Below are 210,026 nucleotides of genomic sequence, written 5' to 3' on the forward strand. Positions count from 1 at the left end.
GGATGTTGCCCGGGGTCGGACGCGATCCCATGCCCTGCGAGCTGGCGAAGGGATTGTTGCCGGGGCGCGGGGCGGCGGGACGCTGTCCCATGCCCTGGTTGCTGGCGAACGGGTTGTTGCCCGGGCGCGGGGTGCCGCCGGGGCGGTTGGAGCCGCCCGAGGCGCCGCCGGGGCGCGGGGTGTTCGCGGCGGGAGCCGGACGCGGGGTCACGGGCTTGGGTCCGCCGGGGGTCGCGCCGGACGCCGGCTTCTCGGCGGCGGCCGGAGCCGCGGGGGCCTCGGTCGGAGCCGGAGCGGCGGCCTCGGCGGGCGCGTCCTTGGCTGCCTGGGCGCGCTGAGCGGCCGCGGCCTCCTGGGCTGCCTGAGCCTGGGCCTGGCGCTCGGCGACCGACATCGGCGGTGCGGGCGCCGGAGCGGGCGGCTTGGCCGGTCCGGGCGTGGGCGCGGACGGACGCGCGCCGGAGGGGCGCGGGGCCCCGGGACGGGCGCCGGCGGCGGGGGCGGCCGGGGTCGCCGACGCTCCCGCGGAGGAACCGCCCTGGCCCTGGAGGGCCTGGCGGAGCTTGCGCGCCACCGGGGGTTCGATGCTCGAGGACGGGCCCTTGACGAACTCGCCGAGCTCCTTCAACTTCGCAAGTGCGACCTTGCTATCGACACCCAGTTCGGATGCGATCTCGTGTACGCGTGGTTTTGCCACTTCTCTCCTGTCTTGGGCCTGCACCCAAGACGGGGGCAGGCGTCACGAACGGACGGGTCTCATTTCGAGCCGCTCATCAGTCTTCGCTCATGATCAGTTCACGGGCCGTTCTGCCTGTTCTCTATGGTGTGATCGTGCGCTGCTCCGGCCCCTCCGGTCGAGGGGCCGAGCCGGTCGGATCGTGCGATGTACTGCTCCAGCTCGCTCGCGTCCACGCTCTCGCGCGTCCGGAACGCTCTTCCGAACGCGCGGCGCTTGACCGCGAGCTCGTAGCAGTCGGCTGTGTCGTGGAGCCACGCTCCCCGACCAGGACGGACGGCACGCGGGTCTACCGCGAGGACGTTCGAGTGGAGGACCAGCCTCAGAAGAGAGGCCCGGGGGGCGCGCAGACGGCAGCCGACGCACGTTCTGACGGCTTCCACTCTACTCCCTCCCCTCCGGGACCGCTCCCCCGCACGGCCGATGCTCGGGGATCACTCCCCGTCCATCACCGAATCGGGCTGGATGTCGATCTTCGCGCCGGTCAGCTTGGCGGCGAGGCGGGCGTTCTGGCCCTCCTTGCCGATGGCGAGCGAGAGCTGGTAGTCGGGGACGAGCGCGCGGACGGCCTTGAGGCTCTGGTCGATCACGAACGCGCTGGTCACCTTGGCGGGCGAGAGCGCGCTGGCGACGAAGGTCGGCAGGTCGGAGGAGTAGTCGACGATGTCGATCTTCTCGTTGTTGAGCTCGGCGGTCACCGCGCGCACGCGCTGGCCGAGCTCGCCGATGCAGGCGCCCTTGGCGTTCACGCCGGGCTCGGTCGCGCGCACCGCGATCTTGGTGCGGTGGCCGGCCTCGCGGGCGAGGGAGACGATCTCCACCACGCCGGACGCGATCTCGGGGACCTCGAGGGCGAACAGCTTGCGAACCAGCGACGGGTGGGTGCGGGACACCTGGACCGACGGGCCCTTGGGTCCGCGGCCGACGCTCGTGACGTAGACGCGGATGCGGCGTCCGTGGCTGTAGTCCTCGCCGGGCACCTGCTCCTCGGGCGAGAGGATCGCCTCGATGGAGCCGAGGTCGACGTGGATCATCCGCGGGTTGGGGCCCTGCTGGATGACGCCGGCGACGATGTCGCCCTCGCGGCCCTTGAACTCGCCGAGCACGTGCTCGTCGGCGATGTCGCGCAGGCGCTGGTTGATGACCTGCTTCGCGGCGAAGGCGGCGATGCGGCCGAAGTCGCGCGGGGAGTCCTCGGCCTCGCCCACGACGGCGCCCTCCTCGTCGAGCTCGGGCACGAAGACCGAGACGTGACCGGTCTTGCGGTCGAGGTGCACTCGCGCGTCGACGGCGGTGGCCTTGTCGGCGTCGTCGGCCTGGCCGATGTGCTTGAGGTAGGCGGTCAGGATCGCCTGCTCGATGATCTGCACGAGTTCCTCGAAGGGGATCTCGCGCTCGCGCTCCATGAGTCGCAGAACGCTCAGGTCGATGTCCACGGGCGGGCCTTTCTCTCTATTCACTTGGATGCCGCGGTGGTGACCGCGGTCGTTCGCCTGCCGGGCTCTCACCCGGATCAGCCCTCAAGGGTACCCGACGCGGCCCGGGGTTCCACCCGCGGATCCCGCCGAGGCACGGAGGGCCCCGCCTGCCGCGGGAAGCGGTGGCGGGGCCCTCGGCGTGTCGGGTTTAGGCGCCCAGCCGGGCGAGCGCCTCGGCGACCGGGAGCTGCTCGCGCTCGCCGGACCGGCGGTCCCACAGCTCGACGATCCCGTCGGCCGCTCCTCGGCCCGCGATGACGATCACGGGCACCCCGATCAGCTCGGCGTCGCCGAACTTGACGCCGGGCGAGACCTTCGGGCGGTCGTCGATCAGCACGTCGCGGCCGGCGGCCTCGAGGGAGGCGCCGATCGACTCGGCGAGCTCGAGAGCCGCCGCGTCCTTGCCGGTCGCGATGACGTGCACGTCGAACGGCGCGACGTTCGCGGGCCAGAGCAGTCCTCGGTCGTCGTGGGTGGCCTCGGCGATGATGGCGAGGATGCGGGTCACGCCGATGCCGTAGGAGCCCATCGTGACGGTGACGAGCTTCCCGTTCTCGTCGAGCACCTTCAGCCCGAGGACGTCGGCGTACTTGCGGCCGAGCTGGAAGACGTGTCCGATCTCCATGCCGCGGGCGGTCTCGATCGGGCCCGAGCCGTCGGGCGCCTCGTCGCCGGTGCGGACGTCCGCGACCTCGACGGTGGCGTCGCCGTGGAAGTCGCGGCCGGCGACCAGGTCGAGGACGTGCTGCCCGGAGACGTTGGCCCCGGTGATCCAGGCGGTGCCGTCGACCACGCGCGGGTCGAGCAGGTAGCGGACGCCGGTCGCCGACTCCTCGCCCAGGACGGCTCCCTCGGCCGACCAGGGTCCGATGTAGCCCTTGACCAGTCCGGGGTGCTTCGCGAAGTCCTCCGCCGTGGCGGCCTCGACCTCGGCCGGGGCGAAGGCCACCTCGGCGCGCTTGAGGTCGACGTCGCGGTCGCCGGGCAGGCCGACGATCACGAGCTCGCGGGTGCCGTCGAGCGCGGTGAGCGCGAGGACGACGTTCTTCAGGGTGTCGGCGGCGGTCCAGGCGCGGCCGTCGGGGCGGGGCTGCGTCGCGTTCGCCAGGTCGACCAGGGTCTGGATGGTCGGGGTGTCGGGCGAGTCGAAGACGCGCGCCTCGGGCAGGCCCTCGACGGGCAGCGCCGCGGGGACGGGCGTGCGGTACGCCTCGACGTTCGCCGCGTACCCTCCCGCCGACCGGACGAAGGTGTCCTCGCCGACGGGGGTGGGGTGCAGGAACTCCTCGCTCCGGGAGCCGCCCATCGCTCCGGCGTCGGCCTGCACGATCACGTACTCCAGGCCCAGACGGGCGAAGATCCGCTCGTAGGCGTCGCGCTGGCGCTGATAGCTCGCGTCGAGGCCGGCGTCGGTGTAGTCGAAGGAGTACGCGTCCTTCATCGTGAACTCGCGGCCGCGCAGGAGGCCCGCGCGGGGCCGCGCCTCGTCCCGGTACTTGTCCTGGATCTGGTAGATCGACAGGGGCAGGTCCTTGTAGGAGGAGTAGAGGTCCTTCACGAGCAGCGTGAAGAACTCCTCGTGCGTGGGAGCCAGCATGTAGTCGGCGTCCTTGCGGTCCTTCAGGCGGAACACGCCGTCGCCGTACTCGGTCCAGCGGCCCGAGAGCTCGTAGGGCTCGCGGGGCAGGAGCGCGGGGAAGTGCACCTCCTGGGCGCCGGCGGCCTCCATCTCCTCGTGGATGATCCGCTCGATGCGGCGCTTGACGCGCAGTCCCAGCGGCAGCCAGGCGAAGACGCCGGGCGCCTGACGGCGGATGTAGCCCGCGCGGACGAGGAGGCGGTGGCCCGCGACCTCGGCGTCGGCGGGATCCTCCCGGAGCGTGCGGACGAACAGATGCGAGAGACGGGTGACCACGAGGGACGATCCTATCCGCTGCGCTCCCCCGGCTCGCGAGGGCGCCGGGAGCCTCAGTCGGGGATCCGCGAGAAGACGACCGCTCCGCCCGTGCCGTCCAGCAGCACGTCGTCGGGGGTGCCGCCGATCGTCATCGGGCCGGAGAGGAGCGCCCGGAGCCGGATGGCCTCGGGGCTCGGCGTGTCGGAGCAGGTGTCGGAGCCGGTCACCTCGTCGCCGGGGATCAGCACGCCGTCGTCGATCCGGTAGGCGGCGCTGACCACGAGGCAGCCGGTGCCGACGACCAGGGTCGGCGCACCCCCGACGCTCTCGGAGCGGAGGCGGACGCGGGCGTCCTCGACCCAGGCCGTGTACGGGGTCTCCCCTTCGGCCGCGGTCAGCACCCAGCGGTCGCAGCCGAAGGGGTCCTGCGGGCTGCGGCTGTCGATGCATTCGCCGGCCTCGGAGGACGGGCCGCTGCGGAGCGCGGCGACACCGGAGGCGAGGAGCGCGGCGGCGACGACCACGAGCGCGAGGCGCAGTGCGGGGCGGACCACGTCGATCCGCCCCGCGCCGTCAGTTCGCGCCGACGGTGACGACCGGGGCTCCGGTCGAGGTGTCGTCGGCCGGCATCTCGGCGGCCAGGCGGTTGGCCTCCTCGATGAGGGTCTGGACGATCTCGGCCTCGGGGACGGTCTTGATGACCTCGCCCTTGACGAAGATCTGGCCCTTGCCGTTGCCGGAGGCGACGCCCAGGTCGGCCTCGCGGGCCTCGCCGGGTCCGTTGACGACGCAGCCCATGACGGCGACGCGCAGCGGGACGCTCATGCCCTCGAGGCCGGCGGTGACGTCGTTGGCGAGCGTGTAGACGTCGACCTGCGCGCGGCCGCAGCTGGGGCAGGAGACGATCTCGAGCTTGCGCTCGCGGAGGTTCAGCGACTGGAGGATCTGCAGGCCGACCTTGACCTCCTGCGCGGGCGGGGCCGAGAGGGACACGCGGATGGTGTCGCCGATGCCCTCGCCGAGGAGGATGCCGAAGGCGGTGGCGGACTTGATCGTCCCCTGGAACTCGGGGCCGGCCTCGGTGACGCCGAGGTGGAGGGGCCAGTCGCCGCGCTCGGCGAGCTGGCGGTAGGCCTTCACCATGACGACGGGGTCGTTGTGCTTGACCGAGATCTTGAAGTCGTGGAAGTCGTGCTCCTCGAAGAGGCTGGCCTCCCAGACGGCGCTCTCGACGAGGGCCTCGGGGGTGGGCTTGCCGTACTTCTGCAGGATGCTCGGCTCGAGCGAGCCGGCGTTCACGCCGATGCGGATCGAGACGCCGGCGGCCTTCGCGGCGGCGGCGATCTTGCCGACCTGGTCGTCGAACTTGCGGATGTTGCCGGGGTTCACGCGGACCGCGGCGCAGCCGGCGTCGATCGCGGCATAGACGTAGTTGGGCTGGAAGTGGATGTCGGCGATGACCGGGATCTGGCTCTTCTTGGCGATGATCGGCAGCGCCTCCGCGTCGTCGCGGCTCGGCACCGCGACGCGGACGATGTCGCAGCCGGACGCGGTGAGCTCGGCGATCTGCTGGAGGGTCGCGTTGATGTTCGTCGTCGGTGTGGTGCACATCGACTGGACGCTGACCTGCGCGTCACCGCCCACGAGCACCTTGCCCACCTTGATCTGGCGGGACTTGCGGCGGGGGGCGAGGGTCATGGGGACCTTGGGAAGACCCAGATTCACTGCTGGCACGCGCCCCATCGTACGCGCGCCGCGGGACCCCTCGTCCGCTCGCCGCACCTTCCCAGCCGCCGCCCCTCCTGCGCGCCTCGGAACCCGTCCACCGCACCTGCTCTCAGCCCGAGACCGCATGACGATCCGCGGTCGCCTCGCTCCCGAGCCGAACCGCCGATCCCGTCCGAGCGATTCACCGCAGACGCTGCCAGCCCGCTCCCTTTCACAGAGCCGACCGCGCCACGCCGGGCAGGGACCGCCCTGCCACCCCTGAGGCGAACGGGTGAATCGCGTCCCAGCGATTCGCCCCAGCCGTCCGCACCCCGCTCCACCCACGCCCCCACCCCGAGAAGCCGACCGCGCCACGCCGGGCGAGGACCGGCGTGGAATCCAACTCAGAACAGCGTGATCGGCTTGACGATGTCGGCGTAGATGAGGAGGGCGCTCATGCCGCCGAGGACGAGGACGACGACGTAGGTGAGCGGGAGCAGGCGGGCGATGTCGACGGGGCCGGGGTCGCGGCGTCCGAAGAGCCTGGCGATCCGGCGGCGCAGGCCCTCCCAGAGGGCGCCGGCGATGTGGCCGCCGTCCATGGGGAGCAGCGGCACCAGGTTGAAGACGAGGAGGGCGACGTTGAGCGAGGCGAGGACGCCGACCATCGTCTGCACCTTCGACACGACGGGGAGCTGGTCGGAGGCGGCGATCTCGCCCGCGATCCGGCCGACTCCGACGACGCTGATCGGGCCGTTGGCGTCGCGCGCCTCCGAGCCGAACGCCGCCTGGGCGACGTCGATGAGGCGCTGCGGCAGGTTGAGGATCACATGGGCGACGCTGGTGATGTTCGACCAGACCGTCTCGGGCACCGCGGTGACCGGCTGCTGCGCGAGGGCCGACGTGGGCGAGATGCCGATGAAGCCGACCGTCTGCGTCTCGATCGCACCGGAGGCGTCGGTGACGGGGGCGCCGTTCGCGTCGATCACCGCGACCTCGTTCTCGGCGGGGGTGATCGTGAGGGTCAGCGGGGCGCCGTCGCGCTGGACGGACACGCTGAGCGGGACGCCCGCGGAGCGCTGGATGATCGGGGTCAGGTCGTTCCAGGTGCTCACCGGAGTGCCGTCGATCGCCGTGATCGTGTCGCCCGGCAGCAGGCCGGCCGCGGCTCCGGGTGCCAGCGGGTCGTCGGCGGTGCAGGTCGCGGTCGCGCGCTGCGACTCCGGGACCACGCACTGCGAGACCGCGGCGAGGGTGCTGGTGCTCTGCGGGATCCCGATGCCGCAGAGGAGGACGGTGAAGAGGACCGTGGCGATCACGAGGTTCATGAAGGGGCCGCCGGCCATGACGATCACGCGCTTCCACACGGGGAGCCGGTAGAACGCGCGATGGTCCTCGCCGTCGCCGATCGTCTCCGCGCTGGCGGCACGGGCCTCGTCGATCATCGTGGCGTAGGCGCCGCGCCGGGGCTCCTCGAGCTGGGCCTCGGAGGACGCCAGGCCGTTGAAGAAGCCGGTGCTCGACTCCGTGGGCCGGTCCCCCGGGTGCTTCGGCGGGTACATGCCGATCATGGCGATGTAGCCGCCGAGCGGGATCGCCTTGACGCCGTACTCCGTCTCGCCGCGGCGCCGGGAGAAGAGGGTCGGCCCGAACCCGATCATGTACTGCGTGACCTTGACCCCGAACAGCTTGGCGGGGAGCAGGTGCCCGACCTCGTGCAGGGCGATGGAGAGGGCGACGCCGACGGCGATGATGACGACGCCGAGGACGAAGAGCAGCACGGATTCCACCGACACACTGTAGGCCGGGCCCGCCCGTCTACGCTGGGGTGCGCCTGCACGGATCCGATGAACTCCGCGGCCGAGCGGATCAGCGGCGCGACGTCCGCCGACACGGATCCGCGGAGACGGAGCCCGTCCGGATGACCCCTGGTCAGACTCCGGCGATCCGCTCGTCCGCCGTGCGGCGCGCCCACTCCTCCGCCGCGGCCAGCGACTCGCGGGTCAGCGCGCCGTCGACGCTGTGCGCGTCGACCACCGCCTCCACCGTCTCGAGGATGTCGAGATAGCCGATCCGCCCGGCGTGGAACGCCTGCACGGCCTGCTCGTTCGCCGCGTTGAACACAGCCGGGTAGGAGGCGCCCGCCTCCCCGACGCGCTTCGCGAGCCGGACCGAGGGGAACGCCTCCTCGTCCAGCGGCTCGAACGTCCAGGAGTGGGAGCGGGTCCAGTCGAGCGGGACGCCGACCCCGGCGACGCGGTGCGGCCAGTCGAGGCCGAGCGAGATCGGGAGCCGCATGTCCGGCGGCGAGGCCTGGGCGATCGTCGAGCCGTCGACGTACTCGACCATCGAGTGGATCACCGACTGCGGGTGCACGGTGACGTCGATCCGGTCGTAGGGCACGTCGAAGAGCAGGTGCGCCTCGATCACCTCGAGCCCCTTGTTGACCAGGGTGGAGGAGTTGGTCGTGACGACCAGGCCCATGTCCCAGGTCGGGTGCGCGAGCGCCTGCGCCGGGGTGACGTCGCGGAGGGAGGCGCGGTCGCGTCCCCGGAACGGCCCGCCGGACGCGGTCAGCACGAGGCGGCGGACCTCGCGGTGCTCGCCCGCGAGGAGTGCCTGGGCGATCGCGGAGTGCTCGGAGTCGACCGGCACGATCTGGCCGGGACCGGCGAGCGAGGTGACGAGCTCGCCGCCGACGATCAGCGACTCCTTGTTGGCAAGGGCGAGCGTCCTGCCCTCCTCGAGCGCCGCGAGCGTCGGGCCGAGCCCCACCGAGCCGGTGATCCCGTTCAGCACGACGTCCGCGTCGACCGAGCGGATCAGCTGCTCGGCCTCCTCCGCGCCGAACGCCGTGTGCTCGACGCCGAACGCGGACGCCTGCTCGGCGACCGCCGTCCGGTTCGAGCCGGCGGCGAGGCCGACGACCTCGAACCGCTCGCGGTTCGCGCCGATGACGTCGAGAGCCTGCGTGCCGATGGACCCGGTCGAGCCGAGGATGATGACCCTGCGCATCCGCCCATCCTGGCACGGAGCACCCAGCGCCTCCCGGTCAGCTGATGGCGAGGATGTCGACCACGAAGACGAGGGTGTCGGTCCCGCTGATCCCCGCGTTCTGGTTGCCCTGGTCGCCGTAGCCCTTCGACGGCGGGATGGTGACGAGCACCTGCGAGCCGACGGTCTGGCCGACCACGGCCTCCTTGAAGCCCTCGATCACGTCGCCGGTGCCGAAGGCGGCGGGAGCGGGCTTCCCCCAGCTCTGGTCGAACACCTCGCCGGTGCCCCAGACCACGCCCTGGTACTGCACGATCAGCTGGTCGCCGTCGGCCACGGTCGCGCCGCTCCCCTTCTTGAGGACGGCGAGCTGCAGGTCGGCGGGAGGGTCGGTCGCGGGGATGGTGACGGTGGGCGCCCCGTCCTCGGCGAGCGCCACCGTCGGCAGGCCGTCGACCGGGGGCTGCGGCTCGCCGTCGGCGGCGGTCGGCACGATCTGCTCGACGTCGATCACCATGACGATCGAGTCGGTCGCGGCGATGCCGAACTGGCTCTGCCCGGCGTCGCCGAACGCGTCGGCCGGGGGAACGACGGCGACGACGCGCGAGCCGACGGTCGCGCAGTTGACGGCCTTCACGAGGCCGGCGAGGTACTGGTCGGTGTCGACTTCGAAGGCCGCGCGGCCACCGGGCGCGTAGCTGCTCGCCGAGAACTCGGCACCGCTCGTCCCGTTGTAGAGCGTGTAGTCGACCAGCACGGTGTCGCCCTCGGCGACCTCCTCGCCGGTGCCCTCGATCGCGACGGAGCGCTCGGTGGCGTCCACGCTGACCGGGCTGGGGAACACGGTGACCGGCTTGGTGGCGAAGTCGCCGCTGGTCTGCACCGCGGCGGTCGCCTCGCCCTCGGTCGCGCAGCCGAGCGGGGTGGCGGAGGCGGACGGCGCTGCATCCGGCTCCCCGGGGGTGCAGGCCGCCAGGCTCAGGGAGGCGCCGAGGACGGCGAGGATCGCGAGGGTTCTGCGCACAGGGGCACCTTTCGTGACCGGCGGCGGCCGGTGGACGTTCGGGGATCGCCTCCATCCTGCACGGCGCGCCTCGCAACGCGCTGGGTGCGGGTCCTCGAACGGTCCCAGGCCTACCATCGGGGCATGCGTGAATTCTCGGTCCCCCAGTCCCGAGAGCTCGTCACCGAGCTCCCCGGCCCGCGCTCCGTCGCCCTCCAGGAGCGCCGCGTCGCCAGCGTCTCCCGCGGCGCCGGGACGCTCGCGAACATCTACATGGACCACGCGTCGGGCGCGGTCCTGGTCGACGTCGACGGCAACCGCCTGATCGACCTCGGCTGCGGCATCGGAGTGACCACCATCGGCCACGCGCACCCCGCGGTCGCCGCGGCGGCCGCCGCGCAGGCCGAGAAGCTGACGCACACCCTCTTCACCGTCACTCCGTACGAGAACTACGTCCGGGTCGCCGAGAAGCTCGCCGAGATCACCCCCGGGGACTTCGAGAAGCACTCGATCCTGGTCAACTCCGGCGCGGAGGCGGTCGAGAACGCCGTCAAGATCGCGCGGAAGTTCACCGGCCGCCGCGCCATCGCGACGCTCGACCACGCCTTCCACGGCCGCACCAACCTCACGATGGCGATGACCTACCGCCCCTGGCCGGAGCGCGCGGGCATGGGCCCCTTCCCGGGCGAGATCTACAGCCTCCCGATCAGCTACCCGTTCCGCGACCCCGAGGGCATGACGGGCGAGGAGGCGGCCGAGCGCACCATCGACTACATCACCACCCACATCGGCGCGCAGGAGCTGGCCGCGCTCTTCGTCGAGCCGATCCAGGGCGACGGCGGCATCATCATCCCGGCGCCGGGCTACTTCCGCCGCCTGTCCGAGTTCTGCACCGAGAACGGCATCGTCTTCGTCGCGGACGAGATCCAGGCCGGCATCGCCCGCACCGGCACCTGGTACTCCATCGAGCACCACGGCGTGGTCCCGGACCTCATCACGACGGCCAAGGGCATCGCCGGCGGCTTCCCGCTCGCCGCCGTCACCGGCCGCGCCGAGATCATGGACGCCGTGCAGCCCGGCGGCATCGGCGGCACGTTCGGCGGCAACCCCGTCTCCACCGCCGCGGCGCTCGCGACGTTCGAGGCGATCGAGTCCGAGGGCCTGCTGGAGGAGGCGCAGCGGGTCGAGCGCCTGCTGCAGGCGCGGATCGGCGACTGGGCCGAGCGCTTCGCGGTCGTGGGCGAGGTCCGCGGCAAGGGCGCCATGTGGGGCGTCGAGCTCGTCCGCCCGGGCACGAAGAAGCAGTACCCGGAGGCGCTCACCGCAATTCTGAAGCACGCCACCACGAACGGCGTGATCGTCCTCGACGCGGGCAGCTGGGACAGCGTGCTGCGGATCATGCCGAGCGTGGTCATCAGCGAGGAGCTCATCGACGACGCTGCGACGGTCATCGAGGAGGCGCTCGCCCAGTTCGGCTGATCCGCCGCATGACCGGAGCGGCATGGACGCCCCGGTAGCTTCGTCGGAATGCGGATCGACGACGACCACGAGAGGCCGACTCCCCCGGGGATCGGCCTCTCCGCGCGTCTGGCGCGCCTGTCCATCGGCGGCGTCGGCCGGCTGGTCTACCGGCCGATCGTGGAGGGGCGCGACAACGTCCCGGCCGAGGGACGCGTGATCCTGGCGGCCAACCACCTCTCGTTCATCGACTCCCCGGTGCTGACGCTGCTCGCCCCGCGGCCGGTGCAGTTCCTGGCCAAGTCGGACTACTTCACGGGGACCGGCGTGCGGGGCGCCCTCTCGCGCGCCTTCTTCACGAGCGTCGGAGCCGTCGCGGTCGAGCGCGGCGCCGGCCAGGCCGCTCAGGAGGCGCTGGACCTCGGCCGGGCGATCCTCGAGCGGGACGAGGCGTTCGCCGTTTACCCCGAGGGCACCCGCTCCCGCGACGGGCGCCTCTACAAAGGCCGCACCGGAGTGGCGTGGCTCGCCCTCACCACGGGCGCGCCGGTGGTCCCCGTCGGCATGATCGGCACGCAGGAGCTCCAGCCGGTGGGCACGAGGGTGCCGCGCCTGCACCGGATCACGGTCCGCTTCGGGGCTCCGCTGGACCTCTCGCGGCACGGCTCCGCCGACTCCGGCCGCGCCCGACGCCACGCCACCGACGAGGTGATGGCGGCCGTCCACGCGCTCTCCGGGCAGGAGCTCGCCGGTGCGTACAACGAGTCGCCGCCGACGACCACGGTCGAGCGCATCCGCCGGGCGCTCCCGCACGAGCGCCGCTGAGCCTCAGCGCGCGGACGCCTCCGGCTCGTGGGCGACGGGGAAGTTGACCGAGTTCGCGATGAAGCAGAGCCGGGAGGCCTCGGCGTGCAGCGTCTGGGCGATCGCCACCATCGACTCCTCGGCGACAGTGACGCGGGGCCGGAGGGTCACCGAGGTGAAGCGGCCGCTCTCCCCCTCCTGCAGCATCGAGCCCACCGCGTCGTCCGTGTAGCCGGTGACGACGACTCCGTTCTTGACCGCCACGTGCAGGTAGGAGAGGAGGTGGCACTGCGCGAGCGCCGCGAGGAGCAGCTGCTCCGGGTTCCAGCGGTCGGCGTCGCCCCGGAAGGGCGTGTCGGCCGAGGCGAGGATGGGCGCCGGGCCCTCCGCCGTGACGGTCAGCTGGCGCCCGTACTCGCGGTAGCAGCTCGTGCCGGTGCCCCGGTCGCCCTCCCAGACGACGGACACCGCGTACTCGTGCTCGGACTTCATCGGGCTCCTCCTCGACGGCGGTGGATCAGGCCGGTCGCGCCGGTCTGGACCTCTGGACGCGGAACCCCCGCGGGTAGACTCCGAGGACCATGACAGACACGCTCGCCCCCCAGGTTCCCACGTCCGCAGTCCCCCAGGAGCGGCGCGTCGCGACCGAGATCCCCGGGCCGCGATCCCGGGCCCTGCACGAGCGCCGCCTCGCCGTCGTGCCCACCGGCGTCGGCACCGCGCTCCCCGTCTACATCGACCGCGCGCACGGCGCGATCCTGGTCGACGTCGACGGCAACAGCTTCATCGACCTCGGCGCCGGCATCGGCGTCACGACGATCGGGCACACCGACGACTCCGTCGTCGCGGCCGCCGCGGAGCAGCTCGCGCGCCTCACGCACACCCTCTTCACCGTCACTCCGTACGAGCCCTACATCCGCGTCGCGGAGCTGCTGGCCCAGCACACCCCCGGCGACTTCGCCAAGAAGACCGTCCTGGTCAACTCCGGTGCCGAGGCGGTCGAGAACGCCGTCAAGATCGCGCGCAAGCACACCGGCCGCCCCGGCGTCGCGGTGCTCGACCACGCGTACCACGGACGCACGAACCTCACGATGGCCATGAACTTCAAGGCGCTGCCCTACGGCCTGGGCTTCGGACCCTTCGCCAGCGACGTCCACCGCGCCCCGAGCTCCTACCCGTACCACGACGGTCTGTCGGGAGCCGAGGCCGCCCAGCGCGCGATCTCGTACCTCGAGAAGACCGTCGGCGCGTCCGCCCTGGCCTGCCTCGTCGCCGAGCCCATCCAGGGCGAGGGCGGCTTCATGGTCCCCGCCGACGGCTTCCTCCCGGCACTGCAGGAGTGGTGCACGGCCAACGGCATCGTCTTCGTCGCCGACGAGATCCAGTCGGGCATGGCCCGCACCGGCGCCTGGTTCGCCAGCGAGCACCTCGGCCTCGTCCCCGACCTCGTCCTCTCGGCCAAGGGCATCGCCGGCGGCCTGCCGCTCGCGGGTGTGACGGGCCGCGCCGAGATCATGGACTCGGCGCAGGCCGGCGGACTGGGCGGCACCTTCGGCGGGAACCCCGTCGCCGCCGCCGCCGCCGTCGCGGTCTTCGAGCGCATCGAGCGCGAGGGCCTCCTCGCCGAGGCCGACCGGATCGGCGCCCGCCTGGGCGCGGCGCTGCGAGGCCTGCAGGAGCGCTACGACATCATCGGCGACGTCCGCGGCATCGGCGCGATGATGGCGATGGAGCTCGTGCAGCCCGGCACCGCCGGCACCACGAAGGAGCCGAACGCCGTCGCGGTCCAGGCGATCATCGACTACGCCGCCCAGCACGGGGTCCTCGTGCTGAGCGCCGGCACCTACGGCAACGTGGTCCGCTTCCTGCCGAGCCTCGCCCTCACCGACGAGCTGCTCGACGACGCCGTGTCGGTCATCGCCGACGCGTTCGCGACCCTCTAGGCGCGATCCTCCGAAGGCCACCGCGGGCGCCGAGGCGCTCCCCGGTGGCCTTCGGCGTCTCCGGGAGCGCGGGACCGGTCGGCGCATCGGGCAGGATGGGGGGATGCCAGCAGGAACCTTCACCGTCGCCGAGTCCGTCGAGCTGGCCGTCGTCGAGCGATCCGGGTTCGTCGAGTCGCGCCACGCCGGCTCCGCCGTCCTCCTCGACTCCGAGGGCCGCGTCGCCCGCAGCCTCGGCACCCCGACGGCTCCCGTCTTCCCCCGCTCCTGCCTCAAGCCGTTCCAGGCCCTCGCGGTGATGACCGCCGGAGTCGAGCTGAACGGCGCGGAGGCGGTCATCGCCACCGCGAGCCACGCCGGCATCCCCCAGCACGTGGCGCTGGTGCAGAACCTGCTCTTCCGCGCCGGCCTGGACCACACCGCCCTGCAGTGCCCGGCCGACTGGCCCGGCGACTCCGGGACCCGCGCTCAGCTGCTGCGGGCGGGCGCGACTCCGGACCCGCTCTACATGAACTGCTCGGGCAAGCACGCGGCGATGCTGCTGGCCTGCGTGCAGAACGGCTGGAGCACCGAGGACTACCTCGAGCGGACGCACCCGCTGCAGCAGCACATCGTCGACACGATCGAGCGCCTCACCGGCGAGCGCGTCCTGGCCTCGGGGATCGACGGCTGCGGAGCTCCCGTGCACGCCCTTCCTCTGACCGCGCTGGCGAAGGGCGTCTCGCGGATCGTGTCCTCCTCCCCCGCCTCACCGTTCGGCCTCTACCGCCAGGCCGGCGTCCTCACGGCCGCGATCCTCGAGAACGCGTGGGCGATCGACGGCCCGGGCCGGGACAACACCGTCGTGATCGAGCGCCTGGGCCTGGTCGCCAAGCTCGGCGCCGAGGGCGTGCTCGTGATGGCCTCGCCCGACGGCACCACCGTCGCCCTGAAGATCCTCGACGGGAGCCTGCGCGCCGCGACAGTGGTCGCGCTGAAGCTCCTTGTCGAGGCGGACGCGGTGGACCGGACCGCGGCGAACGACGTGCTGGTGCGGCTGAACCCGGTCGTGTCGGGCGGCGGGCGCCCGGTCGGCGCGATCCGCGCCTCCTACGTCTGACCGCACCTCCCGGCACACCCCGAGCTACTGCTCGCGCGCGAGGCGCTTCGCCCGGGCCGCCGCGGAGACCTGCGTGATCACCACCACGAGGATCGCCAGGACGAACACCGCCGACGCGATGACGTTCGCCTCCGCCGGGATGCCGCGCGCCGCCGCGATGTAGATGTACTTCGGGAACGTGGTGACCGATCCGGAGTTGAAGTTCGTGATGATGAAGTCGTCGAAGCTCAGCGCGAACGAGAGCAGCGCCGCGGCGAGGATGCCGGGCAGCAGCAGCGGGAAGGTGATCCGCCAGAAGACCTGGTTCGGCGACGCGTAGAGGTCGCGTCCCGCCTCCTCCAGCTTCGGGTCCAGGCTCGCCACCCGCGCCTTCACGGTGACCACGACGAAGCTGATGCAGAACATCGTGTGCGCCAGCACGATCGTGACCAGCCCCTTCTCGGCGCCCACGCTGAGGAACTGCGCGGCGAGGCCGGCTCCGAGCACCACCTCCGGAGTCGCCATGGGGAGGAACAGCAGCAGGCTGATCGCCGACCGGAACCGGAAGCGGAACCGCACGAGCGCGATGGCGATCATGGTGCCGAGCGCAGTGGCCAGCACGGTGGCGATCACACCGACCAGCAGGCTGTTCCCGAAGGCGGTCATCACCTCCTCGCTGGTCCAGGCCGACACCCACTTGTCGAGGGTGAACCCGCGCCAGGCGAGGTTGCTCTTCCCCGAGTCGTTGAAGGAGAAGACGAAGGTGTACCCGATAGGGATGAGCAGGAAGAGCAGCGCCAGCGCCGTGTAGACGCCGAGCCCGAGGCCCCGGAAGCGGCGGCGGCCCCGGATCGGGGCGGGGGGCGGCGCGCCGAGCGCCTCCTGGGCGCTCGCGAGCGGACGGTCGGCCGTCGCGGTCACAGGAGGTCCTCCGTTCCACTGCGCTTCACGTAGAAGCCGACGATGACCAGGATCACGGCCATCAGCACGATCGAGAGCGCGGCGGCCGCCGGGTAGTTCTCGAGCGTGAGGAAGTTCGCCTCGATCGCGTTGCCCACCATCGAGGTCTGCGACGAGCCGAGGAAGTCCCGGCTCGCGTTGATGTAGTCGCCCGCCGCGGGGATGAACGTCAGCAGCGTGCCCGAGACGATGCCCGGCATCGACAGGGGGACCGTCACGCTCCAGAACACGGAGGCGGGGTGCGCGTAGAGATCCGACCCCGCCTCCAGGAAGCGCACGTCGAGGCGCTCGAGCGTCGTGTACAGCGGCAGCGTCATGAACGGGATGAAGTTGTAGGTGATGCCGAAGATCACGGCGATCGGCGTCCCCGTGAGGTGGCCGTCGCTCGGCAGGACCGCCACGGCCTTGAGCGCCTGCACGAGCGGGCTCTCGTCCGCGAGGATCTGCTTCCACGCCAGCGTCCGGAGCAGGAAGCTGATGAAGAAGGGCGCGATCACCAGCGTGAGGAGCAGGTTCTGCAGCAGCGGCCAGGGCCGCGCTTTCACTCCGATGAAGTAGGCCAGCGGGTAGCTGATCACCAGCGCGAGCACCGTCGCGATCAGCGCGTAGCCGAAGGAGCGGAGCACGTGCGGCCAGTAGTCGCCCATCACCACGAGGTAGTTCTGCCAGGCGAACCCGGGGGCGTACTCGCCGATGTCCCCGTCCGGCACCTCGGCCTGGAACGAGGTGAGCACGAGCGAGATCAGCGGTGCCAGGAAGAACAGCAGCATGTAGGCGATGCCCGGCAGCAGCAGGACCAGCGCGATCGTCGACCGCCGGCGGACCGGAGCGTCCTGAGGATCCGCCTGCCCCGTGGCGAAGGCGGCGAAGGCCATGCCTACGCTCCCCCGCTGCGACCGGCCAGGAGCCCCCGGCGCTGCACGGCGATGGCGCTGGTGGAGTCGTCCGCCTCGAACCGCGGGACCGAGCCCGGTTCGTCCGCGAGTCCGAAGCCGTGCTCGGTGCTGAAGCCGACCCACACCTCCGCTCCCTCGCCGACGACCGGCCCGAAGACCATGTTCTGCGCGAAGACGACCACCGGGCCCAGGCCCGGCATCCGGATCGTGTATTGGGTGCTGACCCCGCTGAAGGAGACGTCGACCACGCGACCGGGCCCGAGCACGTTCCGGCCGGAGTCCGCCGGCGGCTCCTGCGTCAGCAGCAGGAGCTTCTCGGGGCGGACGCCGACCGTGATCTCCCCGCTCGTGCGGGCGCAGCGGGCGACGGGCACGACGATCCGGTGCCCGCCCGCATCGACGGTGAGTGCGCGGTCGGTGCTGCCGACCACCTCACCCGTGAAGAGGTTGGACTGGCCGAGGAAGTTCGCGACGAACGCGGTGCGCGGGAGCTCGTAGAGCTCCTCCGGCGCGCCCATCTGCTCGATCCTGCCCTTGTTCATCACCGCGACGGTGTCGGCCATCGTCATGGCCTCCTCCTGGTCGTGCGTGACGTGGAGGAAGGTGAGGCCCACCTCCTCCTGGATCGACTTGAGCTCCAGCTGCATCTGCCGGCGGAGCTTGAGGTCGAGGGCGCCGAGCGGCTCGTCGAGCAGGAGCAGGGCGGGCCGGTTGACGAGGGCGCGCGCGAGGGCGACCCGCTGCTGCTGACCACCGGAGAGCTGCGCGGGGCGGCGCTGGGCGAGGTGGTCGAGCTCGACCAGGCGGAGCGCCTCGTGCGCCTTGCCGACGGGGTCGGCGATCCTCCGCCGCTTCAGGCCGAAGGCGACGTTCTCGAGGATCGACATGTGCGGGAACAGCGCGTACGACTGGAACACGGTGTTGACGGGCCGCTGGTACGTCTTCGTCTCGGTGACGTCCCGCCCGCCGATGAGGATCCGGCCGGCGGAGGGCTCCTCGAGCCCGGCGACCAGGCGCAGCGTCGTCGTCTTGCCGCAGCCCGAGGGGCCCAGCAGGGCGAAGAAGGAGCCCGCCGGGATGGTGAGGTCCAGGGAGTCGATGGCCGTGAAGCCCGGGTACTGCTTGCTGATCCCGACCAGCTGGAGGTCGGCGCCGCTCTCGGCGAAGGTCCCGATCGCCATCAGATGCCCAGGAGCACCTTCTGGAACTCGGCCTGGTACTCCTTCTCCTCCGCGGCGGTCAGGGTCCGGAACACGTGCGCCTGCGCGAGCGTGTCCTCGTCGGGGAAGATCAGCTGGTTCTCGGCCAGCTCCGGATCGATGCTCTCCATGACGTCCTTCGCTCCATCCACGGGGGTGATGTAGTTGACCCAGGCGGCCACCTCGGCGGCGACCTCGGGCTCGTAGTAGTAGTTCATCAGGGCCTCGGCGTTGGCCTTGCGCTCGGAGCCCATCGGGACCACGAAGGTGTCGTTCCAGAGCGCGCCGCCCGAGTCGGGGAAGGCGAACTCCCACTTGTCGCCGGCCTCGGCGTTGATCAGGGTGATGTCGCCGGACCAGCAGATCGCCGCGAGGGTGTCCTCGTTCTGCAGGTCGTTGAGGTACGCGTTCCCCTTGATGTTGCGGATCTGTCCGGCGTCGACCTGCTCGCGGAAGACGTCGATCGCGTTCATGTACTCGTCGTCGCCCCAGGAACCGGCGATGTCCGTCCCCTGAGCGAGCATGATGAGCCCGATCGTGTCGCGCATCTCGCTCAGCACGCCGACGCGGCCGCGGAGCGACGGATCCCACAGCTCCTCGATGCTCGAGAGGCCGTTCGGCAGCTTCTCCCTGTTCCAGCAGATGCCCGAGAACCCCGCCTGGTACGGGAGGGAGAGCCGGCGGCCCGGATCGAAGTCGGGGTTCGCCAGCGAGGGCGTGAGGTTGGCGATGTTCGGGATGTTCGCGTGGTCGAGCTCCTGCACGTAGCCGCGGCGGACCAGGCGCGAGACCATCCACTCCGTCAGGCAGACCGTGTCGGCGCCGATGTACTGCCCGAGCGCGAGCTGGTCCTTCACCTTGCCGTAGTACGAGTTGTTGTCGTCGACGGCGACGTTGTAGGTCACCGCGATGCCCGTCTGCTCCTCGAAGCCCTGGAGCGTGGGGTGGTTCCCGTCGTCGTCCTCGTCCATGTAGGCGGGCCAGTTGTCCCACACCAGGCGCGGGTCGCCGGCCGATCCGTCGGCGGCGGCGGTCGGAGCGGCACGGGTCTGCGGGGCGCAGGCGGCCAGGGCGAGGGCACCCGCTCCGAGGCCGATCCCGCCGAGGACCGCCCGACGCGAGAGGACCGCCCGGCGCTCGCGCTCGTGCGAGCGTGCCGCGGCGACGGCCCGGCGGAGGACGGGATCCCTCGGGAGGGGACGGGTCATGGCGGGGGCTCCTGACTGCGTCGGGGCTCGTGCCTCGGGGGCCGAACGTGGGGAAATACTGGCACAGCGCTCATCCGCCTGTCACGGCGAACGGAGGAGAACGCTCATCCGGAAACATGATCGTCACGAATTCCGCACCCGGAGGCCGTGTCGACCGCCGATTCGGTCCCCGGAGGCCGTGCCGTCAGCGGGTGAGGGGCGGGCGTCCCGAGCCGCCGGCGGACCCGTCGACGCGCTCGACCGCCATCTCGACCGAGGAGAGCAGGATCCGGCTGCCGAGCTTCGCGCGGTAGCGGCGGCCGGCCTCGAGCGGGAGTGGCGCCTGGGTCGGCGCGACCAGCACGGACCCGTTGGCCGACCAGCGGTCCCTGACCCAGAGCCCGCCCTCGTCGAAGCCGAACTCGAGGTGGGTCTTGGAGAGGGATCGCGACGGATCCGGGATCGCGAGGATGTGCCGGAACGTCTCGTTGGGGTCCGGGAGCGGCTGGCGTCCGATCAGGCCGTTGCCGGTCACGATCGCGTGCTGCCCGGTCGCGAAGCTGAGGCGCACGAGCCCCTGCGAGGGCGGCGCCATCGGAGCGCCGGGGGCGGGACGCCGGTGCCGGCCGGGGGCCAGGCCCGGCAGCCAGGCACGGCGGGACGGATCGAGGACCGTCGTGTCGCCGGAGGACGAGGGGCGGGACGCACCCGTCGTGGCATGCGCCGCCACCGACGAACCGCACTCGCCGCAGAGGATCGCCCCGGGAGCGAGGTTGGAGCCACACGTGCTGCAGATCACCGAGAACGCCCTTCCGCTCACCATCGTACCCAGCGCCGGCGCGGGGAGCCCCGAGCCGGCCGAACCCGACGCGAACCGGCAGGCGCCGGAGCGTCGTACGGCCGTTCGGCGCGTGCGGGCGGTCCGGCGGCACCACGACCGCGGCCGCCCCGTGCCGGGGCGCTGCTCGTCAGACCGGTGCGCCGGCCTCCTCGTCGCCGGTGACCGCGAGGACGTCGACGACGATCACGGTGACGTTGTCGCGCCCGCCGTTGTCCAGCGCGGCGTCGACCAGGGCGTCGGCCGCCTCCTGAGCGGAGCCGGTGCCGCTGAGCAGGTGGCCGACGCCGGCATCGGTCAGCTCCTTCGTGAGTCCGTCCGAGCAGATCAGCAGACGCGATCCGGCGAGGACGGGCACGAGCCGGTAGTCGGGGACGGGCGCCTCGTGGAAGCCGACCGCGCGGGTGATCACGTTGCTGTGCGGATGCACGTCGGCCTCGTCGCGGGAGATCAGGCCCGCATCGACCAGCTCCTGGACGATGGAGTGGTCCACGGTGAGCTGCACGAGGGTCCCGGCGACGCTCAGGTACACGCGCGAGTCGCCGATGTTGAAGACGGACCAGTAGGGCTCTCCCCCGACCACCGTGAGCGCGATCCCGGTGACCGTGGTCCCGGTGCCGACGTCGGCCGTGTGCGACTGCCGGGCGATGTCCCCGACCGCCTCTCGAAGCGCCCGGTCGATCTCCTCCGCTCCGACGGTCGCGCCGAGCGCCGCGGTGGACAGGCGCGACACGACCGCGTCGCTGGCGACCTCTCCTGCCGCGTGCCCGCCCATCCCGTCGGCGACAGCGAAGAGCGGGCTCTTGGCGAGGTAGCTGTCCTCGTTCGCGCTGCGCACGTGGCCGGTCTCGGTGCGCGCGGCCCACCCGAGGGTGACTTCGGCCGAGGGTGCGTCGGAGCTCCAGGCGGAGACGGGGACGGTGACGGACGCGCGGCTGCGGCCGATCTGCGTCATCGCTGCTCCTCGCATCCCCGTGGCCCGCGGCCGTCCGGTCCGTCGGCCCGTGACCGCCGGCTCCAGGGGTGCCCGGCCGCTCCCCGATGGTAGTCGCTGACGGCCCTCCGCCGAGCCGGCCGCCATCGCTGTCGCCCGATGTCCGTCGCGCGGACGGGACCACGCTCCGACCACCGGATCCGATGCCGGAGCGAGCTCCGACGTGCGGATCCACTTGCCCGGGCCCCCGTGGACTGCCAGAATCGCCGCATGGCCCCGTCTCGCCCGCCCTCTCAGCGTCCTGTACAGCTCGACGAGGTGTCGAAGGCGATCATCGAGCAGCTGCAGGCCGACGGTCGGCGCTCGTACGCCGAGATCGGCAAGGCCGTGGGCCTGAGCGAGGCGGCCGTCCGGCAGCGGGTGCAGAAGCTCACCGAGTCGGGCGTCATGCAGATCGTCGCGGTGACGGATCCGATGCAGCTCGGCTTCTACCGCCAGGCGATGATCGGTGTGCGCGTCACCGGCGACACCCGCGACGTCGCGGACCGGCTCGCCTCCATCCCCGCCGTCGACTACGTCGTGCTGACAGCCGGCTCCTTCGACATCCTCGCCGAGGTCGTGTGCGAGAACGACGACGATCTGATCGCCCTGCTCAACCAGGAGATCCGGTCGCTTCCCGGCGTGCTCTCGACCGAGACCTTCGTCTATCTGAAGCTCCACAAGCAGTTCTACAACTGGGGAACGCGGTAAAAGATGACCACCGATACAGCCTTCTCGACCTCCGGCCTCGAGTCGGGCGATCCCGTCCGCGGGACCGACGCGCCTGGGGGGACCGACGACGCCTCCCTGCAGAAGAAGGCGAAGGACCACCTCTGGATGCACTTCACCCGTCAGTCGACGATGGACTCGGGCGCGGGCGTGCCGATCATCACGCGCGGCGAGGGACACCACATCTGGGACAGCACCGGGCGCAAGTACTTCGACGGCCTGTCCGGCCTCTTCGTCGTCAATGCGGGACACGGGCGGCGCCGACTGGCGGAGGCCGCGGCGAAGCAGGCGTCCGAGCTCTCCTTCTTCCCGCTCTGGTCCTACGCGACCCCCTCGGCGATCGAGCTGGCCGACCGGCTCGCCGACCACGCGCCGGGCGACCTGAACCGAGTCTTCTTCTCGACCGGCGGCGGCGAGGCGGTGGAGACGGCGTTCAAGCTCGCCAAGCACTACTGGAAGCTGCAGGGCAAGCCGGGCAAGCACAAGGTCGTCTCGCGCTCGGTCGCGTATCACGGCACTCCCCAGGGAGCGCTCGCGATCACGGGCATCCCCGGGATGAAGTCGATGTTCGAACCGCTGGTGCCGGGCGGCTTCCGCGTCCCCAACACCAACTTCTACCGGGCTCCCGAGCACGGCGACGACCTGGAGGCGTTCGGCCTGTGGGCGGCGAACCGCATCGAGGAGATGATCGAGTTCGAGGGGCCGGACACGGTTGCCGCCGTGTTCCTGGAACCCGTGCAGAACTCGGGCGGCTGCTTCCCGCCCCCTCCCGGGTACTTCCAGAGGGTCCGCGAGATCTGCGACAAGCACGACGTGCTGCTGGTGTCCGATGAGGTGATCTGCGCGTTCGGCCGTATCGGGCACATGTTCGCCTGCGACGAGTACGGCTACGTGCCGGACATGATCACCTGCGCGAAGGGGATGACCAGCGGCTACTCCCCCATCGGCGCGACGATCGTCAGCGATCGGATCTACGAGCCCTTCCGCCACGGTCAGGTCGTCTTCCCGCACGGCTACACCTTCGGCGGCCACCCCGTCTCGGCCGCGGTCGCGCTCGAGAACCTCGACATCTTCGAGGAGGAGGGCCTGAACGAGCGCGTGCGAGAGAACTCGCCCGTCTTCCGGTCCACGCTCGAGAAGCTGCTCGACCTGCCGATCGTCGGCGACGTCCGGGGCGACGGCTACTTCTTCGGCATCGAGCTGGTGAAGGACAAGGCGACGAAGGAGACGTTCGACGAGGACGAGTCGGAGCGGCTGCTGCGCGGATTCCTCTCGAAGGGGCTCTTCGACGCGGGGCTGTACTGCCGGGCGGACGACCGAGGCGATCCCGTCGTGCAGCTCGCACCGCCGCTCACCATCGGCCCGCGCGAGTTCGACGAGATCGAGCAGATCCTCCGGAGCGTTCTCACCGAGGCCTGGTCGCGGCTCTAGCGACCTCACGCGGCGCGCTCCCGCCGATCGGCGGCGAGTGCGGCCGCGACCCGGCGCGCACCTGCGTGGTGCGGATCGAGAGCGACGGCCTCGTCGGCGAGCCGTCCGGCCTCGTCGGCACGGCCCTCACCGGCCAGGATCCGCGCGAGGAGGACGAGCACTCCGGCTCGCTCGCTCGCGGGTGCGACGACGGCGGCACGGCGGAGCAGCGGGGCGAGCGCTCCCGCCGCGCCGGGGTCACCGCTCCGCGCCGACCGCAGCACGCGGTCCGCACCGCGGCTGCGCTGCACGGCCACGACGAGCGCAGCCAGGCCCGCAGGCCGGACCTCGGGATCGGGACCGGTGTGAGCTCGCCGGACGAGGTCGTCGACGCCGTGCAACAGCACGTCGGGCAGTTCGGCCCGCGGGTGGCGGTCGAGGAGACGGTCGACCGCGGCGGCCACCGCTCGCGGGTCGTCCCGGTCGCCGGCCTCGAGGCCGTCGTCGCGGCCGGACGACGGGAGCACGGCGACGCGGAGGGCGAGGCCGGGGAGCCGGCGCGCACGCTCCTCGAGGGCGGCGACGAGTCCCTCGCACGACTCCGGACCCGCCTCGCCGGGATGCACCAGCGCGAGTGCTCGCCGCACCCGCCCGAACCGGCCGAGCGCACCGAGGCTGGCCCGTGCGATCAGGGACGGATCCGCCCCCGACAGCTCGAAGCGGAGCGAGCCGCTCGGCGCGCCGGCCCGGAACGGGACGAGCACGAGGCTCGCCTCGGCCGCACCCCGCCGGGACCCGTGAGCGGCGTGGAACAGGGCGGCGTCGTCGGGTGAGGCCGGGACACGCGAGGCGGGAGCGGGGTGGAGGAAGATCGCTGAGGAGGTCATGCTGCGATCCTGCCGACCCTCGCACCCGCCGGGAGCGACGGCCCTCGGGATCATCGGAAGGATCTCGAGATCGCCGCCTGTGGAGGGAGAGGTCCCATCGACACCGAATGGCGGGCGCTCGGATGGCGCCCTCCGGCCAGGAACCCCTCCACAGGGACCGATCGGCCGAGTTCTGCACCGGTGTCCGATTCCCGCCGGTCGGTGGGGAGTCCCGCGGATACTCTCGACGCATGAGAACGACTCCCCTTCACGTCCGACGGACGACGAGCCCCCTCGGCCGCATCGAGGTGGGCAGCGACGGCGATGCGATCGTCTCGCTCGCCATCGAGCAGGCCGGTCTGCTCCCGCACGAGCACCTCCCGGAGTCGGACCTCCCGGTGCTCCTGCGGGCCGTCGAGCAGCTGGACGAGTACTTCGACGGGACCCGTCGCTCTTTCGATCTGCCGGTCGCTCTGCGCGGCACGCCCTTCCAGCTCGAGATCTGGCAGCGGCTCCAGGCTCTGGGCTTCGGGGAGATCACCTCCTACGGCGCACTGGGCACGGCCGCCGGTCGCCCCCGGGCGGGCCGGCCGATCGGCGGAGCGGTCGGTGCGAACCCGGTGCCGATCATCGTGGGCTGCCACCGCGTCCTCGCGAGCGACGGACGGATCACCGGCTTCAGCGCGGGCGAGGGCGTCGCCACGAAAGCCTGGCTTCTCGATCACGAGGGGATCCCCCACCGATGAGCACGGCCGACGGACTCGTCGAGGGAGAGGACGGCCTGGTCCGCTGCGCCTGGAGCGGCGCGGATCCGGAGTACCGCCGCTACCACGACGAGGAATGGGGCACGCCGCTGCACGGAGATCGCCCGCTGTTCGAGAAGATCTCCCTCGAGGCGTTCCAGTCCGGCCTCTCCTGGATCACGATCCTCCGCAAGCGGCCGAGGTTCCGCGAGGCCTTCGACGGCTTCGATCCGGCCCGGGTCGCCCGGTACGACGACACCGATGTCGAGCGGCTGATGGAGGACAGCGGCATCATCCGGAACCGCGCGAAGATCATAGCCACCCGGGACAACGCCCGGGCCGTGCTCGCGCTCCTCGAGCAGAGAGGCGAGGGCGCGCTCGACGAGCTCGTGTGGTCCTTCCACGATCCGGACGTCGAGGACCGGGTGGTCCGAGCCGCCGACGTCCCTGCGACGACGCCCGGGTCGACGGCGCTCGCGCGAGCGCTGAAGGCCGCGGGGCTCCGCTTCGTCGGACCGACCACCGCCTACGCGCTGATGCAGTCGGCCGGAGTCGTCGACGATCACCTCACCGGCTGCTGGCGCCGACGCTGACGCCTACGACTCCGGCACGACGAGGTCGAGCTCTCCCGTGTGCCGGTTCTCGGCGAGCAGGAACCCGCGCCCGGCCGCCCACGCCGAGAGCTCGCCGAGTGACTCCGTCGCCACCCGGTCCTCCGCCAGCGCCCTGACGAAGCGCCCCTTGCCCTGCTTGTTGAAGTGGTTCAGCGACCGGAGGGCGCCGTCGGCCCCGCGCGAGCGGACGCGGACGAAGAACCGCCCCTCGCCCGCGGGAACTGGTCCGAGCGCCGCGTACGCCTCGCTCCGCAGATCGAGGACGAGCCCGTCGAGCGCGCTCAGCACCCGCCCGGCTTCCGCCGCCCACCACCGCTTGAGCGGTCTCCCGGGCACACGGGAGTCGTGGGACAGACGGTAGGCAGGGATCAGGTCGAGGGCGCGGATCGGCCCCCAGAGCGCGGACTGCACGATCGCCGTCCGACCGAGCACCTCCCGTGCACCGGAATCGAGGCTGCGCGCGTCGAGCGCATCGAAGAGCACCCCGTCGAAGCGGTCGACCGCGGGGAGGCCTGCCGCGGTCGCGAGCGCCGCGTTGCGATCGATCTCGCCGAACTGACGCGGACCGAGCTTCAGCGCCCGGGCAGAGAGCTCGCGGTCCCCGGCCAGCGCGATCAGCGCCTCCGCCAGCTCGCGCCGCTTCGCGTGGAGCTCGGGGAAGGCGAGCGACTCGAGCACGAACGGCTCGTCGCCGCCGTCGCGCTTCGTCTCGGACGGTGGCAGCAGGACGTGCACAGGACTCCTTCGGAGAAGAGGGACGGGCGGCACGACGGAGGGGCCGGACGATCGCGATGATCGTCCGGCCCCTCCGTGCCGCAGTGAGCGGCGGTGTACTAGACCAGCGATGCCTGACGGGCGACCACGGTCACCACGTCGTTCTCGACGGACAGGAAGCCGTCGTCGGCCTGCGCGGTGAGACGCGTGCCGTCCAGGGCCGTGACGCGCACCTCGCCGGTGGCGAGGATCGCGAGCATCGGCTCGTGGCCGGCGAGGATGCCGATCTCGCCCTCGACGGTGCGAGCCGTGAGCTGCTTCGCCTCTCCGGACCACACCTCGGCGTTCGCGGACACGACGCTGACCTTCAGGGTCCCGGCCATGATCAGCCGTTCTCCTTCTGGATCTGGGTCCACTTCTCCTCGACGTCCGAGATCGAGCCGACGTTGAAGAACGCCTGCTCGGCCACGTGATCGAACTCGCCCTTGGTGATCGCGTCGAACGACTCGATCGTGTCCTTCAGCGGGACGGTCGAGCCCTCGACACCCGTGAACTTCTTCGCCATGTAGGTGTTCTGCGAGAGGAACTGCTGGATCCGGCGCGCACGCGACACCGTGATCTTGTCCTCCTCCGACAGCTCGTCGACACCGAGGATCGCGATGATCTCCTGCAGCTCCTTGTTCTTCTGCAGGATCTGCTTCACGTTCGTCGCCACGCGGTAGTGGTCGGCGCCCAGGTAGCGGGGGTCGAGGATGCGCGAGGTGGACGTGAGCGGGTCGACTGCCGGGTAGAGGCCCTTCGACGCGATCTCACGGGAGAGCTCGGTGGTCGCGTCGAGGTGGGCGAAGGTGGTCGCCGGCGCCGGGTCCGTGTAGTCGTCGGCGGGGACGTAGATCGCCTGCAGCGAGGTGATCGAGTGTCCGCGCGTCGAGGTGATGCGCTCCTGGAGCACACCCATCTCGTCGGCGAGGTTCGGCTGGTAGCCCACCGCGGAGGGCATGCGGCCCAGGAGGGTCGACACCTCCGAGCCGGCCTGCGTGAAGCGGAAGATGTTGTCGATGAAGAGCAGCACGTCCTGCTTCTGCACATCGCGGAAGTACTCCGCCATGGTCAGTGCCGACAGGGCGACGCGCAGACGCGTTCCCGGCGGCTCGTCCATCTGGCCGAAGACGAGCGCGGTCTTGTCGAAGACGCCCGCCTCCTCCATCTCGGCGATGAGGTCGTTGCCCTCACGGGTGCGCTCGCCGACGCCGGCGAACACCGACACTCCACCGTGGTCCTGCGCGACGCGCTGGATCATCTCCTGGATGAGGACGGTCTTGCCGACGCCCGCGCCGCCGAACAGGCCGATCTTGCCGCCCTGCACGTACGGAGTGAGCAGGTCGATGACCTTGATGCCGGTCTCGAACAGCTCGGTCTTGGACTCGAGCTGGTCGAACTGCGGGGGCTTGCGGTGGATGGGCCAGCGCTCGGTGATCTCGAACGACTCGCCGTTGATCTTCCCGTCGGCGTCAGCGTTGAGCACCTCGCCGATCACGTTGAAGACCTTGCCCTTGGTCACGTCGCCGACCGGGACCGAGATCGGCAGGCCGGTGTCGTGGACCTCCTGGCCGCGGACGAGTCCGTCGGTGGGGTTCAGGGAGATGGCCCGGACGAGGTCGTCGCCCAGGTGCTGCGCGACCTCGAAGGTCAGCTTGCTCGAGACGCCCTCGACCTCGACGTGCGTGTAGAGCGCGTTGTAGACCTCGGGGATCGCGTCGTGGGGGAACTCGATGTCAACGACGGGGCCGGTGACGCGGGCGATGCGGCCGATGGCCCCGCCCGACGTCCCGGTCGCCGCCTCAGGTGCGGTCAGTGTCATTGCTACTTCCTTCTGTGGTCTCACCGCTCCCGGAGGGCGGAGTCGAAACTGTGTGGAGCGGAGCCCTCTTACTTGGAGGAGGACAGGGCGTCGGCGCCGCCGACGATCTCGGCGATCTGCTGCGTGATCTCGGTCTGGCGGGCGTTGTTGGCGAGACGCGTGTAGGTCTTGATCAGCGTGTCCGCGTTGTCGCTCGCCGACTTCATGGCCTTCTGGCGTGCCGCGTGCTCCGAGGCCGCCGACTGCAGCATCGCGTTGAAGATGCGGCTCTCGACGTACACGGGCAGGAGGCGGTCGAGGACCGTCTCGGGGTCGGGCTCGAACTCGTAGAGCGGGTACAGCTCGCTGTTCTGCTCCTCGGCGCCTTCGACGACCTCGAGCGGCAGCAGCCGGACGACGGTCGGCTGCTGGGTGACCATGCTGACGAAGCGGTTGTAGACGAGGTGGATCTCGTCCACGCCGCCCTCCTCGTCATCGAGGTTGTACGACTCGACGACCGCGTCCGCGATCTCCTTCGCCGTCTCGAACACGGGCTGGTCGGTGCCGCCCGTCCAGACGCGGACGCTCGCCCGCTTCCGGAACGAGAAGTACGCGTTCGCCTTGCGGCCGACCAGGTAGAAGACGACCTCCTTGCCCTCGCTGCGCAGCAGCGCGGCCAGCTCCTCGGCCTCCTTGAGCACGCTCGAGGAGAACGCGCCGGCGAGGCCGCGGTCGGAGGTGAAGATCACGATCGCGGCCGTGTCCAGCTTCTCGCGCTCGGTCGTGAGCGGGTGCTCCACGTTCGAGTAGGTCGCGACAGCGGACACGGCGCGCGTGATCGCGTTCGAGTACGGCGCCGCGGCAGCGACGCGGTTCTGCGCCTTCTGGATGCGCGAGGCCGAGATCAGCTCCATGGCCCGAGTGATCTTCTTGGTCGTCTGGGCCGAGCGGATCTTCGACCGGTAGACCCGGAGTTGCGCTCCCATGTGTCTCCTGTTGTCCTAAAAGTGGCGAATCGACGGGGTGCCGCTGGTCAGCGACGGCCCTTGACGATCTTCTCCTGGCCGACCTCGTCGGCCGCGATGGCCTGGTGCTCCTCGCGCCCGACCGAGGCGAGCGGCTTGCCCTCACCGGTCTGGAACTCCAGCTTGAAGCCGTCGACGGCACGGTTGAGCTCGGCGACGGTGTCGTCGGAGAGCACGTTGGTGTCGCGGAGGGTGTTCAGCACCTGGGTGTTGCGGCCCAGGTAGTCCAGGAGCTCGCGCTCGAAGCGCAGCACGTCGGGGACCGGAACCTCGTCGAGCTTGCCGTTCGTTCCGGCCCAGATCGAGACGACCTGCTCCTCGACGGGGTACGGCGAGTACTGCGGCTGCTTGAGCAGCTCGGTCAGGCGGGCGCCGCGGGCGAGCTGACGGCGCGAGGCGGCGTCGAGGTCGGAGGCGAACATCGCGAAGGCCTCGAGCGAGCGGTACTGCGCCAGCTCGAGCTTCAGCGTGCCGGAGACCTTCTTGATCGACTTGACCTGCGCGTCGCCGCCGACCCGCGAGACCGAGATGCCTACGTCGACCGCGGGACGCTGGTTGGCGTTGAAGAGGTCGGACTGGAGGAAGATCTGGCCGTCGGTGATCGAGATCACGTTGGTCGGGATGTAGGCCGAGACGTCGTTCGCCTTGGTCTCGATGATCGGGAGACCGGTCATCGAGCCGGCGCCGAGCTCGTCGGACAGCTTCGCGCAGCGCTCCAGCAGACGGGAGTGCAGGTAGAAGACGTCACCCGGGTACGCCTCGCGTCCCGGCGGGCGGCGCAGGAGGAGCGACACGGCGCGGTAGGCCTCGGCCTGCTTCGACAGGTCGTCGAAGATGATCAGGACGTGCTTGCCGCCGTACATCCAGTGCTGGCCGATGGCCGAGCCGGTGTAGGGGGCGAGGTACTTGAAGCCGGCGGGGTCGGAGGCGGGGGACGCGACGATGGTCGTGTACTCCATCGCTCCGGCGTCCTCGAGCGCGCCCTTCACCGAGGCGATGGTCGAGCCCTTCTGGCCGATGGCGACGTAGATGCAGCGGACCTGCTTGTTCGTGTCGCCCGACTCCCAGTTGGCCTTCTGGTTGATGATCGTGTCGATCGCGATGGCCGTCTTGCCGGTCTGGCGGTCGCCGATGATGAGCTGGCGCTGGCCGCGGCCGACCGGGATCATCGCGTCGATGGCCTTGATGCCGGTCTGCAGCGGCTCGTGGACCGACTTGCGCGACATGACGCCGGGAGCCTGGAGCTCGAGGGCGCGGCGACCCTCGGAGGCGATCTCGCCGAGTCCGTCGATCGGGTTGCCGAGCGGGTCGACGACGCGGCCGAGGTAGCCGTCGCCGACGGGGACCGAGAGGACCTCGCCGGTGCGGGTGACCTCCATGCCCTCCTCGATGCCGGAGAACTCGCCGAGGACGACGACGCCGATCTCGTTCTCGTCGAGGTTCTGGGCCAGGCCCAGGACGCCGTTGGAGAAGCGGATGAGCTCGTTGGCCATGACGCCGGGGAGGCCCTCGACGTGGGCGATGCCGTCGGCGGCGTCGATGACGTAGCCGACCTCGGTGGTGGAGGCCTTGCCCGGCTCGTACGACGAGACGAAGTCCTTCAGCGCGTCGCGGATCTCATCCGGGCTGATGGTGATATCTGCCATGGGAATTCCTATTCGTTGGGTCCGTGCGAGCCGAAGAGGTCGTCGGGGCCTGACCTGGATGGTGCGGGGGTCGAGGGCAGTGCCCTCTGAGGATACGTGCGCCCGTCAGGACGCGAGCTGGAGCTTCAGGTCGGACAGCCGTGCGGAGACGGTTCCGTCGATGACCTCGTCGCCGACGTGCAGGCGCATCCCGCCCAGGAGGGAGGGATCGACCACGACGTTGACGGAGACCGGTCGGCTGTACTGGCGCGTGAGCGCCGAGCGGAGCCGGTCGAGCTGCTCGGGGGCGATCGGTGCGGCGACCGAGACCGTGGCGAGGATGAACCCGCCCTGGTCGGCGACCACGCCGGCTGCGAAGCGGACGAGCTCCGGGATGCGTCGACCGCGCGGGTGCGCGATCAACTGCCGGAGGATCGCCAGCGTCTCGGCCGCGGCCTTGCCCTCGAGGAGGCGCTGCACGAGCGCGACCTTCGAGTCGGCGGCGGCGAGCTTGCTGCCGAGCGCGAGCTCGAGCTGGGCGTCGGAGGCGACGACCTCGCCGAAGGAGTGGAGCTCCTTCTCGAGGTTGACGCCCTCCGGAGCGGAGGACGCGATCGCGCGGACCCCGACCTCCTCGACCCCGGCGACCATGTCGCTCGGGCTCGACCAGCGGTGGCCGACGATCACGGTGAGCAGGCGCTTGGCCGGCTCGCCGAAGGGACCGAACACGCGGGCGACGAGAGCCTGCTTGCTGCTCGAGTCGGCGCTCGGGTCGGCGAGGGCCGCGCGCAGCTGCGCCTGGCCGTCGATGACCCGTGCGGCCTCGAAGAGCTGCTGGGCCGTGTCGAGGGACGCCTGACCGGCGAGCGCGGAGAGCTCCGCCTTCGCCGATGCGAGTGCCTGCCTGGACGCGCTGCCCATCAGTTGTTCGCCTTCTCCGAGGCCTCGAGGTCGGCGAGGAAGCGGTCCACGATCGCGGACGCCTTCGCGTCGTCGTTGAGGCTCTCGCCGATCACGCCGGAGGCGAGGTCGATGGCGAGGGTTCCGACTTCGGAGCGGAGCGAGACCACGGCGGCCTGGCGGTCCGCCTCGATCTGGGCGTGCGCGTTGTGGAGGATGCGCTCGGCCTCGACCTGCGCCTGCTCCTTCTTCGCCGCCACGATCGCGTTGCCGTCGGCGTTCGCCTTCTCGCGGATCACTCCGGCCTCGGCGCGGGCCTCGGCCAGCCGGGCGGTGTACTTCTCGAGGGCGGCCTCGGCCTGTCGCTGGGCCTCGTCGGCCTTCGCGATGTTCCCCTCGATCGCGGCGGAGCGCGCGTCGAGCATCTTCTGCAGGCGCGGCAGGACCAGCCTCCAGAAGAAGAACAGCAGGATGAGGAAGATCACCCCCGACCAGAAGAAGTCGTAGAACTCCGGGATCAGAATGACCGCGGGGACGTCACCTTCTTCCGCAGCGATGTTCACAGCGGTGCTGAACACGACTACGCCGCGAAGATGAAGTAGGTGGCGAGGCCGATGAGCGCGAGCACCTCGGTGAACGCGATGCCGAGGAACATCGTGGTCTGGAGGCGGCCGGCCATCTCGGGCTGGCGCGCCATGGCCTCGACGGTCTTGCCCGCGACGATGCCGACACCGATGCCGGGGCCGATCGCTGCGAGGCCGTAACCGACCGTCGCGATGTTGCCGGTGAGTTCGGCGAGAACGGTGACTGAGTCCACGAGTGGGTCCTTTCAGTGGGGTGATCGTGAGAACGGGCGGGAGCCCGTGAGTAGTGGGGTCAGTGCTCCTCGGCGACGGCCAACTGGATGTAGACCGCAGCGAGGAGGGTGAAGATGTAGGCCTGCAGCACGGCGACGAGGAGCTCGAAGAGCGTGAACGCACCGCCGAAGGCGAAGGTCACGACGCCGAAGAGCTTGAAGCCCGGGTCGATCTGGGAGCTGAAGAGGAAGAACTGCGTGGCCGAGAAGCACAGCACCAGCAGGAGGTGGCCGACGATCATGTTCATCACGAGCCGCAGTGCGAGCGAGAGCGGACGGATGATGAACGTCTGCAGCAGCTCGATCGGCGTGAGGATGAAGTAGATCAGGAACGGCGCTCCGGGCGGGAACAGGGCGTTCTTGAAGAAGCCCATCCCCCGGTCCTTGATGCCCGCGTAGATGAACGTCACGTAGGCGACCAGGCCGAGGAAGAGCGGCATGCCCACCACGGAGGTCCCCGCGATGTTCAGGAACGGGACGATGCCGGTCAGGTTCATCGAGATGATCGCGAAGAAGATCGTCACGAGGATCGGGAGGAACCGGCGCGCGTCCTTCTCGCCGAGGATGTCCTTGGCGATGGTGACGCGGACGAAGTCGAACGCGAGCTCGACGACGTTCTGGAAACGGCCGGGGACGAGGCGCAGCTTGCGCGTCCCGAGCCAGAAGAACAGCATCAGTGCGATGACCGCGATGAAGCGGACCAGCATGACGCGGTTGATCTCGAAAGGGGTTCCCTCGAAGAGGAAACCGGGCGGGAAGAACTCGGAGATCGACGGGGTGTGGAAGTCACTCTCACCGGTCGAGGACGAGACCAACAGGGTCACAGCGTTAGCAAACAGCGCTAGCTCCTGGAATTCGGGGCGTGGCACGTTGCAGCCGACCGAATCGAATCATTCGGACGCAACGCTCTCGCGACGACGAAAGGTGGGGTTTTCCGCTCGGACGGCGATCGTGCTCGATGACCGCCATCAACGATGAGACGATCTGAGGACACGTTCGCCTGCGGGATTCGTCCCTACTGTAGCAACAGAACGGCCTGAGAGCCGAATCGTGGTCCTCTCAGGAACCGTTCGGCTCGTCCTCATCGAGCGATGTCGCTGACGTTCGGCATGCGCGAGCGCGAGACGACGAGGACGTCGATCACCAGGGACCCCAGGACGGCGACGATGATCGTGACGAACATCGCGGTGCTGTTCAGCCACGGCTGATCGCGCAGGACCAGGGCGGCGATCACGAACAGCACGAACTTGGCGAGCCACGTGCCGAGGACGACGGCGAAGAACCCGCCGATGTCGAGGCGGTTGGCGACGAGGATGCTCGCGGCGGTGAGGAGCACCATCACGCCGCCGACGATCGCGCCGAGGAGGGCTCCGATCGCGCCCTCTCCCCCGGCGGCGATCCCGCCGACGACGGTGCCGAGAACGGCCAGGGCGAGCACGAAGAGGCCGCCCACGACCAGCGCGCGGCGCAGGACGGGGACGGACGCGGGCTGCGGACGGGGGGTGGCCGGGGAGGCTCCGGTCATGATGCTTCCTTCCGCGCCGTGGTCGGCGCTGTCGTGTCCCGGTCGATCGGGAGTCCGGCCGGCGGACGGATCAGCTCCGTCGAGGACGCGCGGTCGAGGGGGTCGAGGACGGGTGAGGCCTCCGCGGACTGCGCCGCCGCCTCGAGCCGCTTGCGGCGGCTGAGCGGGGCGAGCGTGACGACGGTGCAGACCAGCAGACCGACTCCGAGGAAGACGAGCGGGACCCACAGCACGTCGACCACGAACATCAGCAGGCAGCTGACGGCGACGACGGCGGTCCACGCGTAGAAGATCAGCACGGCGTGCAGGTGGGAGTGCCCCATGTCGAGCAGGCGGTGGTGCAGGTGCTTCCGGTCGGCGCTGAACGGCGATTTGCCCGCGCGCAGGCGCCGAATCACGGCGAGGCCGAAGTCCATCAGCGGCACCACGAGGATCGCGAACGGCAGGATGATCGGGATGAACGCGGGCAGGAGCTCCTTCGCCGCGAGCTGGGCCGGGTCGATCTGGCCGGTGACCGCGATCGCGGAGGTGGCCATCAGCATCCCGATCAGCAGTGCGCCGCTGTCGCCCATGAACATCCGCGCCGGACGCCAGTTGATGGGGAGGAATCCGGCGCAGGCGCCGACCAGCAGGACCGCGATGAGCGAGGCCAGGTTGAAGTAGTCGGTGGGCGAGGTCTGCTGCACCAGCAGGTAGCTGTAGAGGAAGAAGACGCCGTTGGCGATCAGGGCGACGCCCGCCACGAGGCCGTCGAGGCCGTCGATGAAGTTGAGAGCGTTGGTGACCAGGACGATCGCGAGCACGGTGATGATCAGCGACATCCACGGCGAGCCGACGGTCAGGCCGCCGATCGGCAGGGAGACGATCTGCACCCCCTTCCAGGCGATCAGGCCCGCGGCGATCAGCTGACCGGCCAGCTTCGTGGTCCAGTCCAGGTCCCAGATGTCGTCGGCGACGCCGATGAGGACGATGAGCAGGCTCGCGCCGAGGATCGCGAGGATCGGCTCGGGATTGGCGAACACCAGCCGGAAGTAGGGCAGCTGGGAGGCGATGCCGAAGCCGACGAGGATCCCGAGGAACATCGCGATGCCGCCCAGGCGGGGGGTCGGCCGCGTGTGCATGTCCCTGACGCGGATCTTCGGGTAGAGCCGGTACTTCAGGCTCAGCTTCCAGATGACCCACGACAGCGCTCCGGTCACGAGCGCGACCGCGAGCGAGACGAGGGCGAAGGTGATCACCGGTTACTCACCCGGAGCGGAGTCGGTGCGGGCGGCGCCGGTGCCGGGCGTCGGCGCGTTCGTGCTCGACGAGCCAGGGTCCGTCGCATCGGCGGAATCGACGGGCGCAGAATCGACGGGAGCGTCGTCCTGCAGGCGGGCGCCGGAGGCCCAGTCGGGGCGCGCTGTCGGGGTCCGCTCGAAGGCGTACGGGTCGCTGCCGGTCGCGGTCTCGGCGGGCTCCTGCTGGTCCCCGGCCTGCGCCGCGCCGACCGTGGAGGCGTCTGGCTCCGACGTCTCGGCGCGGGGCGCGTCCGGATCCGGCAGCAGGTCGCCGACGACCTCGCGGATCCGCTCGGCCGACACGACGCCCTGGCGCAGGATGCGCAGGGTGCCGCCCTCGAAGCTCAGCGCTGTCGCATCGACGATCGTCGAGGACTCGCTGGCGCCCGCGGGGCGGTCGCTGTAGCGCGATCCGGCGGCGCCGGCGTCGAGATAGACGTCGACGGAGTCGCCGAGCTGGTCGAACGCCTCCTGTGCGGTCGTGGCCGAGGACTGCCCCGTGCGGTTGGCGGAGGAGACCGCCAGCGGACCGGTCTCGGCGAGGAGCTCGATCGTCACCGGGTTGTCCGGCATGCGCAGCGCCACGGTCCCGCGCGTCTCGCCCAGGTCCCAGACCAGGGAGGGCTGGGCGTGCAGGACGATGGTGAGCCCGCCGGGCCAGAACTCGCGCGCGAGGTCGCGCACCGCCTCCGGCACGTTCTCGGCGAGGGCGTCGAGGGCGGCCACGTCCCCGATCAGGACGGGCGGCGGCGACTGCCTCGTCCGTCCCTTCGCGTCGAGCAGGCGCTGGACCGCGGCGGCGTCGAACGCGTTGGCCGCGACGCCGTAGACGGTGTCGGTGGGGATCACCACGAGCTCGCCGCGGCCGATGGCCGTCCGCGCGAGACGGGTGCCGGTCAGGAGGTCCGTGTCGACGGAGCAGTCGTAGATGCGTGCCATAACGGGTCGATGATACCGGCGCGGTCCGTGTCCGGACCGGCTGCGGCGCGGCGGTCGCGTCAGCGCCGCCCGAGGCCGGGGCTCGGCGGCCGTCGCAGCGTCGCCCGACCCGCGCCGGCCGAGGCCGCCGGAGCGCTTCCGTGAGGCACTCGGCCCGGCGCGGGCGCCTCCGCCGACAGGACGCCCACGAGCGCCACGGAGACGGCGAGCGTCGCGAGCGAGTGCTGATCGCCGAACCAGGTGGTGTTGTCGGCCATCCCGTGCAGGAACGTCCAGAGGACGGCGACGGCGAGCGCACCGACGGCGACGGCCTCGTTCCGGGCGACCCGGAGGAGCAGGCGCACGACGGCGACGGTGGCGAGGAGGAGGAACGCGAGGACGGGGAGCGCGATCAGGAGCCCGCCGTTGGTCCACGCGGTGACGAGGAGGTTGTGAGGCGGGCGCGGCTCGCTGTGCTGGGTGAACTGCGACCCGCGCGCCAGCCACAGCTCCTGCCATCCGCCGTACCCCAGCCCCAGCAGCCAGTTGTCGGGGAACGCACTCGCAGCCAGGCGCAGGAAGTCGCCGCGGGCCCCGAGCGTGAGCAGGCCGGCCTCCGCCAGCTGCGGGAAGGAGACGGCGACGGCGTACACGGCCGTGATCCCGGAGGGGATGGTGATCATCCAGGCGACCGGACCGAGGCTGCGTCCCTTGAGTCCGCGGATCGCGGCGACCAGCAGGGGCAGGACGATCGCGAGGACGATCGCGGTCTTGGACAGCGTGAAGAGGGCGCCGACCAGCCCGGCGACGGCGACGAGCAGGAGGAGCCTCCCCCGCTGCCGTCTCCAGACGGCGAAGGCCAGCGCGCCGGTCGTGGCCATGTACATCGAGGCGATGTTGCCGTTGAGGAAGAACCCTCCCGACTTCTCCTGCAGGACGTTGTTGAAGGACGTCGTGAAGATGTCCCGCACGTAGATGTCGGAGAACAGCACCGCGTCCGGCCACCGGAGGTAGGCGGTCTCCTGCACAGGATCGAGCTGGAAGAGGATCGTGAGCGTCACCTGGAGGAGGAACACGGGCGCCGCCCAGCCGAGGGCGCGGCCGACGACACGCCAGGCGCCGTCGCCGAGCCCGCGGACGGCCAGGTACGGAGTGAGGAAGGAGACGACGGAGACCACGTCGCGCAGCGCGGCCGCGCGTGCTCCGGAGTAGGTGAGCGCGAAGAGGGTGCCGGCGATCACGAGGAGGATCACGACCACGAACCGGTCGATCCGCCCGCCGCGCAGCCGCGCCACGGAGTACGGGAGGAAGAGCAGGCTCCAGGCGACCGGAGCGGTGACGGGCCCCAGGGTGTAGAGCTGCACGACGCTGAGCGCCAGGAGCACCGCGAGGAAGACGAGGACGATCCGCTCGTGCCGCCGCTGAGCGGGATCCTCCGGCGCGCGCGACGGCCGCCCGCGGGTCTCCGGACCGTCGGTGACGTGGGTCTCGGCGATGACGGCGGGACGAGAGGCGGTCGGGCGCCGGAGGAGGGCGTCGTCGGCGTGACGGCCCATGTCAGAGCCGTTCCGCGGAGGTGCCGGTGGCGGCCTCCGTCTGGCGGAGCGGAGGAGCGGCGCGCCGATTCCGGGACGACGGGCCGGCCTCTCGCGGCGGAAGGGTCGTCCGCGGGCGCCGGTCTGGAGCGGGAGGCGGATCGAGCAGCACGGGAGAGGCGGTGGCGTCGGCGGACGCGGGCGGGAGAGGGGATGCAGGTGGCATGTCGCGCCGACACTAATCGCGCGGCACGAGCCTCGACGGGCTTGGCGCGGAACGTCGATCCGCGTGCGCGCGGCGGTCCCGCGCGTCAGCCGCGGGGGTGGGCCAGCAGCTCGTCCGCGCGGCGGGCGATGCCCGGCCAGCCGAAGTCCTCCGCCCGACGCCGCGACGCCGCAGCGACCTCCGCGCGCCGCCGGGGATCGCGCAGCGAGGCGATGAGGGCGGGGAGCTCCGCGAGGACGGCGTCCGCGACCTCCTCCTCCGTGCCCGGCGGGACGAGGACGGATCCGTCGACCACTCCGTCGGAGGTGCGCAGGATCTCGGGGAGGCCTCCGCGCTCGACCGTCACGACGGGGATCCCCCGCGAGAGCGCCTCCACCACCACCATCCCGAACGGCTCGTCCCAGCGGCAGGGGTAGAGCAGGAGCGCCGAGGAGCCGAACAGCTCCAGCAGGTCCTCGTGCCGGAGGAACGGGAGCCGGCGCACGGCGCCGGGCAGGGTGGCGACCGCCTCGTCGAGCGCTCGGACGTACGGGGTGGGCGTCGCGTCGTCCCCGAGGCCCGATGCGCCGGCGATGACCAGTCGCAGATCGGCGCCGTGCTCGGTCCGCATCCGCCTCACGATCTCGACCGCCTCGCGGGCTCCCTTCTCGGCCACCAGTCGCCCGGCGAAGACCGCCTCCGCAGTCCCGCCGAGCGGCGCCGGCGGGACCTCGGGCGGAGGGACGACCCCGTTGTACAGGACGGCCGTGGCGATCAGGCCGTACCGGTCGACCGCTCGGGCGCGCAGGAACTCGCTGCAGAAGATCCACTCGTCGACCGCGTCGAGGTAGCGCCGGGCCGCGGCGGGATCGGGCGGCAGGTGATCGAGCAGGTCGTTGTGCAGGTGCGCGACGATCCGCCCCCGGTAGCCCAGGCGGCGCAGGCGCACGGCGTAGCGGGGGCGGTTGTGGATCCAGACCGTCGGGACACGGCGCAGCGACGGAGCGAGCACCAGCAGCCAGAAGCGCCCGCCGAAGGACAGCCGGCGCAGCTCGGCGCCGGGGTCGCTGTCGCGCCGATGCGCCAGGAGGAGTGCCGCGCGCCGCTGGACCGCGTAGATCCGCCGGTACAGACGATGGGGCCTGACGTCCACGCCCGGTGACGCCGACGACCACGGCGCGTGCACGGCGATCCGGAGCGAGGACCGGGACACCGTCTCGCGGACCCAGGTCGCCACGGCTCCCCCGCTGCCGTCGAAGCGCTCCTCGGCGGCCAGCACCACGGCGACCTCGACCGGGGCGGCGGCGCCGGGCCGGAACCGGGCGGGCAGTCGTGACAGGACGAGCGATCGCGCCTCGGCGATGTCGCGCCCCGGCGCCAGGAGGGCGGTCGCTCCCAGCACGAGGCCAGCGAGCGCCAGCTCCACCGGGAGCAGCCGCAGGGGCGCGCCCTCGGGGAGGATGCGGAGCAGGAGCAGCACGATCGCCATCGGTGCGGCGAGCAGCGGCCCCGCCGCGCACGCGCGCAGGAACGCGCCGAGGCGCACTCCGAGCACCACCCGCAGCACGGCGCAGGTGACGGCGAAGCCGAGAGCGCTCGAGAGCAGCAGCCCGCCGATCAAGCCGTCGAGTCCGAACAGCACTCCCCCGCCGACGATCATCGGGACCGTGATCGCGGTCTTCACGATGTTCACGACCAGCCCGAACCGCACCCGGTCCATCGCCATCAGGATGAAGCCGACCGGATTGCCGATCGCCCGCACCGCGCCCACCACCGTCAGTGCGCTCGTCATGCCCGCGATCCAGCCCCAGCCGGGTCCGTAGAACAGTCGCACGATCTCCTCGGAGCGCAGCGCCACCAAGATCAGCGGCGGGATGCTCGCCATGCTGAGCACCGCGGTGACGCGGAGGTGGTTCCGCGCGACGCGCTCGCGGTCGTGCTGGATCGAGGAGAACACCGGGAACATCACTCGCGTCACGATCGGGTTGACCCTCGCGGGGAGGTTCACGGCGAGGTTGTATCCCAGGGTGTACCCGCCCAGCTGGGCCGGTCCGAGCAGGCGGCCGATCGCGAGCGAGCCGGCGTTCGACCCCAGGTAGTTGACGATGCCGTCGAGGGTCTGGAAGACGCCGAAGGAGAGGAAGCGGGCGGTCTCGCGGATCCGGAACCGGAACCGCAGCCGGAACCAGCGGCGGGCCTGCACGAGGGCGAGCACGGAGCGCAGAGCCGCGGTCGCGACGAGCCCCCACGCGTAGGAGAGCGCCCCCGCGCCCGAGACCGCGAGGCAGACCGTCACGGCGAAGCCGCCGACGAGAGCGATCGTCTCGGACACGGCGACCGCTCGGAACCGGATCCCCTTCTCGAGCACCGCTCTCGGCACCTGCCCGGCTGCGCTGCCCACGAACACGAGCGAGGCGACGGTGAGGACCGGCGCCGCGGCGGCGGACCCGAGCAGGGAGGCGATCGGTGCGGCACCCAGGAGGACGGCGACGGTGACCAGGAGCCCGACGGAGAGGTTGAGCCAGAAGACCGACGAGAGCTCGAAGCTGGTCGCCCGCCGGCGCTGGATGATCGCCTGGGCGACCCCCATGCCGAGGAAGATGTCGACGAACGCGTTGAGCAGGGCGACGATCGCGATGATCCCCATCTCGGAGGGGTCCAGCAGTCTCGCCAGGAGCGCGAACTGCCCGAGCTGCACGACGAGCGCGACGGCGAACGAGACCGCCGTCCAGGCGGTCGCGTCGACGGTGCTCCGGCGCAGGCTCACCTCTCCCGCCCGGCGGAGGCCGGACGGAGGCCCGGTCGCGGATCGTCGGCGCGGTGCTCGGCGCGGCTCATCCGCGATCTCCGTCCGTCGTCGTCGGCATCGATCGGCCGGCCGCCCGGTCGTAGAGGTCCTCGAGGTCGCGGATCCGCTCGGCGAGGTCGAACGAGGCGAGCACGCGCTCCCGCCCCTCCGCGCCCATCCGCTCCGCGCGGTCCGGGTCCCGGAGCAGGGCGGCGAGCGCCCCGGTCAGGCCCGGCACGTCCCCCTCCGGGACGAGCAGCCCGGTGACGCCGTCCTGGACCGCCTCCGGGACGCCGCCGTGGCGGTACGAGACGACAGGGACGCCTGCGAGCGCGGCCTCGAGGAAGACCATGCCGAAGCCCTCGGAGTCGCCTGTCGCCGCGGTCCGAGACGGTGCGCAGAAGACCGCGGCGCCGGCGAGGATGCGGGCGACCTCGGCGGGGGGCAGGGAGCCGGTGAAGGTCACCTGCAGGCCCAGCCGCGCCGCCTGCTCGACGAGCGCCTCCCGCAGGTGGCCGTCGCCGACGACGGTCAGGGGGACGTCGCGGATCGGTCCGGGGAGGGCGGCGACCGCCTCGAGCAGATCCGGAACGCCCTTCTTGTCGGTGAGGCGTCCGACGAAGACGATTCCCGCGCGCTCCGCAGCCGGTGCGGCCTCGGGGCGGGAGGTCGGAACGCCGATGTAGCCCACTCCGGTGCGCCGCGGGTCCGCCCCCAGGCGCAGGAGCCCGTCGGTGATGAAGCGGGACACGCCGATCACCGCGTGCGCGGTACGGAAGACGGTGCGGGCCTCGAGGGCGCGGTGAGCTCGGGCGAGGGGTCGGAGCAGGCGCGGAGCTCCGGTCGCGAGCGGCCAGCTGGTCACGTCGTAGCCGTGCCCCGTCACGACGAGCGGAAGGCGCCTCCTCCGTGCGTACCGGGCGATGGAGACGGCGTCGATGAGGAAGTGCGCATGGATGAGGGCGGGCCGGTGCTCATCGACGATCGCGTCGAGCCGTCGTGACACTCCGAGCCACCGCAGGAGGAGGGACCGCCGCCCGCGAGGGGTGATCGGATCGTGCAGGACGATGTCCGTGCGGTCGTGGAGGACGCCCGAGCCGGTGCGCTCGAGGCCCACTCCGAGGGCGCGCCAGCGCTCGAGTCCGTGCATCTGATTGCGGACGAACGTCTCGGAGTCCTGCAGCCACGCGCGCTTCCAGACCAGGACCAGCGGCCTCTCGCCGGCGACGCCGCCCGCGTGCTCAGCGGACGGCACGGCGCCCCCGGTAGCGGAGGGCCGCGACCACGCTCGGCAGCACCCGCACGGCGTCGCCCAGATAGCGCCGCCAGAGCCTGCCGGGCTCCCGGCTGAGCCGGTGCGCCCACTCGAGGCCGAGGCGCTGCACCACGAGCGGCGCCCGCGGGATCTCGCCGGCGAGGAAGTCCACGGCGGCGCCGACGCCGAGGCACACCGCTCCCGTGCCGCCGACGGCGAGCAGGCGCTCGCGGACCTCCTCCTGCTTGGGGGAGCCGAGGCAGAGCGCGACGATGCGGACGTCGGCCGTGCGCAGAGTCGAGGAGAGGCGGGCGAGGTAGGCGTCGTCCGCGAGCTCGGCCGGCTCCGGCGAGACGACGACCGGAACCTGGAGCCCGGCGAAGCGCTGCTGCAGCTCGGCGGCTGCGCGATCGCCGACTCCGGGGCGTCCGCCGATGAGAGCGATCGGCGCGCCCTCGAACGCCGCGCGGCGGCAGACCTCGGTGAAGAGGTCGATGCCCGTCACGCGGCTCGCCGTGCGGTGGCCGTACGAGCGGGCCAGCCAGACCAGAGGCGCCCCGTCGAGCACCACGAGGGACGCCCGGCCGTAGTACCGCCGGAACTCGCCGGAGTGCTTCCAGCGCACGAAGTGGTCGGTGTTCGGCGTGACGACCAGCTCGTCGCGGCCGCTCCGGGACAGCTCGAGCACGGCCTCCGCCGCCTCGTCGAGCGTGGTGATGCTGGCCGGCATCCGCTCGATGCGGCCGGTGATGTAGGAGGTCATGCCGGTGCTCCTCGGGGGTCGGTGCGGGAGGGAGGGAACGGAGCTGGTGTGCGGAAGGGGCCGGTCGCGGCCGCCTGCACGGGGACGGTCACGTCGTCCACCGGGTGCTCCTCCGATCGGAGAGCCGGCGGCGGGTGTCGTGCACGGCGTAGAGGATCCGGCTGAGCGCCGTGAAGGCGGCGGGGACGTGCTTGAGCACCAGCCCCAGGACGAGCAGCCGCGGCGTCCGCGCGGAGCGGAGCACACGGACGTGCCGCAGCGCCTCCGATCCGAGCCGGACTCCGGTCTCGACGAGCGCCGGGTCGGAGTTCTGGCGGATCGGGGTGAGTGCGACGGGGACGGCGTAGAACCAGGTCGTGAACCAGTCCGACAGCGGGCGCGGCACCTCCTCGAACGTGCGGGCGAGCGCCGCGCGCATCTCCTCGGCGCAGACCAGGAGGTTCCGGAGGTCCGGGTCGCGCCGACGGGTGATCGAGGACGCCGTGTGGACGTAGGAGTAGAGGACCTCCGGCACGAAGAGCACCCGTTCCGACGCCTGGACCGCCCGCAGCACGCCGACGAAGTCGGACTGGGAGCTCAAGCGCGGGAAGAGCTCCTCCTGCAGGACGGCGCGGCGGAAGAGCTTGTTCCAGAGGAAGCCGTGCAGGCGCCCGGACGCCATCCGCTCGAGAGCGAGTTCGGACGAGACCAGTTCGCGCCGGTCGAGACCGTCGATCACGCGTCCGGAGGTCGACTGCCGGGTGCGGTAGAGCGCCCGGCAGACGACGACGTCGGCCGCCGTCCGCTCGGCCTCGGCGGTGAGGGTCCGGAGGATCTCCGTGTCCCATTCGTCGTCGACGTCCACGAACCAGACGAACTCGGAGTCGATGCCGTCGAGGGCGCGGTTCCGGGCGGCAGCGACGCCGCCGTTCTGCTCGAGGAGCAGGACCCGGGCGTCCTCGCGTCCCTCGGCCCACTTCTCGAGCACCTCCGCCGTGCCGTCCGAGGACGCGTCGTCGACGAGGACGACCTGGATCCCCGGTCCGAGAGTGAGTGCGAGCCGCGCGAGGAAGCCGTCGAGCCGGGCGATCGCGTTGTAGCAGGGAGCCACGACGGTCACCGAGTGCACGCGCCCGCTCACCGTCGGCCCCCGAGCTCGCGGTAGGCGGCGACGACGGGGCCGAAGACGGCGTCGGGCGAGGCGGCCTCGTCCACCCACGCCTTCGCGCGGTCGGCCTGCATCAGGAGCCCCTCGGGTCGCTCCAGAGCGGCGGCGAGGAGCTCGGCGATCCGCTCCCCGTCGGCGTCGGCGGGGAGCAGGAGGCCCCGGCCGTCGGCGAGCAGCTCGCCCACACCGCCGACGTCGGTCGCCACGACCGGGCGACGGCGGGCCATCGCCTCCAGCATCACGAGCGGAGTCCCCTCCCACCGCGAGGTGGACAGGAGGAGGTGCGCCGTGTCCAGCGCTCCGGTCACGTCCGCCGACGGACCGGCGAAGTCGACCACTCCGGCTCCCCGGGCGCGCTCGCGCAGCACCGGCAGCATCGGACCGTCGCCGAGCCAGGTGCCGGTGACGGGGCGGACCCGGGCGAGGGCCTCGACGACCGCGAGGAAGCGGACCGGGTCCTTCTGCTCCGCGAGCCGCCCGATGCCGAGGACGCGGACGACCGGCTCGGCGAGTTCCGGCGCGAGCGCGGGCTCCGCGGTGACGTTCGCCGGGGCGTTGCCGGTGACCACGACGCGCTCCTGCGGGCGGCCGTAGCCCTCGACGACCATCCGCCCCACCGAGGCGGAGACGGCGAACACCCGCCGGGAGCGGAAGGAGAGCGCTCGCCTGTCGATCCCGGGCAGCTCGGTGTGCGCGTGCTCGACCACGGGGACACCGAGCGCGGCGCCGACGAGGAGGGCCAGCAGAGCCTCGCGGCGCTGGTGGGCGTGCAGGACGTGCGGGCGGAACCGGCGGACGGCGAGAGCGAGGCCGCGGAGATCGGCCGCGAAGCCCTGTCTCGGTCTCGGCACCACGAAGACGGGCGACTCCTGCGCGGCGCGGTCGCTGAGCGGCCCGGGACGCCCCCAGTAGGCGGTCTCGCAGCCGTGCTCGCGGCTCCACGCGCCCAGGGAGAGGGCCACACGCTGCGCTCCGCCGTCCTCGAAGGAGTCGAGGACGTGCAGGATCCGCAGGGATCGGGAACGGGCGGCCCTCATGAGAGCGCCCCGTCGGGAACCGCGCCCGGGAAGCGGACGTCGAGTTCGGCCAGGACGGCGTCGACGTCGCGGCCCATCGTCCCGCGGTCGACGTCGTAGTGATCGGCGAGGAGGTCGACGACCTCGTCCCGGGGCCGGCGCTGCCGGATCACGGCCTCGAAGACCGAGGCGGCGCTCAGCGAGAGCACGATCGGGGGCACCGACGGGCGGGACAGGTCGAGCACGTAGACCTGACGGTCCGTGCGCTCGACGGCGAAGCGCTGGGCCGGCGGCGCGCTGCCACCCTGCGCCTCGGCGGAGGCCTCCACCGGATGCACGGCGCTCGCCGCGGGATCGGACGAGGCCGGGAGGTCGCCCACCGGCGCCGTGGTCGCCGCGATCGCCTCGAACGAGGACGCCGGGCCCTGCTCCTCGCTGCGGCCGCTCAGCGCCACCCTGGCGAAACCGGTGAGGGCGGAGGGGAGGCCTCGGAGCGCCCGCAGGGTCCGCTCCCCCCGGAGCCGGAGCCGACGTCGGACCGTCGTCGCCTCGGGATGGCTCGCCTCGAGATCCGCGCGGGTGGGGAAGGCGGCTCTCAGCAGCAGGCCTCCCTTCAGGCGCCAGGGAGCGGACGCCACGGCGTGCAGCCAGTTGAAGGTGTGCCGGTCGGAGCTGCGGCGCACGTCCCAGAGAGTCTGGGCGTGCCGGTAGCGCTCCTCAGGCGCGGCGGGGACTCCCCAGGAGGTGAGGAGCTCCGTCATCGGCGTCTGCGCGCCGAGCTCGACGGCCGCGTCGCGGATCGCCTCGCGCTCCTCGCTCGGAAGGCCGGCGCCGTGCGCCTTCAGAACCGCCAGCGCCGTGGTCGCCGAGGCGGAGCGCGCGCTGCGCAGCTGGTGCAGGGCGTGCAGCACGAGGTGGTGCGCGCGCCCGGGAATCCGCAGGGTCTCGTCGCTCAGCGGCAGATCCTCGGCGGCCGCCCAGAGGCGGTCGAAGACGATCCGCTCCTCCTCGAAGGCACCCGGGAAGGAGCGGTGGACGTCGACGTCGCACGGCCACGAGGGGTGGACGAGCGTGATCGAGTGGTCGACGAAGAGGGTCCAGCTGAGAGCCTCGGCGCGGCGGCGCCAGCCCATCGAGGCGAGCAGCGCGAGAGCCTCGTCGAAGCGCTCGGGGTCGACCCAGAGGTCGACGTCGGCCGACGTCATCGGGGCGCGGATCCCCTGGCGGTGCAGACCCTCGCCCTTCACCACGAGGCTGCGGACGCCGTGCGTCCGCAGGGTGTACTGCACCAGCACGGCGGCCAGGCGCAGGGCGACGGCGTTCGGCAGCATCGCGTCGGCGGAGGCGCCGACAGCCGGGACCGGTTCAAGGGACACGGACGCGTCCCTCCGCGAGGGCGAGGATCTCCTCGGCCGCGACCAACCACGGGCGCTCCCGCGCGAGCTCGGCGGCCCCCCGGGAGAGAGCCGTCCACTCGCGTCGGAGCCGGTGGAGGGCGTCCTCGTACTCCTCGCGCGTCGCGTCGTCTGAGAGGACCACGCCCGCCCCCGCCGCGCAGAGATCGGCCAGGACGCTCGACTCGATCGCGAGGACCGGCAGCCCGCTCGCCAGCGCGTCGAGTCCGGCGGCCGCGCCGGTCGTCGACGGCGTCAGATGGGCGTACGCGTGGGAGTGGCGGAGCACCTCGACGACGCCGTCGCGGTCCTGCTCGCCGACGGAGCGCAGCCCCGATGCGAGGTCGTCGGCGATCCCGCCGCCGTCGTCGATCACGGTGACGTACTCGGTGCCGTCCAGCCGGGCGAGGAGATCGAGCCGCTCGGTGCCCCGGTCGAGACCGGAGGCTCCCACGGCGGCGAAGCGGAGGGGCCCGTCGGGGGCGGACGGCGTCGGGAACGACGCGTCCGGCAGGCCCAGGGGCACGACCGTTCCCGCGAGGGCTGACGCGAGCCGCTCCGTCGGGGTGACGACGACAGCACCGCGGCGCTCCTCCTCGAACCGGAGGCGCGGGAGTGCCGGGAGGTCGTCGGCCAGGAGGACGGTCGTCGGAGCGAGCCCGGCGAGCTCCACGGCCGTCCCCGGGAGAGCCACCACGAGGTCGGGCCGCTCCGAAGCGAGCAGTCGGCGGGCCCGGCGCGTGACGACGGCGAGCCCGACGAACCCGGTGCCCCTCCGGCGGGCGGGCTCGAGGAAGCGGGCGAGCACGCTGGGGCGCAGCTCCGCCCCGCTGAACCCCTCCGGGTCACCGGTCACCACGACCACGCGGTGCCCCTGGCGGCGCCAGGCGCGCTCGAGCGGAGCCGCGTGCCAGGCATCGAGGGCGACGATCCCGATGGTCAGCACGGGCGGACTCCCCCCGTCAGGGGGGATCGGCGGTAGGGACCGGAAGACGGCAGGAGCGCGGAGTCCCGCTGGTCGATGACCTCGTGCACAGGGCGGTACCTCTCTCCGTCGCGGCAGGCGGAGCCGCGGACGTCGGAGAAGTTATCCCCGTGCCCAGCGGCCTCCGAGTGGGAGGCGCGATACGGAGGCGGGGGCGGCGTGCGCGCCGCTCACGGAGTCGGATCGCGTCGGTAGCGGTCGCTCGACCGTCAGTCCCCGCCACGGGTTCCGCGCCCGCCGCACCGGCATGCGGAGGCACCGCGGCGCCGCCGATAGAGTCGGCTCCGTGACCCTCTCCCCGCAGATCTTCACGCTCCCCTCGGCGGTGCAGCGGACCCCCGCCGCCGCTCCTCACCCGGGGCTGCTCCGATGAGGGGCATCGTCCTCGCGGGTGGTTCGGGGTCGCGGTTGTGGCCGATCACCAAGGGCATCTCGAAGCAGCTGATGCCGATCTACGACAAGCCGATGATCTACTACCCGCTGTCGACGCTGATGATGGCCGGGATCGACGAGGTCCTCGTGATCACGACCCCCGAGTACAACGACCAGTTCCGCGCCCTGCTGGGCGACGGGTCGAGCCTGGGCATGCGGATCGAGTACGCCGTGCAGCCCTCCCCCGACGGGCTCGCGCAGGCGTTCCTGATCGGCGAGGAGTTCATCGGCGACGAGTCCGTCGCCCTGGTCCTGGGTGACAACATCTTCCACGGCACCGCCCTGGGCACCGCCCTCGCGGCGAACACCACGATCGAGGGCGCCGTCATCTTCGCCTACCAGGTCGCCGACCCGCGCGCCTACGGGGTCGTCGAGTTCGACGAGCACTTCCGAGCCGTCTCCATCGAGGAGAAGCCCGAGCAGCCGCGGAGCAACTACGCCGTGCCCGGCCTCTACTTCTACGACAACGACGTCGTGGCGATCGCGAAGACGATCACGCCCTCGGCCCGCGGCGAGCTCGAGATCTCGACGATCAACGAGCGCTACCTCGAGGCGGGGCGGCTGAACGTCCAGGTGCTCGATCGGGGAACGGCCTGGCTCGACACCGGGACCTTCGATTCCATGATCGAGGCGACCGAGTTCGTGCGCGTGATCGAGCAGAGGCAGGGGTTCAAGATCGGCTGCATCGAGGAGATCGCCTGGCGCAACTCCTGGATCGACGACGCCCGCCTCGCCGAGCTCGCCGCGCCGCTGGTCAAGAGCGGCTACGGCGCCTACCTCCACCGCCTGCTCAGCCTCGAAGGCGTGAACGCGGGCCGCTGAGCCCGGCCTCCCCCGACCTTCCCGACCTCCAGGAGAACCCGTGCGGATCCTCGTCACCGGCGGTGCCGGCTTCATCGGCAGCAACTTCGTCCACCTCACCCTGCGCGAGCGTCCCGACGCGCGGATCACCGTGCTCGACAAGCTCACCTACGCGGGCAGCCGCGACTCCCTCGCCCCCGTCGCCGACCGAGTGCGGCTGGTCGAGGGCGACGTCGCCGACGCCGAGCTGGTGGACCGGCTGGTCGCCGACGCGGATCTGGTGGTCCACTTCGCCGCGGAGTCGCACAACGACAACTCCCTGCACGACCCGACGCCCTTCCTCGCGACGAACGTCATCGGCACCTTCGCGCTCCTGCAGGCGGTGCGCGCGCACGACGTGCGGTACCACCACATCTCGACGGACGAGGTGTACGGCGACCTCGAGCTCGAGGACCCCGCGCGCTTCACCGAGCACACCCCCTACAACCCCTCCAGCCCCTACTCCTCGACCAAGGCCGCCAGCGACCTCCTCGTGCGCGCCTGGGTGCGCTCCTTCGGCGTGCGCGCCACGATCTCCAACTGCTCCAACAACTACGGCCCCTACCAGCACGTCGAGAAGTTCATCCCCCGCCAGATCACCAACGCCATCGACGGCATCCGCCCCAAGCTCTACGGCACCGGCGCCAACGTCCGCGACTGGATCCACGTCGACGACCACAACACCGGCGTCTGGGCCATCATCGACCGCGGCGAGATCGGCGAGACCTACCTCATCGGCGCCGACGGCGAGAAGAGCAACCTCGACGTCGTCACCCGCATCCTCACCGCCTTCGGACAACCCGAGGACGCCTTCGACCACGTCACCGACCGCGCCGGACACGACCTCCGCTACGCCATCGACTCCACCCGCCTGCGCACCGAACTCGACTGGCGCCCCCGCTACACCGACTTCGACGCCGGACTCGCCGCCACCATCGACTGGTACCGCGCCAACGAGGACTGGTGGCGCCCCGCAAAGGCCGCCACCGAGGAGAAGTACGCGGTGCGGACAGCGTGACCGGACCGTACTCGAGGTCGGCCGCTGCGCGGAACCGGGGACCAGTGGCCTCGGCCGGATCGCCCTGCCTCCGTCACCGGAATCCGCGCGCCGCCGGACTCCGGGGGACGGGGCGTGCCGCATGCTGATCGTCGCCGCCGCCCTCGCTCTGCTGTTCCTGGTCGTCACCTTCCCGCGGCGCGCCGTCGGCCTCCGCGGCTACGCCGTCGGCCTCTCGATCTTCGTCCTCGGCATCGGCGCGAGCACCTCCGCTCCGGACGCCGTCCGCTACGCCTCGACGGGCATCGCTGCGGTGTTCCTGATCCTGGCCTGGGCGTTCGGCGAGCGGACGCGGCCGAGGAAGCGCACGCGGCTCCTCCTGCTCGCCTGGTTCGTCTGGACGACCGGGGTGAGCCTCCTGATCTCCTCGAGCTCCCCGGCGACCGTCCTCGCCCTCATCGCGGTGCCGCTGCTGCTGTTCCCCGTCGTGTCCCGCCTCGGCGAGCAGGACCTGGTGCCGCTGCTGCGCTGGACGGCGCTCACCGTCCTCGTGCAGGTCGCCGTCGGCATCGCCGAGCTCACCGTCCTGCCCGAGCCGGTCTGGGGCTACCGCAACCTCACCACGGCGGGTCTTCCCGTCATCCGGTACAACCCGTTCCTCCCCGGCCTGATCCGGATCCAGGGCACGACCGGCCACCCGATCATCTTCTCGCTCATCGTGATGTTCGGCTTCTTCCTGATCCTCGCTCTCGGGTCGAAGCTGTCCCGAACGGTCCGGCTCGTCTCGCTCGCTGCTGCGGTCGCCGGCCTCGTCCTCTCGGGGACGCGCAGTGCGTTCGTCGCAGCGGCCATCGGCTTCGTCGTCTACCTCTTCTTCGCTCCCAACACCCGGACGCGGGTGAAGAACGTCCTTATCGTCATCGGGGCGGGAGTCGCGATCTTCCTCGGCGACTTCGGGCTCTCGGCCGTCGCGACTCAGGCGGCCACCTCGGACTCCTTCGGCCACCGCCTCGAAGGATGGGCGAGCGCGGATCAGCTCCTGCACCGCGGCTCTCCCACCGGAGCGATCGGCAGCGGCTTCTTCTCGGAGCTGAGCATCTTCGCGCAGGGCCTGCTGCAGCAGGACGGCTTCCTGGTCATCGACAACCACTTCATCTGGACGCTCGCGATCAGCGGTGGCATCGGGCTCGCCCTCATGGTGCTGGCGATGGGGGGCGCGTGGATCGGCTCCGACCGCCTCGGCCGGGCCCAGGTCGCCGTGATGCTCGCGATGGCCTTCTCCTTCGACCTGATGACGTGGGTCGTCTCAGTGAGCGTCTTCGTGATCTCGCTGACGCTGCCGCCGGACCTGATCGCGCTCGCCCGCCCGGCTCCGCCCCGCGAAGCGGAACCGCCTCCGACGCGGCGGGGGACGCCGAGTCCTCAGCGCGGAGGGGACCGCACCCGCGTGAGGACCCTCCCCCGCTCCTCGCGGTGACAGCACGCTCCCCCTTGCCCGACCAGACCGCACCAGACCAGCCGATCGGAGCTCACATGCCTGAGATCATCGACACCGAGACCTTCGTCATCGGCGATTCGACGAAGACGAACTCCCTGGGCCGTGCGCTGAGCATGGCGCTCACCGCGGCTGAGCTCGGACGCGTGCGGGTTCTCGCCTTCGAGGACGGGGAGCTCTGGGCCGGAGCGGGACAGTTCCCTGCGGAGGTCGTTCCTTTCGGGCGGAGAGATCTGGCGCGCATCGAGCGGGACGTCCGCGGGTCAGCGTCGGAGCGGAGGACCATCGTCTGGTTCTCGAAGGGGACGGACCCCCTGCCGCGTCTGGCTCGGCGCCTCTCCCGCATCCCGAACACCGTCGTGGTCGCGGATTTCGACGACGACGACGTCTCGATCATGGAGGCCTTCCGATCCGAGTCCCTCCTCAACCGGGCGAAGGCGAATCCGCTGCGCCGGAAGGCTCCGTCCCGGCTCCGCCGGAGCCAGGCCAGGATCGCGCGCGACGCCGGCCTCGTCACCTTCTCGAGCGCGGGACTCCGCGGGGTGTACGCCGAGCGCTTCGATCTCGGTGACGCGTCCGCGGTCATCCCCCACACCCGGGTGTCGACGACGCGAGATCGGCCGCGCGGGCCCTCCACCGACGGCCGTCTGACTCTGGGCTTCATCGGGACCGTCCGCAGCTACAAGGGCGCGGACACTCTGAACGCCCTGCTGCGGGCCGATCCGGACGTCGGCATCGTCACCTTCGCCCAGTCATGGACGCCGCCCTCCGATGTGGCGGCGCAGTGGGTCATGCGGCCTCCAACAACACCGCTGTCCGAGATCTACGCGGACGTGGACGTGCTCGTCCTCCCCATGGACATCCGCAGCCCGGCAGCGCTCTACCAGCTCCCCGCGAAGCTCGTGGACGCGGCCGTGTTCGGGACCGCCGTGGCGGCGACGCCGACCCCGCCGATCGAGGAGTTCGCAGCCGGAGCCTTCCTGCCGGTCACCGACTGGTCGGATCCCGTCGGCGTCCTCGCAGCGATCAGAACCGCCGACAAGGAGCAGCTGGGAGCAGCGCTCCAGGCGAGGTTCACCACTCTTCTCTCCCCCGAAGCAACAGCCGACACTCTCGACACCGCTGTCCAGAAGGCACTGATCAGAAAGAGCACCCACCGTGCATGAACGACCGGCAGCCGTCCAGGTCCCCCTTCTCTCCGTGAAGGTCACTCCGATGACCGCTGCGCGAGTCGCCGACCTCGTGTCGAGCGAGCCCTCCGGGCCGACGCTGATCCTCAACCACAATCTGCACAGCAGCTACCTCCACCTCAAGCACGCCTGGTTCCGCAGGTTCTACGAGCGCAGCGACATCGCGGTGATCGACGGGTGGCCCGTCCTGGCCCTGGCCTCCCTGAAGCGCCGGGTCACGACCGAGGAGCGCATCGGGTCGACCGATTGGATCCACGCGCTCTGGTCCGACACGCGCTCGCCCGGCCGCCGGGTCTTCATCCTCGGCGGCACCGAGGAGATCAACGCCGCGGCCGTCAGCGCCTGGAGCAGGGCGCGTGCCGTCGACGACGTGGCCGGGACGTCCGGGTACTTCGCACGGGAGGACGAGGAGTCGGTGGTCGACGCGATCCGCAGCCACGCGCCGACCCTCCTCATCGTCGGCCTCGGAATGCCGAAGCAGGAGCGATTCCTGGACGAGCACTGGGACGACCTCCCCGACGCGTACATCGCCACCGTGGGCGGGGCCGTCGACTACATCGCAGGCGCTGTCGAGCTGAGTCCGCGCTGGCTCGGCTCTGTCGGCCTGGAGTGGGCGTGGAGGTTCCTGCACGATCCGCGGCGCCTCTGCACCCGGTACTTCGTGGAGCCGTTCGCGCTGGCCGGACTGATCCTCCGCAACACGCTCCGCGGAGCGGGGACCCGATGAGCCTCACCACCCGCGACGTGACCACCGTCGTCCCGACCCTCGGCAGGCCTGCGCTCGCCCGCGCTCTGCAGTCGGTGCGCGGACAGACGGGCGCTGGAGGCCGGACGGTCGTCGTTCTCGACGACCCCTCCCGAGAGGACCACGTGCGGAGTCTCCTCGAGGACGAGGTCCTCCTGGTGACGGCGGGCAGAACCGGCGGGGCGAATGCCCGCAGCACCGGAGCCCGAGCGGCCGAGACCTCGCACGTCGCGTTCCTCGACGACGACGACTGGTGGGAGCCGGAGAAGCTCGCCCGCCAGGTGAAGGCGCTCTCCGAGTCCTCGGCCGATGTCTGCTACACCGCCACCTACTTCCACGAGTCGGGCGACGGCGTGCGCCGGCTGCCGACGCGAGAGCTCGCGGCGGGTCAGTCCGTCGCGTCCTATCTCGTCGCCCGTCCGAGCCTCAAGCACGGCACGGGGTACATCCAGACGAGCTCCCTGCTCGCGAGCAGGCGCCTCCTGGACGAGCACCCGTGGGACCCCTCGATGAAGAAGCACCAGGACTGGGACCTCGTCGCGCGGTGGGCTGCGGCCGACGCGCGGATGACCTACGTCCCCCTCGCTCTCGTGCACGTCCAGCAGGGTTCCGCCGCCTCGATCTCGAAGACGGCGGACTGGCGCGCGAGTGCCGCCTGGCTCGCCCGCCACGGCGACGCCCTCGACTCCCGCGCTTACGGAGACTTCGTCGCCACGCAGATGCTGCGGGGCGCCCTCAGCGCCCGCGATCCGCGCGGAGTCGCCGCCTCGGTCGCGGAGCTGTCCCGCCGCCGACCCCACGTCGCCGCGATGATCGTGGGTCTCCACGGTCTCGTGGAGAAGTAGATGCGGGGAGCCGCTCCGAACGGTCCGCGGCGCTCGAAGCCGATCCTGCGCCTCCTCGGTTTCGTCCTGATCCCTCTGATCAGCGCCCTGAGCCCGCTGATCGTCATCCCCTCCATCACCAGCTCCTTCGGAGCGACGGCGTGGGCGTCCGTCGCCGTCGCCCAGTCCATCGGGTCCGCCGCAGCGGTCGTCGTCGAACTCGGCTGGGGCCTGAACGGCCCCCAGCGGATCGCCCGGATGGGGCGGCGGGCTCGATCGCAGACCTATGCTCTGGCCACGGCGACGAAAGTCCTCGTCTTCCTGCCGCTGGTCGTCCCCGTGGTGATCGTCACCGGCCTGCTCGCGCCGGCGGATCCGGTCGCGGCCGCGTGGATCGCCGTCGCAATCGCACTGAGCACGCTGTCGCCGGCGTGGTTCTTCATCGGCGCAGGCCAGCCGCGGAACATCCTGCTTTTCGACGCCCTGCCCAGACTCGCCGCCAACGGGCTCACCGTGCTCCTGATCAGTGCCGCGGGAGCGCCGCTGGCGGTCTACCCGCTGCTACTCGCCGTCGGTACGATCGTGCCTCCGGTCCTCGGCTGGTCCGCTGCAGGGAGCCGACTCGGGTTCCTGCGCTCTCTGGGCCCGCGCCGGATCCTCCGTGCCGTCCGCGCGCAGAACGTCGCCCTCCAGGGACGACTGGCCAGCGCGGCCTACATCGCCCTGCCGGTGGCGATCGTCGGAGCGGCCTCGCCGGGAGCTCTCGTCGTCTTCTCCGCCGCGGAGCGGCTCCAGCGCCTGGTGCTGGCGCTGCTCGCCGCCTTTCCCAACGCGCTGCAGGCATGGGTCGGGGCGCCCGGATCCGATACCGACCGCTTCCGCCGCATCGCGCGCGCCGTCGGCGCCAACGCCGTCCTCGGGCTCGTCGCCGGAACCGGCTTCGCCTTCTTCGGGGGCTTCGCGTCGCAGATCCTGTTCAGCGGCGAGATCACCCTCCCGCTCCCCATCACCGCTCTCTGCGGAGGGGTCATCGCCATCACCTGCGTGTCGCGGGCTACCGGCGGTCTCGGCCTGGTCGCTCTCCGTCGCCTGAAGGCGCTGCGCAACAGCGCGCTCGTCGGAGCGGCGACGGGGCCGGTGCTCATCTGGCTGCTGTCCCGGACGTTCGGCGCGCCCGGGGGTCTGGCCGCCGAGGTCGTCACCGAGCTCACCGTCCTCATCGTCCAGATCGTCTTCCTGCTCCGCGCTCGGAAGCGCTGAGCCCGCACCCCGGAGCGGACGATCCGCGTCTCCTCCTACCCTTTCGAGGGTCACCGGCCTCGAGGCTTCGTCAGTCCGGCCCGATCGCTCCTCACCGTGGATACCGTCGCAAGCGCACCGCATCGGCAATCCCGGGAGGACGCGCCATCATGCTCGACGCCCCTGAAGCGACTCCCCTGCACGACCGCTCTCACCGACGGCCGAACCGGTCCTCCTCCTCGCGCCGGCGGTTCCTCCGCTTCGGCAAGGCGCTCGCGGTGTCCTCCGTCATCGCTCTTCTGGCCGTTCTCGGCGCGGTGTCACCGGCCGGCAGCGCAGCCGCCGCGGGCAGCGGCCCCACGGCCGCCGACGTCACGACGGCGCACCCGAGGCTCGAGCTCGACCAGCAGTCGGTCGTCGATCTGCGAGCGTCGGTGTCGTCCGATCCCGCCGTCACCGCCGTATGGAACCGCGTCCGCGCGGAGGCCGACCGGATGCTCACTGAACCGGTTCTGAAGCGGAGCTCTCCGGACGGCATCCGCATCCTGGAGACGTCGCAGACCCTCGTCCAGCGCGCCCGGACTCTGGGCATCAGCTATTTGGTGACCGGGTCCCCCGCCTACGCGGACCGGCTCTGGCTCGATCTCGACGCGGCATCGAAGTTCGCCGATTGGAATCCGGATCACTTCCTCGACACCGCCGAGATGACGCAGGGGATGGCCATCGGCTACGACTGGCTCTACGCCCGCTGGACACCCTCCCAGCGGAGCACACTGAGCTCCGCCATCCAACGGCTCGGCCTCCAGCCGTCCGTGCCCGTCTACTCCGCGCCGGCGAACACCTCCGGCCCCTATGCGTACGGCGGCAATTGGGCCGTCGTCACCAACAACTGGAACGTCGTGGCGAACGGAGGGATGATCGCCGGTGCAGTCGCGACGGCGCAGGACAATGCGGGCCTCTCCGATCGGATCCTCGGCTACGCGACCCCCAGTCTCCGCCGGGGCCTCGCGCAGTTCGGGCCCGACGGCGGGTACGCCGAGGGGCCGACGTACTGGGAGTACGCGACGCGGTATCTCGCCTCTGCGATGAGCACACTTGATGTCGCAACCGGGACGGACTGGGGCCTGGCAGCCTCGCCCGGCGTCAGCACGACGGGCTACTTCCCCGTGCAGATGCTCGGGGCGTCGAAGGAGATGTACGACTTCGGCGACAGCGACTCGACGCAGCTCAACCCGCCGTCGCAGCTGTACCTGGCGAAGAAGTTCGACAACGCCGACTTCCTCTCCGTCGGCGGCAAGCAGACCGGCAGCGATGTGCAGCGGCTCATCTGGTACCAAGCCGCCACGACCGCCGCGGCCGGCCCCGGGGCGTCGAGGGACTCCTTCTCCGCAGCAGCCGGCGTGAGCACGATGAGATCGTCCTGGGACGCGGACGGCACCTCCGTCGGCTTCCGCTCGGCCAGCAGCCCCACGAGCGGGCACCAGCACCAGGACTCCGGCTCCTTCATCCTCGACGCTCTGGGCGAGAGGTGGTCCTCCGACCTCGGACGGGACGACTACAGCCTCGCCGGCTACTTCGAGGGCGAGTCCCGGTGGACCTACTACCGGAACAGGCAGGAGGCGCACAGCACCCTCCTCGTCGACCCCTTCAGAAGCTCGACCGCCTACGCGACCGGGCGGTCGACGATGGTCCGCTCGGACGCCAACGCCTCCTCGTCGCTGGCGGTCAGCGACCTGTCCGCCCTTCTCCCGGGCGGCACCACCTGGCAGCGGGGCGTGAAGCTCTTCGACGGACGCGACCAGTTCCTCGTGCAGGACGAGGTCGAGCGGTCCGGCCCCGTCGAGGCGCTCTGGTCCATGAACACCGAGGCCCTGATCGACATCTCGGACGACGGCCGCAGCGCCACCCTCTACCGCGACGGCCAACGGATGCTGGCCCGCATCGTCACCGACGACTCCTTCCGGTTCTCCGTCATGGACGCCGCTCCCCTGGCCACCTCACCGCGACCGGCCGGTCAGAGCTCGAACCTCGCCGACAGGAAGCTGACCATCGCGGCCTCCGGGACCGACAGCGTCCGGATCGCCGTGCAGTTCTCCCCGCTCCACGGCGACGCCCCCGTGGCAGCGGCAGCCCCGGTCGTCGGCCTGTCATCGTGGTCACTGGATGCGGTCGGGACGAGCCGGGCCACCGGCGTGACGGTGGGCGGCACCCCCCTCCCGTCCTTCGCGGGCGACGACGTCGCCTACACAGCAGCAGTCGACCCGACCGGCCCGGTGCCCGTGGTCGCCGCGCAGGCCGCGGCCGGATCGGTCGTCACCTCGACCTCGCCCGCCGCCGTTCCCGGCTGGGCCTCGACCACCATCACAGAGCCCGGCAGGACTCCGACCACCTACCGCGTCCTCCTCACACCGGGGCCGATCCGGATCGAGAGCGCGGTCGCCTCCCGGACGACGGCGGGGTCACCGGAGGTGACCTTCGACGGGACCGAGGGAGCGTACTGGTCCACGTGGGGCGACAACTCGATCACGTGGCAGCTCGCGCGCGCCACGGCGGTCGAGCGCCTCGACCTCTCCTGGGTCGCCAACTCCAGTCGACTGTCGAAGTTCGATCTCCTCAGCTCCCCCGACGGCCGGACGTGGACCGCTCGTACCTCCGGGTCCTACCTCGGGACCGGCGGATGGGCCTCCGTCGCTGCGGCGATGCCCTCCGATACCCGGTTCGTCCGCCTGGTCGGTCACGGGGACGGCACGAAGGACGTCTGGACGGCGCTGCGGGAGGTCAGGATCTACAGCTTCACCGAGGACGCGCACGTGCACGTGCCGGACAAGAGCCTCTCGTTCGCGACGGCCGCGATCTCCGCGTCCGAGGTGCAGGCCGGCGCAACGGCCGCGGCCTCGGCGACGGGTACCGGGCCGGACGGGCGGACGCTCCCCGCGTCCTCGGTGAGGCTCACCTGGGGCTCCTCCGATCCCGCCGTCGCCTCCGTCGACCGGTCGGGTTCGGTCACCGGGCGCACCGCGGGGACCGCCATGATCGGCGTGCTCGTCGAATCGGGCGGCGTCATCCGCTCGGCGAGCGTTCCGGTGACGGTGGTCGACAGGACGAAGGTCCGTCTCTACCCGACCGCCGACTCCTACGTCCAGGGCGGAGCATCAGCGGGCACCAACTACGGCGCCATCACCGGAATGCTCGTCAAGACCAGCGCCTCCACCACCACCGACCAGAGCTACACCCGCGTCGGCTACCTCCGCTTCGACCTCAGCGCCCTCCAGGGCCGCACCGTCACCGGCGCCACCCTCACCACCACCGCCGCCATCACCGACAACGGATCCCCCGTCCTCCTCGACTTCCACGACACCCCCACCACCTGGACCGAGAAGGGACTCACCTTCACCAACCGCCCCGCCCTCGGCCCCATCCTCGGCAGCACCCTCGTCGACACCACCAAGACCACCCGCACCACCGACCTCACCGACGCCCTCGCCGCCAAAGCCGCAGCCTCCACCCCCACCCTCTCCCTCGGCATCGACCAAGCCCACCTCCCCCCGGGAACAGCAGGCAGCGTCGTCCGCATCGAGACCCGCGAATCCACCACCACCCCCTACCTCGACATCACCTTCGGCGACTGAGATCGGACGGCCCGGGCGGCCAGGCCGGAGCTCCGCGACGCGTCAGCGCACCGCCACCGTCGCGCGGTCGCGGCCGGTGAGGTCGCGCTGCGTGGTCGCTCCGCGCCAGCCGTCGGCGGTGAGCAGGGCGCGGATCTCGGCGCCCTGCAGCTCGCCGTGCTCCATCACCAGCACTCCCCCGGAGCGGAGCAGCCGGAGGGCGGTCGCCGAGAGCGAGCGGACGACGTCCAGGCCGTCCTCGCCTCCGTAGAGAGCCGAGGGCGGGTCGAACAGGCGCACCTCCGGGTCGCGCGGGACGGCGGCGGCCGGGATGTAGGGCGGGTTGGAGACGACGACGGAGACGGTGCCGTCCAGCTCGGGAAGCGCCCGGGCGAGGTCGTCGAAGACGATGCGGGCGTTCTCGAGCCCGAGCCGCTCGCGGTTGCCACGGGCCCAGATGAACGCCTCGGGAGCGTTCTCCACGCCGATCACGCGCGCGTGCGGCACCTCGTGCGCGAGCGCGAGCGCCAGGGCTCCGCTGCCCGTGCCGAGGTCGACGGCGATCGGCTCCGGGTCGACGACCGCGCGGAGCGCGTCGATCGCGATCTGCGCGACGCCCTCGGTCTCCGGGCGCGGGACGAACACGCCGGGTCCGACCGCGAGCTCGAGCGAGCGGAACGGTGCGATCCCGGTGATGTGCTGCAGGGGCTCGCGAGCCGACCGGCGCTCGATCGCGCTCGCGAACGCCGCGGCGTGCTCCTCGTCGACGCTCAACCCCGTGATGAGGCGCGCCTGCAGCCGGCCGCGGCCGAGCCCGAGCAGGTGCCCGAGAAGCAGCTCCGCATCGACGTCCGGCGTGGGGACACGGGCGGCGGCGAGGCGGGCGACCGCGTCCGCGAGGAGGGTGCGCGCGTCGACACCGGTGGTCACGAGGGTCACGCCTCCTCGGAGCCGATGTCGGCCAGGCGGGCCTCCTCGTCGGCCTGGATGGCGCTCTCCACCACCGGGTCGAGCGCGCCGTTCATCACGCCGTCGAGGTTGTACGCCTTGTAGCCGGTGCGGTGGTCCGCGATGCGGTTCTCGGGGAAGTTGTAGGTCCGGATGCGCTCGGAGCGGTCCATCGTGCGGATCTGCGTCTTGCGCGCGTCCGAGGCCGCCGCGGCGATCTCCTCCTGCTGGCGGGCCAGGATGCGAGCGCGGAGCACGCGCATGCCCGCCTCGCGGTTCTGCAGCTGGCTCTTCTCGTTCTGCATCGACACGACGATGCCGGTCGGGAGGTGGGTGATCCGCACGGCGGAGTCGGTCGTGTTGACGGACTGCCCGCCGGGACCGGAGGAGCGGTAGACGTCGATCTTCAGGTCGTTCTGGTTGATCGCGACCTCCTCGGGCGCGTCCACCTCGGGGAACACGAGCACGCCCGTGGTCGAGGTGTGGATCCGCCCCTGCGACTCGGTCACGGGGACGCGCTGCACCCGGTGCACGCCGCCCTCGTACTTGAGGTGCGCCCACACGCCCTGCGAGGGATCGGTGGCGTTGCTCTTGATCGCGACCTGCACGTTCTTGTAGCCGCCGAGGTCGGACTCGTCGCGGTCGAGGATCTCCGTCTTCCAGCCCTTCGCCTCGGCGTAGTGCAGGTACATCCGGAGGAGGTCGGCCGCGAACAGCGCGCTCTCGGCTCCGCCCTCGCCGCCCTTGATCTCCATGATGACGTCGCGGCCGTCGTCGGGGTCGCGCGGGATGAGCAGGCGCCGCAGCTTCTCCTGCGCCACCCGCAGCGACTCCTCCAGCTCGGGGACCTCCTCCGCGAAGGCCTCGTCCTCGCGGGCGAGCTCGCGCGCGGCCTCGAGGTCCTCGCCGGCCTGGATCCAGGCGGAGTGGGCCGCCTTGATCTGGCTCAGCTCCGCGTAGCGCCGGTTGACCTTCTTGGCGCGGGCGGCATCGGCGTGGAGTGCCGGGTCGGAGAGCTGCGTCTGCAGGTCCTCGTGCTCGGCGAGGAGGACGCTGACGGATTCGAACATGGGGTCCTGGCTTCCGGAGGTGGTCGGGGTCGGGCTCATCGCCCGGGGACGCGAAAACGTCCGCGGCCGCCCCCGGTGACAGGGGCGACCGCGGACGTCGGGGCGCTAGTGGTGGCCGTTGCCGTGGCCGGCGGTGGCTGGGCCGACGGCCGACTTCGAGACCTGCATGAGGAACTCGACGTTGGACGAGGTCTCCTTCAGGCGCGACAGGATGATCTCCAGCGCCTGCTGCTGGTCGAGCCCGGCGAGGGCGCGGCGCAGCTTCCAGGTGATCTTGACCTCGTCGGCGCTGAGCAGCATCTCCTCGCGGCGCGTGCCGGAGGCGTTCACGTCGACGGCGGGGAAGATCCGCTTGTCGGCGAGGTGACGGGAGAGGCGGAGCTCCATGTTGCCGGTGCCCTTGAACTCCTCGAAGATCACCTCGTCCATCTTCGAGCCGGTCTCGATGAGCGCCGTCGCGAGGATGGTGAGCGAGCCGCCGTTCTCGATGTTGCGCGCCGCTCCGAAGAACTTCTTCGGCGGGTACAGCGCCGAGGCGTCCACGCCGCCCGAGAGCACGCGGCCCGAGGGAGGAGCGGTCACGTTGTAGGCGCGGCCGAGACGGGTGATGGAGTCGAGCAGCACGACCACGTCGTGGCCCAGCTCGACCAGGCGCTTGGCGCGCTCGATCGCGAGCTCGGCGACGGTCGTGTGGTCCTCGGCCGGGCGGTCGAAGGTGGAGGCGACGACCTCGCCGCGCACGGTGCGCTGCATGTCGGTGACCTCCTCCGGACGCTCGTCGACCAGGACGACCATCAGGTGGACCTCGGGGTTGTTCTGCACGATCGCGTTGGCGATCTGCTGCAGGACGATGGTCTTGCCGGCCTTGGGCGGCGCGACGATCAGGCCGCGCTGTCCCTTGCCGATCGGGGCGACCAGGTCGATGATCCGCTGGGTCAGCTTGCCGGGCTCGGTCTCGAGGCGCAGGCGCTCGGTCGGGTAGAGCGGCGTGAGCTTCTGGAACTCGACGCGCGCAGCGGCCTCCTCGACGGTCTGGCCGTTGATCGAGTCGACGCGGACGATCGCGTTGTACTTCTGGCGGCCGCCGCCCTCGCCCTCGCGGGGCTGGCGGATGGCGCCGACGACCGCGTCGCCCTTGCGCAGGTTGTACTTCTTGACCTGGCCGAGGGAGACGTAGACGTCGCTGACGCCGGGCAGGTACCCGGTGGTGCGCACGAAGGCGTAGTTGTCGAGGACGTCGAGGATGCCGGCGACCGGGATGAGGACGTCGTCCTCGCCGATCTCGGGCTCGAAGTCGTCGCCGATCGCTCCGCCGCGGCGCTTGCGGTCGCGGTAGCGGCTGCGGCGGCCGTCCTCGCCCTCGGCCTGCTGGCCGTTCTGGGGCTGTCCGGAGCCGTTCTGCTGAGGAGCCTGCTGGCCCTCGGACTGCGCGGCGCGCGCGCCCTGACCGTTCTGCGGCTGGGACTGCGCGGCGGGGCTCTGCTGAGCGTCGTTCTGGCGGTCGTCCCCGCGGTTGCGGTTCCGGTTGCGGCGGTTGCGACCGCGGCCGGTGCCCTGCTGGTCGCCGTTCTGCTGCTGGTCGCCGCCCTGCTGCTCCTGCTGGTCGCCGGAGTCGGAGGAGTCGGCGTCGTTCTCGGCGGGCGCCTGCTCGGCCTGCTCGCTCTGCTCGGAGGCGCCCCCGCGGCTGCGGCGGCGTCCGCGGCGCTCGCGCTGGCCGCCCTCGCGGGAGGAGTCGTCCGACTCCGGCCCGTTGGGCAGCTCGATGTCGATGACGGGCTTCGCAGCCTGGTCGGCGTCGCGGTCCTGCTCGATGACGGGGAGGTCGGGGATCAGCGACTCGACGCCGGTCCCGCCGGGGATGTTGAGGTGCTCGCCGGCGGCGACGGTGCCGCTGGAGGCGCGGCGCGAGCTGCGTCGGCGGGGCGCGCGCTCGGCGGGCTCGGCGACCGGCTCGGCCGCCGCGGGGAGCTCGAGCTCGACGGGGGCCGACTCGGCGGCCGTCGCGGAGGGCTCGTCGACGGTGGGCGCGGCCTGCTCGAGGACGTCGGCCGTGTCGGCCTCGGTGCTCTCGACGGGTGTCGGCAGCTCCGCCGGCGCCTCGGGCTGCGGAGCGGACTGCTCGGCCACATCGGCCGGCTCGGCCTCGACGCCGGTGGCGTCGACGTCCGGGGCGACCGCTGCGTCGTCCGGACCGACCGCGTCGGCGATCGCGTCGGGCACGTCCTCGGCGGAGGCGGCGCGCAGGTCCGAGATGGCCTGGACCAGCTCGCCCTTGCGGAGCTTGGAGGCGCCGCCGAGGCCGAGCCGCGTCGCGAGAGCCTGGAGCTCGGCGACGCGCAGACCGGAGAGGTCGGCGGTGAGGTCCACGGCCGAGCCGTGGGTGTTGACGTCTGTCACTGGAGAGGGTTCCTTCCCCCCGGGAACGAGTGCTCACCGGGAGAGCTCATCGACCGTGCGGTGCCATCGCGTGTTCTGATCCACGCGATGCTCTCGGCCGCCGGGACCGACTGCCGCAGAGAGCGAGGAGAGGGCCCGGAGACCAGGCGCCGGTCTGCAAGAGGAGCAGGGGCGCCCTTCACACGATGTGATGGCCGTGGTTGTCGGGACGATCCGTCGGACAGATTCCGCTCGTTACGCGGTTCCTCGGGATGCGGTCCCCACTGTAGCACCCTTGAAGTCGACGGCCAGCATGTGCGCGCGCCACGGCGTGGGGGCCTCCCGCTCCACCAGATCCGCGGCGGCGAGGCGCTGCGCGGGGTCGCTGCAGAGCACCAGGACGCTCGGTCCGGCACCCGAGACGACCGCCGCGTAGCCGTGCGAGCGCAGCAGCGCGATCAGCGCTGAGGTCTCGGGCATGGCGGCCGCGCGGTAGTTCTGGTGCAGCTTGTCCTCGGTCGCCGCGAACAGCAGTTCAGGGCTCTGGATGAGGGCGGCTATCAGGAGCGAGGAGCGCGAGACGTTGAACACCGCGTCCTCGTGCGGCACGCTCTGCGGCTGCAGCGAGCGGGCCAGCCGCGTCGACATGGTGTGCTCGGGCACGAAGACGACCGGGGACACGCCGCGGTGGACCATGAGCTTCTTGGAGCGCGGGCGCAGCGGCGAGTCGTCGGCGCCGGAGGCGTGCGGCTCGACCCAGGCGATGGTGAGGCCGCCGAACAGCGCGGGCGCCACGTTGTCGGGGTGCCCCTCCATCTCGGTCGCGATGCGGAGGAGGTCGTCAGAGTCGAGCTCGACGACGCCCTCGAGCAGGCCCTTCGCGGCCATGATGCCGGAGACGATCGCGGCGCCGGACGAGCCCATCCCGCGGCCGTGCGGGATGATGTTGCGCGCGATCACCTCGATGCCGGGCATCTCCTGCCGCTGGTCGGCGAACGTGTACGCGATGGCCTGCACGACGAGGTTCGTCTCGTCGGTCGCCACCTCGCCCTCGCCGACTCCGTGCACGGTGACCCGCGCACCCGTGGCCGCGACGGCCGTCACGTCGAGCTCGTCGTAGAACGAGAGCGCCAGGCCGAGCGTGTCGAAGCCGGGGCCCAGGTTCGCCGAGGTGGCGGGGACCTTGACGTGGACGGTGCGGCCGACGGGAACCGCCGAGGTCATGCGCCGGCCAGCCCCAGCACGTCCGCGATCGCGGCGGTGTCGACCGGGACGACGGTCGGCGTGATGTCCGCGCCGTCGGCCGTGCGGAGGGCCCACTGGGGGTCCTTGAGCCCGTGGCCGGTGACCGTCAGGACGACGGTCGCGTCCTTCGGGATCGCTCCGGCCTCGGCGCGCTCGAGGAGCCCCGCGACGCTGATCGCCGACGCCGGCTCGACGAAGACGCCGACCTCGCCCGCGAGGATGCGGTACGCCTCGAGGATCTTCTCGTCGCTGATCGCGCCGAAGTAGCCGTCGCTGACGGTGCGCGCGTTCAGGGCGAGCTCCCACGAGGCCGGGTTGCCGATCCGGATCGCGCTGGCGATCGTCTCGGGGTGGCGGACCGGGGCGCCGTGCACGATCGGAGCGGAGCCCTCGGCCTGGAAGCCGAACATGCGCGGGAGGCGGGTCGACTCGCCGCGCTCCAGCTCCTCCGAGTAGCCGCGGAAGTAGGCGGTGTAGTTGCCCGCGTTGCCGACCGGGACGATGTGGAAGTCCGGCGCGTCGCCCAGCACCTCGACGACCTCGAAGGCCGCGGTCTTCTGGCCGGCGATGCGGTCCGGGTTCACCGAGTTGACCAGGTGGACCGGGTAGTTCTTCGCGAGGTCGCGGGCGATGTCGAGGCAGTCGTCGAAGTTGCCCTGCACCTGCAGCAGCTGCGCGTTGTGCGCGATCGCCTGGCTGAGCTTGCCCAGGGCGATCTTGCCCTCCGGCACCAGGACGGCCGCGGTGATGCCGGCGTGCGTCGCGTAGGCGGCGGCCGACGCGGAGGTGTTGCCGGTCGAGGCGCAGATGACGGCCTTCGCGCCGTGCTCGACGGCCTTCGAGATCGCCATGGTCATGCCGCGGTCCTTGAAGGAGCCGGTCGGGTTCATGCCCTCGTACTTGACCCACACCTTCGCGCCCGTGCGCGCCGAGAGGGCCGCCGCGGGGATGAGCGGCGTGCCGCCCTCGCCGAGAGTGATGACCGGGGTCGCCTCGGTGACATCGAGGCGGTCCGCGTACTCGTGCAGGACTCCGCGCCACTGCTTGGCCATCTCAGGCTCCTTCAACTCGTAGAACGGACGTCACGGCGCCGACGAAACCATGGGAATGGAGGGCGGTGACGGTGGCCGCCAGATCGGATTCCGCCGCGGCGTGCGTGCCGATGACCAGGGTAGCGGTCGGCTCGCGCCGCTCCGCACCGCCCTGCTCCTCCAGCGGGTCGGCGCCGGGCGGGGTCTGCACCAGGGTCTCGACCGAGACGCCGTGGTCGGCGAAGACGCCCGCGATCTGCGCGAGCACGCCGGGGCGGTCGAGCACCTCGAGGGTGACCTGGTACCGGGTGGTGACGTGGCCGATCGGGAGGACCGCGAGCCCGGAGCTCGCGCTGGTCACCAGGCCGGGGCCGCCGACGACGTGGCGGCGGGCGGCCGACACGACGTCGCCGAGGACGGCGGAGGCCGTCTCGATCCCGCCGGCGCCGGCGCCGTAGAACATCAGGTCGCCGGCCGCCTCCGCCTCGACGAAGACCGCGTTGTTGGCCCCGTGCACGGCCGCGAGCGGGTGGGAGCGGTGCACGAGCGCGGGGTAGACCCGCGCGGACACGCCCTCCACGCCGGTCTTGGCGTCGGTCAGCCGCTCGCAGATCGCGAGCAGCTTGATCACGTAGCCGGAGTCGCGGGCCTGGTCGACCTGCGCCTTCGTGATGCCGGTGATGCCCTCGCGGTGCACCAGGGTGACCGGGACGTCGGTGTGGAACGCGAGGCGGGCGAGGATCGCCGCCTTCTGCGCCGCGTCGTAGCCCTCGATGTCGGCGGTCGGGTCGGACTCGGCGTAGCCGAGCTCGGTCGCGCGGGCGAGCGCGTCCTCGAGGCTCGCGTGCTCGGTGTCCATCCGGTCGAGGATGTAGTTGGTCGTGCCGTTGACGATGCCGAGGATGCGGTGGACCCGGTCGCCGGCGAGGCTGTCGCGCAGCGGCCGGATGATCGGGATCGCGCCGGCGACGGCCGCCTCGTAGTTGAGCTGGGCGCCCACCTGGTCGGCGGCCTCGAAGAGCTCGTTGCCGTGGGCGGCGAGCAGCGCCTTGTTGGCCGTGATCACGTCCGCGCCCGACGAGATCGCCGTGAGGATGTGGCTGCGGGCGGGCTCGAGCCCGCCGATCAGCTCGACCACGATGTCGGCGCCCAGGATCAGCGACTCGGCGTCGGTGGTGAGCAGGTGCTTCGGGATGTCGGCGGTGCGGGGCGCGTCCACGTCCCTGACGGCCACGCCTACGAGCTCCAGCGGCGCCCCCACGCGCTGGGCGAGCTCGTCGCCGTGGTCGAGCAGGAGGCGCGCCACCTGGGCACCGACGGACCCGGCGCCCAGCAGGGCGACGCGGAGGCTGCGGTACTCGATCATCGGGAGGTGGCCTTTCGTTCGATGCCGGCGTCGCGGCGGAGGAGGTCCTCCTCGGTCTCGCCGCGCACGAGGACGCGCGAGCGCCCGTCGCGGACGGCGACCACCGGGGGGCGCCCGAGGTAGTTGTAGTTGCTGGCGAGCGACCAGCAGTAGGCGCCGGTCGCGGCGACGGCGAGCAGGTCGCCCGGCCGCACGTCCGCGGGCAGGAAGTCGTCGTGGACGACGATGTCGCCCGACTCGCAGTGCTTCCCGGCCACCCGCACGAGGGCGGGCTCGGCCGAGGAGGAGCGGTCGGCGATCCGCGCCGTGTAGTCGGCGCCGTAGAGCGCCGGACGGGCGTTGTCGCTCATGCCGCCGTCGACGCTGACGTAGCGGCGGACCGCGGTCGAGCCCTCGGAGCCGACCGTCACGTCCTTCACGGTGCCCACCTCGTAGAGGGTGACGCCGGCGGGCCCGATCAGCGAGCGGCCGGGCTCGATCGCGATGTGCGGCACCGGGACGCCGCGGGCGGAGCACTGCTCGGCGACCGCGTCGGCGACGGCGGCCGCGATCTCGGCGATCGGGGTCGGGTCGTCGGCACTGGTGTACGCGATGCCGAAGCCGCCGCCGAGGTTGAGCTCCGGCACGGGGCCGTCCGCGAGCAGTGCCGCGTGGACGTCGAGCAGGCGCGACGCCGACTCCGCGAACCCGGCGGAGCCGAAGATCTGGGATCCGATGTGGCAGTGCAGCCCGAGGAACCGCAGGGAGGAGAAGGAGCGGATGCGGGCGACCGCGGCCGGGCAGTCGGCGAGTGCGAGGCCGAACTTCTGGTCCTCGTGCGCCGTGGCGAGGAACTCGTGGGTGTGCGCGTGCACTCCGCTGTTGACCCGGAGGCGCACCGCCTGCACGCGGCCGTGCCGCTCGGCCGCGGCTGCGACGCGCTCGATCTCGACGAGGCTGTCGAGCACGATCGTGCCCGCGCCCACCTCGACGGCCCGGTCGATCTCGCGGAGCGACTTGTTGTTGCCGTGGAGGCCGAAGCGCTCGGGCTCGATCCCTGCGGCGAGGGCCACCGCCATCTCGCCGCCGCTGGAGAGGTCGAGGTTCAGGCCCTCGTCGCGCATCCAGCGGGCGACCTCGGTCGAGAGGAACGCCTTGCCCGCGTAGTAGACCGTGACGCCGGTGCCGATGCGGCCGAGCTCGCGGGCGAAGACCTCGCGCATCTCGACGGCCCGGCGGCGGGCGTCGGCCTCGTCCACCACGTAGAGAGGAGTGCCGTGCTCGCGCACCAGCTCGGCGACGGGCACTCCGGCGATCCGGATCCCGCCGTCCTCGCCGCGCTCGGCGCTGTCCGGCCACACGCCGTCGGCCAGGGCGTTCGGGTCGGCGGGCGTGTGCAGCCACTCAGGCGCGAGCGGATGCCGGGGGGCGCGGGCGTCGACGGTGTCCACGGGTGAGACCTCACAGGAGAGAGTGGGAGCGTCACTGCGGGGCGAGCGGGTCCGGATTGACCCCTGAAGCCAGCGATGTCAGTGTTCGGCCCGCGGAAGACGCCGGCACAGGGCTCCGATCCTACCGGTCCGGGGCGGCGGCGCCGCTCGGGCTCAGGCGCAGGTGCCCGGTTCCTGCTCCGCGGGGTCGCTGAGGAACGTCGGAGAGAGCGCGAAGCTCGCGTTCAGCGACTCGTCGGCGACCTCGACCCCGGTCAGCGTCAGTCCGCGCGGCACCGAGTCCGCGATGCACACGGACGACGGAGCGAGCAGGTCGCCGGAGACGGCGCCGAAGCGGTCGCGGAAGTCGGTCGCCGAGAAGGTCGCACCGGCGGCGGAGACCTCGGCCGGGGTCAGCCGGATGGCGCCGTCCACGGCGGCGAGCTCCATCCCCACGCCCGCGCCGAGCCGGAGGCCCAGCACCTCGACGGAGGCGGTCACGCGCACGAGCGGAGCGTCCAGGGTCACCTCGTCGACAGGAACGGTGCTGCGCTCGGTGACGAGCCGCGAGACCGAGGCCGCGTCGATCGCGACCGTCGTGCTGCCGGACTCGACCGCTCCGACGCCGCTCACCGGCACCCCGATCAGGGTCGCGGCGACGTCGCCGTCGAGCTCGCCGAACGTCACGTCCGAGCTGCGCAGGTCGAGCCGGTCCAGCCGCCCCGAGACGAGCTGCGGGAGCACGGCCCAGCCCGCGACGTCGACGTCCACCGCCCGGTCCGCGGGCAGTGCGAGCGCCTCGCGGAGGCTCGCGGCGGCGCGGTCCGCGACGGCGCGGCGGGCGAGCGAGTCACCCACCACCGCCGCGACCACGAGCAGCACCAGCACCACGACGACCACCACGGCCGCGCGTCCCCCGCGCCGGCGCCGCGGCGCCGCCCCCGACGCGCTCACATCCGGTCCGGGGCCGTGACGCCCAGCAGGGAGAGCCCGTTGCGGAGCACCTGCCCGGTCGCCTCGTTCAGGCGCAGCCGGGTCGAGTGCACGGCCTCGACCGGGTCCTCGCCCTGCGGCACGACCCGGCAGTTGTCGTACCAGCGGTGGTAGAGGCCGGCGACCTCCTCGAGGTACCGCGCGACGCGGTGCGGCTCGCGCAACTCCGCGGCGTGCGCCACGATGCGCGGGAACTCCTGCAGGCCGCCGAGCAGCGCCGACTCGGTCGGATGCACCAGCGTCTCGGGCGCGAACGGCTCGACGGGGACGCCCGACGCCGCGGCCTTCGCCGCGACCTGGCGGGTGCGCGCGTGGGCGTACTGCACGTAGTAGACGGGGTTGTCGTTGCTCCGCTTGGTCAGCAGGTCGAGGTCGATGTCGAGGGTCGAGTCGGCCGAGGAGCGCACCAGCGAGTAGCGCGCGGCGTCCACGCCGACGGCCTCCGTGAGGTCCTCCATCGTGACGACGGTCCCCGCCCGCTTGGACATCCGGACCGCCTCGCCGTCGCGGAGCAGGTTGACCAGCTGGCCGATCAGGATCTCGAGGTTCACGCCCGGGGTGTCGCCGAACGCCGCGCACATCGCCATCATCCGGCCGATGTAGCCGTGGTGGTCGGCGCCGAGCATGATGATCGCCCGATCGAAGCCGCGCTCGCGCTTGTCGAGGTAGTAGGCGAGGTCGCCCGCGATGTAGGCCGCCTCCCCGTCGCTCTTGATGATGACGCGGTCACGGTCGTCGCCGAACGAGGTGGTCCGCAGCCAGGTGGCGCCGTCCGCCTCGAAGATGTGCCCGAGCTCGCGGAGGCGCTCGATCGCGCGGTCGACGGCACGCGACTCGTGCAGGGAGTTCTCGTGGAAGTACACGTCGAAGTCGACGCCGAACTCGTGCAGGCTCTGCTTGATCTCGCCGAACATCAGCTCGACGCCGATCGAGCGGAAGGTCTCGGCGAGCTCCTCCTCGGGCAGGACGGCGAGGTCGCCCGGGTAGGCGGCCGCGACGCGCTCGGCGATGTCGCCGATGTAGGCGCCGCCGTAGCCGTCCTCCGGGGTCGGCTCGCCGCGGTGGGCGGCGAGGAGGCTCCGCGTGAAGCGGTCGATCTGCGCGCCGTGGTCGTTGAAGTAGTACTCCCGGGTCACCTCGGCGCCCTGCGAGAGGAGCATCCGGGCCAGGCTGTCGCCGACCGCCGCCCAGCGCGTCCCGCCGATGTGGATGGGGCCGGTGGGGTTGGCGGAGACGAACTCGAGGTTCATCCGGACGCCGGCGTAGGCGGACCCGGTGCCGTAGGCCTCGCCCGCCTCGACGATCGCGCCGGCAAGTGCGCCCGCGGCCGCGGCCTCGAGCCGGACGTTGAGGAAGCCGGGACCGGCGACCTCGACGGTGGCGACGCCCTCGACCGCGCCAAGCCCCTCGGCCAGCTCGGCGGCGAGCTCGCGCGGGTTCGCGCCGACCCGCTTCGCGAGCTTCATCGCGATGTTCGAGGCCCAGTCGCCGTGGTCGCGGTTCTTCGGGCGCTCCAGCACGACGTCCGAGAGCTCGACGCCCGCATCGCTCCCCCGTCGCTGCACGGCGTCGAGGACGAGGGCGTGCAGGGAGGCGGCGAGCTGTTCGGGAGTCACGGGGAGCGATTCTACCGGCCGCCGCGCACGCGCCCCCCGTCCCTCCTGCACCGCGGGGCCGCTCGGCAGGGCGGCGTTGCTAGGGTGCGACGCATGCGCCGTCCCGCCGCCCTCCTCCTCGTCGCCCTCGCCGCGGCGGCCCTCTCCGGCTGCTCCCCTGCGGCCGACCCGGAGCCGAGCGCGAGCGGCGCCGTCAGCGGCACGCCGATCCCCCTCGCCTGCGAGCAGCTGGTCCCGGCCTCGGCGCTCGCGGGCCTGTGGGGCGGATTCTCCCCGGACGACGGCATCGGGACCACCGCCGTCTCCGAGGAGATCGCCCAGTACGACGGCCTGGTCTGCGGATGGTCCGACGATTCGGGCGCCGAGCTGCAGCTGGCCGTGGCCCACCTCGACCCCGCGGTGATCGAGGCGCTCAAGAACGAGTTCTTCACCACCAGCAAGGCCGTCCCCACCTACGGCAAGCCGCCGGAGATCGAGGGCTACTACCAGGTGGCCGAGGGGCGGGGCGTCGCGGACGCCTTCGTCGGCGAGTACTGGATCGAGGCGTCCAGCGCCTCCTTCGTCGAGCCGGGCGACCCCGAGCCGCTCGTGCGGTCGGCGATCGGCGTCCTCGCCGACTGAGCCCCGGCGTCAGCCCAGGCGCACCGGCGAGACGTGGTCGTCGACGAGCGCCGCGTCGCAGTCCGCCTCCACGCTCATCCCGGTCAGGCGCAGGTCCGTCAGGTAACTGCTGAGGAACGCGGTGTCGGCCGTGTCCCGTCCGGACGAGATGCGCAGCATCGACCCGCGCGGAGCCAGCCGGGTCGCGTCCACGACGTGCCAGGCGCCGCCGACCCAGGCCTCCGTGACCGCGTGGAAGTCCCGCGGCTCGAGGCCCGGCGCGTAGACCGCTGTCACCCGAGCGGGGATGTCGAGAGCACGGAGGAGCCCGGCGACCGTGTGCGCGAAGTCCCGGCACACGCCCTGGCCGCTCTCGATGACCTGCGCCGCTCCCCCGGTGCCGACCGTCGAGCCGTAGACGTACGACAGGTGGCCGTGCACCCATTCCTCGACGGCCGTCAGCGCCTCGAAGCCCCGGGCCCGCCCGAACTCGCGCCGGGCGATCCCTCCGAGCACGTCCGCCTCGGCGTACCGGCTCGGCCGCAGGTACTCGACGAGCTCGAGCTCGCTCGGCTCGTCCGGAGCGCCGTGCCCGGCGACTCGCGCCCGGTACTCGACCCGCAGGTCGCCCTCGTTCCCCGCGACGCGGTGCACGCGAGCGCCGTGCCGCGCCGGGAACTCCCGCACCGGCACGTCCTGCCCGTCGAGCCGGACGGTGAAGGAGTCCTCGAACGAGTCGCCCGTGGGCGTCGCCGCCACCAGGAAGATCAGGTCGGTCGGACCGTTCAGACGCAGATCCAGCGAGGCGGAGACAGTGCGCAGCATGGCTCCATCGTGGCATGCGGGAGGACCGCTCCCGGCGTCGGGCCCCGCCCCGCCCGGGTGCTAATGTGGTCAGGCACTCCTGGCCCCCATAGCTCAGGGGATAGAGCACTGCCCTCCGGAGGCAGGGGCGTAGGTTCGAATCCTACTGGGGGCACATCCGCGGTCCTGCGCTCCCTTCCCTCGCATGCAGGCGCTCAGCTCCGGTGCTCGACGCCCCTCGAGGCGCACCCCTCCACCACGGACCGAGCGGCGTCACCCGGTGGGCGACCGAGTCCGACCGTGGCGGTCCTCACCCGGCGCTCCGACCCTCCCCGGACAGCACGAAGGCCCGCGATCGTCGATCACGGGCCTTCGGAACGTTCACCACCGGCACTCGGCCGGTCGGGCTCATTCGTAGAGGTGGAAGGTGCCGGCGCAGTCGGCCGAGCAGAAGCCGTCGCGGCGACGGGCCGAGGCCGCTCCGCAGGCTTCGCAGCGGCGGCGTCCGAGCATCCGCGAGATCAGGCTCTGAGGCGCCGACGCGACCACCGAGACCGGGGTGTCGGGGCGCACGGGGGCTCCCGTGGTCGAATCGAGCTGGATCCCAGCGGTGTCGAGCGTGGCGCGAAGCATCCGTGTTCCTTCCGATCGGTGAACCATGTGCGAGCACTGTATTGCCAGTCCCTGAGATTCTGCGAAGGGCTTGACGCGGCTCGCGATCGAGAGTAGCCGAAATCGACATATGTCGGTCAGTCGGGATCGACCCGGGGAACGACGAACAGCCGCGCCCCCTCCTGGCGGAGAGAGGCACGGCTGTTCGGGTGTCGGGGATCGGTGGGCGGACCACGCCGGAGCTCATGGGAGCGGGGCGTCGGGCCCGGAACGACCGGGAAGTGGGCCTAGTACGCGCCGCTGGTGCTCCGGGTGTCGATCGCCACCGTAGATGCGGGAACCGGCGCCGGTCGCAGGGCGGGGAGCGAGGCGCTCCTGCCCGTGCGGAACGGCAGCAGGACGAGCATGACGGGGAGAAGGACGATCCACAGGAGGACCGACAGCGCGAGACGCGCCCAGATGGAAAGAATATTGAGCATGTTTGTGCCGCCTTCGGGTGACGGTAGAGGTGAACTTCGCGAACAGTATCATCGGGCCGACGGGGGGAGAAGAGTAGAATTGCGCCATTGATCGCGCCTCTCCCGCCACGCCCCCGAGCGGTCTATTACTCCTCATTCGTCGCCCAGCGCCGATCGGATGGGTCGATCCCGCATCCGATCGACACACGGCCCGCCCAGTGCGTCCTCCTGGGAGCCGGGCCGTAGGGTGAGCGCGTGAAGATCCTTGTCGTCGAAGACGATCCAGCCATGGGTGAGGCCCTCGTCGGCGGCCTCGAAGACGCCGGCTACGAGGCCGTGCTGACCACGAACGGCATCGACGCGCTCGTCGCGTTCAGCAACGCCGAGTTCTCGGCCGCCATCGTGGACGTCATGCTCCCGGCGATGTCGGGCTTCGAGATCTGCCGCCGGATCCGCGAGCTCGGCCGGCCCACGCCGATCATGCTGCTGACCGCGCGGGACGCGATCGAGGACCGCGTCTTCGGGCTCGACGCCGGAGCGGACGACTACCTGACCAAGCCGTTCGCGTTCACCGAGCTCAACGCGCGCCTCCGGGCCCTCCTGCGCCGCAGCCCGTCGCTGATGTCCACCTCGATCGACGTCGGACGCATCACCGTGGACGGATCGAGCATCCGGCGCACCGCCGACGGCTCGCGCATCCACGTCAGCCCGAAGGAGCTCGAGCTCCTCAAGCTCCTCATCACTCCCGTCGGCTCCGTCGTGACCCGCCAGCGGATCCTCTCCGAGATCTGGGGCGGCGGCGAGATCGTCGACAACAACATCGTCGACCAGTACGTCAGCTACCTGCGCAAGAAGCTCCCGACCGAGGACACGGGCGTCAGCATCGTGACCGTCCGCGGCAAGGGCTACTTCCTCCGCCCGGTCGAGTAGCCCGTGTCGCGGATGAGCACGGCACGCCGCAGGGTCGGCGCGCTCTCGATCCGCGCGAGGATCACCGTGGGAACGGTCGCTGTGGCGACCGCCCTCTTCGCGCTCGCGGCGCTGCTCTTCTACCAGGTGGTCACCGGCATCGTCGACCGCAGCGAGCGGACGATCCTGATGTCGATCGAGGACGAGGTGCGCCGCGACATCTCGGCGGGCAACGTCCCGCGCACGCAGGGCTCGTCGACGGGCCAGCTGTTCCTCGCCCTCGCTCCCGACGGGAGCGTCAGCACCTCGACCATGCCCTCGCGCCTGAGCGGCGAGGTGCTCAGCGCTCTGGCGGAGGAGCCCGCCGACACCTCGCCCCGGTACGCCGACGTGACGACGGCGAACGGCAGCTACCTGGTCCGCTTCACGGCCATCGAGAGCGATCGCGGCGTCTGGCAGGTCGCCTCCGCGCGCGACCAGGCCGCGTCGCAGCTCGTCCTCGACGACTTCGCCCACGTGCTCGTCTACGCCGCGATCTTCCTCGTCGTCACGTTCGGGCTCGCCTCGTGGATCCTGACGGGCGCGGCCCTCGCCCCGGTGCGGCGGATGCGGGCGCGCGCGGATCAGATCGCCGCCGAGCCCGGGCAGGGCGACCAGCTCCCGGTCGTCGGCACGCGCGACGAGATCGACGAGCTCGCGGTGACGCTGAACGCGTTCCTGACCAAGCAGACCGCGTCGCTGGCCCGGGAGAAGCAGATGGTGTCGGATGCGAGCCACGAGCTCCGCACTCCCCTCGCCGCGCTCTCCGCGCAGCTCGAGATCGCCCACCATCGCGTCGACGACCCGGTCGCGGTCGACCGGGTCATCCTCGACGCGCAGAAGAGCGTCGACCGGCTGGTGCGCCTCGCGTCCGCCCTGCTCGACATCTCGCGCATCGAGAGCCGCACTGTCCGCCCGACCGCTCCCTTCGCCGAGCTCGTCGACGAGCTGGTGGGTGCCGTCGACCGCACCCGCCTGCTCGCCTCGGAGTCGGGGGTGGAGATCGACTACGAGATCGACGAGCGCGAGCCGGCGCGGCTCTACGCGGTCGCGTCCCAGGACTTCGGCCGGGTGATCGACAACCTCGTGAGGAACGCGATCCAGGCGATGAACGGCGGCGGCATGATCGTCGCCTCCCTCTCGCAGTCGGACGGGCGCCTGATGCTCAGCGTCTCGGATGACGGACCGGGGATGCCCGACGCCTTCATCCCGGTCGCCTTCGACCGCTTCTCCCGCCCGGACGACTCCCGGACCCTCGCCTCCGGCGGCAGCGGTCTCGGACTGGCCCTGGTGCACACCACCGTGCTCTCGGCCGGCGGGACGGTCGCCCTGGTCAACCGCTCCCCCCGGGGTCTCGCGGTCGACATCGTCCTCCCGCCCGTCGGCTCCGCCTGAGCCGCCCCGCCCCGGGAACGACGAAGGCCCCCGGCGGACCGGGGGCCTTCGTCGAGGATCGTCAGCGCGGGTCGTCCTCGGGGCGGACGGGCTGCGGCTGCGGGTCGCCGATCGCAGCGGGCGGCGGAGCCCAGGCCGTCTGCGGCGCCTCCGCCGGGGAGGTGCCGCCGTCGAGCAGGTTGCGCGCGCGGTTGACCACCTCGGGGTCCACGAGCACGGAGTAGCTGGTCGCGATCACCTGCATGGTCGAGGTGAAGTCGCGACGGCGGCGGTTCACGGCGTAGGAGGCGAGCCCGAAGAGCATCCCGAAGCCGGCGCCGAGGAGGACCGCCGCGATGAGGAAGGAGAACTCCGTCGTCGGCGAGAAGATGATGAGCAGGAGGCCCAGGAAGACACCGAACCAGGCGCCGGAGGCCGCTCCGGCGAGGGCGACGCGGCCCCAGGTGAGCTTGCCGGTCACCCGCTCGACGCTCTTGAGCTCGTTGCCGATGATGGCGAGCTGGCGCACCGGGAAGTCGGCGCGGGCGAGCACGTCGACGGCGGCCTGCGCCTCCTTGTACGTGTCGAACGTGGCGAGGATCTCCCCGCGCGGGATCGTGGGGAAGGCCGGCCCTCGGCCGCTGAACGGCGTCTGCTGAGTCACCCGGACAGAATCGCACAGGCCACTTGAAGGTCTCTGAACGGATTCGGAGAACCGGCCGAGGGCGAGCCGGGAACGCTCGGCGTCCGCCCGGCTGCACGGGACTAGGTTTGTAGCCGTGAGTTCCGCCAGAGTCTTCGTCGCGCGCTTGGCCGGATGCAGTGTCTTCGACCCGGCCGGCGATCGCGTCGGCAAGGTCCGCGACGTGCTCCTGGTCTACCGGCAGAACGACGCCCCGCGGGTGGTCGGCCTGGTGGTCGAGATCCCCGGGCGCCGTCGCGTCTTCGTGTCGATCGGCCGGGTCACCAGCATCGGCAGCGGCCAGATCATCACCACCGGGCTGATCAACGTGCGCCGCTTCGAGCAGCGGGGCGGCGAGGTCCGCGTCATCGCCGAGCTCCTCGGCCGCCGGGTGAGCTTCGTGGACGGCTCCGGTGACGCGGTCGTCGAGGACGTCGCGATCGAGGAGGCCGCTCCCGGCGAGTGGGAGCTCGCGCAGCTCTTCGTCCGCCGGCCCAAGACCAGCCCCTCCCCCTTCGCCAAGGGCGCGACCGCCTTCGCCGGCTGGCGCGAGGTCCGCGAGAGCGTCTCGACCGAGGCGCAGTCCGCCGAGCAGTACGTCGCCAGCCTCTCCGAGCTCAAGCCCGCCGACCTCGCCAGCACGCTCCTCGACCTGCCGCAGCAGCGGATGCTCGAGGTCGCCGGCGAGCTCTCGGACGACCGCCTCGCGGACGTGCTCGAGGAGATGCCCGAGAGCGAGCAGGTCGAGATCCTCGGCCGGCTCGACGACGACCGCGCCGCCGATGTGCTCGACCAGATGCAGCCGGACGACGCGGCCGACCTGATCGCCCAGCTCTCGGAGGAGCGCGGCGAGGCGCTCCTGGAGCTGATGGAGCCGGAGGAGGCGGACGACGTCCGCATGCTCCTCACCTACGCCCCGGAGTCCGCCGGCGGTCTGATGACCACGGAGCCGATCATCGTCTCCTCCGAGGCGACCGTCGCCGAGGGTCTCGCCCTCATCCGCCGCCACGAGCTCGCCCCGGCCCTCGGCGCCGCAGTCTGCGTCACACTGCCGCCCTACGAGCCGCCGACCGGCCGCTTCCTCGGCATGGTGCACTTCCAGCGGATGCTCCGCTACCCGCCGCACGAGCGCCTCGGCACCCTGCTCGACCAGAGCATGGACCCGATCACGCCCGAGACCTCGGCGGCCGAGGTCGCCCGGATCCTGGCCAGCTACAACCTCGTCTCGGTGCCCGTCGTCGACGCGTCCCACCGCCTCGTCGGCGTCGTGACCATCGACGACGTCCTCGACTACCTCCTCCCCGACGACTGGCGCAGCCACGGCGACGACGACGAACCGAGGAAGCCGGTGACGACGGCGACGCAGGGCGTCCCGCTCGTGCCGCCGGCACCCGCGGCGACAGGCAGGACACGACGGGGACGGAGGGGCGCGCGTGGCTAGGGACGCCAAGCAGGACCGGCGCCTGGACGCTCCGAAGGGCTTGCGCACCCGCGTCCTCTCGCGGCGGAACCGCCCGAGCAGCGACCGCTTCGGCCGCCTGACCGAGTCGTTCGCCCGCGGCATGGGCACGCCGTGGTTCCTGGTCGGGATGACGATCTTCTGCGTCTTCTGGCTGATGTTCAACACCTACGGGCCCGCGGACGCGCGCTTCGACTCGCAGGCCCTCGGCTTCACGGTGCTGACGCTGATCCTCTCGCTGCAGGCCTCCTACGCCGCGCCGCTGCTGCTGCTCGCGCAGAACCGCCAGGACGACCGCGACCGCGTGCAGATCGAGCAGGACCGGCAGCGGGCCGAGCGCAACCTCGCGGACACCGAGTACCTCGCGCGCGAGGTCGTGGCCCTGCGCCTGGCGATCCGCGACATGGCGAGCAAGGACTTCATCCGCTCGGAGCTGCGCGGCCTGCTCGAGGAGCTCGAGAAGGATCGGGCGCAGGAGCCCGAGCGGCGCGATGCCTGACGTCGCCGCCATCGAGACCGCCGTCAGGACGGCGCTGGCCCGCGTCGTCGATCCGGAGATCCGGAAGCCCATCACCGAGCTCGACATGCTCGAGTCGGTCGAGGCGGCCGTCGACGGAGCGGTCCGCGTCGCGATCCGGCTGACCATCGTCGGCTGCCCGGCCGCCTCCGCGATCGAGCGCGACGTACGCGAGGCCGCGGCCTCGGCTCCCGGAGTCACGGCGGTCGACGTCGTGGTCGGAGTCATGACGCCGGCGCAGCGCACCGCCCTCACCGAACGCCTCCAGGGCGGCCGCCGGAGCATGCCCTTCGGCCCGGACTCGCTCACCCGCGTGTACGCGGTCACCAGCGGCAAGGGCGGCGTCGGCAAGTCGACCGTCACCGCCAACCTCGCGGTCGCCCTCGCTCAGCGGGGGCTCGCGGTCGGCCTCGTGGACGCCGACGTGCACGGCTTCTCCATCCCCGGCCTGCTCGGCCTGATGCACGACGGGCGCGTCGCGGGGCCCACCCGCGTCGGCGAGCTGATGCTGCCGCCGGTGGCGCACGGCGTGAAGGTCATCTCGATCGGGATGTTCCTCGAGGGCGACACCCGCGGGGCGGCCGTCTCCTGGCGCGGACCCATGCTGCACCGCACCATCTCCCAGTTCCTCACCGACGTGTACTTCGGCGACCTCGACGTGCTCCTGCTCGACCTGCCTCCCGGCACGGGGGATGTGGCGATCTCCATCGGGCAGCTGCTCCCGCATGCGGAGGTCCTCATCGTCACCACCCCGCAGCCGGCGGCCGCCGACGTGGCCGAGCGCAGCGGCGCGCTCGCCCGCCAATCGGGTCAGCGCATCGTCGGAGTGGTCGAGAACATGTCGGGGCTTCCGCAGCCCGACGGCTCGGTGCTGAAGCTCTTCGGCAGCGGAGGCGGGGCCGAGGTCGCGCGTCGGCTCACTGCGACGGGCGACGAGGTGCCGCTGCTCGCGTCGCTGCCGATCTCCGTGGCGCTGCGGGCGGGGGGCGACGAGGGCGTGCCCGTCGTCGTCGGCGATCCGGAGGATCCTGCCGCCCGGGCGATCGACGCCCTGGCGGCGACGCTCGCCGCGCGGCCGCGGGGACTGACCGGCCGTCGGCTCCCGCTCGCCGTCGGCTGACGCCTCCGCGCGGCTTCGTGCGGGCGGCGTCGGTCGGGACGCCCGCCCGGCGCTCCTCGCGGAGCAGGGCTCAGGTGGCCTCGGAGTCGATCGGCGGCGGCGCGACGCTCGAGAGCGTGCCGGAGGAGACGGAGCGCTGCATCGTCGTGTAGTAGCTGTCCTGCGCTGAGCCGGTGCCGCCCGGCACGACCGGAGCGGCGACAGCGGTGGGCGGCTTCACGGTGGGGGCCGGATCGTCCTCGAGCAGGGCGTCGCGGATGATGCGGCGGGGATCGTACTGGCGCGGGTCGAGCTTCTTCCAGTCGACGTCGTTGAACTCGTCGCCCATCTCGTCCTTGACGCGCTCCCGGGCCTGCGTGGCGAATCCGCGCACCTTGCGCACGAGCTGCCCGAGCTGGGCGGCGTAGTGCGGGAGGCGGTCGGGACCCAGCACGAAGACGGCGATGACCCCGATGATGAGGAGCTTGTCGAACGTCAGACCGAACACGAGGACAACACTAACCCGCCGCGCCTCCCTCGCGGAGCCCGCGCGCCACCGTACCCTGACGATGCCCGGGCGCGATCCGCCCGGTGCACCGATCAGAGGAGCGCCCCCGTGTCCGACAAGGATGCCAACTGGAAGTACGCCGAGGACGCGGTCGTCGAGTCGGAGGCCATCGCCTCGGCCCGCCGGCTCTCGGTCGAGCTGGGCATCGACGCCGTCTCCCCCTCGATCGGCGCGCAGGCCGCGCTGGTCGCCGCCGCGGCGCGCGCGACCTCCATCATCGAGATCGGCACCGGCACCGGAGTGAGCGGCCTGTGGCTGCTCGACGGCGCCCCCGAGGCCATGCTCACCTCGATCGACTCCGAGGCGGTGCACCAGCAGCACGCGCGCGCCCAGTTCCACGAGGCGGGCATCTCGCCGAATCGGCTCCGGCTCATCCCGGGCCGCGCCCTCGAGGTGCTGCCCCGGATGAACGAGAACTCCTACGACATCGTCTTCGTCGACGGCGATCCGCTGCAGGTCATCGAGAACGTCGAGCACGCGCTGCGGCTCGTCCGTCCGGGCGGGACGGTCCTCGTCCCCCACGCGCTCTGGCGCGGACGCGTGGCCAACCCCGCGCAGCGCGACGAGATCGCGACGGCGTTCCGCACGCTGGTGGCCGAGGTCTGCGCCTCCCCCGCCGTGGTCAGCGTGCTCTCGCCGATCGGCGACGGCCTGCTACAGGCCAACAAGCGCCGCGCCTGACGAGCGCGCCCGGTGACAGACGGAACGCCCGCCGCACGGTGTGCGACGGGCGTTCACGACGATGCGGATCAGGCGGGAGACACCACCGACGCGAGCGCGTCGTGCAGCTCTTTCGCCTCTGCATCGTTGACCGAGACGACGAGGCGTCCGCCTCCTTCGAGCGGAACGCGCACGACGATGAGTCGGCCCTCCTTAACAGCCTCCATCGGTCCGTCTCCGGTCCTCGGCTTCATGGCCGCCATAGAGTTCCCCTTTCGTGACGTATCCCCCTATTATCGTGCATCCGCGGGGGTGTTCCGAACCGCGCCCGGAAGTCGGGCGTCAGCCGATCACGGCGGGGACCAGTCGCCCGGGGTGAACACCCAGCACAGCAGCACCCAGACGATCTGCCCGACGATCGATGCGGCCACCACGAACACCCTCAGGAGGGTCGACCGCGGCACCGCGAGCGCCCCGGCCAGCGGGAACATCGGCATCAGGATGCGGAACGTGCTCGACTGCGGGTAGAAGAACGCGAAGAGGTAGATCGCGTAGCCGCCGACCCAGAGCCGCGAGAAGACGTCGAGGCTGCGCGTGGCCCGCGAGAACAGGATCGCCAGGAATCCGAGCACCACCACGACGGTGATGCCCATGCCCGTGATCGGCGAGCCGAACCAGAGGCCTCCCCACCAGCCTCCACCGGCGAACCAGGAGGTGAAGGGGATGAGCTCGCCCTCGCCGATGAAGACGCTGCGCCAGGCGAGCTCGGTGTCGGTGTACGCGGTGAAGGAGCCGGTGACCGCCCAGGCGATGAGCAGCCAGGCGAACCCCACCGCGAGGGACCAGACCGTGAGGGAGACCGTGAAGGCGAACTCCCGGCGGGCGAACGGCTCGGTGCCGCGCACGTGGCGCCAGACGCGGTAGAGGAAGTAGAGGCCCGTCATCGCCGCGATCGCGAGGCCGCTCGGGCGCAGGAGCCCCACGACCAGCACGACGGGGAACGTCCAGATCCACTTGCGGCGCACCAGCAGGAGGAGCAGCACGGCCGTCAGGAGGATGCCGCCGGACTCCGCGTAGCCGATCTGCAGGATCGGGGACGTCGGAGCGACGCAGAAGAAGACGATCCCCATCAGCGCCTGGCCCTCGCTGAGCGAGACGCGGAACAGCCGGTAGATCACCAGGCACGCCGCTGCACTGCAGACCAGGGCGACGAGCACCGCCGCGTTCGCCCAGTCGAGCCCGGTGATGTTCATCAGGCCGCGGACGGTGAACGGGTAGACGGGCATGAACGCCCAGGGGTTCTGCTCCACGGCTCCGGACGGCGAGAGCGGCAGGACCGACGGGTACCCCGTCATCCCGATCCGCTCGTACCAGCCGCCGTCCCACGTCGTCGCGAACCGGACGTAGGTGTCGCGGAGTCCCGTCCACTCGACGCCCTGACGCACGGCGCCGACACGGAGCATGATCACGGTCGTGACGACGCGGGACACGGCGAAGACCAGGAGCACCTGGATCCACCACGGGATCCTCCGGAGCAGACCCCAGCGGGAGCGGGACGGAGAGGCGTCCTCCGTCTCCGGCGCGATCGCGGTGGCGCTCACGCGAGAGGCCCGCGGTCCGTCGGGGAGGCGGTCGTCAGCGGGGAGCGGGCGGGTGTCGCCGCGGCTCGCCGGCGGGTCGGCCGGAGGAGGGGCGACGCGTGTCGCGGCTCACCGGCTGGCGTGAGGGGAGACATTCCGACGAGCATACCCGTGCGGGAGTCGGGAGTCCCCGGAGGAGCACCGCGCCGGGCGGGCGCGCGGCACGATCACGGCGGAGTCCAGTCCGATCCGGCGACGGCCCAGCAGATCGAGATCCAGACGATCTGGCCGCCGATCCCGAGCAGGACCAGCGCGACGCGGAAGACCGGCGAGCGCGGCACCGCCAGCGCTCCGACGAGCGGGAACATCGGGCCCAGCAGCCGGAAGGTGCTCGACTGCGGGAAGAAGAACGCCAGCAGGTAGACGCCGTACCCGGCGACCCAGGCCCGGCTGAAGAGATCGAGCCGCCGTGTCCACGGTGCGGCGAGGATCCCGACGAACGCCGCCAGCAGGAGCACCACCAGCACGACGCCGACGGCCGGAGCACCGAACCACCACGAGCCCCACCAGGCGCCGCCCTGGAACCACGGGGTCAGCGGGAGCAGCTCCTGGTAGCCGATGTAGACCGCACGCCACGCCAGCTCGGTGTCGGTGTACGCGGTCATCGACCCGGTGACGGCCCACGCCACGGCGGGCCAGAGGAAGCCGACCACGAGCCCCCACGCCGTCAGGCCCACGGCCGGCAGCCACTCCGACCGAGGGAACGGGTCCGTGCGGCGCCGGACGAACCGGTAGACGACGTACAGGCCGAGCGCGGCGGCGAAGGCGAGCCCGCTCGGCCGGGTCAGGCCCAGCAGCAGCACGACGGGCACGACCGCGAGCCAGCGGCGCCGCACCAGGAGGAGGAGCGTGACCGCGGTCAGGAGCATCGCCATCGACTCCGCGTAGGCGAGCTGCATCAGCGGCGAGGTCGGCGCCACGCAGAACAGCAGCACCGCCGTCAGCGACTGCGACTCGCCGAGGGAGTGCCGGAAGAGGCGGTACAGGACGAGGCAGGCTCCGGCTCCGCACAGGACGGAGACGGTCACGGCGGCCGGAGCCCAGGTGAGGCCGGTGACCGCCATCAGCGCCTTCACGACCCCCGGGTAGAGCGGCATGAAGGCCCAGGCGTTCTCCCCCACGTGGCCGTCCTGCGTGATCGGCAGGAAGCCGGGGTACCCGGTGGCCGCGATGATCTCGTACCAGCGGCCGTCCCACATCGACGCGAAGGCCGAGTAGGACGGGGAGGGGCCGGTCCACGGGTTCGCGAGCTGGTGCGCGGCGAACTGCAGCAGGATCACTGTCGTGACCACGCGGGTCGCGATGTACACCAGGAGGACGCGCGCCCACCACGGGACCAGGCGCAGGCGGAGGCGGACGGGGACGGCCGTGGCGGTCGCGCTCACGAGGACGCGGTCAGCCAGCGGCGGAGGCCCTCGGTGCACTCGGTGATCTCGTGCACCGCCACGCGCTCGTCGTCGGCGTGGGCCCGGAGCGGGTCGCCCGGTCCGTAGTTGACAGCCGGGATGCCCATGGCGGAGAACCGCGCGACGTCGGTCCAGCCGTACTTGGGCTTCGCCTCGGCTCCGACGGCCGCGAGGAAGGCCTGGGCCAGAGGTGCGTCCAGCCCCGGGCGGGCGCCCTCGGCCAGATCGTCCACCGTCACCTCGAACCCCTCGAAGAGCTCCTCGAGGTGGGCGAGCGCCTCCTCCCCGGACCGGTCGGGGGCGAAGCGGTAGTTGACCTGCACCGTGCAGAGGTCCGGGATCACATTGCCCGCGACCCCGCCGGTGACGCGCACGGCGTTGACGCCCTCGCGGTACACGAGGCCCTCGACCTCGACCTCGCGCGGCACGTAGGCGGCGAGGCGGTCGAGGATCGGCGCGGCCGCGTGGATCGCGTTCTCGCCGACCCAGCTGCGGGCGGAGTGGGCGCGGACTCCTCGGGTGACCACGTCGACCCGAAGCGTCCCGTTGCAGCCGCCCTCCACTGCTCCGCTCGTCGGCTCGCCGAGCACCGCGAAGTCGGCGGAGAAGAGGTCGGGGCGGTGCCGGGAGAGGCGGCCGAGGCCGTTGAGGTCCGCTGCGACCTCCTCGTTGTCGTACCACATCCAGGTGATGTCGACGGCCGGATCGGAGAGCTCGGCGGCGAGGACGAGCTGCACCGCCACTCCGGCCTTCATGTCGACGGTCCCGCGGCCGACCAGGTGCTCGACGCCGTCGATCGTCTCGGCGACGACGGGCAGGTTGCCGTTGACCGGCACCGTGTCGAGGTGCCCGGCGATCACGACGCGCTGGGCGAGGCCGAGGTTCGTCCGCGCCACGACGGTGTGGCCGTCGCGGATGACCTCGAGGTGGTCGTACTGCTCGAGCGCCCACTGCACCGCGTCCGCGATCTCGAGCTCGTCGCCCGAGACGGACGGGATGTCGCAGAGGATCCGCGTCAGGGCGACCGGATCGGTGCGCAGATCGAGCGGAGGGGCGGTGGTCGGATCGGCCATGCGCCCCAGGGTAGCGGCCGGACGCTCCGCGCTACCCTGATCGGCATGACCCTCGAGCACTCCGCAGACTCCTCCGCGCCCGCCTCCGCCTGGGGATACGGGCTCGCCACCGTGGCCGCCGACGGCACCGTCCTCGACACCTGGTTCCCGGAGCCGCGCCTCGGCACCATCCCGGCCGGCCGCGACCCCTGGATCGTGCCGGCGGAGTTCGAGGAGCAGGCCGGCGAGGATCCGCGCCGCGAGGTCCGCATCGACGTGGTCACGCTGCAGATCGACGTGCAGGCGCCGCCCGCCTCCACGTCCGACGCCTACCTGCGGCTGCACCTGCTCTCGCACCTCCTGGTCCGCCCGAACGAGGTGAACCTCGACGGCGTCTTCGCCCACCTGCCGAACGTGGTGTGGACGAACGCCGGTCCGGTCTCGCCGGAGTCGTTCACCCGCCTGCGCCCCTCGCTCCGGCGCCACGGCATCCAGGCCACCGGGATCGACAAGTTCCCGCGGCTGACCGACTACGTCACCCCCGCGAAGGTGCGCATCGCGGACACCTCGCGCGTCCGCCTCGGGGCGCACCTGGCACCCGGCACGACGGTGATGCACGAGGGCTTCGTCAACTTCAACGCCGGGACCCTCGGCAGCTCGATGGTCGAGGGGCGCATCTCGCAGGGCGTCGTGGTCGGCGACGGCTCGGACATCGGCGGCGGCGCGTCCATCATGGGCACCCTCTCGGGCGGAGGAGTGCAGCGCGTCTCGATCGGCGCGCGGGCGCTGCTGGGTGCGAACTCGGGCATCGGCATCTCCCTCGGCGACGACACCGTCGTCGAGGCCGGCCTCTACGTGACCGCCGGCACCAAGGTCGTCGTGGTCGGCGGAGCGCCGCGCGCCGACGGCGCCCCGCAGACCGTGAAGGCCGTGCAGCTCTCGGGCGTGCCGAACCTGCTCTTCCGCCGCAACTCACTCACCGGAGCCGTCGAGGTCCTCCCCCGCACCGGCGCCGGCATCGAGCTGAACGCCGCCCTGCACGCCTGAGGACGGGCGTCCCGCGCCGCCGGGCCCAGCAGGCGGCACCCCGGGACGAACCGTGCTGATCGAGTCCGCGGCGACCACACCGCTCTGCGTCCCGCCTCGAAGAAGAGGTTCGAGCCTCGGACGGCTGACGAGAGGCGGGTGCGCCGCACGGCGAGAACCCGCCCCCGGCGGGGACGGGCTCTCGGGGACCGGTCAGCGGTCGGTCGGCCAGTGGCGCTCGGGTGACCCCATGTAGAGCTGCTGCGGGCGGCCGATCTTGGTCTGCTTGTCGGTGTTCATCTCGCGCCAGTGGGCGATCCAGCCGGGCAGGCGGCCGATCGCGAAGAGCACGGTGAACATCCGGGTCGGGAAGCCCATCGCCTTGTAGATGACGCCCGTGTAGAAGTCGACGTTCGGGTAGAGGCGCCGCTCCTTGAAGTAGTCGTCCTCGAGAGCGAGGGCCTCGAGCTCCATCGCGATGTCGAGCAGCGGGTCCTTCACGCCGAGGGCCTGCAGGACCTCGGAGGCGCTCTCCTTGACCAGCTTCGCGCGCGGGTCGTAGTTCTTGTACACCCGGTGGCCGAAGCCCATCAGGCGCACGCCCTCCTCCTTGTTCTTCACCCGCTCGACGAACGTCGACACGCTCTCGCCCGACTCGCGGATCCGGCCGAGCATGGTGAGCACCGCCTCGTTCGCTCCGCCGTGCAGAGGGCCGAACAGGGCGTTGATGCCTGCCGAGACGGAGGCGTAGAGGTTCGCCTCGGTCGAGCCGACGAGGCGGACGGTCGACGTCGACGCGTTCTGCTCGTGGTCCTCGTGGAGGATCAGGAGGCGGTCGAGCGCCTTCGAGAGCACCGGGTCGACCTGGTACTGCTCGGCCATCGTGCCGAAGTTGAGGCGGAGGAAGTTGTCGACGAAGCTCAGCGAGTTGTCCGGGTAGAGGAACGCCTGGCCGATCGCCTTCTTGTGGGCGTACGCCGCCATCACGGGCAGCTTCGCCAGGAGGCGGATCGTGGTGAGCTCCACCGCCTCGGGATCCTTCGGGTTGGAGCTGTCCTCGTAGTACGTCGACAGGGCCGAGACCCCGGCCGAGAGCACCGACATGGGGTGCGCGCTGTGAGGGAGCGCGTCGAAGAAGCGCTTGAGGTCCTCGTGGAGGAGCGTGTGGCGGCGGATGCGCTCGTCGAAGCCCGCGAGCTCATCGGCCGTCGGCAGCTCGCCGTAGATGAGGAGCCAGGCCACCTCGAGGTAGGTCGCGTTGGTGGCCACCTCCTCGATCGGGTAGCCGCGGTAGCGGAGGATCCCCTGGTCGCCGTCGATGTAGGTGATCTGCGACTTGGTCGCCGCCGTGTTCACGAAGCCGTAGTCGAGCGACATGAAGCCGGTCTGCTTCGACAGGGTCGAGAAGTCGATGCTCGAGGAGCCGTCGACGCTGCGCAGGACCGGGAAGTCCGCGGTGCGGTCGCCGAAGGTGAGCGTGACCTTCTCGGGGAGCTCCTGCTCCGCCGGCGCGGGAGGCGGCGTCGTGGCGCTCCCGGTCGCGGGCTCCGTGGAGCCCACCGTCGCGGTTCCGTCGCTCTGCGTGCCGGATTCGGTCACAACGCCTCCCAGGTCGTCGCGGTCGCACCCCGGAAGCGCTCGCGCGGAGCGGGCGGCGCCGGGTCTGGATCGTGGTGCAGCCGGGGCCTCGCGAGGCGCCGTCGACCGAACCACATACAGCCTATGGGCAAAGCGGGGGCACTGTGACATCGCCCAGCGCTGGGGCCGGGGCCTTGTCGGAACCCGCCAGGATCGGCCGGGTCGAGCCCCTCAGAGGCCGCCGGACAGGCGCTCGACGGCCGCGTCGATCCGCTCGTCGGAGGCCGTCAGCGAGAGGCGCACGTGCTCGGGGAAGCCCTCCCCGTAGAAGACGCCGGGGCCCGCGAGGACGCCGAGGCGGGCGAGACGGTCGATGGACTCCCAGGCCGGGCGGCCCTCGGTCGCCCACAGGTAGAGGCCGGCCTCGCTGCGGTCGATCCGGAAGCCCGCGGACTCGAGGGCGGGCAAGAGGCGGTCGCGGCGGGAGCGGTAGCGCTCCTTCTGCGCGGCGACGTGCTCGTCGTCGGCGAGGGCGACGATCATCGCCTCCTGCAGCGGACCGGGCACGATCATGCCCGCGTGCTTGCGGACGGTCACCAGGCGCGCGATCAGGGCCGCGTCCCCGGCGACGAAGGCGGCGCGGTAGCCGGCGAGGTTCGACTGCTTGCTCAGCGAGTAGACGCCGAGGACCCCGGTGCGGTCCTCCCCCACCACGCGCGGGTCGAGGACGCTGGGGATCGGCTCGTCGGCCCAGCGGCCGTCCCAGCCGAGCTCGGCGTAGCACTCGTCCCCCGCGATCACGGCCCCCAGCTCACGGGCACGCGCGACGGCGCGCTGCAGGGCGGGCACGTCGAGCACGGCGCCATCGGGGTTGCCGGGAGAGTTGAGCCAGACCAGGCGGGTCGTCGCGGGCCATTCGGCCGGGTCGTCGGAGGCGAGCGCCTCGGCGCCGGCGATCGCCGCGCCCATCGCATACGTCGGGTAGGCGGCGCGCGGATGCACGACCACGTCCCCCTCCCCGAGTCCGAGGAGGAAGGGCAGCCAGGCGACGAGCTCCTTGGAGCCGATCGTCGGCAGGACCTCGTCGATCCCGAGGCCCTCGACTCCGCGCCGCCGCGCGTACCAGGCGGCGATCGCCTCGCGCAGAGCGGGGGTGCCAACGGTCGTGGGGTACGCGTGCGAGTCCGTCGCGCGGGCGAGCGCGTCGCGGATCGGGGCGGGCGTCGGGTCCACCGGCGAGCCGATCGACAGGTCGACGATCCCGCCGGGGTGCTCCGCCGCCGTGCGGGCGAAGGGCGCCATCAGGTCCCAGGGGTAGTCGGGCAGCGCGCCGAGGGCCACGGGAGCGGCCTCAGTGGCTCTGCGGAGGCAGCGCCGCGATGACCGGGTGGTCCTTCGCGATCACGCCGACCTTGGCGGCTCCGCCCGGGGAGCCGATCTCGTCGAAGAACTCGACGTTGGCCTTGTAGTAGTCGGACCACTCCTCGGGGAGGTCGTCCTCGTAGTAGATCGCCTCGACGGGGCAGACCGGCTCGCAGGCACCGCAGTCGACGCACTCGTCCGGGTGGATGTAGAGCGAGCGCTCGCCTTCGTAGATGCAGTCGACCGGGCACTCGTCGATGCAGGCGCGGTCTTTGACATCGACGCACGGAAGTGCGATCACGTAGGTCACGGTGCTCCAGGTCCCTTCGAACAGTGTCTCTATCGTACGGGGGCCGACGGGGCGTCGGCGTCCGCGGGCCGCGGGGCGGCGGCGGGAGCGGCCGCCCGCAGCCGCGGCCACGCGATCACGACGAGGGCGATGAGGGCGGGGAGGAAGGTCCAGGCCACGCCGAGGCCGTTCGCCGGGACGAGGACGGATCCGCCGGTGCTGCGCAGGGCGAGCAGCCCGATCATCCCGAGCAGGCCCATCGCGGTGCAGAACGCGACGAACCGGTCGATGAGCACGAGGCGCAGCCCGAGCAGGAGCAGCAGCACGCCGGCGAGGGAGGCGGCGAGGCCGACCGGGAGGACGGCACCGCCGACCGACACGGTGCTCTGATGGGCGACGGTCGTGATCGCCCCGACCACCGCGCCGACCACGACTCCGGCGACGCCCGACAGCACACGCGATCCGAGCGTCGGACGCTCCTCCGGCAGCGGCGCCGGACGGCCCGCCTGCGCGACCGGGCGGAAGCGCTCGATGCGGCCGATGGGGAACGGCGGACCGCTCGAGAGCCGGGCCTCGTCGCCCTCGACCACCAGCTGCGTCGCGTGCGCCTCGAGGGCCGCGCGCTTGCGGGCGTGGTCCTCGGCGGACAGCTCGATCACGACGTCCCCGGGGAGGGACGGGGCCGCGTCGGGGAGGACGGCGAGGAAGCGCAGGCCCAGGCGCTCGGCGGCGCGCTCGGCGACCCGGGCGGTACGGACGTGGTCCGGGTGGCCGTAGCCGCCGCCCGCGTCGTACGACAGCACGACGCCCGCGTCGACCTGCCGGAGGACGGCGACGAGATCCGCCACCTCCTCGTCCTCGGGCGCGGCGGTGAAGGACGCGGGATGCACCGGCTCGAGCGGCACCGGGACGCGGCCTGTGCCCCACTGCATGCCGGAGTCCCGGTAGACCCGCGGAGCGAGGCCGGGTGCGCGGGCACCCGCCTCGCCGAGGAAGCGGTGGTCGGCGACGCCGAGGGCCGTCAGGGCGACGACGAGCTCGGTCGTCCGGTGCGCGGCCAGCTCGGCCGAGCCCTCGAGCGGAGCGAGGTCCTCGGGGATGACCTCGCCGCACTCCCCCCGCGTGGCGGTGACGACGGTGACGGAGGCGCCCTGCGCCACCAGCCGCGCCAGGGTCCCGCCCATGGTGATCGTCTCGTCGTCGGGGTGGGCGTGCACCGCCACCACCCGCTCCGCTGCTGCGTCCCGGCCCGCGTCCACTCTCCGCCTCTCGTCCTGCGCGGCCTCCGCTGCGGGCGCTTCTGGACAGCGACCGGGCAGCGGACTACAGTCGAGCCGGGTTAGGCAAGGCTTACCGAACAACGGAGCCCCGCCGACCGGATCGACTCGGGGCGGGAGTCGCCCCCTCCTCGTCCACCATCGACCAAGAGAACACGCGTGCTCGCAAACTACCTCATCGGCCTCCGCGAAGGCCTCGAAGCCGGCCTCGTCGTCGGCATCCTCGTGGCCTACCTGACCAAGCTCGGCCGGCGCGACGTGCTGCCGCGGCTCTGGACCGGTATCGCCGCCGCGATCGCGATCTCGCTCGTCACCGGTGCGATCCTCACCTGGGGCCCCTCGACCCTGTCGTTCCAGGCCCAGGAGCTCATCGGCGGCGGCCTCTCGATCCTCGCGGTCGGGCTGGTCACCTGGATGATCTTCTGGATGGGCGCGAACGCCCGCAGCCTCAAGGGCGACCTCGAGTCCCGGCTCGACGGCGCCGTCGCGGGGTCGGCCCTCGGCATCGTGGTCCTCGGCTTCATCAGCGTCGGCCGCGAGGGCATCGAGACGGCGCTCTTCGTCTGGGCGAGCGTGTCCTCGAGCACTGCGGGGTCGGGATCCAGCGCGTGGGTCGGCACGGTCGGCGCGATGCTGGGCATCCTCAGCTCGGTCGTCATCGCGTACCTGATCTTCCGGGGCTTCGTCCGGATCGACCTCGGGCGCTTCTTCACCTGGACGGGCGGCTTCCTCATCCTCGTCGCGGCCGGCGTCCTCTCCTACGGCGTCGGCGACCTGCAGGAGGCGTCGCTCCTGCCCGGCTGGGGCACCCCGCTGTTCTCGCTCGGCCCGATCCTCCCGCCGCCCGTGACCGCCGTGGTCGGCGGCCTCTTCAACTACACGCCCGAGCCGACCGCTCTGCAGTTCGCCGCCTGGCTGCTCTACCTCGTCGTCGTCGGCGCCCTGTTCGTCCGCCAGGTCCGCCTGCGCGGCCCGCGACGGGGCAGCGCGGCCCCGGTCGCCGCTCCCGCTCCCACCTCCGTCTGACCCGCTCCGGCACCGCCGGCGCACTCGCCCCGATCCAGGAGAAGCATGTCCTCGCGCGCTCGTCCCACCCTCCCCCGCGTCACCCTCGGCCTCGCCGGCGCCGGCGCCCTGGCGCTGATCCTCACGGGCTGCGTGCCGAACACCCCCGCGTCCTCCTCCTCCGCCGCGCTCGACGTCGCGATCAGGGACGACGCCTGCGAGGTGTCGACGGCGACCGCCGAGGCGGGAGCGGTGACGTTCTCACTGACCAACGGCGGCTCGGACGTCAACGAGTTCGAGATCCTGGCCGAGGACAAGCTGCGGATCGTGGGCGAGAAGGAGAACGTGACCCCGGGCCAGAGCGTCTCCTACGTCGCTCAGCTCGAGCCGGGCACCTACTACACCGCCTGCAAGTTCCAGCAGGTCGGCGCCCCGGTCGGGCTGAGCGAGTTCACCGTGACCGGTGAGGCCACCGCGCAGTCGGCGGACGAGAAGGCGGCGACGGAGGCGGCGGTCACCAACTACGTGGCGTACGTGAAGTCGCAGGTGGGCGAGCTGCTCCCCGCGGTGGCCGAGTTCGCCCAGGCCTACGAGGCCGGCGACGACGAGAAGGCGCGCGGCCTCTTCGCGTCGACCCGCGTCTTCTACGAGCGGATCGAGCCGACCGCGGAGGCGTTCGGCGACCTCGACCCGCGCATCGACTACCGCGAGGTCGACGCCGTCGCCGAGGGCCTGGACTGGACCGGCTTCCACCGCATCGAGAAGGACCTGTGGGCCCCCGCGGAGGGTGCGCTCAACTCCGACGGCACGAGCGCGCTCCTCGACTGGGCGCCCTCCACCCCCGAGCAGCGCGCGCAGTTCGGCCAGGGCCTCGTCGACGACGTGCAGAGCCTGGCCGACCTCGTGAACGCGCCCGGCTTCACCGTCTCGGTGGGCGACATCTCCAACGGCGCCATCGGCCTGCTCGACGAGGTCGCGGCCGGCAAGATCACGGGCGAGGAGGACTGGTGGTCGAGCACCGACCTCACCGACTTCGCCGCGAACGTCCAGGGCGCGGAGGTGGCGTTCGGCAACGTCGAGCCGATCGCGACCGCCAGCGGCGACGAGGGCGCCGACCTCACCGGACGGATCACGCAGCGGTTCTCCGAGCTCGACGCCCTGCTCGCGCAGTACGGCTCGATCGACTCCGGCTTCGCCGCGTACTCCACCGTCACCGCGGAGCAGAAGAAGGAGCTCTCGGACGCGGTCAACGCTCTCTCCGAGCCGCTCTCGCAGCTGACCCACACGGTGCTGGGCGTCGAGGAGCCGGCCGCGTAGTGGGCGCCGAGCAGCACGAGGGAGCCCGGCCGACGGAGTCCGAGCAGCCCGCCGACGAGCCCCGCCGCCTCTCGCGGCGCGGGCTTCTCGGCCTCGTCTCGGCGGGGACGGCCGGGCTGGCCGCCGGAGTGGGCGGCACGGTGGCCGTCACGTCGTCCGCCAGCGCGACGGCCTCCTCCGCCACGCGCACCGTGCCGTTCTTCGGCGCGAACCAGGCGGGCATCACCACCGCCGCGCAGGACCGTCTGCACTTCGCCGCGTTCGACCTCGCCGCGGGCACCACGCGCGAGGACCTCGTCGAGCTCCTGAAGGACTGGACGCTCGCCGCCTCGAGGATGACCCAGGGCCTCGAGGTCGGCGAGACCGGCGCGGTGGACGGGCCGGACACGGCTCCCCCGGAGGACACCGGGGAGGCGCTCGGGCTCGACGCCGCGTCCCTCACCGTCACGGTCGGCTTCGGACCCACCCTCTTCACGGACGAGTCCGGCGCCGACCGCTTCGGCCTCGCCGACCGCCGGCCTCCGCAGCTGCAGGCCCTGCCCCGCTTCCGCGGCGACGCGCTCGTCCCGTCGGCCGGCGGCGGCGACCTCTGCATCCAGGCCTGCGCCGACGATCCGCAGGTCGCCGTGCACGCCATCCGCAACCTGAGCCGGATCGCGTTCGGCCGGGCCTCGCTCCGCTGGTCGCAGCTCGGCTTCGGCCGCACCTCCTCGACGTCCACCGCCCAGGCGACTCCGCGCAACCTGTTCGGCTTCAAGGACGGCACGGCGAACGTGAAGTCCGAGGAGGCCGACGCCGTAGAAGAGCACGTCTGGGTCCCGTCCTCCGACGGTCCCGCGTGGATGGTCGGCGGCAGCTACCTGGTCGCGCGGAAGATCCGGATGATCATCGAGACGTGGGACCGCAGCCAGCTGGGCGAGCAGGAGCGGGTCATCGGCCGCAGCAAGGGGTCCGGCGCGCCGCTCTCGGGCGGCACGGAGTCCACCGAGCCCGACTTCGCAGCGGCCGGCGCCACGGGTGCCCCGCTGATCGATCAGGAGTCGCACGTGCGCCTCGCGCACCCGAGCGTGAACAACGGAGTGCGGCTCCTGCGCCGCGGCTACAACTTCGTCGACGGCAACGACGAGCTCGGACGCCTGAACGCGGGGCTGTTCTTCCTCTCGTTCCAGCGCTCCCCGGAGCAGTTCGTCACCGTGCAGCGGAACCTCGCGACGGACGCACTGAACGAGTACGTGAAGCACGTCGGCTCGGCCGTGTTCGCGGTGCCGCCCGGTGCCCGCGACGAGACCGACTTCCTCGGCTCCGGCCTCTTCGCCTGATCCCTGAGAGGACCCGCACTCCGTCCCAGGATCCGGCGGGCTCACTCCACGGCGCGCCGAAGCGTGCGCCCGTAGCGTCGTCGGCGATGTCCGGGAACAGTGCGAGAAGCGGCCTGACCAAGCGCGAGCGCCAGGAGCTCGCCCGAGCGCAGGCGCGGGAGCGCCGCGAAGCCGAGAGGCGCCGGCGGCGCCGGAACCGGCTGCTCGGGCAGGGCGGAGCGGTCGTCGGGCTCCTCGCGGTCGTGGCCCTGGTCTGCTGGAACGTCTGGTCGCAGCAGCAGGTCGCGAGCGCCGGCCCGGCGAACATGCTCAGCGACGGCATCGTCCTCGCGGGCGACGGCTCGGCCGTGACGGCGACGACGAGCGCGGCGATCGCTCCGGGAGCATCCCCCGTCCCGACCGATGAGAGCGCCACGCGGGCGGGCGGAGTCGTCGCCGTCGACCTCTACGTCGACTACCTCTGCCCGTACTGCGGGCAGTTCGAGAAGGCGAACGCCGAGCAGCTGCAGTCGTGGCTGACGAAGGGGGCGATCACGCTCGAGATCCACCCGGTGGCGATCCTCGACTCCTCCTCGGCCGGCTCCGAGTACTCCAGCCGGGCCGCGAACGCCGCCGCGTGCGTCGCCGACGAGGATCCGGACCGCTTCCTCGCCGTGAACGCGGCGCTCTTCGCGCAGCAGCCGGCGGAGGGGACGACGGGCCTCGACGACGACGCTCTTCGGACGCTGGTGACCGGAGCGGGCGTCACCGACGACGACGTCCTCGCCTGCATGACCGCGGGCGAGTTCCGGCCCTGGGTGAAGGCCGCGACCGAGCGGGCCACCTCGCTCCCCCTCGCGAACTCCTCGCTGCCGAAGCTCGAGTCGACGCCCACCGTGCTGGTGAACGGCGAGCAGTACACGGGGAAGCCGGACGACGCGGCGGCGTTCGTCTCCTTCGTCACCTCGACGCTCGAGGCGGAGTCCGCGACCCCCTCTCCCTCTCCGAGTCCGGCGGGCTGATCCGGACCGCGAGGGACGGGATCGGCGCTGCACGCTGCAGCACCGGGCGGAGACGACGAGACCGGCCGGAGCATCGCTCCGGCCGGTCTCGTCGTGGGCGGGCGCCGAGGCGCCCGGGGCTCAGCCCTGCTTCTTGAGGCGGCTCGTCATGCGCGCGCGGGCGTTCGCATCGAGCTCCACCTTGCGGATGCGGACGACCTCGGGGGTGACCTCGACGCACTCGTCCTCGCGGGCGAACTCGAGGCACTCCTCGAGCGTCAGCTGACGCGACGGCGTCATCGACTCGAAGGTGTCGGAGGTGGACTGACGCATGTTGGTCAGCTTCTTCTCCTTGGTGATGTTGACGTCCATGTCGTCGTTGCGCGAGTTCTCGCCGATCACCATGCCCTCGTAGACCTCCTCGGTGGGGTTCACGAAGAAGGTCATCCGCTCCTGGAGCGCGATGATGGCGAACGGGGTGACGACGCCGTTGCGGTCCGCGACGATCGACCCGTTGTTGCGGGTGACGATCGCGCCGGCCCACGGCTCGTAGCCGTGCAGGATCGCGTTCGCGATGCCGGTGCCGCGCGTGGTGGTGAGGAACTCGGTGCGGAAGCCGATCAGGCCGCGCGACGGGACGATGAACTCCATGCGGACCCAGCCGGTGCCGTGGTTCGACATGCCGTCCATGCGGCCCTTGCGGGCGGCGAGGAGCTGCGTGATCGCGCCGAGGTACTCCTCAGGAGCGTCGATCGTGAGGTGCTCGAAGGGCTCGTGCGTCTTGCCGTCGACCTGGCGGGTGACCACCTGGGGCTTGCCGACGGTCAGCTCGTAGCCCTCGCGGCGCATCTGCTCGACGAGGATGGCCAGCGCGAGCTCGCCGCGGCCCTGGACCTCCCAGGAGTCGGGGCGTCCGATGTCGACGATCTTGAGCGACACGTTTCCGATGAGCTCGCGGTCGAGGCGGTCCTTGACCATCCGCGCCGTGAGCTTGTGGCCCTTCACCTTGCCGACGAGCGGCGAGGTGTTGGTGCCGATCGTCATCGAGATCGCCGGGTCGTCGACCGTGATGGCCGGCAGCGGGCGGATGTCCTCGGGGTCGGCGATGGTCTCGCCGATGGTGATCTCGGGGAAGCCCGCGATCGCGACGATGTCGCCGGGGCCCGCGGACTCGGCCGGGTAGCGGTCGAGCGCCCTGGTGATCAGCAGCTCGGTGATGCGCGCGTTGGTGTGGGTGCCGTCGTGGTGGACCCAGGCGACCGTCTGCCCCTTCTTGATCGTGCCGTTGAAGACGCGGAGGAGGGCGAGGCGGCCGAGGAACGGCGACGCGTCGAGGTTGGTGACGTGGGCCTGGAGGGGCGCGTCGTCGTCGTAGGTCGGCGCGGGGATGTGCTTGAGGATCGCCTCGAACAGCGGCTCCAGGTCCTCGGCGTCCGGCAGCGTGCCGTCCTCGGGCTTGTTCGCCGAGGCGCGGCCGGCCTTGCCGGAGGCGTAGACCACGGGGACGTCGAGGATCGCGTCGAGGTCGAGGTCCGGCACGTCGTCGGCCATGTCGGAGGCGAGGCCGAGGAGCAGGTCCTGGCTCTCGGCGACGACCTCGTCGATGCGCGCGTCGGGGCGGTCGGTCTTGTTGACCAGGAGGATGACGGGGAGCTTCGCCTCGAGCGCCTTGCGCAGCACGAAGCGGGTCTGGGGCAGCGGGCCCTCGGACGCGTCGACGAGGAGGCAGACGCCGTCGACCATCGACAGGCCGCGCTCGACCTCGCCGCCGAAGTCGGCGTGGCCCGGGGTGTCGATGACGTTGATGGTGATGGGACCGTCGCTCGCGTGCTTGCCGCTGTACGAGACAGCGGTGTTCTTCGCGAGGATCGTGATGCCCTTCTCGCGCTCGAGCTCGTTGGAGTCCATCGCGCGCTCGTCCACGTGGGCGTGCGCGTCGAAGGAGTTCGTCTGCTTGAGCATGGCGTCGACCAGCGTGGTCTTGCCATGGTCGACGTGGGCGACGATCGCGACGTTGCGCAGGTCGGAGCGGGTGGCACTTGCCATGGATACGGACTCGTCTCGTGTTCTCGTGCAAAAGGGGGACCATCCATCGTACCGCAGCGAGGCGTCCGCACGGCGAAGGGCCCCGGATCCCCGCTCCGGAGGGCTCCGAGGAGCGCTCCAGGCGGGGCCGGGGCCCAGGTGACGGTCGGTCAGACCGCGAACTCGATGCCGGCGCCGGGGATGGCGTCGAGCAGCTCGCGGGTGTACTCCTGCTGCGGCGAGTCGAACACGGTGTCCGTCGGGGCGTGCTCGACGATCCTGCCCTTCTGCATCACGCAGACGTCGTCGGCGATCACGCGGACCACCGCCAGGTCGTGCGTGATGAACAGGTAGGTCAGCCCGAGCTCGGCCTGCAGGTCGGCGAGGAGGCGGAGGATCTGCGCCTGGACGAGGACGTCCAGAGCCGACACGGCCTCGTCGAGCACCACGATCTCCGGCTTCAGCGCGAGCGCGCGGGCGATCGCCACGCGCTGGCGCTGGCCGCCGGAGAGCTCGTTCGGGTACCGGCTCGCGATCACGCGCGGGAGGGACACCTGGTCGAGCAGCTCGAGCACGCGCTCGCGCTGCGACGTCCGGTCGCCGACCTTGTGCACCCGCAGCGGCTCCGAGATGGTGTTGCCGATGTTGTGCAGCGGGTCGAGCGAGCCGTACGGGTCCTGGAACACCGGCTGCATGGAGCGCCGGAGCGCCAGCATGTCGCGGCCCTTGAGCTTCTCTGTCCGGCGACCGGCGATCGAGATCGCTCCGGACGTCGCCGTCTCGAGGCCCAGCACCAGGCGGGCGATCGTCGACTTGCCCGATCCGGACTCGCCCACGAGCGCCGTGGTGGTGCCCTTCGGGATCGAGAACGACACGTTGTCGACGGCGGTGAAGTCCTCGGCCTTCAGGCCGCCGCGGCGGATCTTGAAGACCTTCGTGAGGCCGTCGACCTCGATCATCGGGGCGCCCGAGGCGACCGCGCCGGCGTGGTGCGCGGCGCCCGCGCCGACCAGGTCGACCTCGCGCACGGCCTCCGACTCGCCGGAGACCGACTCCACGGCCCGGCCGGCCGTCGACTGGATGCGGCGCGACGCGAGGCTGGGCGCCGCCGCGATCAGGCGCTGCGTGTAGGGGTGCTGCGGGTTCTGCAGCACCTCCACCGAGGCGCCGGACTCGACGATGCGGCCCTTGTACATGACGATGAGCTTCTCGGCGCGCTCGGCGGCGAGGCCCAGGTCGTGCGTGATGAAGAGCAGCGCGGTGCCGTCGGTCTTCGTCAGAGTCTCGAGGTGGTCGAGGATCCGGCGCTGGACCGTGACGTCGAGCGCCGAGGTGGGCTCGTCGGCGATCAGCAGCTGGGGAGCCGCGGCCAGGCCGATGCCGATCAGCACGCGCTGGCGCATGCCGCCCGAGAACTGGTGCGGGAACTGCTTGAGGCGCTTCTCCGCGTCGGCGAGGCCCGCGTTCTGCAGGACCTCGATCGCCTTGGCGCGCACCTCCTTGCGACCGGTCGCGAGGCCGTTGGCCTTGATGGTCTCCTCGACCTGGAAGCCGACCGACCACACGGGGTTCAGGTTCGACATCGGGTCCTGCGGGACGTAGCCGATCCGGCGGCCGCGGATGTCCTCGAGCTCGGTCCTCGACGCCTTCGCGAGGTCCTTGCCGTCGAACAGCACGGAGCCGGCGGTGACCTGGCCGGTGCCGGGGAGCAGGCCGATGATCGCGGCGGCGGTCGTCGACTTGCCGGAGCCCGACTCCCCCACGATCGCGACGGTCTGGCCGTGCTCGATCGTGAGGCTCACGCCGCGGAGGGCGGGGACCAGTCCGCTGCCGGTCTGGAAGCCGACCTCGAGGTCGGTGACCTCGAGCAGCGGCCCGTGCGGTGCGTTCGGTGTCGTGGCGGTCATCGGAGGGCCCTCGCCTTCGGGTCGAGCGCGTCGCGGAGCGATTCGCCGAGGAGGATGAAGCTCAGCACCGTGACCGTCAGGGCGATCGACGGGTAGATCAGCGTCTGCGGGTTGGTGCGCAGATCGCGCTGGGCCTGGCTGATGTCGTTGCCCCACGACATGACCGAGCCGGGCAGGCCGACGCCGAGGAACGACAGCGTCGCCTCCGCGGTGATGGCCGCGCCGAGCGAGATCGTCGTGACGACGATGACGGGGGCGATCGAGTTCGGCAGCACGTGCCGGAACAGGATCGCCATGCGCGAGAGGCCGGTCGCGGTGGCGGCGCCGACGAAGTCGGCCTGCTTCACGCGGAGGACCTCGGAGCGCAGGACGCGCGCCGTCGTCGGCCAGGCGAACGCGCCGATCGCCAGGGCGATGACGAACACGTTCCGGTAGGCCGAGAAGACGGACATGATGACGACCGCGGCGAGGATGTAGGGGATCGAGAAGAAGATGTCGCCGAGGCGCATGATCACGGTGTCGACCCAGCCGCCGAAGAAGCCTGCCAGCGCGCCGCCGATGACGCCGGAGACCGTCGTGATCACGATCACGATGAGGCCGACGGTCAGCGACGTGGACGTGCCGTGGATGATCCGCGAGAAGACGTCGCAGCCCTGCTTGGTGTAGCCGAGCAGGCTGCCGTCGCCGGGGCCCTGATTGCTGAACGAGAGCGCGCACTGGCGGGGGTCCACCGAGGTGAACAGGCCCGGGAACAGCGCGACGGCGATGATGACGAGGATCAGGACGCCCGAGATCCAGAACATGGGCCGCTTGCGCAGGTCGCGCCACGCGTCGGTCCAGAGGTTGCTGGGCTTCTCGTCGAGGCTGACGGCGTCGACCGACGCGATCGGCGTCTCCTCGAGCGGGGCCACGAAGTGGTCGATGCGGCGGGCCTTCTGCGCGCCGCCGGTGGACTCATTTGGCATAGCGGATCCTCGGGTCGAGTACGGCGTAGAGCAGGTCGACGAGGATGTTCACCACGAGGTAGAACAGCACCATGACCGTGACGAAGGAGACGACGGTCGGCCGCTCACCTCGGATGATCGCCTGATAGAGCGTGTTCCCGACTCCGGGAACGTTGAAGATGCCCTCGGTCACGGTCGCGCCGACGATCAGGAGGCCGAAGTCGGCTCCGAACTGCGTCGTGACCGGGATGAGCGAGTTGCGCAGGACGTGCACGGGGATGACGCGGCGTCGCGAGAGCCCCTTGCTGTACGCGGTGCGGACGAAGTCCGAGCCGGCCGTCTCGATGACCGAGCCGCGCGTGAGGCGGATGGCCGAGGCGACCACGAAGAGGGCGAGCACGATGGCGGGCAGCAGCAGCCTCTGGAACGACGCGTCGGCTCCGACGGTCGGAGGGAACCATCCCAGCTGGATCGCGAAGAAGGACTGCGCGATGAAGCAGAGCACGAAGATCGGCACCGACACGAGCAGGAGGCTGACGACCAGCGCGCTCGCGTCGAAGAAGCTGCCCTTGCGCAGACCGCTGATGAGACCGATGGTCAGCGCGACGACGATCTCGATGACGATCGCCATCATGGCGAGCGTCAGGGTGACCGGGAAGGTGCGGGCGAGGATCTCGTTGACGGACTGGCCGGAGAACGAGATGCCGAAGTCGCCGCGGACGACGCCTCCCAGGTAGTACAGGTACTGGACGAAGAAGGGCTCGTTCAGGTGGTACTGCTCCTCGAGGCGGGCGAGGAGTGCGGGGCTCGGCGTCTTGTCGCCGAAGAGCGACAGGAGCGGGTTCCCCGGCATGGAGAAGACCATGAAGTAGATGAGGAACGTGGTGCCGATGAGCACGGGGACGGCTTGCAGGATGCGTCGGACGATGTAGGCGAGCATGTCAGCCCAGCCGGTTCCGGAGTCGCATGGATGGGGACCTCATTCGATTGTGACCGAAACAGGGCGCTCCGCCCGTGCCGTGACCTGGTGGCCGACGGCACGGGCGAAGCGCCCCAGTGGTTCGAGCTTAGTTCTTGGTGATCTCGTAGTAGAGCGGCACCGAGTTCCAGCCGAACTCGACGTTCGACACGCCCTCGCCGTAGCCGCCGGTCACGTTCGCGTACCACAGGGGCAGCGACGGGAGGTCCTTCAGGAGGATCTCCTGGGCCTGCTGGAACGTCTTGTTCGCAGCGTCGGCGTCGGCGTCCGACAGGCCCTGCTGGAGCAGGGTGTCGAACTCGGGGTTCGAGTAGTCGCCGTCGTTGGACGAGGCGCCGGTCACGTAGAGCGGTCCGAGGAAGTTGTAGAGGCTCGGGTAGTCGGCCTGCCATCCGGTCCGGAACGCGGTCTCGATCGAGCGGTCGACGATCTTGGTGCGCGCCTCGGCGAAGGTCGGGTACGCGTCGCCCTCGGCGTCGATGCCCAGCGTGTTCTTGATCGAGTTGGTCACCGCGTCGACCCAGCCCTGGTGGCCGCCGTCGGCGTTGTAGGCGATCTTGAAGGTGCCGTCCCAGGGGCTGATCGCGTCGGCCTGAGCCCACAGCGCCTTGGCCTCGTCGGGGTTGTACTCGAGCACGTCGGCGCCGGAGAGGGCGTCGCTGTAGCCGTCGATCACCGGGGAGGTGAAGTCGGAGGCCGGGGTGCGGGTGCCCTCGAAGATCACGTCGGTGATCTCCTTGCGGTCGAAGGACATCGAGATCGCCTGGCGGCGGAGCTGGCCCTCCTCGCCGTCGAAGTGCGGGAGACGGCCCGGGATGGTGAAGGACTGGAACACGGCCGAGGGCTGGTTCACGGCGCGGTCGCCGAGGTCGCTCTCGAAGGTGCCGAAGGCGGAGTCCGGGATCTGGTCGATCACGTCGACGTTGCCGCCGAGGAGGTCGGCGTAGGAGGCGTCCTGGGTGGCGTAGAAGACGATCTTCAGGCCGCCGTTCTGGGCCTCGCGGGGGCCGGTGTACTCGTCGTTCTTGACGAGCTCGATCTGGACGTCGTGCTGCCACGCGTCGTCGCCGTCGAGCTTGTACGGGCCGTTGCCGATCGGGTTCTCACCGAAGGCGGCCATGTCGTCGAACGCGGCGGCGGGCAGCGGGTAGTACGCCGAGTAGCCGAGGCTGATCGGGAAGTCCGACTGCGGGGACTTGAGCGCGACGGTGAAGGTGGTGTCGTCCACGGCCTTGAGGCCGGTGAGCTCGCTGTCCTCGGTGTCGCTGAAGCCCTCGAAGTTCGAGAAGAACGACGCGCTGAGCTGGTTGTTCGACAGCTTGGCGCCGTAGTTCCAGGCGTCGATGAACGAGCTGGAGGTGACCGGGTCGCCGTTCGTGAAGGTCAGGCCCGACTTGATTGTGATCGTGTAGTTCTGCGCGTCGTCCGACTCGATGGACTCGGCGACGTCGTTCTCGGGGGCGCCCTTGGCGTCGTAGTAGACCAGGCCCGCGAAGATCTCGTCGAGGATCTTGCCGCCGCCCACCTCGTTGGTGTTCGTCGGGATCAGCGGGTTCTGCGGCTCGGACCCGTTCGTGGAGATGATCGCGGCGGCGTCGCCTCCCGATGCACCTCCGCCCGAGTCGTTCGAGCTGCTGCAGCCGGCCAGGACCAGCGTGCTCGCGGCGACGAGCGCCAGAGCCCCGAATCCGTAACGTCTGATGTTCACTATTCCTCCAGTGATGTGGGGGCGCGCGAGAAGTGGTTTCCCTGACGCGTGGAGTGCCGTGCGCGTGGCGACGGCGGCGGCGCACGAGACTGGTGGCCGTCGCGCGGATGCCTTCAACGAGACTATGTATTCGCCCGCTATCTGCACAAAAGCATGTGGCAACCGTTACACAGCGGTAACCGGGAGGTGGAATCCTTGCGCTGTTCTGCACGAAACGTGCGTACCGGGCGGCCGTCGCGCAACACATCGACTTCAGAGGAGACGCACGGAGTGTCCACCGACCTGTCAGGATCCGCGCCCGGACGGCGCCGGATCCGCGTCGAGATCCTGCTGGTCCTCGGGCTCTCGCTGGGTGCCTCCGCGGTCTACTCGGTGGTCTCCATCGCCAATCGGCTCACCCGCTCGACCGCGCTGGCCGACCAGACCGCGACGATCAACGGCGCCCTCAGCGACCGCCCGGGCTTCGACCTCGTCTACCAGCTGCTCGCGCTCTTCTTCGATCTGGTGCCGGTGGCCCTCTGCGCGTTCCTGCTCTGGCAGAGCTCGGGCCGTCCGCTCGGGCGCCTGGGGCTCGACCTGCGCCGGCCGTTCGCGGACCTGGGGACCGGGACGGTCCTCGCGGTGGCGATCGGCGCGCCGGGCATCGCGCTGTACGCCGTCGGACGCGCGCTGGGCATCACCGTGGCGGTGGTGGCCTCGCCGCTGGACGCGTACTGGTGGACGGTGCCGGTGCTCGTGCTCTCCGCGATCCGGGCGGGAGTGCAGGAGGAGGTCGTCGTGATCGGGTACCTCTTCGCCCGCCTGGGCGATCTGGGCTGGGGGCGGTGGCGGATCCTGGTGACCAGTGCGCTGCTCCGGGGCAGCTACCACCTGTACCAGGGCATCGGGCCCTTCATCGGGAACGTGGTCATGGGCCTGGTGTTCGGACTGTTCTACCAGCGCTTCGGCCGCACCCTGCCCCTGGTGATCGCCCACTCGATCATCGACATCGTCTCGTTCGTCGGGTACCCGCTGGCCGTCGCCCTCTGGCCCGAGCTGTTCGCGCCGCCGGCTCCGCGGACGTGACGTCGGACCGATCGCATCCGAGGAGCCGCAGGACCGCGCCGCGGCTCTCCACTGCCGCGGCGTGACGCCCGCACGGTGGAGCTGCTCGCTCGTCGCTACTCCGTCGAGCCCTGCCGGCACCTCCACCACGCGTTCCACACGGTCGGGCTCCCTCGTGCGTCGGGGTCGCCGTGCGCCGTTCCCCACGGATCGGGAGGACTGCGCCCCACTCCGTGCCTGTGAGGGACCGACCGTGTCCACAACCGAGGGTGGGAGAGCCGAGGACGGGCTCGAGGCTCCGTTCCTGCTCTCTCACCCTCGGTCGCGGACGAGTTTGTGCGGGCGGATCAGGCGAAGGCCTCGATGGGCGGGCAGGCGCAGACGAGGTTGCGGTCGCCGTAGGCCTGGTCGATCCGGCGGACCGGCGGCCAGTACTTGCCGCGCACCAGCGAGCGGACCGGGTAGACGGCCTGCTCGCGGCTGTAGGGGTGCGTCCACTCCTCGGCCGTCAAGCACTCCGCGGTGTGCGGGGCGCCGCGCAGCGGGTTGTCATCCACCGGCCACTCCCCCGCGCCGACGCGGTCGGCCTCGGCCCGGATCCCGATCATCGCGTCGATGAAGCGGTCGATCTCGGCGAGGTCCTCGCTCTCCGTCGGCTCGACCATCAGGGTCCCGGCGACGGGGAAGCTCATGGTCGGGGCGTGGAAGCCGTAGTCGACGAGGCGCTTGGCGACGTCGTCCACGGTCACTCCTGTCGCCGCCGTCAGCGGGCGGATGTCGAGGATGCACTCGTGGGCGACGAGCCCGTTGTCCCCCGTGTAGAGCACCGGGTAGTGCTCGCGGAGGCGCGCGGCGACGTAGTTGGCCGAGAGGACGGCCGCCCCGGTCGCGGCCCGCAGGCCCTCCTCGCCCATCATCCGGGCGTACGCCCACGAGATCGGCAGGATGCCGGGGCTGCCGTAGGGAGCTGCCGACACCGGTGCGCCGCCGTGGACGATCCGCTCGCCCTGCGTGCCCACGCCGTGCTCGAGCCGCTGCGCGAGCGGGTGGCCGGGCAGGAACGGCGCGAGGTGCGCCTTCGCGGCGACGGGACCGACGCCGGGACCGCCTCCGCCGTGCGGGATGCAGAACGTCTTGTGCAGGTTGAGGTGCGAGACGTCGCCGCCGAAGTCTCCGAAGCGGGCGAAGCCGAGGAGCGCGTTGAGGTTCGCGCCGTCCACGTACACCTGTCCGCCGGCCTCGTGGACGAGGCGGCAGATCTCGGCGACCTCGTGCTCGTAGACGCCGTGGGTCGACGGGTAGGTGATCATCAGCGCGGCGAGGGAGCCCGCGTGCTCGGCGATCTTCGCCCGGAGGTCGTCCAGGTCGACGTTGCCGAGCTCGTCGCAGGCCACGACGACGACGCGCATGCCGGCGAGGACCGCGCTCGCGGCGTTGGTGCCGTGGGCGCTCGAGGGGATCAGGCAGACCGTGCGGTCCTCGTCGCCGTTCGACCGGTGCCAGCCGCGGATCGCCAGCAGGCCCGCGAGCTCGCCCTGCGAGCCGGCGTTGGGCTGGAGCGACACGGAGTCGTAGCCGGTGAGGTGGGCGAGCCACCCCTCCAGCTGGTCGATCAGCGCCAGCGAGCCCTGCACGTCCGCCTCGGGGGCGAACGGGTGCAGGTCCGCGAACTCGGGCCAGCTGACCGCCTCCATCTCGGTGGCGGCGTTGAGCTTCATGGTGCAGGAGCCGAGCGGGATCATGCCGCGGTCCAGCGCGTAGTCCGAGTCGGCGAGGCGCTTGAGGTAGCGCATCATCGAGGTCTCGCTGTGGTGGCTGCTGAAGACCGGGTGCACGAGGAACGGCGTGCGGCGGTCGAGCTCGGCGGGGATGCTCCGCGCGGAGCCGCTGAGGAAGCCGAACGACGAGTCCAGCTGCCCGACGGCGGTCGCGACCGCGATCACCTCGAGGTCGGTGACCGTCTCGTCGATCGACACCGAGACCGTGTCGGCGTCGACCAGGCGCACGTCGAAGCCGGCCTGGCGGGCGCGGGCGACCGCCGCCTCCGCGCCGCCGGGCACGACGACCGAGACGGTGTCGAAGAAGTCGGCGTGCCGGAGGGAGTGGCCCCGGTCGAGGAGGAGGCGCGCGAGGAGCGCGGCCCGGCCGTGCACGCGCTCGGCGATCGCGGCGAGCCCGTCCGGCCCGTGGTAGACCGCGTACATCGCCGCCATGACCGCCAGGAGGACCTGCGCGGTGCAGATGTTCGAGGTCGCCTTCTCACGGCGGATGTGCTGCTCGCGGGCCTGGAGGGACAGGCGGTAGGCGGGGTGGCCGTCCGCGTCCTGGCTGACGCCGACGAGGCGGCCGGGCAGCTGGCGCTCGAGTCCCTTGCGGACGGCGAGGTAGCCGGCGTGCGGTCCTCCGAAGCCCAGCGGGACGCCGAAGCGCTGCGTGGTGCCGACGGCGACGTCCGCGCCGAGCTCGCCCGGCGAGCGCACGAGGGTCAGCGCGAGCAGGTCGGCGGCGACGACGGCCAGGCCGCCGTGGGCCTTCACCGCGGCGAGCACCGCCGACGGGTCCCAGAGGTGCCCGGACGCGCCGGGGTACTGCACGAGGGCGCCGAAGCACTCCGGCACCTCCTCCGCGGCGGTGCGCGAGAGCGGGAGCTCGACGATGCGGATGCCGACGGCCTCCGCCCGGCCGCGCAGCAGCGCGAGGGTCTGCGGGAGAGCGTCGGAGTCGACGACGAAGACGTCGGTGCGCGCCTTCGAGGCGCGGCGCGCGAGCAGCATGGCCTCGACGACGGCCGTGCCCTCGTCGAGCATCGACGCGCCGGCCGTGTCGAGGCCGGTGAGGTCGGAGACCATCGTCTGGAAGTTGATCAGCGCCTCCAGGCGCCCCTGCGAGATCTCGGGCTGGTACGGCGTGTAGGCCGTGTACCAGCTGGGGTTCTCGAGCACGTTGCGCTTGATCACCGCGGGGGTGTGCGTGCCGTAGTAGCCGAGGCCGATCATCGGCCGACGCACCGTGTTCCTCGCGGCGAGGGCGCGCAGCTCGGCGAGCGCCTCCGTCTCGGTGGCCGGAGCGGGCAGCACCTGCGGGAGGTCGCGGACGTGGATCGACTCGGGGACGGCGGCGGTGACGAGCTCCTCCACGGAGTCGTAGCCGAGAGCCGCGAGCATGGTGCGCTGCGCGTCGGCGTCGGTCCCGATGTGGCGGGACTCGAAGGCGCCGGGAGTCCTGGTGGCCGCCATCTACTCGCCGACCAGCTCGGTGTAGGCGGCCGAGTCGAGGAGGCCGTCGGGCAGGGCGTCGAAGCGGACCCGGATCAGCCACCCCTCGCCGAACGGGTCGGAGTTGACGAGCTCGGGGCTGTCGACGACGGCCGTGTTGGCCTCGAGGACCTCGCCGTCGACGGGGGCGAACAGCTCGCCCACCGACTTGGTCGACTCGATCTCGCCGACGACGCTGCCGCCCTCGACGCGGGCTCCCGCCTCGGGGAGCTCGACGAAGACGACGTCGCCCAGCTTGTCCGCGGCGTAGGCGGTGATGCCGACGGTCGCGACCTCTCCGTCGACCCGGATCCACTCGTGGTCGGAGGTGTACTGCAGCTCGGTGGGCACGGCCATGTCAGTTCTTCTTTCTCGAGTAGAAGGGGAGCTCGGTGACGGTCATCGGGAGGCGCGTGCCGCGGATGTCGACGGCGAGCGCCGTCCCGGGCTGCGCGGAGGCGGGGGCGACGTAGGCCATCGCGATCGGGACGCCCAGGGTCGGCGAGAGGACGCCGCTGGTGACCACTCCGACCTCGTCGTCGCCGGAGAGGACGGTGTAGTCGGCGCGGGCGGCGCGGCGGCCCTCGCCGACGAGCCCGACGAGCACAGGAGCTTCTCCGGAGGGACCCTCCTCGCTGGCCGCGCGGCCGACGAAGTCGATCGGCTTCCCGAAGGCGACGACGCGGCCGAGGCCGGCCTGTGCGGGGAAGACGTCGCGGGAGAGCTCGTGGCCGTAGAGCGGCATGCCCGCCTCGAGGCGGAGGGTGTCGCGGGCGGCGAGGCCGGCGGGGACGAGGCCCGCTCCGGCGCCGGTCTCGGCGAGAGCCTGCCAGAGCGCGGGAGCGGAGTCGGGCGAGACGTAGATCTCGAAGCCGTCCTCGCCCGTGTACCCGGTGCGCGCGATCAGGATCGGATGCGCCTCGAAGGTCGCGGGCACGGCGCGGTAGTAGCGCAGCTCCGCGAGCAGGCGGGCGGCGTCGTCCGTGTCGAGCACGGACTCCGCTCCCCGCTCGGTCTCGACGGCGAGGCCCTGGACGTTCTGCAGGATCTCGAGCGAGCGCGGTCCCTGCAGCGCGATGAGGGCGACGTCGTCGCTCTCGTCGAACAGCTCGCACTCGAACATCGCGGTGCGGTCGCGGAGCGTCTCGACGACGATGTGCCGGTTGGCCGCGTTCGCGACGACCATGAAGCGGTCCTCGCCCGTGCGGTAGACGACGAGGTCGTCGATCACGCCGCCCGTGCGCTCCAGGAGGAGGGTGTACTTCGCGCGGCCGGCGGCGACGGCCGAGATGTCGCTCGCCAGCGCGTAGTCGAGGGCGTCGACCGCCTCGGGGCCGACGACGAGGATCTCGGCCATGTGCGAGAGGTCGAAGAGGCCGGCGGCGGTGCGCACGGCGTGGTGCTCGGCGAGATCGCCGGAGTAGCGGACCGGCATCTGCCACCCGGCGAAGTCGGTGAAGGACGCGCCGGCGGCGACATGCACCTCGTGCAGGGGCGAGTAGCGGGCTTCGGGGCTGGTCGTCGGGGTCACGGACATGAGTTCTCCATTTCGTCGCAGTGCTGGACTCGCGCCGCGTTCGCGGCAGAGCACAGCAGTGCCGTGGGAACTCCCCCTCTGTCGTGGAGCCTGAGAGATTCGCGCCGCCCCGAGGGGTCGAGCGCTTTCACCATGGGCGGATCCGAGCGGATCGCTTTCCAGAGTGGCCAGTTCGACGCGGTACAAGACCTGAGAGATTGGCGGGGAGGCTTGCTCCTTCGGTGCCGACCGGAGTCGGCTCTCCCGCGTCGCGTATTGCGGCCCGGTATTCGGTTGTGCGGTCAGCCTAGCGGGCGGGGCAGGCCCGTAGCGGCGTGTCGCTTCTCGCGCTAGGTGTTCAGGTGCTGGTGACACTAAGGTGATCCCAGCACTTACAGTCGGTGCGACTCTTAGTAGGGGGCACCGGATGCCGGACGTGCAGCTCGCCGTGTCGACGGTGATCTTCGCCCTGCGGCCGCACCCGGTGACCGGAGCGAGCACCGTCTGGATCCCCGTCGTCCGGCGCATCCGCGAGCCGTTCGAGGGACTCTGGGCACTGCCCGGCGGACCGCTGCATCCGGACGAGGATCTCGCCGAGTCGGCCCGCCGCACTCTCCGCGAGACCACGGGCCTGGCTCCGCGCTACCTCGAGCAGCTCTACGCCGTCGGCGGCACCGACCGCTCCCCCGGTGAGGACCGCGTCGTGTCGATCGTCTACTGGGCGCTCGTGCGCTCGGCCGAGGCCGACGAGGCCATCGTGGGAGAGAACGTCGCCTGGCTCTGCACCGATCTGCCGCTCGAGCTCGCCTTCGACCACGGACTGATCGTCGACTACGCCCTCTGGCGCCTGCGCAACAAGATGGAGTACTCCCGCATCGCGCAGGCCTTCCTCGGCGGCGCCTTCACCCTGTCCCAGCTGCGGGAGGTCCACGAGGCCGTCCTGCAGAAGCCCCTCGACCCGGCCAACTTCCGCCGGACGATCGAGAGCTCCGGCACCGTGGTGCCCACCGGGGAGCGCCTGACGGGCACCCGCCACCGTCCCCCGCGCCTCTACCGCTACGACGAGTCGGCGGCGCTCGTCGACAACGGCCCGCTGCCCGTCTGAGCGCGCCGCCCGACTCCCCCACCCGCCTCACGAGGAGAACACCGTGACATCCGTCGACAGCACCATCCGGCTCATCGAGGGCGGCTCCGCGCCCGGCGCCACCTGCGCGCCCGAGCTCGCGGAGGCCCCCTGGTCGTTCGACCTCGGCCTGCCCGCCTACGGGCCCGGCGCCTCCCAGGCCGACCCGATCCCGGCCGACGCCCCGGTCCAGGGACGTCTGCCGGAGGAGTACACGACGGCGAGCGCCGACGAGCTGCACCACCGCATCCTCGCGGCGAAGGAGACGCTCGGCGAGCGGGTCGTCGTGCTCGGGCACTTCTACCAGCGGGACGAGGTGGTGCAGTACGCCGACTACGTGGGCGACTCGTTCCAGCTGGCGAAGGCGGCGACGAGCCGGCCCGACGCCGAGGCCATCGTGTTCTGCGGCGTGCACTTCATGGCGGAGACGGCCGACATCCTCTCCGGACCGGAGCAGGCCGTGATCCTCCCGAACCTGGCGGCCGGCTGCTCGATGGCGGACATGGCCGACATCGACTCCGTCGAGGACGCCTGGGCCGAGCTCACCGAGCTCTACGGCACCGAGCCGGACGCCGACGGCCGCGTGCCGCTCGTCCCGGTCACGTACATGAACTCCTCCGCCGCGCTGAAGGCGTTCTGCGGCCGAAACGGAGGCGTGGTCTGCACCTCCTCGAACGCGGCGACCGTGCTCGAGGACGCGTTCGCGCGCGGGCAGCGGGTGCTGTTCTTCCCCGACCAGCACCTCGGCCGCAACACCGCCAAGGCGATGGGCGTGCCGCTGGAGCGGATGCCGATGTGGAACCCGCGGAAGCCGCAGGGCGGCTCCGACACCGCGACGCTCCTGGACGCGCAGGTGATCCTCTGGCACGGATTCTGCTCGGTGCACAAGCGCTTCACGACGGCCCAGATCGCGAAGGCGCGCGCCGAGCACCCGGGCGTGCGCGTGATCGTTCACCCGGAGTGCCCGATGGCGGTCGTCGACGCGGCCGACGAGTACGGCTCGACCGACTACATCGTGAAGGCGATCCAGGCGGCACCCGCGGGATCGACCTTCGCGATCGGCACCGAGATCAATCTGGTGCAGCGCCTCGCCGTCCAGTACCCGCAGCACACGATCTTCTGCCTCGACGACGTGGTCTGCCCCTGCTCGACCATGTACCGCATCCACCCCGGCTACCTCGCGTGGGTGCTCGAGGGACTGGTCGCGGGGACGGTGCTCAACCGCATCGAGGTCGCGGAGTCGGTGCAGGCCGAGGCGCGCATCGCCCTCGAGCGGATGCTCGCGGCCGTTCCGCCCGCCGGGCCGGCGGCGGTCTGACATGGCGCGGGTCGTCGTCGTCGGCAGCGGCATCGCCGGGCTGGTCGCCGCGCTGACGGCGCAGCACCGCCACGAGGTGCTGCTCGTCACCAAGGGCACGCTGGCGGAGTCGTCGACGCGCGCCGCGCAGGGCGGGATCGCCGCGGTCACGGCGCCGGGCGACTCCGTGGCGCTGCACGTGGAGGACACGCTCACCGCCGGTGCGGGCCTCTCCGTGCGCTCGGCGGTCGAGGTGCTCTGCGCCGAGGGGCCGGAGGCGGTCGCGGTGCTGCAGGAGTGGGGCGTCGGCTTCGACCGCGAGGGCGGCGAGCTGGCGCGGGGACTCGAGGGCGCCCACTCGCGTCCGCGGATCCTGCACGCCGGCGGCGACGCGACGGGCGCCGCGATCGAGGCCGCTCTCGTGGCGGCGGTGCGGGCCTCGTCGGTCGAGGTGCGCGAGCACGCCGCCCTGGTCGACCTGGTGCGGGAGGGCGGCTCGGTCACGGGCGCCGACGTCCTGCACGACGGCGTGCTCGAGCGCCTGGCGGCCGACGCGGTCGTGCTGGGCACCGGAGGCGCCGGGCAGCTCTACCGGCACACCACCAATCCGTCCGTCGCGACCGGGGACGGGCTCGCCGCCGCCCTGCGGGCGGGAGCGGAGACGGCGGACCTGGAGTTCTACCAGTTCCACCCGACCACGCTCGCGCTGCCGGGCGGCTTCCTCGTCTCGGAGGCGGTGCGCGGCGAGGGCGCGGTGCTGCGCGACGCCGCGGGCGAGCGGTTCCTGGCCGGGGTGCACCCCGAGGCCGAGCTGGCGCCGCGCGACGTCGTGGCGCGCGCGATCGCGGAGCGGATGCGGCTGCAGGGCGGACTGCCCGTGCACCTGGACGCCCGGGCGATCGACCCCGAGGTGCTGGCGAAGAGGTTCCCGACGATCTCGGCGGCCTGCCGCGAGAACGGGCTCTCGCTCGCCGACGACCTGCTGCCCGTGACTCCGGCCGCGCACTACTGGATGGGCGGGATCGCGACCGACCTGGACGGGCGCACCAGCCTCCCCGGGCTGCTCGCGGTCGGCGAGGTCGCCCGCACCGGCGTCCACGGCGCGAACCGCCTCGCCTCCAACAGCCTGCTCGAGGGCGTCGTGTTCGCGCGCCGCGCGGCGCTCGCCCTCGACTCCCTCCCGTGGAGCGGGGGCCCGGTCGCCCCTCCCCGCGCCGTCGTCCCGATGACGCTCGACCGCACCGCTCTCCAGGACGCGATGTGGGCGGGAGCCGGCCTCTCCCGGGGCGCGGCGGGGCTCACCGCGGCGCGCGACGCACTCGTCGCCTCCGCCTCGCCCGCTCCGCTCGGACTGAGGACGCTCGAGGACGCGAACCTGCTGACCTGCGCCCTCGCTCTCATCGACGCCGCGCTCGCGCGCACGCACTCCGTCGGCGCCCACCACCGCACCGACTCCCCCGACCCCGCGACGGCGAGCGCCGCCGCCCCCACCAGAGAGGCGGCCCTTCCGTGCTGACCCGCCAGAGCATCGACCGCGTCGTCACCCTCGCCCTCGAGGAGGACGCGCCCTGGGGCGACCTGACCTCCGACACCCTCCTCCCCCCGGACGCCACCGCGAGCGCCGCCCTCGTGGCCCGCGAGCCCGGCGTCTTCAGCGGCGGCGCCGTCCTCGTCGGCACGATGCGGCAGGTCGACTCCCGGATCCGCTGCTCGGTGCTCGTGGAGGACGGCGCGGTCTTCGAGGCCGGGCAGACCCTCGCCCGGATCGAGGGCCCCGCGGGCGGCGTGCTCCGCGGCGAGCGCGTCGCGCTCAACCTCGTGCAGCGGATGAGCGGCATCGCCACCCTGACGGCGCAGTACGTCGCCGCGGTGGAGGGGACGCGCGCCCGCATCGTCGACACCCGCAAGACCACGCCGGGTCTGCGCGCGCTCGAGAGGCACGCCGTCCGCAGCGGCGGCGGCCGCAACCACCGCTTCTCGCTCTCGGACGCGGTGCTGGCTAAGGACAACCACCTCGCGGTGCTCGCCGCGCGCGGGATCGACCTGACCGCGGCCCTGCGGGCCGCGCGCGCCTCGATCCCGCACACGGCGCACCTCGAGGTCGAGGTCGACCGGCTCGACCAGATCGAGCCCGCGCTGGCGGGAGGCGCGGACACGATCATGCTCGACAACTTCACCCCCGAGCTGCTCCGCCAGGGCGTCGCCCTCATCGGCGGGCGGGCCGTGGTCGAGGCGAGCGGCGGCGTCGACCTCTCGACCGTGCGCGCGATCGCGGAGGCGGGGGTCGACGTGATCTCCGTCGGCGCGCTCACCCACAGCGTCCGCTCGCTCGACCTCGGCCTGGACATCGCGGTCGAGTGATCTACCTCGACCACGCCGCGACCTCGCCCGTGCGCCGCGAGGTGCTGGAGGCCATGTGGCCGTTCCTCACCGCCGAGTACGGCAATCCGTCGAGCAGCCACTCGCTCGGCGACGCCGCGGCGCGCGCGCTGGAGGCGGCGCGCGCTCGCGTGGCCCGCTTCCTCGGCGGCCGCGCCTCCGAGACGGTCTTCACCTCCGGCGGCACGGAGTCGATCAACACGGCGATCAAGGGCCTCGCGCTGGGGTCGCCGCGCGGACGGCACCTGGTGATCTCGGCGCTCGAGCACGAGGCGACCGTCGAGTCGGCCGACCACCTCCGGCGCCTGCACGGCTTCGAGGTGTCGACGGCCCCCGTCGACGCGACCGGCCTGCTCGACCTCGACGCGCTCGCCGCGCTGGTCCGGCCGGACACCGCGCTGGTCTCGGTGCTCGCGGCGAGCAACGAGATCGGGACGGTGCAGGACGTTCCGGCGATCGCGGCGCTCTGCCGATCGCGGGGCGTGCCGCTGCACGTGGACGCCGTCCAGGCCGCCGGCTGGCTGGACGTCGCGGGCTGGGGCGCCGACGCGGTCTCGGTCTCGGGGCACAAGCTCGGGGCGCCGAAGGGCGTGGGGGCGCTGCTGCTGCGCAGCCGGCTCCCGTTCGAGCCCCTGCTGCACGGCGGCGGCCAGGAGCGGGAGCGGCGCTCGGGCACCGAGAACGTGGCCTTCGCGGTCGCGCTCGGCACCGCGGTGCGCCTGCTCGATCCGGACCGCGCGGCGCGGGTCGGAGCGGTCCGCGACGCGTTCGCCGAGCGGGTCGCGGCCCTGGCGCCCCGGGCCGTGCCGCTGGGCTCCGCGGCGCACCGGCTCCCCTCGGTCGCCGCGTACGCCGTCCCCGGGCGCAGCGGCGAGTCGACGCTCCTCGAGCTGGAGGAGCGCGGCGTCGTCGTCTCGAGCGGCTCGGCGTGCGCCGCCGGGCGCGACGAGCCCTCGCCCGCGCTGCTGGCCCTCGGCCTCGATTCCGACGTCGCCCGGACCGCCGTGCGGTTCAGCTTCGGCGAGGGCGCCACGCTCGAGGAGGCCGAGGCCGCGTCCTCCGCGCTCGCCGCGGTCCTCGCCTGAGACCTCTCGCAGCGGATCCCCGTCGATCGGGAATGTCCGGGGCGTCCGCCGCTGTTCTCCCTCCGTACCCCGCATCCGCGCCCGCGAGTCGAGCCGTCGATGCGCCCCTCACACCGATCCCCCTCACGACCGGAGAACACCTGTGACCGAGCGCAGCACCCTTCCCGCCGCGCGGCCCGCCGCACCCGCCGCCGCCACGACCCTCGAGCCGCGCAGCCGCCTGGTCATCAGCCTCCTGCTGGTGTCGGCGTTCGTCGTGATCCTCAACGAGACGATCATGAGCGTGGCGCTGCCCGACCTCATGCGCGACTTCGACGTCGAGGCGCACGTGGGCCAGTGGCTCTCGACCGCCTTCATGCTCACGATGGCCGTCGTCATCCCGATCACGGGCTACCTGATCCAGCGGCTGCACACCCGCACGCTTTTCGCCGCCGCGATGATCCTCTTCAGCCTCGGCACCCTCACCGCCGCGCTCGCCCCGACCTTCGCGGTCCTCCTGGCGGCCCGCGTGGTGCAGGCCGGCGGCACGGCCATCATGATGCCGCTGCTGATGACGACCGTGATGACGCTGGTGCCCCCGGCGATCCGCGGCCGGATGATGGGCAACATCTCGATCGTCATCTCGGTGGCTCCGGCCGTCGGTCCGACGATCTCGGGCGTCATCCTCAACTTCCTCGGCTGGCGCTGGATGTTCTGGATCGTGCTGCCGATCGCGATCGGCGCGCTGCTCCTGGGCCTGCGCAAGGTCGAGAACGTCACCGAGCCCCGCTCCATCCCGATCGACTCGCTCTCGGTCGTCCTCTCCGTCTTCGGCTTCGGCGGCCTCGTCTACGGCCTGTCGAGCCTCGGCGAGGGCGGAGCCGCGGTCGTCGCGCCGTGGATCCCGTTCGTCGTCGCGGGCCTCGGCCTCGCGGGCTTCATCGCGCGCCAACTGCTGCTGCAGCGCACCGACCGGGCCCTGCTGGACCTCCGGACCTTCTCCTCCGCGAACTTCACCATCGTCATCGCGATGATGGCGGTCAGCATGTCGGCGCTCTTCGGCACGCTGATCCTGCTGCCCCTCTACACGCAGAACGTGCTGGGCCTCACTCCGCTGGAGACCGGGCTGCTCCTGCTCCCCGGCGGCCTGCTGATGGGCCTGCTCGCGCCGTTCGTCGGCCGCGGCTACGACCGCTTCGGCCCGCGCGTGCTGCTCGTGCCCGGCTCGATCGTCGTCGCCGGCGCGCTGTGGGGGTACACCCTGCTCGCGGCGGACTCGTCGCCCTGGTTCGTCCTCTCGCTGCACGTGACCCTCAGCCTGGGCCTCGCCTTCGTCTTCACGCCGCTGTTCACCGCCGGCCTCGGCTCGGTGCGCCCCTCGCTCTACTCGCACGGCAGCGCGATCATCGGCACCGTGCAGCAGCTGGGCGGCGCGGCGGGCACGGCGCTGTTCGTCACCGTCCTCTCGATCCGGTCGGCGGAGCTCGCGCAGGGCGGAGCCGACCAGGCCGCCTCCTACGCCGGCGGCATCCACTCCGCGTTCCTGTGGGGCGCGTCGATCGCGACGGTCGCGATCGTGGCCGCGTTCTTCGTCCGCCGCCCGGCGGAGTCGGACGCGCCGCTCCCGATGGCGCACTGAGCCGGGCGGGCCGACCCCGCCTGTTCACCTCCGCGTCACCCCGCCTCCCTACGGTGTCGCCCCGGCCGCCGCGCTCCCGATCGCGCGGCCGGGACGGAGACGAGACGTGACCGAGACGGCCGGCCCCCAGGACGTGCTCGACGCCGGAGCGGCCACCCCTCCTCCCCGCACGCTGGTCGACGTCCTCCGCGACACCGCGGAGCGCCACCCGGACGCCTCCGCGCTGGAGGACCCGGCCGGAGCGCTCAGCTACCGGGAGCTGCTGGCCCGTACGGTGCAGCTCGCGGGCGAGCTCACCGCCGCCGGGGTCCGACGCGGCGACCGCGTCGGGATCCGCATGCCCAGCGGCTCCCGCGAGCTCTACCTCGCGATCCTGGCCGTCCTCGCCGCGGGAGCCGCGTACGTCCCAGTGGACGCGGACGACCCCGAGGAGCGGGCGCGCCTCGTCTTCGGCGAGGCCGCCGTCCGCGGCGTGATCACCGGCTCCGGCCGCTTCGAGCGCACCGGCGCCGACGAGCCGGCCGCGCGCCTGTTCACCGCGAGCGCGCCGCACCCGAGCACGGCGTCGATCCCGCTGCTGCAGCCGCCCTCGCTCGAGGACGACGCCTGGATCATCTTCACCTCCGGCTCCACCGGAACCCCCAAGGGAGTGGCGGTCAGCCACCGCTCCGCCGCCGCCTTCGTCGACGCCGAGGCGCGCCTGTTCCTCCAGGCGGAGCCGCTCGGCCCCGGGGACCGCGTGCTGGCCGGTCTCTCCGTCGCGTTCGACGCGTCCTGCGAGGAGATGTGGCTCGCCTGGCGGCACGGCGCCTGCCTCGTCCCCGCTCCCCGCTCGCTGGTCCGCAGCGGCATGGACCTCGGCCCCTGGCTGACCACGCACGGCATCACCGTGGTCTCGACCGTGCCGACCCTCGCGGCGCTCTGGCCCGCGGAGTCGCTCGAGAACGTCCGCCTGCTGATCTTCGGTGGCGAGGCGTGCCCGCCGGAGCTCGGCGAGCGCCTGGCCGTCGAGGGCCGCGAGGTCTGGAACACCTACGGGCCGACCGAGGCCACCGTCGTCGCCTGCGCCGCGCCCCTCGGCGGGCCTCCCCCGGTGCGCATCGGGCTGCCGCTGGACGGCTGGCGGCTCGCCGTCGTGGACGCGGACGGGCAGCGGGTCGGCGAGGGCGAGGTCGGCGAGCTGGTCATCGGCGGGGTCGGGCTCGCGCGCTACCTCGACCCGGTCAAGGACGCCGAGAAGTACGCGCCGGCACCGCTCCTGGGCTGGGAGCGGGCCTACCGCTCCGGCGACCTGGTGCGCTTCGAGAGCGCCGGCCTCGTCTTCCAGGGGCGCGCGGACGACCAGGTGAAGCTCGGCGGTCGGCGGATCGAGCTCGGCGAGGTCGAGGCGGCGCTGCAGGCGCTCCCCGGAGTCTCGGGGGCGGCGGCCGCGGTCCGCACCACGGCGGCCGGCAACCAGGTCCTCGTCGGCTACCTGGCCCTCGCCGGCGGCCGGGAGCTCGACCGCGACGCGGCGCTCGCCCGCCTGCGTGAGGAGCTGCCCGCATCCCTCGTGCCGCTGCTGGCCGTGGTCGAGGAGCTGCCGACCCGCGTCTCCGGCAAGGTCGACCGCGCCGCACTCCCCTGGCCGCTCGCCGTGGGCACGACCGAGGACGCCTCCCTCGACCCCGAGGAGGCGTGGCTCGCCGCCCTCTGGCGCGACGTGCTCGGCGTGCCGGTCGACGAGCGGGCGAACTTCTTCGACCTCGGCGGCGGCTCCCTCGCCGCCGCCCAGCTGGTCGCGCGGATCCGCGAGCGCGACCCCGAGTTCACGGTCGCCGACGTCTACGCCCACCCGCGTCTCGCGGCGATGGCCGCCGAGATCCAGAGCCGCTCGACGGGCACCGCGGAGGTGTCCGCTCACCGCATCGCGCCGGTCCCCCTCCGGATGCGCGTCCTGCAGACCCTCCTCGGCGCACCGCTGCTCGTGCTCGGCAGCGCCCGCTGGATCACCGCGATCCTCACCGTCACCGCGGTGCTCGACCTCGTGCCGGGGTTCGGCTGGCTGCCCACCGCTCCGCTCGCCGCGCTGATCCCCGCGTTCGCGCTCTTCCTCACGCCGTTCGGGCGGATGGGGCTCACCGTCCTCGCCGCGCGCACCCTGCTGCGCGGGATCCGGGCCGGAGACCACCCGCGCGGCGGGAGCGTGCACCTCCGGCTCTGGCTGGCCGAGCAGATCGCGTTCCAGCTCAAGGCCGTGAGCCTGGCGGGTGCGCCCTGGGTCGCCTACTACGCCCGCGCGCTCGGCGCCCGCATCGCCGACGACGTCGACCTGCACTCCCTCCCTCCTCTGACCGGGATGCTCACGCTCGGGCGCGGCGCCGCGATCGAGCCCGAGGTCGACCTCTCCGGCTACTGGATCGACGGCGACGTCCTGCGCGTCGGCGCCGTCCGGGTCGGCGCGGGCAGCACGGTGGGCGCGCGCAGCACGCTCCTCCCCGGCGCCCGGATCGGCAAGCACGCGCAGATCGAGCCGGGATCGGCCGTCTTCGGGCGGGTGCCGGCCGGGCAGCGCTGGGGAGGATCCCCCGCCCAGCGGCTCGGCAGGGCGAACGCCGGGTTCCCCTCGGAGCGCCCGGCGCGCCGCCCGGGCTGGGTCTGGGCGTACGGAGCGTCCGCGGTCGGCCTCGCGGCGGTCCCGGTCCTCGCCCTCGCGGCCGGGCTCGCCGTCGTGGCCGCCGCCGTGCGCGGCTCGGCCGGCCTCGGCGCCGCGCTCGGGCCCGCTCTCGCCGCCCTCGTGCCCGCCGTCGCCGTCTCCGGAGTCGTCCTCGCCGCCCTCGTCGTCGTCCTGGTACGCCTGCTCGGCCGGGGCGTCGAGCCCGGCACCCACCCCGTCCGCGGTCGGATCGGCTGGCAGGTCTGGTCGACGGAGCGGCTGCTCGACTCCGCGCGGGTCCTGCTCTTCCCGCTCTACTCGGGCCTGTTCACCCCGGTCTGGCTGCGGCTCCTCGGCGCGAAGGTCGGACGCGACGTCGAGGCCTCGACGGTGCTGCTCCTGCCCGCGATGACGACCATCCGCGACGGCGCGTTCCTCGCCGACGACACGCTCGTCGCCTCCTACGCTCTCGGCGGCGGCTGGATGCGGCTCGCCCGCGCCGAGATCGGCGAGCGCGCGTTCCTCGGCAACTCCGGCATGGCGGCTCCCGGTCACACCGTGCCCGCCGGCGGACTCGTCGCCGTCCTCTCCTCCGCGCCCCGGAAGTCGAAGGCGGGCTCGTCGTGGCTCGGCTCACCGCCCGTGCGGCTGCGGCGCACCGTCGTCGAGGCGGAGTCGGCGCGCACCTTCCGCCCGGCCCGCCGACTCCGCGCGGCCCGCATCGCGTGGGAGCTCGGCCGCTTCGTCCCGGTAGTCGTCTCGGTCGCGATCGGCCTCGGCGTGGTCGCCGGACTGCTCGCGCTGATCCAGACGCTCGGGGCGGTGCTCGCCGCGCTCGTGGGAGGCGTCGTGCTGCTGGCCGCCGGGGCGGTCGCCGCGGCCGTCTCCACCGCCGCGAAGTGGATCCTGATCCAGCGGGTCGAGCCGAGCGAGCAGCCGCTGTGGTCCTCGTTCGTCTGGCGGAGCGAGCTGGCCGACGCCTTCACCGAGATGGTCGCCGCGCCCTGGTTCGCCCACGCCGCCGCGGGCACTCCGGCGCTGGTCTGGTGGCTGCGGAGCCTCGGCGCCCGGATCGGACGCGGCGTCTGGTGCGAGAGCTACTGGCTCCCCGAGGCCGATCTGATCTCGCTCGGCGACGGAGCGACCGTGAACCGGGGCTGCGTCGTGCAGACGCACCTGTTCCATGATCGAATCATGAGCATGGATCTCGTGAGCCTCGACGCCGGCGCCACCCTGGGCCCGCACAGCGTGATCCTCCCCGCCGCGCGGATCGCCGAGCACGGCACGGTCGGCCCGGCCTCGCTCGTCATGCGGGGGGAGCTCGTGCCCGCGGGCAGCCGCTGGAGCGGCAACCCGATCGGCCCGTGGCGCGAGGTGCGCGTCGCCGACTACCACGCGCCCGTCGCGTGAGCCCCGCGCTGACCGGGCTCGAGACCGCCGGCGACCCCTACGTCCCCGGCATCGGGAACACCGGCTACCGCGTCGAGTCCTACGACCTCGACCTCGACTACCGCGTCGCCTCGAACCGCCTGGCCGGCCGGGCCGTGCTGCGGATCGTCGCGCTGCAGCCGCTCCGGCGGTTCTCCCTCGACCTCTCCCGGCTCCGCGTGTCCCGCGTCCGGATCGACGGACGCCGCGCCCGCCACGAGCAGGCGCCGCACAAGCTGCGGGTGTCCCCCGCCGAGCCGCTGGCCGCCGGCGAGAGCGTCGACGTCGAGATCGAGTACAGCGGCCACCCCGCCCCCCGCGCCAGCCACTGGGGCGAGCTCGGCTGGGAGGAGCTGGAGGACGGGGTGCTCGTCGCCTCGCAACCCTCCGGCTCCTCCACCTGGTTCCCCTGCAACGACGACGTCGCCGAGAAGGCTCCGTACCGCCTGCGCGTCACCGTCGAGGAGGGCTACGCCGTGCTCGCGAACGGGGTGCTCGTCGACTCGAGCGCCCGCTCCGGCCGCCGCACCTGGCTCTACGAGCAGCGCGAGCCCAGCGCCGCGTACCTCGCCTCGGTGCAGATCGGCCGCTACGCGATCGAGGAGCGCGTGCTCGCCGGGGTCGCGGTGACCCTCGCCCGCCCTGCCGCCCTGGCCGCTCGGGTCGCGCACGACTTCGCTCCGCTCGAGCGCATGCTCGCCCTGTTCACGCGGCTGTTCGGGACCTACCCCTTCGCCCGCTACTGCGTCGTCGTCACGGCGGACGAGCTGGAGATCCCGCTCGAGGCGCAGGCGATGGCGGTGTTCGGCGCCAACCACGCCGACGGCCGCGGCGGCTCGGAGCGCCTCATCGCGCACGAGCTCGCGCACCAGTGGTTCGGCAACAGCGTGGGCATCGCCCGGTGGCGCCACATCTGGCTCAACGAGGGGTTCGCCTGCTACGCGGAGTGGCTGTGGTCGGAGGAGTCGGGCCGCGCCACCGCCGACGCCTGCGCCCGCCGCCACCACGCGGTGCTGCGGGCTGCGGCGCAGGATCTCGTGCTCGCCGATCCGGGGCCGGTCGCGCTCTTCGACGACCGCGTCTACAAGCGCGGCGCGCTCACCCTGCACGCGCTCCGGCTCACCGTCGGCGACGAGCCCTTCCTCCGGCTGCTGCGGGAGTGGACGTCCCGCTACGCCTCCGCCGCCGTCACCGACGAGGAGTTCCGCGAGCTCTGCACGGAAGTCCTCGGCGAGGGCGTGGACGACCTGCTCGACGCCTGGCTCCTCGACGAGGAGCTGCCGCCGCTACCGTCCCGGCGCTGACACCAGCGAGTCCGCGAGCGCGTCGCCGTGCTCGCGCCGCCAGCCGATGATGGGCCCGGCGCCCGCGTCCCCCATCGGCCCGAGGGCGACGCTGACCCGCAGCGCGGGGTCCAGCTGCGGCTCGGCCAGCCGGAAGCGGACGCCGTCGATCCGCGCCTCCGCCGCGTGATGCGACTCGTGCACGTGCACCCGGCGCGGGTCGAGTTCGAGCCCGCGGCCGTCCGCCTTCAGTGCGGCCTCGATCCGGGTCCAGTGCAGGACGGGGTCGGCGGGGCGCATCCCGCCCGTGGCGAAGGGCGCCCCGGCGATGCGCGTGATCCGCTCCCCGCGCTCGGGCGTGCCCAGCGTCGGCTCCACGTCGACGCCGACCGCACCGGCGCTGCTCGCCGCGACCACGACGGCGCCCGCGCAGTGCGCGATGCTCACCGACAGCAGCTCGAGCGCGATCCCGCGTCCCTCCAGCCGCGGCCGGCCGTGCGCGCCCCCGCAGCGCGGGCAGCAGGCGACGACCCGGACCTCCGACGCGCGCGTCCCCGTGAGCTCGGCCGCGAGCATCCGCAGGAGCACCCGCCCGAAGACGAAGCGCTCGGCCGCCGACGCGGCGACCGTGCCGGCGTAGCGCTCGCGCTCCTCGTCGCTCAGCAGCGGCAGCAGCCGCTCGGCGTCCAGCGTCTGCTCGTCGAGCGCCAGCCAGCGCAGGTGCACCCCCGGCAGCTCCGCGCCGATCCCCGACTCCCCCATGTCCGTCCCCCCGGTCAGCTCGTCGCGGCGTGCTCGCCGCGCTCGTACACGTCCGCGGCCGATCCGACGATCAGCGGGTCCGGACCCAGCGGGCCCACGACCTCCTCGTCGCGTCCGTCGTAGTCGTAGAGGCTCAGCACGTAGCGCATGGCCTCGAGCCGGGCGCGCTTCTTGTCGTTGCTCTTCACGATGGTCCAGGGAGCGTCGGCGGTGTCGGTCGCCGCCATCATCGCCTCCTTGGCCGCGGTGTAGTCGCCCCACTTGTCGAGCGAGGCGAGGTCCATCGGCGAGAGCTTCCACTGGCGCACGGGGTCGATCATGCGGATCGTGAACCGGGTGCGCTGCTCCTCCGCCGAGACCGAGAACCACAGCTTCACCAGGTCGATGCCGTCGCCGACGAGCATCCGCTCGAACAGCGGCGTCTGGCGGATGAACTCGTCGTACTGCGCCGGCGTGCAGAAGCCCATCACGCGCTCCACGCCGGCACGGTTGTACCAGGAGCGGTCGAAGAGGACGATCTCGCCGGCGGCCGGCAGGTGCGAGACGTAGCGCTGGAAGTACCACTGACCGGCCTCGCGCTCGGTCGGCTTCTCGAGCGCGACCACGCGGGCTCCGCGCGGGTTGAGGTGCTCGGTGAAGCGCTTGATGGTGCCGCCCTTGCCCGCGGCGTCGCGCCCCTCGAACACGACCACGAGCCGGCGCCCGTGCTTCTTGATCCAGTTCTGCAGCTTCAGCAGCTCGATCTGGAGGAGGCGCTTGCCCGCCTCGTACTCCTCGCGCGACATCCGCTCGTCGTAGGGGTAGCCCTCGCGCCAGGTGTCGATCTGCGTGCCGTCGCGGCGCAGGAGCACCGGATCGTCGTCGTCCTCGTCCAGCACGACGAGGTCCCGCGCGTCGGCGGGCGTGAGCGTGCGGAGCAGCTCGGGAGTGGGACGGAGGGCGTCATCGGCGGTGTCGGGCACGGAGGGACGCTAGTGCGCCCGTGCGACGCTCCGGTGAACGGCGGGTATCCCCGCGTCTGCGGGGAGGACGGTCGGACGGGCTGCGGCGCCGATCGCGGACCCGGCCGCCGGACGCGCAGGCTGACCACGACGGCTGTACGCAGCCGAGGCTGCAGTGCTCGATCCGGTGCGTTCCCGCGAGGATCGACCGGCTCCGCCTCGTCTCGGGACGGCGTCAGCCGGTGAACGCCGCAGGAGGCAGGTCGGTCTCGCCGTCCTCGACCGCATCGAGCAGCCGGTCGACCACGTCCTGCGGCGCCAGACCCGCGCCGAAGCGGGGCGCGTCTCCCGCGAGCGGGTGCCGGGACAGCTCGGTCTCGGTGTGGCCGGGACGCGCGTCGAGCAGGAGGACGCCCGCCCGCTTGTACTCGCGGGCCGAGGCCTTCACGAAGGAGTGCAGTGCCGCCTTCGAGGCGGAGTACGCGGCGAGGCCCGCGGTCGGAGCCTCCGCCACCACGCCGCTGATGGTCAGCGCGAACGGCTCTCGCCCCTCGCCCGCCGACGCGACGAGCGACGGCAGCGCGGCGGTCAGCACCCGGATCGGCGCCAGCGCGTTCACCTCGACGAGCTCCTCCAGAACGGCCGGATCGAGCTCGGCGGAGGGTCCGAAGGCCACGACGCCCGCGGCCACGACGACGCCGTCGAGGCGCCCGTGCCGCTCGAGCACCTCGGCGACCACGCGCCGGGGCTCGTCCTCCCCGCGCAGGTCGGCGACCAGGGGTGCCTCGCCGAGCGCCGCGGAGTCGCGCCCCGAGCGCACCGCGACGGCACCGCGCGCCTCCAGCGAATCGGCCAGGAGGCGGCCGAGGCCGCCCGAGGCTCCGAGGACGAGGACGACGGCACCGTCGAGACGAGTCATGTGGCGAGCCTAGACGGGTGCGCTGTCGCGGATCGGCACTACCGTCCGAGCGACCGGGCCCCTACCGTGAGGCCCATGACACGACTGCAGAGCCGTGCCGTGCTGCACCGCCTGCTCGAGGTCCTCGAGGATCCCGCCCCCGTCACCATCGGCCACGCGCGTCACGTCCGGATGCTCGTCCGCGAGGCTCTGGAGTGGATCGCCGGCCCTCGGGCGCACGAGTCCGGTGCGTGGAGCGGCCCCGCTTCGGGAGAGCCCGCGGCCGCGCTCGCCCCCGAGGATCCCGCCGCCACGGACCCGGGTCTCTGACGCTCCCGCCCTCCTCGTAGACTCGTTCGCCGGAGGAACGGGGGGGTCGATGGACGAGGGTGCGCCGGCGGGCTGGTACCGCGACGATGCCGATGCGGCCGAGATGCGCTGGTGGGACGGCAGGCGGTTCACCGGGGCGCGCCGCTCCGCGCAGGACAGTGCCGCGGTGGTGCGGGACGCACCCGTCACCCCCGTCACGGAGCGCGTCGTCTACCGCCTCCCGAACGCCGGCGGCACCCCGAGCGTCGACGCCCTCGCCGAGGCCGAGCGGATCGAGGAGATCGCCGATCTGATCGGCCGCAAGCTCGAGCCGGGCGAGATCGACGAGCGGACCCTCGAGGTCGACCTGGTCCCCGAGCCCGACCACCCCACCGGCCTCGACGCCGTCTCGGTCCGGGCCGGCGGCCGCGTCCTCGGCTACCTGCCGAACGCCTCCGCCCACCGGGCTGCTCTCGACCGGGTCGTGGCGAGCGGAGCCGTCCCGGTCACGACCGCGCGCCTCCGGCTCGAGCGCGGCGAGGAGGGCCTGCGGGCCGTCCTCCGCGTCGCCCTGGTCGCCCCCGAGCTGCTCGTGCCGCTCAACGAGCCGCCCGTCGAGCGCCACTCGATCCTCCCCTGGTCGCGGGGCCTGCCGGTCCTGCGCGAGGACGAGCACTTCGCCCGCCTCTCGTCGGTCGTTCCGGCGAGCGGCCGCGGCCTGCTGCTGGTGACCCTGCACCCGGCCGGCGACCTCGTCGAGCTCCGTCTCGACGGCGAGCGGGTGGGCGAGCTCTCCCCGACCCTCTCGGCGGATTTCGCCCCGACCCTCCGCCACCTCGCGAGCCTCGGCCTCACCGCCGCCGCCTACGCCTCCCTCCGCGGATCCCCGCTGAAGGTCGAGCTCACACTGCAGGCCGCGAAGGCCGCGGAGCTGCCCGCCGAGTGGGTCGACGGCCGTCCGGTCACTCTCCCCCGACTCCTCCCGCCGGCCCGGACCTACACCGTCCCGCCCGCGTACACGCCGCCGCTGCGTCCCACTCCCCGCAGCTCGGAGGCGGTCTCCCGTTCGGTCCGCCGGACCGTCGCCTGGGTGGTCGTCGGCGTCTGCACCCTCGTCGGGCTGTCGAGCTGGCTGATCGGGGACGTGCTGAACTGACGGGGCGGGGCGGACGCCCGGGGATGTGACCGGCCTCGTGTCGGACTCCCGGGGTCGGCGATCCCGCACCTCCGCGCAGACGCGCCCGGCTCGCGGATCCGGGGATCCGAGCGAACCGGGCGCCTCGAGCCGAGCGCGGCCGTCCTACACGTTGAAGCGGAACTCCACGACGTCGCCGTCCTGCATGACGTAGTCCTTGCCCTCGATGCGGGCCTTGCCCTTCGCGCGGGCCTCGGCGATCGAGCCGGTCTCGACGAGGTCGTCGAACGAGATGATCTCGGCCTTGATGAAGCCCTTCTGGAAGTCGGTGTGGATCACACCGGCGGCCTGGGGCGCGGTCCAGCCCTTCCCGATGGTCCAGGCGCGCGTCTCCTTCGGGCCGGCCGTGAGGTACGTCTGCAGGCCCAGGGTGTCGAAGCCGATGGTCGCGAGCTGGTTGAGGCCCGACTCCGTCTGGCCGGTCGACTCGAGCATCTCGGCGGCGTCGGCCTCGTCGAGGTCGATCAGCTCGGACTCGATCTTCGCGTCGAGGAAGATCGCCTTCGCCGGCGCGACCAGGGCCGCGAGCTCGGCCTTCCGGGCGTCGTCGGTCAGCACGGCCTCGTCGACGTTGAAGACGTAGATGAACGGCTTGGCGGTCAGCAGGCCCAGCTCGCGGATCGGCTCCAGATCGATCGAGGAGGCCGACAGCGGCTTGCCCTGGTCGAGGAACTCGCGCGCCTTCTTCGCGGTCTCGACCACGATCGGCTCGATCTTCCTGCCCTTGAGCTCCTTCTCGTAGCGGGCCTCGGCCTTCTCGAGGGTCTGCAGATCGGCGAGGACCAGCTCGGTGTTGATCGTCTCCATGTCGCTGGCGGCGTCGACCTTGCCGTCGACGTGGACGACGTCGGAGTCCTCGAAGCCGCGGATGACCTGCGCGATCGCGTCGGCCTCGCGGATGTTCGCGAGGAACTTGTTGCCCAGGCCCTCGCCCTCGGACGCGCCGCGCACGATGCCGGCGATGTCGACGAAGGAGACGGGCGCCGGGAGGATGCGCTCGGAGCCGAAGATCCCGGCGAGCACCTCGAGGCGGGAGTCGGGCAGGTTCACCACACCCACGTTCGGCTCGATCGTCGCGAACGGGTAGTTCGCCGCGAGCACCGTGTTCTTGGTCAGTGCGTTGAAGAGCGTCGACTTGCCGACGTTGGGGAGACCGACGATTGCGATAGTGAGAGCCACGGGCATCCATCCTACGGCGTGGCGGCGGAAGGGCCGGGCGGGCGGGGCGCGGAGGAACGGGAGGCGCCCGCCCGCGGCCGGCGGGTGCTCCCGCCCGCTCGGGGCGACGCGCGCGCGACGCTCCCTGCGGCGTCGGAGGTGCGTGAGAGGCTGGAGTGTGCCCATCGACTTCACCGCCATCGACTTCGAGACCGCAAACTCGCACGGGGCCTCCGCCTGCTCCGTCGGGCTCGTGAAGGTCCGCGACGGCCGCGTCGTCGACCGCGCCGGCTGGCTCATCCGCCCGCCGCTGGGGTACGACGACTTCCTCGAGTGGAACACGCGGATCCACGGCATCCGCAAGCACGACGTGCACGCCGCCGCCTCCTGGGTCGACCAGTTCGCCGACCTGGCGGCCTTCGCCGGCGAGGACGTGTTCGTCGCGCACAACGCCGGCTTCGACATGGGCGTCATCCGCGCGGCCTGCGCGGCGACCTCCCTCGAGCACCCCGAGTACGACTACCTCTGCTCGCTGCAGCTCGCCCGCAAGACGTACGAGCTCGACTCCTACCGCCTCCCCGTTGTCGCCATGGCCGCGGGCTTCGAGGACTTCCGCCACCACGACGCGTCGGCCGATGCCGAGGCGTGCGCCGCGATCGTCGTGCACGCGGCCCGGCGGCACGGCGCCGCGAGCATGGCCGAGCTCGGCGAGCTGGCCGGCGTCTCCGTGAAGCGCCTGCGCCCGAAGGCCCCCGTCGCCGCCTGACGTCCGTCGTGCCGAGCCGACTCGAGACGATCGGCTCAGCCGCGGGGGTCGCCGAACCAGGTGCTGAAGATGCGCCAGAAGTTCCGGTTCCCGTAGGCCGAGCAGTCGTCGCCCTCGCCGTAGAGGTTCGCGAGCGCCGCCGCGTTCGGCTGGTACGGCGTGTAGAAGTAGAGACCCGCCGTGGCCGCGTTGGCGATCGTCACCGGGTCGCTGCCGCAGGACTCGTCCGGGGAGTAGCGGACGTCGCCGGCCGCGCCGACCGGGTACCAGTCGAAGCTCGAGTCCGGATTCCGGTAGCGCTGGAACTGCCACGCCGCTCCGTACACCTGCGCCGCGAAGCCGTAGGAGTCCGTGTCGCAGTCGGCGGTGTCCGGGCAGCCGTAGCCCGTGGCACTGCGGAACTGCCGCTCGCTCGGCTCCGGATCGGTCACGAGCGACTGCTCCTTCTGCAGCAGCACCAGGAGGACGGCCGGATTCACGCCGCACGCGCCGGCGACCGAGGTGATGATCTCCGCGGCCGGGACGTCGCGTCCGGCGGGCAGCGCGTCGCACTGCTCGTCGGCCGTGATCGCCGCGGTGTCCTCGGCGTAGTCGCGCAGGCACGGCACCGGCCCGCCCGCGCAGTCGGGGACGCGGGCGTCGAGGAACGCCTGCACCGTGAGCGGTCCGAGCGCGTCGCCGTCGAAGAAGACCTCGTCGGAGATCAGGTCGCCCGGGTCGAAGTCGGCCGCGACGGGGCCCGGCTGGAGGAAGGTCCACAGCCGGACTGTCTGCGGCTCGGACGGCACCGCTGCGAGGCGCGTGCCGTCGACGGAGCCTCCCAGCAGGAGTGCCACCAGCGCCGCGACGACGACGACCGCACCGCACCGCCGGCGTCGGAGGCCGGTCGGGGACGGTGCGGTCGGGGTCATCCCTCCACGCTAGTGGCGGGGTCGCGGGCGATCAGCCGCAGGGGGTGAGCCGCGCGACGTCCTCCGAGAGGGTGGTGGGACCGCCGAGGAGGACGACCCGCTGCGCTCCCGACTTCGCGATGTCGGTCAGGACGGCGCGGGGCACGCAGTTCGTCGGCACGGCGAAGAGCGGGCTGTTCGAGTAGCCCGCCGCCGTGGCTCCGGCGAGGGCGTCGGGGAAGTTCTCGCCCGTCGCCAGGAACACGGTCTTGGCCCTCGAGAAGGCGGCCCGGTTCAGCTGCTCCGAGGTGTCGTAGCGGTCGACTCCGCCGATGCGGGTGATGGTCGGCACCGGAAGCGAGTTCTTGATCCCCTCGCTCACCGACAGGGGGCTGCCCGCGATGGTGAGGTTCTGCACCTTGAGCTTCGAGAGGATGCCCTTCGTCACGGCGTCGGCCGTGCTCCCGGTGCCGTTGACCAGGACGACGGGAGCGTTCACCGAGCCGGCTGCGGCGCTCGCGCCGAGCGCGTCCGGGAACTTCTCGCCGGTCGCCAGCCAAGCGCGCGACGAGCCGCCCGAGAAGGCGTACTGGATGATCTTCCTCGAGGTGTCGTAGCGGTCGGTCCCGCCGAGCCGCTGGATCGACGAGGTGTAGCCGCGGAGCTGGTCGTACACGCCCTTGCCGACGCTGAGCTCCGATCCGACGACGACGATCTTCGCGGGCTTCAGGCGGTCGAGCTCGTCGCGGACGGGCTGCGACATGCCGTCGCGGTCGACCAGGAGCAGCGGACCCTTCTGCTTGGCGGCGGCCGGGGCGGCGCTCAGCGCGTCGGGGAAGTTCGCGCCGGTCGCGATGTAGACGACGGGGACGTTCGGGCCGAAGACGGCCTTCGAGATCTCGACGGCGGTGCCCTGGCGGTCGGTGCCGGCCAGACGCGAGACGTCGATCCCGGCCGACGTGCTCACGGACGAGCAGCCGAGATCCTTCCGGCCGGGGCCCCGGGAGTCGCCCGTGCCGACCCAGCGGTTCCACTCGACGGAGTCGGCGGAGACGCAGACCTGGTAGGTGCCGGGTGCCGAGACGGGCGTGGTGGCGCCGAAGCCGTGGGCGCGGCCGGCGACGGAGTACTCGCCCGGGATGTCGCCGCGGTCGCCGTTCGCGGTCTGCGTGCGGACCGTGCGGGTGCCGTCGGGGCCGGTCACCGTGACCGTCGTGGTCAGCGCGGCCTGCTGCGTCGTCGGATCGACGGCCCAGCCGGACACGCTCAGGGTGCTGCCCGAGATGCGCGGGGCGTCGACGCGTCCCGCGGGGGCGATCCCGGCGTTGGCCAGGGTGCCGTTCGGGTTCCAGTCGCTGAAGAGGTACCAGAAGTTGATGTTGCCGTAGGTCGCGCAGGCCGCGTTGCCGGAGCCGGTGAGCGCGTAGTCGTTGGGCTGGTACGGCGTGTAGTAGTAGAGGTCGGCCGTGGCCTGGTTGCGGATGGTGACCGGCGAGGAGCCGCACGCGGTGCTCGGGTAGTAGGCGACGTTCGGCGTCGTGCCCGGAGCGTAGGTGGTGAAGTTCGAGCCGGAGCCGGGCGGGTTGGCGTAGCGCTTGAACTGGCGGGCCGCGCTGTAGACCTGGGTGAAGAATCCGGCGGAGCCGGGGTCGCACGCCGCGGTGTCCGGGCAGTTGTAGCCGGTCGCCTTGGCGTAGTCCTCGGGGCTCGGCGTCGTGTCGGTGACGAGGCTGCGCTCCTTCTGCACGAGCACGACCAGGGCGAGCGGGTTGATGCCGCAGGCCAGGCCGACGCGCGTGAAGATCGAGGCCGACGACTCGCTGCCGGAGCCCTGGTAGGCGCTGCACATCGCGTCCGCCGCCTTCGACGGCGTCGCCTGCGAGAAGTTCTTGAGGCAGGGGGCGGTGCCGGCGGTGGAGCACCGGCTGCCCTTCTCGTTCAGGAGCGACTGCACCTGACCGGTGCTCAGCGCGTCGCCGTCGAAGAACTGGGCGTCGCTGACGATGAAGCCGGCGCGGAAGCTCTTCGTCTCCTCGGCGCTGTACTGCGTCGACTGGTCCGGGACGCCGAGGTCGGCGCGGTCGAGGGACGCGTCGAGAGCGCCGGTCTCGACCGAGACGGTCGACGGCGCGTCCTCGGCGGCGGAGGCGGAGGTGATCGGGACGAGGGCGGTGCCGAGCCCGACGGCGAGAGCGAGCGCGACCGTGAGCAGGCGCGATGAGCGGTGGTGATTCCCCATGATCGCGAAGTCTACGAGGCGGTCGCAGGGCGTCCTGGCCCTCGTTCGGTGGTCGTGGCGCGTCGATCGCTCGATGTCGGAGGTGCGTGGTGTCATCGGCGGCATGGATCTCTCCTTCGTCCTCGGCCTGGTGGTCGGCGCGCTCCTCGCGGGAGTCGTGGCCGTCCTCCTCGCCCGCTCCCGCACCCCCGACGCCGCCCTCGCCCTCGACCTCGCGACGGCCCGCGCACGCGCGGAGGGCCTGGAGGAGCGCCACGAGGCCGTCATCGAGCAGCACCGCGAGCACCTCGGCTCCGCCCGCGACCAGATCCGCGAGCTCCAGGAGCAGCTGCGCGTCGTCGCCGAGCGCGAGCGGCACGACGCGCGCATCCTGCAGACACTCTCCCCCGTCGCCGAGAGCCTGCGCGGCATGCAGGAGGCGGTCGGCCGGCTCGAGCGCGAGCGCGCCGCCCAGTTCGGGGCGATCACCGAGCAGCTCGAGGGGCAGCGGGCGGCGGGCGAGCAGCTGCGCTCGACGACCGAGACCCTCGCGTCCGCGCTCCGCTCCACCACGAGCCGCGGCGCCTGGGGCGAGACGCAGCTGCGGAACGTCGTCGAGGCCGCCGGGCTCACCCAGCGGGTCGACTTCGACGTGCAGTTCGGCCTCGAGGGCGAGGCGGGCCGCGGCCGCGCCGACATGGTGGTCCGCCTGCCCGGCGGCAAGGCGATCGCGGTGGACGCCAAAGTGCCGTTCGACGCGTACCTGGAGGCGAGCGCGATCCCCGCGGGCGCCGGCGGAGAGGAGGAGGCGCGGCGCGCGGGGCTCCTGCGCGCGCACGTCCGCGCCCTCCGCGGCCACGTGGACGCGCTGGCCGCCCGCTCCTACTGGACCGGGCTCCCGGCGAGCCCCGAGTTCGTCATCGCGTTCGTCCCGAGCGAGCCGCTGCTCGCGAGCGCGCTCGACGCCGACCCGAGCCTGCTCGAGTACGCGTTCCGCAAGCGCGTCGCCCTCGCCTCCCCCGTGACCCTGTGGTCGGTGCTGAAGACCGTCGCCTACACCTGGCAGCAGGACGTGCTCACCGACGACGCCAAGCGCCTGCTCGACCTCGGCAAGACGCTCTACGCCCGTCTCGGCACCCTCGCCGACCACGCCGAGGGCCTGCGCCGATCGCTCGAGAAGACGGTCGACTCCTACAACGCCTTCGCCGGCTCGCTCGAGAGCCGCGTGCTGGTCACAGCGCGCCAGTTCGACTCCCTCGACGAGTCGCGCGTCATCGCCCCGGTCGGAGGAGTCGCCTCCTCGCCGCGCCGCCTCACCGCCGTCGAGCTGCTCGCCGCGGACGACGAGTCCGAGCGGAGCGCGTAGGGTCCCCGGTCCCCGTTGAGCGATCACCGGGGGCGCGCAGGCCGCGCGCGAGCGGCGCCGTCCATCCGGCTCGACACCCGGACGACCGCAGCTCGCGACGGCGCTCCACCTCCGCGGCTCGGTGGAGGAGCGACCGCGAGGCGTCTCGAGACCCGCCGCGGCCCCGCCCGCTCGCCTCGGTGACCGAGGCCGGTGTCCTTCCGCGTCCTGCACGCCGAGACGCCGCCGCACTCGACGAGTGCGCCGTCAGCGGAGCGGCGCCTCGGCAGCAGTGCGGCGTCTCTGAGAGAGCGTGACGGCCTAGACCCACTTCTCCGCGAGGTGCTGGGCGGTCACGCGGCGGATGGTGCCCGAGCGGGAGCGCAGCACGATGGACTCCGTCGTGATGACGTGGCCCTCCTTGCGCACGCCCTTCACGAGCCCGCCGTTCGTCACTCCGGTCGCGACGAAGTAGGTGTTGTCGCTGCGGACGAGGTCGTTGGCGTGGAGGACGCGGTCGAGGTCGTGCCCGGCGTCGATGGCGCGCTGGCGCTCGTCGTCGTCCTTCGGGCGGAGGATGCCCTGGATCACTCCGCCGAGCGCGCGGATGGCGCAGGCCGTGATGATGCCCTCGGGCGTGCCTCCGGTGCCGACGCACATGTCGAGTCGGGAGTCGTGGCGAGCGGCGTTGATGCCGCCCGCGACGTCGCCGTCGAGCAGGAGGCGCGTGCCGGCTCCGGCCGCGCGGATGTCCTCGATCAGTTGAGCGTGGCGCGGGCGGTCCAGCACCGCGATGCGCATCTCCTCGACGGGCTTGCGCTTGGCGCGGGCCAGGGCGCGGATGTTCTCGCCGATCGGGCGCTGGATGTCGATGATCCCGACGCCCTCGGGCCCGGTGACGATCTTCTCCATATAGAACACGGCGGAGGGGTCGAACATCGCGCCGCGGTCGGCGACGGCGATCATCGAGAGCGCGTTCTGGCGCCCGGCGGCGGTCAGCGAGGTGCCGTCGATCGGGTCGACGGCGATGTCGGCGGCGGGCCCCGAGCCGTTGCCGACGTGCTCGCCGTTGAAGAGCATGGGCGCGTTGTCCTTCTCGCCCTCGCCGATCACGACGACTCCGTCGAAGTTCACGGTCCCGAGGAAGGTGCGCATGGCATCGACCGCTGCGCCGTCGGCGGCGTTCTTGTCGCCCTTGCCGATGAAGGGCACGGCGCGGATCGCGGCGGCCTCGGTGGCGCGGACGAGCTCCATGCCGAGGTTGCGGTCGGGGTGGAGGTAGAGCGAGTCGTTGTCGATCACAGAGCGGAGTCCTTCGTCGTCGAGTTCGTGCACGTCGTCGCAGGACCCGCGGAGCGGATCCCCATCCCTGCCCGAAGCCTAGTCCAGGGCCCTCCACAGGCGGAGGGACCGCGGAGGGGCGCCTCGCTAGACTCGTCCGCGACGCGGGCCTCGCCCGACCCCCCTTCGTTCATCCGTCAAAGGAGATGCCATGCCCGTCGCTACCCCGGACCAGTACGCAGAGATGCTCGACAAGGCGAAGGCGGGCGGCTTCGCCTACCCGGCGTTCAACGTCTCGTCGTCGCAGACGATCAACGCGGTCCTCCAGGGCCTCACCGAGGCGGGCTCGGACGGCATCATCCAGGTCACCACCGGAGGCGCGGACTACTTCGCCGGCCACACCGTGAAGAACCGCGCGGCCGGCGCGATCGCCTTCGCGAGGTTCGCGACCGAGGTCGCCAAGAACTACCCGGTCACGGTCGCGCTCCACACCGACCACTGCCCGCAGAACGCGCTCGAAGGCTTCGTCTACCCGCTGATCGCAGCCTCCGAGGAGGAGGTCAAGGCCGGTCGCGAGCCGCTCTTCCAGTCGCACATGTGGGACGGCTCCGCGATCCCGCTCGACGAGAACCTCGCCATCGCGAAGGAGATCCTCCCGCGCGTCAAGAACATCAACGCCATCCTCGAGGTCGAGATCGGCGTCGTCGGCGGCGAGGAGGACGGCGTCTCGCACGACATCAACGAGCACCTCTACACCACGCTCGACGACGCGATCGCGACCGTCGAGGCCCTCGGCTTCGGCGAGCAGGGCCGCTACATGGCCGCCCTGACCTTCGGCAACGTCCACGGCGTCTACAAGCCGGGCAACGTCCGCCTGCGCCCGGAGCTGCTCCGCGAGATCCAGGACGGCCTGCAGGCGAAGTACGGCACCGGCGCGCTCCCCCTCGACCTCGTCTTCCACGGCGGCTCGGGCTCGACCGACGAGGAGATCGCCGAGGCGGTCCGCAACGGCGTCGTCAAGATGAACATCGACACCGACACGCAGTACGCGTTCAGCCGCTCCGTCGCGGACACCGTGCTGAAGAACTACGACGGCTTCCTCAAGGTCGACGGCGAGGTCGGCAACAAGAAGGTCTACGACCCGCGCTCGTGGGGCAAGATCGCCGAGACCGCGATGGCCGCGCGCGTCGCCGAGGCGACCCGTCAGCTCGGCTCGGCCGGGAACTCCGGGAAGTAGGGCACCGCTCCGTGACGAACGCACACGATCAGCCGGGCGACAGGCGTCCGGAGCCGCAGTACGGCGAGTACGCGCCGCCTGGCTGGTCGTGGCAGCCGCCGGAGGACGCCGTGGTCGTCCCCGACCCGCGGGGGTCGGAGACCGATCCGAGGCCCGCGACCGCTCCGGCCGCGAAGCCGGTCGCGCATCCCGTCGACCGCCTGCTCACGATCGTGCTGCTCGCGCTCGGCGTGTTCTTCGCCGTGCCGACGCTGCTCGACCCCTCGAGCTTCGCGACGACCCTCCAGGAGCTCTACCGCTCCCAGGGCATCGGCACCTACGCGTCTCCGGAGCTCGCGCGGATCCTCGGCGTCGTGGTGGCGCTCGCGCAGTCGCTGATCGTCGCCTTCGCGGTGTGGATCTCGATCCGGCGGCTCCGCGCCGGCAAGCGCGCCGTGCTCGTCCCGATCCTCGGGATCGCGGCGACCGTGCTGCTCTCCCTGATCGTCGCGGCGATCGCCATCCTGGGCGACCCGACGTTCGCGGAGTACGTCACGCGCATGTCGGGCTCGCAGGGCGGCGCGGGCACCGACGTCTAGCGTCGATCCCCGTTCCACCGCACACGGAAGAGGCCGCCGCTCCCGAGGGAGGGCGGCCTCTTCCGTGTCCGGGCCGGAACGCTCTAGGCGCCCGCTCCCGCGCTGATGCGTCCACCGACGCCGCGGGCGTCGCGCTTGCCGGCGACGTCCTTGCGCAGCTCCTTGGGGAGCGAGAACATCAGGTCCTCCTCCGCGGTCTTGACCTCCTCGACGTCGCCGTACCCGGCGGCGGCGAGGTCGTCGAGGACCTCCTGGACGAGCACCTCGGGCACCGAGGCGCCGCTGGTGACGCCGACGGTGCGGATGCCCTCGAGCCACTCCTGCTTGATCTCGCTCGCATAGTCGACCCGGTAGGCGGCCTTCGCGCCGTACTCGAGGGCGACCTCGACGAGGCGCACGGAGTTGGAGGAGTTCGCGGAGCCGACGACGATGACCAGCTCAGCGCCCGCGGCGACCTTCTTGATCGCGACCTGGCGGTTCTGCGTGGCGTAGCAGATGTCGTCGCTCGGCGGGTCCTGCAGGTTGGGGAAGCGCTCGCGGAGGCGGCGCACCGTCTCCATCGTCTCGTCGACCGAGAGCGTCGTCTGCGAGAGCCAGACGACCTTGTCCGGGTCCTTCACGACGATGTTCGGCACGTCGTCGGGGCTGCCGACGAGGGTGACGTGATCGGGGGCCTCGCCCGCGGTGCCCTCGACCTCCTCGTGGCCCTCGTGGCCGATGAGGAGGATCTCGAAGTCGTCGCGCGCGAAGCGGACGGCCTCGCGGTGCACCTTCGTCACCAGGGGGCAGGTCGCGTCGATCGCCTGAAGATTGCGGTCGGCCGCGCCCTGGACGACGGCCGGTGAGACGCCGTGCGCGCTGAAGACGATGTGCGATCCCTCGGGCACCTCGTCGACCTCGTCGACGAAGATGGCGCCCTGGCTCTCGAGCGTGGAGACGACGTGCACGTTGTGCACGATCTGCTTGCGCACGTAGACCGGGGCACCGTAGTGCTCGATGGCCTTCTCGACGGCGACGACCGCGCGGTCGACTCCGGCGCAGTAGCCGCGGGGCGCGGCGAGGAGGAGGCGCTTGCGGCCCTCGACGGGGACGTCGCGCAGACGCCCTGTGGCGCGGGGCATGCGCGGCATGGGCAGGCTGATCGGGACTTGGCTCACCCCCTGATTCTACGTGGTGCATCCTGTGCCCGGGCCGTCCCGGTGTCGGACCCGTCCCGTACCGTTGTCGTCGCGGGAGGGCACTCCCGCTCCCCCCGTCCCTCCGAGCAGAGGCAGCGATGACCGACGCCCCACCCACCGCCGACGCACCCTGGCCGGTCGGCCTGCTCGCCAGCAAGATCAAGGGCTGGATCGAGCGCCTCGGGACCGCGTGGGTCGAGGGCGAGATCACCCAGTGGGGCGCGTCCGGCGGCAACGTCTACGGGAAGCTGAAGGACCTGTCCGGAGACGCGACGGTCGGCTTCACCGTCTGGTCGTCGGTGCGGAGCCGCCTCCCGGCCGACCTCAAGCAGGGCGATCGGGTCATCGCGCTGGTGAAGCCCAACTACTGGGTCAAGGGCGGCACGCTCTCGATGCAGGTCTTCGAGATGCGCCACGTCGGCCTGGGCGATCTGCTCGAGAAGCTCGAGCGGCTCCGCCGGCAGCTGGCGTCGGAGGGGCTGTTCGACGCCTCCCGCAAGAAGCCGCTGCCGTTCCTCCCGCACGGCGTGGGCCTCATCACCGGCAAGGACTCGGACGCCGAGAAGGACGTGCTGCGGAACGCGCAGCTGCGCTGGCCGGCCGTGCGCTTCCGGGTGGTCCACTCGGCCGTGCAGGGCGACCGGACGGTCCCGGAGGTGCTCTCGGCCCTGCGGACCCTCGAGGCCGACGACAGCATCGACGTGATCGTGATCGCCCGCGGAGGCGGCGACTTCCAGAACCTGCTCGGCTTCAGCGACGAGGCGCTCGTGCGCGCCGTCGCCGCCTGCTCCACTCCGGTCGTCAGCGCGATCGGCCACGAGGCCGACCGCCCGCTGCTCGACGACGTCGCCGACCTGCGCGCCTCCACTCCCACCGACGCCGCGAAGAGGGTCGTGCCCGACGTCTCCGACGAGCTGCTGCGCGTGCAGCAGGCCCGGCTGCGGATGACCGGCCGCGTGAGCGGGCTCGTCTCGCACGAGATCGACCGGCTCTCGCAGCTGCGCTCGCGGCCGGTGCTCGCCCAGCCGCACGTGCTGGTCGACCGGCACGCCGAGGAGCTGACCCGCTGGGTCGCGCGCGGCGCCGAGCTGGTGGACCGCCGCCTCGAGCGCGCGCACCTCGAGGTCGAGCGCCTGCACGGCCACCTGCGCGCCCTCTCCCCCCAGCACACCCTCGACCGCGGCTACGCGATCGTCCAGAACGCGGCCGGGCACGTCGTCCGGGCGCCCGGTGAGGCGCCGGCCGGCGGCGCACTCGTCCTCACGCTCGCGGAGGGGGCCGTCGGCGCCCGCTCCGAGGGGCCCACCGGCGATCCCGCCGGCCGGTCCTGAGCCCGCCGCGCCACCCGTCCCCCCTCAGCCCCGATCGATAGGATCAGACCCATGCCCGACTCCCCCGACGCCCCGGCGACCGACTCCGACGTCTCGGGATTCTCCTACGAGCAGGCGCGCGACGAGCTCGTCCGCGTCGTGTCCGAGCTCGAGCAGGGCAGCTCCACCCTCGAGCGCTCGCTCGCCCTGTGGGAGCGCGGCGAGGCCCTCGCCGCCCGCTGCGAGGAGTGGCTGATCGGAGCACGCGCCCGGCTGGACGCGACCCGCTCCGGAGGGGCGGCCGCCGGATGAGCCGCGCGAAGCCCGCGCGGGTCGTCGCCGAGCTCGGGCGCCCGGAGACGGCCGCCGAGACGGCCGCACGCAAGGCCGAGAACTCCCGGCTCTACCGTCAGCGCAAGACGGTCAACAACCTCGTCTTCTCGCTGCTCGCGACCGTCGGCGCCGTAGCGCTCATCGTCCTGCTCGTCCCCCGCGGCGACACCGTGGAGCTCTCCTCGGTCGACGTCCCCCGCGTCGCCGCACAGGTCCAGCTGGGCGAGGAGCAGACGCTCGCCGTGCCCTCCCTGCCCGAGGGCTGGAAGGCCAACGCGGCCGAGCTCCGCCGCGAGAACGGCACCGACTACTGGTACGTCGGCCTGATCACCCCGAAGGCGGGCTACATCGGCCTGAGCCAGGGGCTCGACGCGGACGCGGCCTGGGTCGCGACGCAACTCGACCGCCGGGCGGCGACCGGCGTCGAGACGATCGACGGCCGCGACTGGACCGTCTACGACCACCGCGACTCCGGCGACGACACCGGCAACACGCCCTACGCACTCGAGACGACGGAGGGCTCCAGCACCTACCTCGTCTACGGCACGGCCCCGACGGACGAGATCCGCCTGGTCGTCGATGCCATCACCCCGCAGATCGGCCAGGAGGAGTCCCGATGAGCCTCGGAACCAGCAGCACCGTCCCCCGCGAGTCCCGCCCGCCGGCGTGGGTCTGGAAGGAGATGCTCCGCGGCAACCAGCGCTTCGTCGCCGGCGAGCCCCGCCACCCCCGCCAGGACGTCGAGCGCCGCGCCGAGCTCGCCGCCGCGCAGGCCCCGCTCGCCGCGCTCTTCGGCTGCAGCGACTCCCGCCTCGCGGCCGAGATCATCTTCGACCTGGGGCTCGGCGACCTCTTCGTCGTCCGCAACGCCGGCCAGGTGATCGCGGACTCCATCATCGGCTCGCTGGAGTACGGTGTCGCCGTCCTCGGCGTGAAGGTGCTGCTCGTGCTCGGCCACGACGAGTGCGGAGCGGTCCGGGCGGCGATCCAGTCGCAGGCGCCCGGCGCCGAGCGGCTCCCCCCGCACATCGAGCACCTGATCGAGCCGATCATCCCCGCGGTGCGCCGCCTCGTGGGCGCTCAGCCGGACGGCCGCGTGCTCGTCGACCCGTCGGCGACCGACGCGCTGGCCGTCGGCCGCGAGCACCTGCGCGACACGGTCGCCGAGCTGCTCCAGCGCTCCCCGCTGATCGCCGACGCTGTCGCGACCGGGCGGCTCGCCCTCGTGGGCGCCAACTACCGGCTCTCGGACGGCACCGTGATGTCCGATGTCGTGCTCGGCATCGATCCGCCCGAGCTCAGCCCCTACGTCTCCGAGCTGGAGCGCGACTCCGGCTCGGCCTCCTCCGCCGCCGCTCCGAGCGCGGTGGGATCGGATCCCGCGTGAGCGGCTCCGGACAGCACAGCACCAACCGATCAGACAAGGACGAACACAGCGTGGTGGATCACTCCCCGACCGACGACTCCGGCGACTTCCGCATCGAGCACGACACGATGGGCGAGGTGCGGGTCCCCCGCGACGCCCTCTACGCCGCGCAGACCCAGCGGGCGGTCGAGAACTTCCCGATCTCCGGTGCGGGCCTCGAGCCTGCCCAGATCGCGGCCCTCGCCCGCATCAAGAAGGCGGCGGCGCTGGCCAACGCCGAGCTGGGCGTGCTCGACGCCGACATCGCCACGGCGATCGCCGACGCGGCCGACCTCGTCGTCGGGGGCGGCTACGACGCGCACTTCCCGATCGACGTGTACCAGACCGGCTCGGGCACGTCCTCGAACATGAACATGAACGAGGTGCTGGGCTCGCTGGCGACCACGGCCCTCGGCCGCACCGTGCACCCGAACGACCACGTCAACGCCTCGCAGTCCTCCAACGACGTGTTCCCCACCTCGGTCCACGTCGCCGTCACCGGCGCGCTCATCGAGTCGCTGATCCCCTCGCTCGAGCAGCTCGCCGAGTCGCTCGAGGTCAAGGCGGAGCAGTGGGCCGAGGTCGTCAAGGCCGGCCGCACCCACCTGATGGACGCCACCCCCGTCACGCTCGGCCAGGAGTTCGGCGGCTACGCCGCGCAGATCCGCCTCGGCATCGAGCGCGTGCAGTCGGCGCTCCCCCGCGTCGCCGAGGTCCCGCTCGGCGGCACCGCGGTCGGCACCGGGATCAACACCCCCGCCGGCTTCCCGCAGAAGGTCATCGCGCGCCTCGCGGAGGAGACGGGCCTTCCCGTCACCGAGGCCCGCAACCACTTCGAGGCCCAGGGCGCGCGGGACTCGCTGGTCGAGGCCTCCGGAGCGCTGCGCGTGCTCGCGGTGAGCCTGACCAAGATCAACAACGACCTCCGCTGGATGGGCTCCGGCCCCAACACCGGCCTCGGAGAGCTGCGGATCCCCGACCTCCAGCCCGGATCCTCGATCATGCCCGGCAAGGTGAACCCGGTGATCCCGGAGGCCGTCCTCATGGTCTGCGCGCGCGTGATCGGCAACGACGCCACCATCGCCTGGGCCGGCGCCTCCGGTGCCTTCGAGCTCAACGTCGCGATCCCCGTCATGGGGACGGCGCTGCTGGAGTCGATCCGCCTGCTCGCGAACTCCGCCGTGCTGCTCGCCGACAAGACCGTCGACGGCCTCGAGGCCGACGTCGAGCACGCCCGCGCCCTCGCCGAGTCCTCCCCCTCGATCGTCACGCCGCTCAACAAGGTGATCGGCTACGAGGCCGCCGCCAAGGTCGCGAAGAACTCGGTCGCCAAGGGGATCACCGTCCGCGAGTCGGTCGTGGACCTCGGCTTCGTCGAGCGCGGCGAGGTGACGGAGGAGCAGCTCGACAGCGCCCTCGACGTCATGTCGATGACCCACCCCGGCTGAGCCCGGCCCTCCGACGGCCCGTCCCTGCGCTCGGCGCGGAGGCGGGCCGTCAGAGCACCAGCCAGAATCCCGCGAGCAGGAACGGTCCGAACGCGACCCGTCCGCGGACGCGCAGCACGAGCACCCACAGCCCTGCCACCGCGAAGCCGACAGCGGGCGCGGCGACGACCTGCTCGGGTCCGAGAGCCGCGAGCGGCGGTGCGAGGGCCGCCTGGAGCTTCACGTCGCCGAGACCCAGCCCGCCCGCCGCATGCAGCACGCCCAGGCACAGCACCGTCGCGAGGACGGCGACAAGCGTCCCCTCCGTGGGCGCGAGGACGGCTCCGACCACCAGCAGCGGGAGCGTGACCGCGTTCGGGAGCCGGTGCCCGCGCACGTCCGCCAGCACCAACGGCACGCTCACGAGCGCCACCGGGACGAGGCCGGGCGCCCGACCGAGGTGCGGGGCCCCGATCAGGAGGAGCACCAGGGCGCCGAGGAGCAGGGCGGCCCAGTCGAGCAGAGATCCGCGGAGCATCCGCCGAGACTAGGGGGCGACGCCCTCGGGGCGTCGGAGTTCTCCACAGGGCGGCCCGCCGGCGTGCTCGGGCGGCAGCGGGTCCCATCCCCGGCCTCAGTCGTGCGGCGGCAGCGGTCCCAGCAGGAGCGACGCCCAGGCGCCGTGCGCCGACGCGTCGTCGGAGGGGTGGAACTGCCCGGCGAGCACGTCGCGGTAGAGGCGACCGAGCTCCGACCGGCGCTGATACGCCGAGCCGCCCGCGATCCGGACGGCGCTCTCGACCACGCGGAGCGCTCCCTCCGTGGTGCGGATCTTCACCCCCACCAGCGACGGGAACCAGCGCGCGCCCCGGTCGACGAGCGCGTCCACGTCGGCCGCCGCCGAGCGCAGGGGCGCCTCGAGCCCGTCGAGCAGCATCCCGGTCTCAGCCACCCGGTGCCGCACCTCGGGGTCCTCCGCCAGTGGCCGCCCTCCCGCCCGGAGGGAGGTCCGTCGGCGGACGGAGGCGACGGCGAGCTCGAGCGCGCGCTGCGCGACACCGAGGTAGACCGAGGAGATCAGCAGCTCGAAGGCCGCGAAGACGGCGAAGACGAAGGGGTCGGCGGTCGGTCCGACGGGCAGCGAGCGGATCATCCGCTCGGCCGGGACGACGACGCCGCCGAGCACCGTCGTGCGGCTGTGGGTCGCCCGCATGCCGAGCGTGTCCCAGTCGTCGCGGACCTCGAGCCCGGCGACCGGAGACTCCGGGCTCTCACGGTGCACGAAACCGTGCACGAGCCGCGGCTCCGACCCACTGTCGTCGCGGCCGAACACGCCGAGCCGCGTCCAGGCGGGCGCGAGGGAGGTGAAGACCTTCGTGCCGGTGAAGCGGTAGCCGCCGTCCCCGAGCGGCTCCGCCCGCGTCAGCGAGTCCGAGAGCACCAGGTCGTTGCCCGCCTCGCTGTTGCCGAAGGCGAAGACGTGACCCGCCGCGGCGTCGACGAGGACCGAGCGGAGGGAGTCGTCGCCCCGCTCGAGCAGGAGTCGCGCGATCCCGGTCCAGACCAGGTGCATGTTGACGGCGAGCGCGGTCGCGGGCGCGGCCGTCGCGAGGCGCGTCTGCTCGGCGGCCGCCTGCTCCAGGCCGAGGCCGGCACCGCCGAGCTCCTCGGGGACGAGCAGCGCCAGGTAGCCGATCGAGCGCAGCTCCTCCAGGTCGTCCGCGCAGAACGCGTTGCGCTCGTCGTAGTCGGCCGCGCGGGTGCGGAAGCGCTCGAGGAGCGCGTCGTCGAGGATGCTCACCCGTCCACGCTACGCCCCGGTGCCCTGCAGGGACGCGCCCGGCCAGGGGATCCTCGGATCCCACGGGCCGGACGCACGGCGAGCCCGTCAGGCGAGCTCGTTCGACTCCAGCATCTCGGTGACCAGAGCGGCGATCGCCGAGCGCTCGGAGCGGGTCAGCGTGACGTGCGCGAACAGCGGGTGGCCCTTCAGCGTCTCGATCACGGAGGCGACCCCGTCGTGCCGGCCGACCCGGAGGTTGTCGCGCTGCGCCACGTCGTGGGTCAGCACCACCCGGGAGTTCTGCCCGACCCGCGAGAGCACCGTGAGCAGGACGTTCCGCTCCAGCGACTGCGCCTCGTCGACGATCACGAACGCGTCGTGCAGCGAGCGCCCGCGGATGTGCGTGAGCGGCAGCACCTCGAGCATCCCGCGCTCGATCACCTCGTCGAGCACGTTCTGCGACACCAGCGCCCCGAGCGTGTCGAAGACCGCCTGCGCCCAGGGGTTCATCTTCTCGGCCGCGTCGCCGGGCAGGAAGCCGAGGTCCTGGCCGCCCACCGCGTAGAGCGGCCGGAAGACCATGATCTTCTTGTGCTGGCGCTTCTCCAGCACCGCCTCCAGGCCCGCGCAGAGCGCCAGCGCCGACTTGCCGGTGCCGGCCCGGCCGCCGAGCGAGACGATGCCGACCTCCGGGTCGAGCAGCAGGTCGATCGCGAGCCGCTGCTCCGCCGACCGCCCGTGCAGGCCGAACACGTCCTTGTCGCCGCGGACCAGCGTGATCTGCCGCTTGCCGGTGACCCTCGCGAGAGCGGAGCCGCGGTCGGAGTGGACGACGAGTCCGGTGTTGACCGGGATGTCGGCCACGACGTCCGTGAAGAGCCGCTCGCGGTCGTAGAGCTCGCTCATCGCGTCGCCGCCGAGCGTCACGTCGTCCATGCCGGTCCAACCGGACTCGGGGGCCTGCTCGGCCAGGTACTCCTCCGCGGCGAGGCCGATGGAGGCGGCCTTCACGCGCATCGGCATGTCCTTGGACACGACGGTGACCGCGGCGCCCTCGCTCTGCAGGTTGAGCGCGACGGCGAGGATCCTCGCGTCGTTGTCGCCCATCTGGAGCCCGCTCGGCAGCACCGACATGTTCGAGTGGTTGAGCTCGACGCGGAGCGTGCCGCCGCGGCCGACGGCGATGGGGAAGTCGAGGCGCTCGTGCTGCACGCGCAGCTCGTCGAGGCGGCGCAGGGCCTGCCGGGCGAAGTAGCCGATCTCGGGATCGTTGCGCTTGCCCTCGAGCTCGCTGATGACGACGATCGGCAGCACGACGGCGTGCTCCGCGAACCGGAACATCGAGGACGGATCCGACAGCAGCACCGAGGTGTCCAGGACGTAGGTGCGGAGGAGCTGATCGGCCGGATCCGAGGAGCCGTGCTGGACACGGCGGTGGACGCCGCCCTGCGTCCCGGTCTGCGGATCCATGCCCTGGGGAACTGTCACGACGACTCTCCACACTCCGGGGGCCGGAGCCCCCGGCTCATGTCCTCGAGCCGGTCTCATCGGTGCGTGTCGTGCACCGCGCAGTGTCCCTTCGGCGTCTGCGCGATGTCGAGCCGTACTTCTGTGGCCGTCTCGACCAGGCGCTGTACCTGATGACTCGAACCTAACCCGGCGAATGACATCCGTGTGCTTCTCACCGCTACGAATGTGTAACCAGTGTGTGAACGCGCGGAATCCGGCCTAGTAGTCGATGCTCGTGGCCGACGAGATCAGGGCGGCGCGGAGCAGCGCGAGGGTCGCGTCGGTGGTGCCGGCGTGCGCGCTGAAGCGGACGGTGCTCGGACGCAGGCGCGCGGTGACGCCGTGCGCGGCGAGGGAGGCCGCCAGCGGGGCCAGTTCCTCCGGCTCCGGCTCGACGACCACGATGCCGGCGCGCTCGTGCTCGCCGCGGGAGCCCACGACCGCCAGCCCGAACTCGTCCGCGAGGTCGACGATCGCGCTGACCCGCTCCGCCACGAGCGCGGCGATCGTCGACTGCCCGACCGCGGCGACCTCCTCCAGCGCCGACGCGAGCCGGGCCTGGGCGATCGGGTCCGGGTTGCTGATGCTGAAGGCGCGGGCGTCGCCGCGCGGCGGAGCCACCTCGTCCCACGGCTCCGCCTGCTCCGATCCCGTCCAGCCGGAGAGCACCGGGGTCAGCCGCGACAGCGCCCGCTCGCTGAGCGCGAGGAAGCCCGTCCCCCAGCCGGCGCGGAGCCACTTCTGGCCGCCGGTGACGACCACGTCCGCCAGCTCGTAGGGCGCGTCGACGACGCCGAAGCCCTGGATCGCGTCGAGGACGAGCATCCGGTCGCCGATCACGTCCCGGATCGCCGCGACGTCCGCGAGGTAGCCCGTGCGGGAGTCGACCAGGCTCACCGCGACGGTCGTCACGTCGTCCGTGAGCTGCTCGCGGACCGCCTCCGGCGTCACCCGTCCCTGCTCGGTCCGCAGCCAGCGGGGCTCCACCGAGCCGAGAGCCTGCGCCGAGCGCACCGCCGCGAACGGCAGGCTCGGGAACTCCGCGGCCGACAGCAGCACCGCGCCCGAGGCGCCGAACAGCGCGTGCAGGAGGCCGGTCGAGGTGTTGGGCTGGAAGACGACGCTGTCGGCGGGGACGCGCACGAGCGCCGCCGCCGCCTCCCGGACGCGCACGTCCTGCCGGAACAGCTCGTCGAGGGTGCCGCTGCGCGCGCGCACCAGCAGCTCGACGGCCGCCTCCTGCTCGGCGGCGACGGTCGCCGAGAGCGGGCCCACCCGGCCGAAGTCGAGGTACCCGGTCTCCTCGCCGAAACCGGCGAGGTAGTCCTCGGTCGTGGTGGAGGTGGCCTCGTTCGAGCTCATGCCGGCCCTTCCGGTCGGTGGTGCGGCAGGAGCCGCGAGGTCAGCTGCCGAAGCGGCGGTGCCGTCCGGCGTAATCGCGGAGCGCGCGGAGGAAGTCGACCTCGCGGATGTCGGGGCCGAGCGCCTCCATGAAGTAGAACTCGCTGTGCGCGCTCTGCCAGAGCATGAAGTCGGAGAGGCGCTGCTCCCCCGAGGTGCGGATGACCAGATCGGGGTCGGGCTGCCCGCTGGTGTACAGGTGCTCGCCGATGAGCTCCGGGGTCAGCAGGCCCGCGACGTCCTCGATGGAGGAGCCGCGCTTGCCGTGCTCCTCCAGGATGCTCCGCACGGCCTGGGCGATCTCGTGCCGCCCGCCGTAGCCGACCGCGAGATTGACGTGCAGGCCCGTGTGGGAGGCGGTGCGCGCCTCCGCCGTGTCGAGCGCGGCCACGAGCGAGGGCGGGAGGCCCTCGTCGGAGCCGACGTGCTGCACGCGCCAGTCGGGCTGCTGGGAGACCTCCTCGGCGAGGTCGGCGATGATCGCGATCAGCTCGGACAGCTCGCTGCTGTCGCGGCCGACGAGGTTGTCCTGCGAGAGCAGGTAGAGGGTGACGTGGCGCACGCCGAGCTCGTCGCACCACTGCAGGAACTCGTGCACCTTGGCGGCGCCGGCCCGGTGGCCGTGCGCGGCGGTCTCGAGGGCCCGCTGCCGCGCCCAGCGCCGGTTGCCGTCGATGATCATCGCGACGTGGTTCGGCAGGGAGTCGGGGGGAAGGCTCGAGCGGAGGCGCTTCTTGTAGACGCCGTAGAGGAGGTCCCTTCCCACAGGCAGTCTCGGCTTCGGCACAGTGACACGGTAGTCGACCCGGGGCGCTCCTCGAAGCCCGGCGGCGCTCGGCGTCGGCCCGGGACGGCGTCGTAGTCTGTCCGGCATGAGCCAGCGGCCGACGCCTCCCCCGTCCGATCCCCGCGCCCGCACCGTCCGCGGCGGAGACGCCGTCGGAGCGGACGGCCCGGACCTGCCCGCCCTCCCCCTCGTCGAGGACGCGATCGAGCACGACTCCTCGGCGGAGGTCCGGCCCACCTGGCGCGGCTGGATCCACGCCGGCCTCTTCCCGCTCGCGATCGTCGCCGGAGTGGTGCTGATCGTGGTCGCGGAGGGGACCGCGGCGAAGTGGGCGGCCGCGGTGTTCGCGACCACGTCGCTCCTGCTCTTCGGCAACTCCGCTCTGTACCACCGCTTCGACTGGAAGCCGCGGACGAAGATGATCCTCAAGCGGATCGACCACGCCAACATCTTCCTGCTGATCGCCGGCACCTACACGCCGCTGGCCGTGCTCGCCCTGCCGCCCGCGCAGGGCACGCTCCTGCTGGTCCTGGTCTGGGCGGGGGCGCTGCTCGGGATCGGCTTCCGCGTCTTCTGGATCGGCGCGCCGCGCTGGCTCTACGTGCCGCTCTACCTGCTGCTGGGCTGGGCGGCCGTGATGTACCTCGGTCCGCTCTTCGAGGCCAGCGCGACGATGATGGTGCTCGTCCTCGTCGGCGGGCTCTGCTACTCCGCCGGAGCCGTGATCTACGGGATCAAGAAGCCCAACCCGGTCCCGGGCGTCTTCGGCTTCCACGAGATCTTCCACGCGCTCACGGCCGTGGCGTTCCTCTGCCACTGGACGGCGGCGCTGATCGTCTCGCTCCACCCCGCCTACAACGCCTAGCGGGGCCCGGGCCCATCGCTGCGGGCCGGGCTCAGCCCTCGCTGCGCTCCGCCTCCTCGGCGTCGAGCCGCTCCTTCACCTGGGCGGTGTAGGTGGTGCGCCGCACGCGCCGGACCATGTCGAGCGCGAGGAGGACGGCGGCCAGAGCGATCACGAGCATCGTGATGAAGCCGAAGAGGCCCGGCGTGACCGTGTCCTCGTTGAACTCGGGACCCGGGGTCGGCACCGTCGTGGAGGCGAGAACGACGGCGCGCTGGGCGCCCTCGAGCAGCCCGGCGATCACGCGCGCACCTCGTCGGCGACGACGACGCCGGAGCCGTCGGGCTCCGGGGACACCGGGGCGTCCCCCGAGGGCTCGGGGTCGGGCGCGATCGGCGGGACGACCGCGGTCGGGCCCGGGGCGAGCTCGGCCAGGTCGAGACCGGCGAAGAGATCCGTCTCGGGCGTCGGCGCGTCGACCCGGCTCTCGACGAGCTGGAAGTCGTCGGTCGGCCAGGCGGCGTCGATCGCCTCGTGCGGGAGGAAGAAGAAGGCGTTGTCCGGAGCGACCTGGCTGGCGTGGGCGAGCAGGGCCGCATCGCGCCGATCGTGGAAGCCGGAGATCACGACCCGCGTGGTCGCGAGGTACGGGGTGTCCTCGTTCCAGCGCTTCATCTCCTCGAAGACCGACAGGCGCGGGTCCTCCGGGTCGATCGAGCGCAGGTGCTCGGCGATCGCCCGCAGCTTCTGGCCGCTGAAGACGCGGTCGTAGTACAGCTTCGAGACCGACCACGGAGCGCCCGCGCCCCGGTACCCCTCGGCGAGGCCCGCCGCGCGGTACGCCTCGACGGCGACCTGGTGGGCGCGGATGTGGTCGGGGTGCGGGTAGCCGCCGTTCTCGTCGTAGCTGATGATCACGTGCGGGCGGAACCGGCGGACCAGGCGCACGAGCGGAGCGGCGGCCGTGGCGAGCGGCAGGCCCGCGAACGAGGCGGCGTCGACCTTCCCGTCCTCGGGCATGCCGGAGTCGACGAAGCCGAGCCAGGCGTGCTCGACGCCGAGCGCCTCGCGAGCGGCCGCCATCTCGTACCGGCGGAGGCCGCCGATGTCGCGCTCGGCGTGCGCGCGGGCCTCGAGGCCCTCGTTCAGCACGGAGCCGGCCTCGCCTCCGGTGCAGGAGACCACCATGACCTCGGCGCCCCGCGAGGCGTAGGCGGCCAGCGTCGCCGCGCCCTTGCTCGACTCGTCGTCAGGATGGGCGTGCACGGCGAGGAGGCGCGGAGTGTCCCGCACCTCCGAATCGACGGAGACCTCGACGGCCTGGGACACGATCGCTCGATTCCTCGGGGTTTAATGGGATCGGCGCTCCCGTCCGCGAAGGACGCGCGCCACCCGTCCAGAGTAGACGCATCACCCAGGGAGTTCCGTGGCCGCCCGCACGTCCGAGAGCGTCGAGGGAGCCGCCGCGCCCGCGCTCGATCCGGACGCCGTCCGCGCCGCTGGACCCCTCGCCACCCGCTACGGCCGCACGACGCGCACCCGCCGCGGGAACCGCTGGCTCTTCGGCGGTGTCGCGCTCGCCTTCGTCGCCGTCTTCGCCGCCTGGGTCGTCTGGGCCGGACTCGACGGAGCACGCGGCGGGGTGGACGTCCAGGACACCGCGCACCAGGTCGTGGACGACCGCACCGTCACCGTCTCCTTCGACCTCACCGCGCCCGTCGGCCGCGAGGTCGCCTGCGCGGTCCAGGCCCTCAACGAGCAGTCCGCCGTGGTCGGCTGGCTGGTCGTGGAGTACCCCGCCTCGACGGAGCGCTTCCGCTCCTACACGGAGACCGTCCGCACCACCGAGCTCGCGAACACAGGTTTGATCTCCTCCTGCTGGCTCCCGTAGGCTTGCCCGAAGCCCTGACGGACTCGTCGGGGCCTCGCCATTCCCACCGCCGCCTGACGCCGGCCGTCCCCACCGCCGGACGCGGACACCTCCGCACGGTGCTGCCGGGCGCCGCGAGCGCGGCCCGCAGAGCAGGAGCCCACCATGGCCGACCAGTCACAGGTGACCTGGATGACCCAGGAGTCGTACGACCGCCTCGAGGCGGAGCTCACCGAGCTGTCCACCAACGGACGCGAGGAGATCGCCAAGCGCATCGAGGTCGCCCGCGAGGAGGGCGACCTGAAGGAGAACGGCGGCTACCACGCCGCGAAGGACGAGCAGGGCAAGATCGAGGCCCGCATCCGCCAGCTGACCTCCCTCCTCCGCGAAGCCGAGATCGGCACGCCCCCCGAGAGCCACGGAGTCGTCGAGGCCGGCACCATCATCACCGCCGAGATCGCCGGCGACGAGTCCCGCTTCCTCCTCGGCAACCGCGAGATGGCGGGCGAGAGCGACCTCGACGTCTACAGCCCCCAGAGCCCCCTCGGATCGGCGATCATGGGCCTGAACGTCGGCGACACCGCCCGCTTCACGGCACCCAACGGGCGGGAGATCGAGGTCCGCGTCGCCAACGTCGAGACCTGGTCCGGCCACTGATCGCACGTCGCGGCGCTCTCCGCGGCGTTGTCGTCGGGCGCGATACCGCCGGTATCGCTTCCTCCTCCGCCTTGCGGAGAACGCCGCGACGCACGATCAGCCCTCTCTGAACGGGAGCGGGGCGCCGGCTTCGCGGCGACGGCGTAGGGCGCGATAACGCCGGTACCGGCTTCCTCCTCCGCCTTGCGGAGAACGCCGCGACGCACGACCAGCCCTCTCCAGACGGGGGGGCGCCGGCTTCGCGGCGACAGCGTCGGGCGCGACATCGCCGGTACCGCTTCCTCCTCCGCCTTGCGGAGAACGCCGCGACGCACGACCAGCCCTCTCCGAACGGGAGCGCCGCGCAGGCTTCGCGGCGACGGCGAGGGCGCGAGATCGCCGGTACCGGCTTTGTCCTCCGCTCTGCGGAGAACACCGCGGCGCCCTCGAGCGGTCAGTTGCGGGAGATGCGGGGGGCGTAGCCGGCGTCGGTGAGGACCTGGATGACGCGGTCGGCGTGCTCGGGGCCGCGGGTCTCGACGCTGATCTCGATCTCGACCTCGCTGATCTGCAGGCCCCGGCCGTGCCGGGTGTGCAGCACCTCGACCACGTTCGCGTTCGCCTCCGAGATGAGCTCCGCGATGCGCGACAGCTGCCCCGGACGATCCGGCAGCCCGATGCTCATCTTGAGGTAGCGTTCCGACGCGGCCAGGCCCCGGCTGATCACCCGCTCCATCATCAGCGGATCGATGTTGCCGCCCGACAGGATGACCGCGGTCGCTCCGGCGTCGCGGATCTTCCCCGTCAGGATCGCCGCGATGCCCACCGCGCCCGCGGGCTCCACCACGAGCTTCGCCCGCTCCAGCAGCACCAGCAGAGCCCGGGCGATGTCGTCGTCCTCGACGGTGACGACCTCGTCCACCATCTCGCGGACGATCGCGAAGTTCAGCTGCCCCGGCTTCGCCACGGCTATGCCGTCGGCGATCGTCGGAGAGATCGTGATCGCGGTCGGCTCGCCGCTCGCGAGCGAGAGCGGGTACGGCGCCGCGTTGGCCGCCTGCACGCCGATGACGCGGAGAGTGCGCCCCTCCTCGGCCGCCTTCTGCTTGGCCGCCGAGGCGACCCCGGCGATGAGGCCGCCGCCGCCGATGGGCACCACGATGGTCTCGACGGCGGGGGCCTGCTCGAGGATCTCGAGGCCGACCGTGCCCTGGCCGGTGATCACGTCGGGGTGGTCGTAGGGAGGAACGAAGACCGCGCCGGTGCGCTCGGCGAACTCCGCCGCCGCCGCGAGCGCCTCGTTGAAGATGTGCCCGCTCAGCACCACGTCAGCGCCGTAGTCACGGGTGGCCGCGAGCTTGGGCAGCGCGACGCCGATCGGCATGAAGATCGTGGCCTTGATCCCCAGCTCCCGCGCCGCGTAGGCGACGCCCTGCGCGTGGTTGCCGGCCGAGGCCGCCACGACTCCGCGGGCCCGCTCCTCCGGGGTGAGCCGCGACATCCGGAACACGGCTCCGCGGATCTTGTAGGAGCCGGTGCGCTGGAGGTTCTCGCACTTGAGGAACACGGGCGAGCCGAGGACCTGCGCGAGGAAGGTGCTCGTCTCCATGGGGGTGGCGGCGATGACGGGGGCGAGGACGGCGCGGGCCGCCTCGAACTCGTGGAGGGCGGGTCCGACGACGCGGCTAGTCTGCATGCTCTGCGGCAACTCTCTCGGGGGTTCGGGTCGGCGAGCGCCAGGCTCCGCTCGCGACGTACTTGACCATGACGTTGAGCGTGGCCACGACGGGCACCGCGAAGAAGGCGCCGGCGATGCCGCCGATGATCGAGCCTCCGGCCACAGCGAGCACGACGGCCAGCGGGTGGACCTTGACCGCCGACCCCATGATCAGCGGCTGGAGGATGTGGCCCTCGAGCTGCTGCACCGCGAGGACGACGATCAGCAGGAAGAGCGCGATCAGCGGTCCGTTGTAGACCAGCGCGATGAAGACGGCCAGCGCCCCGGTCACCACGGCGCCGATGACCGGCACGAAGGAGCCGAGGAAGACGAGCACGCCGATCGGGATGGCCAGCGGGACGCCGAGGAGGAAGGAGCCGAGGCCGATGCCGACCGCGTCGACGAAGGCGACCAGGATCTGCACCTTCACGAAGTTGGTCAGCGTGACCCACCCTGCGCGACCGGCGCCGTCGACGGCTCCGCGGGCGCGGCGCGGGAAGAGGCGGACGACCCAGCTCCAGATGTTCGGCCCGTCGATCAGGATGAACAGCGTCGAGAAGAGGGTGAGCAGCACGCCCGTCAGCAGGTGGCCGACGGTCGAGCCGACGCTGAGCGCGCCGCTGACCAGCATCCCCGAGTCCTGCTGCAGGGCCGTGAGCGCCTGCTGCGCGTACTGGTTGATGTCGGTCTCGGTGAGGTGGAGCGGCGACTCGAGGAGGAAGGCCTTGAAGTCGTCGTAGGACTGCACCGTCTGCCGGCTGAGGTCGTCGAAGCCGGAGTAGACCTGGGTGACGACGAGGAAGAGGAGCCCGCCGATCACCACGACGATCCCCAGCTCCGCCAGGACGACGGCCGCCCACTTGGGCCAGCGGTGGCGCTGGAGGAAGCTCGAGAACGGCACGAGCAGGGCGGCGATCACGATCGCGAGCAGGAGCGGGATGACGATCAGCCGCAGCTCGATGACGAGCAGCACCAGCACCGCGAGCGCCGCGACCACGACGAGGACGCGCCAGGCCCAGGCGCCGGCGATGCGCATCCCGTCGCTCACGAAGGCCGAATCGGCGACGGGAGCGGGCCGGGAGGGGGCGGCCGGGGCGACGGGCGCGGCGGGCTGGACGGCGCGCGGGCCGGAGGTGCGGCGGGACCTGCCGAGTCTCATCTGCCCAGACTAGGCCCCGGCGCATACCCCGCGCGGTATCCCCGGGGAGTGCTCATGCGGCGGCGCCGACCGCCGCCTGCTCCGGTGCCGGACCGACCGCGACCGGGCGCCGCGCGGGCAGCACGCCGACCCGCTCCCCCGACTCGAGGCGGTGCCCCGACGCGTGCTGGACGGTGACCTCCTCGCCCGTCGACAGCCGGACTGTCGAGCGCCGCACCGGCCCCAGGAAGCTCGAGGCGAGGACGACTCCGGGCAGGGAGTCGGGAGCGCCGTCGGCCACGACGGCGAGGTCCTCGGGGCGGAGGAACACCGACACGGGCCCGTCCGCCGCCGCCGCGTCGACGAGCGGCAGGCGCACGCCGAGCGCGAGGACCGATCCCGACGAGACCGTCCCCGTGACCACCGTCGAGAGGCCGACGAAGCGGGCCGTGAAGGCGGTCGCCGGGCGCGCGTAGAGGTCCTCCGGCGCGCCCAGCTGCTCGATCCGCCCGGCGTTCATCACCGCGACGCGGTCGGCGACGGCGAGCGCCTCCTCCTGGTCGTGCGTGACGAAGAACGTGGTGATGCCGATCTCGGACTGCAGGCGCTTGATCTCGTCGCGCAGCTGGACGCGGACCTTCGCGTCCAGTGCCGACAGGGGCTCGTCCAGCAGCAGCACCCGCGGCCGCGTGACGAGGGCGCGCGCGAGCGCCACCCGCTGCTGCTGGCCGCCGGAGAGCTCGTGCGCGTAGCGGTCGCCGAGGGCGCCGAGGCCCACGACCTCCAGCGCCTCCCCCGCGGCCGCCCGGCGTTCGCGCGCCCCGACTCCCCGGGTGCGCAGCCCGAACTCGACGTTCTCGCGCGCCCGCAGGTGCGGGAAGAGCGAGTACGACTGGAAGACCATGCCCATGTCGCGCTTCGCGACGGGGACGTGGGCGACGTCCTCCTCGTCGACGAGGATCCGCCCCGCGTCGATCCGCTCGAGACCGCTGAGGGCGCGCAGGGCTGTGGTCTTGCCGCAGCCGGAGGGGCCGAGCAGCGCGATGAACTCACCCGGGGCCACGTCGAACGAGACGCCGTCGAGCGCTCGCGCGGAGCCGTAGTGCCGCTCCACGTCGACGAAGCGCACGCGGGCGCCGGGGAGGGTGGGAGCGGTCACGAGGAGCCTTTCGAGGAGCGCGCCCGGCCCGTCGGCAGGCCGATCCGCGCGAGGCGGCCGATCCCGAGCAGGAGGGCGAAGGCGAAGAGGAGCGAGAGCAGCGAGAAGATCACGGCGACGTAGGCGTCGGACTTCGACACCTGCACCAGGCCGGTCTGGAGGGTGGTGCGGCTGAGGAGCGAGGCGATCGTGTACTCGCCGAGAACGACTGCGACGGTGATCAGCGCGGCCGCGACCAGGCCCCGGCGCAGGTTCGGCAGGAGGACCCTCCCGAGCACCGCGAGCGGGCCCGCGCCGAGCGAGCGGGCCGCCTCCGAGAGCGTCACGGCGTCGAGACCGGCGAGGTCCGCCGCCACGGCGCGGTAGGCGTAGGGCAGGACCAGCACCCCGTAGGCGAGAGCGAGCGTCCACGGCGCGGAGCCGGCGAGCCGGGTGACCACGGAGTAGACCGGCGCGAGGCCGACGACGAGGACGATGGCGGGCACGGTCAGCGGGAGCAGGCAGACCAGCTCCAGAGCCCGGCGCAGGCGCGGGAGCCGGATCTCGACGAGCAGCATCGTCGGCACCAGCAGGACCAGGACGATGAGGGCGGTGACGACGGCGAGGACCAGCGAGTTTCCGATCCCCCGGAACAGCGAGCGGTAGGCGCGCTCGTTCTCCGGGTCGAGGATCGCCGTCCAGTGCGAGAGGTCGTGGCCGCCGGCGCCGCGGAGCGTGAACTCCGCCATCGCGACGATCGGGACGGCGAACACCAGCCCGGTGATCACGAGCACCGCCCCGGACAGGAGCCGCGCTAGCCTCATCGCTGCCACCGCCGGGCCCGGCGCTGCAGCAGCGCGTACCCGGACATCAGGACCACCATCACCGCGAGCATCCCGAGCGCGAGGGCGCCCGCGAGGTTCTCACGGCCCAGCACCGTCTCGCTGACCAGCGCGGCGCGGATCTGCAGGGGGACGATCTGCGCGCCCTGGCTGATCAGCGCCGCCGCGGTGGCGAAGGAGGAGAACGCGTTCGCGAACAGCAGCAGCACGCAGCCGAGGAACGACGGCGCCAGCACCGGGAGGGCCACGTGCAGCCAGTAGCCGAGCCGGCCCCCGCCGAGCACCGCGTTCGCCTCGGCCCACTCCGGGCGCAGGCCCTCGAGCGCGGGCAGGAACGTGAGCACCATCAGGGGCACCTGGAAGTAGAGGTAGGGCAGGACGAGCCCGGGCAGCTGGTAGAGCCACACGCCGTCGGCGTAGAGGTCGACGCCCGCTCCCGCGAGGAGGGTGGTCACCAGCCCCTGCACGCCGATCGTCGCGATGAAGGCGAACGCGAGCATCACACCGCCGAACTGCGCGAGGACGCTCGCCGCCGCATCGACGACGGTTCGGAGCGCCCCGCGCGGATCGGAGCCGAGCAGGGCCAGGCACACGACCGCGCCCAGCACCGCGCCGACGACGGCGGTCACGGCCGAGAGCCCGAGCGACGCGCCGAAGGCGGATAGCACGACGGGATCCCCGAGCGCCAGCACGTTCGCCGTGGTGAAGCGGCCGTCTCCGTCCGTGAATCCGGTCGCCACTGCGAGGACCGTGGGGACGGCCAGGAACAGCAGGACGTAGAGCGCGAAGGGGGCGACGCCCAGCACGGCCGGGGTGCCGCGCCGTCCCCGGGGCGCGGACGCCCCGGAGACGGCCTCGGCGGGAGCGGTGGTCACTGGATCGCCGCGGCCCACTTCTCGGCGAGGAGCGACGAGGCCGCCTCGGTCTGCTCCTCCGTGAACTGGACGAGGTCGGAGGGAGCGGCGCCGACGGCGTAGAGCGCGTCCTGGTCGACCGTGCCGGCCTCGGTCATCGCGGCCAGGCGCACCGGGTAGGCGCCGGCGGCGAGGTAGAGGTTCTGCGCGGCGTCGGAGTAGAGGTACTCCTGCCAGAGCCGCGCGGCCGCCGGGTGCGGAGCGTCGGCGTTGACCGCCTGGTTGTAGTAGCTGCCGACGGCGGAGCCCGGGAGGACGGTCGTCGTCCACTCGCGGGTGCCCTCGTTCGCCTTCCCGGCGGCGAGGTTGTTGTAGCTCCAGTCGAAGACGACAGGGGTCTCGCCCGAGGCGATGGTGGCGTCGGTCGGGTCCAGCGGCAGGAAGTTGCCGGCGTCGTTCAGCTTCTCGAAGAAGTCGATCCCCGCCTGGACGTCGTCGGCGGAGCCGCCGGACTGGAGAGCCGCGAGCTGCACCGCGGCCGCGGCGGCTCCCGCCTGGGTCGGGTCGCCGTTGATCGCGACCGAGCCGCGGTAGTCGGCGCCGAGGAGGTCCTCGAGCGACGTGGGCGCAGGCACCGCGGCCGCGTCGAACCCGATCGACATCAGGCCGGTGTAGTCGTTGACCCAGAGGCCCGACTCCTCCTTGTTCCCCTCGGGGATGTCGTCCCAGGACTCGACCTTGTACGGCGCGAACATGTCCGTGTTCGCCAGAGCGACGGCCGGCCCGAGGTCGAACACGTCGGGAGCGGTGTCCTGCCCGGCGAGGTTCTCCGCCGTGCTGATCTCCTCCGCGGAGGAGACGTCGGGGTCGGCGGAGTTCACGGTGATGCCGTACTCGTCCTCGAAGCCGCTGATCAGCTCGCCGTAGTTCGCCCAGGTGTCGGGCAGGGCGATGACGTTGAGCTCGCCCTCGGCCTTCGCGGCCTCGACCAGGGCGTCCAGCCCGCCGAGGTCCGCGGCGGACGTGGCGGACGCCGCGTCCGCGCCGCCGCCGTCGGACGAGGCGGTGGCGCCGCCGGAGCAGGCCGAGAGTGTGAAGACGAGGGCGGTGCCGGCGGCGGCGACCGCGGCGGCGCGCGACAGGCGCTGAATGGTCAAGGGTCCTCCAGGAGTCGGGTGGGCCGCCCCGGTGGGACGGCCTCGGGCACGGTAGGAGCGCCGCGAGTCGGCGAGGGAGCGCGGCGGTGAATGCCGGGCGAACGCCGGGGGCCGAATCGGGGACGGCGATGTCGGGGGCGTTCGCTAGCGTGGGCGGACCATGACCGAGCAGCTCTCCGCCGCGCTGGCGCGCCGCATCGCCCTGGCGGCGCAGGGGTTCGGCGTCCCCCGTCCGTCCCGGGTCGACGCGCGCCGGGTGCGCGCCGCCGTGGACCGGATCCGCCCGCTCCAGCTCGACTCGGTGAACGTCTTCGAGCGGAGCCACTACCTGCCGCTGCTCGCGCGGCTCGGCCCGTACGATCGCTCCCTCCTCGACGCCGCGGCCTTCTCCCCCGACGGCCCCTACGTCGAGTACTGGGCCCACGAGGCCGCCCTCGTCCGCCGCGAGGACCTCCCGCTCTACCGCTGGCGGATGGAGCACTACCGCCGGGTCCGCCTGCCCGAGCACGAGGGCTGGGCCCACGAGAACCGCGCCACCCTCGACTGGCTCCGCTCCGCGCTCGCCGACGGTCCCCTCCGCGCCTCCGAGATCGAGCACGAGGCCAACGTCCGCACGGGCCCCTGGTGGGGCTGGTCCGACATCAAGCGCGGCCTCGAGGTCCTGTTCCGCTGGGGCGAGGTGGTGACGGCGGGGCGCACGCGCTTCGAGCGCTCCTACGGTCTCGCCGAGCGGCTCCTCCCGAGCGCGGTGCTCGACGCCGACGTGCCCCTCCCCGATGCCGTCCGCGAGCTCGTGCGCCGGGCGGCCCGGGCCCATGGGATCGGCACCCTCGGCGACCTGGCCGATTACCACCGGCTGCTCCAGTCCCCCACGCGCGTCGCGATCGACGAGCTGGTCGAGGCGGGCGAGCTCGAGCGCGTCGAGGTGCGCGGCTGGGAGCGGGGCGGGCGACCCGTGCCGCTCTGGCGGCACGTCGATGCCCGACGCCCCCGCACGCTCCGGGCGGACGCGCTCCTCTCGCCGTTCGACCCCGTGGTCTGGCACCGGCCGAGAGCCGAGCTGTTCTTCGGCTTCCACTACCGGATCGAGATCTACACCCCGGCCGAGCAGCGGGTCCACGGCTACTACGTCCTCCCCGTGCTCCTCGACGACGTGATCGCCGCCCGGGTCGACCTCAAGAGCGAGCGCAAGCGCCGGATCCTCCTCGTGCAGGCCGCCTGGCTCGAGCCGGGGGCCCCGGCCGACACGCCGGAGCGGCTCGCCGCACTGCTGGTCGAGGCGGCGGCCTGGCAGGGCCTCGACGCCGTCGAGGTCGTCGGTCGCGGCGACCTCGCGGCCGCCCTCGCCGCAGCACTGCAGAGGATCGCGTGAGCGCGCCCGGCGGCGTCCTGGCGCTGGCGCTCTCGGAGCGCTGCGTCGCCCGTCTGCTCGAGCGCGGGAGCGTCGTCGGGGTCGGCACGGGCGAGCTCGCCCATGCGGCCGGCGTCTCCCTCCGGACCTTCCACCGGTACCTCGGCGGGAAGGAGGACTGCGTGCGCCCGGTGCTCGCCGCCGCGATCGCCGCGATGGGACGCGCCCTCCTCGAGCGCCCGGCCGCCGAGCCGCTGAACGCGGCGCTCGGTCACGCCTTCGCCGCGGCGGCCTCCGGTCGCCAGCTCGACCGCACCCTCCGGCTGATCCCCCTGCTCACCGAGACCTCGGCGATGCGCGCCGTCTGGGCGCAGTCGCTGCACGACGGCGAGGAGGCGCTGACGCCGTTCCTCGCGGAGCGTATGGGGCTCGGCCGCACGTCCCCGCACCGGGCGGCCGTCCTGGCCACCGTCGTCCTCGCCCTGGTCCGGCGGGCGCTGGTCGACGCGGCCGCGAGCGGCATCGACCCGGCGCCGGTCTTCGCCGAGTACCTGACGACCGTCGACGGCGGTCCGCTCGCGGCTCCGACCGGATGACGTCCCGTCCGGCGCGGTGACGGGCGCACCTCTGACCGAAGCGGGATGCGGTGCGGGGCGGCGCTCGTCGACGGGGCGTCGGCCGGATCGGCCTGCTAGAAGCGCGAGCCCATCTCGGAGAGGCGGGCGACGCGGTCCGCGATCGGCGGGTGGGTCGCGAAGAGGCGCGCGACCACTCCCGGCTTCGACGGGTCGGCGATCCAGAGGTGCGCCATCGAGCTGTTCTGCCGCTGCATCGGCCGGCCCGCGGACTCGAGCTTGAGCAGGGCGCGGGCGAGGGCGTCGGGGTGGCGGGTCGTCAGCGCGCTGGTCGCATCGGCGAGGTACTCGCGCTGACGGGAGATCGAGAGCTGCACGACCGAGGCGACGATCGGCGCGAGGACCATCGACACCAGCCCGACGATCAGGAGCGCCGGGTTGCCCCCGCCGTTGCCGTTGCCGCCCCGCCCGAAGAAGGCCAGGCGGAGGAAGGCGTCCGAGAGGAAGCCCACTGCGACGACGAGACCGAAGACGATCATCGAGACGCGGATGTCGTAGTTGCGGACGTGGCCCAGCTCGTGGGCCATCACGCCCTCCAGCTCGGCGTCGTCCATGATCGCGAGCAGGCCGGTCGTCGCGGCGACGACGGCGTGCTCGGGGTCGCGGCCGGTCGCGAACGCGTTCGGCGCCGGGTCGTCGATCAGGTACACCTTCGGCATCGGCGTGCCCGTCGCGATCGAGAGGTTCTCGACGATGCGGTACAGCCTCGGCTCGTCCGCCTTCTCCACCGCCACGCCGCCGCTGAGCGCGACCGCCTGGCGAGCGGCGAAGAAGTACTGGAAGAACGCGTACCCGGCGGCGATCACGAGGACCACCACGACGATCGTCGTGCTGCGGTAGACCGCTGCCGCCAGGGCGCCCAGGCCGCCGATGATCGCCAGGAACAGGACGAGGATCAGGACCGTGTTGCGCTTGTTGCGGGCGATCGCGCTGTACACGGCGGCTGCCTAGAACTGGACGCGCGGGGGCTCCGAGATCGCGGCGAGATCGCCGACCTCGAAGAACTCGCGCTCCGAGAAGCCGAGCCGACGCGAGAAGAGCGTGTTCGGGAAGACCTTCACCTTGGTGTTCATCTCGCGCACGCCACCGTTGTAGAAGCGCCGGGCCGACTGGATCTTGTCCTCGGTGTCGACCAGCTCGCCCTGCAGCTGGAGGAAGTTCTGGCTCGCCTGCAGCTGGGGGTACGCCTCCGCGACCGCGAAGATCGACTTCAGCGCGCTCTGCATGTGGTCCTCGGCGACCGACGCCTCCGCCGGGCCCTGGGCCTGCAGCGTCTCGGCGCGAGCCTGCGTCACCGACTCGAAGACCTGGCGCTCGTGCGAGGCGTAGCCCTTCACGGAGTCGATCACGTTGGGGATCAGATCCGCGCGGCGCTTCAGCTGGACGGTGATGTCGCTCCACGCCTCGTCCACGCGGACGTTGAGGGTGACCAGCGAGTTGTACGTCGCCCAGAGGTAGACCCCGAGGATGACGACGAGCGCGACGACGACGATGAGCGGGACGAGCCATTCCATGCCGTCCAGTGTAGGGACGGCGCGCTCCCCGGCACCTGTCGATGAGGCGCATTCGCAGGGGCGGGTCGGCCCTACTTGAGGGTCTTCTGCAGCAGGACGGTGCTGAGCCAGCGCTCGAACTTGAAGCCGACGCGGCCCATCCGGCCGACCTCGACGAATCCGAACTGCGCGTGCATCGCCAGCGACGCCTCCGCGCCCTTGTCGGCGATCACGGCCATGATCTGACGGATCCCCACGGCCTTCGCGCGCTCGAGGAGCTCGGCCATCAGCGCCCGGCCGAGGCCCTTGCCGGTGGAGGCCGCCCGCAGGTAGATCGAGTTCTCCACGGTGAAGCGGTACGCCCGCTTGGAGGACCACGGCGACACCATCGCGTAGCCGAGGATCTGGCCCGACGGCGAGACGGCCACGATGAAGGGCAGCCCGAGCTTCTGGTTGCGGGAGAACTTCGTCCGCCACTCCTTCAGCGTCGAGTCGTCCTCGTCGAAGGTCACCACCGTGTTGCGCACGTAGTGGTTGTAGATCTCGCGGATGTCCGGGAGGTCGGCGTCGCGGGCGTCGCGGATCTCGAACGAGAAGCCGGGCTCGGGAGGCGGCGCCTTCCGCAGGTGCGGCGGCAGGACGCGCCGGCTCTCGTACTCTTCCTCAAGCATCCGGCTCCCCTTCGGCTCCGCCCATCGATCCGGGCCAGCGTAGCCGCCCCGCGGGCGAAGGCCCGGTCACGCGAGAGCGCTCCAGTCGACCGGCTCCGCGCCGCGCTCCTCCAGGAGGGCGTTGGCGCGGCTGAACGGCCGGGAGCCGAAGAAGCCGCGCGAGGCCGACAGCGGGCTGGGGTGCGCGCTCTCGATCACTCCGGCCTCCCCCAGCATCGGGCGGAGCGACGCGGCGTCGCGGCCCCAGAGGATCGCGACGAGAGGCGCGTCCCGGGCGGCCAGCGTGCGGATCGCGTGCTCGGTGACCGCCTCCCAGCCCTTCCCGCGGTGCGAGGCGGGAGAGCCGGGGGCGACGGTGAGGACCCGGTTGAGCAGCATCACGCCGCTCGAGGTCCAGCCGCTGAGGTCACCGTGCTCGGGCGGCTCGACGCCGAGGTCGTCCCGGAGCTCGCGGTGGATGTTCTGCAGGCTCCTCGGCAGCGGGCGCACGTGGCGCTCGACCGCGAAGGACAGCCCGATCGGGTGCCCGGGCGTCGGGTACGGGTCCTGTCCGACGATGAGGACGCGCACGTCCGCGAGCGGTGCGGCGAAGGCGCGGAGCACGTCGCGGCCCGCGGGGAGGTAGGGCCGGCCAGCCTCGACCTCGCCGCGGAGGAAGTCGCCCATCGCGGCGATGTCCCCGGCGACGGGGGCGAGCGCCTCCGCCCAGCCCCGGTCGATCAGTCCCGAGGCCGCGAGCTCCGCGAGGTCCACCGGGTCAGCCCGCCGCGAGCGTCGCGACGACGACTCCGGCGTCGCTGCCGCTCACGCGCCACACCGAGCCGGCGCCACCGACGCGGAGCGCGCCGGTGCCGACGATCAGCACGGTGGACTCGTCGAGCGCGACGCCGCCGTCGACCAGGCCCGCCTCGACGGCCGCGACCAGGCGGCCGAGGATCCCCCACTGCGCCGCGTGCACGTCGACCGTCACGTCGATGAGGCCGATGCCCTCGAGCACCGTGACCTCGTCGAGCTCCTCCGCCGCGCCCTCCGGGACGACGGCGACGCCGCCGATCCGGTGGCCGCCGACGAGGGCGCGATCGGCCGCGACGGCGGCCCCCGCCGAGTAGCCGGCGTACGGCACTCCGGAGGAGACGAGATCGCGCAGCCGCGGGAAGCAGGCCTCGAGCGCGTCGCGGTAGGCCGGGGTCAGCCCTCCGCCGACGAAGATCCCGTCGACGTCGTCGAAGACCGCGGGATCGATCCGGCCGCCCTCCGGCTTCATCACGGCGAACGCGTCGAGCGGGCCGACCGTCGCGAGCAGTGCCGCGTAGCCGGCGTAGGCCTCCGGGCCGAGCCCGTCGTGGACGACGACGATCGCGATGCGCGGGCCCTCGATCCGGCCGGCGTCGACCGCGTGGGCGCGCGCCTCCGCGAGGAACGCCCCGTACAGCTGCTGGTCGTGCTCGACGCCGCCTCCGCCGCCGATCAGGTGGACGCTCACTCGTCGTCCTCGGCGAGGGCTCCGTCCACCGGGGGCAGAGCCGACCAGGGGAAGACGATCCAGCGCGGGGTGCGGCGCCAGAAGAAATCGGGCTCGAGCACCGTGCGCGGCTTCGTGTAGAGGGTCACGGTGCGCACCTCGGCACCCATCGCGCGGATGAGCTTCACCGAGAGGGCGAGGGTGTGGCCGGAGTCGGAGACGTCGTCGACCAGGAGGATGCGCTTGCCGCGCACGGACGCCTCGTCGAGCAGCGGCGGCAGCACCACGGGCTCCGCCAGGCGCGCCTCGACGCCGGTGTAGAACTCGACGTTCAGCGCGCCGCAGCTCTTGATGCCGAGCGCGTAGGCCACGGCGCCCGCGAGGAGCAGACCGCCGCGCGCGATGGCGACGACCAGCTCCGGCCGGTAGCCCGACGCGACCACGTCGTCGGCCAGGTGCCGAGCGGCGTCGCCGAACTCGAGCCAGCCGAGCACCTCCTTCTCCGTGGCGGCGAGGAGGGCGGCGGAGTCGTCGGCGTCGGAAACCATGAGGGACAGGCTAGGCCGTCGCGGGCCTCCGCGTCACATCGGTCAGGCGCGCGGGGCCAGGGGTCCCTTCGCGACCTTGTGCGGGGCCGCCTGCGCGACCGGCTTGACGGTCACCAGGTCGAGGTTGACGTGGGCGGGGAGCTCCACCGAGGAGACGATCGCGGCGGCGACGTCCTCCGCGACCAGCGGGTCGGGGACCTCGGCGTAGACCGCGTCGGCGCGCTCCCGGTCGCCGCCGAAGCGGACCAGCGAGAACTCGTCCGTGTGCACCATCCCCGGCGCGATCTCGATCACGCGGATCGGCTCGCCGGCCAGCTCGAGCCGCAGCACGGCGACCAGCGCGTGCGCGGCGTGCTTGGCGGCGTTGTACCCGCCTCCGCCCTCGTAGGCGACGTGACCGGCGATCGAGGTGACCGTCACGATGTCCGCGGAGGTGCCGCTCCCCCGGATCCCGGCCCGCAGCAGCGGGAGCAGCGCGCTGGTCACGAGCTTCACCGAGAGCACGTTGATCTCGAACATGCGGCGCCAGTCCTCGGGGTCGGACCTCTCGACCGAGTCGAGTCCGAGCGCACCGCCCGCGTTGTTCACGAGCGCGTGCACGGGCCCGGAGGAGGCGAGGTGGTCGCGCAGAGCGTCGACCTGGGCGGCGTCGGTGAGGTCGGCGGCGAAGTACCCGGCGCCGGTCTCGGCGGCGAGCGCCTCCAGCCGGTCGCGCCGGCGCGCGACGGCGACGACCTCCCAGCCGTGCTCGCGGAACAGGCGGACCGTGGCCGCCCCGATCCCTGAACTCGCTCCTGTCACGACAACGCGTCGATCCACGCCCGTCCCCTTCCGTCAAGCCTCGGACACCCTCGACTCCGTCGTCGCAGCCCAACGCTAGTCTGGCCGCGTGCCGCCCGCCGACCCGGTTCCCGCGACCGCCGGGACAGCCGTCACCCCGAAGCGCCGCGTGCCCCTCTGGGACAACGCGCGCTTCGTCTGCGTGACCCTCGTCGTGATCGGGCACGGCGTCCAGAGGCTGACGGCCAACTCCGACACCTCGCTCATCGTCTACCTGACGATCTACGCCTTCCACATGCCGGCCTTCGCGATCATCTCAGGCTACTTCTCCAAGAGCGGCGCACCGAGCGGGCGCGCGATGCGGCGGGTGCTGACCGACATCCTCCTGCCCTACCTGATCATGGAGACGATCTGGACCCTGGTGCAGTTCCTGGTCGAGGGCAAGCAGGAGTTCAACCCGACGAAGCCGAGCTGGACGCTGTGGTTCCTGCTCGCGCTGGGCATCTTCCGCCTCGTCCTCCCCTACCTGGCGCTGCTGCGCTGGCCGCTGCTGATCAGCGTGGTGCTCGCGGTCGGGGTCAGCTACTACGACAACATCGACTCGACCTTCTCGCTCGCACGCGCGATCGGGATCCTGCCGTTCTTCGTGTTCGGCTGGCGGCTGCGCGGCTTCTCCCCCGGCGGCCGCTCCGCCGTCGAGCGCTGGCTCGATCAGCCGCCGTCGCGGGTGCTCCTCGCCCGGATCCTCGCCGTCGTCCTCTTCGCGGTCACGGCGGTCGTCATGACCGTCAACATCGAGGCGTTCCGAGCGGCGGACCTTCGCTACTGGTTCTTCTACGACCGCCCCTACGACGCCCTCGGCGAGACCCAGTGGTGGGCCGGGCTGGTGCGGCTGGCCCTGATGGCCGGAGCGGTCGTGCTCTCGCTCGCGCTCTTCGCGCTGGTTCCGCGCCGCCGCACCCCGCTCACCGCCTGGGGGCAGTCGACGATGTACGTCTACCTCCTCCACAGCTTCGTCCTCTATCCGCTGCGGGAGTCCGGGATCCTCTCGCGGACGGAGAGCACGCTCGCCCTCGTGCTGATGATCGTGTTCTGCATCGCGGTCTCGGTCGTGCTCTCGCTCGGCTGGACCCGCACGGTCTTCCACCGGCTGGTCGAGCCCCGCGCGGCCTGGCTCTTCGCCCCGGCGGCCGACGAGAGGCCCCGGCGCCCGGACCGCGCCGACCCCACGGGCGCCAAGCGCGACCGGCAGCCCGAGCGGCGCTGACGGCCGTTACCCCGTGTGTCGGCGGTCCTGGCCGCCCGGCGGGCCCCCGCGTACGCTCGTCGCGACGGAGAACGGCCCCGTCCCCGACCCCGACGATCCGATGGGAAGCACCATGACCGACTCCGACCAGTGGCAGTTCGAGACCAAGCAGATCCACTCGGGCGCCGCGCCGGACCCGGTGACCAAGGCCCGCGCGACGCCGATCTACCAGACCACCTCCTACGTCTTCGACAACGCGGAGCACGCCCAGAACCTGTTCGCGCTGGCCGAGTTCGGGAACATCTACACCCGCATCCAGAACCCGACCCAGGCGGTCGTGGAGGAGCGGCTCACCGCCCTCGAGGGCGGCTCCGGCGCCCTGCTGCTCGCCTCGGGCCAGGCCGCCGAGACCGCGGCAGTGCTGAACATCGCCCAGGCCGGCGACCACATCGTCTCGTCGTCCTCGATCTACGGCGGCACCTACAACCTCTTCAAGTACACCCTCGCCAAGCTCGGCATCGAGACGACCTTCGTCGAGAACCAGGACGACCGCGAGGAGTGGCGCCGCGCCGTCCGCCCGAACACGAAGCTGTTCTTCGCCGAGACCGTCGGCAACCCCAAGATCAACATCCTCGACATCCGCACAGTGGCCGATGTCGCGCACGACGCCGGCGTGCCCCTGATCGTCGACAACACCATCGCGACGCCCTACCTGATCCGCCCCTTCGAGCACGGCGCGGACATCATCGTGCACTCGGCGACGAAGTTCCTCGGCGGCCACGGCACGGTCATCGGCGGAGCGATCGTCGACGGCGGCCGCTTCTCGTGGACCGCGAACGCCGAGCGCTTCCCCGGCCTCACCACGCCGGACGAGTCCTACCACGGTGCCGTCTACACCGACGCGGTCGGCGACTCCCTCGCCTACATCATCAAGGCCCGCGTGCAGCTGCTGCGCGACCTCGGCGCCTCGATCGCCCCGGCGAGCGCCTGGCAGCTCATCCAGGGCATCGAGACCCTCTCGCTCCGGATCGAGCGCCACGTGCAGAACGCGCAGGAGATCGCGGAGTACCTCGAGAACCACTCCGACATCGCCTCGGTGAACTACTCGGGCCTGCCCACCTCGCCCTGGTACGCCGCGGCCAACCGTTACGCGCCGAAGGGCGTGGGCGCGGTGCTCTCGTTCGAGCTCAAGGGCGGAGTGGACGCCGGCCGGGCCTTCGTCGACTCGCTGGAGCTGTTCTCGCACCTGGCCAACATCGGCGACGTCCGCTCGCTCGTCATCCACCCCGCGTCGACCACGCACTCGCAGCTCTCGCCCGAGCAGCAGCTGACCGCCGGCGTCACTCCGGGCCTGGTGCGCCTGTCGGTGGGACTCGAGAACGTCGACGACCTCCGCGCCGACCTCGACCAGGCCCTCCGCGCCGCGCGCGCCGTCGTCGAGGCCTCCCGCGCGAACGCCTGAGGCCCCTCGGCGCCCTGACGGGGTCCCCGTCCTCGGGGATCGCGTCAGGGCGCTCCGCGCGCGGGCGGAGGAGCGCGGGAGCAGGGCGTAACAAACGGCTCCGCCCCGCGGCGCTCTGACACGATGGACAGCGCTATGGACTGGCAGCAGACACTCGAGGACACGGTCCCGTCGGCGTTCGTCACCGAGCGCCAGCTCCTCTCGGTGATCGGCAAGCCGCCCGCCACCGGAGCCTGGCGCGACGGCGACCACCCGGGCGGACGCCGCTTCGTCGACCTCGGCCCGTTCGACTTCGAGGCGGGCGGCCGCCTCCCCCACGCCCGCATCGCCTACGAGAGCTGGGGCGCTCTGAACGAGCGCCGCGACAACGCCGTCCTCGTCCTGCACGCGCTGACCGGCGACTCCCACCTGCTCGGCCGCGGCGATCCCGGCCACGCGACGGACGGCTGGTGGTCGGGACTCGTCGGCCCCGGCCTCGTGATCGACACCGACCGCTTCTTCGTGGTCGCCCCGAACATGCTCGGCGGGTGCCAGGGCTCCACCGGGCCCGCGTCCCTCGCCCCGGACGGCCACGAGTGGGGCGCACGGTTCCCGTACACGAGCATCCGCGACCAGGTGCGGGCGCAGGTGCAGTTCAGCGACCTGCTCGGCGTCGAGCGCTGGCACACCGTCATCGGCGGCTCGATGGGCGGGATGCAGGCGCTGGAGTGGGGGATCGACCACGCGGAGCGGGTCGCGCGCCTCGCGGTCCTCGCAGCTCCCCCGCGGGCCACGGCCGACCAGATCGCCCTCAACTTCGTGCAGCTCGAGGCGATCCGCAACGACGCGGCCTTCGCGGGCGGCTCCTACTACGACGCGGGCGACGGCCAGGGCCCGTACCACGGCCTCGCGCTCGCCCGCCGGATGGCACTGCTCAACTACCGCAGCCCCTCCGAGCTCAACGACCGCTTCGAGCGCAGCTGGCAGTCGGGGCTCAGCCCGCTCGGCGGCGGCGGCCGCTTCGCCGTGGAGTCGTACCTCGACTTCCACGGCAACAAGTTCACCCGCCGCTTCGACGCGAACAGCTACATCACGCTGGTCGAGGCGATGAACTCGCACGACGTCGGCCGCGGCCGGGGCGGCGAGGCGGCCGCCCTCTCCCGGATCACCAGCCCGACCCTCGTCCTCGGCATCGACAGCGACCGGCTCTTCCCGGTCGAGGGCCAGCGGATCATCGCGGCGCACGCTCCCGGCGCTCTCGACGGCGGAGAGGTCGCGGTGATCACCTCGACGTTCGGCCACGACGGGTTCCTCATCGAGGACGACGCGGTCGGCGCGCACCTCGCCCGGCTGCTGGCGCATCCCGCGACGGCCTGACCCGCCCGACTCCGGCGCGGTTCGACGCCCCGAACCGCGCCGACCGGCCCGGCCAGTGGCTATCGTGAGACGGGGGCCAGCCCCGCGCCACGACCGGAGGGGGCCAGAGCGTGCCGATGATCCGCAGCGCCCGCGAGCGCGATCGGCTGCTGCGCCACTCCGCCTGCGGGATCGGCCTGCTCACGGAGGCGGGGGCGCTCGGCATGGCCCTCATCCCCGGGACGCTCCAGCCCGCCGCCGTGCCGTTCGCCGTCGCGCTGCTCCTGGGCATGATGGCCGCCCACGTCGAGCTCGCCCGGACGGGGCGCCGCAGCCGAGTGATCGCCGTCGCCGTCGGCGGCCTGCTGCTGGGCTGGGGCCTCGCGCTGGGGCTCGCTCCGGGCGCCGACTTCGCCGGGTTCGTCCTGGTCAACACCGCGAACGCCGTGACCGCGAGCATCGCCGTGGTCGTGACGACGTCCGCGCGCCGACTGCTCCTGCTGCTGCCAGTGGTCCTCCCGAGCCTGATCCCGTCGGTGCTCGTCTCGAGCGGCACCATGATCCCCACCGTGGTCGTCCAGAGCCTGCTGCCCTGGGGCACGCTCTGCGGATTCGCCCTCTGGATCGGCACAGCGGTCCCTCGGGTGGTGCGGCGGATCGACAGCATCGGCAACGCGCACCGTGTGGAGCGCCTCGCCAGCGAGACGGAGGCGCAGCGCCGGCAGGGTGCGCGGCTCCTGCACGACACGGTGCTGGCCACCCTCACGCTCCTCGCGCACTCGGGCCGCGGAGTGTCGGTCGACGCGCTCCGGCAGCAGGCGGCGCAGGACGCGCAGCTCCTGCGCCAGCTCCGGCTCGGCGGGACCCCCACCCCGAGCGCGTCCGGCTCCTACCAGCTGACCAGCGTCACCTCCGCCCCCGCGGCCAACACCCTCGAGACCGTCCGCAACCGCTTCGGCCGGATGGGGCTCGACGTGATCTGGCACGGCTCCGGCCAGGTGGCGCTCACCGGCGCGGCCCTCGACTCCTTCGTCCTCGCCCTGGCGGAGTGCCTCGAGAACGTGCGCCGCCACTCCGGCGTCGCCTCGGCCGACGTGACGATCACCGAGGACGAGACGACCGTCCGCGCGATGGTCACGGACGCGGGCGCGGGCTTCGACATCGCGACCGTCCCCGACACGAAGCTCGGCTTCAAGGAGTCGGTGATCGCCCGGCTCGGCGACGTCGGCGGCCGCACCAGACTGTTCAGCGCCCCCGGATCGGGGACGACCGTGGTGCTGGAGGTCCCCAAGTGAGCCCCGCGCCGGAGTCGCGGGCCCCGCTGCTGGGACGCGTGCCCGCGACGCACGGCCGCTCCTCCCGGTCCGCCCGCTCGGTCCGCCGACAGCAGGAGGGGCTCGGCACCAACTACCTCGGCAGCGGCCTCAACGGCATCGCCGCCGCGATCCTCGCCTACGAGCTGCTGATCTTCCTCTCGACCTCCGCCCGCTACAGCGACCTCGCACCCGCGGCGATCGCCTGGGTCCTCGTCGTCCTGGCCTTCGGGTCCACCGTCCTCGCGATCCACCTCGGCGGACGCCGCCTGCCGCTCCCGGTCTACCTCTGCTTCCTCGTCGCCGTCGGAGCCGCCGTCGTGCTCGACCTGGTGGCCGTGACCGACTCCGGCGCGGCCCGCACCGTCCCCACCGCCGCGGTCGCGGGCGCCGTCGCGCACGCCGCGCTGATCGTCCACCGGCGCGGGATCGAGATCCTCGCGGTGAGCGCCCTCGTCGCGATCGCCGAGGTGATCGCGTTCCTCTCGATGGAGTCGGGCGGCGCAGGCGCGCTCTCGGTGCGCATCAGCGCCCTCGTGGTGACGATCGCGCCGGCCGTCGTCGTGGTCGTGATGATGCGCGGATTCCGCCGGATGGTCCAGCTCGAGATCGACCGCGCCCTCGTGCAGAGCACCACGCTCGGCCCGCGCTACGCGGTCGGGATGCTCGCCTCGGAAGAGCTCGCACGGCTCGACCTCGCCGCCGAGCGCCTCCTCGCCGAGGTGGGCGACGGCTCGGTCCGCCTGCCCCTCGACGCCCAGCGCGCCGCCCACGCGACCTCGCTCGCCACCCAGCTCCGCCTCCACCTCATCGAGGGGCGGCGCGAGACCTGGCTGCACCATGCCGTGCTCGAGTCCGAGCTGCTCGCGCCGCTCGTCGAGCTCGACGACCCGGACGGCACCGCCGGACTCCTCGGGCACCAGCAGCGCGACGGGCTCCTCTCGGCGATCTGGCTGATGGCCGACAGCGCGACCGGACTCGCCGTGGTCCTCCACGTCGAGTCGGGCAGCCCCCGCGATCCCGGAGCCGGGACGGCCGCCCGAGGACTGCTCGTGCCGATCACGCTCCGCTCCTCAGGCGCGCCCTTGCGCGGCGTCGATCCTGCGACGTGGGAGGCTATCGCTCAGGTCGGCGTCTTCCGCGACACCTCGCGCGACGGGGAGCTCCGGATCGAGATCGACTGCCTGGTCGAGAATCCCGCCGACCGGTGAGCAGCCGCCGAGAGACCGCCGACGACCGCCGACCGAAGGACACCGATGACACCCACCGCTGACGCGAAGATCACTCTCGCGGTCGTGGACGACCACAAGATGCTCCTCGGGGCGCTCACGGAGTGGATCCGCGGAGCCGCCTCCGACATCCAGCTGGTGGCCGCGGTCGCCTCCTGGCCCGAGCTGCTCACGCACCCCGAGTTCCCCGTCGACGTCGTCCTCCTCGACCTCGACCTCAAGGACAACATCCCGATCTCGGTGAAGCTCTCGACCCTCAAGACCACCGGGGTGAAGACCGTGCTGATGAGCACCTACTCCGAGCCCGCCGTGGTCCGCGAGGCGCTCGCCTCCGGAGCCCTCGGCTACCTGGTGAAGACCGAGGACGCGGACATGATCGTCGAGGCGATCCGCGCGGCCAAGGACGGCCACTCCTACATCTCGCACGAGCTCGACATGGCGCTCTCCACCGGCGACTCCGACGGAGCGCCGAAGCTCAGCGCGCAGGAGCGCCGCGTGATGGCCCTCTACGGCGGCGGCGAGCCGGTCAAGTCGGTCGCGTTCGAGCTGGGCATCTCGGAGGAGACGGCGAAGTCGTACCTCAAGCGGATCCGCGAGAAGTACCGCGTCGTCGGCATCGACGTCGGCACGAAGGTGGCGCTCCGCAAGCGCGCCATCCACGACGGGATCCTCATCGAGACGGACTGAGTCCTCTTCCGTGGCGGTCCCTGCCCGCCACGGCGCGGTCGGCTTCACGACGTGGCGGGTTCCGCAGAGCGAGGTGCGTCGCCCGGCATCGATCCGCTGGCACGCGGATCGCTGTCGGCGGGCTCCACCTCGTCGAGCGGCGGCAACCTGCTCCTGCAGTCGAGCAGGGCGGGCGTGCCTGAGTCGTGCCGGTCGAGTCGCCGTGGGACGCTGCGTATCGAGACCCACCAGGCACGGACAACGGGTCGATGCTGGTCGAGATGCCGCGGGACGCGGGGCATCGAGAACCACCGGACCGGGACTGCGAGTGCTCCTGCGGGCCCGCGTCAGGTGGCCAGGACGGCGACCGTCATGCCGGGCGTCGCGGCGGGGGCGTCCATCGCGGCGAGGGCGTCGGGCAGGTCCTCGAAGGCGATGGTGCGGCCGACGGAGTCGGCGGGGCGCAGACGGCCGGCGACGATGTCGTCGAGGAGGGCCGTGTAGCCGCTCCGGGCGATGCCGTGGCTGCCCAGCAGCTCCAGCTCCTGGGCGATGACCCGGCCGAGCGGGATCGCCGGTGCGGCATCGGGCTCGAGGAGCAGACCCACCTGCACGTGCCGGCCGCGCGGACGCAGGGCGGCGATCGACGCCTCCGCCGTGACGCTGCTTCCGACGGCGTCGATCGCCAGATGCGCACCTCCTCCGGTCGCCGCCCGGATCGCCTCGGCGGCACCCTCGCCTCCGGGGACGGTCACCGCCCCGAGCGCGGCTGCGGCCTCCCGCGCCGGGGCGGAGACGTCCGACGTCACCACACGGGCCCCGGCCGCGAGCGCGACGATCACCGCGGAGAGGCCGACTCCGCCGCAGCCCAGCACCGCGACCCACTCCCCCGGGGCGACCCGGCCGCGCTCGTGCAGGGCGTGGTACGCGGTCCCGAAGCGGCAGCCGAGACCGGCCGCCTCGACGAAGCCGACGGAGTCGGGCAGGCGCACCAGGTTCAGGTCCGCACCCGTCACGGCCACCGCCTCGGCGAACGACCCGTCGAGGGTGAATCCCGGCTGCTGCTGCCGGAGGCACACCTGCGTCGCCCCCTCCCGGCACTGCTCGCAGTCGCCGCAGGCGAACACGAACGGCGCCGTGACCCGGTCACCGACCGCGAAGAGCGACACCTGGGCTCCCGTCGCGATCACCGTCCCGGCGAACTCGTGCCCGGGGATCTGCGGCAGGACGACCGAGTCGTCGTGCCCCTTCCACGCGTGCCAGTCGCTCCGGCACACCCCGGTCGCCGCGACGCGGACGACGACGCCGTCGACGGGGCAGACGGGCTCCGGGACCTCGACGATCGCGGGGAGGGCGGAGAAGGACGAGTAGCTCACGGCGCGCATGCCGAGAGTCTTCCAGAGGCCCTGGCCGCGCTCTGCTTACAGCGCGTCGACCGGGATGCCGCCAGTGCCCGGCTGGGCGGGCTCGCGGTGGACCGGGTAGACCGTGCCCCGGGCGCGGTCGATCGCGATGCTGCCGAAGGCGAGCACGATTCCGGCCGCGGTCAGGCCCACGCCGACCCAGATGGGCGACAGGTAGCCCAGTCCGGCGGCGATCGTCAGGCCGCCGAGCGCGGCACCCACCGAGTTGCCGATGTTGAGGGCGGAGTGGTTGAGCGCGGCCGCGATCGTCTGGCTGTCGCGCGCCACGTCCATCAGCCGGGTCTGGATCGCGGGCGACGCGGCCGCCGAGAAGCCCGCCGAGAGGAACGCGAACACCACCAGCCCGACGACCGACGAGGCCGACAGCGCGAGCCCGATCAGCGAGACGCCGACGCCGGCGAAGAACACCACCAGCGCCCGCCGCACGTCGCGGTCGGCGGCCCACCCGCCGACGAGGTTGCCGACGGTCATCCCGAGGCCGATGACGACCAGGATCCACGGGACCGCGCCGAGCGGCAAGCCCGTCACCTCGGTCGCGAGCGGCGAGATGTAGCTGTACATCGCGAAGAGTCCGCCGAAGCCGATGGCGCCGACGAGCAGGGTCATCCAGACCTGCAGGCGCCCGAACGCCCGCAGCTCGTTGCGGACGGTCGCCGCCGGATTCCCGGGCTGCGCGGGCACCAGCAGCTGGACGGCCACGACGGTCAGCGCGAAGAGCGCCGCGACCACGAGGTAGGCGCTGCGCCAGCCGGCCACCTGCCCGACCCAGGTGATCGCGGGCACACCGACGACGTTCGCGATCGTGAGCCCGGAGAGGACGAACGCGACTCCCTTGCCGCGCTTGCCGGGACCCATCAGGTCGGCGGCGACCAGGGAGGCGATGCCGAAGTAGGCGCCGTGCGGGAGCGCGGCGACGAAGCGCGCGGCCAGGACGAGCGGGAAGCTCGGGAGCAGTGCCGAGCCTATCGTCCCGACGGTGAAGGCGACGAGGAGGGTCAGGAGGAGCCTCTTGCGCGGCCAACGCGCCGCTGCGGCGGCGATGGTGGGGGCGCCGACCACGACACCGAGCGCGTAGGCCGAGATCAGCATCCCCGCCTGCGAGACGGCCTGCTCCTGGCTCGCGGCCCAGACCCCGGGGAGGAGGTCGGCGGCGAGCTGCGGGAGGAGCCCCATCGCGACGAACTCGGTCGAGCCGATGCCGAAGCCCCCCATCGCGAGGGCGAGCAGGGCGAGGCGGGTCCGAGCGGGCGAGAGCGTCACCGGTCAAGGCTACTCAGGATCGGGCGGATGTCGAATCGATTCGAGCACGCCCTGACACGAGAGGTCGTGGCGGGGACCCGCTACTCCCCCAGCGCGTCGTTCAGCCGGGCGATCTTGCCGTCGATCTCGCCCGAGTAGCCGGGGCGGATGTCCGCCTTCAGGACGAGCGACACGCGCGTCCCGAACGCTCCGACGGCCTCCGTCGCGCGCTTGACGACGTCGAAGACCTCGTCCCACTCCCCCTCGATCTCGGTGAACATCGAGGTCGTCCGCGACGGCAGGCCGCTCTCGCGGACGATGCGGACGGCGGCGGCGACGGCGTCGTGGACGGACGCGTCGGGCGCCTCGCCCCCGGACGGTGCGACCGAGAATGCGACGAGCATGGGTGCCTCCTTGACTACGCGCACCGCGTGCCGGCCCCGCGCCCTTCGAGCCTACGAGCCCTGGGGCGCCAGGCGGGTCTCGCCGGTCAGCAACGACGCGGAAGTCGTGGCGCCGGGTGCGACGACCCGCGCCGTCCCCATCCTCCACAGCTCGCGCAGCAGCCAGCCGAGCAGCACCACGAGGAGGATGTTCCGCACGGTCAGCACGAGCACCATCCACCAGTGCGACCAGAGGAGGAAGAGGTAGAGGTACGGGTAGACCACCTGGGTCAGAGCCGCAGTGACGAGCGTCAGCTTCGCGGGCCGGTCGAACGCGCCGTCGCGGCACGCGATCAGCCCGGCGATCACCGGCGGCGCGAGCCAGACGATGTACTGCGGCGAGAGCACCTTGTTGGTGTCGATGAACACGACCACGAAGGTCAGCGCGAGCAGCGGGAACAACCTGGCGGGGTCCGCCCGGCGGGCGAGAGCACGGGCACCCAGCAGGGCCACGCCGAGCATGGCCAGAGCGAGCAGCGGGGTCATCAGGCTCGCCGCGAACTCGGTGCCGGGCCCGTGCATCTCGAAGGTGTTGATGTCGGCGGCGTAGTAGACGTAGCTCCCCGATCCCGGGAGGACCGACAGCCACATCCAGGGAGTGCTCACGACGGCCTCGATCTGGAGGCCCCGATCGGTCTGATCGGTGACGAAGCTGAAGACCTGGTCCCCGCCGCCGACGAGGACGACCGCGAGCACGATGATCACGGAGGCGACCGCGGGGACGAGGATCATCCGCAGCCGTCCGCGCAGGACCAGCACGGCAGCGGCGAGGATCGCGGCCGGCCACACCTTGATCCAGGTGGCCACGGTCAGCAGCAGCGCCGCGACGCCCGGACGGGTCGCCGCCCAGAGCATCCCGGCGATGGCCGGCGGCGCAGTGAAGGCGTCGATGCGGCCGATCGCGATCGGCCCGAGGAGGACGAGGAACAGCAGCCACCAGCGCGCCGCGGCGAGGCGCGGTGCCGACCGGCCGCGCAGCAGCAGGGCGAAGGCGGCGGCGTCGGCGAGCGCGACGAGGACGAGCCACATCAGGTCGTAGCCCGCCGAGCCGAAGAGCCAGGAGGCGGCGATCGGGCCCCAGGCGAGGATCGGGTAGACCCAGCCCGTGTCGATCCCGGCGATGCCGCCGCCCTCGACGGCGGTCCTCATCCACTCCTTGTAGACGATGCTGACGTCGCCCATCGGCAGACCCGGAGCGAACAGCGCCAGGAGGGAGAGCACCACGTGCACCAGCGCGAAGGCGCCCCAGAGCACGGCGACGGAGTCGCGGTTCTCGCGCAGCCGGGCGAGGGGGCGGGAGGACGCTCGAGGAGGGGAGGACGGCACCGCGTCATTGTAGAGGGGCCGCTGAACGGGACCCTGGCAGCACCTGAGCCCGCCTGAGAGCGCCGCTCCCGCCGGGCATCGGTCCCCCGGCGGCGTCGGTCGCAGCCGAGCGTCAGCAGACGGCGTCGCGACCCGACGAACTCAGTAGCCGGCGAACGCGTCGGTGCGGATCCGCTTCGCCCCGGCACCGCGCAGGGCGCCGCGGACCGAGTCGACGAACGACGGCGACCCGGAGACGTAGCCCACGCGGCGGGCGGCGTCCGGCACCGCGTCCGCGAGCAGCTCGGCGGTCAGTCGGCCTGTGACGTGCGACCACCGTGCGGGCAGGTCGGTCGGCGCCTCCTTCGAGCAGAGCACGACCCGGGCCCCCGACTCCTGCAGCAGGTCGCGGTACGCGACCTCGGCGAGGCTCGGCGCGGCGACCACGACGACGACGTCGCGCCGCGGACCGTCCGCGAGCGAGCGGAGCTGACTGGCGAACGGGGTGATTCCGATGCCGCCCGCCACCAGCAGCAGCGGCACGGCGGGATCGGCAGGCAGGACGAAGTCACCGCCGACGCTCGTCGCCCGGAGCGAGTCGCCGGGCTCCAGAGCGGCGAGGGCGCGCTTGAAGCTGCTCGCCTTCTCCGGCATCCGCAGGGCGATCGCGATCTCGCCGTCGGACGGAGCGGAGGAGACCGAGAAGGTGCGCCGGCTGCCCCGGCTGTCGGCGCGGTGCGGCAGGTCGAGCTCGAGCCACTGGCCCGGCTCGAAGGTCAGCGGCGAGCGGAAGCGGAAGCGGTACTCCGCGATGCCCGGCGCCAGCACGCGGGTCGAGGCGAGCTCGAGCGTGTGCCGCCGACGCTGGCGGAACGCGAAGGCGAACGCGAGGGCGTTGCCGACCACGAGGCCCAGCTCCGGAGTGGCGGAGACGACGCCGATGTGGAAGGGGACGCTCGCCACGAGCGCTGCGACGACCGCGATGATCAGCTGCTGCGAGCGGCGCGGCGCGAGCGTGAGCGGCTCCGTCAGCATGAAGGCGCCGGCGAAGACGAAGGGGTAGGCCGTGAGGACCAGGGCCGCCGCGGCGCCGAGGTCCTGGCCGTTCTGCACCGCCTGCTGCACGGACACCCCGCCGGCGACGACGACGAAGACGGCGAAGACGGCCCAGCGGCGGACCCGCGCGACGATCAGGAGGGAACCCACGACGACGAACGGCCAGATCGCGCCACTGGCGATCCACCAGGCTCCGGCGTTGAGCCCGGTGAAGCCGATGATCAGCACGGCGACCGCGGCCGGGTTGAAGAGGTGGCGGCCCCGCCAGGCCAGGACGTACTTGGACGCGGCGGCGATCGCGCCGACGAGCGCGATCACGGCGAGCCCGCGGGGATCGGCCGTCGGGAAGAGCAGGCAGGCGATCAGCAGACCGGTGACGAGCGAGGACTCCAGGTGCGCGCGGCTGCGGAACAGCCGCGCGAGGACCGCGCTGACCAGGGCCGTCGAGGCGACGGCGACCAGCGTCGTGCCGAGGATCTCGAGCGGCGTCGAGAAGATCAGGCCGGCTGCGGCGTAGCCGACGGCGACGAGCAGGAGCGCGGCGAGCGTCATCCAGACCAGCCGGTAGGTGGTGACGCGGCCGAGGGCGCGGTCGAAGGTGCCGATCATCGGAAGACCTCTCCGGGGAAGGAAGGCGAGTAGTGGAGGGTGCCGTCGCTGCGGACGCGGACGAACTCGAAGTCGAAGCGCTCGGCGAGGGCCTCGGGCGGACAGACGAACAGCGCGGTCGCGAGCCCGTCGGCGACGAGGGCCGTGTCGGCCACCGCCCAGGTGGCGACGATGCTCTCGACCGGAGCTCCGGTCCGCCCGTCGAGGACGTGGTGGAGGCCGCTGCCCCAGGCGCGGCGGTTGCTCGCCGAGCCGCAGAGCGCGCGGTCGCCGGGCACCGCCACTCCCAGTGCCTTGCTCGGGTCCCACGGGTGCTCGAGGCCGACCCGGACGGGTCCGGCTCCGATGCCCCGGAGGTCGCCGCTCGCGTCGACGACGGCGGGCCCGGCGCTGTCGAGCTCCTCGAGGACGAGGTCGACGAGCTGGCCCTTGCCCGCGGCGCCGACGTCGACGACGGTCCCGGGCTCGATCCGCAGGCCCGCCGCCCCGCGTCGGGCGGCGGCCCAGGAGGGAGCGGGGACGGCGGGTCCGCGCGGGACGAGGGTGTACGCGGAGTCGTAGCCGAGCTGCTCGAGAGAGCCGCCGACGAAGGGGGTGACCGCCCCGCCGGTCAGCTCGTCGAGCACGTCGTACAGTGCGAAGAGGTCGACCGCCTCGTCGGGGAAGACGTGCTCGCCTCCGACCCGCAGCTGCGAGACGGCGGAGTCGTCACGGAACCGCGACCAGGTGCGGTCGTACTCCGCGATGCGCGCCTCGACCCGCGAGCGATGGGAGGGCCCGAGCGGCTCGGCGGTGTCGATCTGCCAGCCGGTGCCGATCGCGTCGAACCGCCACGCGTGGCCGAGGACCGTCGGGGCGTCAGGCCGTGGCATCGGCCTTGATGGTCTCGACGGCGTCGTTGAAGCCGCCGGAGGTGAGGGAGGACCCCGACACCTTGGAGACCTTCAGCTCGTCGAGCTGCTTGCCGACGACCTCGCCCGCGATGCCGCCCGCGAAGCGCGACTGGTACTGCTGGCCGGTGGGGTTCTCCGACTCCGGGGTCACGGTCACGTCGGTGACGACGCCGTCGGCGAGGGTCAGCGAGACGCCCACCTTCTCGTTCCCTCCGGGCGAGGTGTAGGCGCCCTCGGCCTCGTAGGTGCCGTCGGCGTAGCTGCTGCCGCTCGCGGCGGAGGACGCGGCGCCGGTGGCCTCGGGGGCGGAGCTGGTGGCGGTGCTCGGAGCGGTGGTGGTCGCCGCGTCGGCGGCGTCGCTCCCGGTCGTGGTGGTGCTGGAGCAGGCGGCGAGCGCGGCGAGGGTGCCGGCGCCGGCGAGGAGGGTCAGGGCGTAGCGGGCGGGAGTCGTGGTCTTCGCGGTCATGTCTGTTCTCCTGGTCAAGGCGGACGCGGCGGATCCGACGGTAGAGGTGCTCGCTTCGAGCACCCGATGAGGCGGCGGTGCGGAGCCGGTGAGCCGGGCCGCGGGCGTCGCTTCCTCCAGGACAACGGCGGCGGTCCCGGTTCGGTTCAGCGCTCGTCCGACGGGCGTGTCAGCGCAGCAGTGCGGCGACCACCCCGGGCAGGTGCTCCGCGATGTCGAGCGCGGCGATCGGGCCGCCGGCGGAGGCGCTCCGTCCGGCCTCCGCGTGCAGGACGGCGGCCGCGGCTGCCAGGGGGGCGAGGTCCTCCGCGGTCAGAGTCTCCCCGGCCGCCTCGGCGTCCGCGGCCCGACCGGCGAGGAGTGCGCCGAGCACGCCGCCGAGGACGTCGCCGCTGCCCGCGGTCGCCAGCCAGGGCGTGGATCCGGAGACCTCGAGCTCGACGCCGCCCGCGACGACGTGGGTGGTGCCGCCCTTGAGGAGCACGCAGACTCCGAGGCGGTCCGCCGCCCGGCGCGCCCACTCCCCCGGGGCCTCGGCGATCGTCGCGGCGTCCGCGTCCAGACCCGCTCGGCCGAGCACTCCGGCGAGCTCGCGGTAGTGCGGCGTGATGACGACCGGGCCTGCGGCCTCGTCGATCAGGTCGAGCGCGCCCGCGTCGAGCACCACCGGGACTCCCGAGTGCAGCTGCTCGATCAGGGTGCGCCGCTCCTCGTCGCTGCGGTCCTCGGCGCTGGTGCCGGAGCCGACGAGCCAGGCCTGCACGCGCCCCACCGCGGTCACGACCTCCGGCCGCCGGGCGAGCACCAGTCCCCCGGGTCGCTCCGGTCCGAGGTAGCGGACCATGCCGACTCCCGTCCGCACCGCCGCCTCGACGCCGAGCACCGCCGCTCCCGGGTACCGCTCCGACCCGGTCGCGATCCCCAGCACCCCGCGCGTGTACTTGTCGTCGTCCTCCCGCGGCTCCCTGATGCTCCGCGCCGCCTCCGCCGTCCCGACCCGCTCACCCATCCCGCCACCCTACGTCGCCCTGCGACGGAGCCGCCCGGTGCCGCCGCTGCCGCACTGGTGCCGGCGCAGCGCACTGGTGCCGGCGCAGCCGCACCCCTCTCCCCTTGCTCCAGAGGGGCGCGGGTGCTGGAGGGGGCAGTCGCAAGGCGGAGGAGGAAGCGGTACCGGCGGTACCGCGCCCGACGACAACGCCGCGAACGCCCCCTCCAGCACCCGCGGGCGCGGGCCGCGGAGGGGTCGGATGCAAGGCGGAGGAGGAAGCGATACCGGCGGTATCGCGCCCGACGACAACGCCGCAGACGGCCCCTCCGCGGCCCGCGCCTAGCGGCGGGTGGCGTCGTCGACTTCGCCGACGAGCTCCTCGATGATGTCCTCGAGGAACAGCACTCCGGTGGCGCGGCCCTGCTCGTCGAACGCCCGGGCGAGGTGGGCGCCGGTGCGCCGCATGATCGCGAGGGCGTCCTCGAGGTCGGTGGCCTCGAAGATCGAGGCGAGCTGGCGGACGCGCTTGGCGGGGACGGGCAGGCGGAACTTGGCGCCCTCCGTGTCGCCGTCGAGGTCGAGGACGTCCTTGAGGTGGATGTAGCCCTCGGGGGTGCCGTCCTCGCCGAGGATCACGTAGCGCGAGAAGCCGTGCTTGGCGACGGCGCGCTCGACGTCGGCGGGGGTCGCTCCGCTGGGGAGGCTGACGATCCCGTCGAGGGGCAGGGCGACGTCGTGGACCTTCTTCTCGGTGAACTCGAACGCGGCGAGGAGGGTCCCGGTCGAGTCGCGGAGGGTGCCCTCGCGGGTGGACTGGTCGACGATCGTCTGCACCTCCTCGAGCGTGAAGGTGCTGTTCGCCTCGTCCTTGGGCTCCACCTTGAAGAGGCGGAGCACTCCGTTCGAGACCGCGTTGAGGGCGACGATGATCGGGCGGAGGACCCGGGCGATGGCGACGAGCGGCGGCGCCAGGAGGAGCACGGCGCGGTCGGGCATCGAGAACGAGATGTTCTTGGGGACCATCTCGCCGAGCACCACGTGCAGGAACGACACGATCAGCAGCGTGATGACGAAGGCGACGGTGCCGGAGAGCTCGTCGGGGATGCCGACGGCGTGCAGCGGCACCTCGAGCAGGTGGTGGATCGCCGGCTCGCTCACGTTGAGGATCAGCAGCGAGCAGACGGTGATGCCCAGCTGCGTGGTCGCGAGCATCAGTGTGGCGTGCTCCATCGCGGCGAGCGCGGTGATCGCGCTGCGGCGTCCGCTCTCCGCGAGGGGCTCGATCTGGGAGCGGCGCGCGGAGATGACCGCGAACTCCGCTCCGACGAAGAAGGCGTTCGCGGCGAGGAGCACCACGAGCCAGGCGATTCCGGCCCAGTCACTCATCGTCGGACTCCTTCCGTCCGCGGTGTCCGCGGGCGACGTCGGCGAGCGGGTCGGGGATCCCGTCGAGATCCGCGTCGGGGTCGGGGGTGAAGCGGAGGCGGTCGATGCGGCGGCCGTCCAGGCGCTCGACGCGCAGAGATCCGCCCTCGACGTCGACCCGGTCGCCGACGGCGGGGAGGCGGCCGAGCTCGCTCATCACGAATCCGGCGACCGTCTCGTAGGGCCCCTCCTCGGGGATGTGCACGCCGGCGCGGTCGAGGACCTCGTCGGGGCGGAGCATGCCGGGGAAGGTGGTGGAGCCGGGGAGCTTGACGACGTCGGCCCGGGAGCGGTCGTGCTCGTCGGCGACCTCGCCGACCAGCTCCTCGACCAGGTCCTCGAGCGTGGCGACGCCCGCCGTCCCGCCGTACTCGTCGACGACGACCGCGAGCTGGAAGCCGCGTCCGCGCAGCTCCGTGAGCAGCACGTCGAGCTTCATGGTTCCGGGGACGCGGAGCGGCTCGGAGCGCAGCGCCGTGACCGGCACGTCGGACCTCTTGCCGCGGGGCACGGCGACGGCCTGCTTGACGTGCACGACTCCGACGATGTCGTCGATGTCGTCGTCCGTGATCGGGAAGCGCGAGAACCCGGTGGTGCGGGCGAGGTCGAGCACGTCCTGCGCGGTGCTCGCGCGCTCGACCGTCGACAGGCGCAGGCGCGGCGTCATCACGTCGCCCGCGGTGAGGGCGGAGAAGCGGAGGGTGCGCCCGAGCAGGTCGGCCGTGTCCTCCTCGAGCAGTCCGGCACTGGCGGAGTGGCGCACGAGGCTCGAGAGCTCCTCGGCGCTGCGGGCGCCCGAGAGCTCCTCCTTCGGCTCGATGCCGACCAGACGCAGCAGGGCGTTCGCGCTGCCGTTCAGCAGGGCGACGGCCGGGCGGAACACCGTCGTGAACGCGGTCTGCAGCGGCACGACGAGCTTCGCGGTCGCCCGCGGCAGGGCGAGGGCGAAGTTCTTGGGGACCAGCTCGCCGAGGATCATCGACAGCAGGGTCGCGATGACGATGGCGACCACCGTCATGACCGGCGCGAGCGCCTCCTCCGGGATGCCGAGTCCGCTGAACGGCTCCTGGAGCAGCGTCGAGAGGGCGGGCTCCATCGTGTAGCCGGTGAGCAGCGTCGTGAGGGTGATGCCCAGCTGCGCGCTCGAGAGGTGCGTGGAGGTGACGCGCAGGGCCGCGATGGTCATGCCCAGGCGCGTCTCGCCGCGGTCGCGACGGGCCTCGAGGTCGGCCCGGTCGAGGTTCACCAGCGCGAACTCGCTGGCGACGAAGACGCCGGTGCCCAGGGTCAGCAGCAGGCCGACGCCGAGGAGGAGCCACTCAGTTCCCACGGTGGTCGCCCCCGGTCACGAGAAGGAGGTGCGAGGAGGGCCGGACAGTGCGGGCCGGCGGAGCGGAGGCACCGGAGCGTCGAGCGGGAGTCCGAGGAGCACGGCAGTGAGCGGAACAGGCCGGATGCGCAGAGGGAGGGTCGTCCATTGTGGCGCCGAGTCTACCCGCCGCGGAGCGCCGCCGGGCGTGCTCCGACGCGGCGGCTCAGAGCCACTTCTTCCGCTTGAACACCGCGTAGAGCGCGAAGCCGAACAGCACCATCAGGCCCAGCGCCCAGGGGTAGCCGAGCCGCCAGTGCAGCTCCGGCATGTCGTCGAAGTTCATCCCGTAGATGCCGGCCACGAGCGTCGGGGCGAAGAGGATCGCCGCCCACGAGGAGATCTTGCGGACCACGTCGTTCTGGGCGAGCCCGGTCTCGGTCTGCCGGCGCGAGACGAGCGTCGAGTGCACCGTGAGCGCCTTGTCGAGGATCGCGCGCAGGGAGTCGACCGCCTCCGTCACGCGGATGGTGTGGTCGAGCACGTCGCGGAGTGACCGGCGCAGCTCGATCCGCTCCGGCGAGGGCGAGGGCTCCCCCTCCACGGGCGTCGACTCCTGCAGCAGCTCGTGCAGCAGGGCGGTCAGCGGCTGCACCGAGCGCTGGAAGTGGATGACCTCGCGCGAGAGCCGGTAGATGCGCTCCGAGAGCCCGTCGTCCGAGTCGTCGCCGAAGAGCTGGTCCTCGATCTCGTCCACGTCGCCCTGGACGCCGAACACCACCGGCGCGTACTCGTCGACGACCTGGTCGAGGATCGCGTAGAGCACCGCTTCGGGCCCGCGGGCGAGGAGGGCCGGATCCTCCTCCAGGCGGCGGCGCACGCGGGCGAGGTCCGGGGAATCGGCGTGCCGGATGGTGACCACGAAGTCGGGGCCGACGAAGACGTGCAGCTCGCCGAAGACGACCGTCTCGGCGGCGTCCGCGTAGCGCGCCGGCCGCAGCACGACGAAGAGCCCGTCGTCGTAGCGCTCGAGCTTGGCCCGCTGGTGCCCGCTCAGCGCGTCCTCGACGGCGAGCGGGTGCAGCCCGAACTCCTCGGCGACCGCCTCGACCTCCTCGCGCGTCGGGCGGTAGAGGCCGATCCAGGCCATGCCGTGCTCGTCGCGCATCAGCTCGAAGGTGTCCTCGAGCGAGTCGGGGTTCCGGATGCGGCGGCCGTCGACGTACACGGCGTTGTCGACGATGGTCATGGGCTCGGTTCTAGCACGCGGCGCCCGCTCACCAGCTGACCGGCAGCGCCTTGCCCTCCTCGTAGCCCGCGGCCGACTGCAGGCCCACGTGCGCCCGCTCGTGGAAGTCGGCCACGCTCCGGGCGCCGGCGTAGGTGAAGGACGAGCGGACCCCCGAGGTGATCATGTCGAGCAGGTCCTCGACCGAGGGCCGCAACGGGTCGAGGTAGATGGTGGAGGAGGAGATGCCCTCGGCGAAGAGGCGCTTGCGGGCGAGCTCGTACGCGTCGAGGCGGTCGAAGCGCTCCTGCACCGCCTTGGCCGAGGCCATGCCCCAGCTCTCCTTGTAGACCCGGCCGGCCGCGTCGCTGCGCAGCTCCCCCGGCGCCTCGATCGTGCCGGCGAACCAGGAGCCGATCATCACGGAGGCGGCGCCCGCGGCCAGCGCGAGGGCGACGTCGCGCGGGTAGCGCACCCCGCCGTCCGCCCAGACGTGGGCGCCCAGCTCGTGCGCGCGCTCGGCCGTCTCGAGGACGGCCGAGAACTGCGGGCGGCCGACCGCGGTCATCATCCGGGTGGTGCACATCGCGCCGGGGCCGACGCCGACCTTGAGGATGTCCGCTCCCGCGTCGACGAGGTCGTGCACCGCGTCGGCCGTGACGACGTTGCCCGCCGCGATCGGCACTCCGAGATCGAGCGCGGAGACCGTCCGGAGCGCCCGGAGCATCCCCTCCTGGTGGCCGTGCGCGGTGTCGAGGACGAGGACGTCGACGCCCGCGGAGACGAGCGCGCGCGCCTTCGCCTCGACGTCGCCGTTGATGCCGATCGCCGCCGCGACGCGCAGACGCCCGTCCGCGTCGAGCGCCGGGTCGTAGACGGTGGAGCGGAGGGCGCCGGTGCGCGACAGCGTGCCGACCAGGGCGCCGTGGTGCAGCACCGGGGCGAAGTCGAGGTCGGCGGCCACCATGAGGTCGAAGGCGGCCCGCGCGGTGGGCACGTCGTCGGCGTCGATCGAGGGCGTGGCGGAGTGCACCAGGTCGCCCAGGCGCGCGTCCGGCAGCGCGGTCGCCAGGCGCGCGGCCGGGACGCAGCCGAGGATCGCGCCGCCCTCCTCCTGCACCACGAAGCCGTGGCCGGCGACGGCCGGCAGGATGCGCAGCGCCTCCTCCACGGTCGTCGCCGGCGAGGCGGTGAGGGCGCCGGAGAAGGCGACCGGCTGGCGCTTCACCCAGCGGATCGCGGCGTCCAGCGCCTGCAGAGGCATGTCCTGCGGGAGGACGCCGAGCCCGCCCCGGCGCGCGAGCGTCGCTGCGAGGCGCTGACCGGTGACCGAGTTCATGTTGGAGGAGACGACGGGGATCGTCGCCCCGGTGCCGTCGCCCGGGGCGAGCGAGACGTCGAGGCGGCTCGTCACCGACGAGCGGCCGGGGACGAGGAAGACGTCCGAGTAGGTGAGGTCGCCTGAGGGTGTTCCGCCGGAGAAACGCATGGGGGAAACGCTACTCCGGCGCGGCCCCGGGTCGGCCGTGCAGGGAACGGGGCTAGGCTTGGCGACCGGGACGGGACCAGGCGACGGCACCGGTTCCCGCTGGTGCGAGGACGACCTCCTCCGCCGCGGTGGCAGGCGCCGAGGGATGCGACGGGCCCGTCCGGATGATCGAGGACGAATCAACGGAGAGAGTGGGCGATCGGCTGTGTCGAGCCAGTTGACCGGAGCAGGAACAGAGCAGGGCGCGGAGGACTTCGGAGCCAACGAGTGGCTCGTGGAGGAGCTGTACGAGCAGTACAGCGCCGACCGCGCCTCGGTGGACGAGTCCTGGTGGCCCATCCTGGAGCGCTACGGCGCCCAGCTCGCGAACTCCGGCAAGGACGCTCCGGCTCCGGCTCCCGCCGCGGCCCCCGCGCCCGCCGCCTCGAAGCCCGCCGCTGCCGCCGAGCGCGTCTCGTCGAGCGGCGGAGGCGCCGTGACCCATCCCGCCGCAGCCTCCTCCTCCGAGTCGACCCCCGCCTCCCGCACCACGTCGAAGCAGCCGAAGGCGCAGCCGATCCCGGCCGACGCTCCGGTGAGCAAGCCCTCCGCCGAGGACTCGACGCCGGACGAGGACGTCGTCACCCCGCTCCGCGGCATGGCGAAGAGCCTCGCGACCAACATGGACGCCAGCCTCAGCATCCCCACCGCGACGAGCGTCCGCACGATCCCGGCGAAGCTGATGATCGACAACCGCATCGTCATCAACAACCACCTGCGCCGCACCCGCGGTGGCAAGGTCTCGTTCACGCACCTGATCGGCTGGGCGCTCATCCGCGCGCTCAAGGACTTCCCGAGCCAGAACGTGTTCTACGACGAGGTCGACGGCAAGCCCGCGGTCGTCGCTCCGGCGCACGTCAACCTCGGCATCGCGATCGACATGCCGAAGCCCGACGGCACGCGCGCCCTGCTCGTGCCGAGCATCAAGCGCGCCGACACGCTGAGCTTCACGGCCTACCTCTCGGCCTACGAGGACCTGGTCAAGCGCGCGCGCGGCAACAAGCTCGTCGCCGGCGACTTCGCGGGCACCACGCTCTCGCTGACGAACCCCGGCGGCATCGGCACGGTCCACTCCGTCCCCCGCCTGATGAAGGGCCAGGGCTGCATCATCGGCGCCGGCGCCCTCGAGTACCCGGCGGAGTTCCAGGGCGCGTCCGAGAAGACGCTGGTCGAGCTGGGCATCGGCAAGACCATCACCCTGACCTCGACCTACGACCACCGCGTCATCCAGGGCGCCGGCTCGGGCGAGTTCCTCAAGATCGTGCACGAGCTCCTGCTCGGCGGCCGCGGCTTCTACGAGGACATCTTCGCCGCGCTGCGCATCCCCTACGACCCGATCCACTGGTCCACGGACATCGCCGTCGACCTCGCCGAGCGCGTCTCCAAGACCGCCCGCGTTCAGGAGCTCATCAACTCGTTCCGCGTCCGCGGGCACCTGATGGCCGACGTCGACCCGCTGGAGTACGTGCAGCGCTCGCACCCCGACCTCGCCATCGAGAGCCACGGCCTCACCTTCTGGGACCTCGACCGCGAGTTCGTCACGGACGGCTTCGGCGGCAAGCGCCAGCTCAAGCTGCGCGACATCCTCGGGATCCTCCGCGACTCGTACTGCCGCACCGTCGGCGTCGAGTACATGCACATCCAGGACCCGGAGCAGCGCGCCTGGATGCAGCAGAAGCTCGAGCGCGGCTACGAGAAGCCGGGCCACGACGAGCAGCTGCGCATCCTGGGCAAGCTCAACGAGGCCGAGGCCTTCGAGACCTTCCTGCAGACCAAGTACGTGGGCCAGAAGCGCTTCTCGCTCGAGGGCGGGGAGTCGCTCATCGCGTTGCTCGACGCCGTCCTGCAGGGCGCGGCCGACGAGCACCTCGACGAGGTGGCGATCGGCATGGCCCACCGCGGCCGCCTGAACGTGCTGACCAACATCGCCGGCAAGACCTACGGTCAGATCTTCCGCGAGTTCGAGGGCACCCAGGACCCGCGCACGGTCCAGGGCTCCGGAGACGTGAAGTACCACCTCGGCACCGAGGGCACCTTCCGCGGTGCTGCGGGCGAGGAGATCCCGGTCTACCTGGCGGCGAACCCCTCGCACCTCGAGGCCGTGAACGGCGTGCTCGAGGGCATCGTCCGCGCCAAGCAGGACCGCAAGCCCATCGGCACCTTCACCACGCTGCCGATCCTCGTCCACGGCGACGCCGCGATGGCGGGCCAGGGCGTGGTGGTCGAGACCCTGCAGATGTCGCAGCTGCGGGCGTACCGCACCGGCGGCACGATCCACATCAACATCAACAACCAGGTCGGGTTCACGACTCCCCCTCACGAGGCCCGCACCTCGATCTACTCGACCGACGGCGCGAAGACGATCCAGGCGCCGATCTTCCACGTGAACGGCGACGACCCCGAGGCGGTCGTCCACGTCGGGCAGCTCGCGTTCGAGTACCGCCAGCGGTTCCACCGCGACGTGGTCATCGACCTGATCTGCTACCGCCGGCGCGGGCACAACGAGGGCGACGACCCCTCGATGACCCAGCCGCTGATGTACAGCCTGATCGAGGCCAAGCGCTCGGTCCGCAAGCTGTACACCGAGGCGCTCGTCGGCCGCGGCGACATCACCGAGGAGGAGTACGACCGCGCCCACCAGGACTTCCAGGACCGTCTGGAGCGCGCGTTCGCCGAGACCCACGCCGCGCAGACCGGCGCGATCCCCGTGATCACCGCCGACGGCGACTCCGTAGCCGACCTCGAGCTGCCCGACGCGCAGCAGGGCGAGGACTACCCGGGCGAGCCCGAGGTCACCGGCGTGAAGACCGAGGTCGTCACCCGCATCGGCGACGCGTTCACGACGCCGCCCGAGGGCTTCACCGTGCACCCCAAGCTCCAGCAGCTGCTGGCGAAGCGCCAGGAGATGAGCCGCTCCGGCTCCATCGACTGGGCCTTCGGCGAGCTGCTCGCGCTCGGCTCCCTGCTCCTCGAGGACACCCCGGTGCGCCTCGTCGGCCAGGACACGCGCCGCGGGACCTTCGTCCAGCGCCACGCGGTCCTCCACGACCGCGAGAACGGCCAGGAATGGCTGCCGCTGATGAACCTGTCCGAGCAGCAGGCCCGGCTCTGGATCTACGACTCGCTGCTCTCGGAGTACGCGGCGATGGCGTTCGAGTACGGCTACTCGGTGGAGCGGCCCGACTCGCTCGTTCTGTGGGAGGCGCAGTTCGGCGACTTCGCGAACGGCGCCCAGATCGTGATCGACGAGTTCATCTCCTCGGCTGAGCAGAAGTGGGGCCAGCGCTCGTCGCTCGTGCTCCTGCTCCCGCACGGCTACGAGGGCCAGGGCCCCGACCACTCGTCGGCGCGGATCGAGCGCTACCTGCAGATGTGCGCCGAGCGGAACATGACCGTCGCGCGACCGTCGACGCCGGCGTCCTACTTCCACCTGCTGCGCCGCCAGGCCTACTCCCGGCCCCGCCGACCGCTGATCGTCTTCACCCCGAAGGCGATGCTGCGCCTGCGCGGAGCCTCGAGCCCGGTCGAGGACTTCACCTCGGGCCGCTTCCAGCCGGTGATCGACGACGCGCGGATCCAGGACGCCTCCGCCGTGAAGCGCGTCCTGCTCCACGCCGGCAAGGTCCACTACGACCTCAAGGCGGAGCTCGAGAAGAAGCCCGACGACGGCATCGCGCTGGTGCGGGTCGAGCAGTACTACCCGGCGCCGATCGAGGAGCTGCGCGGCATCGCCGAGCGGTACCCGGACGCGGAGCTCGTCTGGGTGCAGGACGAGCCCGAGAACCAGGGCGCCTGGCCGTTCATGGCCCTCGAGGTCGCTCCGAAGCTGGGCCGGTCCATGCGCGTGGTCTCGCGGCCGTCCGCGGCCTCCCCCGCGGCGGGCTCGGCCAAGCGGCACGCCTCCGAGCAGGCCGACCTGCTGTCGCGGGCGCTCACCCGCTGATCCGCGGTCCGCACGACGCGGTCGGGCCCGTCGGAACCTCGTGTTCCGGCGGGCCCGTCGCGTTGCGGGCGGACCGTGCCTGACCGCAGGCCCACAGAAACCGGCAGAAGCGCTCGCGACGTGCGGGTGCCGCGGCGACCGGAGGCCGCCGGACACGACGGAGCCCCGGCCCCTCGAGGGCCCGCGGTGCGCGGGAGGTCTCGAACGGCCGGGGCTCCCCGGGTCGTGCGGCGCCTAGAGGCGGGCGGGCGCCTGCGAGTGCGCGGCGTGCTCGTCGCGGAGCATGCCGAGCACCTGGGCGCGGAGGTCCTCCGGCGCCGTCTCCTTGCACGCCCGCTGCACGGCGACCGTCAGCACCACGCCGACCTTCGCCTCATCGGCGCAGTCGACGCATCCCGCCATGTGCTCGCGGATGTCGGCGGCGTCCTCCTTGCACAGCTCGTTGTGGAGGTACTCCTCGAGCTCGGCCTTCGCCTTCGTGCAGCCGCTGTCGGTCATTTCGTGCTCCCGGAAGTGAATGCGGCGCGGAATCCGCGCTCGCGTGCGTAGTCGGTGAGTCGTTCGCGCAGCATGCGCCGGCCGCGGTGCAGCCGGCTCATGACGGTCCCGACGGGGGTCTTCATGATGTCCGCGATCTCCTGGTAGGAGAAGCCTTCGACATCGGCGAAGTAGACGGCGAGCCGGAAGTCCTCCGGGATCGCCTGGAGCGCCTCCTTCACCGCGGTGTCGGGGAGGTGGTCGATCGCCTCCGCCTCGGCCGAGCGGCTGGAGGTGGCCGTGGTCGACTCGGCGCCGCCCAGCTGCCAGTCCTCGAGCTCGTCGATCGCGCTCTGGTAGGGCTCGCGCTGCTTCTTGCGGTACGAGTTGATGAACGTGTTCGTGAGGATGCGGTAGAGCCAGGCCTTCAGGTTGGTGCCCTGCTCGAACTGGCGGAACGCGCCGAAGGCCTTGGCGAACGTCTCCTGCACGAGGTCCTGCGCGTCGGAGGGGTTCTTCGTCATCCGCAGACCGGCCGCGTAGAGCTGGTCGATGAAGGGCAGCGCCTGCTGCTCGAAGAGGGAGCGGAGATCGACGGGAGCCTCGACCGGGGCGTCGTCCAGCGACTCCTCGACGGTCTCCACGATCGTCTGCTCCGCGTCGGCGGGCTCGGGAGCCTCGTCGGCGGGGGTGGTGCGGGGTTCGTCGTCGCGAGTCATCACGAGCGATTCTAGAGCGGCGGCGCGGCGGACGACCGGGGTTGCGGCACGAGGGCGCCTCCGGGCGACGGGCCTGCTGCTCCGGAGGACCGGGGGTGCTGCCGTCATGCTCGCCTCCGTCACGCTCCTGACGACGCCCTGCGCGCCGACTATCCTGACAACCGATGGTCTTCTCGCGTTATTCCGCTCCCGAGTTCGATCCGTACGGCGACGCCCGTGCGCTCCCCGGCGACGATGCCTGGCCCGCACCCCTCGCGGCCGGCGCTCTCGACGCCGAGGTCGGCCTGCCCGGCTCCAAGTCGCTGACCAACCGGGAGCTGGTGCTCGCTGCTCTGGCCGACGGGCCCTCCACGCTGCGGGCGCCGCTGCACTCCCGCGACAGCGCCCTGATGATCGAGGCGCTGCGCTCGCTCGGCACCACGATCCGGGAGTCCGGCTCGACCGGCGGCTTCGGCGCCGACCTGGTCGTGGAGCCCGCGGAGGAGCTGCTCGGCTCGACGACGATCGACTGCGGGCTCGCGGGCACCGTGATGCGCTTCGTCCCGCCGCTGGCCGGCCTCGCGCTCGGCCCCACCACCTTCGACGGCGACGCGTACGCGGCGAAGCGGCCGATGGGGGCGACGATCGCCTCCCTCCGCGCGCTCGGCGTCGACGTCGCCGACGACGGCCGCGGCGCGCTCCCCTTCACCGTCCACGGGTCCGGGGCCGTCCGGGGCGGCGACGTCGTCGTCGACGCCTCGCGGTCGAGCCAGTTCGTCTCGGCGCTCCTGCTGGCCGGCGCCCGCTTCGAGGAGGGACTGCACCTGCGCCACGAGGGCAGCGCCGTCCCCTCCCGGCCCCACATCGACATGACCGTCGCCGCGCTGGCGGCACGGGGCGTCGAGGTCGGCACGCCCGCCGACGGCGAGTGGACCGTCGCGCCGCAGCCCATCGCCGGCGCCGACGTGCTGATCGAGCCCGACCTCTCGAACGCCGCGCCGTTCCTCGCTGCGGCCCTCGTCACGGGCGGCCGCGTCCGGCTTCGCCACTGGCCGGCCGTCACCACGCAGGTCGGGGCGCACCTCGAGCGGATCCTGCCGCTGTTCGGCGCCCGCGTCGAGCGCGACGGCGAGGACCTCGTGGTCACCGGCGGCGACGAGATCCTGGGCGTGGACCTCGACCTGTCGGAGGGAGGCGAGCTCGCCCCCGCCCTCGCCGCCCTCGCCGCGCTGGCCTCCACTCCCAGCACCCTGACCGGGATCGGCCACATCCGCCACCACGAGACGGACCGCCTCGCCGCCCTCGCCGCCGAGATCACCGGCCTCGGCGGCCGGGTCACGGAACTCGAGGACGGTCTGCGCATCGAGCCCGCCGAGCTACACGGCGGCCGCTGGCGCACCTACTCCGACCACCGCATGGCCCACGCCGGCGCTCTGATCGGCCTGGTGGTCCCCGGCGTGGTGATCGAGGACGTCGCCACGACAGCGAAGACCCTCCCGCAGTTCCCGGAGCTGTGGACGACCCTCGCCGGATCGGTCTGACCCGTGTCGTGGTGGACGGACAGCGGCCTCGACGCCGACGGTGCTCTCGACGACTTCGACGGGTACGACGAGTCGGACGCGCGGGTGCGCCCGAACCCGAAGGGCACGAAGCCCCGGACCAAGAACAGGCCCGCCTACGAGAACGCAGAGATCGCGATGGTGCTCGGCGTCGACCGGGGTCGCTACACGGTGATGATCGGCGACGGGACGCCCGAGGAGCACGAGTTCACGGCGGCCCGGGCCCGCGAGCTGCGGCGCCAGGCGATCGTGGCCGGCGACCGCGTCGACGTGGTCGGGGACTCCAGCGGCGACGAGGGGACGCTCGCCCGCATCGTCCGCATCCGCGAGCGGTCGACCCTCCTCCGCCGCAGCGCCGACGACACCGACGCGATCGAGCGCGTGATCGTCGCCAACGCCGACCAGATGCTCTGCGTGGTGGCCGCCGCCGACCCCGAGCCCCGGACCCGGCTGGTCGACCGCTACCTGGTCGCCGCCTTCGACGCCGGGATCACTCCGATGCTCTGCATCACCAAGACCGACCTCGCGGACCCGGCCCCGTTCCTCCGCAACTTCGAGGGGCTCGACCTCCGCGTGTTCCTCTCGAGCCAGGACGAGCCGCCGGTCGACGAGATCGCCGACGCCCTCCTCGGCCACGAGACCGTGGTCGTCGGGCACTCCGGAGTCGGCAAGTCCACCCTCGTGAACAAGCTCGTCCCGGACGCGCACCGGGCCATCGGGCGCGTGAACACCGTGACGGGCCGCGGTCGGCACACCTCGTCCTCCACCGTCTCGCTCCGCGTGGAGCGCGGCGACCGGCACGGCTGGGTCATCGACACCCCCGGCGTCCGCTCGTTCGGACTCGGCCACGTGAACACCGACAACATCCTCGGCGCGTTCACGACACTCGCCGTGATCGCCCGGGACTGCCCGCGCGGCTGCACGCACCTGCCCGACTCCCCCGACTGCGCCATCATCGAGGCGGTCGAGGGCGGACTGCTGGGCGCCAGCGGACCGGAGCGCCTCGACTCGCTCCAGCGCCTCCTGACCACCTTCGCCACGACCGACGGAAGCAGACGATGACCGACCTCTCCCCCCTCCCCGCCGAGGCGCGCCTCGCCGCCGGCGACTCCGCTCCGGAGTTCACGCTGCCGAACCAGGACGGCGAGCCCGTCTCGCTCGCGGACTACCGCGGACGGCGCGTCATCCTGTTCTTCTACCCCGAGGCCGACACCCCCGGCTGCACCACGGAGGCCTGCGACTTCCGCGACAACGCGGCGTCCCTCCGCGACTCCGGCTACGAGGTCCTCGGGATCTCGCGGGACGCCCCGGAGGCGCTGCGCCGCTGGGCCGACGCCCAGGGCATCGCGTACCCGCTGCTGAGCGACCCCGACATGACCGTGCACCGCGCGTACGCGGTGTGGGGCGAGAAGAGCCTCTACGGCAAGACCGTCGTCGGCGTGCTGCGCTCGACGTTCGTCGTCGGAGCCGAGGGAGCGCTCGAGTTCGCGCAGTACGGCGTCCGGGCGACCGGGCACGTGCAGGCGCTCCGCAAGAAGCTGAAGCTCGTCTGACCCCGGGGCGCGCGGTGCAGGTCATCGTGCGCCACCGGCTCTCGGGGTTCCGCTCATCTGCGAGCATCTCTCATGTCGACGTGAGCGGCACCGCCCGGTGCCCCGTCGGGACGAGGGGTGGTCAGGGTGCGCTCGAATGCTCGCAGGACGACGGCCGCAGCGGCGATCGCGGTCGTGGCCGCTGTACTGGCGGGCTGCACGCCACCGGAGCCGGCGCTCACCGCCGCCAGGGTGCTGCAGGCGGTGTCCGTCGCCGTCTCGTCCGACGGGGGTGTCCGTGCGATCGAGGGGACGGCCCTCGCCGTCGGCGACGACCCGTCCGACACCTCGGCGACCACCACCGTCTACGATCCCCCCGAGGTCGCCGCCGACCTGCCGGTCCGTGTCCGGCCCTCGTGGCGCGCCGCCGACGCCTCGGGCACCGATCCGGCCGACCTCGCCGGGCGCTCCGGTCGGATCGAGATCTCGCTCGCGGTGGAGAACCTGACGGTCCGGCCCGAGGAGGTCGCGTTCGACGCGGCCGGTCGTGCAGCCCGCCGCAGTGCACTCGTCGGCGCTCCGCTGACGATCGCAGCCTCCGCGGTCCTGCCGGGCGTCCCGCCGAGCCGCGTCGTCACCGAGAGCGAGTCGGGTGCCGTCACCAACGGCGTGCTCAGCCGTGACGAGCACGGAGACGCCGTCGTGCAGTGGGCCGCTCTCCTCGCTCCCCCGGGCGGTGGCGCGACGGCGACGCTGACCCTCGTCGCCGACGTCGCCGACTTCGCCGTCCCCGCCTTCGACCTGGCGGTCCAGCCCGGCCTGAGCACCGACCCGACCACCGAGGGGGCGCTGGGCGCCGCGTTCGACTCCTCCGACGCCTCGCCGCTCGCCCTCGAGCGCCGCACGATCGAGGTCGTCACCGCGGTGGACGACCTGCTGACGCAGGCCGGCACCACCGTCGCCGAGGTGCGGGCCTCGCTCGACGCGACCTCCGAGACTCTCGGTGTCCGCACGGCCGAGGAGCTGCGGGCCGGCGCCGCCTCGACGGCGGCCTCGATGCAGAGGCTCTCCGGGCAGCTCGGCGCGCTCCGGGCGCAGCTGTCGTCGACGGTCTCGGGCACCGAGTCCGGCCTGCTGGCGCAGCTGTCCGAGGCGATCGACGCGGTGGACGCCCTGCTGGGCGACACATCGGCCGCGGTGCCGCCGCCGACGGTCTCGGGCAGCGGATGCGGAGTCGCCGTCGACGGCGGCCGCTCCGGCTCGATCCACTCCGAGCTGCTGCGGCTCACGGCCGAGCTCGACGCGTACGGGACGGCGGCCGAGTCCTGCCGCGACGAGGTCGTCGCGGCTCTCCGTGCTGCCGCGGGGCCGGCACAGCCCTCCGCCGAGACCTGCACGGCACCCTCGACCACCTGCTCCCTCGCCGCCTCCGGAGCCGCCGTCGACACCGTGCTGCTCGGGATGCTCGATCGCGGGCAGGACCTCGTCGACTCCCTGCAGCCGGAGCTGATGGACGGCGTGCAGGCCGGGTTCGCCGCCCTCGCGAGCAGGGTGGACGCCGCGTCGGCCTCGGTGGACACCCTGGCCGACCCGGAGGGATCCGTCACCCGGGCACTCGCCGCCCTGTCGGCGACGCTGGACGGGCTCGACGCGGACACCGCGGGCCTGGAGACGACGGTCGCCTCGGTCGGCACCGCCGCCACGACCGCCCTGGACGAGCTCGGCACGCCGACCAGCACAAGGTCGCTGTCGGCGCAGAACCAGGAGCTGGCCGATCGGCTCTGCGAGCTGTCGCCGGCGACACGGTCCCCTGCTGCCGCACCCACGCCGACCGGGCGCCCGACGCGTGCACCCGTGGAGGTGACCCGGGGCTCCGTCGAGGAGCTCCGCGCCTACCTGACCGCGACGCCCTGCTCCGGCACGGGCCGCCTCGACGCTCCCGACGGCTATCCGGCCCCCCTGGCCGACCGGCTGAGCGACCAGGTCCACGCGTGGACCGCCGTCGCCTCCACCGTCGGCAGCACCGGCGCGAGTGCCGACCTCGCCGCCCTGCGCGCCGCGCTCGCCACGGTCCGCAGCGGCGTGGCCGAGGCCGGCGCGACGGCCGGCTCGGACGACGCACGCCTCACCGGCCTGCTCGCCTCCCTCCGCACCGGCGTCGACGCGCTGACCGCTCAGCGCGACGCCCTCGGCACCCGCATCGATGCTCTCGGCGCCCAGCAGGACGCTCTCGCACCGGCGATCCAGAATGCGTTCGCCGAGGCGGACACGGCAGCCGCATCCGCGGTCACCGCACTCCTCGACGAGCAGGTGCGGCGGATCTCGACGCGCTCCGGCGCCGACGCCGACGCGGTCGTCGCGATGTTCGACCGGTCGGTCTCGAGCCTGCGCACGGCCTCCTCCGGCATCCGCTCCGACGGTGCAGCGACGGTGGACGCCGGGCACCGGGCTCTCCGCACCGCGGAGGCCCGGATCGGCGGGGCCGTCTCTGAGCGGACGCGCGCCTCCCTGGCCGGCATCGCGACGACGATCGACGCCTCGACCCGCGACACCGACGCGGCCGCCGCGCTCCTCGCAGCCGATCTGCACAAGGTGCTCCTGGACCTCGGCGACCGGACGGTCGGCGGCTCCGGCCTGCTCGGATCGATGACCACGAGTGCCGCGAAGGTCGGCACCGCCGACGTGCAGCTCGCCCTCGCCTCGCAGAGCGCACGGGGCTACGCCGCGGTGCGGTCCGAGGACGTCTCGGGCATCCTGCTGGCGCAGGCCCAGGAGCGGGCCTCCCTCCGGGCCGGGGATGCGCTTCCCGCGTTCCACCTCGACCTGCCCGAGGGCACGCGGACCCGGACGGTCTACTCCTTCCGGATCGGGGACGAGCGATGACCCGCCTGGGCAGGCGCGCGGCGCAGCACCCCCGCACCGCCCGACGGACCACGATGCTGGTCGGCGGCGCCGTCGCCCTCCTCGGCGTCAGCGGTGCCCTCGTCTCCTTCCTGCCCCCGCAGTCGGCTCCGATGACGGAGGTCGCCGCTCTGCCTGTCGGCTTCTCGTGCGCCCGGGTGCCCGAGCGGATGACGCTCGGGGTGGTGGTCTCGCTCAGCTCGGCTCCGGGCGAGGGCGCGGAATGGAAGGACGCGGCGAACGGCGCCGTCGTCGCCGCGCACCGGTCAGCGATGGGCGGCTGCGAGATCGGTCTCGTCGCCGTCGACGACCACGGGACGCCCGAGGGTGCCCGCGCCGCCGTCGAGGAGCTGACGGGGCAGGGCGTGTCCGGCCTCGTCCTCGCGACCCACGGCACCCACACCGCTGCGGCCGTGGACGCCGCTCGGGCCGCGGGGACAGCGGCCGTCCTCCCGTACGGAGGCGGCCCCGCCCTGCCCGGCGACGGCGTCTGGTCCCTCGGACCCGACACCGCCTCGGCCGACGCGGCACTCGTGGAGGAGGCCGGCGGAGGCGCCCGGGTACTCCTCGTCGACACCGGTGGAGGCACCCCGACCGGTCTCTCGCCCGCCGCGACGGTGACCGCCGATCCCGGCGCCACCGCGGACGTGATCATCACCGCCGCCCGCCCGCACCTCGAGGGCGAGCCGGCGGTCGAGCGCGTCGTCGTGTCCGGCCCCGCCGCGGCGCAGGCGACGGCGGTCGCCGCTCTGCAGGCGGCGGGGGCGTCCGTCCCGATCCTGCTCACGCCCGACGCGCTGAGCCCCGCCTTCGCTCCCGCCCTGGCCGCGGCCGGAGGCACCCTCTCGGGAGATCTGACGACGATCGGCACGGATTCCGGCGACGCGGTCGCCCTCCGCGGCGACGAGCGCGGACGCGCGGCCTCCGCGTTCCTGGGGGCCGTACGGATGACCGCCGACGATGCCGCGCGGGCGACCCTCCTCGGCGACCGCGTGTTCCGCGATCTCTCCGCGGTCGCGGACGCCCCCAGCCACGACGCCGTCGTGGCGCTCGTGCGAGCCGCGGCCGTCGCAGGCAGCAGGGCACCCTCGGCGGTCGCCGCCGCACTCCGGGGATGCACGATCGGAGCGGCGGACGGGCTCGCCGGTCCGCCGCTCGACTTCGGCGCCGCGCACGCTCTGGACGCCCCGGTACTCCCCCTCCACTCCTCGCCGCAGCGCCTCGGCCTGCGGCCCGCCGACCCGCCGCTGCTCTGGTTCGCCGGACAGCCCCGACCGTGAGCCCCCGGTGCGACTCCTCCTCGACCTCGACGGCACCCGCTCCGACATCGACCTCGGCCGCCACCGCGACTCCGCGACACTCGGCGAGCTGATCGCCACCGCCACCGGGCACCGCCTCCCGCCCGGGACGGCCCTCGCCGTCGACACCGCCCTGCACCCTGTGGAGACCCGGCTGGCCGATCTGCTGCTGCTCGAGGGAACGCGGATCGCCCGCTCCCCCCTGCCCCGACCTGCCGCGGCCCGCGGGTGGACGGCCGTGCTGTCGGGCGGTCTCGGCGCGGGAGCCGTGGTCGAGATCCCGCGGGGCCGTGCGCTGATCGTGGGCCGCTCCCCGCACGCCGACGTCGTCCTCGACACGGCGAGCGCCTCCTGGGAGCACTTCTCGGTGACCCGCGAGGGCGACGGCCTGCGGGTGCGCGACGCCGACAGCACCAACGGCACTCTGGTCGACGGCGTCTCCGCGACGGGGGACGGGGTCCTGGTCTCCGACGCCGTGGTCGTGATCGCCGGTGGGGCGGCTCTCCGCCTGCGCCCCGCGCCTCCCGAGCTCCTCGCGCCCGAGCCGGGGAGCACGGACAACGTCACCGCGACGGCGACCGTGCCCTTCAACCGGCCGCCGCGACCGGGACGTCCGGCGGCCGGCGAGGCGGTCGTCCCGCCGGCCCGCCTCGAGATCGCCTCCGCGACGACCTTCAGCGTGATCACCGTCGCCGCGCCGCTCGTCCTCGCCTTCGCGATGGTCCTCATCATGGGCGATGCGCGCTACGCCCTCTTCGCCGCGCTCAGCCCCGTGGCCGGGGTGGGCATGTGGTTCGAGCAGCGGCACCGGCACGCCCGAGCGACCCGGTCCGAGGAGCAGCGCTACGGCGAGGCGCTGCAGACGCTCCGCGACGACATCGCCCGTTCCGCGCGTGTCGAACGGGCCCGCCTCGAGGAGGACGCGCCCGACCCGGCGACGACGATCCGCCGGGCGGCGCTGCCCGCCACGTCGCTGTGGCAGCGGCGCGCGACCTCCGCCGATGTGCTCCGCCTGCACATCGGCGTCGGCGACGTCCCGTGGTCTCCCCCGCTCGATCAGCGCGGAGTGCCGCGGCTCGAGGAGGAGGTGCGCGCGATCCTCGCGGTGAGCGTCGTCCCGAGCGCGCCGGTGTCCATCGATCTCGCGGACTCGGGCGTCGTCGGGATCGTCGGCGACCGCGAGGGCGGCCTCGCTCTGGCGAGGAGCCTGCTCTGCCAGGCGGCGGTCCACTGCGGTCCGGCCGACCTGGCGATAGGGGTGTTCTGCGACCGGCGACGCGACTCCGACTGGAGCTGGGCCTCCTGGCTCCCCCACACGCGTCTGCCCGGGGGCGGACGCCGCCTCTCCGACCGGCGCGACCGCAGCTCCGAGCTCCTCCGCGCCCTCCGCGACGAGGACTCGCCGCGCGTGCTCCTGGTGCTCGACTCCGACGTGCTGACCGAGGGACGCGCCGCTCCGGCGCGCGAACTCCTCGGACTCGGCCGCGGCGAGCGCGAGGCGGCGACCCGGATCTCCGGCCTCGTCCTCGCGGCGTCGGAGGAGCATCTCCCCGCCTTCTGCACGGTCGTCGTCCGGGTCGGAGCGGACGCCTCGGCGCTCCTCTCCCGGCCCGACGAGCGGATCACCGTCGAGGACGTGGTGCTCGCCGGTCTCGCCTCCTCCACGGCCGAGCGCTGTGCGCGCGACCTGGCGCGCTTCGAGGACCCGGAGCTCGTCACCGCGGGGGCGGCCCTCTCCGCGCTCGTGCGGCTGCCGCCGCTCCTGGGCGCCGATCGTCCGACCGCCGCGGACGTCCGGGGGTGGTGGTCGAGCGCCCGGGGCGTGCGCGCGCCCGTCGGCTCGTCCGAGCACGGTCCGCTCGTGCTCGATCTCGTCGCCGACGGCCCGCACGGCCTGGTCGGCGGCACCACGGGCTCGGGCAAGAGCGAGTTCCTGCGCTCCTTCGTGGCCGGCCTCGCGGCCTGGAACGATCCGACGCGCCTCACCCTCGTGCTCATCGACTTCAAGGGGGGTGCAGCGTTCGCGTCCTGCGAGCGGCTCCCGCACACGATCGGCACCATCAGCAACCTCGACGCCCAGCTCGCCGACCGCGCGCTGCGCTCGCTCCAGGCCGAGATGCGGCGTCGTCAGCGGCTCTTCGCCGCCGCCGGCGAGGGTGTCGACGACCTCGACGCGTACTGGGCCACCTCGCCGCCGGAGCCGATGCCGCGGCTCCTGCTCGTCGTCGACGAGTTCGCCGTTCTCGCGAAGGAGCATCCCGACGTCCTGACGTCCCTCGTGAGCGTCGCCGCGGTCGGCAGGACGCTCGGCGTGCACATGATCCTCGCCACCCAGCGTCCTGCCGGAGTGGTGAACGACGACATCCTCGCCAACACCAACCTCCGCGTCGCCCTCCGGGTGCAGAGCCGGGACGACTCCGCCGACGTGATCGGAGTCGCGAGCGCGGCCGGGATCTCCCGCTCCCAGACCGGCCGAGCGTATGTGAAGCGGGGCCAGAACGACATCTCGCCCGTCCAGACGGCGCTGGTCACCGGTCGCGCGGAGGCGTCGGCCGTCGAGGCGATCGAGGTCCGCCCGGTCGGACCCACGGGCGTCCCCGTCGAGGGCCCCTCCCCGGTCGCCGCCGACGAGACGGCCCCGACCGATCTCGACCTCCTGATCGACGCGGTGGTCGAGGCGGACGCCGCTTCGGGCTTCGGCCCTCCCCGCCCGATCTGGCCGGAGCCGCTCGAGGACACCGTGGCCCTCAGCGGGTTCGGTGCGGAGGAGTCCGACCTCGGTCGCGTCGTCGGCGACGTCCTGCACGTCGCACTCTCGGACGACCCTGACCGGCAGCGCCGGACGCCGACCGGCTGGGATCTGGGCGAGGGGAACCTGCTCCTCATCGGCATCCCCGGCAGCGGCACCAGCACGGCGCTCGCGTCGATCGCGCTGACGGCCGCCCGCCACTTCCCCCCGGACGAGCTCGACCTCTACGTCCTCGATGCCGGTTCCCGCGACTCCGCCCCGCTCGCGCGACTCCCGCACACCGTCTCCTACGTCGGCGCAGGTGGCGGATCCCACGAGAAGCAGACCCGGTTCCTCCGTCACCTGCGCGACGAGGTGCGCCGGCGCCGAGCATCGCCCGGGGGCCACCGTCGTGCGCTGGTGCTCGTCGACGGTCTCGCCACTCTGAAGGACGAGTTCCAGGACTGGGAGGGCCTGGCTCTGATGGAGGCGTTCACCCGCGCCTACGCCGACGGACCGGAGCTCGGCCTGCACTTCGCGGTGACGAGCACCCGGGCGAGGGCGGTCCCCGCGGTGATGGAGGAGGTCACGACGCAGAAGTGGCTGTTCCGCCTCGCCGACCCGCAGGACTACGCCGCCGCCGGGGTGAAGCCGGTGCAGGCGCCGGCAGCGGTGCCGGGGCGTTGCGTTCTCACCTCGTCGCTCCTGCAGACGCAGGTCGCGACTCCGAGGGCCGGTCTCGACGACGCGATCGCCGAGCTCGCGGCCGCCTGGCCGGATGCGCGCCGCAGGACGAACACGGTCGGCACGCTTCCCGAAAGGGTCGCCGTGAGCGCGCTCGGTATCGAGGCCCGCTTCGATCGCGAGCCGTGGCTGCTCCCGATCGGCCTCGGCGAGTCGGACCTCGCCCCGCTGGCGTTCCAGGTCTTCGAGGGCGAGCACGTCGTCATCGCCGGACCCGCCCGATCGGGCAAGTCGACCGTGCTGCTCGCCCTGGCCGAGGCGGCGCGGGCCGCCGGCTCGGTCGCCGTCTGGGGAGTGTGCGATCGACGCTCCCCGCTGAGGGGCGCCGACCTCGACCGACTCGCCGTGGGCGCGGAGGAACTCCGCACCCTCCTCGCGTCGCTGTCGACGGAGGAGGGCCCCGTGCTGCTCCTCCTCGACGACGCCGAGCGCTGGGACGACACCGACCAGGCGCTGATGAGGCTGGTCTCGTCGGGTCGCCCGGGACTCTGCGTCGTGCTGGCCGGCCGGTCGAGCGAGCTCCGCAGCCATTTCGGGAACTGGACGAAGAAGGCGGCGGCCTCCCGCTCCGTGCTGCTGCTCCAGCCCGACGTCGACAACGACGGCACTCTCCTCGGCGCGCAGATCCCGCGGCGCTTCCCCGTCCCGCCCACGATGGGCCGCGGCTTCGTCAGCCTCGACGGCGAGATCCACTTCGTGCAGTCGGTCTCGCCGACGCCGGCGGACGGCGGCTGATCAGCCCTCGGGCGGGTGATCGCGCCTCCGCCACCGAGTCGATCGGCGCGTCCTCCTCGAGAGCGCTCCGACGACCCCGAGACGCACCGATGGAGGAGCGCGGAGGAAGGAGCGCGGAGACGACGAGCACGTCCCGCCCCCGCTCGCCGGAGCACGCAGGGGCGCGACGGCCGGTCAGCTCCCTCCGCCGGCGGCGAAGATGTTCTGCGAGATCGTCGCCAGCTGGCTGCGCAGCTCCTCGAGCTCCTGCTTGGCCTTCTCGAGGGCCGACTTCGTCTCCGGCCAGGTCGACGAGCGGAACTGCGAGGCCAGCGGACCGTCCCAGACGTTCGGATCGGACAGTGTCCGCCCCTGCGCGTCGAGCCGGCTGATCTGATCGGCGAGGCCGCCGTTGACGATCGACTGGATCTGCTGGATCGCGGACTTCGCCTCGTCGGTCGAGAGAACACGTGACATGGATCACACCTTTCTACCCCTGCGGACGGGACCGTCCCGCCCGTTCCCCACTCCACCGTCGTTTCATGAGGATGTCTCGTCATGATAGAAGGCAAGACAGCACAGCGGCTCGCGTGGCGTCGACGGCTCGACACTGGCGCGGGAGGTCGACTCACTCGCGAGTGGTGATCGCGAAGGGACTGCTCGAGAGGTCCGAGAACGCGCCCACTCGGGCGCGCAGCTCGCAGGACGGAGTCACCGTGAGGGCGGTCACCGTCAGCCCGTCGGACGACACGGCGACCGCGCCGCTGCAGCCGTCGCTGAACCGCACGCCCTCCACTCCGCCCGCGATCGCGTCGAGCATGCTGCTCGCCGGCGCGGACGACGGCGTCGCGAGCAGGGGGTTCACGGGGTCGGCCCCGCTCGGCCAGACCGGCACCAGCGTCACCGGCAGCGGGGTCCGGCCGACCGTCCGCGCGGGAGTCTCGATCCGCACATCCCGCAGCCGCTGCACGGGATACGCCGTCCCGGTGACCGCAGGGTCGGCCACGGCCTGTGCCGTCGCAGACGCTGCCGCCGCCAGCCACCCGTCCAGGGCGCTCTGCTCGGCCACCGCGATCGGCACGGTCGCCGTGACGTCGACGATCCCCTGCGCCGGGACGTGCAGGTCCGTCAGGCTCCAACCGCAGCCGACCCCGACTCCGGTGACGCTCGGCCGGTTGCGCACCGCCGTCACTCCGGACCAGCTGGCCGCGGGGCACGCCGCCGCGGCGTCCGGGCCCGGCAGCACCTCGAGGAAGGACCCCGAGAGGGGCGCGCTCTGGGCGGAGTAGGAGATCTCGACGACCACGGCCCGTCGCTCCGCGTCCCAGGTGGCCGATCGCGTCGCTCCGAGGCCCGTCGGCAGCGGCCGGTCCTGCTGCCGGGCCGACAGGTCGGCATCCGGCGCCGAGGCCCGTGCTCCGCCGCCGCGCGGCTGGACGGCGAGGAGCACCGCCCCGATGAGCAGGACGCCGGCGCCGAGGGCGGCGAGGATCATCCGCAGACGTCCGCCGCGCCCCCGCCGAGCTGGAGCCTCGAACGGCCGTTCCACCAGGCGCAGCTCACGGCGCCGCACCGGGCGGAGCACGGTCGCCTGCGACGACGGGCCGAGCTCGGGAGCGGGCCCCTCCTCTACCGGCTCCGACGACATCTCCACCGCCATCCCGCGGAGGACCGTGCCCGGGCGCTCGGCCTCCTCGAACTCCGCCGCGCCCGCCGCGAGCGGCAGCGCCGGCAGCCCGGCCAGCGCCGGGGAGAGGCGTCGCAGGATCCCCGCCGCCTCCGCAGCCGTCGGCCTTGACGCCGGATCCTTCGCGAGCATCCGGTCCAGGAGCGACGCGAGCCGCGGCGGCAGATCCAGCGGCGGCGGGAGCATCGCGACGTGCCGGTAGGCGACCGCGACGTCGGCGCCGGGACCGGCGAGGGGGGTCCGGCCGCACAGCAGCTCGTAGAGCAGGATCCCCGTCGAGTAGACGTCGCTCGGCGGGCCGGCTTGTCCGGTGGCGAGCATCTCGGGCGAGAGGTACTCCGGCGTCCCGATGACACCCGTCGTCGCGCGCGGACCCTCGGCGACCACATGAGCGATGCCGAAGTCGGAGACGCGGACGGCGGAGCCCGCATCGTCCGCACCCTCCGCGAGCAGGACGTTGTCGGGCTTCACGTCCCGGTGGACCGTGCCGATCGCATGCGCGGCGGCGAGAGCGTCGAGGATCGAGGCCGCGACGGGCAGCGCATCGACCGCCGGGAGGGTGCCCTCGTCCCGCAGCAGCTCCCGCAGTGATCCGCCGCCGACGAGCTCCATCACGATCCCGAGCGTCTCCCCCTCCACGACGAGGTCGAGCACCTCCACGACGTGCGGGTGCCGCAGACGGGTGAGCACCGACCTCTCACGGACGAACCGCTCGACCAGGCCCGCGTCGTGCACGTGCTCACCGCGGAGGAGCTTCGCCGCGCGGTCCGGCCCCTGCGCGTCAGCGACGCGCCACACCTCGCCCGCGGCACCCGAGCCGATCCGCTCGAGCAGGCGGTAGCGCGCCCCCAACGGATCCCCAGCACTCCTCGCCATGCCGCCTCCCGATCCGAGCTTCCGTCATCTTCGAGAGGAAACATAGCGGAGACCGCTCGGGCGGATCAGCGGTGGCGCATCGGCCGGATCAGAACCCCTCGTTGGCGCGCGGTGCGTAGTCGGCGCCCAGCGCCTCCAGCTCGTCGGCGGTCAGCTCCACGTCCAGCGACGCGACCGCGTCGTCGAGGTGGTGGAGCTTCGTGGCTCCGACGATCGGAGCGGTGACCGCCTCCTGCTGCCGGACCCAGGCGAGCGCCACCTGCGCACGAGGCACGCCGCGCTGCTCGGCGATGCGTGCGACGGTCGCGACGGTCCGCCGGTCGGCCTCCTCCTGCTGGCGGTAGAGGGTGCCGCCGAAGACGTCGGTCTCGGTGCGCGCCGTGGTCTCGTCCCAGTCGCGGGTGAGCCGGCCCCGGGCGAGCGGCGACCACGGGATCACGCCGACTCCCTGGTCGACGCAGAAGGGGTGCAGCTCGCGCTCGTCCTCGCGCTGGATCAGGTTGTACTGGTCCTGCATCGAGACGAACCGCGTCCAGCCGCCCAGATCCGCGGTGTACTGCGCCTTCGCGAACTGCCACGCCCACATGCTCGAGGCGCCGATGTAGCGCGCCCTGCCCGAGCGGACGACGTCGTGGAGCGTCTCCATCGTCTCCTCGATCGGCGTCTCGGGGTCCCAGCGGTGGATCTGGTAGAGGTCGACGTAGTCCGTGCCGAGACGCCGGAGGCTGTCGTCGATCGCGCTGAGGATGTGCCGCCGCGAGAGGCCGCCGCCGTTGGGGCCGGAGCGCATCCGCCCGTGGACCTTCGTGGCGATCACGACCTCCTCGCGGACCGCGAAGTCCGCGAGCGCCCGGCCGACGAACTCCTCGCTCGTGCCGTCGGAGTAGACGTCCGCCGTGTCGAACGTGGTGATCCCCAGGTCCAGCGCCCGCCGGAGGAAGGTCCGCGACTCCTCCTCGCCCATGCTCCAGCCGTGGGCCCCGCGGTCGGGAGCGCCGAAGCTCATGCAGCCGAGGACGATCGAGGAGATCTGCAGGCCGCTGGAGCCGAGTCGGGTGGAGTCCATGCGCGTCGCTTCCGTGTCGAGGAGGGGGTCCCTCCAGCGTCGCACCCGCGAGCGGCGGCGCGCCAGCCGTCCGGCTACACGGCCGGATCGCGACGAGTGGCGGCGACCACGCTCGGGAGGAACAGCGCGACGACGGCCACCACGGCCGGCGCCAGCAGCGCCCAGCCGATGTCGGGCACGGCGTACTGGCCCTGGAAGGCGCCGAGCGCCACGGCCATCATCACCAGCTGGATCGTCAGCGCCGACGCGCGCATCCAGCCGCGCCGTCGCACGGCGCCGAGCGTCGTCGCGGCGGCCCAGCACACGGCGATCAGCGCGAGGACGACGATGGCGATCCCTCCGCCGACCGTGTCGGCCCGGGTCGTCAGCAGCTCGAGCACGAGCCACGCCGCTACCCCGGCGACGGCGAGCGTCTCGAGGGCCAGGACCGCGATCAGCACCACCAGACCGAGCGGCCGGGAGGCGGTCGGGCGGGGTCCGCGGGACCCGTTCGCGTCAGCGGTCACAGGCACATCCCATCCAGGACTCTTGATTCGGGCTCATCCCCGTGACAGGCTAGTCCAGTTCGTTTCACCGCTCACAGGGTCGTGGGTTTCCGCCGATGTGAACATCCGATCCCGCCGCGCCGTCAGGCACGGGGGCGAGCCGGATGACCAGCACTGGAGCCGGGTGGCCGACGCAGTGCTCGCGCATCGCGTCGAGTGCACCGGCAAGAACCGAGCGCTCTCCCGTCCACCACCCCGATCCACCCCGCGCTCCAGCACGGGGCCTCGTGGCGTGCGCCGGTGAGGGCGCGGAGGTCGAGTACTGGTCGGGATCGTCGGCGTGGATCGATCATCCCACCCGAACACTGCGTGGTTCCTCCACGCACGCCTTCACACAAGGAGCACCCGCATGGACTGGCGCGACAAGGCCGCTTGCCTCACCGCAGACCCCGAGCTTTTCTTCCCGGTCGGCAACACCGGCCCGGCCGTGGACCAGATCGAGAAGGCGAAGTCGGTGTGCGCACGCTGCACCGTCACCGAGGTCTGCCTCCAGTACGCCCTCGAGACCGGCCAGGACTCGGGCGTGTGGGGCGGCCTCAGCGAGGACGAGCGTCGCGCCCTGAAGCGCCGCGCCGCTCGCGCACGCCGCGCCTCCTAGGCGCACGAGCCGCTCGGCGGCACGAACGACCCCGACCCCCGTCGCCTCTCGGCAGCGGGGGTCGCGTCGTCTCCGGGCTCAGGAGCGGGCGCGCTCCAGCCACCGCAGCGGCACCTCGATGGTGACCTCGGTGCCGCGCCCGACCAGCGTGTGCCAGTCGATGGTGCCGCCGAGCTCGCCCTGGATGAGCGTGCGCACGATCTGCGTGCCCAGGCCCGATCCGACCTTGCCCTCCGGCAGCCCGACGCCCGTGTCGCGCACCTTCACCGTGAGCTCGTCATCGCTGCGCGAGGCGACGATCTCCACGTCGCCCTCCCGTCCGGCCAGGCCGTGCTCGACGGCGTTGGTGACCAGCTCGGTCAGGGCGAGGGCGAGCGGAGTCGCGTACTCGCTGGGCAGGTTGCCGAAGCTCCCCGTCAGCTTCGGGTGCACCGTGGTGTTGTGGGTCGAGGCGACCTCGGCGATCAGCAGCAGCACCCGGTCGAAGACCGCGTCGAAGTCGACGTTCTGGTTCAGCCCCTCCGAGAGCGTGTCGTGCACGACCGCGATGGCGGCGACGCGGCGCATCGCCTGCGTGAGCGCCTCCCGGGCGAGGTCGGAGTGGGTGCGCCTGGCCTGGATCCGCAGCAGCGAGGCCACGGTCTGCAGGTTGTTCTTCACGCGGTGGTGGATCTCGCGGATCGTCGCGTCCTTGGTGATGAGCTCCCGCTCCTGGTGGCGCAGCTCCGTCACGTCGCGGCACAGGACGACGGCGCCGACCCGCTCGCCGCGGTCGCGGATCGGGATCGCGCGCAGCGACACCGTCACTCCGCGGGCCTCGATGTCGGTTCGCCACGGCGCCCGGCCGGTCACGACCAGCGGGAGCGACTCGTCGATGACGACCTTCCCCGCGATCAGCTTCGTCGTGACCTCGGCGAGCGACTCCCCCTCGAGCTCGTCGGCGAAGCCGATGCGGTTGAACGCCGAGAGGGCGTTGGGGCTCGCGAACGTGGTGACGCCGTCGACGTCCAGGCGGATCAGGCCGTCGGACGCGCGCGGCGCCCCGCGGCGAGGACCGGTCGGCGCGCCCAGATCGGGGAAGTCGCCCGAGGCGATCATCGAGAAGAGGTCGTTCGCGCAGTCGTTGAACGTCAGCTCCTGCCGGCTCGGCGTGCGCGTCTCGCTGAGGTTGGTGTGGCGCGTGACGACCGCGATGGGGCGGTCCGTCGTCCCGCCGTCGGAGGCCCCCAGGCGGCGCAGGACGGGCACCGCGCGCACGCGGGTGGGCGTCTCCTCGAACCAGTCCGGGGCGGAGGTGTCGACGATCCGCGCGGTCTCGAACGCCTCGACGACCTGGGCACGCCACTCCGACTTGATCCTCTGCCCGACGAAGTCGCGGTAGAAGAGCGTCGCCGCGCTGCTGGGGCGCGCGTGGGCGACGGCGACGAAGCTGTCGTCGGCCGTGGGCACCCAGAGCACGATGTCGGCGAAGGCCAGGTCGGCGAGCAGCTGCAGGTCGCCGACGAGCAGGTGCAGCCATTCGACGTCCGCTTCGTCGGATCGGCCGTGGGAGAGGACGAGGTCACTGAGGGTCGACACCCGACAAGCCTAGGGCGCGGCCGGGCGGCGCACGCCGGGCTCGCTGTCCACAGCTCGGGACGGCCGACGATTATCCACAGTCTGCGCCTCTGCACTCCATGAGCATCCCTCGACTGCTTCGATGAGGTCGTCCTCGCGTGCCGACCCAGCGCGCCCCGCCCGTCGAGCAGAGAGGTGACCCGGACCCGTGAACAGCTCGTCCTGCCCCAGGAGATCGCCGCATGAGCCTTCCCCTCCACGCCTTCGACTACCGCACCCTTCCCCTCGACCCCGAGGCGGCCGTGGAGCGGCTCACCCTCGCGGAGTTCTTCGCCCCGCAGCCTGCGACCCGCGCGGAGCTGCCCGACCCGGAGCCCCTGCTCGCCCGGCTCACGCACCTCGTGATCGAGATCCTGGAGGGCTCGCGCGAGATCGACCAGATCGCGCGGTGGCTGAGCGACGAGGTCTACCACCACCTGCAGAAGCGGATCGTGCTCGCGGCTCGCGCCCGCAGCCTGCGGAAGCGGACGGCGCAGCGCGTCCCGTTCACGGTCGGACGGGTGATCGTCACGGAGCCGCGGGACGGTGTCGTCGAGGGAGTCGTGCTGGTGCATCACCGCGCACGGAGCCGGGCCGTCGCGATCCGGCTCGAAGGCACGGACGCGCGCTGGCGGGCCACCGCGATCAACGTGCTGTGAGGAGCGGGTCAGCGCTCCCGGGCGGCCGCACCGGCCGGGAGCACGATCTCCACTCCCCTGTCGCGCAGGGCCTCCTCGAGCTCCGGGGGCGGCGGGGCGTCGGTGACGAGATAATCCGCGCGACCGAGCTCCGCGACCTGGGCGAAGAGCTTCCGGCCGAACTTGGTCTGATCGGCGAGGATCGCGACGCGCTCGCAGCGGGCGATCATCTCGCTCATCATCACCCCCTCCGCGAAGTTGCTGGTCGAGTAGCCGGTCTCGGCGGAGACGGCACCGACGGAGATGAGGCCGATGTCGCAGTGCAGATCGACCGCGGAGCCGGACTCCGAGAAGGCGAAGGCCACGGGCCCCACGGTCGACTGACCGCCCAGCCGCACGGCACCGCCGAAGACGAAGAGGTCGCGGCAGACCTTCGAGCCGATCTCGGCGGGGATGCGCAGATTGTTGGTCGCGATCGTCAGCTCGCGGTGGTCGTTCAGGTGGCGGGCGACAGCCAACGAGGTCGTGCCGGCGTTGAGCATCACGACGGCGCCGTTCTCGATCAGTCCCGCACCGAGCGCGCCGATCCGCTCCTTCGCGCCGCGCTGCAGTCCGAGCCGCACGTCGAGGCGCTTCTCGGTGGCCGGCATCACGGAGAGGGAGACCGCGCCGCCGTGGGTGCGGACGAGGTAGCCGTCGGCGTCGAGCTGGTCGAGATCGCGCCGGACCGTGTCCGCCGAGACGGCGAAGCGGCGGGCGAGAGCGGCCACCGTCACCTCCCCCGCCTCGGCCACGTAAGCCGCCAGATCGGCCTTGCGCCCTGCGGGGAGGCGCAGCGGAGCGTCGTTCGCGGACGGGGTGCGCTCGGTGACGGACATGGGGGCTTTCTAACACCGAGCCGCACGAACCTGCAACTCGACCGCCGGAAACCGCAGCGGTTCCGCATCGCTAGCCGCCGGATGTCGCACATTGCGGCACTTTCCTGCCGGATCTTGCAGTCGAGTGCGCGTGGAGCTACATTCACAGAACACAAGCGCACAAAGGCGCATACAACAGCAGAACACTGCAGAGTCGCAGAGGAGTCTCATGAGCAAGGGTGCTCGGATCAGAAGAGCCGTCGTCATCACCGTGAGCGCGGCGTTCGCCGCGACGATGGTCACCGGCTGCAGCCAGGGCGGGGGATCCTCCGACGCCGGAGGAGACGTCACTCTCGAATTCGCGCAGTGGTGGGAGCCGGAGCTCCCGGACGGCGCGCTCCGCGGACTGATGGACGACTTCGAGAAGGCCAATCCCGGCATCACCGTCGACCTCCTGAGCGGGCCGTACGCGTCCACCAAGGAGCAGCTGTTCGCCGGAGCGGCCGCCGGGACGATGTCCGACGTGGTCGGGCTCGACGGCGCGTGGATCAGCGACTTCGCGAAGCAGGGCGCGCTGGCCGACCTGGGCCCGCTCCTCTCCGGCGCGGGTTTCGACGAGAGCCAGCTGTCATCGAAGGTCGTCGTCGACGACAAGACCGCGATGGTGCCGGTCGTCAACTTCGTCTACCCGCTCTTCACCAACGACGCGCTCCTCGCGGAGGCCGGCGTCACCGCTCCGCCCTCGACCCGCAGCGAGTTCGAGTCCGCGGCGAAGGCGATCACCGCTCTCGGCGACAACACGAGCGGCTGGGTCCTCCCCCTCTCCAGCGACGCTCCGAACGGCATCCAGAACGACGTCATGTCATGGGTGTGGGCGTCCGGCGGCAGCATGCTGAAGGACGGCGCTCCCGACCTGACCAACGACGACGTCACCAGCGCGATCGACTACATCGCCCAGCTGAACGAGGACGGCGTCATCGCGCCCGGGGCAGCGACGATGAAGGAGCAGGACAAGGTCGAGGAGTTCACGAACGGCCGTGTCGGCATGATGATCGACTCGCTCTCGCACATCGAGTCGATCCGCGAGTCCAACCCCGATCTGACGTTCAGCATCTCGGCCATCCCGGCCGAGGACGGCTTCAGCGGCGAGCGCGGCATCCCCTACGCCTCGTGGGGTCTGGGCGTCTCCGCCGCGAGCGAGCACCCGGCCGAGGCCGCGAAGCTCGTCTCGTTCCTGATGAGCTCCGAGACCAACTCGACCCTCTCCACCCTCGCGAACGCGTTCCCCGGCAACACGACGTCGACGCCGGACTTCTCGCAGAGCGACGACCTCTACAAGCAGGCCTTCGACATCTACTCGGCGGGCTACCCGGCGAACGAGTTCGTCGGGCTCCCGGTCGCCGAGCAGCTGATGCGCGAGTTCGACGAGCAGCTGCAGGGCGCCCTCACCGGCGACCAGTCGGTCGACGACGCCCTGGAGAAGGCACAGGAAGCCTGGCTCGGGGAGTTCTGACCTCTGTGACCCCCTCCCTCCCCACCGCGCCGCGGGGCGTCTCCCCCGCGGCGCGGTGGGGAGGGAGGGGGTCACAG

At 72.4% G+C, this 210,026-nt stretch carries 184 protein-coding genes, 1 tRNA gene and 1 riboswitch; of the genes, 70 read left to right on the forward strand and 115 right to left on the reverse strand.

Going from position 1 to position 210,026, the window contains the following annotated elements; all coding sequences use genetic code 11:
* From C5C39_RS02870 to C5C39_RS02910, 9 genes are all read right to left on the reverse strand, one after another.
* Nucleotides 1-697 (reverse strand): translation initiation factor IF-2 N-terminal domain-containing protein (locus tag C5C39_RS02870; protein WP_181136303.1); only part of this gene is annotated, 697 nt, incomplete at its 3' end.
* 98 nt (nt 698-795) lie between these two features.
* Nucleotides 796-1,119, reverse strand: a complete 324-nt coding sequence (locus C5C39_RS02875) for a YlxR family protein (protein ID WP_104225593.1) — start codon at nt 1,117-1,119, stop codon at nt 796-798.
* Between the two features lie 51 nt (nt 1,120-1,170).
* Complete coding sequence (gene nusA / locus C5C39_RS02880) at nt 1,171-2,172, reverse strand: transcription termination factor NusA (protein WP_104225180.1); 1,002 nt, start codon at nt 2,170-2,172, stop codon at nt 1,171-1,173.
* A 190-nt stretch (nt 2,173-2,362) separates the two neighbouring features.
* Nucleotides 2,363-4,129, reverse strand: coding sequence for a proline--tRNA ligase (locus tag C5C39_RS02885; RefSeq protein WP_104352639.1), 1,767 nt, complete (start codon nt 4,127-4,129; stop codon nt 2,363-2,365).
* A 53-nt stretch (nt 4,130-4,182) separates the two neighbouring features.
* Complete coding sequence (locus tag C5C39_RS02890) at nt 4,183-4,665, reverse strand: hypothetical protein (protein WP_104225178.1); 483 nt, start codon at nt 4,663-4,665, stop codon at nt 4,183-4,185.
* A gap of 19 nt (nt 4,666-4,684) precedes the next feature.
* Nucleotides 4,685-5,845 (reverse strand): flavodoxin-dependent (E)-4-hydroxy-3-methylbut-2-enyl-diphosphate synthase, encoded by a 1,161-nt coding sequence (ispG, locus tag C5C39_RS02895; RefSeq protein WP_173244694.1) that lies wholly within the window; start codon nt 5,843-5,845, stop codon nt 4,685-4,687.
* Nucleotides 5,846-6,222: 377 nt separating this feature from the next.
* Nucleotides 6,223-7,608: an RIP metalloprotease gene (locus C5C39_RS02900; protein WP_258075758.1), complete on the reverse strand. Its 1,386-nt coding sequence runs from the start codon at nt 7,606-7,608 to the stop codon at nt 6,223-6,225.
* A gap of 142 nt (nt 7,609-7,750) precedes the next feature.
* On the reverse strand, nt 7,751-8,833 hold the full coding sequence (gene dxr / locus C5C39_RS02905; RefSeq protein WP_104349972.1) for a 1-deoxy-D-xylulose-5-phosphate reductoisomerase: 1,083 nt from the start codon (nt 8,831-8,833) through the stop codon (nt 7,751-7,753).
* Nucleotides 8,834-8,870: 37 nt separating this feature from the next.
* Entirely contained in the window at nt 8,871-9,836 is a 966-nt protein-coding gene (locus C5C39_RS02910) for an FKBP-type peptidyl-prolyl cis-trans isomerase (protein WP_181136304.1), read from the reverse strand.
* 123 nt (nt 9,837-9,959) lie between these two features.
* On the opposite strand from C5C39_RS02910, the gene C5C39_RS02915 reads away from it, so the two are divergent.
* Together C5C39_RS02915 and C5C39_RS02920 are read left to right on the forward strand one after the other, a co-directional pair.
* Nucleotides 9,960-11,294 carry an aminotransferase class III-fold pyridoxal phosphate-dependent enzyme gene (locus C5C39_RS02915; RefSeq protein WP_104352642.1) on the forward strand — a complete coding sequence of 445 codons (1,335 nt, stop codon included), beginning with the start codon at nt 9,960-9,962 and terminating at the stop codon, nt 11,292-11,294.
* A 48-nt stretch (nt 11,295-11,342) separates the two neighbouring features.
* Nucleotides 11,343-12,098 carry a 1-acyl-sn-glycerol-3-phosphate acyltransferase gene (locus tag C5C39_RS02920; protein WP_104223042.1) on the forward strand — a complete coding sequence of 252 codons (756 nt, stop codon included), beginning with the start codon at nt 11,343-11,345 and terminating at the stop codon, nt 12,096-12,098.
* 3 nt (nt 12,099-12,101) lie between these two features.
* Here the strand turns inward: C5C39_RS02920 and C5C39_RS02925 are convergent, their stop codons facing one another.
* A complete protein-coding gene (locus C5C39_RS02925) occupies nt 12,102-12,569 on the reverse strand; it encodes an OsmC family protein (RefSeq protein ID WP_104352643.1) in 468 nt (155 codons plus the stop codon).
* An 89-nt stretch (nt 12,570-12,658) separates the two neighbouring features.
* Here C5C39_RS02925 and gabT point away from each other — a divergent pair, with 89 nt between their 5' ends.
* Together gabT and C5C39_RS02935 are read left to right on the forward strand one after the other, a co-directional pair.
* Nucleotides 12,659-14,020: a 4-aminobutyrate--2-oxoglutarate transaminase gene (gene gabT, locus C5C39_RS02930; RefSeq protein ID WP_104223040.1), complete on the forward strand. Its 1,362-nt coding sequence runs from the start codon at nt 12,659-12,661 to the stop codon at nt 14,018-14,020.
* Between the two features lie 103 nt (nt 14,021-14,123).
* On the forward strand, nt 14,124-15,119 hold the full coding sequence (locus tag C5C39_RS02935) for an asparaginase (protein WP_104352644.1): 996 nt from the start codon (nt 14,124-14,126) through the stop codon (nt 15,117-15,119).
* Nucleotides 15,120-15,143: 24 nt separating this feature from the next.
* On the opposite strand, the gene C5C39_RS02940 is transcribed toward C5C39_RS02935, so the two are convergent.
* The 6 genes from C5C39_RS02940 to C5C39_RS02965 form a co-directional block, all read right to left on the reverse strand.
* Nucleotides 15,144-15,950 carry an ABC transporter permease gene (locus C5C39_RS02940; protein WP_181027101.1) on the reverse strand — a complete coding sequence of 269 codons (807 nt, stop codon included), beginning with the start codon at nt 15,948-15,950 and terminating at the stop codon, nt 15,144-15,146.
* A gap of 65 nt (nt 15,951-16,015) precedes the next feature.
* Complete coding sequence (locus tag C5C39_RS02945; protein ID WP_104223037.1) at nt 16,016-16,933, reverse strand: ABC transporter permease; 918 nt, start codon at nt 16,931-16,933, stop codon at nt 16,016-16,018.
* A gap of 2 nt (nt 16,934-16,935) precedes the next feature.
* Complete coding sequence (locus C5C39_RS02950) at nt 16,936-18,135, reverse strand: ABC transporter ATP-binding protein (RefSeq protein WP_104223036.1); 1,200 nt, start codon at nt 18,133-18,135, stop codon at nt 16,936-16,938.
* Complete coding sequence (locus C5C39_RS02955) at nt 18,135-19,361, reverse strand: PotD/PotF family extracellular solute-binding protein (RefSeq protein WP_104283435.1); 1,227 nt, start codon at nt 19,359-19,361, stop codon at nt 18,135-18,137. Before C5C39_RS02955 ends, C5C39_RS02950 begins: the two co-directional genes overlap by 1 nt.
* Before the next feature lie 184 nt (nt 19,362-19,545).
* Entirely contained in the window at nt 19,546-20,070 is a 525-nt protein-coding gene (locus tag C5C39_RS02960; protein ID WP_104223034.1) for a hypothetical protein, read from the reverse strand.
* Nucleotides 20,071-20,308: 238 nt separating this feature from the next.
* A complete protein-coding gene (locus tag C5C39_RS02965) occupies nt 20,309-21,133 on the reverse strand; it encodes a PP2C family serine/threonine-protein phosphatase (protein WP_104225583.1) in 825 nt (274 codons plus the stop codon).
* 249 nt (nt 21,134-21,382) lie between these two features.
* On the opposite strand from C5C39_RS02965, the gene C5C39_RS02970 reads away from it, so the two are divergent.
* Nucleotides 21,383-21,862, forward strand: coding sequence for an Lrp/AsnC family transcriptional regulator (locus C5C39_RS02970; protein ID WP_104223032.1), 480 nt, complete (start codon nt 21,383-21,385; stop codon nt 21,860-21,862).
* Between the two features lie 3 nt (nt 21,863-21,865).
* Nucleotides 21,866-23,311, forward strand: coding sequence for an aspartate aminotransferase family protein (locus C5C39_RS02975; RefSeq protein WP_104352645.1), 1,446 nt, complete (start codon nt 21,866-21,868; stop codon nt 23,309-23,311).
* Between the two features lie 5 nt (nt 23,312-23,316).
* Here C5C39_RS02975 and C5C39_RS02980 read toward each other — a convergent pair whose 3' ends face one another.
* The gene (locus C5C39_RS02980) at nt 23,317-24,177 is read right to left on the reverse strand and encodes a hypothetical protein (protein WP_104352646.1); all 861 of its coding nucleotides are present in this window, start codon (nt 24,175-24,177) and stop codon (nt 23,317-23,319) included.
* Nucleotides 24,178-24,407: 230 nt separating this feature from the next.
* Between C5C39_RS02980 and C5C39_RS02985 the strand changes: the two genes are divergently transcribed.
* Both C5C39_RS02985 and C5C39_RS02990 read left to right on the forward strand, forming a co-directional pair.
* Nucleotides 24,408-24,902 (forward strand): methylated-DNA--[protein]-cysteine S-methyltransferase, encoded by a 495-nt coding sequence (locus C5C39_RS02985; protein WP_104223029.1) that lies wholly within the window; start codon nt 24,408-24,410, stop codon nt 24,900-24,902.
* Entirely contained in the window at nt 24,899-25,492 is a 594-nt protein-coding gene (locus C5C39_RS02990) for a DNA-3-methyladenine glycosylase I (RefSeq protein WP_104260210.1), read from the forward strand. Before C5C39_RS02985 ends, C5C39_RS02990 begins: the two co-directional genes overlap by 4 nt.
* 3 nt (nt 25,493-25,495) lie before the next feature.
* Here the strand turns inward: C5C39_RS02990 and C5C39_RS02995 are convergent, their stop codons facing one another.
* The 20 genes from C5C39_RS02995 to C5C39_RS03090 form a co-directional block, all read right to left on the reverse strand.
* A complete protein-coding gene (locus C5C39_RS02995) occupies nt 25,496-26,248 on the reverse strand; it encodes a YaaA family protein (protein ID WP_104352647.1) in 753 nt (250 codons plus the stop codon).
* Nucleotides 26,249-26,346: 98 nt separating this feature from the next.
* Complete coding sequence (locus C5C39_RS03000; RefSeq protein ID WP_104223026.1) at nt 26,347-26,610, reverse strand: F0F1 ATP synthase subunit epsilon; 264 nt, start codon at nt 26,608-26,610, stop codon at nt 26,347-26,349.
* 2 nt (nt 26,611-26,612) lie between these two features.
* Nucleotides 26,613-28,088: a F0F1 ATP synthase subunit beta gene (gene atpD, locus C5C39_RS03005; protein ID WP_104223025.1), complete on the reverse strand. Its 1,476-nt coding sequence runs from the start codon at nt 28,086-28,088 to the stop codon at nt 26,613-26,615.
* Between the two features lie 68 nt (nt 28,089-28,156).
* The gene (locus C5C39_RS03010) at nt 28,157-29,053 is read right to left on the reverse strand and encodes a F0F1 ATP synthase subunit gamma (RefSeq protein WP_104223024.1); all 897 of its coding nucleotides are present in this window, start codon (nt 29,051-29,053) and stop codon (nt 28,157-28,159) included.
* Nucleotides 29,054-29,100: 47 nt separating this feature from the next.
* Nucleotides 29,101-30,738, reverse strand: a complete 1,638-nt coding sequence (gene atpA / locus C5C39_RS03015; RefSeq protein WP_104223023.1) for a F0F1 ATP synthase subunit alpha — start codon at nt 30,736-30,738, stop codon at nt 29,101-29,103.
* 105 nt (nt 30,739-30,843) lie between these two features.
* Entirely contained in the window at nt 30,844-31,638 is a 795-nt protein-coding gene (locus C5C39_RS03020; RefSeq protein ID WP_104232703.1) for a F0F1 ATP synthase subunit delta, read from the reverse strand.
* Nucleotides 31,638-32,195 (reverse strand): F0F1 ATP synthase subunit B, encoded by a 558-nt coding sequence (locus C5C39_RS03025; protein ID WP_258075759.1) that lies wholly within the window; start codon nt 32,193-32,195, stop codon nt 31,638-31,640. Before C5C39_RS03025 ends, C5C39_RS03020 begins: the two co-directional genes overlap by 1 nt.
* Before the next feature lie 2 nt (nt 32,196-32,197).
* Entirely contained in the window at nt 32,198-32,434 is a 237-nt protein-coding gene (locus C5C39_RS03030; protein WP_055794702.1) for an ATP synthase F0 subunit C, read from the reverse strand.
* 59 nt (nt 32,435-32,493) lie between these two features.
* A complete protein-coding gene (gene atpB, locus C5C39_RS03035) occupies nt 32,494-33,297 on the reverse strand; it encodes a F0F1 ATP synthase subunit A (RefSeq protein ID WP_068254016.1) in 804 nt (267 codons plus the stop codon).
* Between the two features lie 257 nt (nt 33,298-33,554).
* On the reverse strand, nt 33,555-33,998 hold the full coding sequence (locus C5C39_RS03040; RefSeq protein ID WP_104223021.1) for a hypothetical protein: 444 nt from the start codon (nt 33,996-33,998) through the stop codon (nt 33,555-33,557).
* Entirely contained in the window at nt 33,995-35,236 is a 1,242-nt protein-coding gene (locus tag C5C39_RS03045; RefSeq protein ID WP_181068286.1) for an MraY family glycosyltransferase, read from the reverse strand. Before C5C39_RS03045 ends, C5C39_RS03040 begins: the two co-directional genes overlap by 4 nt.
* A 3-nt stretch (nt 35,237-35,239) precedes the next feature.
* Nucleotides 35,240-36,217, reverse strand: coding sequence for an L-threonylcarbamoyladenylate synthase (locus C5C39_RS03050; protein WP_104352648.1), 978 nt, complete (start codon nt 36,215-36,217; stop codon nt 35,240-35,242).
* A 59-nt stretch (nt 36,218-36,276) separates the two neighbouring features.
* A complete protein-coding gene (locus C5C39_RS03055) occupies nt 36,277-37,752 on the reverse strand; it encodes an O-antigen ligase (protein ID WP_104352649.1) in 1,476 nt (491 codons plus the stop codon).
* A 290-nt stretch (nt 37,753-38,042) separates the two neighbouring features.
* Nucleotides 38,043-40,703 carry an MOP flippase family protein gene (locus tag C5C39_RS03060; RefSeq protein WP_104352650.1) on the reverse strand — a complete coding sequence of 887 codons (2,661 nt, stop codon included), beginning with the start codon at nt 40,701-40,703 and terminating at the stop codon, nt 38,043-38,045.
* A 67-nt stretch (nt 40,704-40,770) separates the two neighbouring features.
* The gene (locus C5C39_RS03065; protein WP_104249581.1) at nt 40,771-41,979 is read right to left on the reverse strand and encodes a glycosyltransferase; all 1,209 of its coding nucleotides are present in this window, start codon (nt 41,977-41,979) and stop codon (nt 40,771-40,773) included.
* Entirely contained in the window at nt 41,966-42,742 is a 777-nt protein-coding gene (locus C5C39_RS03070) for a WecB/TagA/CpsF family glycosyltransferase (protein WP_104352651.1), read from the reverse strand. Before C5C39_RS03070 ends, C5C39_RS03065 begins: the two co-directional genes overlap by 14 nt.
* Nucleotides 42,743-42,830: 88 nt before the next feature.
* Nucleotides 42,831-43,862, reverse strand: a complete 1,032-nt coding sequence (locus C5C39_RS03075) for a glycosyltransferase family 2 protein (protein WP_181136305.1) — start codon at nt 43,860-43,862, stop codon at nt 42,831-42,833.
* The gene (locus C5C39_RS03080; protein ID WP_104352653.1) at nt 43,859-44,926 is read right to left on the reverse strand and encodes a glycosyltransferase family 4 protein; all 1,068 of its coding nucleotides are present in this window, start codon (nt 44,924-44,926) and stop codon (nt 43,859-43,861) included. The genes C5C39_RS03075 and C5C39_RS03080 overlap by 4 nt, the downstream gene beginning before the upstream one ends.
* A complete protein-coding gene (locus C5C39_RS03085; RefSeq protein ID WP_104352654.1) occupies nt 44,923-46,281 on the reverse strand; it encodes a PqqD family peptide modification chaperone in 1,359 nt (452 codons plus the stop codon). Before C5C39_RS03085 ends, C5C39_RS03080 begins: the two co-directional genes overlap by 4 nt.
* On the reverse strand, nt 46,271-47,245 hold the full coding sequence (locus tag C5C39_RS03090; protein ID WP_104352655.1) for a hypothetical protein: 975 nt from the start codon (nt 47,243-47,245) through the stop codon (nt 46,271-46,273). The genes C5C39_RS03085 and C5C39_RS03090 overlap by 11 nt, the downstream gene beginning before the upstream one ends.
* Before the next feature lie 408 nt (nt 47,246-47,653).
* On the opposite strand from C5C39_RS03090, the gene rfbA reads away from it, so the two are divergent.
* The 8 genes from rfbA (at nt 47,654) to C5C39_RS03130 (ending at nt 58,675) form a co-directional block, all read left to right on the forward strand.
* Complete coding sequence (rfbA, locus tag C5C39_RS03095) at nt 47,654-48,538, forward strand: glucose-1-phosphate thymidylyltransferase RfbA (RefSeq protein WP_104223010.1); 885 nt, start codon at nt 47,654-47,656, stop codon at nt 48,536-48,538.
* A 40-nt stretch (nt 48,539-48,578) separates the two neighbouring features.
* Complete coding sequence (gene rfbB / locus C5C39_RS03100; RefSeq protein WP_104283969.1) at nt 48,579-49,574, forward strand: dTDP-glucose 4,6-dehydratase; 996 nt, start codon at nt 48,579-48,581, stop codon at nt 49,572-49,574.
* A 121-nt stretch (nt 49,575-49,695) separates the two neighbouring features.
* On the forward strand, nt 49,696-51,030 hold the full coding sequence (locus tag C5C39_RS03105) for an O-antigen ligase (RefSeq protein ID WP_104352656.1): 1,335 nt from the start codon (nt 49,696-49,698) through the stop codon (nt 51,028-51,030).
* A 56-nt stretch (nt 51,031-51,086) separates the two neighbouring features.
* Nucleotides 51,087-52,214 (forward strand): hypothetical protein, encoded by a 1,128-nt coding sequence (locus tag C5C39_RS03110; protein ID WP_104352657.1) that lies wholly within the window; start codon nt 51,087-51,089, stop codon nt 52,212-52,214.
* 49 nt (nt 52,215-52,263) lie between these two features.
* On the forward strand, nt 52,264-52,965 hold the full coding sequence (locus tag C5C39_RS03115; RefSeq protein ID WP_146083591.1) for a WecB/TagA/CpsF family glycosyltransferase: 702 nt from the start codon (nt 52,264-52,266) through the stop codon (nt 52,963-52,965).
* Nucleotides 52,962-53,828 carry a glycosyltransferase family 2 protein gene (locus C5C39_RS03120; RefSeq protein ID WP_104352658.1) on the forward strand — a complete coding sequence of 289 codons (867 nt, stop codon included), beginning with the start codon at nt 52,962-52,964 and terminating at the stop codon, nt 53,826-53,828. Before C5C39_RS03115 ends, C5C39_RS03120 begins: the two co-directional genes overlap by 4 nt.
* A complete protein-coding gene (locus C5C39_RS03125; protein ID WP_104255067.1) occupies nt 53,829-55,067 on the forward strand; it encodes a hypothetical protein in 1,239 nt (412 codons plus the stop codon).
* Nucleotides 55,068-55,216: 149 nt separating this feature from the next.
* Nucleotides 55,217-58,675 (forward strand): DNRLRE domain-containing protein, encoded by a 3,459-nt coding sequence (locus C5C39_RS03130; protein ID WP_104352659.1) that lies wholly within the window; start codon nt 55,217-55,219, stop codon nt 58,673-58,675.
* 42 nt (nt 58,676-58,717) lie between these two features.
* Here the strand turns inward: C5C39_RS03130 and prmC are convergent, their stop codons facing one another.
* The 9 genes from prmC to argS form a co-directional block, all read right to left on the reverse strand.
* Nucleotides 58,718-59,593 carry a peptide chain release factor N(5)-glutamine methyltransferase gene (gene prmC, locus C5C39_RS03135; protein WP_104237567.1) on the reverse strand — a complete coding sequence of 292 codons (876 nt, stop codon included), beginning with the start codon at nt 59,591-59,593 and terminating at the stop codon, nt 58,718-58,720.
* Complete coding sequence (gene prfA, locus C5C39_RS03140; RefSeq protein WP_104232724.1) at nt 59,590-60,672, reverse strand: peptide chain release factor 1; 1,083 nt, start codon at nt 60,670-60,672, stop codon at nt 59,590-59,592. Before prfA ends, prmC begins: the two co-directional genes overlap by 4 nt.
* 105 nt (nt 60,673-60,777) lie before the next feature.
* Complete coding sequence (gene rho / locus C5C39_RS03145) at nt 60,778-63,069, reverse strand: transcription termination factor Rho (protein ID WP_104352660.1); 2,292 nt, start codon at nt 63,067-63,069, stop codon at nt 60,778-60,780.
* 234 nt (nt 63,070-63,303) lie between these two features.
* Complete coding sequence (thrB, locus tag C5C39_RS03150) at nt 63,304-64,272, reverse strand: homoserine kinase (protein ID WP_104223004.1); 969 nt, start codon at nt 64,270-64,272, stop codon at nt 63,304-63,306.
* Entirely contained in the window at nt 64,269-65,345 is a 1,077-nt protein-coding gene (gene thrC / locus C5C39_RS03155; RefSeq protein WP_104223003.1) for a threonine synthase, read from the reverse strand. Before thrC ends, thrB begins: the two co-directional genes overlap by 4 nt.
* A 1-nt stretch (nt 65,346) precedes the next feature.
* On the reverse strand, nt 65,347-66,690 hold the full coding sequence (locus C5C39_RS03160) for a homoserine dehydrogenase (RefSeq protein WP_104223002.1): 1,344 nt from the start codon (nt 66,688-66,690) through the stop codon (nt 65,347-65,349).
* Entirely contained in the window at nt 66,687-68,120 is a 1,434-nt protein-coding gene (gene lysA, locus C5C39_RS03165; RefSeq protein ID WP_104223001.1) for a diaminopimelate decarboxylase, read from the reverse strand. Before lysA ends, C5C39_RS03160 begins: the two co-directional genes overlap by 4 nt.
* Before the next feature lie 153 nt (nt 68,121-68,273).
* Complete coding sequence (locus C5C39_RS03170) at nt 68,274-69,002, reverse strand: LmeA family phospholipid-binding protein (RefSeq protein ID WP_104262485.1); 729 nt, start codon at nt 69,000-69,002, stop codon at nt 68,274-68,276.
* A gap of 47 nt (nt 69,003-69,049) precedes the next feature.
* On the reverse strand, nt 69,050-70,708 hold the full coding sequence (argS, locus tag C5C39_RS03175; RefSeq protein WP_104222999.1) for an arginine--tRNA ligase: 1,659 nt from the start codon (nt 70,706-70,708) through the stop codon (nt 69,050-69,052).
* Nucleotides 70,709-70,801: 93 nt separating this feature from the next.
* Here argS and C5C39_RS03180 point away from each other — a divergent pair, with 93 nt between their 5' ends.
* The gene (locus C5C39_RS03180; RefSeq protein ID WP_104333000.1) at nt 70,802-71,329 is read left to right on the forward strand and encodes a hypothetical protein; all 528 of its coding nucleotides are present in this window, start codon (nt 70,802-70,804) and stop codon (nt 71,327-71,329) included.
* Between the two features lie 9 nt (nt 71,330-71,338).
* Here the strand turns inward: C5C39_RS03180 and C5C39_RS03185 are convergent, their stop codons facing one another.
* Complete coding sequence (locus tag C5C39_RS03185) at nt 71,339-72,133, reverse strand: transglutaminase family protein (protein ID WP_104232730.1); 795 nt, start codon at nt 72,131-72,133, stop codon at nt 71,339-71,341.
* Nucleotides 72,134-72,215: 82 nt separating this feature from the next.
* Between C5C39_RS03185 and C5C39_RS03190 the strand changes: the two genes are divergently transcribed.
* Nucleotides 72,216-72,287 (forward strand) — tRNA-Arg (locus C5C39_RS03190).
* A 233-nt stretch (nt 72,288-72,520) separates the two neighbouring features.
* On the opposite strand, the gene C5C39_RS03195 is transcribed toward C5C39_RS03190, so the two are convergent.
* Together C5C39_RS03195 and C5C39_RS03200 are read right to left on the reverse strand one after the other, a co-directional pair.
* Nucleotides 72,521-72,745, reverse strand: a complete 225-nt coding sequence (locus tag C5C39_RS03195) for a hypothetical protein (RefSeq protein WP_104249561.1) — start codon at nt 72,743-72,745, stop codon at nt 72,521-72,523.
* A gap of 266 nt (nt 72,746-73,011) precedes the next feature.
* On the reverse strand, nt 73,012-73,203 hold the full coding sequence (locus tag C5C39_RS03200; protein ID WP_104345316.1) for a hypothetical protein: 192 nt from the start codon (nt 73,201-73,203) through the stop codon (nt 73,012-73,014).
* A 234-nt stretch (nt 73,204-73,437) separates the two neighbouring features.
* Between C5C39_RS03200 and C5C39_RS03205 the strand changes: the two genes are divergently transcribed.
* On the forward strand, nt 73,438-74,112 hold the full coding sequence (locus C5C39_RS03205) for a response regulator transcription factor (protein ID WP_258059273.1): 675 nt from the start codon (nt 73,438-73,440) through the stop codon (nt 74,110-74,112).
* Nucleotides 74,113-74,124: 12 nt separating this feature from the next.
* Nucleotides 74,125-75,525 carry a cell wall metabolism sensor histidine kinase WalK gene (locus tag C5C39_RS03210; RefSeq protein ID WP_146076469.1) on the forward strand — a complete coding sequence of 467 codons (1,401 nt, stop codon included), beginning with the start codon at nt 74,125-74,127 and terminating at the stop codon, nt 75,523-75,525.
* 61 nt (nt 75,526-75,586) lie between these two features.
* On the opposite strand, the gene C5C39_RS03215 is transcribed toward C5C39_RS03210, so the two are convergent.
* On the reverse strand, nt 75,587-76,168 hold the full coding sequence (locus tag C5C39_RS03215; RefSeq protein ID WP_258075760.1) for a general stress protein: 582 nt from the start codon (nt 76,166-76,168) through the stop codon (nt 75,587-75,589).
* 115 nt (nt 76,169-76,283) lie between these two features.
* Here C5C39_RS03215 and C5C39_RS03220 point away from each other — a divergent pair, with 115 nt between their 5' ends.
* Genes C5C39_RS03220 through C5C39_RS03230 form a run of 3 tightly spaced genes read left to right on the forward strand, consistent with a single transcriptional unit; the run spans nt 76,284 to nt 79,282 of the window.
* Nucleotides 76,284-77,627 carry a magnesium transporter MgtE N-terminal domain-containing protein gene (locus tag C5C39_RS03220; protein ID WP_104225554.1) on the forward strand — a complete coding sequence of 448 codons (1,344 nt, stop codon included), beginning with the start codon at nt 76,284-76,286 and terminating at the stop codon, nt 77,625-77,627.
* On the forward strand, nt 77,620-78,144 hold the full coding sequence (locus tag C5C39_RS03225) for a DUF1003 domain-containing protein (RefSeq protein WP_104352661.1): 525 nt from the start codon (nt 77,620-77,622) through the stop codon (nt 78,142-78,144). The genes C5C39_RS03220 and C5C39_RS03225 overlap by 8 nt, the downstream gene beginning before the upstream one ends.
* Nucleotides 78,137-79,282, forward strand: coding sequence for an Mrp/NBP35 family ATP-binding protein (locus tag C5C39_RS03230; RefSeq protein WP_104352662.1), 1,146 nt, complete (start codon nt 78,137-78,139; stop codon nt 79,280-79,282). The genes C5C39_RS03225 and C5C39_RS03230 overlap by 8 nt, the downstream gene beginning before the upstream one ends.
* 70 nt (nt 79,283-79,352) lie before the next feature.
* Here the strand turns inward: C5C39_RS03230 and C5C39_RS03235 are convergent, their stop codons facing one another.
* Nucleotides 79,353-79,769 carry a twin-arginine translocase TatA/TatE family subunit gene (locus C5C39_RS03235; protein WP_146076468.1) on the reverse strand — a complete coding sequence of 139 codons (417 nt, stop codon included), beginning with the start codon at nt 79,767-79,769 and terminating at the stop codon, nt 79,353-79,355.
* Nucleotides 79,770-79,877: 108 nt separating this feature from the next.
* On the opposite strand from C5C39_RS03235, the gene C5C39_RS03240 reads away from it, so the two are divergent.
* Nucleotides 79,878-80,510 (forward strand): O-methyltransferase, encoded by a 633-nt coding sequence (locus C5C39_RS03240; protein ID WP_104222989.1) that lies wholly within the window; start codon nt 79,878-79,880, stop codon nt 80,508-80,510.
* Nucleotides 80,511-80,578: 68 nt separating this feature from the next.
* On the opposite strand, the gene C5C39_RS03245 is transcribed toward C5C39_RS03240, so the two are convergent.
* The 4 genes from C5C39_RS03245 to dapE all read right to left on the reverse strand — a co-directional run bounded on the left by C5C39_RS03245 (nt 80,579) and on the right by dapE (nt 84,608).
* Nucleotides 80,579-80,752: a DUF3117 domain-containing protein gene (locus C5C39_RS03245; protein WP_068208299.1), complete on the reverse strand. Its 174-nt coding sequence runs from the start codon at nt 80,750-80,752 to the stop codon at nt 80,579-80,581.
* Nucleotides 80,753-80,839: 87 nt separating this feature from the next.
* On the reverse strand, nt 80,840-82,090 hold the full coding sequence (locus tag C5C39_RS03250; RefSeq protein ID WP_104222988.1) for a hypothetical protein: 1,251 nt from the start codon (nt 82,088-82,090) through the stop codon (nt 80,840-80,842).
* A gap of 206 nt (nt 82,091-82,296) precedes the next feature.
* Nucleotides 82,297-83,514, reverse strand: a complete 1,218-nt coding sequence (locus C5C39_RS03255; RefSeq protein ID WP_258075761.1) for a hypothetical protein — start codon at nt 83,512-83,514, stop codon at nt 82,297-82,299.
* The gene (dapE, locus tag C5C39_RS03260; protein WP_104272627.1) at nt 83,511-84,608 is read right to left on the reverse strand and encodes a succinyl-diaminopimelate desuccinylase; all 1,098 of its coding nucleotides are present in this window, start codon (nt 84,606-84,608) and stop codon (nt 83,511-83,513) included. The genes C5C39_RS03255 and dapE overlap by 4 nt, the downstream gene beginning before the upstream one ends.
* 45 nt (nt 84,609-84,653) lie before the next feature.
* Here dapE and dapD point away from each other — a divergent pair, with 45 nt between their 5' ends.
* The gene (dapD, locus tag C5C39_RS03265) at nt 84,654-85,634 is read left to right on the forward strand and encodes a 2,3,4,5-tetrahydropyridine-2,6-dicarboxylate N-succinyltransferase (protein WP_104232738.1); all 981 of its coding nucleotides are present in this window, start codon (nt 84,654-84,656) and stop codon (nt 85,632-85,634) included.
* Between the two features lie 192 nt (nt 85,635-85,826).
* On the opposite strand, the gene C5C39_RS03270 is transcribed toward dapD, so the two are convergent.
* The 4 genes from C5C39_RS03270 to C5C39_RS03285 all read right to left on the reverse strand — a co-directional run bounded on the left by C5C39_RS03270 (nt 85,827) and on the right by C5C39_RS03285 (nt 90,101).
* Entirely contained in the window at nt 85,827-87,212 is a 1,386-nt protein-coding gene (locus tag C5C39_RS03270; protein ID WP_258059270.1) for a citrate synthase, read from the reverse strand.
* Between the two features lie 210 nt (nt 87,213-87,422).
* On the reverse strand, nt 87,423-88,532 hold the full coding sequence (gene dapC, locus C5C39_RS03275) for a succinyldiaminopimelate transaminase (protein WP_104352663.1): 1,110 nt from the start codon (nt 88,530-88,532) through the stop codon (nt 87,423-87,425).
* A gap of 10 nt (nt 88,533-88,542) precedes the next feature.
* Nucleotides 88,543-88,863 (reverse strand): ferredoxin, encoded by a 321-nt coding sequence (gene fdxA / locus C5C39_RS03280; RefSeq protein ID WP_104222984.1) that lies wholly within the window; start codon nt 88,861-88,863, stop codon nt 88,543-88,545.
* A gap of 29 nt (nt 88,864-88,892) precedes the next feature.
* Complete coding sequence (locus tag C5C39_RS03285) at nt 88,893-90,101, reverse strand: PIG-L family deacetylase (RefSeq protein ID WP_146083869.1); 1,209 nt, start codon at nt 90,099-90,101, stop codon at nt 88,893-88,895.
* A gap of 177 nt (nt 90,102-90,278) precedes the next feature.
* On the opposite strand from C5C39_RS03285, the gene efeU reads away from it, so the two are divergent.
* From efeU to C5C39_RS03305, 4 genes are all read left to right on the forward strand, one after another.
* Nucleotides 90,279-91,145: an iron uptake transporter permease EfeU gene (gene efeU / locus C5C39_RS03290; protein WP_104352665.1), complete on the forward strand. Its 867-nt coding sequence runs from the start codon at nt 90,279-90,281 to the stop codon at nt 91,143-91,145.
* 45 nt (nt 91,146-91,190) lie between these two features.
* Nucleotides 91,191-92,441, forward strand: coding sequence for an iron uptake system protein EfeO (gene efeO / locus C5C39_RS03295; protein WP_104237549.1), 1,251 nt, complete (start codon nt 91,191-91,193; stop codon nt 92,439-92,441).
* Entirely contained in the window at nt 92,441-93,760 is a 1,320-nt protein-coding gene (efeB, locus tag C5C39_RS03300; protein ID WP_104352666.1) for an iron uptake transporter deferrochelatase/peroxidase subunit, read from the forward strand. The genes efeO and efeB overlap by 1 nt, the downstream gene beginning before the upstream one ends.
* An 86-nt stretch (nt 93,761-93,846) precedes the next feature.
* On the forward strand, nt 93,847-94,761 hold the full coding sequence (locus C5C39_RS03305) for a thioredoxin domain-containing protein (RefSeq protein ID WP_104352667.1): 915 nt from the start codon (nt 93,847-93,849) through the stop codon (nt 94,759-94,761).
* 120 nt (nt 94,762-94,881) lie between these two features.
* Here C5C39_RS03305 and typA read toward each other — a convergent pair whose 3' ends face one another.
* From typA to C5C39_RS03330, 5 genes are all read right to left on the reverse strand, one after another.
* Nucleotides 94,882-96,786: a translational GTPase TypA gene (gene typA / locus C5C39_RS03310; protein ID WP_104225544.1), complete on the reverse strand. Its 1,905-nt coding sequence runs from the start codon at nt 96,784-96,786 to the stop codon at nt 94,882-94,884.
* A gap of 149 nt (nt 96,787-96,935) precedes the next feature.
* On the reverse strand, nt 96,936-98,672 hold the full coding sequence (locus C5C39_RS03315) for an ABC transporter ATP-binding protein (protein WP_104352668.1): 1,737 nt from the start codon (nt 98,670-98,672) through the stop codon (nt 96,936-96,938).
* Nucleotides 98,669-99,637 carry an ABC transporter permease gene (locus C5C39_RS03320; RefSeq protein ID WP_104222976.1) on the reverse strand — a complete coding sequence of 323 codons (969 nt, stop codon included), beginning with the start codon at nt 99,635-99,637 and terminating at the stop codon, nt 98,669-98,671. The genes C5C39_RS03315 and C5C39_RS03320 overlap by 4 nt, the downstream gene beginning before the upstream one ends.
* Nucleotides 99,627-100,556, reverse strand: coding sequence for an ABC transporter permease (locus tag C5C39_RS03325; RefSeq protein WP_104222975.1), 930 nt, complete (start codon nt 100,554-100,556; stop codon nt 99,627-99,629). The genes C5C39_RS03320 and C5C39_RS03325 overlap by 11 nt, the downstream gene beginning before the upstream one ends.
* A 127-nt stretch (nt 100,557-100,683) precedes the next feature.
* A complete protein-coding gene (locus C5C39_RS03330; protein ID WP_104222974.1) occupies nt 100,684-102,303 on the reverse strand; it encodes an ABC transporter substrate-binding protein in 1,620 nt (539 codons plus the stop codon).
* A gap of 270 nt (nt 102,304-102,573) precedes the next feature.
* Between C5C39_RS03330 and C5C39_RS03335 the strand changes: the two genes are divergently transcribed.
* A complete protein-coding gene (locus C5C39_RS03335) occupies nt 102,574-103,368 on the forward strand; it encodes a CPBP family intramembrane glutamic endopeptidase (protein WP_258060338.1) in 795 nt (264 codons plus the stop codon).
* 326 nt (nt 103,369-103,694) lie between these two features.
* Here the strand turns inward: C5C39_RS03335 and gcvP are convergent, their stop codons facing one another.
* Genes gcvP through gcvT form a run of 3 tightly spaced genes read right to left on the reverse strand, consistent with a single transcriptional unit; the run spans nt 103,695 to nt 108,138 of the window.
* Nucleotides 103,695-106,583: an aminomethyl-transferring glycine dehydrogenase gene (gene gcvP / locus C5C39_RS03340; RefSeq protein ID WP_104352670.1), complete on the reverse strand. Its 2,889-nt coding sequence runs from the start codon at nt 106,581-106,583 to the stop codon at nt 103,695-103,697.
* Nucleotides 106,584-106,958 carry a glycine cleavage system protein GcvH gene (gene gcvH / locus C5C39_RS03345; RefSeq protein WP_104237541.1) on the reverse strand — a complete coding sequence of 125 codons (375 nt, stop codon included), beginning with the start codon at nt 106,956-106,958 and terminating at the stop codon, nt 106,584-106,586. It abuts the gene before it with no gap.
* Between the two features lies 1 nt (nt 106,959).
* A complete protein-coding gene (gcvT, locus tag C5C39_RS03350) occupies nt 106,960-108,138 on the reverse strand; it encodes a glycine cleavage system aminomethyltransferase GcvT (RefSeq protein ID WP_104352671.1) in 1,179 nt (392 codons plus the stop codon).
* A 168-nt stretch (nt 108,139-108,306) separates the two neighbouring features.
* Nucleotides 108,307-108,394, reverse strand: a riboswitch (glycine riboswitch).
* A gap of 150 nt (nt 108,395-108,544) precedes the next feature.
* Here gcvT and C5C39_RS03355 point away from each other — a divergent pair.
* The 8 genes from C5C39_RS03355 (at nt 108,545) to C5C39_RS03390 (ending at nt 120,986) form a co-directional block, all read left to right on the forward strand.
* A complete protein-coding gene (locus tag C5C39_RS03355; protein ID WP_104345328.1) occupies nt 108,545-109,222 on the forward strand; it encodes an NUDIX domain-containing protein in 678 nt (225 codons plus the stop codon).
* A gap of 43 nt (nt 109,223-109,265) precedes the next feature.
* The gene (gene nadA, locus C5C39_RS03360) at nt 109,266-110,558 is read left to right on the forward strand and encodes a quinolinate synthase NadA (protein WP_104222968.1); all 1,293 of its coding nucleotides are present in this window, start codon (nt 109,266-109,268) and stop codon (nt 110,556-110,558) included.
* 1 nt (nt 110,559) lies between these two features.
* Nucleotides 110,560-112,053 (forward strand): L-aspartate oxidase, encoded by a 1,494-nt coding sequence (gene nadB / locus C5C39_RS03365; protein WP_104352672.1) that lies wholly within the window; start codon nt 110,560-110,562, stop codon nt 112,051-112,053.
* Nucleotides 112,047-112,898 (forward strand): carboxylating nicotinate-nucleotide diphosphorylase, encoded by an 852-nt coding sequence (gene nadC / locus C5C39_RS03370; RefSeq protein ID WP_104352673.1) that lies wholly within the window; start codon nt 112,047-112,049, stop codon nt 112,896-112,898. The genes nadB and nadC overlap by 7 nt, the downstream gene beginning before the upstream one ends.
* On the forward strand, nt 112,895-114,001 hold the full coding sequence (locus C5C39_RS03375; RefSeq protein WP_104352674.1) for a cysteine desulfurase family protein: 1,107 nt from the start codon (nt 112,895-112,897) through the stop codon (nt 113,999-114,001). Before nadC ends, C5C39_RS03375 begins: the two co-directional genes overlap by 4 nt.
* A 142-nt stretch (nt 114,002-114,143) precedes the next feature.
* The gene (locus tag C5C39_RS03380; RefSeq protein ID WP_104352675.1) at nt 114,144-115,619 is read left to right on the forward strand and encodes a DHA2 family efflux MFS transporter permease subunit; all 1,476 of its coding nucleotides are present in this window, start codon (nt 114,144-114,146) and stop codon (nt 115,617-115,619) included.
* Nucleotides 115,620-115,725: 106 nt separating this feature from the next.
* The gene (locus tag C5C39_RS03385) at nt 115,726-119,664 is read left to right on the forward strand and encodes a Pls/PosA family non-ribosomal peptide synthetase (RefSeq protein ID WP_181136306.1); all 3,939 of its coding nucleotides are present in this window, start codon (nt 115,726-115,728) and stop codon (nt 119,662-119,664) included.
* Nucleotides 119,661-120,986 (forward strand): M1 family metallopeptidase, encoded by a 1,326-nt coding sequence (locus tag C5C39_RS03390; protein ID WP_258075763.1) that lies wholly within the window; start codon nt 119,661-119,663, stop codon nt 120,984-120,986. The genes C5C39_RS03385 and C5C39_RS03390 overlap by 4 nt, the downstream gene beginning before the upstream one ends.
* On the opposite strand, the gene C5C39_RS03395 is transcribed toward C5C39_RS03390, so the two are convergent.
* From C5C39_RS03395 to C5C39_RS03405, 3 genes are all read right to left on the reverse strand, one after another.
* On the reverse strand, nt 120,969-121,727 hold the full coding sequence (locus C5C39_RS03395; protein WP_104222962.1) for a 4'-phosphopantetheinyl transferase superfamily protein: 759 nt from the start codon (nt 121,725-121,727) through the stop codon (nt 120,969-120,971). The two genes, C5C39_RS03390 and C5C39_RS03395, sit on opposite strands and share 18 nt — an antisense overlap.
* Nucleotides 121,728-121,741: 14 nt before the next feature.
* Nucleotides 121,742-122,602 (reverse strand): polyphosphate kinase 2, encoded by an 861-nt coding sequence (ppk2, locus tag C5C39_RS03400; RefSeq protein WP_244229668.1) that lies wholly within the window; start codon nt 122,600-122,602, stop codon nt 121,742-121,744.
* 301 nt (nt 122,603-122,903) lie between these two features.
* Entirely contained in the window at nt 122,904-123,587 is a 684-nt protein-coding gene (locus tag C5C39_RS03405; protein ID WP_104246619.1) for an SDR family oxidoreductase, read from the reverse strand.
* A 75-nt stretch (nt 123,588-123,662) separates the two neighbouring features.
* Here C5C39_RS03405 and C5C39_RS03410 point away from each other — a divergent pair, with 75 nt between their 5' ends.
* Both C5C39_RS03410 and C5C39_RS03415 read left to right on the forward strand, forming a co-directional pair.
* Complete coding sequence (locus C5C39_RS03410) at nt 123,663-123,896, forward strand: hypothetical protein (protein WP_104222960.1); 234 nt, start codon at nt 123,663-123,665, stop codon at nt 123,894-123,896.
* 49 nt (nt 123,897-123,945) lie between these two features.
* Nucleotides 123,946-125,031: a DUF2510 domain-containing protein gene (locus C5C39_RS03415; protein WP_104352677.1), complete on the forward strand. Its 1,086-nt coding sequence runs from the start codon at nt 123,946-123,948 to the stop codon at nt 125,029-125,031.
* A 144-nt stretch (nt 125,032-125,175) separates the two neighbouring features.
* Here the strand turns inward: C5C39_RS03415 and ychF are convergent, their stop codons facing one another.
* Nucleotides 125,176-126,249, reverse strand: a complete 1,074-nt coding sequence (gene ychF / locus C5C39_RS03420; RefSeq protein WP_104222958.1) for a redox-regulated ATPase YchF — start codon at nt 126,247-126,249, stop codon at nt 125,176-125,178.
* A 157-nt stretch (nt 126,250-126,406) separates the two neighbouring features.
* Here ychF and C5C39_RS03425 point away from each other — a divergent pair, with 157 nt between their 5' ends.
* Complete coding sequence (locus tag C5C39_RS03425; protein ID WP_104224410.1) at nt 126,407-126,994, forward strand: exonuclease domain-containing protein; 588 nt, start codon at nt 126,407-126,409, stop codon at nt 126,992-126,994.
* Nucleotides 126,995-127,029: 35 nt separating this feature from the next.
* Here the strand turns inward: C5C39_RS03425 and C5C39_RS03430 are convergent, their stop codons facing one another.
* Both C5C39_RS03430 and C5C39_RS03435 read right to left on the reverse strand, forming a co-directional pair.
* Complete coding sequence (locus C5C39_RS03430; protein WP_104352678.1) at nt 127,030-127,905, reverse strand: hemagglutinin; 876 nt, start codon at nt 127,903-127,905, stop codon at nt 127,030-127,032.
* A 31-nt stretch (nt 127,906-127,936) separates the two neighbouring features.
* Complete coding sequence (locus C5C39_RS03435) at nt 127,937-130,123, reverse strand: cell wall-binding repeat-containing protein (RefSeq protein ID WP_104352679.1); 2,187 nt, start codon at nt 130,121-130,123, stop codon at nt 127,937-127,939.
* 103 nt (nt 130,124-130,226) lie between these two features.
* Here C5C39_RS03435 and C5C39_RS03440 point away from each other — a divergent pair, with 103 nt between their 5' ends.
* Nucleotides 130,227-131,468 carry a DNA recombination protein RmuC gene (locus tag C5C39_RS03440; protein ID WP_219813311.1) on the forward strand — a complete coding sequence of 414 codons (1,242 nt, stop codon included), beginning with the start codon at nt 130,227-130,229 and terminating at the stop codon, nt 131,466-131,468.
* A gap of 300 nt (nt 131,469-131,768) precedes the next feature.
* Here C5C39_RS03440 and glpX read toward each other — a convergent pair whose 3' ends face one another.
* The gene (gene glpX / locus C5C39_RS03445) at nt 131,769-132,701 is read right to left on the reverse strand and encodes a class II fructose-bisphosphatase (protein WP_097165697.1); all 933 of its coding nucleotides are present in this window, start codon (nt 132,699-132,701) and stop codon (nt 131,769-131,771) included.
* A 238-nt stretch (nt 132,702-132,939) separates the two neighbouring features.
* Here glpX and fbaA point away from each other — a divergent pair, with 238 nt between their 5' ends.
* Nucleotides 132,940-133,965 carry a class II fructose-bisphosphate aldolase gene (gene fbaA, locus C5C39_RS03450; protein WP_104224414.1) on the forward strand — a complete coding sequence of 342 codons (1,026 nt, stop codon included), beginning with the start codon at nt 132,940-132,942 and terminating at the stop codon, nt 133,963-133,965.
* Between the two features lie 11 nt (nt 133,966-133,976).
* Nucleotides 133,977-134,543, forward strand: coding sequence for a DUF6264 family protein (locus C5C39_RS03455; protein WP_104224415.1), 567 nt, complete (start codon nt 133,977-133,979; stop codon nt 134,541-134,543).
* 83 nt (nt 134,544-134,626) lie between these two features.
* Here C5C39_RS03455 and C5C39_RS03460 read toward each other — a convergent pair whose 3' ends face one another.
* The gene (locus C5C39_RS03460) at nt 134,627-135,673 is read right to left on the reverse strand and encodes a 4-hydroxy-3-methylbut-2-enyl diphosphate reductase (protein ID WP_104352681.1); all 1,047 of its coding nucleotides are present in this window, start codon (nt 135,671-135,673) and stop codon (nt 134,627-134,629) included.
* A gap of 146 nt (nt 135,674-135,819) precedes the next feature.
* Between C5C39_RS03460 and xseA the strand changes: the two genes are divergently transcribed.
* The 5 genes from xseA to C5C39_RS03485 are packed head-to-tail and all read left to right on the forward strand — an operon-like array spanning nt 135,820 to nt 140,217.
* Nucleotides 135,820-137,052, forward strand: a complete 1,233-nt coding sequence (gene xseA, locus C5C39_RS03465) for an exodeoxyribonuclease VII large subunit (protein WP_104352682.1) — start codon at nt 135,820-135,822, stop codon at nt 137,050-137,052.
* 51 nt (nt 137,053-137,103) lie between these two features.
* Nucleotides 137,104-137,343: an exodeoxyribonuclease VII small subunit gene (locus tag C5C39_RS03470; protein ID WP_104352683.1), complete on the forward strand. Its 240-nt coding sequence runs from the start codon at nt 137,104-137,106 to the stop codon at nt 137,341-137,343.
* Nucleotides 137,340-137,984 (forward strand): DUF4245 domain-containing protein, encoded by a 645-nt coding sequence (locus tag C5C39_RS03475; protein ID WP_104225525.1) that lies wholly within the window; start codon nt 137,340-137,342, stop codon nt 137,982-137,984. The genes C5C39_RS03470 and C5C39_RS03475 overlap by 4 nt, the downstream gene beginning before the upstream one ends.
* Nucleotides 137,981-138,751, forward strand: a complete 771-nt coding sequence (locus tag C5C39_RS03480; RefSeq protein ID WP_208543312.1) for a carbonic anhydrase — start codon at nt 137,981-137,983, stop codon at nt 138,749-138,751. Before C5C39_RS03475 ends, C5C39_RS03480 begins: the two co-directional genes overlap by 4 nt.
* Nucleotides 138,752-138,801: 50 nt before the next feature.
* Nucleotides 138,802-140,217 (forward strand): aspartate ammonia-lyase, encoded by a 1,416-nt coding sequence (locus C5C39_RS03485; RefSeq protein WP_104224420.1) that lies wholly within the window; start codon nt 138,802-138,804, stop codon nt 140,215-140,217.
* 49 nt (nt 140,218-140,266) lie between these two features.
* On the opposite strand, the gene C5C39_RS03490 is transcribed toward C5C39_RS03485, so the two are convergent.
* From C5C39_RS03490 to C5C39_RS03510, 5 genes are all read right to left on the reverse strand, one after another.
* Complete coding sequence (locus C5C39_RS03490) at nt 140,267-140,734, reverse strand: prepilin peptidase (RefSeq protein ID WP_104352684.1); 468 nt, start codon at nt 140,732-140,734, stop codon at nt 140,267-140,269.
* 96 nt (nt 140,735-140,830) lie between these two features.
* Nucleotides 140,831-141,997: an acyl-CoA dehydrogenase family protein gene (locus C5C39_RS03495; RefSeq protein ID WP_104352685.1), complete on the reverse strand. Its 1,167-nt coding sequence runs from the start codon at nt 141,995-141,997 to the stop codon at nt 140,831-140,833.
* 87 nt (nt 141,998-142,084) lie between these two features.
* Complete coding sequence (locus C5C39_RS03500; protein WP_104224423.1) at nt 142,085-143,449, reverse strand: PhoH family protein; 1,365 nt, start codon at nt 143,447-143,449, stop codon at nt 142,085-142,087.
* A gap of 258 nt (nt 143,450-143,707) precedes the next feature.
* Nucleotides 143,708-144,850: an aminotransferase class V-fold PLP-dependent enzyme gene (locus C5C39_RS03505; RefSeq protein WP_104352686.1), complete on the reverse strand. Its 1,143-nt coding sequence runs from the start codon at nt 144,848-144,850 to the stop codon at nt 143,708-143,710.
* Between the two features lie 40 nt (nt 144,851-144,890).
* A complete protein-coding gene (locus tag C5C39_RS03510; protein ID WP_308471206.1) occupies nt 144,891-145,655 on the reverse strand; it encodes an isoprenyl transferase in 765 nt (254 codons plus the stop codon).
* Nucleotides 145,656-145,761: 106 nt separating this feature from the next.
* Here C5C39_RS03510 and C5C39_RS03515 point away from each other — a divergent pair, with 106 nt between their 5' ends.
* On the forward strand, nt 145,762-146,541 hold the full coding sequence (locus C5C39_RS03515) for a hemolysin III family protein (RefSeq protein WP_104249532.1): 780 nt from the start codon (nt 145,762-145,764) through the stop codon (nt 146,539-146,541).
* A 31-nt stretch (nt 146,542-146,572) separates the two neighbouring features.
* On the opposite strand, the gene C5C39_RS03520 is transcribed toward C5C39_RS03515, so the two are convergent.
* Both C5C39_RS03520 and mca read right to left on the reverse strand, forming a co-directional pair.
* Complete coding sequence (locus C5C39_RS03520; protein WP_244230611.1) at nt 146,573-146,824, reverse strand: hypothetical protein; 252 nt, start codon at nt 146,822-146,824, stop codon at nt 146,573-146,575.
* Nucleotides 146,821-147,849, reverse strand: a complete 1,029-nt coding sequence (gene mca, locus C5C39_RS03525) for a mycothiol conjugate amidase Mca (protein WP_258075764.1) — start codon at nt 147,847-147,849, stop codon at nt 146,821-146,823. Before mca ends, C5C39_RS03520 begins: the two co-directional genes overlap by 4 nt.
* A 97-nt stretch (nt 147,850-147,946) precedes the next feature.
* On the opposite strand from mca, the gene C5C39_RS03530 reads away from it, so the two are divergent.
* Complete coding sequence (locus C5C39_RS03530; RefSeq protein WP_104224427.1) at nt 147,947-148,411, forward strand: DUF4307 domain-containing protein; 465 nt, start codon at nt 147,947-147,949, stop codon at nt 148,409-148,411.
* A 144-nt stretch (nt 148,412-148,555) separates the two neighbouring features.
* The gene (gene greA / locus C5C39_RS03535) at nt 148,556-149,047 is read left to right on the forward strand and encodes a transcription elongation factor GreA (RefSeq protein WP_104225519.1); all 492 of its coding nucleotides are present in this window, start codon (nt 148,556-148,558) and stop codon (nt 149,045-149,047) included.
* 433 nt (nt 149,048-149,480) lie between these two features.
* On the opposite strand, the gene ilvA is transcribed toward greA, so the two are convergent.
* From ilvA to C5C39_RS03565, 6 genes are read right to left on the reverse strand one after another with little or no spacing between them, the layout of a single operon-like run.
* Entirely contained in the window at nt 149,481-150,722 is a 1,242-nt protein-coding gene (gene ilvA, locus C5C39_RS03540) for a threonine ammonia-lyase (RefSeq protein ID WP_104224429.1), read from the reverse strand.
* Nucleotides 150,712-151,902, reverse strand: coding sequence for an AI-2E family transporter (locus tag C5C39_RS03545; RefSeq protein WP_104225517.1), 1,191 nt, complete (start codon nt 151,900-151,902; stop codon nt 150,712-150,714). Before C5C39_RS03545 ends, ilvA begins: the two co-directional genes overlap by 11 nt.
* Nucleotides 151,903-151,954: 52 nt before the next feature.
* Nucleotides 151,955-153,040: an ABC transporter ATP-binding protein gene (locus C5C39_RS03550; protein ID WP_104352687.1), complete on the reverse strand. Its 1,086-nt coding sequence runs from the start codon at nt 153,038-153,040 to the stop codon at nt 151,955-151,957.
* The gene (locus C5C39_RS03555; RefSeq protein WP_104352688.1) at nt 153,037-153,843 is read right to left on the reverse strand and encodes an ABC transporter permease; all 807 of its coding nucleotides are present in this window, start codon (nt 153,841-153,843) and stop codon (nt 153,037-153,039) included. The genes C5C39_RS03550 and C5C39_RS03555 overlap by 4 nt, the downstream gene beginning before the upstream one ends.
* Nucleotides 153,840-154,736 carry an ABC transporter permease subunit gene (locus C5C39_RS03560; protein WP_104272694.1) on the reverse strand — a complete coding sequence of 299 codons (897 nt, stop codon included), beginning with the start codon at nt 154,734-154,736 and terminating at the stop codon, nt 153,840-153,842. The genes C5C39_RS03555 and C5C39_RS03560 overlap by 4 nt, the downstream gene beginning before the upstream one ends.
* Nucleotides 154,733-155,872, reverse strand: a complete 1,140-nt coding sequence (locus C5C39_RS03565) for an ABC transporter substrate-binding protein (RefSeq protein WP_104352689.1) — start codon at nt 155,870-155,872, stop codon at nt 154,733-154,735. Before C5C39_RS03565 ends, C5C39_RS03560 begins: the two co-directional genes overlap by 4 nt.
* Before the next feature lie 160 nt (nt 155,873-156,032).
* Between C5C39_RS03565 and C5C39_RS03570 the strand changes: the two genes are divergently transcribed.
* Both C5C39_RS03570 and C5C39_RS03575 read left to right on the forward strand, forming a co-directional pair.
* The gene (locus tag C5C39_RS03570; protein WP_104352690.1) at nt 156,033-157,244 is read left to right on the forward strand and encodes a winged helix-turn-helix domain-containing protein; all 1,212 of its coding nucleotides are present in this window, start codon (nt 156,033-156,035) and stop codon (nt 157,242-157,244) included.
* Complete coding sequence (locus C5C39_RS03575; RefSeq protein WP_104268437.1) at nt 157,241-157,819, forward strand: TetR/AcrR family transcriptional regulator; 579 nt, start codon at nt 157,241-157,243, stop codon at nt 157,817-157,819. The genes C5C39_RS03570 and C5C39_RS03575 overlap by 4 nt, the downstream gene beginning before the upstream one ends.
* 95 nt (nt 157,820-157,914) lie before the next feature.
* Here C5C39_RS03575 and C5C39_RS03580 read toward each other — a convergent pair whose 3' ends face one another.
* The 7 genes from C5C39_RS03580 to C5C39_RS03610 form a co-directional block, all read right to left on the reverse strand.
* Entirely contained in the window at nt 157,915-158,796 is an 882-nt protein-coding gene (locus C5C39_RS03580) for a M48 family metalloprotease (RefSeq protein WP_104336924.1), read from the reverse strand.
* 9 nt (nt 158,797-158,805) lie between these two features.
* Nucleotides 158,806-159,372, reverse strand: a complete 567-nt coding sequence (locus C5C39_RS03585) for a LemA family protein (RefSeq protein ID WP_104225511.1) — start codon at nt 159,370-159,372, stop codon at nt 158,806-158,808.
* 71 nt (nt 159,373-159,443) lie between these two features.
* Complete coding sequence (locus C5C39_RS03590; protein ID WP_104224438.1) at nt 159,444-160,022, reverse strand: GNAT family N-acetyltransferase; 579 nt, start codon at nt 160,020-160,022, stop codon at nt 159,444-159,446.
* A 66-nt stretch (nt 160,023-160,088) separates the two neighbouring features.
* Nucleotides 160,089-160,775: a uracil-DNA glycosylase gene (locus C5C39_RS03595; RefSeq protein WP_104352691.1), complete on the reverse strand. Its 687-nt coding sequence runs from the start codon at nt 160,773-160,775 to the stop codon at nt 160,089-160,091.
* Between the two features lie 4 nt (nt 160,776-160,779).
* Nucleotides 160,780-161,505, reverse strand: a complete 726-nt coding sequence (locus C5C39_RS03600) for a peptidase S51 (RefSeq protein ID WP_104352692.1) — start codon at nt 161,503-161,505, stop codon at nt 160,780-160,782.
* Nucleotides 161,502-162,032 (reverse strand): phosphoribosyltransferase, encoded by a 531-nt coding sequence (locus C5C39_RS03605; protein ID WP_104224441.1) that lies wholly within the window; start codon nt 162,030-162,032, stop codon nt 161,502-161,504. Before C5C39_RS03605 ends, C5C39_RS03600 begins: the two co-directional genes overlap by 4 nt.
* Before the next feature lie 42 nt (nt 162,033-162,074).
* Nucleotides 162,075-162,851 (reverse strand): SDR family NAD(P)-dependent oxidoreductase, encoded by a 777-nt coding sequence (locus C5C39_RS03610; RefSeq protein WP_258075765.1) that lies wholly within the window; start codon nt 162,849-162,851, stop codon nt 162,075-162,077.
* 70 nt (nt 162,852-162,921) lie between these two features.
* On the opposite strand from C5C39_RS03610, the gene C5C39_RS03615 reads away from it, so the two are divergent.
* From C5C39_RS03615 to C5C39_RS03640, 6 genes are all read left to right on the forward strand, one after another.
* Nucleotides 162,922-164,079: an acyltransferase family protein gene (locus C5C39_RS03615; RefSeq protein WP_258061207.1), complete on the forward strand. Its 1,158-nt coding sequence runs from the start codon at nt 162,922-162,924 to the stop codon at nt 164,077-164,079.
* Between the two features lie 112 nt (nt 164,080-164,191).
* Nucleotides 164,192-165,520 (forward strand): bifunctional o-acetylhomoserine/o-acetylserine sulfhydrylase, encoded by a 1,329-nt coding sequence (locus C5C39_RS03620; protein ID WP_104317602.1) that lies wholly within the window; start codon nt 164,192-164,194, stop codon nt 165,518-165,520.
* Nucleotides 165,521-165,655: 135 nt separating this feature from the next.
* Nucleotides 165,656-166,876, forward strand: a complete 1,221-nt coding sequence (locus C5C39_RS03625; RefSeq protein ID WP_104224444.1) for a homoserine O-acetyltransferase — start codon at nt 165,656-165,658, stop codon at nt 166,874-166,876.
* A 116-nt stretch (nt 166,877-166,992) separates the two neighbouring features.
* Nucleotides 166,993-168,150 carry a sensor histidine kinase gene (locus C5C39_RS03630; RefSeq protein WP_104257082.1) on the forward strand — a complete coding sequence of 386 codons (1,158 nt, stop codon included), beginning with the start codon at nt 166,993-166,995 and terminating at the stop codon, nt 168,148-168,150.
* Between the two features lie 38 nt (nt 168,151-168,188).
* Complete coding sequence (locus C5C39_RS03635) at nt 168,189-169,379, forward strand: hypothetical protein (protein WP_146085725.1); 1,191 nt, start codon at nt 168,189-168,191, stop codon at nt 169,377-169,379.
* A 45-nt stretch (nt 169,380-169,424) separates the two neighbouring features.
* Nucleotides 169,425-170,084: a response regulator gene (locus C5C39_RS03640; RefSeq protein ID WP_104224447.1), complete on the forward strand. Its 660-nt coding sequence runs from the start codon at nt 169,425-169,427 to the stop codon at nt 170,082-170,084.
* 326 nt (nt 170,085-170,410) lie between these two features.
* Here the strand turns inward: C5C39_RS03640 and C5C39_RS03645 are convergent, their stop codons facing one another.
* From C5C39_RS03645 to C5C39_RS03700, 12 genes are all read right to left on the reverse strand, one after another.
* Nucleotides 170,411-171,448, reverse strand: a complete 1,038-nt coding sequence (locus C5C39_RS03645) for an alcohol dehydrogenase catalytic domain-containing protein (RefSeq protein ID WP_104352694.1) — start codon at nt 171,446-171,448, stop codon at nt 170,411-170,413.
* Between the two features lie 36 nt (nt 171,449-171,484).
* The gene (locus C5C39_RS03650; protein ID WP_104352708.1) at nt 171,485-172,699 is read right to left on the reverse strand and encodes an MFS transporter; all 1,215 of its coding nucleotides are present in this window, start codon (nt 172,697-172,699) and stop codon (nt 171,485-171,487) included.
* A 128-nt stretch (nt 172,700-172,827) separates the two neighbouring features.
* Nucleotides 172,828-173,130, reverse strand: a complete 303-nt coding sequence (locus tag C5C39_RS03655; RefSeq protein ID WP_104224449.1) for a thiamine-binding protein — start codon at nt 173,128-173,130, stop codon at nt 172,828-172,830.
* Nucleotides 173,131-173,181: 51 nt separating this feature from the next.
* Complete coding sequence (locus tag C5C39_RS03660; RefSeq protein WP_104352695.1) at nt 173,182-174,495, reverse strand: glycosyltransferase 87 family protein; 1,314 nt, start codon at nt 174,493-174,495, stop codon at nt 173,182-173,184.
* A 141-nt stretch (nt 174,496-174,636) separates the two neighbouring features.
* On the reverse strand, nt 174,637-176,139 hold the full coding sequence (locus tag C5C39_RS03665; RefSeq protein ID WP_104294959.1) for an oxidoreductase: 1,503 nt from the start codon (nt 176,137-176,139) through the stop codon (nt 174,637-174,639).
* Nucleotides 176,136-177,011 carry an FAD:protein FMN transferase gene (locus C5C39_RS03670; protein ID WP_104294958.1) on the reverse strand — a complete coding sequence of 292 codons (876 nt, stop codon included), beginning with the start codon at nt 177,009-177,011 and terminating at the stop codon, nt 176,136-176,138. The genes C5C39_RS03665 and C5C39_RS03670 overlap by 4 nt, the downstream gene beginning before the upstream one ends.
* Nucleotides 176,998-177,498: an FMN-binding protein gene (locus C5C39_RS03675; RefSeq protein WP_104224453.1), complete on the reverse strand. Its 501-nt coding sequence runs from the start codon at nt 177,496-177,498 to the stop codon at nt 176,998-177,000. Before C5C39_RS03675 ends, C5C39_RS03670 begins: the two co-directional genes overlap by 14 nt.
* Nucleotides 177,499-177,667: 169 nt before the next feature.
* Complete coding sequence (locus C5C39_RS03680) at nt 177,668-178,507, reverse strand: ADP/ATP-dependent (S)-NAD(P)H-hydrate dehydratase (protein ID WP_104294957.1); 840 nt, start codon at nt 178,505-178,507, stop codon at nt 177,668-177,670.
* Between the two features lie 321 nt (nt 178,508-178,828).
* Nucleotides 178,829-179,875, reverse strand: coding sequence for a hemolysin family protein (locus C5C39_RS03685; protein WP_104352696.1), 1,047 nt, complete (start codon nt 179,873-179,875; stop codon nt 178,829-178,831).
* Nucleotides 179,868-181,244 (reverse strand): hemolysin family protein, encoded by a 1,377-nt coding sequence (locus C5C39_RS03690; RefSeq protein WP_104352697.1) that lies wholly within the window; start codon nt 181,242-181,244, stop codon nt 179,868-179,870. Before C5C39_RS03690 ends, C5C39_RS03685 begins: the two co-directional genes overlap by 8 nt.
* A 205-nt stretch (nt 181,245-181,449) precedes the next feature.
* The gene (gene corA, locus C5C39_RS03695; protein WP_104224113.1) at nt 181,450-182,472 is read right to left on the reverse strand and encodes a magnesium/cobalt transporter CorA; all 1,023 of its coding nucleotides are present in this window, start codon (nt 182,470-182,472) and stop codon (nt 181,450-181,452) included.
* 28 nt (nt 182,473-182,500) lie between these two features.
* Complete coding sequence (locus tag C5C39_RS03700; RefSeq protein WP_104246650.1) at nt 182,501-183,940, reverse strand: GuaB1 family IMP dehydrogenase-related protein; 1,440 nt, start codon at nt 183,938-183,940, stop codon at nt 182,501-182,503.
* Between the two features lie 205 nt (nt 183,941-184,145).
* On the opposite strand from C5C39_RS03700, the gene C5C39_RS03705 reads away from it, so the two are divergent.
* Nucleotides 184,146-187,922 (forward strand): multifunctional oxoglutarate decarboxylase/oxoglutarate dehydrogenase thiamine pyrophosphate-binding subunit/dihydrolipoyllysine-residue succinyltransferase subunit, encoded by a 3,777-nt coding sequence (locus C5C39_RS03705; protein ID WP_181068290.1) that lies wholly within the window; start codon nt 184,146-184,148, stop codon nt 187,920-187,922.
* A 234-nt stretch (nt 187,923-188,156) separates the two neighbouring features.
* Here C5C39_RS03705 and C5C39_RS03710 read toward each other — a convergent pair whose 3' ends face one another.
* Nucleotides 188,157-188,420: a zf-HC2 domain-containing protein gene (locus C5C39_RS03710; RefSeq protein ID WP_104224116.1), complete on the reverse strand. Its 264-nt coding sequence runs from the start codon at nt 188,418-188,420 to the stop codon at nt 188,157-188,159.
* Nucleotides 188,417-189,118, reverse strand: coding sequence for a sigma-70 family RNA polymerase sigma factor (locus C5C39_RS03715; protein ID WP_104224117.1), 702 nt, complete (start codon nt 189,116-189,118; stop codon nt 188,417-188,419). Before C5C39_RS03715 ends, C5C39_RS03710 begins: the two co-directional genes overlap by 4 nt.
* A 164-nt stretch (nt 189,119-189,282) precedes the next feature.
* Here C5C39_RS03715 and aroA point away from each other — a divergent pair, with 164 nt between their 5' ends.
* The 6 genes from aroA to C5C39_RS03745 all read left to right on the forward strand — a co-directional run bounded on the left by aroA (nt 189,283) and on the right by C5C39_RS03745 (nt 200,594).
* Entirely contained in the window at nt 189,283-190,638 is a 1,356-nt protein-coding gene (gene aroA, locus C5C39_RS03720; protein ID WP_104225496.1) for a 3-phosphoshikimate 1-carboxyvinyltransferase, read from the forward strand.
* A 3-nt stretch (nt 190,639-190,641) separates the two neighbouring features.
* The gene (rsgA, locus tag C5C39_RS03725) at nt 190,642-191,718 is read left to right on the forward strand and encodes a ribosome small subunit-dependent GTPase A (protein WP_104294955.1); all 1,077 of its coding nucleotides are present in this window, start codon (nt 190,642-190,644) and stop codon (nt 191,716-191,718) included.
* Nucleotides 191,715-192,209, forward strand: coding sequence for a thioredoxin-dependent thiol peroxidase (bcp, locus tag C5C39_RS03730; protein WP_104232788.1), 495 nt, complete (start codon nt 191,715-191,717; stop codon nt 192,207-192,209). Before rsgA ends, bcp begins: the two co-directional genes overlap by 4 nt.
* Before the next feature lie 126 nt (nt 192,210-192,335).
* On the forward strand, nt 192,336-195,071 hold the full coding sequence (locus tag C5C39_RS03735) for a hypothetical protein (protein WP_146083870.1): 2,736 nt from the start codon (nt 192,336-192,338) through the stop codon (nt 195,069-195,071).
* Nucleotides 195,068-196,369 carry an ABC transporter substrate-binding protein gene (locus tag C5C39_RS03740; protein WP_104352699.1) on the forward strand — a complete coding sequence of 434 codons (1,302 nt, stop codon included), beginning with the start codon at nt 195,068-195,070 and terminating at the stop codon, nt 196,367-196,369. Before C5C39_RS03735 ends, C5C39_RS03740 begins: the two co-directional genes overlap by 4 nt.
* A 7-nt stretch (nt 196,370-196,376) precedes the next feature.
* Complete coding sequence (locus tag C5C39_RS03745) at nt 196,377-200,594, forward strand: FtsK/SpoIIIE domain-containing protein (protein WP_104352700.1); 4,218 nt, start codon at nt 196,377-196,379, stop codon at nt 200,592-200,594.
* A 174-nt stretch (nt 200,595-200,768) separates the two neighbouring features.
* Here C5C39_RS03745 and C5C39_RS03750 read toward each other — a convergent pair whose 3' ends face one another.
* From C5C39_RS03750 to C5C39_RS03765, 4 genes are all read right to left on the reverse strand, one after another.
* Nucleotides 200,769-201,050 carry a pyrophosphorylase gene (locus C5C39_RS03750; protein ID WP_104224124.1) on the reverse strand — a complete coding sequence of 94 codons (282 nt, stop codon included), beginning with the start codon at nt 201,048-201,050 and terminating at the stop codon, nt 200,769-200,771.
* 151 nt (nt 201,051-201,201) lie between these two features.
* On the reverse strand, nt 201,202-203,136 hold the full coding sequence (locus C5C39_RS03755; RefSeq protein ID WP_104352701.1) for a serine/threonine-protein kinase: 1,935 nt from the start codon (nt 203,134-203,136) through the stop codon (nt 201,202-201,204).
* Nucleotides 203,137-203,224: 88 nt separating this feature from the next.
* Nucleotides 203,225-204,202, reverse strand: coding sequence for an aldo/keto reductase (locus C5C39_RS03760; RefSeq protein ID WP_104283369.1), 978 nt, complete (start codon nt 204,200-204,202; stop codon nt 203,225-203,227).
* A gap of 74 nt (nt 204,203-204,276) precedes the next feature.
* On the reverse strand, nt 204,277-204,708 hold the full coding sequence (locus C5C39_RS03765; RefSeq protein ID WP_104255262.1) for a hypothetical protein: 432 nt from the start codon (nt 204,706-204,708) through the stop codon (nt 204,277-204,279).
* Nucleotides 204,709-205,096: 388 nt separating this feature from the next.
* Here C5C39_RS03765 and C5C39_RS03770 point away from each other — a divergent pair, with 388 nt between their 5' ends.
* Nucleotides 205,097-205,345: a WhiB family transcriptional regulator gene (locus tag C5C39_RS03770; protein ID WP_055788231.1), complete on the forward strand. Its 249-nt coding sequence runs from the start codon at nt 205,097-205,099 to the stop codon at nt 205,343-205,345.
* Between the two features lie 78 nt (nt 205,346-205,423).
* On the opposite strand, the gene C5C39_RS03775 is transcribed toward C5C39_RS03770, so the two are convergent.
* Nucleotides 205,424-206,923: a sensor histidine kinase gene (locus tag C5C39_RS03775; RefSeq protein WP_104224128.1), complete on the reverse strand. Its 1,500-nt coding sequence runs from the start codon at nt 206,921-206,923 to the stop codon at nt 205,424-205,426.
* Nucleotides 206,924-207,144: 221 nt separating this feature from the next.
* Between C5C39_RS03775 and C5C39_RS03780 the strand changes: the two genes are divergently transcribed.
* Entirely contained in the window at nt 207,145-207,600 is a 456-nt protein-coding gene (locus C5C39_RS03780) for an Rv3235 family protein (protein ID WP_219813312.1), read from the forward strand.
* Between the two features lie 8 nt (nt 207,601-207,608).
* Here C5C39_RS03780 and C5C39_RS03785 read toward each other — a convergent pair whose 3' ends face one another.
* Entirely contained in the window at nt 207,609-208,457 is an 849-nt protein-coding gene (locus C5C39_RS03785) for a DeoR/GlpR family DNA-binding transcription regulator (RefSeq protein ID WP_104239351.1), read from the reverse strand.
* Nucleotides 208,458-208,665: 208 nt separating this feature from the next.
* Here C5C39_RS03785 and C5C39_RS03790 point away from each other — a divergent pair, with 208 nt between their 5' ends.
* Nucleotides 208,666-209,949: a sugar ABC transporter substrate-binding protein gene (locus C5C39_RS03790; RefSeq protein ID WP_104352702.1), complete on the forward strand. Its 1,284-nt coding sequence runs from the start codon at nt 208,666-208,668 to the stop codon at nt 209,947-209,949.
* Nucleotides 209,950-210,026 lie beyond the last annotated feature (77 nt).

Origin of the sequence: Rathayibacter sp. AY1F3 (genome assembly GCF_002931975.1) — a bacterium.
Classification (GTDB): Bacteria; Actinomycetota; Actinomycetes; order Actinomycetales; family Microbacteriaceae; genus Rathayibacter.

Bases quoted from the DNA above. Each gene is read 5' to 3' on its own strand.
- dxr (WP_104349972.1), bottom strand. From the start codon at position 8,833: ATGCGCAGGGTCATCATCCTCGGCTCGACCGGGTCCATCGGCACGCAG.
- C5C39_RS02915 (WP_104352642.1), top strand. From the start codon at position 9,960: ATGCGTGAATTCTCGGTCCCCCAGTCCCGAGAGCTCGTCACCGAGCTC.
- C5C39_RS02920 (WP_104223042.1), top strand. From the start codon at position 11,343: ATGCGGATCGACGACGACCACGAGAGGCCGACTCCCCCGGGGATCGGC.
- C5C39_RS02925 (WP_104352643.1), bottom strand. From the start codon at position 12,569: ATGAAGTCCGAGCACGAGTACGCGGTGTCCGTCGTCTGGGAGGGCGAC.
- gabT (WP_104223040.1), top strand. From the start codon at position 12,659: ATGACAGACACGCTCGCCCCCCAGGTTCCCACGTCCGCAGTCCCCCAG.
- C5C39_RS02935 (WP_104352644.1), top strand. From the start codon at position 14,124: ATGCCAGCAGGAACCTTCACCGTCGCCGAGTCCGTCGAGCTGGCCGTC.
- C5C39_RS02945 (WP_104223037.1), bottom strand. From the start codon at position 16,933: ATGGCCTTCGCCGCCTTCGCCACGGGGCAGGCGGATCCTCAGGACGCT.
- C5C39_RS02950 (WP_104223036.1), bottom strand. From the start codon at position 18,135: ATGGCGATCGGGACCTTCGCCGAGAGCGGCGCCGACCTCCAGCTGGTC.
- C5C39_RS02955 (WP_104283435.1), bottom strand. From the start codon at position 19,361: ATGACCCGTCCCCTCCCGAGGGATCCCGTCCTCCGCCGGGCCGTCGCC.
- C5C39_RS02965 (WP_104225583.1), bottom strand. From the start codon at position 21,133: ATGACGCAGATCGGCCGCAGCCGCGCGTCCGTCACCGTCCCCGTCTCC.
- C5C39_RS02970 (WP_104223032.1), top strand. From the start codon at position 21,383: ATGGCCCCGTCTCGCCCGCCCTCTCAGCGTCCTGTACAGCTCGACGAG.
- C5C39_RS02975 (WP_104352645.1), top strand. From the start codon at position 21,866: ATGACCACCGATACAGCCTTCTCGACCTCCGGCCTCGAGTCGGGCGAT.
- C5C39_RS02980 (WP_104352646.1), bottom strand. From the start codon at position 24,177: ATGACCTCCTCAGCGATCTTCCTCCACCCCGCTCCCGCCTCGCGTGTC.
- C5C39_RS02985 (WP_104223029.1), top strand. From the start codon at position 24,408: ATGAGAACGACTCCCCTTCACGTCCGACGGACGACGAGCCCCCTCGGC.
- C5C39_RS02990 (WP_104260210.1), top strand. From the start codon at position 24,899: ATGAGCACGGCCGACGGACTCGTCGAGGGAGAGGACGGCCTGGTCCGC.
- C5C39_RS03000 (WP_104223026.1), bottom strand. From the start codon at position 26,610: ATGGCCGGGACCCTGAAGGTCAGCGTCGTGTCCGCGAACGCCGAGGTG.
- atpD (WP_104223025.1), bottom strand. From the start codon at position 28,088: ATGACACTGACCGCACCTGAGGCGGCGACCGGGACGTCGGGCGGGGCC.
- C5C39_RS03010 (WP_104223024.1), bottom strand. From the start codon at position 29,053: ATGGGAGCGCAACTCCGGGTCTACCGGTCGAAGATCCGCTCGGCCCAG.
- atpA (WP_104223023.1), bottom strand. From the start codon at position 30,738: ATGGCAGATATCACCATCAGCCCGGATGAGATCCGCGACGCGCTGAAG.
- C5C39_RS03020 (WP_104232703.1), bottom strand. From the start codon at position 31,638: ATGGGCAGCGCGTCCAGGCAGGCACTCGCATCGGCGAAGGCGGAGCTC.
- C5C39_RS03040 (WP_104223021.1), bottom strand. From the start codon at position 33,998: ATGACCGGAGCCTCCCCGGCCACCCCCCGTCCGCAGCCCGCGTCCGTC.
- C5C39_RS03050 (WP_104352648.1), bottom strand. From the start codon at position 36,217: ATGGCACGCATCTACGACTGCTCCGTCGACACGGACCTCCTGACCGGC.
- C5C39_RS03055 (WP_104352649.1), bottom strand. From the start codon at position 37,752: ATGGGCCGTCACGCCGACGACGCCCTCCTCCGGCGCCCGACCGCCTCT.
- C5C39_RS03070 (WP_104352651.1), bottom strand. From the start codon at position 42,742: ATGACCTCCTACATCACCGGCCGCATCGAGCGGATGCCGGCCAGCATC.
- C5C39_RS03080 (WP_104352653.1), bottom strand. From the start codon at position 44,926: ATGAGGGCCGCCCGTTCCCGATCCCTGCGGATCCTGCACGTCCTCGAC.
- rfbA (WP_104223010.1), top strand. From the start codon at position 47,654: ATGAGGGGCATCGTCCTCGCGGGTGGTTCGGGGTCGCGGTTGTGGCCG.
- C5C39_RS03105 (WP_104352656.1), top strand. From the start codon at position 49,696: ATGCTGATCGTCGCCGCCGCCCTCGCTCTGCTGTTCCTGGTCGTCACC.
- C5C39_RS03110 (WP_104352657.1), top strand. From the start codon at position 51,087: ATGCCTGAGATCATCGACACCGAGACCTTCGTCATCGGCGATTCGACG.
- C5C39_RS03115 (WP_146083591.1), top strand. From the start codon at position 52,264: ATGACCGCTGCGCGAGTCGCCGACCTCGTGTCGAGCGAGCCCTCCGGG.
- C5C39_RS03120 (WP_104352658.1), top strand. From the start codon at position 52,962: ATGAGCCTCACCACCCGCGACGTGACCACCGTCGTCCCGACCCTCGGC.
- C5C39_RS03125 (WP_104255067.1), top strand. From the start codon at position 53,829: ATGCGGGGAGCCGCTCCGAACGGTCCGCGGCGCTCGAAGCCGATCCTG.
- C5C39_RS03130 (WP_104352659.1), top strand. From the start codon at position 55,217: ATGCTCGACGCCCCTGAAGCGACTCCCCTGCACGACCGCTCTCACCGA.
- prfA (WP_104232724.1), bottom strand. From the start codon at position 60,672: ATGTTCGAATCCGTCAGCGTCCTCCTCGCCGAGCACGAGGACCTGCAG.
- thrB (WP_104223004.1), bottom strand. From the start codon at position 64,272: ATGACCTCGGCGGTTCCCGTCGGCCGCACCGTCCACGTCAAGGTCCCC.
- thrC (WP_104223003.1), bottom strand. From the start codon at position 65,345: ATGGCCAAGCAGTGGCGCGGAGTCCTGCACGAGTACGCGGACCGCCTC.
- C5C39_RS03160 (WP_104223002.1), bottom strand. From the start codon at position 66,690: ATGATCGAGTACCGCAGCCTCCGCGTCGCCCTGCTGGGCGCCGGGTCC.
- C5C39_RS03180 (WP_104333000.1), top strand. From the start codon at position 70,802: ATGCGCCGTCCCGCCGCCCTCCTCCTCGTCGCCCTCGCCGCGGCGGCC.
- C5C39_RS03185 (WP_104232730.1), bottom strand. From the start codon at position 72,133: ATGCTGCGCACTGTCTCCGCCTCGCTGGATCTGCGTCTGAACGGTCCG.
- C5C39_RS03195 (WP_104249561.1), bottom strand. From the start codon at position 72,745: ATGCTTCGCGCCACGCTCGACACCGCTGGGATCCAGCTCGATTCGACC.
- C5C39_RS03200 (WP_104345316.1), bottom strand. From the start codon at position 73,203: ATGCTCAATATTCTTTCCATCTGGGCGCGTCTCGCGCTGTCGGTCCTC.
- C5C39_RS03210 (WP_146076469.1), top strand. From the start codon at position 74,125: ATGAGCACGGCACGCCGCAGGGTCGGCGCGCTCTCGATCCGCGCGAGG.
- C5C39_RS03230 (WP_104352662.1), top strand. From the start codon at position 78,137: ATGCCTGACGTCGCCGCCATCGAGACCGCCGTCAGGACGGCGCTGGCC.
- C5C39_RS03245 (WP_068208299.1), bottom strand. From the start codon at position 80,752: ATGGCGGCCATGAAGCCGAGGACCGGAGACGGACCGATGGAGGCTGTT.
- dapE (WP_104272627.1), bottom strand. From the start codon at position 84,608: ATGGCCGATCCGACCACCGCCCCTCCGCTCGATCTGCGCACCGATCCG.
- dapD (WP_104232738.1), top strand. From the start codon at position 84,654: ATGACCCTCGAGCACTCCGCAGACTCCTCCGCGCCCGCCTCCGCCTGG.
- efeO (WP_104237549.1), top strand. From the start codon at position 91,191: ATGTCCTCGCGCGCTCGTCCCACCCTCCCCCGCGTCACCCTCGGCCTC.
- C5C39_RS03305 (WP_104352667.1), top strand. From the start codon at position 93,847: ATGTCCGGGAACAGTGCGAGAAGCGGCCTGACCAAGCGCGAGCGCCAG.
- typA (WP_104225544.1), bottom strand. From the start codon at position 96,786: ATGGCAAGTGCCACCCGCTCCGACCTGCGCAACGTCGCGATCGTCGCC.
- C5C39_RS03315 (WP_104352668.1), bottom strand. From the start codon at position 98,672: ATGACCGCCACGACACCGAACGCACCGCACGGGCCGCTGCTCGAGGTC.
- C5C39_RS03320 (WP_104222976.1), bottom strand. From the start codon at position 99,637: ATGCCAAATGAGTCCACCGGCGGCGCGCAGAAGGCCCGCCGCATCGAC.
- C5C39_RS03325 (WP_104222975.1), bottom strand. From the start codon at position 100,556: ATGCTCGCCTACATCGTCCGACGCATCCTGCAAGCCGTCCCCGTGCTC.
- gcvP (WP_104352670.1), bottom strand. From the start codon at position 106,583: ATGGCGGCCACCAGGACTCCCGGCGCCTTCGAGTCCCGCCACATCGGG.
- gcvH (WP_104237541.1), bottom strand. From the start codon at position 106,958: ATGGCCGTGCCCACCGAGCTGCAGTACACCTCCGACCACGAGTGGATC.
- gcvT (WP_104352671.1), bottom strand. From the start codon at position 108,138: ATGTCCGTGACCCCGACGACCAGCCCCGAAGCCCGCTACTCGCCCCTG.
- C5C39_RS03355 (WP_104345328.1), top strand. From the start codon at position 108,545: ATGCCGGACGTGCAGCTCGCCGTGTCGACGGTGATCTTCGCCCTGCGG.
- nadB (WP_104352672.1), top strand. From the start codon at position 110,560: ATGGCGCGGGTCGTCGTCGTCGGCAGCGGCATCGCCGGGCTGGTCGCC.
- C5C39_RS03395 (WP_104222962.1), bottom strand. From the start codon at position 121,727: ATGGGGGAGTCGGGGATCGGCGCGGAGCTGCCGGGGGTGCACCTGCGC.
- C5C39_RS03405 (WP_104246619.1), bottom strand. From the start codon at position 123,587: ATGACTCGTCTCGACGGTGCCGTCGTCCTCGTCCTCGGAGCCTCGGGC.
- C5C39_RS03410 (WP_104222960.1), top strand. From the start codon at position 123,663: ATGACACGACTGCAGAGCCGTGCCGTGCTGCACCGCCTGCTCGAGGTC.
- C5C39_RS03415 (WP_104352677.1), top strand. From the start codon at position 123,946: ATGGACGAGGGTGCGCCGGCGGGCTGGTACCGCGACGATGCCGATGCG.
- C5C39_RS03430 (WP_104352678.1), bottom strand. From the start codon at position 127,905: ATGACCCCGACCGCACCGTCCCCGACCGGCCTCCGACGCCGGCGGTGC.
- C5C39_RS03435 (WP_104352679.1), bottom strand. From the start codon at position 130,123: ATGGGGAATCACCACCGCTCATCGCGCCTGCTCACGGTCGCGCTCGCT.
- C5C39_RS03440 (WP_219813311.1), top strand. From the start codon at position 130,227: ATGGATCTCTCCTTCGTCCTCGGCCTGGTGGTCGGCGCGCTCCTCGCG.
- glpX (WP_097165697.1), bottom strand. From the start codon at position 132,701: ATGGAGCTCGTCCGCGCCACCGAGGCCGCCGCGATCCGCGCCGTGCCC.
- fbaA (WP_104224414.1), top strand. From the start codon at position 132,940: ATGCCCGTCGCTACCCCGGACCAGTACGCAGAGATGCTCGACAAGGCG.
- C5C39_RS03460 (WP_104352681.1), bottom strand. From the start codon at position 135,673: ATGCCGCGCATGCCCCGCGCCACAGGGCGTCTGCGCGACGTCCCCGTC.
- xseA (WP_104352682.1), top strand. From the start codon at position 135,820: ATGACCGACGCCCCACCCACCGCCGACGCACCCTGGCCGGTCGGCCTG.
- C5C39_RS03470 (WP_104352683.1), top strand. From the start codon at position 137,104: ATGCCCGACTCCCCCGACGCCCCGGCGACCGACTCCGACGTCTCGGGA.
- C5C39_RS03475 (WP_104225525.1), top strand. From the start codon at position 137,340: ATGAGCCGCGCGAAGCCCGCGCGGGTCGTCGCCGAGCTCGGGCGCCCG.
- C5C39_RS03480 (WP_208543312.1), top strand. From the start codon at position 137,981: ATGAGCCTCGGAACCAGCAGCACCGTCCCCCGCGAGTCCCGCCCGCCG.
- C5C39_RS03490 (WP_104352684.1), bottom strand. From the start codon at position 140,734: ATGCTCCGCGGATCTCTGCTCGACTGGGCCGCCCTGCTCCTCGGCGCC.
- C5C39_RS03500 (WP_104224423.1), bottom strand. From the start codon at position 143,449: ATGGATCCGCAGACCGGGACGCAGGGCGGCGTCCACCGCCGTGTCCAG.
- C5C39_RS03505 (WP_104352686.1), bottom strand. From the start codon at position 144,850: ATGAGCTCGAACGAGGCCACCTCCACCACGACCGAGGACTACCTCGCC.
- C5C39_RS03515 (WP_104249532.1), top strand. From the start codon at position 145,762: ATGAGCCAGCGGCCGACGCCTCCCCCGTCCGATCCCCGCGCCCGCACC.
- greA (WP_104225519.1), top strand. From the start codon at position 148,556: ATGGCCGACCAGTCACAGGTGACCTGGATGACCCAGGAGTCGTACGAC.
- ilvA (WP_104224429.1), bottom strand. From the start codon at position 150,722: ATGCAGACTAGCCGCGTCGTCGGACCCGCCCTCCACGAGTTCGAGGCG.
- C5C39_RS03545 (WP_104225517.1), bottom strand. From the start codon at position 151,902: ATGAGACTCGGCAGGTCCCGCCGCACCTCCGGCCCGCGCGCCGTCCAG.
- C5C39_RS03555 (WP_104352688.1), bottom strand. From the start codon at position 153,843: ATGAGGCTAGCGCGGCTCCTGTCCGGGGCGGTGCTCGTGATCACCGGG.
- C5C39_RS03570 (WP_104352690.1), top strand. From the start codon at position 156,033: ATGACCGAGCAGCTCTCCGCCGCGCTGGCGCGCCGCATCGCCCTGGCG.
- C5C39_RS03585 (WP_104225511.1), bottom strand. From the start codon at position 159,372: ATGGAATGGCTCGTCCCGCTCATCGTCGTCGTCGCGCTCGTCGTCATC.
- C5C39_RS03590 (WP_104224438.1), bottom strand. From the start codon at position 160,022: ATGCTTGAGGAAGAGTACGAGAGCCGGCGCGTCCTGCCGCCGCACCTG.
- C5C39_RS03605 (WP_104224441.1), bottom strand. From the start codon at position 162,032: ATGGTTTCCGACGCCGACGACTCCGCCGCCCTCCTCGCCGCCACGGAG.
- C5C39_RS03620 (WP_104317602.1), top strand. From the start codon at position 164,192: ATGACCGACTCCGACCAGTGGCAGTTCGAGACCAAGCAGATCCACTCG.
- C5C39_RS03625 (WP_104224444.1), top strand. From the start codon at position 165,656: ATGGACTGGCAGCAGACACTCGAGGACACGGTCCCGTCGGCGTTCGTC.
- C5C39_RS03630 (WP_104257082.1), top strand. From the start codon at position 166,993: ATGATCCGCAGCGCCCGCGAGCGCGATCGGCTGCTGCGCCACTCCGCC.
- C5C39_RS03640 (WP_104224447.1), top strand. From the start codon at position 169,425: ATGACACCCACCGCTGACGCGAAGATCACTCTCGCGGTCGTGGACGAC.
- C5C39_RS03645 (WP_104352694.1), bottom strand. From the start codon at position 171,448: ATGCGCGCCGTGAGCTACTCGTCCTTCTCCGCCCTCCCCGCGATCGTC.
- C5C39_RS03650 (WP_104352708.1), bottom strand. From the start codon at position 172,699: ATGGGGGGCTTCGGCATCGGCTCGACCGAGTTCGTCGCGATGGGGCTC.
- C5C39_RS03655 (WP_104224449.1), bottom strand. From the start codon at position 173,130: ATGCTCGTCGCATTCTCGGTCGCACCGTCCGGGGGCGAGGCGCCCGAC.
- C5C39_RS03665 (WP_104294959.1), bottom strand. From the start codon at position 176,139: ATGATCGGCACCTTCGACCGCGCCCTCGGCCGCGTCACCACCTACCGG.
- C5C39_RS03670 (WP_104294958.1), bottom strand. From the start codon at position 177,011: ATGCCACGGCCTGACGCCCCGACGGTCCTCGGCCACGCGTGGCGGTTC.
- C5C39_RS03675 (WP_104224453.1), bottom strand. From the start codon at position 177,498: ATGACCGCGAAGACCACGACTCCCGCCCGCTACGCCCTGACCCTCCTC.
- C5C39_RS03680 (WP_104294957.1), bottom strand. From the start codon at position 178,507: ATGGGTGAGCGGGTCGGGACGGCGGAGGCGGCGCGGAGCATCAGGGAG.
- C5C39_RS03685 (WP_104352696.1), bottom strand. From the start codon at position 179,875: ATGAGTGACTGGGCCGGAATCGCCTGGCTCGTGGTGCTCCTCGCCGCG.
- corA (WP_104224113.1), bottom strand. From the start codon at position 182,472: ATGACCATCGTCGACAACGCCGTGTACGTCGACGGCCGCCGCATCCGG.
- C5C39_RS03700 (WP_104246650.1), bottom strand. From the start codon at position 183,940: ATGCGTTTCTCCGGCGGAACACCCTCAGGCGACCTCACCTACTCGGAC.
- C5C39_RS03710 (WP_104224116.1), bottom strand. From the start codon at position 188,420: ATGACCGACAGCGGCTGCACGAAGGCGAAGGCCGAGCTCGAGGAGTAC.
- C5C39_RS03715 (WP_104224117.1), bottom strand. From the start codon at position 189,118: ATGACTCGCGACGACGAACCCCGCACCACCCCCGCCGACGAGGCTCCC.
- aroA (WP_104225496.1), top strand. From the start codon at position 189,283: ATGGTCTTCTCGCGTTATTCCGCTCCCGAGTTCGATCCGTACGGCGAC.
- bcp (WP_104232788.1), top strand. From the start codon at position 191,715: ATGACCGACCTCTCCCCCCTCCCCGCCGAGGCGCGCCTCGCCGCCGGC.
- C5C39_RS03740 (WP_104352699.1), top strand. From the start codon at position 195,068: ATGACCCGCCTGGGCAGGCGCGCGGCGCAGCACCCCCGCACCGCCCGA.
- C5C39_RS03750 (WP_104224124.1), bottom strand. From the start codon at position 201,050: ATGTCACGTGTTCTCTCGACCGACGAGGCGAAGTCCGCGATCCAGCAG.
- C5C39_RS03755 (WP_104352701.1), bottom strand. From the start codon at position 203,136: ATGGCGAGGAGTGCTGGGGATCCGTTGGGGGCGCGCTACCGCCTGCTC.
- C5C39_RS03760 (WP_104283369.1), bottom strand. From the start codon at position 204,202: ATGGACTCCACCCGACTCGGCTCCAGCGGCCTGCAGATCTCCTCGATC.
- C5C39_RS03770 (WP_055788231.1), top strand. From the start codon at position 205,097: ATGGACTGGCGCGACAAGGCCGCTTGCCTCACCGCAGACCCCGAGCTT.
- C5C39_RS03780 (WP_219813312.1), top strand. From the start codon at position 207,145: ATGAGCCTTCCCCTCCACGCCTTCGACTACCGCACCCTTCCCCTCGAC.
- C5C39_RS03785 (WP_104239351.1), bottom strand. From the start codon at position 208,457: ATGTCCGTCACCGAGCGCACCCCGTCCGCGAACGACGCTCCGCTGCGC.
- C5C39_RS03790 (WP_104352702.1), top strand. From the start codon at position 208,666: ATGAGCAAGGGTGCTCGGATCAGAAGAGCCGTCGTCATCACCGTGAGC.